The organism is Streptomyces sp. NPDC059828 (assembly GCF_042731955.1).
Lineage (GTDB): Bacteria > Actinomycetota > Actinomycetes > Streptomycetales > Streptomycetaceae > Streptomyces.
Window position 1 is genome coordinate 1 of sequence record NZ_JBHWIW010000002.1, and the last position, 220,416, is coordinate 220,416.

Here is a 220,416-nt window from a genome sequence, read left to right on the forward strand (position 1 = left end):
CGCGTCGTCCTGCTCTCCTCACGCCCCGGCCGCGTCGCCCACCAATGGACCGTCGACATCCCCCAGCCACGCCGCATCGAAGACTCCGCCGTCGCTGAACTCTCCGTCGAGATCACCGAACAACTCCGTGGGGAGATCCGCCGCCATGGCCAGCACTGAGACAATTGAGCGAACTGAGGCAGCCAAGGCAGCCGAAACAGCCGGCCCAAACGGGAAGGTGGCAGCTGACACCGACGACCTTGCCGGTCTTGAAGCCGGTCTGGACGCGCTCGACAGCGTCGAGGCCCGCCGTACGCCCGTCCGCGAGCTTCTCGCCCGGAAGGTGCTTCCGCCGGCCCTGGCGATCACGCTGGTTTTCGTCGGCTGGCAGCTCCTCGTCTCCTCGCAGCTGACGACCACGGACAGGCTGCCCGCACCATCGGCCGTCTGGGCGGGCCTTCGCGAGATGTGGTTTCAGGGCACCCTTCTGGATGTCATCTGGACCAGTGTGTCGCGCGGTCTGCTCGGCTTCCTGCTGGCCCTGGCCATCGGCACACCGCTCGGTCTGGTCGTCGCCCGGGTGAGGTTCGTCCGTGCCGCGGTCCGCCCGGTCCTCTCCGGACTGCAGACGCTACCCTCGGTGGCGTGGGTGCCGCCGGCCGTGCTGTGGCTCGGGCTGAACGACTCGATGATGTACGCGGTGATCCTGCTCGGTGCCGTGCCGTCCATCGCCAACGGCCTGGTGTCGGGCGTGGACCAGGTGCCGCCGCTGTTCCTGCGGGCCGGACGGACCCTCGGCGCCACCGGCCTGAAGGGCACCTGGCACATCGTGATGCCCGCCGCGCTCCCGGGCTACCTGGCGGGACTGAAGCAGGGCTGGGCCTTCTCCTGGCGCTCCCTGATGGCCGCCGAGATCATCGCCTCCTCTCCCGAACTGGGCTTGGGACTCGGCCAGTTGCTGGAAAACGGCCGCAACAACATCGACATGCCCGGGGTGTTCCTCGCGATCATCCTCATCCTGATCGTCGGCGTCACCATCGACCTGCTGGTCTTCAGCCCGCTGGAACGCTGGGTACTCCGCAGCCGCGGTCTGCTCGCCCGGAGCTGACGGAACTGACGGAACCGACGGACTCACGAGAACCGAGCGGCGACGTTACCGGACCAGCAACGCGTCCCCGGAGTGCTGGAGCACCAGCACGGCGGCGGCGGCCGCGATCGCCGTGAGGCTCACGGCCACGACGGGTACGGCTCGGTGACGTGAGGCCCACGAAGGGGCAAGGCCCCCGGGCACGGCCAGGACGAGAAGGGCGACGGCGAGGCCGGACAGGGAGGCCTCGATATGCAGGGTGGCCCAGACCTCGAAGGGGTGGCCCCAGGAACCGAAGTGGGCCGCCCACAGCGCGGTCGCCGTGAGAAAGGTGGATACGGGCGCTGCGTAGAGGGCATGGCCGAGGCCTTCGGAGCCGCGGAGCGCGAGGAGGCTGAGGGCGCAGACGACCCCGGCACACACCGCGGTCAACGCGTCGAGTCGCCATGCGACGGTCGGATCCCCCGCCGCCGTTGCGGACGACGAGGACATCAGACGGGCCGCCGTGGCGGCGACGATGGCAGCGGCGATCGTCAGCGCGGGGAGCCAGTGGGGCCCGTACCGGCGGGTGGGGCGAATGACGGACCACCCGGTCGCCACGGCGATCACCGCCACCGCGACGGCCCTGTAGGCGCCTGAAGGTGAGTAGGGACCGGCGAACAGGGCCGCGTTCGGCACGGAGAATCCCTGCAGGTAGGTGCAGAAGTCCAGCGCGATCCACAACGCCCCGCCGAACAGAAGTGTGTTGACGGCAACCACGGTCAACTGGCCAGGCACCCCTGTGCGGCTCCAGAGCCGCGCGAACGCGGAACTCAGTGCCGCGGCCCCCACGACGGCCGCAGGGAGGACGATCAGCAGCGGCCATCCGCGCATGGGGCCGTCGGCAGAGGTACCCGTGCCCTGGAGACGTACCATCAGCCCGGCCGCCGCACTCAGGCCCAGTACGAGGTGGAGCAGTGGCGGGGCTGCGGTGCCGTCGTGCCGGGCCAGGGCGTCGCGCCACACCGCGACGCCCCAGCCGACGGCCAGGAGCAGACCGGCGGTCATGGCCCCGACAGGTGCCGCGTTCCAGGTCGTTCCGAACAGGACGAGGGTGGCGAGGCCGTCCACGGAGTCCAGGAGTACGGCGGCGAGCAGGCCGACGACAAGGGTGTCCAGGACGGTCGGGCGCAGCCGCGTGCGCGGGTCGCGGAGCACGGCCAGACGGCGCCGGTGGGTCGGATGGTCGGCGCGCGCCGCACCGAGCAGTCCGCGGACGGACGGCCCCGCCCCGTCGAGCAAAGCCTCCCAGGGGGCGAGCGACCGGCCGCCCGCGGCGGCCAGATCCGCCTCGTGCTCACGCGATCGCATGATCATCTGGGCGACGAGTACGGCGATCACCACCAGGACCAGGGCCCTTATGCCGTACTCCGCCCAGAAGGGATCGGCGAGCATCCCCCAGGGGGTCGTGTCCGCCCATCGCCAGCCCTGCACCGCGGCCACCAGCGGCGCCGTGAGGAGCACGGGGACAAGCGCCCACCACACACCACGGGTGAGCCACACCAAGGTGACGTCGCCCGCGGTGATGTGCCCGATCTCGTGCCGGATGATCGCCTCGGCCCCTTCGCCGCGCAGCAGGAGCATTCCCCGCGGCAGGATGATCCGGGAGCGCCTTCCGTGGCCGAGCGTGAACGCCTGCCGCACATTGTGCGCGCCCCACACCACCCGCGGTGCGTGCCTGACGCCGGTCTCGGCGGCGACCCCGCGCGCGAGCGACTGCCAGCGCGCAGGCGCGGTCTTCCGCGCGGCCCTGCGCATCAGACGGCGCGGCAGCCACCACAGACCCGCCGCCCCGAGCAGCAGCACCGCCGCTGACCCCGCCAGGGAGACCATGGCCTGCCGGCGTTGCAGCGGTCCCATGCAGCGCAGCTGGTACCCCGTCTGTTCCTGGACGGAGCCGGGGAAGAGCCGTCCTGCGTCCGTGATGCACTGCTGCGCGGCCGCGCCCCACGACTGCCCGAGCACCAGTCCGTGGACCACCTGGCCCGCGAAGGCGCCGGCAAGTACCAGGGTGACGATCAGCAGTACATAGCGGGCACCCGTGGGCGACAGTGGTCCGTTCCGGGGTGCGGGCGCCTGGGTGCTCCCCGCCTCCCTCGCCGGGGCAGCCGCCTCTCGGGCCTCACTGACCGTCACTGGACGCGCCTCCGCGGCCGCGCAGGAACCTGATGATCGCCTCGGACACTTCGCGGGCCTCGGCGGCATCGGCGCCGAGGCTCTCGGCGTACGCCGCCAGCGCGGTGAGGACTGCCCGCTCCTCGTTGGCTTCCAGGGCGTCCGGCCCGGCTCCGGCGTCCGTGCCCTGCCCTGCCGCGGTATCCGGTGCGTCCTCGGGTGCTCCGTCGTCGCGGCGGCGCCTGAGGAGGTGTCCGAGCTTTGCGCGGGTCGCTTTGCCGAGGGCGTCCACGGCCTGGCCCGCGGCGCGTTCGGCGGACACCTTCAAGAGCCAGGCCGTCAGGGGGAGGACGTACAGCAACGCGGCGGACACGGTGATGCCGGAGGCCACGGGGGGTTTGACCGCGGGCCGCAGTACGGACTGCGGGTCGTCGCGGAACTCCTCGAACAGCTCCTCGTAGTCCGTGACGTCCGCGACGTCCGTGCTGTCCGTGTGCGCATCGCGGAGCATCACCTCGAAGACCCCGCGTCCCGCACCTTCGAGGATGACCCAGTCGTCGGCCTCGGAGTCGGGAAGCGGCACCACGGGCCGCGGACTCCTTGCCTTGCGCGACAGAAACATGTTCCCCCCATGTCGTCAGTTTCCACAGCGTAGGGATCGAATCGCCTTCTGTAGCGGTTGGATCGAAAATTATCGAAAGTGGTACTTAGTTCGACTGAGTCATCACTGATGTGTGTGTACTGGCCTCGGTCAGGAGGTCTCTGAGGGCCGGGTACGTGATGGGCTGGGCGGTGGCCCGCGCGCCCACCCGACTCAGCTTCCCGAGCTGGTCGAGGAGGACCCGGGAGCGTGACAGTTCGGCCAACTCGAAGACGGTCAGACCGGGTTGCGCGGGGCCCGGCAGCGTACGCAGCAGAAGGTCCGTCAGGGTGCGGGCGAGTTGTTCCGTGGTGGCACCGGTCGCGAGGCGCAGACCGCTGCTGTTCAGGCCCAGGCGCAGGCGCTGCTGGAGCCGCAGGGCCCGGGTGAGGGTGGCGTACGCGGCGCCGGGGTCGATCGAGCGCTGTGCGGTGCCGAGTTGGACGAGCACGTTGAAGGCGTCGGAGTGGAAACCGTCGCGCTGGAGCAGCTCCACCGCCTCGCTCAGCAGCTCGGCGGCCCCGGTGGGCCGGCCGTCCAGCCACATCCGCAGCCCGGCCGCCGCCTGCGCGCCTGCCTGCCCGCCCGGCAGTTCGGACAGGAGGATCCGCGGGGGACGGGCGGCATCGTCCGGCACCAGGGCGGCTCCCCGGGTGCGGGCGTCCAGGGCTTCGAGTGAGGCGAGGGTCAGCCGGTACCGGACGGGTTTGAAGGCGGGCATCCCGGCGGCGCGCTGCTCGCGGTTGAGCATGTGGAAGTCGGAGCGGTGGATGACCAGTTGGTGCCGCAGTGCGCGCATCGACTTCGCCCGTTCGCCGTCGCCGGTCAGCGTCGCGTACTCGGCGGCCAGCAGCAGTAGTGAGCAGCGGACGTACGGCACGAGCCCCGGCTGCTCGAGATGCTGCTCCAGCTCCGCGAGGGCCCGTTCGGGTACCACCGGCTTGGTTCCCTCGGCGCGGGCGCCGGTGAGCTCGACGCACAGGTTGTTCGCGCTGAGGTTGTGCAGACCGTGCCGGGACCACAACTCGCGTACCTTGCGCTGGTCTCTGAGTGCTCGCTCCTGACGGCCGCGGCTCACGTCCAGATGGACACGGAAGCGGATGATGTGGGCTTCGGCCAGCTCCAGGGCCCGCCGCTGGGTCGGCTCAAGTTGGTCGGGAAGCGCCCGCCGTGCCTGCGCCAGCAGCTCCGACGCCGCGTTCAGCCAGGACCTGGCCGCCTGGCCGGCACGTTTGTCGCCCTTCAGGTAGCGGGCCATCCCGGGGTGCGGGTCCTTGACCTGGGCCACGGCTATCGCCTCGTCGCAGAGCGAGTGCACGAGATACAGGCGCGGGAACGCCTCCCCGCGCACGTCCTCCTCGAGCCACAGGTCCGCGACCCTGCGCCGGTAGGCGGGGGTTCCGGCGAAGTAGTGGTGCGCGTCGGCCCTGCGGAACACCCACAGCGGCTGGACCGTGCTGACGAAGAGCTGGTGGAGCTGGACCAGGAGCTGGAAGGCCACCAGCCAGGCCGCGAACGATGCGATGCCGGGGTCTCCCGAGGCGATGCCGAGGAGGAACACCGCCAGACCCTTCCGGAGGAGGATCGTGTCGAGGGCGGCGCAGAGCGTCCCGAGCAGCGGGACCCGGGACACGGCCGCATAGCCCGGCAGATAGGCGTACGCGGCCAGGAGCAGCGCCAGCACGATCTCGTACCGACCCAGCCAGGGGTGCCGGTGCCAGAAGCCCACGATCGTCGGGAGGTACACCCCGGCGGCCAGGACGGTGAGATGAGCGAGCACGACACTCCGGCCGTCCAGCCAGCAGAGCATGCGGGCCCGTTCCAGGGGGCTCAGCACCCGCGCCGACCAGATGTCGAGCTGGACCATGAGCCCGATCAGCACCGCCGGTCCGATCAGCAGAGCGCCGGGGGCGGCGGAGCCGTGCCGGACCGCTGCGATCGCCTCCAGGACGACGAGCCAGGTGAACCAGGGGTAGACCACGAGCGGCAGGCGTAACAGACCCATGCGGCCATCGTGGGGGAACACGTCGGGCCAAAACCGGGATATCCGGTTTTCCATGACCTTCGGTGAACTTCCTTGACTTCGGCGAACTTCCCCGAACGCCGCGTGCCCGTGTGCGCGGGACGTCACACTGTGCGGGGTGCTGATACCAGTGTCCCTGTCGACGGGCCAGCTCTGCCTCGTGATTGTTGTGCTCGGATACGTCTGCTCGAAGACGGAGTGGCGCGTACGCCGGCGCAGGCGCGGGAGCGTGCATGCCGCCTTCGAAGAGATCGCCGAGGTCCCCACGGGCCGTGACCCGCGGCTGACGGCCGCCGCCCTGCTGCACGTACTCGCGGGAGCCGTGCTCGTCTGGCAGGGCCGCGACCTGCCAGGGCCCGTGCTGGCCGCGCTCGGTATGGCCGCCGGCCTCGTGGGCTGGCCGGAGGTCGTGTGCGGTGTCGCGCTCGCGGGGGTGCTGCTGGAGTCCGGTCCGGGGCCGCTGGCCTGGGCCGCCCTGCCCGTAGTGGCCGGCTACGGGATACGCCTGGCGCACTGTGTGCCGGAGCGGTGGCGGTCCCCGCAGGCGGCTCTCGTACGCATCTCCCGGTACGGCCCGTTCACCCGGCCGCCGTTGCCCATCGACCGGTTCTGGAACGGCGCGATGCTGCTCACGGCGCTCGCGCCGGTCGTCGTGGTGGGCAGCCAGGGCCGTGACGGCCTGGACGGCCTGTTCCTGGCGGTGTCCGCGGCGGCGCTCACCGCTCAGCTGACCATGCTGGACAGGGCAGTACGGCACGAGCATCGCTGGGGCGTCCGGAGCCACCGGTTCCTGATGACGTCGGGCAACGCGGTGGCGGTGCTGGTGGCGGCCGGGCCCGTGGGCGGCTGGTTCGCCTCGCGGTGGTCCGGGACCGGGTTCCTCACCGGCTGGCCGGGCGGGCTGCTGATCTGCGGCGCCGTGCTCGCGGTCCGCGCGGTCTGGCCGGGGCGGTTGCGGGCGCTGACCGCCCACTGGCTGTTCCCGTTCTGGGCGGTTGTGGTGTTCCATCCCGCGCAGGGCACGGCGGAAGCCCTGGCCCCGCTGCTGATGGCGGAGGCGGTTGTCGTATGCCTCGTGGACCGGCCGGCACCGGGACGGATGGTGGACCGCTTCGCCGCGTTCATGATCCAGCAGGCGGCCGAGTACCGGCTGAACAACTTCCTCGGCCCATGGTTGTACGACGGGTTCCTGAGCACGTCCGGTACGGCCGACTTCCGGCTCGTACGGCGGTATCTCGGGATGGCCGTGTATGCGGCGCGCGGCGGTTTCGTACCCGGTCAGAGCACGATCGTGAACCTGAAGGTGAACAGGGATCCCGTGCTGAGGAAGCCGCTGACCGGTCTCGCCGCGCTGCGCTGGACCGCGCTGGCCACCGAGGCACTCGCGCTGGTGGACGAGGAGGTCGCCCCGCGTGTGCCCGTCGCCGCGCGGGAGCCGCTGGCGGCGGCCCGGTCGGTGGTCGAGGCCGAACTCGTCCTGACCAAGGCGCTTGTGCTGACCTTCGCCGGGGAATGGAGTGACGCCCTGCGCGGATGGCGCGAGGCCGCCCTCCGCTACAAGGCGCTCGGCTCGCCCGCCGAGGAGTCCGTGTGCCATGCCGCGGCCGGGTATGTGCTGGAGTCCGGGTTCGGGCGGGCTGCGGACGCCACGCGGGAACGGGCGCGCGTCCGGTCCGATCTGCCGGATCCCGGCTGGGACTTGCTGGACGAGCGGGTGCGCGATGGCCTGCGGGCCCTGTCAGCCGAGTGGCAGCACCAGGCGGACCGGGCCCGCGTCGAGGCCGCGTGACAATGCGTCGAGTTCGGTCGAGGGCACGGCGACGGCAAGGAACTTCCTGTCGGGAGAGCTGTCCAGCACGAGCACACTGAAGGTGCCCTTCGCGGTCCGCAGGCTGACCGTCTGCCCTCGCCGCACACCGGCGGCGGCGTCGCCCGGCACCGGCACCGTCAGAGCCACTCGCCCCGCCAACGCCGTTCTGAGCCGGGGCCCGAGCACGGACGGGTGCAGGGTCGAGCCCTTCGCCACGGGCTTCACGGTGTAGCGCCCGCTGAGCCGGTTCGTGTCACCGCCCCGCAGATCGTCCGGGACCAGCACATGGAAGGCCGGAAGGTCACGTGTCGCGCGGATGTCGTCGCCCGTCCCCAGCGCCTGGCCGGCACCCGCCGCGGCTACTCCGGCCAGGACGACCAGGCAGGCCAGCAGCGACCGGACCGGTATCGCCCGTCCCGGAGGCGGTGGAGGTGCCGTGGCCGCCGCGGGCGCCCCGGCCGCAGGGCCGGCGGGGACCGGAACAGGGCCGGCGGGGACCGGAACAGGGCTGGCAGGGACCGGAACAGGGCTGGCAGGGACCGGAACAGGGCTGGCAGGGACCGGAACGGGGGTGGCGGGGACCGGTTCCGGGGAGGGATCATCGGACACCGGATAGCGCAGCGCCTGCACCCGGTCGTAGTCGGGAGCGCCCCGGTACCAGAGCTTGGTGAGCTGCTCCCACTGGGCGCGTTCTTCGCCCGGGCTGGTCGGCAGCCGCAACCGCATCGCCTCGATCAGCAGAAGACGGTGGACGTCAAAGGCGGCACGTATGAGCTGGGCATACGGCCGGGCGGCCCGCACCGCCCCCCGGTAGCCGAGGATCGCGACCATGGCGCCGCCCCAGACACAGCACGCGGCCCCGGCGCCCGGCAGCACCAGGACGGCCAGCGTCCCGCCCGCGACGGAGAACACCGCACCCAGGAAGCTGACCATCACGCCCGCCTGCATGGCCGTCGCGGCCTGGGCGAACGACACGAGGAACGGATCCGGCAGCACGGTGTAGAGCCGCGGCCACACGATCACCGCGTCCAGCCCGTACCGGTCGCCGTGCTCCTCGGCGGCACGCAGCACATTGCCGAGCCGGGTCGGCAGGGTCCGCTGTGCGGTACGCGGATACGTGAGGAACACCTCCGGGTCGTCCGCCCGCCGGGCACGCTGTGCCGCGAGATGACGGACGCGCAGCGCGGTGCGCAGCGGACGCAGCGGGCGGAGGTCCGACCAGTGGCCCGCGTAGCAGCGCATCAGGACGGGGCGAGCGACGGCGAGGAGCTGGCCCACGAGCACGGTGAGCAGCACAAGACCGAGCACGGCGAGCAGCCGGGTCTCCCCGGTGAGCCCGTTCCACCACGCCAGGGTCCTCGACCAGCCGGCGCCGGCGGCCGCGACCGCGGCCAGCGCGGCGAGGAACGCCGTCAACGGCAGCCATACCGAGGTGAGCTGACGCCGGTCGAGCATCGCGACCGCGCCGTCGAAGAGCCCGCCCATACCGCCCCGTCACCCCGTCAGGGTGTCGCCGAGCAGATGGCCCTGGTCTCCGGGACAGGGCGTCTCGGATATCGGGAACTCCTCCACCTCGGCGATGGTTCCGCACACCTGGCATCTGACCCGGATGAGTCCGACGGGCGCCGCGAAAGCCCCGTAGAGCTCCCAGTCGCCGTCCAGGACCGTGCCTATGGCGTCGCCGTCCGCCTCCAGTGCCCGCAGGAGCTCGGACCTGATCCTCGCGGCGTCCAGCAGGCCGATCAGCCGCCCCTCGTCCACCACGAGCAGGGCCGGAAGGCCGTCGTTGATCAGTTCGAGTACGCAGGGCAGCGCGGAGAGCCCGCTGACCGGGGCGTCCGCGCCGATCTCGACCGCCGGCCCACGGCCGGACGGGCCCACCACCCAGCGGGGGTGCCCCGCCTCGTCGAGCACGACGACCGTGTCGGGTGCGTCGGCCGGGGCCTGCCGGATGCGCTCCGTGCGGTAGCCGGTTGTCGTCATGAGCTCCGCAGCGGTCCTCATGTCTCGTACCTCACGTCCGCGTTCCTCCTAGTACCAGTCGCCGATGAGCACGAAAGCGGCCCAGTAGTACGGGTGGGCGTAGACCATGCGGTCGAAGTCCGGCGACGCCTGCCCGTGGTGCAGCAACGCCCGCTGCCTGATCCCCTGAGCGCTCCTCCGTACCGCAGGCTGCTCGGTGGGCGTCCTGAGGGCCGCTTCACAGGCGGCCGCCGCCCCGGTGAAGTCGCCGGCCATCAGCCGGATCCGGGCCTCGGCCACCAGCAGCCGGGCCGCCGCATGGCTCCCGGTCGCCATCGCCTGGACCGACGCGAGATAGGCCAGCACATCGCCCGCGGTCGTCACACGGAGCCGTTCCTGCGCCGAGCGGAGCGCGTCGATGGCGGGCTCGCCCGAAGCGAGGCGCTCGTAGAACTGGCGGAAGAGCATCGTGGTCGCCAGCTCGTCGACCGTCCACAGGCTGACCAGCACGGCAGGTGCGCCCGCGTGGAGCACCGAGCGCACGAGCCCGAGCAACTCGTCGCCCGGCCGCACAGCGGCGACCCCCGTCCGGCAGGCGGCCAGCACCACCAGCGTCCCGGACAGTCCGAGCTTGAGGAAGCGCTCGGCGGTGAACAGACCGTCGGCGAGCATCACACCCGAACGCATCGGAGCCGCCGCGTCGAACACGCCGTGCGCGCTGATGTGCAGGATGTCGGCCGCACCGACGCGGCGGGCCAGCGCGTCGCCGATTGCGTCCTCGCCGCTGAGGGTCTCGGTCTTGAACAGCCCGGTCAGCAGCTCCGCCTGCGCGGCCCCGACCGTCAGCGCGGGCCCACCCGCCGGGTCCGAGACCACCAGCGCCTGCCGCCGCCTGCCGCCACCCCGGTTGTTCCGGCAGTGCCGCAGCACCGACGCACTCGGCGCGTACGCGACGGAATGCCCGTCGAGGCCGGAGCCGACGGCGTGCAGCGGCACGCGGTGCAGCGCGTCATGCGGCACCAGCCACACCCGGTCACCCGGCCCCAGCCGGTCGGCGACCGGCTCCACCAGATCCGCGAGCAGCGGATCGTGCAGCAGCTCCGAAGCCTCCTCCAGTGCCTCGGCCCGCCGCGGCGCCGACTCGAACGTCCCACTGAGCTTTTCCACCAGGGCTCGCACCCGCACCAGCGTGTGCGGCACGGTCACCAGCTCGGGCTCGGTGTCCTCCGGACCGGCGATCATGATGACGGCCTGGCTGTCCGTCAGGAAGTACTCCGCCAGGAGCATCCTCCCGGGCGTATGTTCCACCTGCCTCGCCCCCCTTGCGTTGCCCGCGCGCCCACCATCATGGCGACTCCGGGCCCGGCACGCGGGCGCTTCCCGGGGATTCTTCCCGGTGGCGGGGCGAGCTGCGAGGCAGGTGCTCCCCGGGCCCTGGGCCCGGGGAGCGGTGATGCCGGTTACCTGGGCCCTGGCTGGTGTCCGCCGTGGTCGGGCCGTCCGTGGTCGGGCCTTCCGTGGTCGGGACGGTCCTGGTGCGGGGGCTTCGGCTTGGGGGTGGGCCTGGGGTCCGCACGCTTGATGGTGGTGGTCGCGGTGGCGGTGCTGGTGGCGGTGGTGCCTCCGCCGGTGATGGTGGCGGTGTTGGTGACCTGCTTCGGCGCGTCCGAGGCGATGCCGACCGTGAGGGTGAGCGGTGGGTAGCTCGCGCCGGGGTCGAGGACATCGGTGCGGGTGCAGGTGAGACTGTCGAGGACGCAGGTCCAGCCGGAGCCGGAGAGGCTGACGGCCGTCAGCCCGGTGGGCAGGGTGTCGGTGAGGCTGACCGTGGTGCCGTCGGTGGCTCCGTCGCCGCTGTTGGTCGCGGTCAGGGTGTACGTGCCCTGGCCACCCGCCACGAAGGCACCGTCGGCGGTGACCTTCAGCAGCGTCCACGCGGAACCGGGGGTGGCCAGCACCCCGACCGCCACCCCGAACGGCACGCTGCCGACGGTGACGGTGTCCACCACCGTGTTGGTCGCCGTGTCGATGACGGACACCGTGTCGTCGCCGGTGTTGGTGGCGTAGGCGCGGTTGCCGTCGGGTGACACGGCGACCCCGAACGGGCCGTCGCCCACGGGGATGGTGGCGACCACCGTGTTGGTGGCGGTGTCGATGACGGACACCGAGCCGCCGCCCCCGTTGGTGACGTAGGCGCGGTTGCCGACAGCTGAGACCGCCACTCCCTGCGGGCCGTCACCGACGGGGATGGTGGCGGCCACCGTGTTGGTGGCGGTGTCGATCACGGACACCGAGTCGCTCTCCGTGTTGCCGACGTAGGCGCGGCTGCCGTCCGGTGAGACCGCCACTCCCTGTGGGCCGTCGCCGACGTTGATGGTGGCGACGACGGTGTTGGTGGCGGTGTCGATGACGGACACCGTGTCGTCACCGGTGTTGGTGGCGTAGGCGCGGGTGCCGTCCGGTGACACCGCGATCCAGACCGGACTGGCGCCGATGGGGACGGTGGCGACGACGGTGTTGGTGGCGGTGTCGATGACCGAGACCGAGTCGCTGTCGTTGTTGGTGACGTAGGCGCGGCTGCCGTCCGGTGACACCGCCACGGCGACCGGAAAGTCGCCTACGGTGACAGTGGCCACGACCGTGTTGGTCTCGGTGTCGATCACCGAGACCGAGTCGCCGAGGCTGTTGGCGGTATAGGCGCGGGTGCCGTCCGGTGAGACGGCGACGCCGATGGGGTTGTCCCCGACGGGGACGGTGGCCGCGATGGTGTTCGTGGCGGTGTTGACCACCGACACCGTGTCCGCGGCGCTGTTGGCGACGTAGGCGTATGTACCGGGTGGTACGGCGTGGGCGGCCACCGGGGCCAGCACGGGCAGCGCGAGACCGGCCACCAGGATGAACCCGGCCACCAGCGCCCGTAGCAGCCCACCCCGCGTCCGCAGACACATCTGGCGGATAGTCACTGAGTCCTCCCATGAAACCTGGTAGCCCTGCTGGGCCGCATTGAACAGTGACATTTCGTCATATTCTCTGATGTCGGGCAATACGTGGTCGCCCAGCCGCCGTACTGGTGAGGAGGGTGCGACCGGGGCGACCCGGTCGCCGGACGAGGCACAGGTACCCGGGCTACGATGCCGCCATGACCAGCCTCCTGCCGCAGTCGAGCCGCCGACCGGCGGTGCGCGGGGTGCTGCTGGTCCTGGCCGTGCTGGCCGGGTTGCTGGCGATGCACGGCCTGGCGCCGGGGCCGTCGACCACCGCCACTGCGCACGCGGGCATGCACGCCCGGCACGGCGCCGTCGCCGGTCATGGCGTCGATCACTGCGGGCACACCGTCCAGGGCGGTGCGGCGGACGGGCACGCGGACCATGCCGACGCGACCTGCGCCGCCGGCGGCACGAGCGCCCCGTACGCACCTCCGGCCCTGTCTCCTTCCTGTGGGGGCACCGTGCCGGAGGCATCGCGACCCGGCCGCTGTGATGGCATGACGGCGACCGGCCGGGCGCCGCCCGACCTCGCGGAACTGCAACTCCTGCGGACATAGAGCGCCCCGAGCGTCACCCCGCCCCGGTCCGGGGCCGGGTGTGGCGTGCCTCCGCGCGTTCTCTTTCCCGCCTTCTGAAGGTTCTCGAGGAGTTGCACCACCATGAGCACACACCGCTGCCGTATCCGCCGTACCGTCGCCGCGACTGCAGCCGGCGCCGCCGCCCTCGTACTCGCGGCCTGTGGATCGAACAGCCAGGGGCCGGCCGGACACGCCGGTCACTCCCCGGCGCCGTCGGCCGCATCCGCATCCGCATCCGCATCCGCTGCCCCGGGTTCGCACGGCGACGCTGACGTCGCCTTCGCCCAGGGCATGATCCCGCACCACCGCCAGGCCGTGGAGATGGCCGGGCTCGCTGCCACCCGGGCCGAGTCGACCGAGGTGAAGGAACTCGCCGAGGAGATCAGGAAGGCCCAGGACCCGGAGATCGAGACGCTGACCGGGTGGCTGGCCGCCTGGGGCGAGCAGGTGCCCGCCGACGGCGCCATGGACCACTCCGCGCACTCGCAGCCGTCCCGGCACTCCGGGGACGGATCCGGCGGGATGATGACGGACGAGGAGACGGCCGAGCTCGGGAAGTCCTCCGGTGCGGCGTTCGACACCGTCTTCATGAAGCTGATGATCAAACACCACGAGGGCGCGGTGGCGATGGCCAGGACCGAGCAGGCCGAGGGCGCGTACGGGCCCGCCAGGAAGATGGCCGGCGGCATCGTCACCTCTCAGACGGCCGAGATCACCCGGATGAACAGGCTGCTCGGCCAGAGCTGACCGGGTCCCACCCGAGCCGGATCTGGCTGTTGTCCGGGGTGGGGTGCTCAGGGCGCCCCACCCCGCTCCTTCCGACACCCGATGGGAATACCCCCTAGGGGTATAGGGTTGTGCATAGGCGCAGGGCCGCTTGGCCGGGTCACACTGGACACGGAGAGGGAGACGCGTCATGGACCACACCGCTCACACCGGCGCAGCGACGGCGGAAGGCGCACACCACGGGCACGCGCCTCACGGCGCACACGGCCACGGCCCCGCCTCCTGGGGCACCGCGGCGAAGGCGACGCTGCACTGCCTCACCGGCTGCGCCATCGGCGAGATCCTCGGCATGGTCATCGGCACGGCCCTGATGTGGGGCAACGTGCCCACGATGATCCTGGCGATCGTCCTGGCGTTCGTCTTCGGCTACTCGTTCACCCTGTTCGCTGTGCGCCGCGCCGGTCTGGACCTCAAGGCCGCCATCAAGGTGGCCCTGGCCGCCGACACCGTCTCGATCGCCGTGATGGAACTGGTCGACAACGGCATCATCGCCCTCGTCCCCGGTGCGATGGACGCCCACCTCACCGAGGGGCTGTTCTGGTCCTCGCTGCTGGGCGGCTTCGCCGTCGCGTTCCTCATCACCACTCCGGTGAACAAGTGGATGATCGGCCGCGGCAAGGGCCACGCCGTGGCCCACGCCCACCACTGAGCCACGCCCACCACTGGGCCGGGGAGGCCACTGAGCCGCGGAGGCGGCTCAGCCGAACTGGTCGAAGCAGAGCTTCACGACCATGCCCGTCACCACCACGAGCAGCACGGTACGCACGAATCCGGAACCGCGCCGCAGCGCCATCCGCGCGCCCAGCGCCGCGCCGACGACGTTGCACACGGCCATCCCCGCACCAAGCATCCACAGCACCTGGCCCTGGACGGCGAACACCGTGAGGGCGCCCATGTTGGTGCCCACGTTCACCACCTTGGCCAGGGCCGAACTCTGGAGGAACTCCAGGGACAGCAGGCTGGTGAACATCATGATGAGGAAGGTGCCGGTGCCGGGCCCGAACACACCGTCGTAGAAGCCGATTCCGCAGCCCGCGGCCGCGATGACGGCGAACTTGCGGCGCCTGCTGACGAGTTCGGACTCCTGTACGGAGCCGAAGCCCGGCCGCAGGGCGACGAAGGCCGCCACCGCGATGAGCAGGGCCATGATGAGGGGGCGGAACCAGTCGGCGGGAAGGCTGGACGCCGAGAGGGCACCGAAACCGGCGGCCGGGATGGCGAGGGCCGCTGCCGGGAAGGCGATGGAGCGGTCCAGCTTCGTGCGCCGGGCGTAGGTCACCGCGGCGACCGTCGTTCCGGTGATGGCGGTGAGCTTGTTGGTGCCGAGTGCCAGCGCCGGGGGTAGCTGCGGAAAGGCCATCATCAGGGCGGGTATCAGGACGAGCCCGCCGCCCCCGACCACGGCGTCGATCCATCCGGCGGCCGTCGCGGCGGTCAGCAGGCTGGTCACACCTATGGCGTCCAAGGGGGCGTCCCGTTCTCTCGTCGGAGCTGCTCTGGTTCACCCGGTGGCCTCGGGCCAGGGTGAGAACGACCCTACGAGAGTGCGATCTTCGTTCGATGCGAGGGGGTGCCGTCCGCCCGATTGCCAGAATGAACGGGGCAGCGCAGCCGAGCACAGCAAGGAGCTCTCGTCGTGTCACAGGACCCGCACGGCCCGGTCGGGCGGATGGAACGGCACCAGGTCGCGGTCTATCTGGGCGCCATCGCGACCGGCGCCCTGCTCGGCTGGGCGGCACCGGGGCTGGGACCGGGGCTGGAGCGCGCCATCAGTCCCGTTCTCGGCGCACTGCTGTATGTGACGTTCCTCCAGGTGCCGGCCGATGAACTGGTCCGCTCACTGCGCGACAGCAGGTTCCTGTCGGCCGCCCTGGTCGTGAACTTCCTCGTCGTGCCGCTCGTGGTCGCCGCGATGTTCGCGTTCCTCCCGGCCGACCAGGCCCTCCGCCTGGGTGTGCTGCTGGTTCTGCTGTGTCCGTGCGTGGACTACGTGATCGTCTTCACCGGGCTCGCGGGCGGCAGCAGCCGCCGGCTGCTCGCCGCGACGCCCCTGCTGCTGTTGGTCCAGATGGTGCTGCTGCCGCTGTACCTCTACCTCTTCATGGGCTCGGAGCTCGCCGGGATCGTCGAAGTCGGCCCGTTCCTGGAGGCGTTCCTGTTCCTGATCGTCATTCCGCTGGCGCTTGCCTGGGCCACCCAGCTGTGGGCGGCCAGACGGACCGCGGGACGGAAGGTGTCCGACGCGGCGACCACGACGACGGTGCCGCTGATGGCCGGGACCCTCCTGGTCGTGGTCGCCTCGCAGGCGCCCAAGCTCGAAGGGAGCCTGGCCGATATCGCCGCCGTGGTGCCCTTCTATGTGCTGTTCCTGGCGGTCATGGCCTTCGCCGGGCGCGCCACGGCCGCCCTCTTCCGGCTGGATGCCCCCGCCTCCCGGGCGGTCGTCTTCAGCGGCGCGACCCGCAACTCCCTGGTGGTCCTGCCGCTCGCTCTCGCCCTGCCGGACCAGTTGGCCGTCGCCGCGGTGGTCATCGTCACCCAGACCCTCGTCGAGGTCATCGGGCTGGTCGGATACGTACGGCTCGTGCCACGCCTGACCGGGTGAACCGGTGCGCGGCCTCAGTTCAGTTGCCGCTGCCAGTCCGCGGGGACCCTGCCCTCGGGGCCCGGGACGGGCTGGGAGTCCGGGTGCGCGCTGGGCGGTGGCAGCGGCGGGCCTTCGTAGTACTGCTCCGTCTCGACGTTCCAGAACCAGTCTTCGCCCGGCTCGAAACTGGTCAGGAACGGGTGCCCCGTGTCACGTGCGTGCCTCGTCGCATGCTGCTCGGGGGATGAGTCGCAGCAGCCGATGTGCCCGCACTCGGCGCACCGGCGCAGATGGAACCACCAGCCTCCACCGGCCGTGCACTCGGCACAGCCGGTGCCGCTGGGAGCCGCGGAGGGATCGATGCCCGGGATCCGGCCGGGGTCGTGTGCCATGGCAGTTGCCTCCCTGACGAGAGCGGGGACGAGGCTCGCGGATCACACCTTGGCCATCGTAAGGCGGGGGACCGCTTCGGCTCATATTTGTAAGGGTCTCATCAATCGGGGCCCCTATACTGCGGTCCATGCCGCCCATACCCGCCGCCGCATGACCACAACCGGCGCCCCCCACCCCGCCCCCCCATCCGAATCGTCGCCCGCCCGCCGCCGCATCCTCGCGGATCCGACGCCGCTGCGCGTATCCGCGGACTACAGGCGGCTGTGGTTCGGCAACACGGTCTCCTGGATCGGGCAGGGCATGACCACCCTGGCGGTCTCGCTCCAGGTGTACGACATCACCCGCTCCACCTTCTCGGTCGGGCTCGTCGGGCTCTTCTCGCTCGTCCCGCTGATCGTCTTCGGTCTCTACGGCGGTGCCGTCGCCGACACCGTCGACCGGCGCAAGCTGGGTCTTGCCAGCGCGACCGGGCTGGCCGTGCTGTCGGCGGCGCTGGCCACCGCCGCGTTCGCGGGCTTCCACCGGGTCTGGTTCCTCTACGCGGTGGTCGCGCTGCAATCCGTCTGCGCCGCGCTCAACGCGCCCGCCCGCAGCGCGATGATTCCGCGCCTGCTGCCGCCCGAGCACCTGCCGGCCGCCAACGCCCTCAACTCCGTGACCATGACCTCCGGGATGCTCCTCGGGCCGATGCTCGGCGGGCTGATCGTGGGATATGGGGGCTACCAGGCCGCCTACCTCGTGGACGCCGTCACCTTCTGGGCAGCGCTGTACGCGATGTGGCGGCTGCCCGCGATGCTGCCCGACCGCGGCACCGGCCACGGGGGTGACCGGGCGAAGCGGGCGTCCGTGCTCGACGGACTGCGCTTCCTGGCCACCCGGCCCAATGTCCGGATGACGTTCTTCTCGGACTTCTGCGCGATGATCCTGGCGCAGCCGCGTGCGCTGTTCCCCGCGATCGCCCTTCTCTGGTACGGCGGTGACGCCCGCACCACCGGACTGCTCGTCGCGGCCCCGGCCGTCGGGGCGCTGCTGGGCGGGGTGTTCTCCGGGTGGCAGGGGCGGATCAGACGGCACGGGGTGGCGATCCTGCTGGCCGTCGCGAGCTGGGGTGCGGCGATCGCCGCGTTCGGCCTGACCCGCAACCTGTGGCTCGGGCTGTTCTTCCTCGCGCTCGCGGGCTACGCCGACACCGTGTCCATGGTGTACCGGAGCACCATGCTCCAGGCCGCCGTGCCGGACGAGCTGCGCGGACGGCTCCAGGGCGTGTTCATCGTGGTCGTCGCCGGTGGCCCCCGGCTCGGGGACTTCCTCGCCGGCTCCGTCGCCGACCTCACGTCGCCGACCCTGGCCGTCACCGGCGGCGGACTCGCCTGCGTGCTGGCGATCGGTCTGCTTGGCCTGCGCTCCCGGGGGTTCGTACGCTACGACGCCCGGCGGCCGACCCCGTAGGCGGTGCACGAGGCCGCCGCCGCGGGGTTCGCGGCGGCGGCCTGTGTCTGCTGGTGGTTGTGCGTCAGGCGACGGAGTGGGTGATGACTCCGGTGTAGGTGCCCGCGACGGCTGCTGCGGGAACGACGACGTCGAGGGTGGGGTTCCAGGTGACGGTGTTGTTTCCGGAGCCGCCGATCTTCTGGTAGGCGATGCGAGGGGCTGCGAGGGTGCCCGTGGCGCCGGCGGTGAAGGGGCCGTTGACCGGGGTGCCGACCGTGGGGCCGGGGGTGTAGGTGACGGCGCCTCCCGAGATGGTGGTGGAGCCGGCGTCGGTGGTGAAGTTCGTGCTGAGGTAGACCGTGGCTTCCCAGCTCGCGTCGGCGAGGGAGCGCTGGTCGTCGACGGTGACGTTGCCGAGTGGTCCGCTGGCGGTGGCGCCGGGGGAGACTTCGCCGAGGTCGGCCGTGTCGGGGACGGTGATGGTGAGGCCGTCGGTCGGGGTGACCTGGAAGGTGACCGTGGTGTCGCCCTGACTCGGCGAGGCCGCGCCGCCGGAAGGGGTGCCGCCGATCGTCAGCTGGGTGGGGTCGGCCGTGTCCGTCGTGGTGTCGATCACGGAGGCGGTGCCGTCGCCGCTGTTGGCCGTGTAGACCTTCTCGCCGTTCGCGGTCGCCATCACGGCCACCGGGGCATCGCCGATGTTGGCGGTGATGGTGCTGTCGACGGTGTCTGAGCTGGTGTCGATCACAGTCACGCTGTCCGAGCCGGCGTTGGCGACATAGGCCTTGGAGCCGTTGGGCAGGATGGCCACGTCCCTCGGGGTGGTGCCCACCGTGATGGGAGCACCCGCGGTCTCGGTGGCGGTGTTGATCACCGAAACGGTGCCCGCGCCGGAGTTGGTGACGTACGCCTTGGCCCCGCTGGGAGTGAACGCCACGCCTTCGGGCACGTCGCCCACGGAGATCTCGGTGGACACGGTGTCGGTGGAGGTGTCGACCACCGAGACGTCGTCGGAACCGGAGTTGGTGACATAGGCCGTGGTGCCGTCCGGCGAGACCGCCACGCCCAGCGGAGTGGTGCCGACCGTGATGGTGGTGGTCACGGCGTCAGTGGTGGTGTTGATCACCGAGACGGTGCCGGCCCCCGCGTTGGTGACGTAGACCTTGGCGCCGTTGGGTGTGACGGCGATGCCCGTGGGTGTCGTACCGACGCCGATGGGCGTGCCGACGGTGTTGTCAACAGTGTTGATCACGGAAACGGTGGCAGCGCCGCTGTTGGCCACGTACGCCTTGGTGCCGTTCGGCGTCATGACGACCCCGATGGGAGCGGCGCCGACGGCGATGGTCGGCCCGAGCACGGTGTCCGTGCTGGTCTCTACGATCCGGACGACGTTGTTCTCCTGGTCGGCCACGTACATGAAGTCCGACGGTGCGGCGGTTGCCGGCATGACGGGCAGGGACAGTGAGGCGAGCGCAACCAAGGCGACCGTGGCTGCCCGCTTCAGGGAGCACCAGGTGCTATGTCTGCGCATTTCAGTAGAGCGTCCGACGCTTTGAGCCCGACGACCGAGCACGGCGACCTCCGTGTCCATGATGACGACCCCGGTTGAACGGGGCGAGAGAGATCATCTGTGATGACCCGGAGGCACTATAGGGGCGAATTTGCGCGAAAACTTCGTTTGATTTGCTTGTGTCCTCACTTCAAATTATTCCGCTTATCTGGGCATTTTCGCCTTCTCCCTGCGGGTGCCTTTTTCGGGTGCCGGAATTGTCGTCCGAGCCACTCGAACGGCCGCAGGTCGCGGCGAGGGGTGCGTGGGGGCACGAAGCCGGCCTCCACCCCGGTTCTGGATAGCCGGACCCGTTTGGCTGCCCCCACCCTGCGCACAGCGGGGCGTTCGTCAAATATGGCCTTGGCGGCTCAGGTTGTGGTTCGCCGATCCCGAGAAACATCGACGATGGAAGTAGGTCACTCATGCGTGCTGGACCGCGACGCGTCCGTCTCCCCGCCTACACCAAGGTGCTGACCGGAAGCCTTATGGCCTCGACGGCTCTGCTGACTCTGGCGACCCCCGCGCTGGCAACCCCTCAGGTTGACCCGACAGCAGGCCGGTTGTCCGTGGGGCCGGGGCCGGGCTCGGACCGGTGTGACGGCTACCCCGAGGGCAAGGCTCTCGAGACCCTGGGCGGCTGGGACAAATGCAGGGGCGCGACCGGGCCCACGGGTCCCACCGGTCCTACCGGGCCGACAGGAGCCACCGGCGAGACGGGGCTCCAGGGCGACACGGGCCCGACCGGCGACACGGGTCCGACGGGCGACACCGGTCCGACGGGTCCGACCGGCGACACCGGTCCGACGGGTGCGACGGGTCCGACCGGCGACACGGGTCCGACGGGTGCCACCGGCGCCACTGACATCACGTTCACAAGGGTGTCCAACGCCCAGAGCTGCGCCGATGACACCCAATGCGACATCACGGTGACCTGCCCGAACGCCGGTCAGGTGGTGACCGGCGGCGGACCCCAGAGCAACGGCTTCGGCGACGACCTCATCCTCATGGCGTCCTGGCCCTCTGCCGCCAACGCGTGGAGAGTCGTGGCCGAGAACGAATTGGGCATCACCATCACGTACACGGCCTGGGCCGTCTGCGCCACGGTGTCGTAGCCGTAAGCAGCCGTGACGCGGCGACCCCGTGGGCGGGCCTTCGGAGCCCTGCTCACGGGGTCGCACATCTGTCACGTCGACTGCTGGTCAGAGGCCGGAAATCAGAAGCCGCGCAGTCTCAGCAGCGGCTCCTTGGTGCCGTCACCGTCCTCGGACGGCCAGAGCCAGTCCGTGCCACCGGCTGCCACCAGAGCCGCCTTGACGGCGGTGGGTGATGCGCCGGGATGGGTCGCCTTGTAGAGGGCGGCTCCACCCGCCACATGCGGCGCGGCCATCGAGGTGCCGGACAGGACCGCGTAGCCGCCGTTCCTGAAGGTGGAGCGGATGCACACTCCGGGCGCGATCAGATCAATGTCCGCGCCGTAGTTGGAGAAGTCCGCGAAGGTGTCGTCCCGGTCGGTGCGGCAGCTGGCCTTGCCGAGTCCCCCGGACTTGCCGTCGAAGTCGGCCAGGGCGCTGACGGTGATCACTTCGTCGTACGCGGCGGGGGTGGTGTTCTTGGCGTCGGCGTGGTCGTTGGCCGCCGCGACCACATAGGTCACGCCGGCGGCGACGGAGGCACAGATCGCCTTGTGCATCGCGTCGTTGTTGACCGTGCCGCACTGGCCGTCGTCGCTGCCGCCGCCGCCGAGGCTCATGTTGACGACGTCGATCTGGTCGGCGTGCTGTGTCACGTAGTCGATGCCGCAGATGACATCCGCGTCGGTGCCCATGCCGAGCGGGTTGAGCACCTGGACCGGCCAGATCCGGGCACCTGGTGCCACACCGACGACCCCGGCGTTGTTGTCCAGGGCGCCGACGATGCCCGCGACATGGGTGCCGTGGCCGTGCATGTCGAGGACGGGAAGCTGCGGGATCCAGCAGTTCTTGGCCCCCGCCTTGTAGACGTTCAGGTCGGGGTGGTTGGCGTCGACACCGGTGTCGATCACCGCGACATCGACGTTGACCCGGGTGTCCTTGCCGTCGATGGCGGCCGTCGGGCTGAGGTCGGCCTCCACCCGGTCCACGCCGGTGGGGACCGTCTGCGCGAGGGCGCGTACCCTCCGTTCGGGCTGGACGGACTGGACCAGCGGATCGCCGGCGATCGCGGCTGCCGCGCTCGCGCTCATGGAGGCGGCGTAGCCGTGCAGGGCGTGCCGGTATACGTGCCGCACCCTGGCCCCCATGGAGGATGCCTGGGTGACGGCCGCGTGCACGGTGGCCGTGGCGTCCGCCTGGGTGGCTGCGTCCTTGAGGGTCACGATGTAGCGGCCGGGGACCTGGTCGGACTGTGTGGCCGTTGTGAACGCGGCCGTCGTGGACGTGTCCGCCGACGTGGACGCGGTGGCCGTCGCGGAGGTCGGTGAAGCGGCCGCCAGGGCCAGGGCTAGGAGGGCGGCGCCGATGAGCTTGGGCATCCCGGACCTTTCGAAGGCGAGTCAGTGGGAGCGAATCGGCGGCCAGTTAGGGAATGATCCCCGATTGTCCGATTCGCTTGAGCGCCCAAGGCCTAGCAGTTGTTGCCGCAGCGAACCATCCCGACATCCGGCGAGTGCGGATTTCGCCGAAGCGATGTCCTCCATGTGGCCGTGTCACGGCACCGCCGTGCATCTTCACGGCTTGTGCGTACCACCGCCGCGGCGCGTGTCGAGCGACCACATGTGCGTACAACCGGGGCACTGGAGATGGACGACCGTGCCCTTGTTGGAGATCAGATAGCGCCAGTGGTCGCGGCAGTTGCGTTGCTCGGCGCACGGTGCGCAGTCACGGGAGTCGTCGCAGCGCGGGCAGGGCACCCAGGCGCGCCGGGCGATGTCCGCCTGCGGATCAATGGGAAGCCGCATGGCCGGGCTCCCCTCCGGGACGTCCGGGCCTTTCGGGCAGCACGCCGGCCGCCACGAGCGCGTCGTAGGTGCGCTGCTGCTCGGCGTCGAGCCCGGAGTAGAGCAGGGAGTACGCCGCTTCCTCGTCCCGCAGTGCCGCCACCGGGTCCCAGTCGGGGCCGAGCGCGGCCACGACCTCGGCCCGTCGCCTGGCCTCCTCGAAGGTCAGGTCGATCGAGAAGGGTATGTGATCAGGGGTGCGGTCGGCGGCGTGGTCCTGGTCCATGGCATGACTTCCGAGTGGTGCTGGGTCGGGGGACTGCCACGTGTACCAGAGGGCGGGGCGCCGGGGGAAGGGTCACCTAAGTGGGCACCCGCGGAAGAAGCCGAGGATTCCCGCACCGAGAAAACATCACAAAGATGATGAAATAGGGCATTCCGATCATCGGTTTGTGGGGATTGATGCGTTTTGCTCGATCTATGGTCCTTGTGTCGCTGTGATGGAATTCATGGCTGCTTCGCCGTGGTCGCAGGGTCCACGATCCCGCGCACCACCCCCAGATCGACCAGGTCCTGAGGACGCAGTCGCAGCTGGTCCGCGGTGGCGGGCGCATCGCCCGGCCCGCGCTTGAGGATCGCCGCGGCGAGCTCCGGCGCGATCACCGAGAAGTAACTGTCGGGCGTGGCCCAGGTGTTGTCCGGAGCGGCCAGCGCCAGCGCACCGCCCGAGCCGCCCTCGCCGATCACCAGCGTCGTCACCGGGACCCGGGCCTCCGCCATCGCCGCGAAGGCCTCGGCGATCGCCGCGCCCGCACCCTCGCGCTCGGCCTCGGCGTCGTTCGCGGCGCCGGGGGTGTCCACCAGCGTCAGCACGGGGATCCCCAGCCGGTCCGCGAGCCGTATCAGCCGCGCGGCGGTCCGGTACCCGGCCGGCCGGGTCGCGGTGCCCGCCTGCGCCGCGTAGGCCACCGTCCGGCCCTCCCGCAGCCCGAAGCCGCACAGCATTCCGGGGTCCGTGCCGCCCCGCCGGTCGCCCTGGACGTCGAGCCGCAGGCCGAAGTGCGCGTCGAGATACGCCTGGGCGCGCGGGCGGCGGGCGGAACGTGCCAGCTGGACGGCGCCCCAGCCGGTGGGTGCCGGGTCCTGGCTGCCGAGGGCGAGCGGCGGTGACGGAGCCGACGGCGGAGAGGGCGCCGAAGCGGTCCCGCCCGTCAACAGCGTCAGCCATGACGCCAGCGTCTCCTGCAGGTCCTCCTGCCGGACGATCGCGTCGATCTGCCCGGCGGCGAGCTGGCCTGCGGCCGTGTACGCGGACGGGTCGGCGTTCTGCGGCCTGACCCGTGACCCGGCGAAGCCGATCTGAGCTCCGGGAAGGGCCAGGATCACATCCGCGCCTGCGCCGAGGGTGGCCCAGCCGCCGCCCGTCGTGGGATCCCGCAGCACCGCGATCTGGGCAAGCCCCGCCTCACGGGTCTGCGCGGCGGCACGCGCCACACGCTGGAGCTGGGTGAGGGCGATCATGCCCTCCTGCATCCGGCTGCCACCCGTGGCGATCAGCGACACGAGGGGCAGACGCCCGGCACGGGCATGGGCGTACGCGGCCTCCAGCCTGTCCCCCGTCCGCTCGCCCAGCGAGCCGCCCATGAAACGGAACTCGAAGGAGACGATCACGGCCCGGCACTCACCGATCCGCCCGACGCCCCAGACGACCGACTCCTCCTCGCCGCTGCGGGCCGCCGCCCGGACCCTCGAGGCTCCGTACCCGTCCCAGCCGATCGGGCCGTCGGGATGCGCGGTCCCCGCCCCCGCAGCGGTATCCGCGGGCGGGCCCGTCTGCGGCGCCTCCTCGAAGGCCTCGCTGACCAGCGCGATCGCCTCCTGCGCGGTCAGCCCGTCAGCCATGGGTCAGCGCCCGCTTCAGGATCTTGCCCATGTCGTTGCGGGGCAGGCTCTCCACGTAGCGGACCGTACGGGGCCGCTTGTGCGGGGCGAGCTGCGCGGCGACATGGTCCGCCAGCGCCTCGGCCGACGGCGGACGCTCCGGATCAGCCGCCACCACCCACGCCACCACCCGCTCGCCGAGATCCGTGTCCGGCTCGCCGGTCACCGCGACCTCCCGTACGCCGGGGTGGTCCAACAGCGCGTTCTCGATCTCCCCGGCACCGATCTTGTAGCCACCGCTCTTGATCAGGTCGGTCGCCTTGCGGCCCACGATCCGCACAGAGCCGTCCGCGTCCCGTACGGCCATGTCACCGGTGCGGAACCAGTCCCCGTCGAACGCCGCCGCCGTCGCGTCCGGCCGGTTGAGGTACCCGGTGAACAGGCTCGGGCCCTTCACCTGGATCTCGCCCACCGTCTCGCCGTCGTACGACGTGATCTCGGAACCGTCCTCCTCCACCAGCCGCAGCCCCACGGCACGCAGTGGTACGCCGACCGATCCGGGCCGGGCCTCGCCGTCGACCGGGACGCTCGTGCTCATCAGCGTCTCGGTCATCCCGTAGCGCTCGATGACGCGCCGTCCGGTACCCGCCGCGATCCGCTCGTGGTCGTACACGGGCAGCGCGGCAGAACCGGAGACCAGCAGCCGCGCGCCCGCCAGGGCCTTCGTCAACTCCGGGTCGCCGACCAGTGCTTCGGCCAGCCGGTGGTACATCGTCGGCACCCCGAACAGCATCGTTCCGCCCGCGCCCAGCTCCCGCGCCACGCCCTCCGCAGAGAACTTCCCGAGGTGCCGCACCTCGCCACCCCGGCGCAGCGGACCCAGGATCCCCAGGATCAGTCCGTGCACATGGAACAGCGGGAGGCCGTGGACGAGTACGTCGTCGCCGGTCCACGCCCAGGCTTCGGCCAGCGCGTCCAGGGTCGCCGTGATCGCCCGCCGGGGCAGCACGGCACCCTTCGGGGCGCCGGTGGTCCCCGAGGTGTAGACGATCAGCGCAGGGGCTTCGGGGTCGTCCGGCTCGGGCGGGAGCTCCGCATCCGCCCCGGTCTCCGTCACCGTGATGTCCAGCCGCTTCAACCGGGCCAGCACCGAGGGGAGTTCGTCGTCCGGCGCCGCGAGCACCACTGAGGGCGTGCTGTCCCCGACGATATGCGACAGCTCCCGTTCACCGGTCTTCGGATTCAGCGGTACGGCAGGAACTCCCGCGAGCAGCGCGGCGACCACCCCGACCGCCGTCTCGAGCGTCGGCGTGGCCCACACCGCGATCCGGCCCGCGCCCGCGATACGCCCCGCCAGCGCCCGCGCCGCCGTGGCGAGTTCGCCATACGTCAGCGACCGGTCGCCGAACCGCAGGGCGGGACGGTCCGGCGCGGCCGCCAGTGCCGGAAACACAGGCAGGGCCGGAACCGCTGGGACCGCCGGCAACGCAGCACTCACGAGTCGTCCTCCTCGATTCTGGGGCACCCCCATCATTGTCCCCACGCCTTGCCTACTCGTGCGTAACAAATTCGGGGTGGAAGAGGGGTGGACCGAGGGTCGGGTCAGGTCAGGGCAGTGGCAGCGCCAGCCGCACCGCGTACACCGCCACCAGACCGAACCCCACCCGGAAGGTCCAGGCCCGGGCCCGTGCCCCGATCCGTGCCCCCGCGATCCCGCTCACCGCGACCAGCAGCTGCTGCCACGCCAGCGAGGCGGCGAAGACCCCGGCGACGAACACCGTTCCCGCGGCTCCGCTGCCCAGCTCGGCGCCCTGGGCGGTGGTCAGCGCCGCGAAATAGAGCGCGGTGGTCGGGTTGACCAGGGTCAGTGCGGCGAACCGGGCGAAGGTCCGCCCCGCCCCGCCCGTCGCCGCCGCGCCCGTCTCCGCCACGGCGGGGGAGTCGTCACCGGCGGTGTGCCGCGACGCCCACAGCCCCCGTACCGCGATGACCATCAGCACCGTGGCCGACACCACCCGGACCCACGCCTCCACCCCGGTCAGCGCGGATGCGACCAGCGGGCCGACGGCGGTCGCGAGCGCCGCGTACAGGAGGTCGACGGACGCGACGGCCGCCGCGGCCGCGACGGCGTTACGGCGGTCCCGCAGGCTCTCCTGCACCAGCAGCACACCCATCGCGCCGACGGGCATCGCCACACCGAGGCCTGCGGCAGCTCCGGCCACCGCGGTCGTCCACATCTCGCTCATGGCGCACACCATCGGATGCGGGCCGAGGCTCGCGCGGCCGGATTACGGTGAGGGCTGCGACAATCGCGGTATGGATCGCCTGGACAGTGAAATCCTCGGTGTGCTGCAAGAGGATGCGCGGATCTCGTACCGCGATCTGGGAGTACGGGTCGGGCTGAGCGCCAACGCCGCGGCCGACCGGGTGCGCAGGATGCGCCGCGAGGGGGTCATCCGGGGGTTCACGACCCTCGTGGACCCGGCCGCGGCAGGAAGCCGCGAGGGGCTCGTGGTCTTCATCGACATCACCCTGCGTCTGGACACCACGAACGAGGAGTTCGAGGGCGCGGTGCTGCGCCTGCCGGGGATCACGGAGGTCGTCCATGTCACCGGGGCCCACGACTATCTCGTCCGCGCCCGCGCCGCGGACCCGGCGGCGTTGGACACCTTGCTGCGCCGGCTCAAGCGAGAGGCGGGCGTGGCCCAGTCGAGCACCCGTATCGCCCTGCGCGCGGCCCGGTAGCGCTCCCCTGCGGCGCGCCTCGGCGGGCATGCACGGGGGCGGCGGGGGACTCCCAGGTGACACACCGGATTCCGGGCGAAGCGCCTACGCGGTCAGCGGGTTGAGCACCATCGACTTGACGCGCCCTTCCAGCATCGCCCCGAGTCCCACCACCGCGCACACATCAGGCTGCTCGGCGATATGCACCGGCATGCCGGTCTCGTCGCGCAGCATCTGGTCGAGGCCCGGAAGCAGCGCGCTGCCTCCGACCATCATGATCCCCCGGTCGGCGAGGTCGGCGACCAGATCGGGCGGGCAGTCGCGCAGGATCTTCCCGATGCCGTCGAGCACGGCGGTGAGCGGGGTGTGAATGGCGTCGCGTACGGCCGCGGTGTCCACCTTCACCGACCGTGCGAGCCCGGTGGCCACATCACGCCCGTGGATCTCGGTGGACGCGGGCCCCCGGACGGTGAGGCCGTTCTCGCTGAGCGCGAGCTGGAGCGGGCGTACGGACTGGCTGGGCAGCATCAGCGCGTGCTGGTGGCGCAGATGCTGGATCACCGCGTGGTCGACCGCGTCCCCGCCGACCGGGATCCGCACGGCCGTGACGATCGAGCCCAGGGAGAGCACGGCGATCTGGGTGGTGGCGGCGCCGCACGCCATGATCATGGTGGCCGTGGGCTGCTCCACCGGGAGCCCGCAGCCGACGGCCGCCGCGATCAGGGTGTCGACCAGCTCGACACGGCGGGCGCCCAGCCCGACCAGGGTCTCCACGGTGGCGCGCTGGGCGAGCGGATCGGCCTGGTGCGGGGTGCAGGCGGCGGCCCGCAGCCGGGGCTTGCGGCGCAACTGGCGGCGCAGCTTCTCGCCGAGCAGATGGCGCAGCATGCGCTGGGCCATCTCGATGTCCACGACGGTGCCGCCGGACACGGGGCGCATGACCCGGATGTAGTCGGGGGTGCGCCCGGTCATCTGCTGCGCGAACTCGCCGACGGCGATGAGCGCGCCGCTGCGCATGTTCACGGCGACGACACTCGGCTCGTCGACGACGAGCCCGGCGCCTTTGACGAAGACACGGGTCCGCGCGGCGCCGATGTCGACGGCCACGTGGCAGCGGCGCAGCTGGTCGAGGCTGACGGTCACGGCGGTCCTCCCGAGATCGGTTTCTCTTCGCATCGTGCGACCGCCAGGCGCTGGGCGCGCGTTGTGATGAGCCGCTCGGGGGGAAGTCCGTGACGACACGTCAGCATCGGAGCACGCGTCACATCAGGCGCTGCAACAGCCCCCAGGTGAACTCGGCCACGCACGGCGTGCCGTCGGGCAGTGTGAACGCCAGCCCCCAGCGGGTCGGCGCCGTGCCTTCCATGGGCCGTACGGGGGCGAAGGCTCTGGCCACCTCGTCCACCGTGCAGGACCAGGGGCGCAGATCGTCCCCCGTGAGCAGTACGGGAACCCGGGCCCCCGGCGCGCGGACGAGCCACTCGTTCCATACGGCCCCGCCGGGTGCCGCCAGTACCTCGAACCGCAGGTCGGGCCACAGCGGCACGGGCCACAGGAGGGCGTCGCACTCCAGATCGCCGATGCGGCGGCGGGCGGTGGACTCGGGCTCGCCGAGCACGGAGCGGTAGCGGGACAGACTCCCGCGCGCCCGGGGTGAGCGGAGCATCGCCTGCCAGCGGCGGTTCGCCTCACGCATGTCCGCGACCGACGCGCCCAGCCGGTGCCGTGCCTCCTCGACCAGGTCCGGCTGGTGGTCGGCCATCCGGCGGAGCAGGACGAGCTGGAACTCGTGGGGCCCGAAGCTGTTCATGCTCCTCATCGTGCCCCGAGCCCAAGGGGCGGCCGCGCCGCGGAACTGCGGATTCCACACACGATCCTCACAGACTCGGCTATCTCTGTTGCCCGTCCGCTGCGTACGCTGCGGGCGCCATGGACTACTGCTACCAGTGCCGTCGGCACCTCAATGGGGCTCTGGCGTGCGCCGGATGCGGTACACCCGCGGAGGAGCTGAGGTATCACAACCCCGCCGTCGTCCCCGCAGCCATGCCCGCAGCCCGCCGTGTGCCGGTGGCCGAGGCCGGTCCCGCGCCGGTCAACCGGCCTTCCGCCGCGCCGGCCGACGAGGTCGTGGTCGAGCTCGGCGGCGCGTACGACGAGCCCCGGACGCCGTCAGGGCACCGCCGCGCGCCCACCGCGAGTCGGAAGGCACGCAGGTCGGCGGGTGTCCGCGGACGCCGCAAGCGTGGCCGGAAGGTCGTGGTCGGCGCGGTCGGCCTGGTGCTCGCCGCGGGCGTGCTGAGCCTGACCGAGCTGGCGAAGGAGACCGTATGGGGCGGCGACGGCGCCTCCGTGGAGGTCCGCGAGGAGGAAGCGCCGCTCCCGGTCGAGGAGATCCCCGACCCGGCCGTCAGTGACGAGCCCGCGGAGGGCCCGAGCGGGGTCAGCGAGGCGCCCGAGACGGAGTCGGCCGTGCCCCGCCCCAGCGCCACGGGCGGCGGGGGCACCACGGGCCGCCCCGTGGCCGTGGAGTCCTCGTCGAGGGCGGTGCGGTCCGGCTCGTCCGTGCCCGCGCCGGATCGCAGCAGTGACGATTCTGCTTCGACGTCGCCGGAGTCCGGCGACGAGCCGTCGGACCCGGGCGACGCGGGTTCGGCGACGCCCACGAAGCCCGCCGGCCCGCCTCCGGCGCCCACCCCCACTCCCACGCCCTCGCCCAGCGAGACCTGCACCTGGTTCCTCTTCTGGTGCACCTGAGGATCCCGGTTCACCCGAGGGGCGGCACGCTCGTGGTCACACCTCGCCCAGCATCCGCCTGAGCAGGTCCCGCAGCACCGTGCGCTCCTGCGCCGAAAGCTCCGCCAGCGGTTCCCGCGCGAAGTGCAGGGACTCCCGCAGCTCCCGTGCGGTCTCCCGGCCCAGGGCCGTGGCCGCGGCGATCTTCACCCTGCGGTCGGCCGGATCCGGCCGCCGCTCGACAAGTCCCCGGGCCTCCAGCCGGTCGATGATCCCCGTCACGTTCGACGGCTCGCACTTCAGCTGACGCGCGATCCGGCGCATAGGGGTGGCCTCGACGGAGAGCAGCCCCAGCACCCGGGCCTGGGCGCCGGTGAGGTTGTGCCGGGCCGCGGCCTCCTCGTACTCGTCGTGGTAACGGGTCACGACCGAGCCGATGAGATCGACGACCTCCAGGGTCAGTGGGTCCGTTGGTGTGATGGCCATGGCAGGCAGCATACCCGGATACTTGACAACATGAAATATCTAGGCGCATGGTTGTTTCAGGTACTGAAATTCATGTACTGAAACATCCAGTAGGAGGCATCGCAGCCATGTCCGCACTTCCCGCGTCCAGCCGTGAATGGCACCTCGTCGCCCGACCCCACGGCTGGCCCAAGCCTGAGGACGTCGCCCTCCGCGAGGTCCCGGTGGCGGAGCCGGGCGAGGGCCGGATCCTCGTGCGCAATCTCCACTTCTCGGTCGACCCGTACATGCGTGGCCGGATGAACGATGTGAAGTCCTACGCCCCGCCGTACCAGCTCGACCGGCCCATGGAGGGCGGCGCCGTCGGCGAGGTCGTCGCGTCCGGCGCCGAGGGCTTCGCCGTCGGTGACCACGTCCTGCACGGCCTGGGCTGGCGCGAGTACGCCGAAGTGCCCGCCCAGCAGGCCACCAGGGTCGACCCCTCCGTCGCCCCGCTCTCCGCCTACCTGGGCGTGCTCGGTATGCCCGGGATGACCGCCTACGCGGGCCTCTTCGAGGTCGCCTCCTTCAAGCAGGGCGACGCGGTGTTCGTGTCCGGCGCCGCGGGTGCCGTCGGCAGCCTGGTCGGCCAGATGGCGAAGCTGAAGGGCGCCTCGCGCGTCATCGGCTCGGCCGGCTCCGACGAGAAGGTCAAGCTGCTGGTGGAGGAGTATGGCTTCGACGCCGCGTTCAACTACAAGAACGGCCCCGTCGCCGAGCAGCTCGCGGCCGCCGCGCCGGACGGTATCGACGTCTACTTCGACAACGTCGGCGGTGAGCACCTCGAGGCCGCGCTCTCCTCGTTCAACCTGCACGGCCGCGCCACCATCTGCGGAATGATCGCCCAGTACAACGCCACCGAGCCCACTCCGGCCCCGCGCAACCTCGCCATGGTGATCGGCAAGCGGCTGCGGCTCCAGGGCATGCTGGTCTCCGACCACGCGGCGCTCCAGCCCCAGTTCGTCCAGGAGGTGGGCGGCTGGCTGCGCTCCGGCGAGCTCAAGTACGACGAGACCGTGGTCGAGGGCATCGAGAACGGCTTCGACGCCTTCCTCGGCATGCTGCGCGGCGAGAACACCGGGAAGATGGTCGTCTCCCTGCCCCGCTGAGCCACCGGACGGGCCCGGAGTCCGACGGCCACCGCCGAGGTGGGCATCGGTGGGAAGCCGGCTGATCGGACCCACCGCACCGGGCCGCACCCCACCGGGGGTGCGGCCCGCACCGCGTCCAAGGCGGCGCCGACGCGTCCCCGAAGGACGGTTCCGCCCGCCCGATAGGGTGTGCGACATGCGTGATTTCGGGGCGGGCTTCGGCTACATGGTGAAGGGCCAGCAGTGGGTCGGCAGGCACGGCCGGTGGTTCGGCCTCGGGTTGCTGCCCGGGCTGATCACCCTGGTGCTGTACGCCGGTGCACTCATCGGACTCTGGTACGGCTCCGATGACATGGTGGCCTGGGCCACCCCGTTCGCGGACGACTGGTCGTCCGCGTGGCTCGGGGCGTTCCGGGGCTTCCTCACCGCGCTGGTCTTCGTCTTCGGCCTGTTCCTGGCCGTGATCACCTTCACAGCCGTGACCCTGCTGGTCGGACAGCCCTTCTACGAGTCGCTCTCCGAGCAGGTCGACCGTACCGAGGGCGGCGAGGTCCCCGAGTCCGGGCGCGGCTTCTGGCGCGAGCTGTGGATCTCCGCGAGGGACAGCCTGAAGGTGCTGCTGAGGGTCGCGTTCTACGGCGTGCTGCTCTTCGCACTCGGCTTCATCCCGGTGATCGGTCAGACCGTCGTACCCGTGCTCGGCTTCTGTGTCTCCGGCTTCTTCCTCGCCGAGGAGCTCACCGCCGTGGCCCTCCAGCGACGCGGAGTCGACCTGAAGGAGCGCCTCACCCTGCTCCGTGGCCGCCGCATGCTCACCCTCGGCTTCGGGGTCCCGCTCGCCCTGGCCTTTGTGGTCCCGTTCGTCGCGGTCTTCCTGATGCCGGGCGCGGTGGCGGGCGCGACGCTGCTGGTACGCGATCTGACGGCGACTCCCGACGAGCCGCAGCCACAGCCGCAGCCCGAGGCGCAGTTGGCCCCGCAGGGCCGGTACGGCTTCAGCAAGGACGAGGCTCGCCCCTGAGGCCTGTTCGGGGGAGCAGCGGCGCGCCGTCACGGCGCGCCTTCGGGATCTACGGGGTGCCCGGGGAATCCTGGGTGATCTCCCCCCGGAGGCGTGAGGCACCCCAGCACCGCCCCGGGGCGGTACCTGACAGCCGCCCCGGGGTTCCGGTGCCCGACTTACGCGACCAGCTCGGCCTACGCGGGCGGCTCGGCCGCCGTCACCTGCCGGTAGGCGATCTCCGCGAGCCGCCGCTGGCCGTCCTTGCCGGGATGGAACCAGTCCCAGGGGCTCAACTGCTCCCCGGTGAACCGGTAGTCGAAGACCGCTCCTCCGTCATAGCGGCAGCGCTGGTCCTTCGCGCAGACGTCCTCGAGCGCCTCGTTGTACGCCACCACCCGCTCGTACACCCGGTCCCTGCGCTGCCCGGCGGCCTCGCCCAGGTCCTCGGCGTCGCCGAGCATCGAGGCGCAGATGCCCAGCTTCCAGACCTCCCGGCCGAGCGGGTTGACCCGGCCGGTCGACCACAGGCGCTTCAGGTCGGGGATGCTCGACACATACACCTGCGCCTTGGGCGCGGTGCGGCGCAGCGCGCGCATCGCCGATTCGAACGACGCGGTGAACTCCTTGACCGGGGTCATCAGATCGGGTGAGTCCCGGCATGCGTCGTTGGCGCCCACCATCACCGTGACCAGTTCGGGGCGGCGCGCGGCGGCCGCGGTCATCTGGGCCGGGAGGTCCGCCATCCGGGCCCCGCTGCTGGCGTGGTTCCAGCTCCGGTCCCCCGCGGCCGCACCCAGCAGTCGCTGCGCCAGGCTGCGCACCCCGGTGTCGGTGCCGGTCGCCCAGGACGCCTCCGGGCAGTCCGCGAGCAGGGAGCAGACGTCGAAACCCCGGGTGATCGAGTCGCCGACGGCCGCGATCGAGGCGGGGCTGCGGTCCCAGGCCGGGGTGGGGGAGGGGGACGGCCGGGGCGCCTTGGGGCGGGCGCCGTGCTGCACGGCGGGTGGACCGTCACAGGCTGTGACCGCGGTCTGGCCGAGGAGCACCGCCGCCGTCAACGCGGCGACCGTGGCAAACGGGCGAACCCTCTTTCGCCCGTTCCGCTGTTTTCCGTGCATCCTTCCCTCCCCGTAGGTGTCCCCGCGACACCCCATTTCCCCCCGGCGCACGGTAGCTTTGCCCCGTCGAACCAAGGGCAGTCGGGTCCACCGGCTCCGGTAAATTACATCACGTCACATGCTGTCCGTTATGGGCGGGTTCACGGAGTTTCACGCCGGATGATGTTTACTGAGGCCCCTGGGGAAAGGCGAACCCCGTCCCACACTGGAGGTCCCGGTGACGACACGCGGCGTTCTGTACGTTCACTCCGCACCACGCGCGCTGTGCCCGCACGTCGAATGGGCGGTGGCGGGTGTACTGGGTGTGCGGGTCCAACTCGACTGGGTCCGGCAGCCCGCGTCGCCGGGCACCTGGAGAGCGGAGTTCTCCTGGCAGGGAGAAGCGGGCACGGCCTCCAAGCTCGCGTCCGCGCTGCGCGGCTGGCAGCTGCTCCGCTTCGAGGTCACCGCGGAGCCGACCCCCGCCGCCGAGGGTGAGCGCTACAGTGCCACTCCCGAGCTGGGCATCTTCCACGCCGTCACCGGTATCCACGGAGACATCCTGATCCCCGAGGACCGGCTGCGCGCCGCCATGGCCCGCTCGGCGCAGGGCGAGACGGAGCTGGAGGCCGAGATCTCCAAGCTGCTGGGCAAGCCCTGGGACGACGAGCTGGAGCCCTTCCGGTACGCGGGCGAGGGTGCGCCGGTCCGCTGGCTGCACCAGGTGGTCTGACCCCCGGATCGTCCGGCACCGCGCCAGACACGCACGAAGGGCCCGTCTCCCCGAGGAGACGGGCCCTTCGCGTTGTCCCGGTGCGTTCCGGTGCGTCAGACCGTATGGAGCGTCAGACCGTACGGAACGCCAGCACCACGTTGTGACCGCCGAAGCCGAACGAGTTGTTGATCGCCGCGATCGTGCCGTCGGGCAGCGCCCGCGGCTCACCGCGCACGATGTCCGCGTCGACCTCGGGGTCGAGGTCGTCGACGTTGATCGTCGGCGGGGCGAGACGGTGGTGCAGGGCGAGGACCGTCGCGACGGTCTCGATGCCGCCCGCGCCACCGAGCAGATGCCCGGTCATCGACTTGGTCGCGGACACCGCGACGTGGTCCAGGTCGTCGCCGAGTACCTTGCGCAGCGCCTTGACCTCCGCGACATCACCCTGAGGAGTGGACGTCGCATGGGCGTTGAGGTGGACGACCTCGCCCGGCTTGAGGTCCGTCGAGTCGAGCAGGTTCTGGAGCGCGGCGGCGATACCGCGGCCGGTCGGCTCCGGCTGGGCGATGTGGTGGCTGTCCGCGGACAGTCCCTGGCCGAGCACCTCGCAGTAGACGCGGGCACCACGGGCGGCGGCGTGCTCCGCCGACTCCAGGATCACCACACCGGCGCCCTCGCCGAGCACGAAGCCGTCACGGTCCTTGTCGTAGGGACGCGACGCCTTCTCGGGCTCGTCGTTGTTCTTGGACATCGCCATCATGTTGGCGAACGCGGCGACCGGCAGCGGGTGGATGGCCGCCTCCGTACCGCCCGCGATCACCACGTCGGCACGGCCGCTGCGGATCATCTCGACGGCGTAGCCGATCGCCTCGGCGCCCGACGCGCAGGCGGAGACCGGGGTGTGCACGCCCGCCTGGGCGTTCACCTCCAGACCCACGTTGGCGGAGGGGCTGTTGGGCATCAGCATCGGCACGGTGTGCGGGGAGACGCGGCGTACGCCCTTCTCCTTCAGCACGTCGTACTGGTCGAGCAGCGTGGTGACACCGCCGATGCCGGACGCGATGACCGCGCCGAGCCGCTCGGGCGCCACCTGCGCGCCCTCGGCGGACTCCGCGCCGGCCGGGCCGGCGTAACCCGCGTCGGCCCACGCCTCACGGGCGGCGATCAGCGCGAACTGGGCGGAACGGTCCAGCTTCCGGGCGACCGGACGCGGCAGCACGTCGGCCGGGTCGACGGCCACCGGGGCGGCGATCCGGACGGGCATGTCGGCGAAGCGTTCGTCCTCCAGAGGGCGGACGCCGGAGCGTCCCGCGATCAGACCTTCCCAGGTCGATGCGGAGTCGCCACCCAGCGGTGTGGTTGCGCCGATACCGGTGACGACCACGGTGCGATTGGTCGAGTTCACAGGAATTCTTTCTCCACGGTCTAAGCGGTGAGGCGGTTACGTGAATCAGCGGCGCCACCGCTGGGTGGCGTACCTGATCGGCCTGTGATCAGGCCTGGTGCTTCAGGATGTAGTTGGCGGCGTCGCCGACCGTCTTGAGGTTCTTGACGTCCTCGTCGGGGATCTTGACGTCGAAGCGCTCTTCGGCGGCGACGACTACCTCGACCATGGACAGCGAGTCGACGTCCAGGTCGTCGGTGAAGGACTTGTCCAGCTGGACGTCCTCCGTCGGGATACCCGCGATCTCGTTGACGATCTCCGCGAGACCTTCGACGATCTCTTCCTGAGTGGCGGCCATGTGGCGCTCCTTCGGTGTGTAGCTCAGTGTCTGGCTAAGGGTTGAACGGGCTTGCCCGGAGTCCCGGACAACCGGAGTGCTACCGGAAGTCCGGAAGATCCGCATGCTTGCCTAGGGGAGGGTAACGACCGTCGCGGCGTAGACGAGCCCCGCCCCGAAGCCGATGACGAGCGCGGTGTCGCCGCTCTTCGCCTCTCCGGTCGCCAGAAGCCGCTCCATCGCGAGCGGAATCGAGGCGGCCGAGGTGTTGCCGGTGGTCTCCACATCACGGGCGACCGTGACGTGCTCCGGCAGTTTCAGGGTCTTCACCATCGAGTCGATGATCCGCATGTTGGCCTGGTGCGGGATGAAGACATCCAGGTCGTCCGCGCTGATTCCGGCCGCGTCCAGCGCCTGCTGGGCGACCTTCGCCATCTCGAACACAGCCCAGCGGAACACCGCCTGGCCCTCCTGGGTGATGGCCGGGAAGCGCTCGGGAGTCCCGTCGCGGTACTCCGCCCACGACACGGTCTGCTTGATCGTGCCCGACTTGTCGCCTTCGGAGCCCCAGACCGTGGGGCCGATCCGCGGTTCCTTCGCCGGCCCGACCACGACCGCGCCGGCGCCGTCGCCGAACAGGAAGGCCGTGGCGCGGTCCTCCAGGTCGGTCAGATCGCTGAGCCGCTCGACCCCGATCACCAGCACGTACTCGGCGGAACCTTCCACCACCATGCCCTTGGCGAGGGTCAGTCCGTAGCCGAAACCGGCACAGCCCGCCGAGATGTCGAAGGCCGCGGCCTTGTTCGTGCCGAGCTTGTCGGCGATCTCGGTGGCGACGGCCGGCGTCTGGTGGAAGTGCGAGACGGTGGAGACGACCACGGCGCCGATCTGCTCCGGGGTCAGCCCGGCATCGGCGATGGCCTTGCCCGACGCCTCGATCGACATCGCGGCGACGGTCTCCTCGTCGTTCGCCCAGTGCCGGGTCGCGATGCCCGAGCGGGAACGGATCCACTCGTCGGACGAGTCGATCGTCTCCAGGATCACCTCGTTGGGCACGACGCGGGTGGGGCGGTAACCGCCGACACCCATGATCCGTGCGTACGGCGCGCCCTGGCTGGGCCTGATCTTCGACATGCGCTTTACGGCTCCTTCGTCAGGCGCTGGGCGAGCCCGCCGCGTCTGCGGCGTCCGAGGCGTCGGCGGCGGGGGCCGGGGCGCCCGCGGACTCCGCGATGAGCGTGCGGGCCGCCTCGAGGTCATCTGGGGTCTTCAGCGCGAGTGTCTTCACGCCGGGCAGGGCGCGCTTGGCCAGACCGACGAGGGTGCCGCCCGGGCACACCTCGATGATCGCAGTCGCACCCAGCTGCTTGAACGTCTCCATGCACAGGTCCCAGCGCACCGGGTTGGCGACCTGGCCCACGAGCCGGGCGACGACCTCGTCGCCCGCCGTGACGACGGCACCGTCCCTGTTCGAGACGTACGGCACCTTCGGGTCCATGGGGGCCAGCGCCTTGGCGGCCTCCTCCAGCTTCGCGACCGCGGGCGCCATGTGGTGCGTGTGGAACGCGCCGGCCACCTTGAGCGCCACGACCTTGCGGACACCCTCGGGCTTGTCCGCGTCCAGCGCGGCGAGCTGCTCCTTGGTGCCGGCGGCCACGATCTGGCCCGCGCCGTTCACATTCGCCGGAGTCAGTCCGAGCTTCTTCAGATGCGCGATGCTCACCTCGGGGTCACCGCCGAGCAGTGCCGACATGCCGGTCTCGGTGACGGCGGCGGCCTCGGCCATCGCGAGGCCCCGGGTCCGTACGAGACGCAGCGCCGCCGCTTCGTCGAGGACACCGGCGAACGCGGCAGCGGTGATCTCGCCGACGCTGTGACCGGCGAGGGCGCCGGGCGCGAAGTCGTCGCGCGAGTCGCCGAGCGCGTCACGCAGCGCGGAAGCGGAGAGCAGACCGGCCGCGACGAGCAGCGGCTGAGCCACGGCCGTGTCGCGGATCTCGTCCGCGTCGGCCTTTGTGCCGTAGTGGGCAAGGTCGAGTCCGATGGCGTCGGACCAGACCGCGATGCGGTCGGCGGCGCCGGGGAGTTCGAGCCAGGGAGTCAGGAAGCCGGGCGTCTGAGCGCCTTGGCCGGGAGCGACGAGTACGAGCACCCTCACACTCTCTCTTGTGGATGGTCCGCGCCGCCCGTGGGGACAGGGACCAAGAACCGTCAGGGGAATTGTCGGTGTTCGACAAAAGACTAGGACTGGAGATCGCCGTCTACCAGACGCCCGAGGATGAGTGCGATCCGGAGAGTGAACGCGGAGCGGACATCAGAGGGTGACCAGCCGGTGACGTCGGTCACACGTCGGAGCCGGTAGCGAACGGTGTTGGGGTGGACGAAGAGCATCCGGGCGGCGCCTTCGAGGCTGCTGGCCTGCTCCAGATAGACACTGAGGGTTTCCAGCAGCGCCGAGCCTGCTTCTTCCAGTGGTCTGTAGATCTCCTCCACCAGCTGCTCGCGCGCTGAAGGGTCGCCCGCGATGGCGCGTTCCGGCAGCAGATCGTCCGCCAGAACCGGACGCGGGGCATCCTGCCACGCCGCACACGCCTTGAGCCCCGCTGCGGCGGCCTGCGCGGAGCGTGTCGCCGCCAGCAGATCCGGTACGACCGGGCCGGCCACCACGGGCCCCGCCGCGTAGGGGCCGATCAGGGCCTTGGCGACATGCAGCGGGTTGTCGCTGCCACCGGCGATGACCACCAGCCGGTCACCGAGCACACCGGTCAGCACCTGGAGCTTGGCGTGCCGGGCCGCTCGGCGGATGGCCTCCACGGTGAGCTCGCTGTCCCCGTCGGGGGCGGTGCCCAGCACCACGCACACATGCTCCGGCGAGTTCCAGCCGAGCGCCGCGGCCCTGCTGACGGCGCCCTCGTCGGCCTCGCCGGACAGCACCGCGTTGACCACCAGCGACTCGAGCCGGGCGTCCCAGGCGCCGCGGGCCTCGGCCGCCTGCGCGTAGACCTGGGCGGTGGCGAAGGCGATCTCCCGCGCGTAGACCAGCAGGGCCTCGCGCAGGATCGACTCGTCACCCGGCGCCGCGACCTCCTCGATCGCCACTTCCATGACCTCGATGGTGGTGCGCACCATCTCCACCGTCTGCCGCAGCGTGATCGCCCGGGTCAGCTCACGCGGCGCCGTGCCGAAGACATCGGTCGAGATCGCCTGGGGTGTCTCGGGGTGCCGGAACCACTCCGTGAACGCCGCGATACCCGCCTGGGCCACCAGACCGATCCACGACCGGTTCTCCGGTGGCATCGCCCGGTACCACGGCAGCATCTCGTCCATGCGGGCGATGGCGTTCGCGGCGAGCCGCCCCGAGGACTGCTCCAGTCGCTTCAGGGTCGCGGAGTGCGGATGGGCGGCGTTCGCGGGCAGAGCCGGCTCGGCGGGTTCGGGATGGGGCACGGGGACAAGAGTGCCTTATCAGGACGCCTATGCGGAGACTCGGGGTCCGGGGCGGGGGTTCGTGGGGGGTCCGCTTCGGGAGTCGAGGAGAGGCCCCGCCCAGGTGTCACCGTCTACCGTGGAGCGTGTGATTTCCGTACGGCCCGCCGCAGGGCGCTACCGGGGTGGAGACGAGGCCACCGGCATCGAGTCGCTGCACGCGTTCTCGTTCGGACGTTTCTACGAGCCCGACAATCTGCGCTTCGGGGCGATCATCGCCTGCAACGAGGAGCGGCTGGCACCGGGTGCCGGATTCGACGAGCACCCGCACAGCCACACCGAGATCGTGACCTGGGTGGTGGAGGGCGAGCTGACCCACCGGGACGGCACCGGCCGCGCCACCGTAGTGCTCCCCGGCGATGTGCAGCGGCTGAGCTCAGGGGGCGGGGTGCGCCATGTCGAGCGCAACGACACCGACGCGCCGCTGGTCTTCGTGCAGATGTGGCTGTCGCCCGTGGAGCCCGGCGGGGAGCCGTCCTACGAGGTCGTCCGGGGGATCGCCGACTCCACCCCCTACGCCCTCCCGCAGTCCGGGGCGATGCTGCACGTTCGCCGCCTCGGCAGGGACGAACGCACCGCGGTCCCGGACGCGCCCCTGGTGTACGTGCACGTGGTGCGGGGTGTGGTGCGGCTGGACGGGGATGAGCTCGGGCCCGGCGACGCCGCGCGGATCACCGAAGGGCTGGGCCTCGAGCTCGCGGGCGCCTCCCCGGCCGAGGTGCTGATGTGGGAGCTGAACCACTGACCGCCTGTGCCGCCCTTGCCCGCACCGCTGCCTCCCCTCGACGGTGTACGGCGCACGGCCGGGCGGGTGCGCGTCAGCGCAGTGCGCTCTTCTTCTGCCACTCCTCCCACGACAGGTTCCACGCCCCGAAGCCGTTCTCCGGCGCGACCGTGCCCTTGGTCTCCTCGCCCTTGATCTCGAACGGGTCCCCCGGGCGCACCTGTCCGTAGAACCAGGCCGCGTTCTCGTTGCTCATCCCGATGCAGCCCGAACTGTGGTTGGCGTTGCCGAAGTACTGGGCGTTCCACGGCGCCGCGTGCGCGTACATCCCCGACCAGGTCAGCCGCATCGAGTAGTCGACCATCTTGTCGTAGGCGTCGCCGAGGCCCACGGTCTCGGAGTTCATGTTGATCGTGCCCTCCTTGGCCATCAGCACGGCGGTGCCGCGCCAGGAGCGCTTGTCGCCGCCCGGTGTGCCACCGGAGACGGGGATGCGGCGGACGGCCTTGCCGTCGCGCAGCAGCGTGAGCTGGTGGCTGTCGAGGTCGACCTTGACGATCTGCTGGGCGCCGATGGTGAAGGTGGTCGTGTAGTCGCGCACGAACCAGCCGCCGCCGCCCCCCGAATCGGTGCCGTTCAGCTCGGCGTTGAGGGTGACCTTGGTGCCGGGCTTCCAGTACGCCTTGGGCCGCCAGTCCACCCTGTCGTTGCCGGACCAGTCGCGCATCCAGCCCCAGGAGCCCTCGGTCTTGTCCGAGGTGGTGATCTTGAGCTGTTTCTCCACCTCGGCGCGGTTCTTGACGGGGTGGTCGAAGACGAGCGAGATCGGCTGCGCGACACCGACCGTGGCGCCCGCGCCGGGCCGCCAGTCCACCTTGTTGACCTTGTCCGCCTGCGCCGTGGCGAAGGAGGCCCGGGCCGTGCCCGCCGTGCCGCCCTTCGTCCGGGTCGCCGCCGTGACCTCGTAGGTCGTGCCGGGGGCCGCCTTGCGGTCCGAGGTCCAGGCCGTGCCGTCGGGGGTGAGCTTGCCGCCGAGTTTGTGCCCCTTGGCGTCGGTGACGGTGACGGAGGTGAGCTTGCCGCTGGTCGCGGTGACCTTGACGGGCTGGCCGGCGGTGGCCTGCTTCCCCTTCGGCGTGACGTTGACGGTGACGGGGTCGTCCGCGTGAGCGGCCTTGGCGTCGGCCGGGGCGGGAGTGGTGCCGGATGAGCAGGCGGCGAGCGGTGCCAGCAGGGCCGCGGCGACGACGGCCCGCACTCGTATGCGGTGACGGTTGCGGTGCAACAGAATCTCCATGGCTGTACAGGGGCCGGAACAGGGCAGTGCCGCGACTGTAGAACCGGGAAACCGCCGGTGAGCGCCGTGAAGGGCCATGTGACAACGACTGGTGAGGAACGGTCATGGTCCGGTCACATTCGCCGCGCGGGGCGGTCATCGGCGGCTGTGAGCATCTCGGCGTCCCCGCGAAAGCACGGGGAGGAAGAGAGGCTCACCTGTGTCAGCGCTGCTCGTGCCGCCCGGCCATGGCCAGAAGGTATGGAACCGTGCCGTCCGCCTGGCGCCCATCACCGTCGAGACATACCGCGCCTTCCTCACGACCCCGGCCGGTGCGGCCCTCGGCGCGGGCTTCCTCCAGTGCCCGTCCTGGGCGTATGTCAAGGAGGGCTGGCGCGCACAGTTCCTCGGCTGGGGACCGGACCCGGAAGCGGGTGGGCTGACCGGCGTCGCACTGGTGCTGCTGCGGCAGTTCCCCGGCACGCGCAAGTACTTCGCCTACCTTCCCGAAGGGCCCGTCGCCGACTGGGCGGACCCGGACATCGACGGCTGGCTCACCCTCCTACTGGACCATCTGCGCGCCACCGGCGCCTTCGCCGTACGCATCGGCCCTTCCCCCGCGTACCGGCGCTGGGACGCCGCCCGGCTCAAGTCGGCCACCGGACCCGGCAGACACCTCGCCGACGTCCTCGCCAGCGAGGTCGACCCGCTGGGCACCGCGGTCGCCGAACGGCTCCGCGCCCGGGGCTGGCGCCGCTGCGGCGGCGCCGGTGGCGCAGAGGACGGGGACGCCCAGCCGCGCTACGTCTTCCAGGTGCCGCTGGCCGGACGCACCACCGACGACCTGTGGGCGGGGCTCAACCAGGAGTGGCGGCGCAATGTCCGCCGCGCCAAGAAGGAGGGCGTGGAGGTGGTGGTGGGCAGCGCGGCCGAGCTCCCCGAGTTCTACCGGCTGCTGCGGATCACCGAGGAGCGCGACGGCTTCCGGCTCGGCCGCTCGCTCTCGTACTACGAGCGCCAGTACGCGGTGCTCAACGCGGAGGAGCCCGGGCGGATGAAGCTGTATCTGGCCCGTTACGGCGGGGAGATTCTGGCCGCCCACACGATGATCACGGTGGGCCGCCGTGTCTGGTACCAGACCGGTGCGTCCGCCGACCACCGCCGCGAGGTCCGGCCGTCCAACGCCCTGCAGTGGCGGATGCTGCTCGATGCCCATGCGCTGGGCGCCGACGTCTACGACATGCGCGGGGTACCCTCCACACTCGACCCTGACGAACGTGCGTACGGACTGATGCGGTGGAAGATCGGCACGGGCGGACAGGCGGTCGAGACGCTGGGGGAATGGGAGAAACCGTTGGGCGGAACCGCCAACCACACGCTGTACCGCGCCTTCCAGGCGTACCTGGCCCGCCGATGACGCGTGGGACGCCTCGGACGGGCCTGGGTGCGGAAAACGGCGGAGGCACCCCCGGCACGGGGGTGGGGGGTGTCTCCGTCGGCGGGGTGGCCGGGCCACCGCTTGCGGCGGGTGGCCCGGGCGACGCTCCTGCCGCGCCCGCGGAGGCGGCGTCCACGCTGCCCCGGCAGGTTGCGTACGGCGACGGGGCGGCCGGTTCCGGCGGCTACCGACCCGCTGACGCCGATCGCGACGGCACCGCGGGGCACCGGCCGCTGCCCGGTGCCCCGGTGGACCACGGCGCGAACAACGCGGCGAGCGTCCAGGCCGGGACGTCCACGCGCATCCGGGGCGAGGTGCCCGGCGACGGTGCGAGCGACGGGGCCGAGCCGGGCCGCGGGGCGAAACAGCCCTCCGCTCTGCGCAGCAGTGCCGTCATGGCCGCCGGGTCCATCGTGTCCCGTGCCACCGGCTTCGCCCGGTCCGCGGTCGTGGCCGCGGCGATCGGCACCATCGGGCCGGTCGCCGACAGCTACGCGGTCGGCAACGCCCTCCCCACCATCGTCTACATGCTGCTCATGGGCGGTGCGCTGAACGCCGTCTTCGTCCCCGAACTGGTCAAGGCGGCCAAGGAGCACAAGGACGGCGGCGCCGCCTACACCGACCGGTTGCTCACCGTCTGCACCGTCGCCCTGCTCGCCATCACGGCCACCGCCGTCTGGGCCGCGCCCGCGATCATCGACGCGTACACCGGCTACACCGGCGACCATGCCGCGATGGCGGTCGCGTTCGCGCGCTACTGCCTGCCGCAGATCTTCTTCCTCGGGCTGTTCACGCTGCTCGGGCAGGTGCTCAACGCACGCGGCCGGTTCGGCGCGATGATGTGGGCCCCGGTGCTCAACAACGTCGTCGTCATCACCGTCTTCGGGCTCTATCTGGCCCTCGCACTGGGCGGTGGGGGCACGCTCACCCCGACCGAGACCGCGCTGCTCGGCTGGGGAACGACCGCGGGCATCGCCGTCCAGGCGCTCGCCCTCGTCCCCGCCCTGCGCGCCGCACGTTTCCGCTGGCGACCGCGCTTCGACTGGCGCGGCAGCGGGCTGACCCGCCCGCTGCGTTCGGCCGGGTGGCTGGTGCTGCTGGTGCTCGCCAACCAGGCGGCGTACTGGGTCACGACCCGGCTGGCGACATCGGCCGGACTCGACGGCGGCCCGGGCTACAGCGCGTACAACAACGCCTACGCGCTCTGGGTCGTACCGCACGGGATCATCACCGTCTCGTTGGTGACCGCACTGGTGCCGCGGATGAGCGCGGCGGCGGCCGACGCGGACACCGCGGCAGTCCGGCGCGACGTCTCCTACGCCCTGCGCACCTCCGGCGCCGCCGTGGTCCCGTCCGCCTGCATGCTGTTCGCCCTCGCCCAGCCCGTGATGGCCCTGGTCTTCGGATACGGCGTGACCAGCGAGGGCGACACGGCCGCCATGGCCGCGATCCTGATGGCGTTCGCACCCGGGCTTGTCGCGATGTCCGGCCAGTACGTCCTGTCCCGTACGTTCTACGCGCTCTCCGACACCCGCACGCCCTTCCTGCTCAACCTGGTGATCGTCGGCCTCAACGCGGGACTCTCGCTGGCCGCCGCGTACCTGCTGCCCGCACGCTGGGTGGTCACGGGAATGGCGGCGGCGTACTCGCTGGCGCTGTGCGCGGGCTGGCTGGTCACGGGGATGGTGCTCAGCCGCCGACTGGGCGTCGCCGCGCCGTTGCGGTCCAATGCCGTCGGCGCCCATGGACGACTGCTGCTCGCCGCTGTGCCCGCGACCGCGCTGGGGTATCTGGCGGTGGCCGGCAGCGCACCGGCCGGGGCACTGGCCGCCGCGGCGGCGGGCGCGGGCGCCATCGTGCTCACCTTCGCCCTGCTCGCCCGCCCGCTGCGGCTCACCGAACTCGACGCGCTGCTCACCGGTCTGCGCCGCAGACTGGCCCGGCGCTGACCACATCGCACATCACCGAGGGAGACCCCCGATGCCCCGCGTGCTCCTCATCGAGGACGACCCTTCCGTACGCGAAGGGGTCGAGCTCGGTCTGCGCCGCCGCGGCCACGACGTACGGTCCGCCGCCACCGGCGAGGCCGGGCTCGCCGCGCTGGAGGAGTTCCGGCCCGACCTGCTGCTGCTGGACCTGATGCTGCCCGGGATGAACGGCGTCCAGGTGTGCCGGCGGGTACGTGAGAACAGCCAGTTGCCGATCATCATGCTCACCGCACGCGGGGACGACTTCGACGTGGTCGTGGGTCTTGAGGCCGGTGCCGACGACTACATCGTCAAGCCCGCCCGCACCGAGGTGATCGAGGCCAGGATCCGCGCGGTGCTGCGCCGTATCGAGGACCTCGGCCAGGGCCCGGGCGGCCAGGGCCGCCCGGCCGTGGACACGCACGGCGAGCTCACCATCGACCGGGCGGGACTGACCGTGACCAAGTCGGGACGCCAGCTCGCGCTGGCGCCCTCCGAGCTGAAACTGCTGCTCCATCTGTCCGCCGCGCCCGAGCAGGTGTTCAGCAGACAGCAACTCCTCGAGCACGTCTGGGAGCACAGCTACCACGCCGACGCCCGGCTGGTGGACGCCTGCGTGCGGCGCCTGCGCAACAAGATCGAGGACGAGGCGGGGACCCCCCGCTACATCCAGACCCTGCGGGGCTTCGGCTACCGCTTCGGACCACTGTGATCCGCCGCGCGCGGACCGCGGCATTCGGGCTGCGCATCCGGCTCGTACTCGCCTTCCTGCTGGTTGCCGCGGTCAGCGCGGGCACCACGGCCGCACTGACCTACCGCGAGGCCCGCAACGCCCTGCTGGAGACGGCCCAGGACACCGCTGTCTCGTCGTTCCGCGACCAGGTCCAGCTGATGGGCCTCGGTCTGCCCATCCAGGCCGAGGGGTTCGAAGAAGTCCTCCGGGAAATCGCACGCAAGGGCAAACCCCACCCCTGGGTGGTCTTCGCCGAATACGGCTCGATCCGCGCGTCGTCCGGCACCAGCCCCGTGTCCACCGTGATCACACCCGAGCTGCGGCGGGCCGCCGCGGCCAACCCCAACGGGGCGTTCCAGCGGGTCGTCAAGGACGGCGTCCCGTACCTCACCATCGCCATGCCCACCGTCTTCAAGGTCGGCCCTCGCGGGGTGATCCCCAGCCGGCTCACCCTCTACGCCGTCATGCGGATGACCGACGAGCAGATCAACGTCGACGCGCTCGTCACGGCGGCCCGCGACGGCGCCCTGCCCGGACTCGCCATCGCCCTGGTGCCCGCGCTGCTCGCGGCACGCAGCGTGCTGCGCCCGGTGCGCGAGCTGCGCCAGGCCGCGCAGAGCATGGGCAGCGGCAGGCTGGACACCCGCATCCAGGTCAGGGGCAGCGACGAACTCGCCGAACTGGCCCACACCTTCAACGAGTCGGCGGGCGAACTCGAACGCTCCGTGCACGAACTCCGGCAGGCCGAGGAACGCGCCCGCCGCTTCGCATCCGACGTCTCGCACGAACTACGCACCCCGCTGGCCGGAATGCTCGCCGTCACCGAGGTGCTCGACGAGGACGCGGACGATCTGGACCCCGACACCGCCAAGGCGGTCCGGCTGATCAGCACCGAGACCGGAAAGCTGGCCGTGCTGGTGGAGGACCTGATGGAGATCTCCCGCTTCGACGCCCGCGCGGCCGAGCTGAACACCGACGAGGTCGACGCGGCGGAGGCCATCCGCAAGACCCTGGAGAACCGGCACTGGACCGACGAGCGGGGTGTCCGCACCGAACTGCCCGACGGCGTCCGCGCCCGGCTCGATCTGCGCCGCTTCGACATCGTCGTCGCCAACCTCGTCGGCAACGCCCTGCGGCACGGCAGCACGCCCGTCACCGTACGGCTGCGCACCGAGGCGCGTTCCGACGGTCACCCGGTGCTGATCACCGAGGTCACGGACAGCGGTTCCGGTATCAGTCCCGATGTGCTGCCGCATATCTTCGACCGCTTCTACAAGGCAGACGCGGCCCGTACGCGTTCGGCGGGCAGCGGGCTCGGACTGGCCATCACGCTGGAGAACGTACGGCTGCACGGAGGCACGGTGCGCGCCGGGAACCAGGCGGATGGCGGGGCCGTCTTCGCCGTGGAGATACCGCTCCGCGCGGAGGAGGAGGCCAGCGGATGAGGCGTGCGCGCCTGCGATACCGGTACGCCGCCGCGGCCGCGCTGCCCGTCGCCGCGCTGCTCGCCGGGTGCGGCATCCAGGAGACGGACGTCGTCGAGGCGGGCGGTCCGGCGACCATCCAGACCTTTGTGACACGCGGCAATGACATGCTGCTCTTCTTCCGTGCGCCGGACGGGGAGCTGAGTCCCGTGATCCGGACCGTCTACTCGGAATCGTCAGGCTCCGCGGCCGGATTTCCCCCCGGAAACACGTTGGACGGGGAGGCGTCACCCGCGACGACGGGGAGAGCGGTCCAGGCGCTGCTCGCCGGTCCGCGCAAGGAGGACCTGGCGGCGGGGCTGGGCACCGGTCTGCCCCGGGCGGCCCCGGGCGGGTCTCTGCACGTCGCGCCCGAGCAGGGCGGCATCTCGGCCGGGTTGCCGATCGCCCTGCGCGGACTCGACGAGACCGCGTTGCGTCAGCTGGTCTGCACGATCGCGTATGCGGAGGACCCCGAGGGCGGGGTCATGGTCCGGCTGACCGGCCAGGACATCTCGACGGCGCCCGCCGCCTGCGGCATCGACGTGCACGCCGACGCCGCACCGACTTCCTCTGCCAGCGAAGCAAGCCAGGAGAAGGTGCCGCCCGCCGCGGGCAGCGGGACCGAACAGCCCTAGCGCCCGCGCAGCTCGGCGAGTACCGCGTCGGTGAACGGCGGCCACGCCTCGACCGCCCACGGACCGAAAGCCCGGTCGGTCAGCGCCACACAGGCCGTGCGGGCGTCCGGATCGACCCACAGGAACGTACCGGACTGGCCGAAGTGCCCGAAGGCCCGCGGGGATGACGAAGCACCCGTCCAGTGCGGGGTCTTGGAGTCCCGGATCTCGAAGCCGAGGCCCCAGTCGTTGGGCTTCTGGTGCCCGTAGCCCGGCAGCACCCCGGACAGACCTGGGTGCACCACGGACATCGCCTCGAGTACGGTGCGCGGATCGAGCAGCCGCGGAGCCTGCACCTCCGCCGCGAACCGCACCAGGTCGTCCACCGTGGACACGCCGTCCTTCGCGGGTGAGCCGTCCAGCGTCGTGGACGTCATGCCCAACGGCTCCAGCACGGCCTGCCGCAGATACTCGGCGAACGGGATGTCGGTCGCCTTCGCGATGTGATCGCCGAGCACCTCGAACCCTGCGTTCGAATACAGCCTCCGCGTCCCTGGAGTGGCCACGACCCGGTGCTCGTCGAACGCCAGCCCGCTGGTGTGCGCGAGCAGATGGCGCACGGTGGCCCCCTCGGGCCCGGCCGGCTCGTCCAGCTCCACGGCCCCCTCCTCGTACGCGACCAGCGCGGCGTACGCGGTGAGCGGCTTGGTGACCGAGGCGAGCGGGAACCGGTGTGCCGTCCGACCGTACGTCCCGGCGACGGTGCCATCGGCACGGACGACAGCGGCGGCGGCGGTGGGGACGGGCCAGTTCCCGATCAAGGCGAGGCTTTCCATGCCTATGACCCTAAAGTACGCCCGCCCCACCCCGTGGTCGCGAGGCCCCGTGGTCGCCACCAGGGGCTGACGGGCGACCTGGGCCACCCCCGCTCACGCGCCCCCCGGGCGCACCAGCCCCGACTCGTACGCGAAGATCACCGCCTGCGCCCTGTCCCGCAGCCCCAGCTTCGAGAGCACCCGCCCCACGTGTGTTTTCACCGTCTGCTCCGCGACGATGAGCTGCCCCGCTATCTCCAGGTTGGACAGCCCCCGCGCGATCAGTTCCAGTACCTCGGTCTCACGCGGGGTGAGCCCGCCGAGCCGGAGGGCCGCGCGATCCCCGCGCGGGGCGGGCCGCTGTGCCGCGAAGTCGGCGATCAGCCGACGGGTGACCGAGGGCGCCAGCAGTGCCTCGCCCGCCGCGACCACACGCACCGCCGAGATCAGGTCGGCCGGTGGCGCGTCCTTGAGCAGGAACCCCGAGGCGCCCGCACGCAGCGCCTCGTACACGTAGTCGTCCACGTCGAACGTGGTGAGCATCAGCACCTTCGGCACATGGACCACGCCCGGCGGGGGCGACAGGATCTGCCTCGCCGCCGCGAGTCCGTCGAGCTCCGGCATCCTCACGTCCATCAGCACCACGTCCGGGTGCGCGGAGCGTGCGACCTGGACGCCCACTCGGCCGTCCGGTGCCTCGCCCACGACGTCGATGTCGGTCTGCGCGGACAGCAGCGCGGCGAACCCCGCGCGCACCATGGCCTGGTCGTCGACGATGATCACGCGGATCGTCACAGAGCGTCCTTCGTACTCGGTATCACGGATGCCACCGGTGTCCCGGACACCTCGGTTCCCAGCGGTCCCGCCGGCGCCAGCGGCATTCGCGCGGCGACCCGGAAGCCGCCGTCCGGCAGCGGCCCCGTGTCCAGGGTGCCGCCGGTCAGCCGTACGCGTTCCCGCATACCGACCAGACCGTGCCCCGTCCCCGTGCTCTCCAGGGCCGACACGGGCTCGGCCGCCGCTCCGTTGACCACGAGGACGGTCAGATGCGTGTCGTCGGCCGTCACCGACACGCGGGTCGCCGCACCCGGGGCGTGCCGAATGACGTTCGCGAGTGCCTCCTGCACGATGCGGTACGCCGACAGGTCCACGGACTGCGGTACGCCGTCCGGCTCGGCCAGTCCCACCAGCGCCGCCTGGAGCGAGAGTTCGGCCGGCACCCCCGCCCGTACCGTCGCCTCGACGAGCTGCTGGATCCGGTCGAGACCGGGCTGCGGTGCCCGCTCGCCCTCGGAGCCTTCGCTGCGCAGCACGGCCAGCAGCCGGCGCATCTCGGCGAGGGATTCCCTGGCACTGGAGGCGATCGTGGCGAACTCCTCGCGGGCCGTGTCGGGCAGTCCGTCGATCCGGTACGGCGCCGAGTCGGCCTGCACGGTGATCACGGACATGTGGTGGGCCACCACATCGTGCAACTCCCTCGCGATCCTGGTGCGTTCCTCGAGCAGGGTGCGCCGGGCCCGCTCGGCCTCGCTGATGGTCTCCTGTTCCGCCAGCCTGCGCTGGGCGTCACGGCGTTCGCGTATGGCCGCGCCGATGAACAGCACCACACCGCTCAACACGGAGAGCAGCACATCGCCGCTGCTGCCGCGTCCTGCCGGGACCGGTGTCGCGAGCTGCCCCAGGAGGAATCCCACCACGCCGGTCAGCAGCCAGACCGTGACCAGGGTGCGCCGCGGCTCGCGCAGGGCCAGGGCCAGCATCAGGAAGAGGTAGCCGATGATGACGGGCGGTGGCCACGGCCAGATGGTGTCGTCCGCGGTGCCCGCGAGGTTGAGGGCGCAGACGATGTCGAAGGGGAAGATGATCCACCAGGCCTGGAGCGGCCGGCGCACGATCATCACCAGCGGGCCCGCGCTGCCGACGGCGAGCACTTCGGCGAGCCCGCGATTGGCCCCGTACATGTCGATGAAGTTGAACGTCGTCGTGGGCACCAGGATCGCGGTGAGTGCGAACGCGATGACATGGGGGATCCTGCGCCACCACCGCTTCGGAGAGCCGGCGGGCGGCGCGGCCGGCTGGTCCGAGGGGTGCGCCAGGCCGCGCAAGGCCTCTATGGCGTAGCGGTAAGGGGAGGGGTTTCTTTGGGACATGGCCCGGTCAAGCCTAGGTGCCCGGTCCGTCCGGGTCGTCATACCGCGGAACCGGGTGGGGTGTCATACCGGGGTATGACACCCCACCCGCACAGCGGCGCCTACAACTCCGCCAGCAGCTCGGCCTTCTTCGCCCGGAACTCCTCGTCCGTCACCAGACCCGCGCTGTGCAGCTCCCCGAGGTGCCGTATCCGCTCCGCGACCCCCGCCGGGTCGTGGGCGGACGGCACGGGTGCCGACGACGACGAGGCCTCGCGTATCGCCTCGAGCACGGCCGCGGCGAAGGGCAGGGACTCGTGGACGGGACCGTATCCGAGGCCGAACACCACCGCGGCCGGGTCCTTGTCGGCCTGCGGGGGCACGGCGCCGGGCGCGACGCCGTCCAGGGCCGGGTCGCCAGGGCGGCGCAGCAGCCGCAGATACCCGTCGAAGACATCGGGCGAGCGCCACTCCACACCGGTCAGTTCGGAGACCGCGACGGTCTGGTCACCGGCCTTCCACTTGGCGGACGAGGCGCCCGTCCAGGACCAGCGAAACGTCACCTTCTCGCCATCGAACGCGGCCTTGCCGTCGTACGCCTTGAACTGGAGCGGTGCCTCCACCGACGACACCAGGTACGAGGCCGAAGGCCCCGCGCCCTCGCCGGGCAGCGCTGCGCGGAGCTCGTCCGCGTAATACTCGGCGACCAGTTCGCGGTCGGCGGGCAGCACCAGGCGATAGGGGTCGCAGTTCTCCGGAAGCTGGCCGTCGGCGGCGTCCATCAGCGGATCCGCCCCTGGTCTCGGCACCGCGCGCAGCACCACCGTGCCGCGTTTGCCGGGGGAGAGGGTCACCGACTCCAGCGCTTCGAGAGGGATACGCCGTTCACCCAGCACCTGGAACAGCTTCGGCGTGCCGCGATTCCCCCGTGCGAAGCGGATGAGTACGGAGTCAGGTTCGAACTCCCAGGCGGCATGACTTCCGGCCAGAACATCACCCATGTGCCTCATCGTAGGCGGCGTGTGCCCGCGCGTCGCCCCTCGATGGATCCTTGACGCGCTTGAGGACACGCTCAAGCCGTGTTCAGCCCCTGGAGTCCGGCTCGGCAGGCACCGACCCCGTCCGCGCAGCTCACCGCGCCATACGCACCGACGCCTATCTCGGCGAAGTTGGCGAGGCTCTCGGTGCCGGGCTCGAAGTACCCGGCGTGCCCCACCGCGCGCGCCGCCGAAAGCACCCGAGCCCCGAACTCGGGCGTGACCGGATCCGCGCCATGACCCAGCCCGCCGACCTCCAGATACGGCACGTCCTGGATCCAGTCGTCGCTGTCGCGCATCGACCACACCCGTGCGGCGGTCCCGAGCTGCGCCGCGCTCTCCGCACGCATCCCGGGACTGCCGGCGACAGCAAGGTCACCGACCCGCTGCGGCAGTTCGCGGGCGGCGACCCCGCAGACCACCGAACCGTAGCTGTGGCAGAACAGGGACACCCTGGCCGCCCCGGGCAGCGACTCGGTCATCGCCACCAGCCGGTCGGCGCCGGTCGCGGCCAGCCTGCCGGTGGAGGCGTCCAGGCCCACACCGGCCGGAGCGGTGTAGTCGGCCCAGGCGATGACGGCGGTCCGGGTGGTGGGGGAGGCGGTCCGCTCGGCCTCGTACAGCGACTGCGCCATGCCCACCGGGGCCGTGTACCTCCGCCTGCTCTTCTCGAAGGTCAGCAGATTGGTGTCGACACCGGGTACGACCACCGAGACCCGCTGCGCGCGGTCGAGATCACCGAGGACCTCGGCCGCACGGCCCTTGCCCGAGGGGTCGAAGGCCAGGATCTGGCGGCCGGGTTGCAGCAGTGAGGCGAACCGGTGCATCCGCCGCACCGCTTCGCCGCGGCCCTCCGCGGAGAGCCGGGCGTCATGCGTGCGGGACTCCTCGACGCGGAGCGCCTCGGTGAGCGCGAGGCGGTTGGCGCGGTAGCGCAGAGTGAACGGTGCGCCGTTGAGATTCCCCACCACCAGGGGGTGCCGGTCGGCCAGTCTCGCCGCGTCCCGTGTGCCTATGGAGGCGAAGAATCCGGCGAGTCGCCCGGGCGGGGCACCGGGGTCGGGCAGCGCGCGCGACCCGATCCGGTCCTTCGTCCAAGCGGCGAGTGCGGCTTCGCCGGGCTCGGCGGGAGCGCGCTGATCTCGCACCGCGGTCCAGCCGGTGGTGGCGAGCAGCACGAACACGACGGCAAGAGCGAGCAGGGCGCGCCAGACGTTGAGCGGGGGTGATGAGTCGAGGGGAGTCACTGAGGGGACAGCCTAGGGGGCCTCTCACGGCACCCACGAAGACCGTGAGAGAGATCACGCGTCCGACAGGTGTGTGATTACGGTGCGTGGTTCCCGGGCGTACGTTCCGGTGCGTGACCGGTGCTCGGCGTGCCCCGTTCCGTACCAGCCTCCGTACGCCACTGGGTGGCCAAGGCCGGTACGAGGTGATCCAGGTAACTCTCGGTCAGATCCCGGATCGCGTCCATGCTCGCGTCCTCGCCCTGCCCCCAGAGCCTGCCGGTGACCCGCATCACCCCGGTGAACGCGGCCACGGCGACGCGGGGACGGGGGTCGGTCTCGAAGTCGAGGCCCTCGCGGTCCGCGATCAGCCGGGCGACCTGTTCGTCCAGCTCGGCGGAGCGGCGCAGGTGCACGGCCAGTAGAGAGGCGGTCGACTCGATCATCTGATAAGTCCGCATGTGGAGTTCGACCGGCACGACCTCCTCGATGGCTTCGTCCACGGTGTCCCAGGCGGAGCGCACGGCGGCCCGCATGGCCTCGAACGGGCTCTCGCCGGGCGGCCGTTCGCGCAGGGCCTGGAGGAAATGGGACTCGACGACGTCCTGGACCGCGAAGGCCACTTCCTCCTTGTTGGCGAAGTAGCGGAAGAACGTGCGCTGGGACACCTCGACGGAGTCCGTGATCTCGTCGACGGTCGTCTGTTCGTACCCCTGCGTCGCGAACAGTTCGAGTGCGGCGCGCAGCAGGGCGTTCCGGGTGCGCTGCTTCTTGAGTTCGCGCAGTCCGGGCTTTCTCGGCTCCTCGCCGTCGCGCGAGTCGTCACGCTCCCCGCGGGGCTCCTCGCGAGGTTCGTCCCGCGCCTCGTTCTGCGGCTCGCGCAGTCCGGTCTCCGTCACCTGGTGGCCTGCTCCTTGCCGTCCTTGTGCTGCTTTTTCCGATTGAGCGTACCCGTGAGCGACATGACAGTTACCGACTCATGAAATTCTTTGTCAACTGTCAGTCGCTGTCACTAGTCTGCCGCCATGACTAGTCAGACCACCGTGGACAAGGTGCCCGAGGACGTACGTCCCGCCGAAACGGCACCGGCCAAGGGGCTGCGCGGGCACCCCTGGCTGACGCTCTTCGCCGTGGCCATCGGCGTGATGATGGTCGCGCTCGACGGCACCATCGTCGCCATCGCCAACCCGGCCATCCTCAAGGACCTCGGTGCCTCGCTCGCCGACGTGCAGTGGATCACCAACGGCTATCTGCTGGCTCTCGCCGTCACGCTGATCACGGCGGGCAAGCTCGGTGACCGCTTCGGCCACCGCCAGACCTTCCTGATCGGTGTCACGGGCTTCGCACTGGCCTCCGGCGCCATCGGCCTCTCGGACGCCATCGCGCCCGTGATCGGCTTCCGGGTGCTCCAGGGTCTCTTCGGTGCTCTGCTGATGCCCGCCGCCCTCGGCCTGCTGCGCGCCACCTTCCCCGCCGAGAAGCTCAACATGGCCATCGGTATCTGGGGCATGGTCATCGGCGCCTCCACGGCCGGCGGCCCGATCCTGGGCGGTGTGCTCGTGGAGCACGTCAACTGGCAGTCGGTGTTCTTCATCAATGTGCCGGTCGGCGCGATCGCGCTGCTGCTCGGACTGTTCATCCTCACGGACCACCGCGCGGGGAACGCGCCCAGGTCGTTCGACATCCCGGGCATCCTGTTGCTGTCCGGCGCGATGTTCGCCCTGGTCTGGCCGCTGATCAAGGCCGGTGAATGGGGCTGGGGCTCCCCGGGCACCCTGGGCTGGCTGGTCGGGTCCGCGGCGCTCTTCGCGCTGTTCGCCTGGTGGGAGACCCGGGTCGCGGAACCGCTCATCCCGCTGCGGCTGTTCCGCTCGGTGCCGGTGTCGGCAGGCACGGTGCTGATGGTCCTGATGGCTTTCGCCTTCATGGGCGGCCTCTTCTTCGTCACGTTCTACCTGGCGAACGTGCACGGGATGAGCGCCATCGACAGCGGTCTGCACCTCCTGCCGCTCACCGGAATGATGATCGTCTCGTCACCGCTTGCGGGAGCGCTCATCACCCGCTTCGGTCCGCGTGTCCCGCTGGTCGGCGGCATGGTGTCCACGGCGGTCGCGATGTTCGGGATGACCACGCTGACCACGGACACCGGCACCCTCCAGATGTCCCTGTGGTTCGCCCTCCTCGGGTTCGGTCTGGCACCGGTCATGGTCGGCGCCACCGAGGTCATCGTGGGCAACGCGCCGCTGGAGCTGTCCGGTGTGGCCGGCGGTCTCCAGCAGGCCGCCATGCAGGTCGGCGGCAGCCTCGGTACGGCGGTGCTGGGCGCGATCATGTCGGCCAAGGTCGACGCCGACCTGGCGGGCAACTGGACGGACGCGGGGCTCCCGCAGCTGCCGCCCCAGTACCTCGACGAGGCGAAGGCGGCGGTGGAGGTCGGCGTCGCACCGGTCGGCGCAAGCACCCCGCCCCCGGTCGCCGCCAAGATCGCCGAGGTCGCCCACGACACCTTCATGTCGGGGATGGTGCTGGCCTTTACCGTCGCGGGGATCGTGGCGGTCGCGGCGGCCGTGGTCTCCCTGTTCACCAAGCGTGGTGCGAACGCGGAGGCAGGCACGGGAGCGGCCCATATCTGACGCTCCGACGACCACTGCGTCAACCGCATCAGTGCTGACAGCCCCGCCGGACGTGTCCGGCGGGGCTGTCACCCATCAGGATGAACTCGCCCGTCGGGTCTTCCGCCACGCCGTCACGAGTGGTCACTCTGCGTATACGTCATCAGTGCTCATCGCACGCACGTGCCAACACGGGGGTTGATCCTTATGCGTATGACTCTTCCCGCTGCCGTCCTGGCCCTGTTCAGCGCACTCATCGCGCTCGCGCCCGTGGCTCCCGCCGCTCCCACGGCCTCGGCCAAGGTGCCGCCCGGACCGGTTATGGGTCCCTGCGCAGCGGGCGAGCTCTGCCTCTGGGAGAGACCGGACTTCACCGGCGGCCGACAGGTCCATGAGCTGTCCGGGCTCGACATCGAGTCCTGTGTCCCCCTGCCCGCCGGCAGCACCGCTGCGGCCCTCGCCAACCGCACCGGACGGCCCGTCACCACCTATCAGTCGGCGGAGTGTGCCGAGACGGGCGAGTTCGAGACGTATCCGGGCGGTGGCACCTGGGTGCCGCAATCCCCTTATCGGGTGCGGGCATTCAAGGTCTGGGAGACCTAGGTGTGTTGTCCGGGCGGTCCTCAGGGATCGCCCGGACGACCTGGTGCGGTCACCTCACTGGACCAACTCGGATCACTGGACCAAATCGGATCCGGTGCGGGCCGGTGCGGGCCCGGCGGCCGGTTCGGGAGTCCGGCCGGCCACGACTGGGGCGGGATCCGACGGCTCGACTGCCCCCACCGTCTCCGACAGCCGTGCCACCTCGGCTCGCAGATGGCCGACCTCCCTGGTCAGAGCCTCAAGGAGGGCCGTCTGGCGGCGCTCTTCCGCGTCGTCCCGTTCGAAGCGGGCGATGAACCATGCCGCGATGTTCGCCGTCACCACACCCAGGAGGGCGATACCGGACAGCATCAGACCCACCGCCAGCACCCGGCCCAGGCCCGTGGTCGGCGCGTGGTCGCCGTAACCGACGGTCGTCATCGTCGTGAACGACCACCACACGGCGTCGCCCAGCGTCTTGATGTTCCCGTTCGGTGCGTTCCGCTCGACATGAAGCACCGCGAGCGAGCCGAACATCATCAGCCCCACCACGGCGCCCGCCACATAGGTGGTCAGCGTGATCTGGGGAGCCATCCTGGCCCGCCGGCCCACCAGCATCAGTGTGGCGACCACGCGCAGCAGCCGCAGCGGCTGCACCAGCGGCAGCAGCACGGCCAGGAGATCAAGGGGGTGTTTGCGGAAGAAGGCCCATTTATAGGGCGCCAGTGTCAGCCGTACGACGTAGTCGAGGGCGAAGGCGCCCCACACCACCCATTCCACCGTCTGACACAGCTGGTGCACCCAGGGTCTGGCGTCCGGTGCCACGATCGGCACGGCGTACGCCAGCCCGAACGCCAGCGCGAGACCCAGAAGCGGGCTCTGCATGCGAGCTTCCCAGCGCATCTGCGCCGTGCGTTCCTTCATGCCGCGCATCGTAGGCAAAGGATCGGAAACGCGGGTGGGGACGGTGCCCGGCACCGTCCCCACCCACCGTGGTATTCCTCTGCGCCGCCTCGCGGACAGGACCTCGGCCGTGTGTGAGACTCCCGCCTGGCTCGCGACGCCTGGCACGCACACTCGCTGCGTTGTCGAATCGCCCGAGTGCGCCCGGTACGAGGACGACCTCCCCCTGCCTCCGGCGGGGGAACCCCCACCGCCTTGCGATGGCACGCACCGGACGCCGCGATCCCCGCCCTTCGAGCGGACGACGCTAGTTCTCAAGCACGGCCTTAGGCGTCGCCGCCGGCCGCGCCCGGGTCGGCGGCCGCCACATCGAGCAGCTGGTAGCGGTCCACGGCCTGCTTCAGCACCGAGCGGTCCACCTTGCCGTCCCTGGCGAGCTCGGTGAGCACCGCCAGCACGATCGACTGGGCGTCGATGTGGAAGTAGCGGCGGGCGGCACCGCGGGTGTCGGCGAAGCCGAAGCCGTCAGCGCCCAGCGAGGTGTAGCGGCCCGGCACCCAGCGTGCGATCTGGTCCGGCACCGACCGCATCCAGTCCGACACGGCCACGAACGGGCCCTCGGAGGCGCCGAGCTTCTGCGCCACATAGGGGACGCGCTGCTCCTCCTCCGGGTGGAGCAGGTTGTGCTGCTCCACCGCCACGGCCTCGCGCCGCAGCTCGTTCCAGGAGGTCGCGGACCACACATCGGCCCGTACGTTCCAGTCCTCGGCGAGGATCCGCTGCGCCTCCACGGCCCAGGGCACCGCGACACCGGACGCCATGATCTGCGCCGGGATCTGGCCCGCCTCGCCCTGTTTGAAGCGGTGGAGCCCCTTGAGGATGCCGTCGACGTCGACATCGGCGGGCTCGGCCGGGTGCTGGATCGGCTCGTTGTAGACGGTCAGGTAGTAGAAGACGTTCTCGCCGTGCGGGTGCTCGGCGTCGGAGCCGTACATCCGCCGCAGACCGTCCCGCACGATGTGGGCGATCTCGAAGCCGAAGGCCGGGTCGTACGCGACGCAGGCCGGGTTGGTCGAGGCCAGCAACTGGGAGTGGCCGTCGGCGTGCTGAAGGCCCTCACCGGTCAGGGTGGTGCGTCCGGCGGTCGCGCCCAGGACGAAGCCGCGCGCGAGCTGGTCGGCCATCTGCCAGAACTGGTCGCCGGTGCGCTGGAAACCGAACATCGAGTAGAAGACGTAGACCGGGATCAGCGGCTCGCCGTGCGTGGCATAGGCGGAACCGGCGGCGGTCAGCGAGGCCGTGCAGCCCGCCTCCGAGATGCCGTCGTGCAGCATCTGGCCGGTCGGCGACTCCTTGTACGCCAGCAGCAGCTCGCGGTCCACGGCTTCATACTGCTGGCCGAGCGGGTTGTAGATCTTCGCGCTCGGGAAGAAGGAGTCCATACCGAAGGTGCGGTACTCGTCCGGGGCGATCAGCACGAACCGCTTGCCGATCTCCTTGTCCCGCATCAGGTCCTTCAGCAGCCGGACGAACGCCATGGTCGTGGCGATCGACTGCTGGCCCGATCCCTTCTTCACTGCCGCATACGCCGAGTCGTCCGGCAGTGCCAGCGGCTTCGACCGCACCACCCGGGTCGGGACGTACCCGCCCAGGCCCTGTCGGCGGTCGTGCATGTACTGGATCTCCTCCGAGTCGCGGCCCGGGTGGTAGTACGGCGGCAGACCGCTCTCCAGCTGTGCGTCCGTGATCGGCAGGTGCAGCCGGTCGCGGAAGCCCTTCAGGTCGTCGACCGTCAGCTTCTTCATCTGGTGGGTCGCGTTGCGGCCCTCGAAGTTCGGGCCGAGCGTCCAGCCCTTGACGGTCTGGGCGAGGATCACGGTCGGCTGGCCCTTGTGGGCGCGGGCCGCCGAGTAGGCCGCGAAGATCTTCTTGTGGTCGTGACCGCCGCGGCCCAGATGCAGGATCTGGGCGTCGGTCATGTTCTCGACCATGGCCCGCAGCCGGTGGTCGTCGCCGAAGAAGTGCTGGCGGATGTAGTCGCCGGTCTCCGTGGCATACGTCTGGAACTGCCCGTCGGGCGTGGTGTTCAGCTTGTTGACCAGCACACCGTCCCGGTCCTGGGCCAGCAGCGGGTCCCAGGTGCGGTCCCAGATCAGCTTGATCACGTTCCAGCCGGCACCGCGGAAGATCGACTCCAGCTCCTGGATGATCTTGCCGTTGCCGCGCACCGGGCCGTCGAGCCGCTGGAGGTTGCAGTTGACCACGAAGGTCAGATTGTCCAGGCCCTCACGGGCGGCCAGGGAAAGCTGGCCCAGCGACTCCGGCTCGTCCATCTCGCCGTCGCCGAGGAACGCCCAGACATGCGACTTGGAGGTGTCCGCGATCTCGCGCGCCTCCATGTAGCGGTTCATCCGTGCCTGGTAGATCGCACCGAGCGGGCCGAGGCCCATCGACACGGTCGGGAACTCCCAGAAGTCCGGCATCAGCCGCGGATGGGGGTAGGACGACAGCCCGTTCGGGTACTTGGACTTCTCCTGGCGGAAGGCGTCGAGCTGGGTCTCGTTCAGCCGGTCGAGCAGGAATGCGCGCGCGTAGATACCGGGGGAGGCATGGCCCTGGAAGAAGATCTGGTCGCCGCCGTCGCCCTCGTCCTTGCCGCGGAAGAAGTGGTTGAAGCCCACGTCGTAGAGCGAGGCGGAGGAGGCGAAGGTCGCGATGTGGCCGCCGACGCCGATACCGGGGCGCTGGGCGCGGGACACCATCACCGCGGCGTTCCAGCGGGTCGCGTTCAGGATCCTGCGCTCGATCTCCTCGTTGCCGGGGAAGAACGGCTCGTCCTTGGTGGCGATGGTGTTCACGTAGTCCGTGCTGCGCATCTCGGGCACGGCCACGCGCTTCTCGCGAGCCCGCTCGATCAGGCGCAGCATCAGATAGCGGGCCCGTTCACGGCCGCGCTGGTCCACGGCGGCGTCCAGGGAGTCGAGCCACTCCCGGGTCTCCTCCGGATCGAAATCCGGGACCTGGCTCGGCAGGCCGCCAATGATGATCGGGTTGCGATCGGATCCGGAAGCCACGCTGTTCCTTCGCTCTTCGGTTGCTGGGGATGTTGCTGGGTGTGCTGCTGCTGTGCTGGGCGGGTGACACCGCTCCCCATCGTGTACCCCGGGAGCAATTACGTCATCTCTACCGATGAGTAACCATGCGTCCCCGATTGGCGGACGGGCGCTACGGAAGCGTACAAAGGTGGCGAAGAGGGTAGGACGGTCCGGCGGCCCCTCGTGCAGGGGTGTCTGGAGTTGAGGCGGGACGGCCGTAAACGTCACCGTTTCGGCGGTCTCGGCGGCCGGGTACTTGCGCGATCCGTCCCGCCCGTGTGGACTACGGCCAATGCCTCGCGTACGCGCGCGGCTGAAGCATTTTCCGAACAAGATCAGGAGGCAAGCCGTGAGCGCGACCGCGGACCACGCGGAGGAGCGGACCAACCCGGCGGCGAAGCTGGGGTTCGAGCCCGGACAGGTGGTCCAGGAGATCGGCTACGACGATGACGTCGAGCTGGAGCTCCGTGAGGCCATCGAGACTGTTACCGGCCAGGAACTCGCCGACGAGGACTACGAGGACGTGGCTGACGTCGTCCTGCTGTGGTTCCGCGACGAGGACGGAGACCTCACGGACGCACTGGTGGACGCCATCGGTCTGGTCGATGACGGCGGAACGGTCTGGCTGATGACGCCGAAGACCGGCCGTGACGGCTATGTCGAGCCCAGCGACATCAACGAGGCAGCCCAGACCGCGGGCCTCTCCCAGACCAAGAGCATCAACGCGGGCAAGGACTGGACCGGCAGCAGGCTGGTCACGCCCAAGGCGGCGAAGTCCAAGCGCTGAGCGCAGCCCCACCCGCAGAGCCCCTGCCGACGACCGTGATGGCCGTCGGCAGGGGCCTTTTGCGTAGGCTGGCCGCCATCCGGTCCGGGACCCGCCCGTGCCGGACAGGAGTAAGGAAGAGGGAAGCGCACATGGCGATCGAGGTCGGCAGCGAGGCCCCGGACTTCACACTCAAGGACAACCACGGGCGGACCGTCACCCTGGCCGGCTTCCGCGGCGAGAAGAACGTGGTGCTGGTGTTCTATCCGTTCGCCTTCACCGGAGTGTGCACGGGTGAGCTCGCCGCGCTCCGCGATGAGATGACGCTGTTCGTGAACGACGACACCCAGCTGCTCGCCGTCTCCACCGACTCGATGCACACCCTGCGGGTGTTCGCCGAGCAGGAGGGGCTGGAGTTCCCCCTGCTCTCCGACTTCTGGCCGCACGGCGAGGCGGCGCGGGCCTACGGAGTCTTCGCCGAGGACAAGGGCTGTGCCGTGCGCGGCACCTTCGTCATCGACAAGGCGGGCGTGGTGCGCTGGAGTGTGGTCAACGACCTGCCCGACGCCAGGGATCTCCACGACTACGTGAAGGCGCTCGACGCGCTCTGACCTCATCGGTCGATGTGTCTGGTTTCGGTGGGGAACCCGTCACTAGGATCCAGTCGTTGATCCGATGCCAACGCACGACGGGGGCGCTGCCCCTGACATCTACATGGGAGGACTCGTGGGAGTCAGCCTCAGCAAGGGCGGCAACGTCTCGCTGACCAAGGCCGCCCCCAACCTGACGGCGGTCACCGTCGGTCTGGGCTGGGACGTCCGCACCACCACCGGTACCGACTTCGACCTCGACGCCAGCGCCCTGCTGACGAACGCCGAGGGCAAGGTCGCCATCGATGGGAACTTCGTCTTCTTCAACAACCTCAAGAGCTCCGACGGCTCCGTCGAGCACACCGGTGACAACCTCACCGGTGAGGGCGAGGGTGACGACGAGCAGATCAAGGTGAACCTTGCGTCGGTCCCGGCCGACGTCGCCAAGATCGTGTTCCCGGTCTCCATCTACGACGCCGAGAGCCGTCAGCAGTCCTTCGGCCAGGTGCGCAACGCGTTCATCCGCGTGGTGAACCAGGCGGACGGCCAGGAGCTGGCCCGCTACGACCTGAGCGAGGACGCCTCCACCGAGACCGCCATGGTCTTCGGCGAGCTGTACCGCAACGGCGCGGAGTGGAAGTTCCGGGCCATCGGCCAGGGCTACGCCTCGGGCCTGCGCGGCATCGCGCAGGACTTCGGCGTCAACGTCTGAGCCGATAGCGCACAGCCGGTGTCACACACAGCCGGCAGAAGCTCCGTGCCCGTGTCCGGCGCCGCACACCATCCGTGCGGCGCCGGACGCGCCCGCGCCTGCATAACCGCACATCCAAGGGGAGGACTCACGTCATGGGCGTCACGCTCGCCAAGGGAGGCAATGTCTCCCTCTCCAAGGCCGCACCCAACCTCACCCAGGTCCTGATCGGGCTCGGCTGGGACGCGCGCTCCACCACAGGGGCGCCGTTCGACCTCGATGCCAGCGCACTGCTCTGCCAGTCCGGCCGTGTGCTCGGCGATGAATGGTTCATTTTCTACAACAATCTGACAAGCCCGGATGGTTCGGTCACACACACCGGTGACAACCTCACGGGCGAGGGTGACGGCGATGACGAGTCGCTGATCGTGGACCTGTCCCAGGTCCCCGCCCACTGCGACAAGATCGTCTTCCCGGTCTCCATCCATGATGCGGACAACCGCGGGCAGACCTTCGGCCAGGTCAGCAATGCCTTCATCCGCGTGGTGAACCAGGCGGACGGCCAGGAGCTGGCCCGCTACGACCTCAGCGAGGACGCCTCCACCGAAACCGCGATGATCTTCGGCGAGCTCTACCGGTACGGGGGCGAGTGGAAGTTCCGTGCGGTGGGGCAGGGGTACGCGTCGGGACTTCGGGGCATCGCTCTAGACTTCGGGGTCAACGTTTCGTAAAGCCGGGCGCGGCGCGGGGGAAGAGCGTTCTCGCGGGGTCCGTACAAACCGATGGGATAGGCAGTGGTCCTGAGAACTTTCGGCTGGTCGTTCGCCATCACGGCGCTCGGCCTCGCATTCGCCGCCTGGCAGTGGGGGTGGGAGGCGTTCGGGATCGTTCTGATCCTCTCGGTCCTTGAGATCTCGCTGTCGTTCGACAACGCGGTGGTCAACGCCGGAATCCTGAAGAAGATGAATGCCTTCTGGCAGAAGATCTTCCTCACCGTCGGCATCCTCATCGCTGTCTTCGGCATGCGGCTGGTCTTCCCCGTCGCCATTGTCGCCATCAGCGCCAAGGTCGGCCCCATCGAGGCCATCGAGCTCGCCCTCGACCAGCCCGAGAAGTACGAGGCGCTGGTCACCGACGCCCACCCGGCGATCGCCGCCTTCGGTGGCATGTTCCTGCTGATGATCTTCCTTGACTTCATCTTCGAGGAGCGGGAGATCAAGTGGCTCGCCTGGCTTGAGCGCCCGCTCGCCAAGCTCGGCAAGGTCGACATGCTGTCGGTCTGCATCGCCCTGATCGCCCTGCTGATCACCGCGATGACCTTCGCGACCAACGCCCACACCAGCACGGGCTACGCGGACAAGTCCGCCACCGTGCTGCTCGCCGGTGTCGCCGGTCTGATCACGTATCTGATCGTCGGCGGCCTCTCCGGCTACTTCGAGGACAAACTCGAGGAAGAGGAGGAGCGCGAGCACGAGGAGGAGGAGAAGGCCAAGGCCGAGGGCAAGCAGGTCTCCGCCGTCGGCCTGGCGGGCAAGGCCGCCTTCTTCCTGTTCCTCTACCTGGAGGTGCTCGACGCGTCGTTCTCGTTCGACGGTGTCATCGGCGCCTTCGCCATCACCAACCACATCTTCTGGATGGCCCTGGGCCTCGGTATCGGCGCCATGTACGTCCGGTCCCTCACGGTCTACCTGGTCCGCCAGGGCACCCTCGACGACTACGTCTACCTGGAGCACGGCGCGCACTACGCCATCGGCGCCCTTGCCGTCATCCTGCTCGTCACCATCGAGCACCAGATCAGCGAGATCATCACCGGCCTCATCGGTGTGGTGCTGATCGCCGCCTCCTTCCTCTCCTCCGTGATGCGCAACAGGGCGCTGGAGGCCGAGGAGACGAAGGAGAAGGAGCCGGCCCAGTAAACCCCCGTCCGCCCGGACGGGGCCGTTGGACAGGCCCTGTGGGCCCGGGCCCGCGCGCAAGTGTGGCAGCCCGGGGATTGAGGAACGCTCTCAGCGGGGCGGCCAGGAGGCGACACGGCCTCCGGGCCGCCCCGCGTGGTATGCGATGACAGTCAGACGACCGGCAGTCAGGGGTGGGGCATGGGTCTCTTGGACGGATGGTGGCGGGGCGGTGCGGCGGCGCAGTTCGACTCCGGGAGCGCTGCGACCAACTCCATCCAGCTGACCAGGCGGCATCCCCAGGTCTCACTCAGCAAGCAGGGCGCCATCACCGGAAACCTCCGGGTGAACCTGTCCTGGCGGATGCGCACCTCCGACATCGAGGGCCGCTCCCGGCAGAGCGGGCGGCTGCTGCGCCACCCGTTCAAGCTCTTCAAGCCCGAGGTGGTCCAGGCGCACACCCAGGGCGTGGTCAATGTGGACCTGGACCTCGGCTGCCTCTACGAGCTCATGGACGGCAGCAAGGGCGTGGTGCAGCCGCTCGGCGGCTTCTTCGGCAGCCTGAACGAAGCCCCGTACGTCAGGCTCAGCGGCGACGACCGGTTCGGGGCGCCCTCCGGTGAGACGCTCTTCGTCAACCTCGACCACCGCGACCAGATCAAGCGCCTGCTGTTCTTCGTCTACATCTACGACCAGACCCCGGCCTTCGACCGTACGCACGCGAAGGTGACGCTGTACCCGGGCAACGGGCCCCGGGTCGAGATCGAGCTCGAGGAGCGCGCCCCGCAGGCACGCTCCTGCGCGGTGTTCTCGCTGGAGAACGTGAAGGGCGAGCTCATCGTGCGCCGCGAGGTGAAGTTCGTCTACGGCTTCCAGGCCGAGCTGGACCGGCTGTATGGCTGGGGCCTCCAGTGGGGCCGGGGCTACAAGACCAAGACCTGAGGGGTCTGAGGCCCTGGAACCTCGGGCCCAGGCCACCGCGGCGCACCGAGATCCACCGCGGCCCACCGGGACCTGCGCACACCTACCGGATGAACTGCGGTCCCATCGGAGGCAGCCGGAAGTTCGGGTCGGGCGCGGACGCAGCCGCTGCGGCCGGCTGGGGATAGCCGTACGCGGGCTGCGCCGACGGCTGGGGCGGCTGCGGATAGCCGTAGGCAGGCCCCGTCGCGGGCGGGACCGGCTGGGGGTAGCCGTACGCAGGCCCGGACTGCGGCTGCTGCGGGTAGCCGTACGCGGGGGCGGTGGGAGCCGACGCGGGCATCGGCGGGGTCGCCATCGCACGCGTCGCGTCCTGGTCGCCGGCGCTCTGCTGGGACGGTACCGACGGCGTCTCGGCCTGGGGCGCCGCCGGCTCCGGCCCGGCCGTGTCGTCCACCGAGATACCGAAGGCCGTCGCCAGCCCGATCAGCCCGGTGGGATACCCCTGCCCGACCGCGCGGAATTTCCAGCCGTCCCCGCGCCGGTAGAGCTCGCCGCAGATGATCGCGGTCTCCTCGCCGGTCTCCGCCCGCACGTCGAACACCGCCAGCGGCTCGGCCTCTGCCTCGGCCTGCCCCGCGTCGTAGAGCGCGACCCGCAGGTCGTGGACTCCGGCGAAGCTGCCGCCGTCCGACGAGGCGGCCAGCACCACCTGGTCCACCGACGGGTCGAGCGAGCCGACATCCGCCTGGACGGTGTCGGCCATCCCGTCCGCCGCCCGCTTCTTCGGCATCAGCCGCACCAGCCCGGACGGGTGCCGGGGCTGGTTGTAGAAGACGAAGTCCTCGTCGGAGCGCACACGGCCGTCGGCGCCGAGCAGCAGGGCCGATGCGTCCACATCGGGTACCCCGGGGCCGGGGGACCAGCGCAGTACGGCCCGTACCGCCGTCGCTCCGAGCGGTACGTTGGAGCCCTTCATCATCGCGTGCGTCATGACCGTAATCCTGCCTTCCCGCCCCCCGCGCGGACAACGCCGGGGCGCGCCGGGCATGGGCAGCCTGATACGCGGGCAGTCTGAGTCGGGTACGGACTGGGAGCGCGCCGGACGAGCCGCGCAGCCGCACACACTGCGCAGCCGGACGAGCTTCCTGGTTACCTTGATTTCATGCGCGCGGGTAACTCATGACACTTGCACCTACGTACTATTACCGGCCAATCACCTGATGGGGCCGCAACGGCAGTACGGGGGGATACATATGCGTCATTTCGGGCACATCCCGGCTACTGCGCGGAAGGAACTGTTCCACAAAGAGCCGTCCGAGTTCGGGGCCGAGGCCCCCGCGCGACTGCTCTCGGCCGCGCTCGGGGCCACGCTGTACAGCCCCGCGACCAGGCCCCGGCTCGCGGACGACATCCTCAAGCAGAGCGCGCGCGGTGTCGTGTCCATGGTGCTCTGCCTGGAGGACTCCATCGACGACGCCGATGTGCCGGACGCCGAGGAGAACCTCGTCCGCCAGTTCGCGGACCTCGCGGCCCGGGGCACCGATGTGCCCCTGCTGTTCATCCGGGTCCGTGAGCCCGGCCAGATCCCGGACCTGGTCGGACGCCTCGGCGACTCGGCCCGGCTGCTGTCCGGATTCGTCCTGCCGAAATTCACCGAGGAGCGGGGCGGAGCCTTCCTGGACGCGCTCAACGGCGCCGAGTCCGCGAGCGGCCGGCGGCTCTACGCGATGCCGGTGCTGGAATCGCCCGAGCTGCTGCACCTGGAGAGCAGGGCGGAGACCCTCGCCGGCATAGCCCGCACCGTCGACAAGTACCGGGACCGGGTCCTGGCACTGCGCCTCGGCGTCACCGACTTCTGCTCCGCGTACGGACTGCGCCGCTCGCCCGACATGACCGCCTACGACGTCAAGATCGTCGCGCATGTCATCGCTGACGTGGTCAATGTGCTGGGTCGCTCCGACGGCACCGGTTACACCATCACCGGGCCGGTGTGGGAGTACTTCCCCCGCCAGGAGCGCATGTTCAAGCCCCAGCTGCGCCGCAGCCCCTTCCTGGAGGTGCGGGCCGAGGAGCTCCGTACCACCCTGATCGAGCACGACCTCGACGGACTGCTCCGGGAGATCGAGCTGGACCGCGCCAACGGACTGCTCGGCAAGACCTGCATCCATCCCTCCCATGTGCTCCCCGTCCATGCGCTGTCGGTCGTCAGCCATGAGGAGTTCAGCGACGCGCAGGACATTCTTCGCCCGGAGCGGGGAGGTGGCGGAGTGCTGCGTTCCGCGTACACGAACAAGATGAACGAGGTGAAGCCGCACCGGGCCTGGGCCGAGCGCACGCTCCAGCGCGCGGAGGCGTTCGGCGTCGCCCGGGAGGACGTCGGTTTCGTCGAGCTGCTCACCGCCGGACTGGCCGGCTGATGCCGGCTACGGCTGCCGCTGGGCGGAGACCGCCCGGCGCGGGTGACGCTGGCCGATGATGGAGAAGACGCCAGAGACGATAGAGACGGCAGAGATGACAGAGGAGAGCGGTACGGCAGTGGTGTGGTCGGGTAGCTGGGTCGCCCAGCGGCTGGGAGTCGAGCTCGTCGGTGACGACGGGCTCAAGGACATGCTGGGCATGGCCCTGCGGCGCAACCCCAAGCGGGCGCATCTGCTGGTCTCGCAGGTCCTCGGCAAGCATGTGCCGCAGAGCCCGGCGACCGTGTACGGCCACGCTTTCGCGCTCGGCGCGCGGGTGCGCGCGCTGCTGGGCGACGAGGAGGCCGCGCGGTCCCTGGTGCTCGGGTACGCGGAGACCGCGACCGGCCTCGGCCACGCGGTCGCCGACGGACTGGCCCTCGCGCCCTACCTGCACTCCACACGCCGCCCTGTCGCCGGTGTCGCACGGGCGGGAGGGTTCGAGGAGTCCCACTCCCACGCCACCTCTCATCTGCTGCTCCCGGAGGACCCCCGGCTGCTCGCGGGCGCGGGCCCGCTCGTCCTCGTCGACGACGAGTTCTCCACCGGTAACACGGTGCTCAACACCATCAGCGACCTGCACGAGCGTCACCCGCGCACGCGGTACGTGGTCGTCGCCCTGGTCGACATGCGCTCGGCGGCCGACACCCGGCGTCTGGCGGACTTCGGGGAGCGAATAGGCGCCCGGATCGATGTGGTGGCCATGGCCACGGGCACGGCACGGCTGCCGGACGACGTGCTGGAGCGGGGGCAGGCGCTGGTCGCCGAGTACGAGCAGGTAGCCGAGGCCTGTGAGCCGGTGGCCATGGGCCGCAGGTGCACACGGGTGGACCTCGGCTGGCCGGCGACGGTGCCGGACGGCGGCCGGCACGGCTTCACCCAGGCACAGCGGGCCACGCTGGAGGCCGCGCTGCCCGCCATGGCGGCCCGTGTCGCCGCCGCGCTCGGCTCGGCGGCCGCGGGGGGCAGGGTGCTGGTCCTCGGCTTCGAGGAGCTGATGTACGCGCCCCTGCGGCTGGCCCAGGCCCTGGAGGAGCGCGGTGGCTGCGAGGTGCGGTACTCGACCACGACCCGCTCCCCGGTGCTCGCCCTGGACGACCCCGGCTACGCGATACGCAGCAAGCTGGCCTTCCCCGCCCACGACGACCCGGCCGACGGCCCCGGTGAGCGGTACGCCTACAACGTGGCGGGTGGCGCCTTCGACGCGGTCGTGGCCGTTGTCGACTCGGCGGCCGACACTCCCAGGCTGCACGCCCCCGACGGCCTGCTGGCGCAGCTCTCGGCGCACATACCGCAGGTCGTGCTCGCCGTCGTTCCCAGTTACGTTCCCGCCGCTGGAACTCCCGGAAAGGAACCCATGCTCCCCGAGCCCCTGCGTGGCCCCGCCTTCTCCTCCTACGCCCCCGAAGAGGTCGGCTGGCTGCTCCAGGACCTCTCGGACGTCGATCTCGAGGCTCCCACCGAGGAGCGCGAGGAGGCGATACAAAGCGGCGGCGCCCACTACGCCGAGTCGTTGCCGGTCGAATACCAGCCGAGCCCCGAGTACCAGCAGCTCTTCCGCGCCGCGCTGGACACCTCGGCAGCCCGGATCGCCCGCGCCGTCGGCACGGTCACCGAGACCGTCCTCGCGGAGAGATCACCGCGTCCGGTACTCGTCTCGCTGGCCCGCGCGGGGACCCCCATAGGGGTACTGATGCGCCGCTGGGCGCTGCGCCGCCACGGCCTGGACCTGCCGCACTACGCCGTCTCGATCGTGCGGGGCCGCGGTATCGACGCCAACGCGCTGCGCTGGCTCGCCACCCACCACGACCCGGCCGATGTCGTGTTCGTCGACGGCTGGACCGGCAAGGGCGCCATCACCCGCGAGCTGGCCGCCGCGATCAGCGAGTTCGACGGCTTCGACCCGGATATCGCCGTGCTCGCCGACCCGGGCGGCTGCGTCCGCACCTACGGCACCCGCGAGGACTTCCTCATCCCCTCCGCCTGCCTCAACTCCACGGTGTCCGGACTGGTCTCCCGTACGGTCCTGCGCGCCGACCTGGTCGGTCCGGACGACTTCCACGGCGCGAAGTTCTACCGCGAGCTGGCCGCAGCCGACGTCTCGGGCCACTTCCTGGACACCGTCTCGGCCCGCTTCGACGAGGTCGCCGACGCCGTGGACGCCGAGGTCAAGGAGCTGCTGGCGGCCGACCGGGCACCCACCTGGGCGGGCTGGGCGGCCGTGGAGCGCATCAGTGAGGAGTACGGCATCCACGACGTCAACCTGGTGAAGCCGGGAGTCGGCGAGACCACGCGGGTGCTGCTGCGCCGGGTGCCCTGGAAGATCCTGGCCAAGCGGGGAGCGGGCGCGGACCTCGACCACGTACGCCTGCTGGCCGAGCAGCGCGGGGTACCGGTCGAGGAGGCGGACGACCTGCCGTACACCTGTGTGGGGCTGATACACCCCCGCTTCACCCGCGGGGCGACCGGCACCGACGGCAAGGCGGTGGCCGCCCCGTGAAGCGCCTCGTCGCCAGCGATCTCGACCGCACGCTGATCTACTCCGCGGCTGCGCTCCAGCTCACCATGCCGGACCCGGAAGCACCTCGTCTGCTGTGCGTCGAGACGCACAAGCACAAGCCCCTGTCGTATCTCACCGAGACCGCCGTGGGCCTGCTCACCGAACTCGCCCGCACCTCGGTGTTCGTCCCGACGACCACCCGGACCCGTGAGCAGTACGGGCGCATCCGCCTACCGGGACCCGCGCCGAAGTACGCGATCTGCGCCAACGGCGGGCATCTGCTGGTGGACGGCGTCTCCGACCCCGACTGGCAGCGCACGGTCACGACCCGGCTCGCGGGTGAGTGCGCCCCCCTGGACGAGGTCCGTGCCCATCTGCGGGCGACGGCCGGCCCCGCGTGGCTGCTCAAGGAACGGGTCGCCGAGAAGCTCTTCGCGTACCTCGTGGTCGACCGCGCGCTGCTCCCGGAGGGCTGGATCGAGGAACTGGCCGCGTGGGCGGAGCCGAGGGGCTGGACGGTCTCACTCCAGGGCCGCAAGATCTACGCCGTGCCGAGGCCGCTCACCAAGAGCGCGGCGGTCCGCGAACTCGCGCGCCGCACGGGCGCGGAAACGGTCCTGGCCGCGGGTGACTCGCTGCTCGACGCCGACCTGCTGATGGCCGCGGACCACGCCTTCCGACCGTCCCACGGCGAGCTCGCCGACACGGGCTGGACGGCACCGCATGTCACCGTGGTCCCTGAATCCGGCGTCCTGGCGGGCGAGGAGATCCTGCGCCTTCTGACTGCCAGGGCGGCGGAGCCGTCGCCGGCGCCGGAGCGTGCCACCGTACCGGCGCCTGGCGCTGCACCCGGCACCGCACAGGCGCCCGTGGCGCTGTAGGTCTCCGTACGGACCTGGGGCGCCGTACGGGCCAGGCGGGGCCGTACGGGCCAGCCTGGCCGCGCGTCAGCCGCAGCAGCCCCCGCCGCAGCAGCCACCGCCCCCGCCTCCGCCTCCGGTGGGGGCCGGGGCGGACGCGCTCGTGCCGCCCACGGCGACGGCGGACAGCAGTTTGACGGTGTCGCCGTGCCCGGCCGGGCAGGCGGCCGGGTCGCCGGACTCGGCCATGGGCCTGCTCAGCTCGAAGGTGTTGTCGCAGGTGCGGCAGCGGTACTCGTAACGGGGCATGCCCCACAGATTAGCGGCCGGTTCCCTGACCCTGCCGCTCCCGGCGCAGCCGCTCCTCCGCCGCCGCCTCATCGGGATGGCGGGCCTTCCAGTACGGGTTGTCGTGCGGGAGGGCGCTGCCGATCCTGCCGTACATCCCGAACCACATCAGCATGATCCCGACGATGAAGCTGAAGATCACGTTCTGGATCTTGAAGTTCAGGAAGTTGACCTCGGTGTCCAGCATTCCCAGGCCGATGAAGCCGTTCAGGATGAAGAGGATGCCGAGCACCATGTTCAGCGTGGAGGCGAAGTTCCCCCCGACGATCATGCCGGCGAAGAGCAGCAGCCCGACCAGGATGGACAGCACGCTCAGTGCGCCGTTGGTGTTGAGTCCGGCAACGGTCGAGTTGGCGATGTCGAAGAAGCCGATGTTGTGGGTCAGGCCCAGGATCCCGAAGGCCACGAGGATCAGCCCCATGACGCCGGCGCCGACCCGGTAGACCTTGCTCAGGCGGTGGTCGACGGGCAGATGCTCGTCCAGCACGACGCGGATGCCGCCCTTGTGCTGCGAGGTCCCCTGCACGTGAGTGGATGCCATATCGGCCCCCTTCGGCCGTACGTACGTTCCTCCATGCTCCCTACAGCATCCGCCCGCATTCAGGCCCCGACAAATCAGCCCGGCACGGGGCCGGGGCCGTCACGCCCCGCCGCCGCGCTCCTCACGGATCTGTTCGACCACATGGGTCACGGCTCCCCGCACCGCTTCCGTCTCGGTCAGGAAGTGCCAGTAGTCGGGGTGACGGCCCTCGAGACCGGCGACGGCACGGTCGAGCCGGGCCACGGACTCGTCCAGCGGCCGGGCGTGACGCGGGTCGGGCGTGGAGCGCCCCTGCATCGCGAGCCGCTGGGCGTCGCGGATCGCGAACCGGGTGCGCTCGATCTCGTGCTTCGGATCCTTCGCGACCGCGTCCAGACGCCGCAGACGGTCGCCCGCCGCCGAAACGGCCTCGTCGGTGCTGTTCAGCAGGGCCCGAACGGTCCCCAGAAGAGCCGTCGCATCCGGCCAGCGCTGCTCGGTCCGCGCCTTGGCGGCCTCCGTGAGCTTCTCCTCAGCCAGCCGTACATGCTCGACGGCCAGGGCGGGCACGGGCTGGAGGTCCTGCCAGCAGGCGGCGCTGTAACGGCGGCGCAGCTCACTGAGCACGGGCTCGACACCGCTCGCACGGGTGGTCAGCGCCTGCGCCCTGGTCCGCAGCGACACCAGGCGCTTGTCGATCTCGGCGGCCCGCTCGGGCAGCCGCTCCGCCTCACCCCGTACCGCCTCCGCGTCCCGTACGACCCGGTCGGCCCGCTGCAACGTCTCCGTCACCCCGTGCCGCCCTGCCCCCTCGTTCAGCTTCGTCAGCTCGGGCGCCAGAGAGGCCAGCCGCGCCGCGAGATCGTCAGCACGCAGCCCGGAGCCGCGCACCGAGTCCAGCGCGTTGCTCGCCGCCAGCAGCGCCTGCCGGGCCCGCTCCACCGCGGGCGCGAGCCTGGCCAGCTGGGTCTCCGCCGTGTCGAGCAGCGGCCCGAGCCCCTGCGCGAACCGGTCGAGCTCGCCCTTGACCCGTACCAGCTCGTCCTTCGCCCTGGTCAGCTCGCCGCGGGCGCGGGCCGCGACGGAGGCGTCGAGGTCGTCCCGATCCAGATCGTGCGCGTCGACCGCCGTGATGTACCCATGGCTGACCTCGTCGATCCGACGGCCCAGCGCGGCGAACTCCTCCACCACCCGGCGTGCACCGGGCGAGCTGTCCACGGCCGTGATCGTCTCGATCGAGATCCGCAGATCCCGCTGGGCCGTGTCCAGCTCGTAGAACGCGGCGGCCGCGTCGTCCTTCGCCGCCTGCGCCTCCGCCCGCTGACTCTCCGCCCGCCCGCCGAACCAGCGCCGGGTGCCGCCCCCGGAGAGTGACGCGGGCAGCGCCGCGGCAGCCACGACCAGCAACGGCACAGGCCACAGCACCAGCGCGAGCACATCGCGCGCGACACTCGCATGGGCCTTCGCTCCGGCGTACGCCCGTGTGTGTGTCGCCCTCACATCCCTCTCCCGTGCCGTGTCCGCCCTACCGGTTCATTCTCCCACCAGGTATGGACGAACACACGAGCCCGTCAGTTCGCAGTTCGCACGGATATCTCGCCGTTGTCGCTCTTCGCGTTGATGACATGCGCACTCCGGCCGTCCTGCCGCACATCGACCGTGGTGTCCCCGTTGTCCGCCGAGGCCGTCACGCGATACGCCTGCGCCCCCGGCACCTCGATGGTGATCTCGCCGTTGTCGCTCTCCCCGTCCACGAGGCTCGGATCCTCGGCGAAGGCGAGGCTCACGGCGCCGTTGTCGGACCGAGCCGACACCGTCCGGGACGTGATCCGCTCCCCGGTGATCTCCCCGTTGTCGCTGGTCAGCTCCAGCGGCCCACTGGAGTCCCGCACGGTCACCTCCCCGTTGTCCGCCCGCAGCGCCAGCGCCGTCTCGAACCCGCTCGCGCTCACACTCCCGTTGTCCCCCTGCACGGTCACGGCGACCCCACGCGGCACCTTCACCGAGTGCCGCGCATCGCAGTCGGCCCCCAGGCCGTCGCACTTCACCTCGAGCGTCAGCGTCCCGTCCCGCATCTCCCACACCGGGTCCGGCCCGTTCCCGACGAACACCCACCCGTCGACCCGCCGCTCGACCTCCACCTTCGCCACATCCGCCGGCACCAGCTCCACCGAGGAGCCCCTGGCCTCGATGACCAGCTCCTTCCCACCGAGCGCGAACGACTTCCGCTCCACCACCCCGTCCTCGGCATCCGCGCACCCGGTGACAGCGAACGCGACGACCACGGCGCCGACGACGCCAAGGGCTGCGCGGGTGCGGTGTGTGTCCATGGTTTTCGTCCCCCAGAGCTCCGAACTGCGACGCCCCCACGGTAGGAGGCCCGTTCACACCGGGCGATCCGGCGGCCTACCGGCTCCGTGGTGGGGTTACCCCCCGGCCGAGCCGATCTGGTTTGCGGCACCCACCCATGTGCCATGTACGCTGTTGCCTCATTCCGGGTGCGTAGCTCAGGGGTAGAGCGCTGCTCTTACAAAGCAGATGTCGGCGGTTCGAAACCGTCCGCGCCCACCAGCAGGAAGCACGACAAAGGCCCAGGTCACCGGCGATTAGCCGCGAGCCTGGGCCTTGATCGTTCCTCCGTGATTGCGGCGGGGAGTGGCGTCGTGCCATTCACGTGCCAGATGCCTCCGCCGGACCGTCCGCGGTGGGCTCGGCACGTCCGCGGTGGGCTCGGCAGGTCGGACCCTCTTGATCTGATCGTCGACGTGAGCGGCGATTGCATGGTCCCGTCCGTTGACCAGGTGCTGATAGATCAGCGCGGCCCGGACCGACGAGTGCCCCATGCGCTGCATCAGCTCACGCGTGGTTGCGTCGCCGGTCGCAGCGAGAGTGTTCCCCGTGTGCCGGAGGTCGTGAAAGTGCACGTCCCCGAGCCCGGTCTTGTCGAGGGCCCGCAGCCAGATGCGACTGCCCCAGGGCGATGGCCCGGGGCCTTGTTGCTGCCTGGGCCAGGCTCTCACTCGGCTGATTCGACCGTTTTCACGACGAAGCCACAACCTCCCCGGCCATGACCTGGGGCGGGTTGGGGAGCAGTGACGCAAGGTTGTCTCGCACGAAGTCCGCCGCCCTCGAGATCGATTCCTCGGCACCGGCCTGGTCCTGGAAAACGCTGGTCGAGACCATCACTCCGTCCCCGGCATCGACCCAGTAGTAGGCCACGAAGCCGGAAACCTGGCGCATGAGCGGCACAAACCCCTCGTTCACGCGGCGTCCCGCCTCAGCCGGATCTGTCACCCCTTCGTACCGCCGGACTGCTGCGTACATCACCGAGCTCCTCGTGGGGGTCAGGATTCGAATTCTGCTGTGACGTCGTACCCCCCGCATCGGCTGTCTGGCTCATGAGACACCCGACAACCACCTGAAGGGCCGCGTCAGCTGATCCGATCAGCGTCTTCCGGACCGGACCCACAGCCCTGCGCACCTTCGCCAGGGTCGCACCTCATGGCGCGCTCAGCCCATGCACGTACAGGGCCGAGGGGCTGAGGCGGCATACAGATGCGCGGGCCGGCGAGGTCGTGGACATCGTGCGGTGAACCCCGGTCGGCGCGACGGGGGTACAGGGCCGGCCGGGGCGGTAGGCAGACCGCCATTCGCGTACCGGGGCATGCACGTTGTCGGGACGGTGCAGCCACAGGTACTCGGCCTCAGGGCGCACAGTGATGCCGAACTGCTCCGCACCGGGTGAGCCGAGATCGACATAGTCGCGGTGCGCCGCCTCGATCTCGGACCACAGATCGCGAGGGCCGTACTCCCACACATCGCCTGCGACCGCGGTCGCAGGCGAGCCGTCCCCGTGCTGCGCCCCTACCTGCACCCCTGCGGGCCCCTGGCTGTGCCACAGCCGTACGCCCGGCAGCCGGGTGCCGCCCCACAGGGCGAACCCGAGGTGAAGGACCCCGGACGCGCCCAGCAGGGTCGGACGGCAGCGAGCGGTGCGGCTGTCGACAGACGTGCCCTCGCCGACGCGGTGGGACCGCATCGGCATGTACGAGGCGCCCCCGTGGAACGCACCCACCGCGGTGCCGTTGTCCCGCACCGTGAGCCGCACCAGGGCTCCCGACCAGAACTCGCGGGCGAGCGGAGCGACGATGACCCCGCCCGGGCGCACCTGGTCGAGGTACTCAGCCGGGATGCGCCGCAGGGCACAGGTGGCGAGGATCGCGTCGAACGGGGCGCCATCGGACCATCCGGCCTCGCCGTCCCCGCAACGCAGATGCGGCCAGTGGCCTGCCGCGTGCAGCGCCGCCCCGGCGTGTCCGGCGAGCGATGGGTCGATCTCGACGCTGAATACGTTCGTGTCGCCGAGGCGCTCGGACAGCAGCGCCGCGACGTGCCCTGAGGCGGTGCCGATCTCCAACACGCGGGCGCCGTCCTTGAGCTGAAGCAGTCCGAGCGATCGAGCGACCATTGAGGGCTGCGAGTTGGACGAGGTCGCGACGCCAGGCCCGTCCTCGGCACCATCGTCGAGCTGGATCACGACTGGCTCATCGGCGTGGATGAGGGCCAGCCGGTCAGCTGGTGAGGTGAGCAGCGTGCAACCGTCGGGATCTTGCCGCCACGCGCGTGTGGGGATGAACGGCTCGCGCGGTACGGCGTTCCACACTCGGCGCCATGTGTCATCGAGCAGACCGCGCTCGTGCAGCATTCGCACGAACGCGGCGTGCCCGCCCAGTTGGGCAGTCGTCACGACGTCAGTCCCCCGTGACCTTGCCCGGACCGCTGCCGTCGGGGGACGGCGGAGTCGGCGGGGGCGTCCACGGCTTATCGCTCGGCTGTCCCGCGTGCTTGCCGCTGTCGCTCATGGTCGTGACCTCCGGTGTGGTGGGGTCGTACACGGTCGGCGGATGCGGTGAAGCGTGCCCCGCTCGCACGGTCCGCCGTGGTCCGGCGAGCGGGAGTCTCAGTAGCGCCGCCGGTCTGGGCACACGACGTGGAGGTGCACGCTCGCGCCGGCCGCTGACGCGGCATCGATGTCCTGTGTCTCGTACGGCTGGTCAGACCGGATCGTCTGATCGCACTCCCCGCAGATCACGCCTGGCCGCCGAGGTTCTCGAAGTGGTCGCACAGCGACAGCACCGAGAGCGCAATCAACCTGGCGCGCCGTCGGGCAGCGTCCGGCCCGAACCCCCCGGCGGGTGTGGCAAACCGTTGGCGTGCAGCATCCAGAGCGACCTGTGCGAGTGTCGCGGACGGGGCGCCCAGCGGGGCACGACGAATGAGGGCCTGCACCTGCGGGGTCAGCAGATCGATCATGCCGCGCATCGTGGGGACCAGGTCGGAAGCACTCGCGTCTGCCAGTGCCTGGCGGGCGACGTCCCGCATCGTGGCGAGGTCGGGCGGTGCGGTCTCTGTACTCGTGGTGACGTCCATGTCACCGACGGTATAAGTGGTGAAAGGGAGTCAGGCGCACAAAATGTGCGCCCTCGTCAGGCGGCCAGCAGCCCCAATTTCACCGCGAGCTCAGACGCCCTGCGGCGCCGCGCGGGGCTCTTCGCCTGCGTCTCCTCCAGCACGATGCGTTTCGCGTACCCGTTGTACTTGATCGTCTCGGGTGCCGCCTCATGCGCCTGCGCGAGCGTCGCCAGCGCCGCATCAGGCTGCCCGTCCAACTGGTAGCCGCGGGCCTCCTCGATCCGATGCCGGGCACGCCGCGGCCGGGACGGGATGGTCGACGCGTCCGCCCGCGCCGCCTGCCGCACGGACTCCCCGCCCGCGTGGAGCTCCACGGCAACCGTCACCGCGTGGGCGCCCATGATGGCTCGCGAGAAGCTGGTGATGGGGTGGTAGTAGTCCACAGGCAGCCGGTTGGCCATCGCGCCCGCGGTGTCCCAGTAGCGCCACGCGGTGCCCGGGTCACCTCGGCGGGCAGCCGTGTATCCGGCCTCGAACGTCAGCGCGCCAGTGATAGCGAGGACATCAACCGGGGCGTCCGGCAGCAGAGGCTCGAGGTACGCCAGTGTCTCGAGGTTCACGGCGTCGGCGGCGCCGAAGTGCGCAGGCCCGGAGTCCCGGTGAGCCTGCGTCACCAGCCACGCGGCCACGCCGATTGTGTGAGGGTCCTCGGACTCCTGCGCGGCGATCATGCCGCGTTCGGCGACGCGCCACAGTAGTGCGGCGTCCGGCTGGTAGGCCACGAAGAACTGCGACAGGGAGTAGACCTCGGCGAGCGCGGACTGTGCGGAGCGGCGCTCGTCCGCGCTGTCGGCTCGCCATACAGCAAGCTGCGCGTCTCGGATCAGCTCCGGCAACAACGAGCCCACCACCTCGCGATGGTTCGGGGCGGAGTGTCGGGCCGCCCATGCCCGGGCCAGCCGCGCTCGGAGGTGCTCCGTGGTCGGCGCCTCCCGGCCGCCCGTGAGGGGGTAGGCGTTGACGGCGGCCTGGACAGCGGCCAGCCGCGGATGCCCAGGGCCAGTGAAGAGCGAGACGTGCACGGACTGGTCCCCCGTGAGGTCGGAGAGGTCCCGGACACGCAGCGTCTCAGCCATCCGTAGCACGATCTCGAGGCGCGGGACCTTCAGCCGGCCTTCCTCGATCGCGCGGACCCACGATGCGGACTTACCCGTGAGCCCGCCGAACTGGTCGCGCGTCATGCCGCGTCGGGACCGGAGGATCTTGACCCTTTGCCCGAACGCGATCGGGTCGGAGTACGGGTCCGGGGTATCAGGTGACACGGCCTTGCCCCTTCCTTGCAGCTCGTCACTGACAGGGTATGGGGCAGGGCCACTGTTACGTCAGCAGGTTCACCACGCTCCCGGGCCCCCGAAAGCCAGACAGGGGGGCGTACTTACACGTGAAGGCCGACGCTCCTGTCTTCGCTCCGCTCCGGCCCGGCCGCCGGCCCGCGCGCGGCGCGAGCCACTGACAGAGGGCGCCATCGTGGCTGGGGCGGTCGGCTCCACGGCTTTGGGCAGTCACCATGGGGCGAGCCTCAAAGATCAGGAGCCCACTTCGGGCTATTGCGGGCGGCGAGGGCTGCCCGAGTCGCAGCAAGTTTCCGGCCCCTGATCTCTCGCCCCATGGCAGCTTCAGCCCAAACCCGCTACACCGACCGCCGGATACCCTGGTCGTTCGGACCGGACCGGGACCGAGAATTCTGACCCTGCCCGCGCCATGAGGGCGCACGATGGTGCGCATGACTCTGGCCACCCCCCTACTGCACACCGCTCGCCTGCGACTGCGCCCCTTTACCGACGCCGACGCGGACCCCCTCTTCGCGCTGCACAGCAGCACCTACGTGATGCGCTACTGGGACTCCCCGCCGTGGAACGTACGGGCCCGCGCCGAACGCTTCATCGCGATGTGCCGGAAGATGGCGGACGAAGGCACCGGGGCGCGGGTGGCCATCGACCGTGCTTCGGACGGGGCCTTCGTCGGATGGTGCGGTCTGACTGGATGGAACCCGGACTACCGCAGCGCGTCATTGGGCTACGTCCTCGACGACGCGATGTGGGGCCACGGCTACGCGACGGAGGCTGCGCACGCCTTGCTGCAGTGGGCATTCGACACGCTGGACCTGAACCGGGTTCAGTCCGAGACCGATACGCGCAACGTGGCATCTGCCCGGGTCCTGGAGAAGATCGGATTCGTGCGTGAAGGGACGTTGCGGGAAGACTGCGTCGTGAACGGCGAGGTATCCGACTCGTGGGTGTTCGGGTTGATCAGGCGAGAGTGGCGGCCGTCGACCATGCCGATACCAGCCCGCTAGAGGGCTGTTCCATGACTAGCGTGTCCGAGGATTGCTGTACCGCAGCGAAGTACCGCAACCACAGCGACCGCAGGCGTCCGGCCATGGACGTCACCGGCTCGTTGGCGACCGGAACGACCGTGCGTGACCCTGCTGGCTTGAGCTACGGATCAGAAGGCTTCTGACATCCACGGTTGACATCAACGCGGCCGGACAGGGACGCACACGAGCACCTCTGTCTGGTTGTCGCGACCGCGGGCGAGACCGCCGCCATTGCCGCTCGGCCGAACGTGCACAGCAGATGTCGGCGGTTCGAAACCGTCTGCGCCCACCAGCGAAAAGGCCCCTCGCCGATCAGGGCTGGGGGCCTTGACCGGCACTCTTGACGTCAACGGGACTGCTCCCGCACGTCTTATCGCTGCCGTTCGCGCGCTGGGCGTCGGTCGATCGGCTGAGGAACTTCGGGGTGCCGGGAGGCGTTGGGGGGAGGACGCGTGAATGCGCGCGGACGACCGGAATGACATGGGCAGAAGCCGAGGTGGCACGCGTGGCGATGTGGGATCGGATCAAGGACCAGGCCAAGAGTCTGCAGCAGTCGCAGGGGACGCGGGGCTCCGGCGGACACGGGCGATCGGGTGCGGGGCCCAGCGGCGGATCGCGGGCTCAGCTGGTGAACACGCTCAAGTCCCAGCTCACGTCCCTCAAGACGGAGCTGAAGAGCGGCGCCTACCGGGACGCCAGCATGGCGATGTGTGCTCTGGTCGCGGCTGCCGACGGGCAGGTTGACCCGGCGGAGCGGCAGCATGTGGAATCGCTCATCCTGAACAACGACGTTCTGCAGAACTTCCCGTCCGACCAGTTGCGGCAGCGGTTCAACAAGCATGTCGATCAGCTGGCGTTCAACTTCCAGCAGGGCAAGGCTGAGGCCATGCAGGAGATCGCCAAGGCGGCGAAGAAGCCGACGGAAGCCAAGGCGGTCGTGCAGACCGGTTTCGTCGTTGCCGGTGCGGACGGTTTCGTCGCGCCGGCCGAGGAGCAGGTCCTGCGCGAGGCATGCTCGGTGCTCGGCCTGTCCCCGCAGGAGTTCGGCATCTGACCAACTGCCCCGCCGTGTGGCGTTTTTGGTCCGGCGGAGTGGCATCTGCAGCCGGCGTCAAGGCCCCAGACGGCGGCAGCTCTGGGGGCAGCCCGAGCAGAGCCCGCGCTGCCAGTTGAAGCCCGTTGCCGCGGCCCTTCGGGGCGAACTTGCGGATGCAGATGTCGGTGGCTCGAAACCGTCTGCGCCCACCAGTCGTGAAGACGACAGAGGCCCAGGTCACCGGTACCGAACCGGAAGCCTGGGCCTTGCTCGTTCCCCAGCTGCGACGGAGGGGGCGTCGTGCCAGTTGCGTAGCTGATGTCTTGTCAGGCTCAGCCGACCAGAGCCTTCCTGACGCGCTCGTCGACGTGTGCGGCGATGTCATGGCCGAGGCCGTTCACCAGGTCCCGTGCAAGCGTGGCGGCGCCGGGCGGGCGCCGACCGCGCTTGCCCCTGCATGTCTGCCCCAGACCAGGCAGGACACCCCTGTGCTGATCCTCAGTGCTGGACCACGACGCAGGTGAGCGTGGTACTGCCTGTCTTGACGACGAATTGGGACCCGCTGAGGCCGCCGATGTCAAACCTCCCCCCTTCGTCCGTCGGGACGGTGCCCGAACTGGAGCCTGAGTAGGTCACCTTCGTGCCGCCGGGGAATCCCACACCCCAGAGGTGATACTTGCCGTTCGACTCTCTTTCGACATTGCACGTCGCGTTGGGTGCGGCACCGGGCGCTGTGGTGGTCGACGCGTATGCGGCAACCGCAGGGCCCAGCGCGAGGGCGGGGACGATCAGGGATGCGAATGCTGCGAGACGACGACTTCGGTTCATCGTTCTACCTCCCTTGGGACGACCAGGATGCGCCGGTCGGGTGACGGCACCGTCACCGGCGGTATCGGTCGCACAGGACGCCGATGAGTAAAGCCTCGCTCCGTTCCACGATGGGTACATCACCCCGCATGGGCGATATGCCCGGCTTGCTCGTCGAAGTATTGTCCGCGGGAGGGTGGGCCACCGCGTCGCCTTTGAGTCGGCAGCTGTCCTGTCCGGTGGGAGGTCGGCAGGCCCCTTGGCTGCCTTCTAGGCTGGCACCATGGACAACGGGCTTGCTCACGAAGGAGGCGCCTTCATCAACTTTCGACGCTACCTCCCGGATCCGAAGGAGCACGGGTATCGGTGGGTCGACATCAAGCAACTCCGCTTCTCCGCGGGATCCCTGGACGATAGAGGGCTGCTTGCCGCACTGATTGGGCATGAGCAGTTCCGGGACGACTATGCAGGTGGTGGAGTACTGCCGGACGGGCCTCGGCATGGTCCGTATTGGCTACGGTTGATTACTCCCGGACTCTACGAGCCCATCAACCAGGAGAAGGCCGTGCAGATCCTGCGGGAGTGGGTGGATCCGCTCCGGGACCTGCCCACCGGGCTGGAGGCAGATCTGCAGCGGGAGGTATTCGACCGCCTGGCCGCGGCCGACGGCACCTACTACCTCAGCGAGCTCGGTGATGAGGTGATTCATGACTGGGGACGTGTGCACGACTACTTCCACGAGTTCGTGCTCATCGACCGCTCGGCCGGGCAGATCACTCTCATCGTCGCTGCCGACGACTGAGCCAACCAACGGGGTAGCAGTCGCCGCGGCTCTGGAGCACGTGAGTGCGACCTCACCGTCGGCGATCGCGTAGAGATGCTCGGGTCACTCAGGGAGCCGGTGCCCTTGCGGACTATCCACAGCAACGCCAGCCCTCGTGCTCAGCGACCTCCCGAATGCGCACTCGTTCTGCCAGCCGCACAGCCTGGCGGCCCGATGCCGCTGGAGTCAGGTTCGGGAAGAGTCGTCGGAGTCGGCCACGAGCGTCTTGCCCACGACTCCCGACCGGGTGACGCCGTCGACTGCCACACAGATACCAAAGACACGATCGTGGCTGGTCCAGCCATTGACGCGGCCACGGTTGTTGCTGATCTGCACCCGCTTCCTGGCGGGGTCCACGGACGACACCAAGTGCAAGTAGACCGTCCCGGCGACACGGGCGAGGACGATGTCTCCGACCTCCAACATCGACGGGTCGGCTGGAACGACGACCACCTGCTGCCGACTGCGTATCAGCGGGACCATCGAGGAGCCGCTGGGCTGGAACGTCACGGTGGCCCCGCCGGCAACCCTGCCTGCCACTGCATCCAATGCACCCATTCCGATGATCGTGGCAGATTCCCCTGCATCACCCCACCGATTTACCGCTCCGCGCTCCATCGGCGAGGCGAACGATGCCTGATGCGGCACCAGCACCAGGATCGCAGCCAGACGACGTGTTCTGCGTTTCTCGGCCCGTCCCGGGCCTCGCTTCGCCTCTCAGTACGGCAGCAGCGCGGATGGTCGGACGATCGCTGCGACAGAGCCAGCACCTCAACGCAAGGGGCCCGATCGAACCCTGACGCGGTAGTCAGCGACCGTGCCGTGCCGCAGCTACGTACAGCCTGACATCTACAAGCGACGTCAACGACGGCGGACAGCAGCAGCATCGGGCGGTCGTCTGCGACTCCGTCGGCCAAGGGGGGTCGGGGTCCGTCCGAGCGAACTCCTGGTGCGGCGCTCGCGGTTGCCGGCCCAGGGAGATCTGGGATCCCAAACGGGCCTGATCGTGGTCCCAGTCGAGGTGGGACCCTGGCGCCAGGGGCGCATCATAGTTGGCTGAGAGGCACGGCGTGCAAAATGTCTCCCGCTGAAATTCCAGTACTGTAAAGCAATCTGTCATCCGACCCCTTTCCGCGACGGCGGGCCCAGAGAGCGCCCATCTTTCGGTAGGAGAGGCCCTTCTCTTGATCGACCAACACCCATTTGTCGCCGTACGTGTATGGGGGGATCCATTCAGGAGCGAACGACCACGCCTCGTCCAAGAATTCCTGCACGACGGTATCTTCGCCTACTGGGATCTGCACAGATGCTACGTCGTGGGTCATTTGACCGTAAGAAATCTCAATGAAGCGATGCCGGAAGTCCTCGCGTGCGCTTTCAATCGCCTCTGCCACCATGACGTCTCTACTAAGGGCGCCCATTTTGGCATCAAGCATCTTCGGAATTACCTCCTCCATCGCCGAGCGAATGGAGGCCTCCATGTTCTCCACGCTGCGACTGCGTGACGTATTCAGGGCGTTGACGAAGTCTCGTACGCTCGGATTTTTGGAGTAGTCCTTGGGGGCGTAGAGGACGTACGGCCGCTGCATAAGAATTGCAAAGAATGCGGATGCAACTCCCACGGGGAAGGCTACTGAAAAGATCACAAGAACTGCTTGCAGCCAGCCCTGTGTTTGAGTGGCAGCCGTACCTGCGGCGGCTTCTGATACCATTAAGAACAGCGAGATAATCCATAGCGGATTGAGCGCTTTGGGCCCCCGAGGTACATTTACCGGTTGGCTCACATTCACCCCTCTCGAGTCGCTGACCGTAAGCATTCCAGTGTGTGGAGTACCGCGGGAGGTGTTTTGCGTGAAAGGTGGATTTGTCCGAGTGTGAACCTATTCGGTCGCTCGATCCGTGCAAGTCCGGCGGCTTCGTGCTCTCCTGGCGGGAAGACGACGGTCGGCGAACCTGCCGGTCGCTGTGGAGTTGTGCAGATCGGCATGTCTCGTGGCGCTGGGCAGACCGGACGGATGAGCCATTGGAGGTCTGCCCGGTCCCGGAGCTGTTCCGCTGACATCCAACGCTGCCATCAACGGCGACGGACGGCGGCGACAACGGCAGCCACGTGTGGCACCGGTGCGCGAGGTGGGCTCAACCCCGCCGGGGCGAGGTCGAACTCACAAGGCGGTGGTGAATCGCCCATCGAGCGGTAGCGGCTCGTGGTGGTGCCAGATGAGGTATCGATCCTCCCGGCGCAGTTCCGCCGATCCCCACTCGACGCGCATCACGCCTTGGTCCATGGAGCACGCGTAGGCGACCAGGACCAGGCGGATGTCTTCCGGGAGGAGCCCAAGGTCAGGGTGGGCTTCCGACTCTTCGGGCTCGTCCATGCCCAGGTCAAACATCTGTTGCATTGGTTCCGGGCCATGCCGGCGGATGAGTTCGGCACGGAACCCTGTCGCTCGCCGCAAGCGGGCGGCTGTGACGGGGACGTTCTTCTTTGCGTAGCGAATCGGGTAGATCACATGGTCTGCAATGATCACCATTGTGCGCCCTTGGAGACGCACCGGCGTGGAATCGGCCAAGGCGCCAAGGCCAGCGGCAAGTTCCTCGTACTGCACGGCATATAGCCCGTGGCCGTATGCCTCCAAGGTCTGGGTATGGACGCCCTCATGCCCGCTGCGAGCCCTCGTGTGAGCTCTCAAGAGGCAAGCGGGGATCAAGTCCACCAGTTCGCCAGCTGCGTCACCGAACGTTTCACGTGCCCACTCACTTGCCGAGCCCATGAGGTACCGCCCCTCCCTGATGAGCGCCGAACGCGCCGAGCAGTAACACGTGAACCGTGCTTCCTGACTGCGATGCACGCAAGATGGCAAGGGCGCACGGCGGGAGCGCGATTCACCCAAGGGATCCGTAGTGCCGGGACCGGGGTGGCGTCGGTTCCGAGGACGGACGTGCCGGATCCGTGCCGGATCGAACTCAGTCGCAGTCAAGTCGGGTGTGTGGGGCTCAGTGTGCATCGATTGCTTCGGTGGCCTCGCAAGCTGGTTGACCACCGAGACCGGTGTGCGGCCCGCGTCAGCCTTACAAGGCGGATGTCGGCGGTTCGAGCCCGTCCGCGTCCATCAGCGCAAGGGCCCCTCGCCGATCATGGCTAGGGGCCCTTGGCGCAGTATCTCGGCAGCGGGCCCAGCTGGGGTGAGCCGAGTTCCCTGCTCTTCCGGTCGATGCCGCGGTGCACGATGGCTTCAGCTCTGGTTGCCGGGCGTCGCCGGAGCCGTGCGCAGCACAGCCGCTGGCGACGCCGGGTGCGACGTGACGCCTGTTGCCGGCTGCTGGCGGCGGCCAGCGACGTATACGCGTAGCGTTGCCCGCCGGCCCGCGCCATAGAGGCGGGACGGCGTTTTCCCACCGCCGTTCGACTGACTTGATTCGCCATCGGCGTGTCCGCGAATCGTCCGGCGCGCCGCAACCGCCACCAGACGACCCGACGGATCGTCACGGAAAGGCTGGAGCTGTCGACCTGTCAAACTAGTGACGGGTCACCCGTGAGGCAGGTCGATTACTCGACGAAGACTTTCCACGGCGAGCACGGGCCGGGAGAGGTGTCCTCACTTCCGTCGGCCGTGCATACCTTGATCCGATGGACATAAGGCTTCACGACATCGCGCTTGAACTCGCTGAAACTGATGTAGCCGTTGCCGTTGTACGAGCTGTGCAGCCGGACCCACCCGACAGCAGCACTACCCACCTCGAGGTAACCTCGGACGCCGTGCCCGTCCGCGTAGTTGTCGTAGACGCGGAAAATGTCTCCGTCGTCGACGTGGACCATGGCGGCGGAGTGTCCGTTGGGAGCGCTTGAGTTCTTCAGATACACCCAGGTGTTGCCGCTGTAGGCGGAGGCTTCAGTGCTTAACCCGACGGTGATCGCAGGGGCGACGATCAGCGCCAGAATGCGAAGCGACCAGGACTTGGACAAGGGATCTCCTCGGTCTATGGATTACCACACCTGACACGTGCTACGAGACGTTTGGTGGCTCATCGTCAGGGCAGCGAACAGGCGACTCGCGGCGAATTCTGATTACTCTGTAAAATCCTTACGGATTGAGCATTTGACAGGAGTGGAGTCTTCTACTCCGTCCACGGTGCACACTCGTATCTGGTACTGACGATTGGGTTTGACGTCGTACCTGAACTCACTGTAGGAGATGTAGCCCTTGCCGTTGTATGAGTCATGCACTCTTACGAAACCTCCTTCCTCCGGCCTGAGCTCTTCGAGGTAACCCCGGACGCCGTGCCCGTCCGCGTAGTTGTCGTAGACGCGGAAAATGTCTCCGTCGTCGACGTGGACCATGGCGGCGGAGTGTCCGTTGGGAGCGCTTGAGTTCTTCAGATACACCCAGGTGTTGCCGCTGTGGGCGGAGGCTTCAGTGCTTAACCCCACGGCGATCACAGGGGCGGCTATCAGCGCCGAAATGCGAAGTGGCCAAGACTTGAGCAATGGAACTCCTGGGTCTGAGGTTCTGATTCGGGAATGCCATGGGCATGTCGCGGACAATCGCCCGGTGGCACAGCATTCTTGGACGTGAAGCGGATACGTCGACGGCCGAGGCCGGCCCTTACTCATCGGCCCGGGCCGTACCGGGACGGTCGGTTCGGGCTTGGCTGATGTGCCGGTGTGCGTCGCGCAGTAGATCGGGGGCGAACTGGCGGTGCTTCTTGGCCAGCGGTGGCCATATGCGCGAGGCCACCGGGCGGTCGTAGCGGACGAACGTGGCGAGCGAGACCTGTTCGTCATCGGCCTGGACGACGAGGTGCCCGGTCAGGAACCAGGAACGGGCCTCGAGCCTGATCCAGTCGTCGCGGCGGTCGGCGATCCGCCATCCGGCCACCCGGTCAGGTGACGCCGTGAGTCGCAGGCCGAGCAGTACCCGCCAGATGAACTGCCCCTCGCGGCCCGCTACTTCCTCGAACAAGGCTCTCGCCCACTGTGTCGCTGAGCTGCCCGGCAGCCCGCCTGACATGGTGAAGAGGTCGACGTAGCCGGGATCGGTCATGGTGCTGAGGGCGCGGATCCGCTCCGGGACCGGCTGCTGTTGGCGGACGGCCGGGAAGAAAGCAGTGCCCAGGCTCGAGTCACGCATTGGTTCGACGCTCATACGGCCTTCCCTTGCGTCTGATTGCTCAGTGGCACGACGATGTTAACCTACATGCATGTACGTATGTAAGAGGGTGAGATGGTGATGACCGAGAAGCCGGAGGGGGTCCGCCGGACGCAGGCAGACCGGCGGGCCCAGACCAGGGCCGCTCTGCTGGAGGCCGCGGCGCGGGGGCTGTCCATGTACGGGTACGCCAATCTGGTCCTGGAGCGCGTGGCCGGCGAGGCGGGCTATACGCGCGGCGCTCTGTATCACCAGTTCGCCAACAAAGAGGAACTTGCGCTCGCGGTGGTGAAGTGGGTCGAGGAGACCTGGGAGGCCGAGGTGGGCCGTCTCGTCGCCGCTGAATCCGACCCTGTCGAGGCGCTGTTGGCGCTGGCGCGGGGGCATGCCGTCTACTGCCGCCGCGACGTGGCCAACGTCATGATGACTTTGAGAGTCGAGTTCGCGGGCCAGGACCATCCCGTTGGCCAGGCGATCACGGACATCGTCGACCGGCTCGAAGCCGACTGCACCGGCCTGATCGCCGCCGGGCGCAGCAGCGGGGCCATCCCGCCAGGGCCGCCGCCCGCCGAGACGGCATCGGCCTATCTCGGCGTCGTCGAAGCGGTCGGGATCTCGCTCGCCGGCCACGCTCCCTACGACGTCGAACTCGCCGAAAGAGCCGTCCGAGGCGTGCTCAACCTGCCACCTGTCCAGGAGGCTCAGGAATGAAACTGCCCAACACCGCGCACACGTCGCGTCCCTGGCGGATCCACGAGATCACCCCCGACTTCGAGGTCGAGGACGTCTGGATGCTGCCGACACCGGGCGGTCCCGACGCGTTCCCCCGGCTGGTGTCGATCATGGTCTCGGACGCGGAGTCGGACAGCTTTCCTCAGGGCGCGCCCTTCCTGGTCCGGTGCCTCTGGACGGCCCGGCAGAAGATCGGAGCACTGTGCGGATTGGACGGCAAGGAGGCCGCTGTGGGATCCCGGGTGCCTTCGCTCCGGGACCGGCTGCCGAGTGATCTGCGCAGGGCAAAACGGGGCCCGGATTTCACCGACGTACCGTTGACCTCGCTGTATCTGCTCCAGGACGAGTGGGCGTCCGAGATGGCCAACCGGACCGTACACACCGTCATGCACATGGGCTGGGTTCCGGACGGCTCCGGCGGCTACCGCGGCCAGATGGCGGTCCTGGTCAAGCCGAACGGTCGGCTCGGTGCCGCCTACATGTCCGCCATCAAACCGTTCCGGTCCCTGATCGTGGTTCCGGCGCTCATGCGGAGCATCGAACGCGAATGGAGGGCCGACGGGGAGCAGACACACGAGCCGAGGTATGAGCGTTGAGCATCCTCTCGCTCATTCTGTCCTCGATGCGCCATCGCGGGTGATGCGGCTGCGGCTGGACCAGCAGGTAGCGGCGGCCAGCCCCGGGGGTCGTGCGGTGCGATGTGGGCCCAGCCGTAGAACACGACGACGAAAGGCGCCGCAAGAGGAGAGGCGACAGCGCGGGGTGAGTGTCCAACTGCGTGACACCGCCGACGTTCGGCGGCGTAGGCACCTACGGGTGGTAAAGGGCTTGGGCGCGCGCCATGTCGACAGGCGCGCCCTCCCCGAGGGGCAGGAAGTAGTCAACCTGCCACGCCTGAGTGCTGCAAGCCTGACGACTGGTCGTGGTCACCCACGGTGGATAGACGCGGAACGCGCGCTTCCCGCCGAGGCCGTTCCGGGACACGATGCCACGCTCGCACAGCACCGCTCGTGGGAACACGAACTGTCCGAAGTGGCCGCTGTCACGGCTGCTGATGACGAAGAGATCAACCCCATCGTCTGCATCGAAAGGCCGGATCGGGCCTTCTGCGGATCGCTGCCACACGGTGACGAACTGGCCGGCCTTCGTCGGGGTGGTCTTGGCCACGCGGAATCTGGCCGACAGCCCGTCGAGCGTGAAACCACAGGCCGCGTACTCGGCGCTCTCCGGTTCGGGTACCGGCTGTGAGCAGGCAAAGCCGCTCGTGTCGTACACCAGTGTCTTCGCCGCCAGCAGGTCACCGTGAACCTCTGTCCACGGCCGATTCGTCGCCACCCTCACATCCTGCCATCGCTCCCGCCACACACTGCCGAGTGATCGCGGTCGCTGAGCATCACGGCTGCCGTGCCTCGTCCCCGCCGGTGCAGCCGTCGCTACCGTAGGGCGCCGGCCTGCCCTCTTGGTGCCCCATGGGTGAACGTCATCCTCTGCGCGGAAGTCGGCGCCCAACGTCTCCTGCACACGGCGCAGTACCACTGCCAACGGTCCTCGTGACCGGGAGCAGTACGGGAAGCGTCCTTCCAGAGCGCCGGTCGGGCGGGGCAATGAGGGCAATGAGGCGGCTGATGCACCATGCGGTTCTCCTTCGGGTCGTGCTCAGCGTGGTGCGTCGGCTGGTGGGTCGTGGTGCGTACCCGCGGCAGCCCACCCTTTCGGGGGACCGCACGGGGTGGTGCCCGTCCGCCCTTCGCACCTGTCCGTTCAACCGAGTTGTCGTGAACGGTGGGAGAACCGGCAACCTCTTCCTGCCAACCGGGCGGGTCGCGACGCTGCGTCAGCGCTCGCTCTGTGACGACGCCCGGGGCAGCAGTACCGCCGCGGCCAGGCCGCCCAGGCCGATGACCGCGAGGGTGATCATCGCGGCGGCGTACGCCCCGGTGGTGAGGCCGGACACCAGGATCGTGCCCGCGACCGCCGTGCCCAGCGACGAGCCGAGGTTCGACACGGACCGCGAAAGACCGGAGATCTCGCCCTGTTGCTCCTCGGTGAAGCTGGACTGGACGACGTTCACCGACGGCGTCAGCATCACGCCGAGGCCCAGTCCGATGAGCGCCAGCCCAGGGGCCAGGGCCCAGGGGTTCGAGGTGGAGCCGGCCAGGGCGACCAGGAGGGCGATGCCTGCGATGGTGACGATGAAGCCGGTCATGATGAGGGTCCGCTGGGGGCGTCGTTTCGCGAGGCGTTCGGCTGCGAGGGACGACACGAGCAGGCCGAGCGTGGCGGCGGTGAAGATGACGCCGGTCTGGATGGCGTCGTAGCCGCGTACGACCTGGAGGTAGGCCGCGACGGTGAACGACGACCCCATCAGCAGCAGCCACTGGACGTTCTGGGTGACGAGGCCCAGGTTGGAGGTGCGATTGCGGAACAGGCTGGGGGACAGAAGGGGTTCGGCTCCCGCACGCTCCTTGGCGCGGGACGACCGGAAGAACCAGAGGAGTACGAGGGCGCCGAGCACGAGCAGGCCGATCATCAGCCAGACGTTGTTGTCTGCTGCCAGGATGCCCATCACGACGAGGATGAGGCCGACGGCCGAGAGGACCGCTCCGGTGGTGTCGAAGGGCCGTCCCGGATCGGGCGGCCGTGGGTCGGTGATGCGCCGACTGAGCAGGATGATCACCACGATGACCAGGGCCTGGAACACGAAGGCCGCACGCCAGCTCAGCCATGAGGTGATGAGTCCGCCGATCAGCGGTCCGGCGGCCGCTCCGACCCCGCCCAGTGCCATGATCACCCCGAAGGCGCGGGCGCGTGAGGTCAGATCCGTGAACAGGAGCGTCGTCAGGATGTAGACGGGCGGGATCAGCAGGGCCGTGCCGATGCCTTCCAGTATCGAGTTGCCGAGGATCAGCACACCCAGGCCGGGGGCCGCCGCGCTCAGCAGGGCGCCGATGCCGTAGATGACGAGGCCCGCGAGGAGGCAGCGCTTGCGGCCGTAGCGGTCGGTCAGCTTGCCGCCGGGGATCATCAGCGCCGCCATCACCAGCAGGAAGACGGTGATGGCGACCTGGACGCCTTGGACGGTGGTGTCCAGGTCCTCGCTGATGTCGTTGATCATCACGTTCATGTTGGAGCCCGCGAAGCTGCAGATGAACTGCGCGAGCGCGAGGGGGGCGAGCACCCGCCGCTGCGCCTTGGACGGCTGTGAAGGGGGCTGTCTCTCGGACACCGGTGTCGCCTCCGCGGATCAGCTCGGCCGGGTCTCCGCCCTGTCGAGTTGCTCGTCGAGTGCCATCGCCGCGGCGATCAGCGCGAGATGCGTGAACGCCTGCGGGAAGTTGCCCAGTTGCTCCCCGGAGGGCCCGATCTCCTCGGCGAAGAGCCCGACGTGGTTGGCGTAGGTGAGCATCTTGTCGAAGGCGTACCGGGCCTGTTGCAGCCGGCCGGAGCGGGCCAGCGCCTCCACGTAGAGGAAGCTGCACAGATTGAACGTGCCCTCGGATCCGCGCAGTCCGTCCGGGGACGCCGCCGGGTCGTACCGGTAGACGAGGCTGTCGCTCACCAGCTCCCGGTCCATGGCGTCGAGCGTGCTGAACCAGGCCGGGTCGCGCGGGGAGAGGAAGCCGACCCGTGGCATGAGCAGCAGAGAGGCGTCCAAGACGTCGGTGTCGTAGTGCTGGACGAACGCTTGGCGCTCGTCGTTCCAGCCGCGTGCGACGATCTGCTTGAAGACCGCGTTGCGGACGTCCGTCCAGCGGGCGAGGTCGGCGGGGCGGGAGTACGTGGTGGCCAGCTGAATGCCGCGGTCGAACGCGACCCATGTCATCAGGCGGCTGTACGTGAAGTTCTTCTGGCCGCCGCGGGTCTCCCAGATTCCCTCGTCGGGCCGGTCCCAGTTGTCAGCGAGCCAGTCCAGTACGTCGCTGACCGCCTTCCAGCCGCGGATGGCTCCCATGTCGTGGCCCTGCGCCAGGGCGTCGCAGGCCTCGCCGTAGATGTCGAGCTGGAGCTGGTCGGCCGCGGCGTTGCCCGCGCGTATCGGCGACGAGCCCATGTACCCCTCCAGATGGTCGAGGACCTCCTCGGTGAGGTGGGGGTCGCCGTCGACCCGGTACATGATCTGCAACGGGTCCCGCGACGCCCCGACGGTCCCGCCCGCCTCGATGCGGTCGCGCAGCCAGCGGCGGAAGGCGTTGGCCTCCGTCTCGAAGCCCAGATCGGTCAGGGCCCTTACGGACAGGGAGGCATCGCGGACCCAGGTGTAGCGGTAGTCCCAGTTGCGTTCCCCGCCGATCTGCTCGGGCAGCCCCATGGTGGCCGCGGCGATCGGCGCGCCTGTCGGGGCGTAGGTGAGCAGCTTCAGCGTGATCGCCGAGCGGTTCACCATGTCGCGCCAGCGGCCCCGGTAGGTGGCGGAGCGCAGCCACGACTGCCAGAACACGCGGCAGGCCTCCAGCTCGTCGGCGATCTCGTCCAGGGACGGCGATGCGGGTGCGGGCGCGCCGCTCGCCGTGCTTGTCAGCACCACCGCCGCCCTCTTGCCTGCGGCGAGCGTGAAGCCTGTGGTGATGTCGTCGAAGCCGTCGGTGCTGTCGGCGTGCAGGGCGACGGGTGCGGTGGCCTGCACATGAAGGTCCGTACCCGGCCCGTGCAGGATCGCCGAGTGCTCGTCGGTCTGCGCCAGGGTGTGCGGGGCGCGCCCGTAGTCGAAGCGTGGGCGGCAGGTGAACGTGAACGGCAGGCTGCCCCGTACCACCCGGGCGACCCTGACCAGGCGGTGCCGGTCGGTCGGCCTGGCGCTGTCGATGGGCACCATGAAGTCCGCGACCTCACCGACGCCGCCCGGGGCCAGGAAACGGTTGACCAGGACGGCCGTGTCCGAGAGGTAGAGCTGCCGGACCGTGGCGCCGTCCTCGCCCGTCAGGTCCGCCGCGAACCGGCAGTGGCCGCCGCGTTCCTTGTCCAGGATCGAGGCGAAGACGCTGGGGGAGTCGAACCGGGGGGTGCACCACCAGTCGATGGTGCCTCCGGACGACACGAGCGCGGCGGTCTGGAGATCGCCGACCATGCCGTGATCGGCGATGGGTGGGTAGCCGGACGGGTAGCTGCTCACGCGCCCTCCTTCGGCCTGGGCGCCCCCAGTTCACGGCACCGAGGGCCGCTGGTACGGCACCACCGAGGACGGCTACGCTCACAGCCTGCGCCTCTTCGCAGCTCAGCGCATTCCAGAGCCGCGCGGCGCGGCGACAGACGCGTCCGCGCTCCCGCCCTGTGGGGGACCGCTGAAACCCGCGATCACTATGGTGTCCGTCACCAACGCAGCCTATGGGCGTCCATTGTCAGTGGGGAGCCGTAGCCTTGTGTATATGTCCCCCGACCTTCGCAAGCCTGGTTCCGTGCGGTCCGCCGCCGTGGTGAACGCGGAGATCCGCGCGCTCTGGGCCCGTTCCGGAGGACGGCTGTCGGCAGTGGACGAGGCCGAGTACCAGCGGCTGCTGGTGGAGTGGGCATCGGCGGTGAAAGCCGCGTCGGCGCGGGACGGAGAGGTCCCGGACGCCGCATAGCTCCCGGTCCTGTGTGCCCGGCGCGCGGTGGCCCACACTGGAGGCATGTGTCGCAGCATCAAGACCCTCCGGCCGCCCGTTCTCCCTCATGAGGCCACCGAGGAGGACGCCAGGGCCGCGGCCCTTCAGTTCGTGCGGAAGGTCTCCGGGTTCCGGGCGCCTGCCGCGCACAACCGGGAGGCGTTCGAGCGGGCCGTCGACGAGATCACGGAGGCGACCCTCGCCCTGCTGGGCAGCCTCGAAGTGCGCGGAGGGAAGTCCGCTACGGGGTCCCCGTCGGAGTCGCGGACGTAGCCGGAGGCGTCGTCCCCGGGCGCCGCATGACGTACGCCGCCAGGGAGCCCGCCGCGAAGAGGGCGAGGACCGACACCGCCACGCCCACCCAGGTGGCACCCAGCCACTGGCCGCCGACATAGCCGAGGCCGACGCTGTAGCCGGCCCACGCCACGGCCGCCAGGGCGGACCACGGCAGGAACTCCTTGACCCTGCGATGCGCGGCGCCGGCGCCGAGAGAGACCACCGAGCGGCCGGCCGGGGCGAAGCGCGCGATGACCACGAGCAGGCCACCGCCTCGCGCCAGCGCCTTGCCGAGACGTTCCTGCGCGGACGTCAGCCGCCGTGACCGGGCGATCGCCCTGTCCAGGCGCTCTCCGCCGCGCCAGGCGACCCGGTACGCGACGAGGTCGCCGAGCACCGAAGCCGTGGTCGCGCAGAGCAGCAGCGCGAGAAGCGACGGCACGTCCTGGGGCGGGACCTGACCGGCGGCGCCCGCGGGGGCAGTGGCCGTCGCCGCGGTCGTGCCCGCGGCGGCGGCCGTCGCGGCGGTGATCACCAGCGCACCGCTGGGCAGCACGGGCAGGAAGACGTCCAGGAGTACGGACAGCGCCACCACGGCGTAGATCCATGGGCTGCCGGTCAGCAGCCCCAGACTGTCGAGCACCTGGACTCCCCGAGTTCCCCTAGTCAGAGACAGCGACCCAGCGTACGCCGGGTCCCCGGGGCGAGATCCACAGGGGGTGCATGAACACCGGAAACGGCGCCGGGCCCGGTGTCTGTGCACCGGGCCCGGACGCGCGTGTATGCCCTGACCCTGTCACGCCGTGACGGACTCCTTGGTTTCCGAACGCGTGACGGTCTCCGCGTCCGTGCCGCGTGAGCCGCCGAACAGCCCGTCGAGCGCCAGCGCGCCCGGGCCGGTGAAGACCAGCAGCAGGAACACCCAGCTGTACACCGCGGACAGCTCGCCGTTGTTCTGGATCGGGAACAGGGCCGCCGACTGGTGCACCGAGAAGTACGCGTACGCCATCGCGCCCGAGGCGAGGAACGCGGCGGCGCGGGTGCCCAGTCCGACCAGGATCAGGCTGCCGCAGACGAGTTCGATCAGGGCCGCGTACCAGCCGGGCCATGCGCCGGTCGGGGCGGTGCCGCCGGCGGCCTCCGCGCCGAGGACGCCGAAGAGCGAGCGGGCTCCGTGGCAGGTGAACAGCAGGCCGATGACGATACGGAACAGGCCGAGGACATACGGCTGGGCCTGATTCAGCCGCGAGGAAAGCGCTCTGGTGGCCATGGGGTGACTCCTTCGGTTTGGGGACGTGAAACCGATCGGCACACCAAGTTAGGCGGACCTAAGCAATGCTTGCAAGTTCAACATCAGGCCAGTTTGTGCTGCTCAAGCCGTATTCAGCCAGTGCTGTACTGCGCATCAGGGGAGGCTCAGGGGCCTTTCGAGAGATTCCTCTCGTCCATGGTCACGATGCGCGTATGGGCACGATCCGCGTGCCTGCGGTCCGCCCGTTTCCCGAACGCCTGCGCCTGTTCGAGCCGTAGATCGGCCGCGCGCCCCCGCAGCGCCAGAGTCATCAGCTGGTTGCCGAACCACGGGCCGCCCGTGCGCTCCCAGTCGATGACCGGCCGCCCGGTCCTGCCGTGCCGGGCCAGGGCGTGCCCGAGCCGCCGCCCGGCGCGGCTCCAGCCGAAGCGGAAACCCATCCGCACCGACGTGTGGATGGCGTTGTGCACCGGCGAACACGTCAGTTGCAGCACCCGGGCGTCCGGGCCGCCGTCCCGCCATACGGGCTCCGCCACATAGGCGTGATGGACGTCACCGGACAGTACGCACACGGTCGCCGGGGCGCCGGGGCCGCTGCCCACCTCCGCGATGAGCCGGGTCAGCTCGTCGAACGACGCGGGGAACGCCGCCCAGTGCTCCAGGTCCGCCCGTCTTCGCAGGTCCTCGGCGAATCGGGCCCAGCGCGGGCCCCGCTCGCCGCGGCACAGCGCCGCGTTCCAGCTCTCCGCGTCATGGATGGCAGGTGGCAGCAGCCAGGGCAGCGAGGTCCCGATGAGCAGATGGTCGTACGGGCCGGGTGTCCCGGCCTCCCCCGCTGCAGCATCTCCCTCGACGGCGTCCCCAGCGAGGGCCTTCCCGTCGAGGGCCTGTTCGCGCAGCCAGCGCGCCTCGTCGGCGTCGAGCATCGCCCGCTTGTCCTCGTCCAGGACGCGGGCCGCGCGGGTGTCGACCATCAGCAGCCGGGTCCGGCCGAAATCGCGCCGGTAGCTCCAGCGCACACCCGCCGGATCGCTGTCCGCGCGTGCCGCGAAAGCCCGCAGGGCGTCGGTCCCGTCGGGGGTCTCCCGGACGGCCGCGTACACCTCGTCGGTCTCCAGCTCGGCGGGGGAGAGATTGCCCAGGTGCTGGTACGCCCAGTACGACATCAGCCCGCTGACCACGCGCTCCCGCCACCACGCCGTGGCGCGCATCTCGGCGAGCCAGGCGGCGCTGGTGTTCCAGTCGTCGATCACATCGTGGTCGTCGAAGATCATCAGGCTGGGGACGGTGGACAGCAGCCAGCGGACCTCGGGGTCCAGCCAGGACTCGTCGTAGAGCCGGGTGTACTCCTCATAGTCCGCGACCTCCACGCCCGGCGGTTCGCTCAGATCGCGGCGGGCCGCCAGCCACTGCTGGGTCGCCTTGGACGTGGCGTCCGCGTACACCTGGTCGCCCAGGAGTATGAGCACGTCGGGGCGCTCGGCCGTGGGGTCGAAGGCCAGCCGCGCGGCGAGTGCGTCCAAGGCGTCCGGCCCGATCGGGTCGTGCTCACCGGCCGGGGGCGCCGCCCAGCGGCAGGAGCCGAACGTGACCCGGACGTCGTCCGCGCCCATGGCGGGCGTACGGATGGTGCTCGGTGGGAACTCCGTGAATTCGGAGTCCGCCAGAGGCCACACCCGGCGGCCGTCCAGGAACACCTCGTACGCCGTCGACGAGCCGGGAGTCAGCCCGGTCACCGGGATGAGCGCGTAGTGGTGGCCCTCGATCTGGAACGTACGGGCCGAGCCGCCGGCCCCGGCCGCCTCGCAGCGCACCTCGGCCGTGCAGGGCCGGTCGGCCTCGACCCAGACGGTCGCGCGGTCGGCCGTCTCCCAGTCGACATGCCGCAGTAGTGGTCCAAGGCGCAGCCCGGCTGCCATGCGTACCCTCCTCCGTCGCCGCCCCGTACGGTACGGAAGAACGTCGGGGGAGGGTAGCGCGGTTCCGTGCAGAGGCCCCTGGGTCAGGCGCCGCGGTCCTCGACTCACGGCCACCGTTTTCGCCTCACGGCCGCGGAGCTTGGTCGAAACCTCAGCAGTAGCTGAGGGCCGACGCCAGCGCGGACTTCTCGGCGGAGTCCACCGACAGCTTCCAGTAGTACTTCACATGCACCCACATCCGGACGTAGGTGCACTCGTACGACGACTGCGACGGCATCCATTCCGCCGGGTCCTGGTCGCCCTTCGCCTGGTTCACGTTGTCGGTGACGGCTATGAGCTGCGGGCGGGTGAGGTCGTTGGCGAAGGACTGCCGGGAGGAGGTGCTCCACGAGCTGGCGCCCGAACGCCACGCCTCGGAGAGCGGCACCACGTGGTCGATGTCCACGTCGGACGCCGCGGTCCAGGTGGCGCCGTCGTACGGGGAGTACCAGCTGCCGCTGGTCGCGGCGCAGCTCGAGTCCGTGACGACGTTGGAGCCGTCGCGCTTGAGGACGACCTCGCGGGTGTTACAGGAGCCCGACTGGGTGATCCAGTGCGGGAACTTGTCGCGGCTGTAACCGCTGGAGGAACCTTCCGCCTTGACCGTCAGCTGGGCCAGGTACGCACGGGCCGTGGCGGCGCTGACGGGGGTGGGCGGAGCGGCGCTGGCCGCGGGGGCGGTCAGCAGGGTGGTGGCGCAGGCGAGCGCGGCGGACGCGGCGAGGACGGTGGCACGTGACATGCGACGCGCGTAGACACCGGACATGCGAACTCCCGTGGAAGTGGGGGGTATTGAGGGTTTTCCGGACCCTGCCGCGGGGCAGGACCCGGGACATCGTGGCGCCCGCGGATTGCGGCAATGTGGGCGCCAGGTAACAGAGTGGCGACATGGACACGTCAGATCAAGGGGTCGGGTCGCCGGATTGACAGGCCGCCAGATCGCTTTGTCCCACTTAGGGTTGACACGTGCTGCTGTCGGTCAACGTCACCTTCGGAGTCGTACTCGCCGGGCTCCTGGCCACCGCCGCCACCGTCGCGGCGCTCGCCCACCTCGGCCCGCACCGCTCCCGCGAGATCGCCATCGCCGGGCTGCGGGCCGCGGTGCAGCTCGCCGCGGTCTCGTTCCTCATCGGCTGGGTGGTGCGGGCCGTCCCCCTGCTGCTCGCCTTCCTGCTGCTGATGTACGCCGTCGCCGTGCGCACCGCGGGGCGCCGCATCACCCCGAACGGCACCTGGTGGCGCGCGGCACTGCCCATCGGTGCCGGGGTCGTGCCCGTCGTCGCGGTGCTGCTGCTCACCGGGCTCGTCCCGGTCAAGGGCATCACCCTCATCCCGGTCACCGGGATCCTCATCGGCGGGGCACTCACCGCGACCGTGCTCAGCGGGCGGCGGGCCCTCGACGAGCTGGCGCACCGCCATGGCGAGGTGGAAGCGGGGATGGCCGTCGGGCTGCCGGACCGCGACGCCCGGATGGAGGTGGCCCGGGAGGCCGCGTCCGACGCGCTGCTGCCGGGCCTCGACCAGACCAGGACCGTCGGTCTGGTCACGCTCCCGGGGGCCTTCGTCGGGATGCTGCTCGGCGGTGCCTCGCCGCTTCAGGCAGGGGCGGTGCAGCTGTTCGTCCTGGTGGGGCTGATGGCGGTGCAGGCGATCGCGGTGGCGCTGGTGCTCGAGCTGGTGGCGCGGGGGCTGCTGCACCGGGAACCGCGCGCTCCTCGGACGCCGGGTGCGTCGCGTACCCTGTCAGGAGCAGAAGGGGAGTAGCTCTTCGCCGGAACGTCGACATACTGCCGAGCTCGCCTCGGCCGGCGCCCGGAGGCGACCGCCGCCCAGCGCGGCCCGCCAGCGAGACCTTCGGCCAGCAGTGACCCGTGACCACTCAGGGGCCCTGCCGTGCCGAAGCGACCCCGGAAACGGAACGACCCGGACAGGGTCAGGTCCCCTCGGTGCGGCGGAGCCCCACCGACAGAGGACCGCATCTGTGCTCAACTTCACGATCCTGGCGATCACCTTCGGCGTCGTCTTCCTCGCCGAGCTCCCCGACAAGACCGCCCTGGCCGGGCTGATGCTCGGCACGCGCTACAAGGCGTCGTATGTCTTCGCGGGAGTCGCGGCGGCGTTCGCCGTGCACGTCGGGCTGGCGATCGCCGCGGGCAGCGTGCTGACGCTGCTGCCGCACCGGCTCGTGCAGGCGGTCGTCGGGGTCCTGTTCCTCGCGGGCGCGGCGATGCTGCTGCTGAATAAGGACGACAAGGACGACGAGCAGATCAAGGCCCCGGCGGACCAGTCCTTCTGGAAGGTCTCCGGGGCCGGATTCATGCTGATCCTGATCGCCGAGTTCGGTGATCTCACCCAGATCATGACCGCGAACCTGGCGGCTCGGTACGACAACCCGCTGTCGGTGGGCCTCGGCGCGGTGCTGGCGCTGTGGGCGGTGGCGGGGCTCGGCATCGTGGGCGGGCGGACCCTGATGAAGTACGTGCCGCTGCGGCTGGTCACCAAGGTGGCGGCGGGGCTGATGCTCGCGCTGGGGGGGTTCAGCCTGTACGAGGCCATCGCGGGGTGACCGCCGCGCGTGGGGGCGTACCCGCGGTCCCGGGCGTCCGTCCGTACGCGGCGTCCGCCCTCGACTCCGGGCCCCGCCCAGGGGGCCTCCGCGGGCGATTTCAGGCGAAAGTGAGCGTGAACGCGCCGTGGGGGCCCGCGGTGACCGCGACCCCGGTCAGGTCCGCCACGTGCACGTCGGGCGCGAACGCACCCGCGCGCGGGCCCACCCCGACCACCCGCATCCCCGCGGCGCGGCCCGCGGTGATGCCCGCCTCGGAGTCCTCGAAGACCACGCAGTCCTCCGGGGTGAAGCCGAGCTCTGCCGCACCCTTGAGGAACCCCTCCGGGTCCGGCTTGCTCGCGCCCACGCACTCCGCCGTGACCCGCACCGGCGGCATGGCCAGACCCGCCGCCCCCATCCGGGCCCGGGCGAGGGGCGCGTCCGCCGAGGTGACCAGCGCGTGCGGCAGGTCCGCGATGGCCTTCATGAAGCCCGGGGCGCCCGCGATCGGGACGACCCCGTCCATGTCGGCGGTCTCCAGCGCGAGCAGCTCGCGGTTCTCGGCGTGGTTCTCGGACATGGGGCGGTGCGGCAGCAGGAGGGCCATCGTGGCGTAGCCCTGGCGGCCGTGGACGACCTTGAGCGCTTCTGCGGGGTCCAGTCCGTGCCTGAGGGCCCAGTCGCGCCAGACGCGCTCCACGACGGTGTCCGAATTGACGAGGGTGCCGTCCATGTCGAGCAGCAGGGCTCGGGCGCTCAGGGCGGCCGGTGCGGACGGGGTGTGGCTGAACGGGGTGTGGGTGGCCGACATCGGCGTACTCCAGCTCCGGGCGCGTAGGGAACGCGAGGGAAACAGAGCGGTCCCCGCCCGCCGGTCAGGGAGTACGGACGGGAACCACTTTGTTCTTTCACGATACAAAAGATGCGGCCAAACGCCAACCCCGCCCCCCTGAGCCAGGGAGACGGGGTTGGCGTGTGAGGTGACGAGGCGCCTCTGAGGCCGGTCTAGTGGCCGCGCCCCCCGCCATTGCCGCCGCTCCAGTCGTCGTCCCAGCCGTTGTCGTACGGATACTGCGTCTCCGCCTCCAGGGCCGCACGGGTCGTCGGCCCGTATACGCCCTGGGCGTCGGCCGTGATGCCCCGCATCGCCTGGAAGTACGCCACGCCCCACTCCACGTGATTGCCGAAGCGGCCGTCCGAAGGGCCGTCGTAGAGGCCGAACTGAGCGAGGCGCTCCTGGAGCTCGACGACCTCGGAGCCGCTGTCGCCCCGCTGGAGGGTGACCGGCGTGGCAGGGGAGGCGGGGCCCCGCGACACCAGGGGGGCGGCGGAGGCCGTGACGGACGGGGATGCGGAGGAGGTGGAGCCCGGGGCCGCGGACGCGGAGGGCGACGGGGCGGTCGACTCCGAGGCCGAAGGAGAGGCCGAAAGCGCCGAGAGCGAGGCGGACGGGGAGCTGCCAGGCTTCTCCGAAGCCGACGGTGTGCCGGACGAGGGGGCCTTGGGGGCGGCGCTCAGGAAGGGCGCCATGCTCTCGATGTCGGGGAGCGCCTGGTCCTGCTCGCTCTGGCCGCCGGAGAACAGCCCGCCGGCGAACGCCGCCCCGGTGCCCAGAGCGACCACGGCGGCGGCTGCCGCGATGAGCACCCCGGGGCCGCGACGGCGAATGGGCTCCTCGTGCCGCGCGGCGAAACCGACCGTGCCCGCCCCCGGGATCTCGTACTCGTGCGTGAGCCGCGGTATCTCCTGCGTGTCGAAGTCGCGGAAGCCGCCGAAACTGCTCGAAGGCGGGTTGTCCGGGCCCGCCCCGCGCGGCGCCGGAAGCGTCACATACGGCCGGATGCGCAGCGGATCGAAGTCCTCCGCCGCGGCGATCTCCGCCGTGCGCTCCGCCGCCCGCTCGGCGCGCACCGTACAGCCGCATCTCCGTGACGGCGATGCGTCGCCGCATTCAGGACAGACGCGTCCCGTCATCGTGGGTCCCCTCCCCTTGAGCTGCCAGCGATTATGCAGCCCGTGTCCAGCCCTCGCGCCCATGGGCGCAGCCTCGGCAGGCCATAACGGGACGGAACCGCCACGATGGGACGTGCGGAAAGCAGAGGGGAGGGCGAGCGACCAGGCGGACCGGACCTGAGGAGGCCCTATGGCGCGGGATCTGACCAGCCCGGCCGTGAATCCCGGCCCGACACCCGGCGCCGGCGCGGAACGCAGCCACCGGAGCGTGCTCGTCTCGATCGGGGCGCTGCTGCTCGGCCTGCTGCTCGCGTCCCTGGACCAGACCATCGTCTCCACCGCGCTGCCGACGATCGTCAGCGATCTCGGCGGGCTGGAGCATCTGTCCTGGGTCGTCACGGCGTATCTGCTGGCCGCCACCGCCGCCACCCCTCTGTGGGGCAAGCTCGGTGATCAGTACGGCCGCAAGAGGCTGTTCCAGATCGCGATCGTCATCTTCCTCATCGGTTCCGCGCTGTGCGGAATCGCCCAGGACATGACCCAGCTCATCGCCTTCCGCGCCCTCCAGGGCCTCGGCGGCGGCGGACTCATCGTGCTGTCGATGGCGATCGTCGGCGACATCGTCTCTCCGCGCGAACGCGGGCGCTACCAGGGACTGTTCGGAGCGGTCTTCGGCGCGACGAGCGTGCTCGGGCCGCTGCTCGGCGGGCTGTTCACCCAGCACCTGAGCTGGCGCTGGGTCTTCTACATCAACCTGCCCGTCGGCATCGTCGCCCTCTTCGTCATCGCGGTCGCGCTGCGCATCCCGGCCCGCCGCACCCACCACACCATCGACTACCTGGGCACCTTCCTGATCGCCGCCGTCGCCACCTGCCTCGTGCTCGTCGCCTCACTCGGCGGCACCACCTGGGCCTGGAACTCGGTGCAGATCATCGGGCTCGCGGTGCTGGGTGTCGTGCTCCTCCTGCTCTTCATCCACGTCGAACGGGACGCGGCCGAACCCGTACTGCCGCTGAAGCTGTTCCGGATCCGCACCTTCACCCTGGTCTCGGTGATCAGCTTCGTCGTGGGCTTCGCCATGTTCGGCGCGATGACCTTCCTGCCGACCTTCCTCCAGGTCGTCCAGGGCGTCACCCCCACCATGTCCGGGGTGCACATGCTCCCGATGGTCGCCGGGCTGCTGCTCACCTCCACGGCATCCGGTCAGATCGTCAGCCGTACGGGGCGCTGGAAGGTGTTCCCGGTACTCGGCACCGCGGTGACCGCGCTCGGACTGCTCCTGCTGCACCAGCTCCAGGTGGACACACCGGTCTGGCAGTCGGGCATCTTCTTCTTCGTGTTCGGCTGCGGGCTCGGCATGGTCATCCAGGTGCTGGTGCTGGCCGTGCAGAACGCCGTCACCTACCAGGACCTCGGCGTCGCCACATCCGGTGCGACCTTCTTCCGGTCCATCGGCGCGTCGTTCGGTGTGGCCGTGTTCGGCACGATCTTCAACAACCTGCTCAACGAGCGGCTCGCCAACGCGTTCGTCGCCCACCCGCTGCCGCCCGGCACCGGACCCACCCCCGACCAGCTCGCCGCCGATCCGCGCACCATCGCGGAACTCCCGGCTGCGTTGCGGCCACAGGCGCTGCACGCGTTCTCGACCGCCATCACGGACGTGTTCCTGTACGCGGCCCCGATCGTCCTGATCGCCTTCGTGTTCGCCTGCTGTCTGAAGGAGGACAAGCTGCGCGGCTCGGTCACCGCACCGGAGGGCACCGAGACCCTGGCCTCCAACCCCGTCGAGCGTTCCTCGTACGACGAGTGCGCCCGAGCGCTGTCAGTGCTCGGATCCCGGGAGGGACGCCGGGCGATCTACGTGAAGATCACCCGGGTCGCCGGACTCGACCTGTCCCCGGCGGCGAGCTGGCTGCTGCTGCGGATCAGGCGGCACGGTGTGGTCGAACCGTCCAGGCTCGCCGATGTCACCGCCGTGCCGATCAAGGCGATCACCGAGGCCTCGAGGCAGGTGGAGGAGCGGGGGCTGGCCCGGCGCGAGGGGATGTCGCTGATGCTGACGGAGAAGGGCGTCGAGGCGACGGCCAAGCTGTCGGCGGCCAGGGAGGAGTCCCTGGCCCGGCTGCTCGGCGACTGGTGGGGCCCGGACCGGCCCACGGATCTGGCGCTGCTGCTGAAGGAGCTCACCGCCGAACTCTGCGGTTCGGACGGCGAGCGCCCGTACGGCGGCGAGCCGCACCGCGACCACGAGGCCTGGCACTACGACCGCCCGCCACGTCCGCCGCACTGAGACGAAGCCGTGCCGCCGTGCCGGGCGGTGGGGCAGGCATGCCGTGCGGTTGTGCCTCCCTGCCGGGCAGTCGGTTGTCCGGGGGCAACCGTGTCACAGCTCCTTGCCGTACCAGACCTCCATGTACGGCCCCTGGCAGTACGCCGGTATCTCCGCGTACCCGTGACGCGCGTACAGCGCCCGCGCCTCGACCAGATCCAGCCGGGTGTTGAGCACCATGCGCCTCGCTCCCAGCCGCCGGGCCGCGTCCTCCAGGGCGCCCAGCAGAAAGCCACCGCCGCCCGTACCGCGCAGTCCCGGCCGGATGTACACCCGCGTCAGCTCGGCGGTGTCCGCGTCGAGCAGCAGCAGCACGCCGCCGCACGCACCCGCCTCGTCCGCCGGCGAGATCTGCCCGGCCTCTTCGCCGTACCGCCCCAGGACGAACGCTCCCGTGGGGGCCGTCAGCCGCTCCACACCGTCCCCGGCCAGCCCCTCGTCGACCTCCGCCGCCGTCGCCGGACGCCCCCAGTAGCGGCTCGCGACCTCGTCGTAGTAGTCGCGGCGCAGGGCGGTGGCATCGGCGGTGTCAAAGCGTTCGGGGCGTATGGACCAGGTCGTCATGCGCTCTGTGTAATCCGGCCCGCGCTGCATGGCGAGCGAATATCGGGTACACCACGGGTAGACGTGGAGAAGGGGCATCCCACCGCCCGGAGGCACGCTATGGAACACCACATCTGGGCCCACTCGGCCGAATCCGGCCATCGCCCGGGGACGAGTCTCGTCGGGTTCGCCGTCGAGGCCGCCTTCTCCGGCGAAGGCGAGATCGGCACGATCGGCGAGCACTCGGAGGACGTGGGGAGGTCGTACATCGTGGTCGACACGGGGCACTGGATCTTCACCAAGCACGCCCTGCTGCCGGCCGGGGTCATCACGCGCGTCGATGCCGACGAGCGGATCGTGTACGTCGACTGCACGAAGCAGCAGATCAAGGAGGCGCCCCCGTACGGGCCTCCCGGGGAGGATCCGTTCGCCATGGAGCAGTTCTCCCGCCACTACGGCACACCGCATTCGTGAGCGAACGGCTTCCGGGCCGCCCCCGCGCTGCGGAAGCGGCCCGGAAGCCGCCCGGGATCCGGGCTTTCGCGGGTCAGTCCTTCTTGGGAGCGGCCTGCTGGACCACCTCGAAGGACCAGACCTCGGATCCGCTCGCGGCCGGGCGGGGGCGTTCGCCGCCCTCGCCGCCGCCACCGCCCTGGTGGGCGGCCTTCATCGGGCCCTCCATCCAGGCCTGGAAGGACGCCTCGTCACGCCAGCGCGTGTAGACGAGGTACTGGTCGGTGCCCTCCACCGGGCGGAGCAGCTCGAACCACTCGAAGCCGTCGGAGGACTCCACCATGCCCGCGCGGGCCCCGAAACGCTTCTCCAGGGTCTCGCGCTGCTCGGCCGGGACGGTGAGGACGTTGATCTTTACCACGCTGGGCACATGACACCTCTCGGAAATCACCGGCCGGGCACCGCGCCTGGCCTTGATCACATGCGTGCAGTCTCCTACATCCGTCACATCCGCCGGTCGCAGCGGCGTGCGGACGATTCGCAGGGCGCCACGAACACGGTGCTGACGCCGGCGCTTCACTCGTGAGTCCGCCGGTGCCACTGGACGGCACCGGCGGTCGGCGGACGGTCAGTCCAGCACCCGGGCGAGGAGGAAGCCGTCGTAGCCCCGGGCTCCCACCGTCTGCACCGCCGTGGCGCTGAGCCTCGGGTGCTCGCCGACCAGCTCGACCATGCGGCGGGTGGCGCGTACGGCCTCGTCCTCGCTCGACCCGTCGGCCACCTCGCCCCCGCGGACCACGTTGTCCACGACGATCAGGCTGCCCGGACGGCCCAGCTTCACCGCCCACTCCACGTAGTTGGGGTTGTTCACCTTGTCCGCGTCGATGAAGAAGAAGTCGAACGGACCGGCGCCCTCACCCTCCAGCCGCGCGAGGGAGTCGAGTGCCGCGCCGGTGCGCACCTCGACGATCTTGTCGAGGCCCGCACGTGAGATGTTGGCCCGGGCCACGTCGGCGTTGCCGGGGTTGTACTCCAGCGAGACCAACCGTCCGTCGGCGGGCAGCGCGCGGCCGAGCCAGATGGTGCTGTAGCCGCCGAGGGTGCCGATCTCCAGGATCTTCCGCGCGCCCTGGGCGGCGGCGAGCAGATGCAGCAGCTTGCCCTGGTTCGCGGCGACCGCGATGTCGGGCAGGCCGGCTACCCTGCTCGCGTCGACCGCCGCCGACAGTGCCTCGTCGTTCGGCGAGAGGTGCTCGGTGAAGTAGGCGTCCACGGCGTTCCATTGGCTGTCAGTCATACGGGAAACCTACCGCGACGGGCGGCGACTGGATCACGGCCCGAGGGGGCGCCGGGACCGGCTGTCCCGGCGCCCCCTCGGGTGGATCGCCGCGTCCAGTCAGGATCCGCCCCCGGTCCCGGCTCCGCCAGTCGATCAATCGGCTGCGTGTGCGCGTACGGGAGCGGAGAGTGACGGTACCCACGTGGCGCGGGTCGCAGGCGGCTACGCGGGCGGCTCCGCGATCAGCGCCGTGCCGATGTGCCGGAAGCCCACCCGGGCGTAGATCCGGGCCACGTCCTCGTCCCCGGCGGACAGGAACACCGTGCTGACGCCCCGTGCCCGTGCGTCCTCCACCAGGGCCGCCGTGACCGCGATGCCCAGGCCGCGTCGGCGGGCGCTCGGCAGTGTGCCCACGCCGACGACCTCGGTGACCTCACCCACGGGCTGGTGCATGCCCGAGCACAGCGCGACGCTCTCCGACTCCGCCGCCGCGACGACGGTCAGCCCCGCCCGCATCCGGGCGGTCACCCGCGCCACCGTGCCATCGTCCGCCGCGGTCCGCGCCGCCCGGGCGAGCTCGTCGGCGCCGGCGGTACCGATGCCCGTGCCCGGTTCCGCGAAGGCGAGACGGGGCACGGCCAGAGCGCTCGGCAGTACCGGATCCTCCGGGCCGAGGATCCGCACGCGGGCACCGTCAGGGGCCGGGGCGGACACGATGTCGCCCGCGAGGGCCATCAACGGGTGCTCATGGACGACGAGCCCCGCCGCCTCGACGGCGGCCCGCAGCCCAGGCGCGGTCTCGGCCACCCACTCGAAGCTCTCCGGCACCCCCAGCTCCCGCTGCCGCGCACGCACCCGCTCCACGTCGTCCGCGCTCGGCACGGCGCCGCTCCCCAGGGTCGGGCGGGCGTAGAACGGCCAGCCCTGCCCCTCCTGGACGAAGAGGGTCAGCGCACGGAAGTCCTCGGCGCGGGCAGAGGTTCGCGGCACCGCGTCGTAGTAGCCCTCGATCCGGTCCAGCAGCCGCTGTGGGGGTGGGGCGTCGTCGTCATGATCATGAGAAGTCACGACGGGCATGGAACCACCGCCGGCCGCCTCAAGCCACCGGATTTCCGCCGGTGTTGCCCTTCACTTTGGCGACACGGCCGGCGGCGTCGAACAGCACGTCGACCGTGCCGCCGTCGGCGACGGAGCCCGACAGGCTGAACCACCTCGGGGAGGGCACCCCTTGACGCCCCCTGACATGCCGTAAGTCCTCGGTGCGAGAGCCGTCTTGCCGCCCGTGCGCGCCGAGGGACTCGTACATACGCGCGTGGGACCGTCTCGTGTCCGTACGCGTCGTGCCGGGCGGACGGTCGGCGTGCCCGGGGGCTCAGGAGTCGCCCACGCTGACCTGGAGTTCCTTGATGCCGTTCAGCCAGGCCGCGCGCAGTCGGCGCGGGTCGCCGGCGAGACGGAGGCCGGGCAGGGTGTCGGCGACGGCGTTGAAGATGAGGTCGATCTCGTGGATGGCGAGGGACTTGCCCAGGCAGAAGTGCGGGCCGCCGCCGCCGAATCCGAGGTGGGGGTTCGGGTCGCGGGTGATGTCGAAGGACTCGGGGTGGTCGAAGACCTCAGGGTCGTTGTTGGCCGACGAGTAGAAGAGCCCCACCCGGTCACCCTGCTTGATCTTCTGGCCACCGAGTTCGGTGTCCTGTGTCGCCGTGCGCTGGAAGGAGACCACCGGCGTGGCCCAGCGGACGATCTCCTCGGCGGCGGTCACCGGGCGTTCGCGCTTGTAGAGCTCCCACTGCTCGGGGTGGGTGAGGAACGCGTGCATGCCGTGGCTGATGGCGTTGCGGGTGGTCTCGTTGCCCGCGACGGCGAGCAGCAGCACGAAGAAGCCGAACTCGTCGGACGACAGGTTGCCCTGGCCCTCCGCCGCGACGAGCTGGGTCACGATGTCCTTGGCCGGGCACTGCTTGCGGTCGGCGGCCATGTTCATCGAGTAGCCGATCAGCTCCATCGCCGCCTCGGCGCCGATCTCCTCGGTGATGGCGTACTCGGGGTCGTCGTACGCCACCATCTTGTTGGACCAGTCGAAGATCCGGGCCCTGTCCTCCTGGGGCACACCGATGAGTTCGGCGATGGCCTGGAGGGGGAGTTCGACCGCGATGCTGGTGACGAAGTCGAAGCGGCCGTCGGCTCCTGCGCCCCGCTTCGCCTCGTCGACGATCTTCTGTGCCCGCTCACGCAGTGCCGTCTCGAGACCGCGCATCGCACGCGGGGTGAATCCGCGCTGGACGATCTGGCGGACCCGGGTGTGCTCGGGCGGGTCCATGTTCAGCATGATCAGCCGCTGGGCCTCTATCTGGTCGCGGTTGATGTGCTCGTTGAAGCGGATGATGGCGGTGTTCTCGGTCGAGGAGAACAACTCCGGGTGCGTGGAGACGTACTTGACGTCCGTGTGCCGTGTGACGGCCCAGTAGCCCTCGTCGTCGAAGCCGGTTATGCCGCGAGGCTGCGGGCACCACCAGACCGGGGCGGTCTGCCGCAGTGCGGCGAACTCCGGGAAGGGGATGCGATTCTGGAGGAGGTCGGGGTCGGTGGCGTCGAACCCTTCGGGCAGCGCTGGACAGGACATGGGGCGGCTCCATGGTCTGACGAACGGTCTGGCGAGTGTCTGACGAACGGTCCGACAGCATCTGACGAACCATCAGAATTGTCCGCAAGGTAGTAACGGGCTCTACAACTGGCAAGGCATACGGCGGGAGCTGTTGCGCTCGGGGATCGGCCGAGAGGGGGGTCGAGTCCGGCTGGGGCCGTGCAAGACCCTTGCGTACCGGGGGTAAGTCTCATGACACTGAACGGAGAACTAGAACGCGTACTAGTTCTTCGCTGTGCGTCAGTCGCCCTGCGGGGGCACCGGGACGACCTCCGCCGGGCGTGAGGAGAGGACGAGCTCATGGCCGCGGAACCCGTCATCGTCGAAGCCGTACGCACGCCCATAGGCAAGCGCGGCGGCGCGCTCGCCAACCTGCACCCGGCGTATCTGCTGGGGGAGACCTACCGTGAACTGCTCGGCCGCACCGGCATCCACGCCGACTGCGTCGAGCAGATCGTCGGCGGCACCGTGACCCACGCCGGCGAGCAGTCCATGAACCCGGCCCGCAACGCCTGGCTGGCGATGGGGCTGCCGTGCGAGACCGCCGCGACGACCGTGGACTGCCAGTGCGGTTCGTCGCAGCAGGCCGCACACATGACCGCGAACATGATCGCGGCCGGGGTCATCGACATCGGGATCAGCTGCGGTGTCGAGGCCATGTCGCGCGTACCGCTGGGCAGCGGGTCGAAGCACGGTCCGGGCAAGCCGTGGCCGGACGAGTGGAACGTCGACCTGCCCAACCAGTTCGAGGCCGCCGAGCGCATCGGGCGCAACCGCGGGCTGACCCGGGAGCGGGCCGACTCGCTGGGGCTGCTGTCGCAGGAGCGGGCGGGTGCCGCCTGGGCCGAGGAGCGGTTCAAGCGCGAGACCTTCGCGGTCCAGGTGCCCACCACGGAGGAGGAGCAGGCCGCAGGGCAGGGGATGTGGCGGCTCGTGGACCGTGACGAAGGCCTGCGGGACACCTCGATGGAGGCACTGGCCGGTCTGAAGCCGGTGATGCCGACCGCGATCCACACGGCGGGGAACTCGTCGCAGATCTCGGACGGGGCCGCGGCGATCATGTGGGCGTCGAAGCGGATGGCGCGGGCGCTGAAACTGCGGCCCCGTGCGCGGATCGTCGCCCAGGCGCTGGTGGGGGCGGACCCGCACTACCACCTGGACGGGCCGATCGACGCGACCCGCGCGGTGCTCGGGAAGGCGGGGATGTCGCTGGCCGACATCGACCTCGTGGAGATCAATGAGGCGTTCGCCTCGGTGGTGCTCAGCTGGGCCCAGGTCTTCGAGCAGGACCTGGAGAAGGTCAACGTCAACGGCGGGGCCATCGCGCTGGGGCACCCTGTGGGGGCGACCGGGGCGCGGCTCATCACCACGGCGCTGCATGAGCTGGAGCGCAGGGACAAGGAGTTCGCGCTGATCACGATGTGCGCGGGTGGTGCGCTGGCGACGGGGACGATCATCCAGCGGCTCTGAGCACGGAATCAGGGCTTCTGAGTCGGGTCCGGAAGGCAAAGGCTCCGGAGTCAGAGCTGAAACGGGAACAGGGCCCCGGGGCGACGGTGATCGTCGCTCCGGGGCCCTGCGACATCAGTCGCGCCCTGCTCCCGTGGCCTTGCGGCCCAACCAGTGGCTTAGTACCAGTGGTTGGCCTGCCAGAAGTTCCAGGCGCCACAGGCGCTGCCGTAGCGCTCCTTCATGTAGTCCATACCCCACTCGATCTGGGTCTTGGGGTTGGTCTGCCAGTCGGCACCGGCGCTGGCCATCTTGGAGCCGGGCAGGGCCTGGACCAGGCCGTAGGCGCCGGAGGAGGCGTTGGTGGCGGTGTGGTCCCAGTTGGACTCGTGCGTGACGATCTTGTCGAAGCACTGGAACTCGGCGGTGGACATCATCTGCTTGGCGATGTCCTTCGGGGTGGAAGGCGCGGCGGAAGCCGTCGTCGTCGTCCCCATCACCGCACCGACCGCACCGAGGAGCACGGCGGTGCCGGCGACAACGGACTTGTTGCGGGCGGCGAAGCGGGTGAACAGCGAGCGAGACAAGGCGATACCTAACGTCGGGGGCGTGGCGGTCACGAAGCGCGGGGCCGAGTGTGGCTGTGTGCCGGGCTCGAGGCCCTGCGGCGCCTTGCGACGGGAACAGTTGTAACCGGGGGCTGAAGGACCGCGCCGTGACCGGGCTCACCTACCACATACGAGTAGGAAGGGTGAGTACGGGACCAAAGTCCCTAAGTAGACATATGGGTCTTATGTGCAGGTCAGTGGTTGTGTCAGTAAAAAACCCGTCCTTGGCCAATGGCTACGAAGGCGGGTAGTTCCGGGACTTTCGTCCTGTGGGCTGCTTCACCCCTGCGAAGGGTTTCCCGGGGCCTCGAATGTGGCCTGGGCCTCGAAGGCGGCCCGCCGTGTCGCCCTCCGGAGCGCCTTGAGGAGCGTGGCGCCGATCGTCAGCGTCAGTACGGCGGTGAGGACCGCGCGTCCCAGATCCCAGCCGAGCGAGGTGGTCAGGCAGTAGGCCAGGAAGCGGACCAGGTTCTCGTGCAACGGGTCGCCCGGCCGGAAGGAGATGCCCGAGGCCAGGCCGGGCACGATCGTCCAGCCGTACAGGTTCATGATCGTGCCGTACGCGAAGGCCGCGGCGAAACCGTATCCCGCGAGCATCAGCAGTTCGGCACGGCCCCTGAGGCGGGCAGGGCCGGGCAGTAGCCCCGCGCCCATCGAGAACCAGCCCATCGCGAGCATCTGGAACGGCATCCAGGGTCCCACCCCGCCGGTGAGCAGGGCGGACGCGAACATCGTGACCGACCCGAGCACGAAGCCGAAGCCCGGTCCCAGCACCCGGCCGCTCAGCACCATCAGGAAGAACATGGGCTCCAGGCCCGCCGTCCCCGCACCGAGCGGGCGCAGTGCGGCGCCGACCGCCGCGAGCACCCCCAGCATCGCCACGGCCTTCGCGTCGACGCCCCCGTCGGAGATCGTCGCGACGACCACCCCCACGAGCAGCGGCAGCAGCGCTGCGAAGAGCCAGGGCGCGTCCTGGGCGTGCGCGGTCAGCCCGGACCCGGCGCCGGCGAGCAGCGGCCAGCCGAAGGCGACCACGCCCAGGGCGCTGACCAGGACGAGCGCGGCGATGGCACGCGGCCCGAGCCGCATGGCGTGGGTGGGCCGCGCGGGGTTGGTGCGGGCGGTCCGGGGCGCGGTCACAGGGCGGCTCCCACCTGGGCCACGGTCATCCAAGGGCCCGGGGCGAGCACCTTCGCCACCTGGGGTGCGAAGGCGGGCGACGACACGACCACATCGGCGGTCGGACCGTCCGCGACGACCTCACCGTCGGCGAGGATCACCACACGGTCCGCGAGCTCGGCCGCCAGCTCCACATCGTGGGTCGCCATGACGATCCCGTGGCCGTCAGCGGCCAGATCGCGCAGCACGGACACCAGACGGGTCTTCGCCGCATAGTCCAGGCCACGGGTCGGCTCGTCCAGCAGGATCAGCGGGGGCCGGGCGGTGAGCACCAGCGCGAGGGCAAGCGCCAGGCGTTGTCCCTCGGACAGGTCGCGGGGGTGCGTGTCGTCCGGTACGCCGGGCAGCAGGGCGGAGACCAGCGCTCGGCAGGTCCCGGGCTCGGCGCCCGCGTCCACGTCGGCTGCGGCGCATTCGGCGCCCACGGTGTCCGCGTACAGCAGGTCCCGGGGCTCCTGTGGCACCAGGCCCACCTCGCGGATCAGCTCAGGTGCGGGTGTGCGGTGCGGCACGCGCCCCCCGACGAGCACCTCGCCCGACGCGGGCTCGACCATCCCGACGAGCGTCCCGAGCAGCGTCGACTTCCCGGCGCCGTTGCGGCCCATGAGGGCGACGGTCTCCCCGGGACCCATCGCGAAGCGCACGTCACGCAGCGCTTCCACGCGGCCACGGCGTACGGAGAGCCGCTGGGCGGTGACGAGGGAGGCGGCGGGGCCCGGGGTGGCGGAGGAACCCGAATGTGTGGCGGAGCCCGGGGCGCCGGCGGGTGCCTTGGCCGTGGCGGGGGTGCGCAGCCGGGCGAGCACCCCGCGCAGCACGGAGGCTCTCGGTGCCGCGGCGAGGGGGGCGGTGAGAGGTTCGGTGACTGGCTTGGTGACGGGGTCGGTGACGGGACCGGCGAGGGGCTTGGTGAGAGAGGCGGCCGATGGAGCCTGAGACGGACTCATCCCCGCCAGCCGTTCCCGCAGCCCTCCCGCCTCGCCCGCCCGGCGCCGGGCGTCACGCACGGAAAGAGGAAGGGGCTCCCAGTCCGCCAGCCGCCCGAGCGCCACCACCGGGGGGTGCACAGGCGAGTGCGCCATCACCTCGGCGGGGGAGCCGGTGACCGGAGCCGCGCCGGGCGAGGGCAGCAGCACGACCCGGTCCGCGTACTGCACCACCCGCTCCAGCCGGTGTTCTGCCATCAGCACGGTCGTGCCGAGGTCGTGGACCAGCCGCTGGAGCACGGCCAGCACCTCTTCGGCTGCCGCGGGGTCGAGTGCCGACGTCGGCTCGTCGAGCACCAGGACCCTGGGATGGGGGGTGAGCACCGAGCCGATCGCCACACGCTGCTGCTGACCACCCGAGAGCGTGGCGATCGGCCGGTCGCGCAACTCGGCGAGCCCCAGCAGGTCGAGGGTCTCCTCCACCCGGCGCCGCATCACGCCGGCGGGCAGCCCCAGTGACTCCATGCCGTACGCCAGCTCGTCCTCGACCGTGTCGGTGACGAAGTGCGCCAGCGGGTCCTGCCCCACCGTGCCGACGAGATCGGCCAGTTCACGGGGCCGGTGCATGCGGGTGTCCCGGCCCCCGACGGTGACCCGGCCGCGCAGGGTGCCGCCCGAGAAGTGCGGGACCAACCCGGATACCGCCCCGAGCAAAGTCGACTTGCCGACACCGGAAGGGCCCACCAGCAAAACGAGTTCGCCTTCCGGGACGGTCAGGTCGACGCCCTCGATGGTGGGCGTCTCGCGGCCGGTGTAGGTGACGGAGACGTTCTCGAAGCGGATCACTGCGTGTCCTTGGCAGGGGAGCGGGGTACGGGGGCGACGAAGGCGGGCAGCAGCCCGATCAGGACCGCGGCGGCGGGAAGCAGCGGCAGGGTCGGCGCGATCAGCGGCACGACCCCCGGCTGGAGCGCCTCCGGAGCGTAGGTGCCCGCGCAGATCATCAGCGCCGCGACCGCGGCACCGGACCCGGCCACCAGCCACGCCCGTACGCCCCAGCGGTCGGGGCGGTAGCGGGTGCGGAGCTGGCGCCTTCCGCCGAGCCGCAATCCGGCAGCGGCGGCGGCGAACCCGCCCAGCAGCACCGGCAGCCCGTATCCGGCGCCCTCCGCGGCGAGCAGCCCGTACGAGCCCGCGCACACCCCGAGCAGCCCGCCGAGCGTGAGCGCGGTGGTGGTGTGCTGGATGGCACGTGGCACGTCGGCCCTGCGCCCGTAGCCTCGCGCGTCCATCGACGCCGCCACCGCCACGGAGCGCTCCAGTGCGCCCTCGAGCACCGGAAGTCCGATCTGGAGCACGGCCCTGACGCCTCCAGCGCGGCGCCCCCGCAGCTTGCGTGCGGTGCGCAGCCGCGCCACGTCCGCGACCATGTTCGGTGCGAACGTCATCGCGACGACGACGGCGACCCCGGCCTCGTACAACGCGGCGGGCAGCGACTTGAGCAGCCGGGCCGGACTGGCGAGCGCGTTGGCCGCGCCCACGCAGATCAGCAGCGCGGCCATCTTCGCCCCCTCGTAGAACGAGAACACGAGCTGCTCCACCGTCACCCGCCCCCCGAGCCGGAAGCCCCGCGCCCAGTCGGGCAGCGGTACCTCGGGCAAGGTCATCAGGACATGCGCCCCGGGGATCGGCGAGCCGAGGAGAGCGGAGAACACCAGCCGGATGGCGATGACGAGCAGGCCCAGCTTGACGAAGGCCCCGTACGACCGTGCCCACGGAGCATCGGTCCGCCGCGCCGCCACCACATATCCGGCGACCCCGACCAGCAGCCCCAGCAGCAGCGGATTCGTCGTCCGTGACGCGGCGGTCGCGAGACCCAGCGCCCACACCCACCAGGCCCCCGCGTGCAGAGCGTTGCTCCGGCCGGCCTCGGGCGCCCGCCAGGCACCACGGGGCAGGGGAACGCGGGCCCGAACGGACGGGCCGGCCCTTACGGGGGCGCCAGGGGCGCCCGGAGTCCCTGAAGTCATCCGCGTCGGCGGCGCGCCTGCCAGAACGCCGCGGTGCCGAGCGCGAGTACGGCCGCGACGCCGCCGATGACGCCCAGCGACGGGCCCCCCTCACCGTCCCGCGCACCATCGGGCTTCGCCGCCCGGGGCGCACGCGAAGCCGGCGCGGAATCGGCCGCGACCTGGTCACCGCAGCCTGACTTCGGGTATCCGGAGATCCCGCAGAGCAGCGCGGCGCTGTCGTAACGCAGCGGCTTGGCCACGGCGGCGAGGGCCTCCGCGCTGGTGGCCGAAACGTCGACCTGGGCGCAGGCGTTGCGCCGGTCGGGGGCCGGCGGGGTCTCGCCTTCGGGGGCGTGCTCCGGAATGCCGAAGTCGACCACGATGCCGACCCGCTTGGTGCCGGGCTTCGCGGGCGTGGCGGCGCACAGCGTCGCGAAGTCGGGGGCGGTACGGGGCTTCGTCGCGTCGGCGGAGTCCGCGCTGACCGCGAAGCGGAAGCCGTTGACCTCGCCGTCGGAGGGCCGTGCGGTGGCCGGGCCCTCGGTGGCGTACGCCCAGGAGTTGCTCTTCGTCCCGCCGCCGGACCCATCTCCGGACCCATCTCCGGACCCGTCGCCGGACATCCAGAAGGACCAGTAGCGGTATCCGGTGGCCTGCGCGGGCGCTGCCCCGGCGGCGAGCACGAAGAACAGCGTGCTCAGCGCCAGGACGACGGCAACGGCGAGCCGCCCATGTATCGCCGCGGGTGCCGAGCTCCCCGCCCCCGCCAAGGTCACTGCTTGTTCTTCCGGCGACCACTGATCAGGAAGCCGGCGCCGACGCCCGCCGCGAGGCCGGCACCGATGATCCACCAGATACCGGCGTTGTCACCGCCCACGACCTCCTTCTCGTCCGCCTCGGCGGCCGGGGCGGGGGCCTTCGTGGACGCGGGCGCGGGGCCGGTGGAGTTCAGCAGGCTGACCAGGTCGGAGCTGCCGAAGTGGCGCGGGTCGGCGCCGTAGGCGTTCGCGGCGAGGATCAGCTGGGCGTAGGCGGCCGGACCGCCCGCCTTGGCCCAGGCGGAGGAGTTCTTCTCCAGCCAGGTGAGGGAGGCGGCGGCCTTGTCCTTGTGGCCGGCCGCGGAGAGCGCGACAACCGCGTCCGCGGTGTTGCCGAAGTCGGGCTGCGGCGCCGGGTCGGCCGCGCCGGGCATCGGCGCGGTGTTGAGGTGGCCGGTCCTGGCCAGGGCCGTGGCGAGGTAGGCCGCGCCGTTGCGGGCCGACTGCTCGGGCGTCGCGGGGTCGGTGCTGACGCACTTCGGGGCGCCGCCCGGCTTGGGCGGGCTGACGACCAGCCCGCGTCCGAGCCCGCCGAGCACGGCGGCCGCGGTGGCGTCCCCGTTCGCGACGAGCTTGCCGGACTTGTCGGGCTGGTAGGCGAAGGCCCCGCCGCCGGTCTTGTCCGTGCAGGGGATCGCGAACGACACGAGCGCGTCGTACGGCGACTTCCCCTTGGCCGACTTCATGGTGGCCGGACGGGCGTCGGCGCCGGCGAGGGCGCCGATGACGATCCCCGTGGAGTTGGCGTCGGACGGGAACCCGGGGTTGTAGCCCCAGCCGCCGTCCGCGTTCTGCACGGACTTCAGCCAGTCGACGCCCTTGGCGACCTGCTCCTTGTGCCCGCCGAGCGCGGTCAGCGCCTGGAGCGCGGCGGCGGTGGCGTTGGAGTCGAGCATCGTCTTGGCGTCGCAGGGCTTGGCCGAGTCGGCGCGGAACGAGGCGAAGCCGCCGCTCGCGCACTGCTGCCCGGCCAGCCAGGACACCGCCTCGGCCGACGGGACCACCTTCGCCACGTCCTGCGCGAGGAACGCCAGCGACTGCCGCCACACACCGTCGTACGTCGGGTCCGTGGTGCCGTAGAGCCCGTCGGGAATCACGGGTGCGGGAGCGGGGGACGGCGCGGCGATCGCTGCCGGGGCCCCGGCCAGGGCGCCGCAGAACACGGCGGAAGCGGCGGTGAGCGCGGCTGCGCTGCGACGGACGGTCATGGCGGGCGGTGCCTCTCCTGCGGGGAGCCGGGCACGGGCACACTCGGGCGCCGGGCTCCGGCTCCGTATTCCTCGACGGTGCCTCCACCGACGGATTCCAGATCCCGACGGCAGGAGCCGGTCATGTCCCGGTACGAGGCATTCCGGCTCACCGCCCACAGTGGGCGGCTCACGGTTGCGGGTCAGCGCCGGATTCACACCGGCTTCCCCTCGTACGGGGCTGATGACAACGGGGCTCACTCTACCGGCCCACACGCGCACGGCCCCTGGGAGCCTGTAGGGGCGTGGGTCACAGGGGTGCGTGCCGCACGGTCACACAGCCGTCGCACGTCACACCGCCACGTACGCCACCGGCTCGCTCCCCGGCACCGCCTCGGCCCTGCCCAGCTTCACCAGGCGTCGCAGATGCGACTCGGCCTCCGAGACCGCGATGTTGCGCGAACCGTAGGGGATCTGGTCCCACGGACGGTTCCACTCCATCCGCTCGGCGAGCTGCCAGGGCGTGAGTGGGGTGGCCAGCAGGGCGAGCAGCCCGGTGAGCCGGGACTCGTGGTGGGTGAGCAGCTCCCGCACCCGGGCCGGAGCGTCCGTGAAGGGGTGCTGGTGTGCCGGGAGCACTTCGGCGACGCCGAGCCGGCCGACGCGTTCGAGGGAGGCCAGGTAGTCGCCGAGCGGGTCGGTGACGGTGGTGTCGTCGGGGTCCTCGTACAGACCGATGTGCGGGGAGATCCCGGGCAGCAGGTGGTCACCGGAGAAGAGCCGGCCGTGGCCCGGGAGGTCGGCCGGGTGCTGCTCTTCGAGGTGGAGGCAGACATGGCCGGGGGTGTGGCCGGGGGTCCAGATGGCCCGCAGGCGTCGGCCCTTGAGGTCGAGCAGCTCGCCGGGGACGATCTCGCGGTCGGGCAGGGCGGCCCTGAGCCCGGGCAGGGTCCGCATCCTGCCCCCGGCTCGGGCGGCCCGCAGCGGGGTCAGATGTGAATCGGGGGCCCCGGCCGCGGTGAGCTTCGCGGTCATGTAGTCCAGCCAGACGCCGGGGTCGGCGCCGCGGGTGCGGCGTACGACCGCGGTGTCGGCCGCGTGCATCGCGATCCAGGCACCGGACACCTCCCGTACCTGGCCGGACAGGCCGTGGTGGTCGGGATGGTGGTGGGTGACGACGATGCCGTGGACATCGCCGACGGACGTGCCCAGCGAGGCCAGGCCCGCGGTGAGAGCCGTCCAGGAGTCCGGGTCGTCCCAGCCGGTGTCGACGAGGACGGGGCCGCGGTCGGTGTCGAGGACATGGACCAGGGTGTGGCCGAGAGGGTTGTCCGGGATGGGGACCCGGAGGGACCAGACCCCTCCGCCGTGTTCCGTCACCTGTGACATGTGACTTCGTCCCCTCCCGTACGACGCGGGTGCGGCTGCCGGTTCACCGGTCCACCGGCTCACTGTACCGAAAACTGACGAGCTGTCAGATCTGTTGCCGGATGGCTCTCACCGTCCGGCGACAAGGCCGGGCAGCGCGCGCATGTCGTCGAACACGACCGTGCCAGGGCCCGTGAGCCGCTCGCCGGGCGTCAGGCCCCCGGCGTAACCGAAGGCTCGCATCCCCGCCCTGCGGGCGGCCTCGACACCGGGCCGGCTGTCCTCGACCACCGCGCACGCCGCCGGGTCCACCCCCATCCGCTCCGCCGCGTACAGGAACAGATCCGGCGCCGGCTTTCCGTGTGCGACCTCGGTGGCGCTGAAGATGCGGCCGGCGAAACGTTCGTACAGGCCGGTGCGGCCGAGCGTGTGGCGCATCTTCTCGTGCGAGCCGCTGGAGGCGACGCACGTGGGCAGGGTGATCGCGTCCAGGGCCTCGGGCAGTCCGTCGACGGGGCGGAGCCCGGCGTCGACCGCCTCGGCGTGCAGCTGCTCGAACCGCTTGTGCCAGACCGTCGCGGTCTCCTCGCCGAGGCGCTCGGCGATCTGCCCGCGGATGGCGGCGTGCGAGCGCCCGATGAACCGCCGCACCACCTCGTCCTCGGTGAGCGGCCAGCCCAACTCCGCGCCCAGGGTGACCTGTACGCGGACGGCGATGCGTTCGCTGTCGACCAGCACGCCGTCGCAGTCGAATATCACGAGTTCAATGGGCTTGATCATGTCCGAGAGGTTAGACGCCAGCCTGGTCTCCTCCAACTAGAACTGGTATCAGTTCTGAAGCAACGTCAGGAACGTCCGAGACGCACAGCGGCAGCGCAGGAGGCAGCGTCATGACCGAGCTGGTCGAGCACGGAAAGCTGTTCATCGGCGGGGAGTTGGTCGATCCACTCGGCACCGGCACCATCGAGGTGGTCTCCCCGCACACCGAGCAGGTCATCGGACGCGTCCCGCATGCCACCGAGGGTGACGTGGACCGGGCCGTCGCCGCCGCGCGGCGGGCTTTCGATGAAGGGCCCTGGCCGCGTACGGCCCTTGAGGATCGGATCGCGGTCGTGAGCCGCATCAAGGACGCCTTCGCCGTACGCCACGAGGAGATCGCCCGCTCGATCAGCTCGCAGAACGGCTCCCCGTACTCCTGGAGCGTGCTCGCCCAGGCGCTCGGCGCGATGATGGTGTGGGACGCGGCCATCGCCGTCGCCCGTGACTTCACCTACGAGGAGCGCCGCGGCGGTGTGCTGGGGCCGATCCTCGTGCGCCGTGAGCCGGTCGGGGTCGTCGCGGCCGTCGTGCCCTGGAACGTCCCTCAGTTCGTGGCCGCCGCCAAGCTGGCGCCCGCCCTGCTCGCGGGCTGCACGGTGGTGCTGAAGCCCTCCCCGGAGTCCCCGCTGGACGCGTACATCCTCGCCGACATCCTCCGCGAGGCCGGGCTGCCGGAAGGCGTGGTGTCGATCCTGCCCGCCGACCGCGAGGTCAGCGAGTACCTCGTCGGCCATCCGGGTGTCGACAAGGTCTCGTTCACCGGCTCGGTCGCGGCCGGCAAGCGGGTGATGGAGGTCGCGGCCCGCAATCTCACCCGCGTCACACTGGAGCTGGGCGGCAAGTCGGCGGCGGTGATCCTGCCGGACGCCGACCTGGAGACCGCGGTGCAGGGCGTCGTCCCCGCGGCCTGGATGAACAACGGCCAGGCGTGCGTGGCCCAGACACGGATCCTCGTCCCGCACTCGCGCTACGACGAGATCGCCGACGCCTTCGCCGCCGCGGCGGGCGCGCTCGTGGTCGGGGACCCGCTGGACCCGGCGACCCAGGTCGGCCCCTTGGTGGCCGAACGCCAGCAGAGGCGTTCGCTCGACTACATCAGGATCGGCCAGGAGGAAGGCGCCAAGGTCCTCACCGGCGGCGGACGTCCGTCTGGTCTCGACCACGGGTGGTACGTCGAGCCCACTCTGTTCGGTGGTGTCGACAATTCCATGCGGATCGCCCGCGAGGAGATCTTCGGGCCGGTCATCTGCCTGCTGCCGTACGGGGACGAGGCCGAGGCCGCTGCCATCGCCAACGACTCCGACTACGGGCTCAGCGGCAGTGTGTGGACGGCGGACATCGAGCGCGGGATCGACTTCGCACGCCGGATCAGGACGGGCACGTACAACGTCAACACCTTCAGCCTGGACATGCTCGGCCCGTTCGGCGGCTACAAGAACTCCGGACTCGGGCGCGAGTTCGGCCCCGAGGGCTTCGGCTCCTACCTGGAGCACAAGATGATCCACCTGCCCGCCTCGTACGGGAGCGGGAGCGGGAGCGAGGGCGGGGGTGAGAGCTGATGGGCGACCGCTGGCACGTCGAGGTCGACCGGGGCGTGTGCATCGGCTCGGGGATGTGCGTGAGCCACGCTCCGGGCGGCTTCCGGCTGGACTCCGCCCGGCAGTCCCACCCGGCGGAGCCGGACACGGACGCGAACGAGGGGCTCCTCGCTGCGGCGGAGGGGTGCCCGGTGGAGGCGATCCTGATCACTCTTTCTGACACGGGGGAGCCCGTGTTCCCACCGGAGGAGTAGCCCGCGGGTGGCCTCGAGGCCTCGGGTCCGTGTTCCCGGTGCACCACATCCTGTCGGGGCCGGTGCGTCCGTCCCCGGTCGCCCCCGGACTTCGTCCCGGGGCCGTCTCGCGGCGCAGTGCCTGCTCCGTCCCCACGCGTCGGCGGCCTACTGTTGCGTCACCTGCGAGGTCGTCCCCGACCCGGCCTCGCCCCGTCCTGGCCTCCCCGGGTCAGGACCACCCGCGTTCCGGTGTCCGGCCTGAACGACGACACCTACGACGAGTCGCCCGGACTGATCCAGATCGACATCACTGACCGCGGCCGGGTGTCACGGTTCACGCCGCCTTCTACCGCCTCCCCGTAGAAGTCCCTTCCCCCCTGCCAGCACCTCGACGACGGGTAGCCGCACAGCATCCTCCCCTGTTCCCCTCGCCGGGTTAAGGCTGTCGGGATCGGCGGGGGTCTCCGGTGCTGGATCGATGCGTGTTGGGCTTATCGGGTGTTCTCGATCGCTGTTCGAGGGTGTCGGGGAGGGGTGCGTGCGCGTTGTTGGGAGGGTGTGCGTTGCCCGGGCGGTTCTGCTGGTCATGAGGCTGAGTGACGTCAGGACGCGGTGGCGGGTTCGATGCCGGCTTGATGAAGCATGGCCCGATCGCTGTGCCGTCTTCCTCGCCGTGGGATGGATCGTCCCGTCAGCTCTGAGAGAGGGGCCGGGCGACGAGCCCCCTCACGTCTCTGCGGTGGTGTCGTCCGGGGCGCCTGGGTGTCCACGTCCCAGCGGTCTTGAGAAGAGGATGAGACGATGATGTCAGAGCGTGTATCGGGGAAGACGCCATGACCAGGCCGGTGCGGGGCCCGTTGGCGCCGGTGGTCGCGCTACTGATGGCGGCCGGGATGATTGTGGGACTGTTCCCCCCAAGCGCGTGGGCTGCGACGGCGACTTTCGCACCCCCGGTCGACTACCCCGTCGACGAATTCCCGCAATCAGTGGCGGTGGGTGACTTCGATGGTGACGGCGACCAGGACCTGGTCTCCGCCAACTTCATCGCGGACACGGTGTCGGTGCTGTTGAACAACGGCAACGGCACCTTCGCCACCGCGGTCGACTACCCGGTCGGCGACGGGCCGAGATCGGTGGTCGTCGGTGACGTCGACGGCGACGGTGACCTGGACCTGGTCACCACCAACTCGCAAGTGAGTACAGTCTCGGTGCTGTTGAACAACGGCAACGGCACCTTCGCCGCAGCCGTCGACTACCCGGCCGGCGGGGGCTCGTGGACGTCGGCCGTGGGGGATTTGGACGATGACGGTGATCTGGACGTGGTCACCGCCAACCTCGCCACCGATACGGTGTCGGTGCTGTTGAACAACGGCGACGGCACGTTCGCCGCCCCGGTCGACTACCCAGCCGGCGACGGGCCGATCTCGGTGGCGGTGGGGGATCTGGACGGCGACGGTGACCTGGACGTGGTCACCGCCGACACGAACGGGAATACCGTGTCGGTGCTGTTGAACAACGGCAACGCTACCTTCGCCGCCGCAGTCGACTACGCCGTCGGCGACGAGCCTTTCTCGGTGGCCGTGGGTGACTTCGACAACGACGGTGATCTGGACGTGGTCACCGCCAACATCACCTCCGCTACGGTGTCGGTGCTGTTGAACAACGGCAACGGCACCTTCGCCGCAGCCGTCGACTACCCAGCCGGCGCCGACGCGATCTCAGTGGCTGTGGGGGACCTGGACGGCGACGGCAACCTGGACCTGGCGGTCGCCAACCCCCCTACGGATACGGTGTCCGTGCTCGCGGGCAACGGCGACGGCACGTTCGCCGCCCCGGTCGCCTATCCGACCGGCGATCGGCCCGTCTCGGTGGCGATCGGGGACTTCAACGGCGGCCTACCGGACCTGACCACCGCCAACCAAGACGGTGACACTGTGTCGGTGCTGCTCAACACCACTGCGCCTACGACACCGGTGATCACCAGCCCGGCCGACGGGTCCACCATCGACGACAGCACCCCCACCTTCACCGGAACCGGCGGGCCCGGTGACACGATCACCGTCACTGACGAGAACGACAACGTCATCTGCGTCGCCGTCGTCGACGACATGGGGAACTGGACCTGCACCGCTGCCGCTCCGATCCCGGACGGCGAGCACACCTTCACTCCCACCGCCACCAACGCCGAAGGCAGCACCACCGGCGAGCCGGTGACCGTGACCATCGACACGGTCGAGCCCCCCACCGCACCGGTGATCACCAACCCGGCCGACGGGTCCACCGTCACCTGCGGCAAATCCTCCCGCCCGTACCCCAGCGCGGCGGGCACCCGGAACGGCTGCCCGGTGACCTTCACCGGAACCGGCGGCCCCGGGGACACCATCACTGTCACCGACGAGAACGACAACGTCATCTGCACCGCCACCGTCGACGACACCGGCAACTGGACCTGCACCTCCCCCACCCCCGTCGCCCCCGGCGAGCACACCTTCACTCCCACCGCCACCAACGCCGAAGGCAGCACCACCGGCGAGGCGGTGACCGTGACCGTCACCGCACCGGACAAGCCGCACAAGCCATGGCCCCACAAGCCGTATAAGCCGTACAAGCCCCACCGGCCCGGCCCCCGGATCCTCGCCGCTCCCACAACCCTGCGCTAACCCCACCAGCCAGGCACCACCCGGGGCCCGGCACCAAAACGCCAAGCGGCGACAAGAAGACCACATGTCGCCCCTGACACAGACGAATACCGGCCCAAGGGCGCCCAGGAGACTCGCCCCCCCACATGAGCCACCGGGCGCCCTTCGGCGTACCCGCCCAGCGACCGTGACCACAGCCCGTTCACGGTCATGACCGCTGCAAACCACCAGCCGGGTATGAGCGCCAACATCGGGCGACACGAGCCGCTTGCAGTGACGATCAACTCCCACCGCCTGCGGTGGCCCCGGTGCCGCTACCGATGGCAGCCGCCGCCGTTGTGCCTGCCATGAACGACGACACCTACGACGAGCCGCCCGGACTGATCCAGATCGACATCACCGCACGGACTGCGGACGCCGCCGCCCTCGTGTCGAGCAGCTCGGTGCGGAGGTGGCGATGGTGCCGTGGCTGGACGCGGCGATGGACGCGGACCAGATCATCGCGGCCGGGCTGGACAGCGAGGCGTGCGCGGTGTCCCGGGTGTGCACGTGCTGGCCTGGGCCTTGAACGGCGCCGTCCCGCCAGCGCTCGTCGGGCGGTTACCCCGGCCCCGGCGCGGCCCTGCCGCCGCCGCGGGGGACGACGGCCTGCCACTGCGGCGCACGCGCGTACACATCCCGTCAGCCGGGAGAGCCACTCACCGCCGAGGAGATCGAGCTCCGAGAACGGCTCCAGGCCCAGCCCCACCCGCAACGCCGAGCTGCGGTAGACCCACCCACGACCGGCCGCAAGGCCTTGATCACCGGCTTTGCGCCACGGTTGTAGCGCTTTACCCCATGGCCTTTCCCGTCCTCCCCGGGCTCCTGGGCGCACTGTCGATCTCGCGATCACTTCACAGGACGGCCCTTCGAGCGGGTGGTCCGGAAGCCAGGCTCACGTCAACCGGGCGGGGCTCTCTCGCTGCCGAGTGGACTCCGGCCCCTTGGTCCCACGCCGAATGGGCCGCCCGAAGCCGAATAGAGCGGCAAGCCGTGGGGAACGATCAGGGATTCCGAACGGGCATTTCCCGCTCACCTACCCGCAAGGATCGCCGATGCTTCCTGAGGTCCGTCCCCACGTCTCCGGCCCCCTCGCAGACCAGTTGCAACACCAGCTGGGTCTCGCTTCAGACCTGGAAGCCAGGCATCTCGATGTGGAGCGCGTGGCCGGCATCGCAGTCGTCGCGGCTGCCCACTCCGGTGGCTACGCGGCCATCGGGCATCTCCTCGGGCTACTGGCCGCGCTTCCCGCTCCCACCGGGGCAGGGGAACGCTTCTGGTTGCAGCTGTGGAGGTCCTCGGGCACCGCCTACCTGCTACCCGCCAACATGAAGGCTGAGGTGCTGCAATCCATGGCAGGCGAAGGAACCGCCCTGGCCCGACAGATCCTCTCGGCTGTCGATGAGATGACCCCGCCCCAACGCGTCGCGGCCGGGGAGGCGATCGGTCAAGCCCTCGCCGAGTCCGATCATCTACCCGACCTCAAGACACAGGTCATCGGGGAACTGTGGCTCCGCGATCTCGAACTCACCGCCTGGCACGTCCTGCACGCCGACCGCAGGGCGGACGATCCTGCCGGACGAAAAGCCTTCCTCGAAGCCTGGACGAGCGTGTGAAGCAAGCGGTGCGGCCCGCACGGTTCTGAAGGGCCCTGGCGCGGTAACCGGCTGCGGGGCTACCCGACACAGCTCCCAGCCCTGACTCATGCCTTCCAGACGATGAACGCCCAAAAGGCGGAGGGGATCGCCCTGGTCCCTGCGGCACCGCCCAGCAAGCACCACGCCAAAGGCGTGGGCAAAGGGGAACTTCCGAACCACGACAGCCCACACAGACGCTACGCGCCCGCATGGTCGCCAGGGGAGACAGTCGCACCAGCGGTGCCGGAAGCGGAGTAGCGTGCCGACGTGCGCGTGTGGAACTCGCCAGCACCCGGCGGGGCGGGGATGCCTCAGGCCGTTGTCCTCGGGTTGGTCGATTCGGCGGCGCGGCGGTATTCGGCGTTGATGCGTTGGGCTTCTTCGAGTTGGTCTTCGAGGATGATGATGCGGCAGGCTGCCTCGATGGGGGTGCCCTGGTCGACGAGTTCCCGGGCGCGGGCCGCGATGCGCAGCTGGTAGCGGGAGTAGCGGCGGTGGCCGCCCTCGGAGCGGAGCGGGGTGATCAGGCGGGCCTCGCCGATGGCGCGGAGAAAGCCCTGGCTGGTGCCGAGTATTTCGGCGGCCCGGCCCATCGTGTAGGCGGGGTAGTCGTCGTCATCGAGACGGCCGAAGGAGTCGTCTGCGGTCATTGCACCTCTCTGGGAACGCGTCGAGGGGCCCTGGTGCCTACCGGCACCAGGGCCCCGAAGGAACTACTACACCATCTGCCGGCCCCAGTACTGCGCCGGCCTTCTGTTTCCGCACACCAACCTGGGAGAGGTTGCGGGATGCGGGGATCGCGGTTGCTTGACCGAAGACCACCTCACTCACGATGTCCTGCGGTACCCGGGCTCAGACATCCACCCGGGCGATCCTGATGGCGCGAGATTCCTCCGTTCTTCCCTCTTGATCAACCACTTGCCGAACGCGAACTGCGTACTGCTTGTCACGCGGGTATTGCTGGTGTTGCGTACTGCTGGGTGACCTGAGTAAGCGTCACTCTTCGGCAGCCAGCCCCTCGCCCTGTCTCCTATGGCTTGGAACCCCGCTGCCCTAGCTCCCGGTACGCGCGCCCGCAGCCGACGCCTTTACCGAGCCCTGCTCACTGACTTCACTGCTGATACTGCCAACTGCCACTGCGGTACTGCTCACGGCGGCCCCTGAACACTGCGGGCCCCCCGGTCCGGTCGTCAGCCCCGTCGCCGTCCTGCAACCACTGTGGCTTCGGAACTCCACCACCGAACCGTCCTGCGCACTGCAACTGCGGGTACTGCTGCCCGGCAGTTCGTCTCTGCCAGGCCCTGCTGTCCGTCTTCACGGCTACGAGAGAAACCATAACCACACCACCGCCCAATATCTACTAGGGCCAGCACAGATTTATTACTGTCCGGTGGCGAGGTCATCGTCCTCGGGTACGGCGGGATCAAGCCGGGTTGACCACACCGGTCCGGGGCACAAGCACCGGGACCGCAGCGGGGTGGGCATGGGCGATCCATGGACGGGGGCCTGATGGACGCGATGAGCATCAGCGTCGCGAACACTCGCCGCGCTTCCTCCGTCGCCGACGCACGCGAGAGCACCCGCGACTTCCTCGAAGCCCTCGTACCGGCGATGCAGCGAGACCGTCTACATCGTGCTCCTGGTCGTCTCGGCACTTGTCAGCAACGCCGTCCGCCACGGCGGCGGCATCTACGCCCCGGGCCTGACCGCGCACCCGGACAGCATCGAAGTAGCCGTGCAGGACAGCAGCCCGAGGGCCCGCACATGCGCAGCCCCGACCTGCACGGTGGCACCGGGGGCTTCGGCTGGCCCATGGTCAACCGCCTCGCCCAATGCCACGCCATCACCTGTCAGAAGACCGGTGGCAAGACCGTAACCGCCCTACTCCACCGACAGCACCGCCCGGGGTCTTCTCCGCAGGGTGGCCGCCGAGACAGCGTGCTCCAGGTACTCCGTCGCGGCCCTAGCCTTTGGGCAGCTTGGCCCACACGCGTGCGGCCATCTCATCGGCCTCGATCACGGAGTCGCCGACGACCGGCTCGGGTTTGACGTCCTTCATCGTTTCCAGCACGTCGCTCTTGGTCAGGTCGAACGGAAAGCGCGCGATGACACAGCGCATGGTGCCTCACAGGAGTGAGGGAAGGAGGAAGGGCCGGACTGGCCGCGGGTGGGACGGCTCAGCGGGAGAGGGCGAGGACTCCCAGGGCGTTGCCGTGGTCGTCGACCATGGGCAGGGCCGCGAGCCGCCGGTGGCGCATAGTGCGCTCGGTGTCGGCGCCTGTGGTCAGCGGCGTGGCGAAGAGCACCTCGCTGCCGACGATGTCGCGCAAGCGGACCTGGTCGGTGTACGCGCGGCCGTCCCGGACGGCGGTGAGCCGGGCCTGGGTGACAATGCCGGTGAACTGCGCGTCCTCGTCGCGGACGACGAGGTGAGCTGTGCGGGCGGCGGCCATGACGGACAGAGCCACCTCGACCGTCATCGCGTCCCAGACGTGAAGCCCGGCCGCGTCCACGGGATCGGCCGCCGTCTGCACGGCGTCGCTGCTTGTTGAGCGGGGCTGCATCCGGACCAGCGTCACAGTAAGCCTCCGGCACAGGTGGATGAGTTTCCGGCTCACGTGGTTCTCAGGCCGCGGCGAAGGCGGGCCGGCGCCGGGCGGCCGAGGCGGGGCCGCGGCGGCCGCGGGAGGAGGATGCGCTGCGCGTACGCCGCTCGGCCACCGGCGCGGTGATCGTCACGGGGATGCCGGAGGGGGCCTGGGCTCCGGTGATCCGGCTGAGTGCCTCCTCGCCGGAGCGGACCTGGGTGGTCTGGGGCACGATGCCGGCGTCCTGCATGAGGCGGTTCATGCCACGGCGCTGCTGGGGGGTGACGAGGGTGACGACGCTGCCGGACTCGCCGGCGCGCGCCGTACGGCCGCCGCGGTGGAGGTAGTCCTTGTGGTCGGTCGGCGGGTCGACGTTGACGACAAGGTCGAGGTCGTCGACGTGGATGCCGCGGGCCGCGACATTCGTGGCGACCAGCACGGTGACGTGCCCGGTCTTGAAGCGGGCGAGGGTGCGGGTGCGCTGCGGCTGTGACTTCCCGCCGTGCAGGGACGCCGCGCGGACACCGGAGTTGAGGAGTTCCTCGGTGAGGCGGTCCACGGCGTGCTTGGTGTCCAGGAACATGATCACCCGGCCCTCGCGCGCCGCGATCTCCGTCGTCAGCCGCTGCTTGTCGGGGCCGTGCACGTGCAGGACGTGGTGCTCCATCGTGGTGACCGCGCCCTGGGAGGGGTCCACGGAGTGAACGACGGGGTCGGTGAGGTAGCGGCGGACCAGAAGATCGACGTTACGGTCCAGAGTCGCGGAGAACAGCATCCGCTGGCCCTCGGGGCGTACCTGGTCCAGGAGCGCGGTGACCTGCGGCATGAAGCCCATGTCGGCCATCTGGTCGGCCTCGTCCAGGACGGTGACCGCGACCTGGTCCAGCTGGCAGTCACCCCGGTCGATGAGGTCCTTCAGGCGACCCGGGGTGGCGACGACGACTTCGGCGCCGCTGCGCAGCGCGTTCGCCTGCCGGCCGATCGGCATACCGCCGACGACAGTGGCCAGGCGCAGCCTCACGGCGCGGGCGTACGGGGTGAGGGCTTCGGTGACCTGCTGCGCGAGCTCCCGGGTGGGGACAAGGACGAGCGCAACCGGTTGACGGGGCTCGGCGCGCTGGCCGGCGGTCCGGGCCAGCAGGGCCAGACCGAAGGCGAGGGTCTTGCCGGAACCGGTCCGGCCACGGCCCAGGACGTCACGGCCCGCCAACGAGTTCGGCAGCGTCGCCCCCTGGATCGGGAACGGCACGGACACGCCCTGCGCGGTGAGCGCCGCCAGCAGGGACTTCGGCATGTCGAGGTCGGCGAACGCCTCGACGGCGGGCAGCGCCGGAGTGACCGTCTTCGGCAGGGCGAACTCCCCCTGCGACGCGGCGGACTGCCGGCCCTGACCTCCCGAACGGCGGGGGGCGCCCGAACGACTCGGGGCGGACGACGAACCGAAGCGGCTGCCCCGGGCCGAACCGGCGGCGGAGCCGAAAGCGGGAGCGCCGGTCCGGCGGGTGCGGGAAGAACGGCTGTTCGTACGTGTGGGGTTCATGCAGAACCTTCCTTGATACGGCACGCATCGAGGAATTCCCACAGCGTAAGCAACGCGGGGAATCACAGGCACGGACCGAATGAAATGCGAAAGCGAACGTGGTGCACGGGGATCCGTGTCTACGCAGGCGAAAAGGGGATGCGCGCGGAAGTGAATCCGGGACATCGAGGGGGGCGGCTCCGAAGAGGAGACCGCGTCCCTCGACATGGTGTTCCGGCAGGAGAAATCACTGCGGAAGCACATGCAGCTGGGGCCCGCACCCCGAGGGATGCGGGCCCCAGCTGCAAGATACGCGTCAGCGTCAGACGGTGACGATGTTCTCGGCCGTCGGGCCCTTCTGGCCCTGCGCGATGTCGAAGGTGACCTTCTGGCCCTCCTGGAGCTCGCGGAAGCCCTGGGCGGCGATGTTCGAGAAGTGGGCGAACACGTCAGCGCCGCCACCGTCCTGCTCGATGAAGCCGAAACCCTTTTCCGCGTTGAACCACTTCACGGTGCCAGTAGCCATGTCATATCTCCTTAGGGCAGTACACCGGCGTCCGTACCGTACGGGCGCCGTGTCGCCGCGATGATGCCCCTCCGGAAAAATGACCGGCAATACGAAAACGCCACCAGCGGCTGAAAGTACCGGCGAAGGCGCTTGAATTCTTGGGAACCACAACTGCAACTGAGATCGACAGTAGCATGATGCGGCAGGCCCCCGCACCGTAAATGATTCCGCCTGCTGATTGCGGTAAAAACACTCCCCGCGTGGCGCGTCAAACCCTCATCTCACGGCCGTAGATATTTACCCACCCGGAGTGCAGCGTGTTCCAGGAAGAGCGGTCGTCGCGGACCAAAGGACACTCGGCTTGATCGGTCGAACGGCAACCGGGCGGGCGTTCCCTCCCCTTCACCTTGTGTTCCGCGGGCCGGCTCCACACGCGACAGCCAAGGCGTACGAGCACGGGTGGGAGATCCGGGGAGGGTATCGCCGGGTTCTCCCGCTCAAGCGCCCGCTGCGCGTTCCGGGTGAGGTCACACGGGGTGCGGTTACCCCGGCCACTCCTGGGCGGAGCGCCCGGAGGTCACGTCGATCAACCTGCACACCGTCTCGATGTCGATCTTCACCTGCGCGATCGACGCCCGTCCCGACAGCCAGGTGATCAGCGCCGAGTGCCAGGTGTGCTCGATCACCCGAACGGCCGAGAGCTGCTCCGCCGTCGGATCGTCCAGCCCCATCGCGTCCAGAATGATCGCCGTCGTCTGCCGCGAGACCGTGTCCACCTCGGGGCTGACGCTCCGGTCGGCGAACGTCAGCGCCCGCACCATCGCGTCCGCGAGGTGCGGCTCCCGCTGGAGGGCCCGGAAGGCCCGCATCAGGGTCTCCGCCACCCGTTCGGCGGCACTGTCCGCCATGGGCGGGCGTTTACGCAGCGTGGTGTGCAGGTGCTGGAGCTGGTCCTGCATGGTGGCGACCAGCAGGTGCACCTTCGAGGGGAAGTAGCGGTAGAGCGTGCCGAGCGCGACCCCCGCCGCCTCGGCGACCTCGCGCATCTGGACGGCGTCGAAACCGCCCTGGCTGGCCAGCTGCGCGCTGGCGTGCAGGATGCGCCGGCGGCGGGCCTCCTGGCGCTCGGTCAGGGGCGGGGCCGCTGGTACTGCTGCCCTGGTTTCCGCGATCATGTCTCCGCGTATCTCCCGTCCCCCGTGAGCTCCGGGCGGCCCGGCATGCGCAGAGCATGCCAGCGCGGTCACCCGTGGCGCGAATCACCTGTTCCAGGCCTTACAGCAGGGCTACCTGCCGGTAGATTCGATGCTCCTTGAACGATCAAGAACGATCAAGTCTGTAACTTGTTCTAGATTAGCGCGAGCGGTTACGCTCCGGCAGAAGCGCAGTCCGGCAAAGGGGCAGTAAGAAGGGGGCCGTGAGTGACCGCTGAGGCCATAGCTGCCGGGCCCCGTCCGGGCGCTGCCGGTGCTGGTGCTGCCGGCGATGCCGACCGACCACTGCGCATCGCCCTCCTGACCTATAAGGGCAACCCGTTCTGCGGCGGCCAGGGCGTGTACGTACGCCACCTCTCCCGCGAGCTCGCCCGCCTCGGGCACTCCGTCGAAGTGATCGGCGCACAGCCGTACCCCGTGGTCGACGAAGACGAGGGCGTGGTCCTCACCGAGCTGCCCAGCCTCGATCTGTACCGTCAGCCAGACCCGTTCCGTACACCCGGCCGGGACGAGTACCGGGACTGGATCGACCACCTCGAAGTGGCCACCATGTGGACCGGTGGCTTCCCTGAGCCGCTGACCTTCTCGCTGCGCGCGCGGCGCCTGCTCGCCGCCCGCCGGGGGGACTTCGACGTCGTCCACGACAATCAGACCCTGGGCTACGGGCTCCTCGGCGACCTGGGCGCCCCGCTCGTCACCACGATCCACCACCCGATCACGGTCGACCGCCGGCTGGAACTCGACGCAGCGCCCACCTGGCGTCGCCGGGCCTCCGTACGGCGCTGGTACGGGTTCACGCGGATGCAGAAGCGGGTCGCCCGCAAGATGCCCTCCGTGCTCACCGTGTCCGGCAGCTCCCGGCAGGAGATCATCGACCACCTCGGGGTACGCCCGGAGCGGCTGCGGGTGGTCCATGTCGGCGCCGACACCGACCTGTTCTCGCCCGACCCCTCGGTCGCCGAGGTCCCCGGGCGGATCGTCACCACCTCCAGCGCGGACGTGCCGCTCAAGGGACTCGTCTTCCTGGTCGAGGCCCTCGCCAAGCTGCGCACCGAGCACCCGGACGCGCATCTGGTCGTGGTCGGCAAGCGCGCGGAGGACGGGCCGGTGGCCCGGATGATCGAGCGGCACGGGCTCGGGGACGCCGTGCGGTTCGTCAAGGGCATCTCGGACGCGGAGCTCGTGGACCTGGTGCGCGGGGCGCAGGTGGCCTGTGTGCCGTCGCTGTACGAGGGCTTCTCGCTGCCCGCCGCCGAGGCCATGGCCACCGGAACCGCGCTCGTCGCCACGACGGGCGGGGCGATCCCCGAGGTCGCGGGCCCGGACGGGGAGAGCTGCCTGGCGGTGCCGCCCGGCGACGCGGACGCGCTCGCCGCCGCACTCGGCAGGCTGCTGGGCGACGTGGAGCTGCGCCGCCGTATCGGCGCCGCGGGGCGGGAGCGGGTGCTGGCCCGCTTCACCTGGGCGCGCGCCGCGCAGGGCACCGCGGAGCTGTACCGCGAGGCGATCGAGGCACAGCAGGCGAAGGCCACCTCCGCGGCCATCGGGAGCGCTCGGTGACCCGCTCGGGCCTCACGACCGTCCCGCACACCGGGGCCGCAAGCCCTCTCCGCACCGCCACAGCAAGCCACGCCCCGCACCAGGGCGTCGTCACCCACCCGGAAGGGCAGACCCCGTGCTGACCGTCGACTTCTCCCGCTTCCCGCTCGCCCCGGGCGACCGCGTACTCGACCTGGGCTGCGGGGCCGGGCGGCACGCCTTCGAGTGCTACCGGCGCGGCGCGCAGGTGGTGGCACTCGACCAGAACGGTGAGGAGATCCGCGAGGTCGCCAAGTGGTTCGCGGCGATGAAGGAGGCCGGTGAGGCCCCGGTCGGCGCGACCGCCACCGCGATGGAGGGCGACGCGCTCAACCTGCCCTTCCCCGACGACTCGTTCGACGTCGTGATCATCTCCGAGGTCATGGAGCACATCCCCGACGACAAGGGCGTACTGGCCGAGATGGTCCGCGTGCTCAAGCCGGGCGGCCGGATCGCCATCACCGTGCCCCGTTACGGCCCCGAGAAGATCTGCTGGGCGCTCTCGGACGCGTACCACGAGGTCGAGGGCGGCCACATCCGCATCTACAAGGCCGAGGAACTGGTCGGCAAGATCCGCGAGGCGGGCCTCAAGCCGTACGGGTCCCATCACGCGCACGCGCTGCACTCCCCGTACTGGTGGCTGAAGTGCGCCTTCGGTGTGGACAACGACAAGGCGCTGCCCGTCCGTGCGTACCACAAGCTGCTGGTCTGGGACATCATGAAGAAACCGCTGGCCACCCGGGTCGCGGAGAACGCGCTCAACCCGCTGATCGGCAAGAGCTTCGTGGTGTACGCGACCAAGCCGCACACCCCCGTGCTGAACGAGACGAAGTCCGGCACCGCGGCGGCCGACCAGTGACCTCACCGGGGAGGACCGAGCACCTCGTCCTGCCGGGGGTCCTGACGGCCGCACAGGCCACCGAGACCGTCGCCGGGATCCGCGCGGTCCAGCGCGAGGACGGGGCGATCCCGTGGTTCCGGGGCCACCACCTGGACCCCTGGGACCACACCGAGGCGGCGATGGCACTGGACGCGGCCGGTGAGCACGATGCCGCCGCCCGCGCCTACGAGTGGCTGGCCCGGCACCAGCTGCCGGACGGTTCCTGGTACGCGGCGTACCACGACGGCGACGCCGGCCAGCCGACCGACCGCAGCCGTGAGAGCAACTTCTGCGCGTACATCGCCGTCGGCGTCTGGCACCACTACCTGGCCACCGGCGACGACATGTTCCTCGACCGTATGTGGCCGACCGTATACGCCGCCGTCGAGTTCGTCCTGCGGCTCCAGCAGCCCGGCGGGCAGATCGGCTGGAAGCGCGAGCCCGTCGAGGCCGGCGACAACGCCGTCCCCGACGCGCTGCTGACCGGCAACGCCTCCGTCTTCCACGCGCTGAGCTGCGCCCTCGCGATCGCCGAGGAGCGCGAAGAGCCACAGCCCGACTGGGAGTTGGCGACCGGTGCGCTCGGGCACGCGATCCGCAGCCACCCCGAGCGGTTCCTGGACAAGTCCCACTACTCGATGGACTGGTACTACCCGGTGCTCGGCGGCGCGGTCACCGGCGCGCAGGCGAAGGAACGCATCGAGGAGCGCTGGGACGAGTTCGTGGTCACCGGGCTCGGTGTCCGCTGCGTGCTGCCGAACCCCTGGGTGACGGGCGGCGAGAGCTGCGAACTGGCCCTCGCGCTCTGGGCGATGGGGGAGTCCGACCGGGCCCTCGAGATCTTGCAGTCCATCCAGCATCTGCGCGCCGACGGCGGTATGTACTGGACGGGTTACGTCTTCGAGGACAAGGCCGTGTGGCCCGAGGAGCTCACCAGCTGGACCGCGGGCTCACTGCTGCTCGCGGTGGCCGCCCTGGGGGGAGACGAGGCGACTACCGCGGTGTTCGGCGGGGAACGTCTGCCGCGCGGACTTGAGCCGGAGTGCTGTCAGGCGTGAACGCACGGCGCTGAGCGGGTTCGGCGAAGTCCGGTGCGGTTCGGCAGCGCCCCGAGGGGGCTGCCGAACCGCGGGGCTCCAGCGGCGCGCTCAGCGCCGCAGCCGTCCCGCCACGGCGTGCCCGATGAAGAGGTACGCGAGCGCGGCGAGGCCGTAACCCGCCACCACCCGCGCCCAGTCGGCGTCGAAGGTGAAGAGGTCGTACGACCAGCCGGCCAGCCACCGAGCCGTCTCCTGGAGGAACTCCACCAGGTCGTTGGTGCGGTTGGCGTCCAGCAGGTACATGATGATCCACAGGCCGATGATGGCGGCCATGACGTCGGCGACGATGGCGATGATCCTCGCCGCCTGGTGCGTGCCACTGCTCTGTCGTAGGGACATGGACTCCGGATTGCCCTTCTTCTTTGAGCCAAACCCGGAGCCGGGTTCACCCGAGTGGCGGATCATCCGGCCCGGGGCGAAGCTGACGGGGGAGGCGAGGGAGGTACGCCATGCGTCACCGTCCGGCCGTGTTCTGCTGCGGACTCGTCGTCGTCCTCACCACCGCGGCCTGCGGAGGCAGCGGCAGCGGTGCGAGCGGCACGGCGACACCGAGCACCTCGGTGCAGGCGCAGAAGTACGCCAAGGCGCGTTTCGTCGCCAACGCGGGTCTCGCGGCGGGCGCGACCTACCAGTGGATCATCAAGCCGTATCGCGCGGGTACGTTCAAACAGGGTGCGGAGGGCCGCAAACTGGCCCTGGTCAAGGCGGGGCTCGCGGGCACGTTCGCCTACAACCGGCTCAGGGCGGCGGTGAACAACGCCAAGGCCGACCCACTGCTCTCCAAGGCGGTGGCCCCGCTGACGGCGGGGATCGACTCGCTCAAGGAGCTGGGGAGCAAGCTCCGCAAAGGCCAGGCGAGCGATGCGGACATCGCGTCCGCGCAGAACGTCATCCAGGACGTCAAGGACGCGGGCCAGAGCGTGGGAGCCACGGTCAAGGAACAGGTGCCTTCCGTGGGGCAGCTGAGCGGCGGCTGAGACGCCGGTCGTCGGGGATCGCGGTGTGACGACCCCTGAAATGCGTCGAAGTGTGTGGTGTGCCCCTTCTACCATCGGTGGCCGTGGAGTTCGGAAGCCGGTGAGGTGGGGGGGGCCGTGGTGAAGTGGCGCTGGGGCAGAAACAGAAGGACGAGCCGCGCGGGTGCGCAGGACGTGGCATCGGCCGCGGCTGAAGCGTCGGCACAGGAGCAGGCACAGAAGCCGGCACGGGAGCGGGCGGAGGATGCCGCAGAGCGGGCCGAGGACGAGCACGTCGCCGAGGCTCCCGGTGAGGCCGAGCGCATCCGCCGCGCCGAGGCCGCCGCCAGGCGGAAGTTCGCCCGTCTGTCGCCCCATGCGGCGGACTGGGTCGAGCAGTGGCAGCCCTGGCTGAGCCGTTCGCCGCTGGCCACTGACCTGATCGTGTGGTCGTGGTACGAGAGCGAGTTGCGCCGCCGCCTCGGTGACCGCACCTACCAGGACCACTTCGCCCGCCTGCTGGCCCAGGCGTCCCCCCGTGACTGTGCCGCGCTGTCCCTCGGTTGCACCCGCCGCACCGACCGTTCGTGCCGTGGTCCGGAGATCTGCGCTCTCGACCCCGACCTCTCCGCCGAACGTCTCCGCCACCGCACGGGCCCGGTTCCGGGAGCCTGCGACTCGTTCGTCGACTTCGACGGTGTCGCGCTCCACATCGACTTCACATCCGACGACCGGCACCGGGCGGTGGTCATGCGGGACCAGGAACGCGGGGGCAGGATGAGCCTCTGGGTGAACGGCGTACCGGCCGCGCACGGGGCTTCGCTGGACTGGGGCGGCTACTGGCTGGACAACCGCCACTACGTCATCCAGGCCGAGGGCCCGGATGACCACCCGGAGCAGGCCCCCATCATGAGCACCCTGTGCTGCGCCATCATGTCGCTGGTCATCCACGACGCCGAGCTGGCCGAGACCCGACTGCTCGTCCCCGAGCCCACGGAGCTGTGGAACTATCCGCAGGTACAGCGGCACGGCGACACGCTGCACGTGTACGCGGACCCCGAAGCCGCCGAGGCCGGGCGACCCGACCGGGTGCTTCCGGTGTCACCGCCGCCGGACTGACCGCCGGCCGCAGCAGCTCAGTTGGCGCAGTACGTGTCCCGCGTGGGCCGCTCGCCCGTGGTCAGGTAGGTGGTGACCGCCCGGTCGCCGCACGCGTCGCCGTTGCCCAGGTATATCCCGTGCCCGCCCTGTTCGACCGCGACCAGACGCGCTCGCTCCCCCAGAGCCCGGCGCATCCCGGCTGAGCATTCGGGGTCAGCCGTTCAACTCCGCGAGCACCCGCAGGGTGTGCGGGTCCGGCGCCGTCACCAGCAGGTCGGTGACCGGGCCCTTGCGCCACAGCTCCAGGCGTTCCGCGATGCGTTCACGCGGACCGATGAGCGAGATCTCGTCGGCGAAGGCATCCGGTACGGCGAGCACCGCCTCGTCGCGGCGGCCTTCGGCGAACAGCCGCTGGATGTGGCGGGCTTCCTCCTCGTAGCCCATGCGTGCCATCAGATCCGCGTGGAAGTTGCGGGCCGCGTGGCCCATGCCGCCGATGTAGAAGCCGAGCATCGCCTTCACCGGCAGCAGCCCTTCGGCGACGTCGTCGCAGACCGCCGCGCGTGCCATCGGGGCGATCATGAAGCCGGGCGGGACGTGTTCCAGCGACGCCTGGTACACGTCCGTCCGCATCGGTGACCAGTACAGGGGCAGCCAGCCGTCGGCGATTCTCGTCGTCTGGGCGATGTTCTTCGGACCTTCGGCGCCCAGCAGGACGGGCAGGTCCGCCCGCAGGGGATGGGTGATCGGCTTGAGGGCCTTGCCGAGACCGGTGCCGTCGTCGCCCTCGTACGGGTGCGTGTGGAAGCGTCCGGCCAGCTCGACCGGGCTCTCGCGGCGCAGTACCTGGCGGATCACTTCCACGTACTCCCGCGTCGCGGTCAGCGGGCTCTGCGGGAAGGGCCTGCCGTACCAGCCCTCCACCACCTGGGGCCCCGACAGGCCGAGGCCGAGCAGCATCCGCCCGCCGGAGAGATGGTCCAGGGTGAGGGCGTGCATGGCCGTGGCCGTGGGGGTGCGGGCTGCCATCTGGGCGATCGCCGTGCCCAGCCGGATGCGGCTCGTGTGGGCGGCGATCCAGGTCAGCGGGGTGAAGGCGTCGGAGCCCCAGGCTTCCGCGGTCCAGACCGAGTCGTAGCCGAGCCGTTCCGCCTCGCGGGCGAGTTCGAGGTGGGCGGGATTCGGCCCGCGCCCCCAGTAGCCGAGTGCGAGTCCGAGCCTCATACCGGATCCCCTCTCTGACGGCTCGTCAGGGTACGCCAACGGCCCCTCGCCCGGAAGACCGGATGGGCGAGGGGCCGTTGGCGTACGACGTCGGGTCAGCCGCGCTGGATACCGGTGGTGTCCTGGAGGACACCGCGGCGGCCGTCCTGGGTCTGCGCCACCAGGGCCTGTCCGCGCTGCTCGACCGCGAGGTACCAGGTGCCGGGAGCCAGCTCGGCGATCGGGGCCATGGAGCCGTCCTCCGCGTACAGCGGACGGGCGACCGGCACGGCGAACCAGTACGGCGTGAAGTCGCCGGACGGGGCCTGGCCGCCGTCCTGCTGCGGCTGGGGCTGCGGCTGCCCGCCGCCATACGCGGGCTGGGGCTGCGGCGACTGCTGGGCCTGCGGGGCCTGGGCCCCGGGGTAGCCGTACCCGCCGCCCTGCTGCGGGCCGCCGGGAGCGCCCGGGTAGCCGTATCCGGCCTGCGGCTGGGCGCCGAAGGGCTGAGGCGCCGCCGGCTTCGGGGCGGGCATCAGCGGGGCCTGGAGCGCGGGGACCAGCGGGCCCGCGACGGCGCCGGCCGCGAGGATCAGCGCGGCGATCAGGCCGAGGATGAGCCCGCTGCCCGCCGCCTGCGACTCGAAGATCCACATCAGCAGCTGCCAGGCCGTGGCGACCGTCAGGACGACACCGGCCTGGGCCAGGTCGAGGCCGGCGACCTTGCGGGGCTGCGACTGCGGCAGCAGGTGCGAGACGACGATCAGCGCGGCCCCGACGATGCCGAGGAAGAACGTGCCCCAACCGAGGAAGTAGGCCAGCCCCCACGCGTTGGGCACCAGGTCGCACGCGGAGCCGGAGCAGTCGGAAGTGTTGAGGAACGAGGCGATGAACAGCACCACCGCTGCTCCGATCACCACGCCATCGCCTCGAGTGAGGGAGCGGATGTTCACGTCTAAGGTCCTTCGTCGGTTATCGCGACTGTCGCGTCGGAGCTGATGAGCTGGTAGCAGAGGTGCGGTACCTCATCATAGGGTCCAACCTATAACCGACTGCGGGAGCATCAGACCCGTTTAATCCGATCAAATGACTGATCGTTGATCAAGCCGCCCTCTCGCGGAACAACATCCATGGGGCTTTCACGGAGGCTTCACTTCCAGGATCGCGCCAGAATGCGGCCGCCCGGGGCGCGGGTGGTGGGGGGTGTGTGTCGCTGGCCGTCCGTAATATGACGAACTGTCATCGGCCGTCCCTTCTTGGTGCTTAATGCACCTTCACGGCAGGTGGTCAGGGTGCGTACAGGCTGACGGTGACCAACAACGGTGAGGTGCCGGCCGACGGAACGGCGATCACCGAGACCGACACCCTCCCGACCGGGCTGACCGCCGGCAGTCTGTCCGGCATGGGCTGTACCTGTGCCGTCGCCACTCTCACTCGCACCCGGATCGATGTCCCGGACGCGGACGGGAGTTACCCGCCGATCAGCCTCACCGTGGACATCGCCGGGAGCGCGCCCACACGGATGACCAACACGGCCACGGTCTCCGGTGGCGGCGCCGCCGACCCCAGTACGGCCACGGCGACCACCATGGTCCAGCGGGCGTCGCCCAAACCCACTCCGAACCGAGGCCGCCGCACCACGGCCGCCCCGGCAAGGGTCACGAACGTCCGGATCACGGCCACGGGCGTCCGAATCACGGACACCGCCCCGGCCCGCGGTAAGCCCGTCGGCTCGACACTTGCCGGTCCCCGGTCCCCGGTCCCCGGCCGCCAGGTCGCCCCTCCGGCACCTGGCGGCCGGGGGCCGCATTGCCTTCACCCCGCTTTCGCGCGGCTTCGGCCAGGTGGACGCATCGGGCCGGGCTTTCATGACTCATACCGGTGATGAGCGGTGTGTCTTCCGGTGGTACGCGGAATGTGGTGCATCGCCGCAATCCGTTCGGACTGTGGGTGCCCTGTGGCGCCCCTGCGGTGACAGTGACCCTGAGACCCGTGGAGGCTTGCCGTGACCAGCAGTCATACCGAGGTGCGCCCGGAGGGGGCAGACGGCCTCGCGCCACCCGCGCCGACGCGGACCGGATCGGGCGTGTGCCGCCGGGGGCGGGGCGGGCTGCTGCGAGCCCTGCTCGCGGGCTTGGTGCTGGTGGCGGGTCTCGCGCTGCCGGCGCTGGCTCCGCAGTCCGCCCAAGCCGTGCCGCCCGGCACGTATGCCTTTGTCGCCAACACCAACAGCGACACCGTGTCGGTGATCGACACGTCGACGAACACGGTGGTGGCCACGGTCCCCGTCGGCGACAGACCTCAGGGCGTGGCGCTGTCGCCGGACGGTACCCGTGTCTACGTCACCAACCAGTTCGGCAATTCGGTGTCGGTGATCGACACCGCTACCGACACGGTGGTGGCGACCGTCACCGTGGGCTCCAGTCCCCAGGGTGTGGCGGTGTCTTCGGACAACAGCCGCGTCTACGTCGCGAACACCGGCAGCGACACGGTGTCGGTGATCGACACGTCCACCAACACGGTCGTGGCGACGATCCCGGTCGGGGACTCCCCGGAGTATGTGGCGGTGTCCCCGGACGGCGCCCGTGCCTATGTGACCAACCTCGGTGACGACACCGTGTCGGTGATCGACACGTCCACCAACACCGTGCTGACCACCGTCGCCGTCGGCTTCCTTCCTGAGGGGATCGCGGTGTCTCCGGACGGCACCCGTGTCTATGTCGCCAACAGCGCTGACGACACCGTGTCGGTGATCGACACGTCCACCAACACGGTGGTGGCGACCGTCCCCGTCGGCGACGACGCGTTCCCGGTCGCGGTGTCTCCCGACGGCACCCGCGTCTACGTGGGGAACGGAGGCGACGACACCGTGTCGGTGATCGACACGTCCACGAACACGGTGGTGGCGACCGTCCCCGTCGGCGACCAGCCGTACGGGGTCGCGGTGTCTCCCGACGGCACCCTCGTCTATGTCACCAGCCTCAGCACGGACACCGTGTCGGTGATCGACACGTCCACCAACACGGTGGTGGCCACGGTCCCCGTCGGCGACCAGCCGTTCGGAGTGGACGTCGGGGTGGTGGCCGCCCCTACGGCTCCGGCGTTCAGGCTGCTGAAGACGGCCGTGGGCGGCTCGTTCGCGGCGGGCGCTCAGGGCGCGTACACGCTGACCGTGACCAACACCGGTGACGGAGCGACCGACGGCAGCACGGTCACGCTCACCGACACGCTCGGTACCGGTCTGACGGCCGTGAGCCTGTCGGGCACCGGCTGGACCTGCACGCTCACCCCGCTGTCCTGCACCCGGACCGATGTCCTCGATGCCGGGGAGAGCTACCCGCCGCTGACCCTGACGGTGAACGTCGCCGCAGACGCTCCGGCGCGGGTCACGAACACGGCCACCGTCACGGGTGGAGGCACCACGGCGACCAGTACGGCCACGACGAACACCACGGTCCGGCGTCCGGAGCCGCCCAAGCCCACCCCGAAGCCGACCCCCAAGCCCAAGCCGCCGCACCACGACCGGCCTGACCACGACCGCCCTGACCACGACCGGCCTGACCACGGGCGCCCTGACCACGGGCGGGATCGCCCCGGACCTCACCAGCGGTAGCCGCACACCGGCTGCTGCTCACGCGCCCCCACCCGGACGTCCGGGTGGGGGCGCGGGTCTGTGTGTCGGTAGGGGCGGTGGAATGCCCTGAGCTGACATGCTCTGTTGCGGTCTGCCGGCATTTCGGTGATGCCGGCGCAGTGACCGTGTTTCTGACCAGCGGGAGGCTTTTCGTGACTGACCGTCATATGGAGGTGGAGTCCGGCAGGGTGGGTGACCGCCTGTCACCGGTGCCGCCACCGGATCGTGGGGTGCGCCGGCGGGGACCGGGTGGGTTGCTGCGCGCGCTGGTTGCCGGTCTTGTGCTGGTGGCCGGCCTCGCCCTGCCCGTACTGACCCCCCAGTCCGCCCATGCCGTGGGGCCCGGCACCTACGCCTACGTCGCCGACTTCGGCTCGGACACCGTGTCGGTGGTCGACACGGCCACGAACACCCTGGTCACCACGATCTCCGTCGGCGACGGACCCCACGGTGTGGCGGTGACACCGGACGCCGGCCGCGTCTATGTCACCAACGCCCTCGGCAACGACGTGTCGGTGGTCGACACGGCCACGGACAGCGTCATCGCCACCATCCCCGTGGCCCTGACCCCGTTCGGTGTGGCCGTCTCCCCGGACGGCAGCCGCGTCTACGTCACCAACGCCAATTCCAGCAGCGTCTCGGTGATCGACACGGCCACGAACACCGTCGTCGCCACCGTCGGGGTCGGGACGGGCCCCCAGGACGTGGTCGTTTCGCCGGACGGCAGTCGCGTGTACGTGAGCAACTCCATCTCCGACACCGTGTCCGTGATCGACACGGCCACCAACACGGTCGTGACCACCATCGGCGTCGTCGACTTCCCCGTCGGTGAGGTCATCACCCCTGACGGCACTCGCGTCTATGTCGCGGGCGGCAACTCGGACGACGTGTCGGTGATCGACACGGCCACGAACACGGTGGTGGACACGATCCCGGTCGGCGACTTCCCTTACGGGGTGGCGGTGTCGCCGGACGGCACGCGCGTCTATGTCACCAACCGCGACAGTGACAACGTGTCCGTGATCGATACGGCGACGAACACGGTGCTGGACACGATCCCCGTAGGTGACGTCCCCTTCGGCGCCGCGGTGTCGCCGGACGGGGCCCGTGTCTATGTCTCCAACCGCGACAGCGACACCGTGTCGGTGATCGACGCGGCGACGAACACGGTGGTGGACACGGTCGCCGTCGGCGACGGGCCCCGGGACGTGGCCGTCGCGGTGGTGCCGGCTCCGACGGCGCCCGCGTGGACGTTGCTGAAGGTGGCGGCCAACGGGGCGTTCGTGGCGGGTGGTCAGGGTTCGTACACGCTGACCGTGACCAACAGCGGTGACGGGGAGACCGACGGCAGCACGGTCACGCTGACCGACACGCTTCCGGCCGGGTTGTCGGCCGTCAGTCTGTCCGGGACGGGCTGGACGTGTGTCCTGGCGACGCTCACCTGCACCCGGACCGATGTCCTGGCCGCGGGTGCGAGCTACCCGCCGCTGACCCTCACGGTCAACATCGCCGCGAACGCGGCGACGCAGGTGACGAACACGGCCACCGTGGCCGGTGGCGGAGCCGCCGACACGAGCACGGCAACCGCGACCAGCACGGTCCAGCGTCCTCAGCCCCCCAAGCCCACGCCGAAGCCGAAGCCGCCGCACCACGACCGCCCGGACCAGGGCCGTCCCGACCACGGTCGCCCAGACCACGGCCACCGCCCCGGACCCCGGTAGCGGTCACGCGCCTCTCACTGCCTCTGCCGCACCGTCACCAGACGGTGTGGCAGAGCGCTGTTCCGCCATCAGCGCCTCAGGCAGAGAGATGGGCGAGGATGCCGTCCGCAAGACCCTGTGCCGCCTTCTGCCGCCACTCGGGGCTCTTCAGCAGCGCCGCGTCCTTCGCGTCGCGCATGTTCCCGCACTCGATGAAGACCTTCGGCACGGTCGACAGGTTGAGACCGCCCAGGTCCCCGCGCACATTCAACCCGGTGCCCTTGCCGATGTAGTTGGAGGGCGCGGTGCCTGTCGCCTTCTTGAAGGCCCCGGCGATGTGCTCGCCGAGCCGGCGCGACGGGCCCACGATCGCCGCCGTGTCCGCGTCCCCGGCCTTCACTTTGGCCGGGAGGATCACGTGGAAGCCGCGGTTGCCCTTGCCGGAGCCATCGGCGTGGACGGATACCACGGCGTCGGCCCCCGCCTTGTTGCCGATACGGGCGCGTTCGTCGATGCAGGGGCCGTACGAGGGGCTGTCACCGTCCTGGGTGAGCCGGACGGTCGCGCCCTGCCGCTCCAGCAGGGTGCGCAGCCGGCGGGCGACATCGAGGGTGAACTCGGCCTCGCTGTAACCGTCGTCGGTGGCCGTCCCGGTGGTGTCGCACTCCTTGCGGCCCGTGCCGATGTGCACCTGCTTGTTGATCTCACGGGTGTGCTTGGAGTTGCCGAGGTTGTGGCCGGGGTCCACGACCACAACCTTCCCGGCGAGTGGACGGGCCTGTGTCGCGGACGGGGCGGCGCCGGACGGTCCGGCGGGCGGCGGCGTGGGTGTCGTACGCGCCGGAGCCGGGGACTGGTTCGGAGCGCTGCCGCTGCCGCCGCAGCCGGTCAGGCACACCGACACGGCGGCGACAAGGGCTGCGGACGCGGCGAGCGGCGTGTTCTTCGAAATCACGTGCGGTCGGCCCGCTCAGATGCCGGGGCCGGTGCGGCGCAGCACCCGCAGCGAGTCCGCGGCGGAGACCTCGGTGAAGGCGCCCGAGGCCAGCGCCCGCAGGTAGATCCGGTACGGGGCCTGCCCGGTCCACTCGTCCACGGGGTCCGGGAAGACATCGTGGATCACCAGCAGCCCGCCGTCCGCGAGGTGCGGCGCCCAGCCCTCGTAGTCGTTGGTGGCGTGCTCGTCGGTGTGGCCGCCGTCGATGAAGACCAGACCGACCTTGCCGCCCCACACCTTCGCCACCTGCGGGGACCTGCCCACGACCGCGATCACATGCTCCTCCAGGCCCGCCTTGTGCAGGGTGCGGCGGAAGGTGGGCAGCGTGTCCATCAGGCCGACCTCGGGGTCCACGACCTCCGGATCGTGGTAGTCCCAGCCCGGCTGCTGCTCCTCGCTGCCCCGGTGGTGGTCCACCGTGATCGCCGTCGTCCCCGCCTCGCGCGCGGCGTCCGCCAGCAGGATCGTGGACCGCCCGCAGTACGTGCCGACCTCCAGCAGCGGCAGCCCGAGCGCCCCGGCCGCCACCGCCGCCTCGTACAGGGCGAGCCCTTCGCCGACGGGCATGAAGCCCTTGGCCGCCTCGAAGGCTGCGAGGGTCTCCGGCTTGGGGGCGGCGGGGGCCATGGTTCCTCCGGCTGGGGCGGGGCTGAGCTGGTCTGCTGGGCTCACATCGTAGGCCGCGCCCGGCCCGGGTCCTCGCCTCAGGTCGCCGCGCCGGTCTTCGCATCGCACTCGAACCAGACCACCTTGCCGTCCGGCTGGTCCCACACCCCCCACCGGTCGGTCACGGCCTCCACCAGCAGCAGCCCCCTGCCGCCCTCGGCGAGCGGGTCCGGGTCTCGCACCGGCCGCACCGGGTGCGGGGAGCCGTCGGTGACCTCGACCCGCAGGCCCTCCGGCTGCTTCAGGATCAGCGTGGTGCAGTGCCGCCCGGGGACGTGCCGGACGACGTTCGCCACCAGCTCGGTCAGGGCCAGCTCGGCCGGGTCGGTGAGCTCCGCCAGGCCCCAGCGCTCCAGGAACAGCCGCAGGATGCGCCGCAGATGACCGGCCGAGTGCTCACCGACGGTGATGCCCATCCGGTAGCAGTTCGAGATTTCCCCTCGTGAGGGGTCAGTTGCGTGCTTCACGTCACCAGCGTGCAGCGGAACGCTTACGCTCGGCTACGTACCGAAACCAACGCCGCACGGCGTCAGCTTGGGGAAGCTGGTGGTCTGCCTCATGGCCAACATCCGGAATCTCGATCCGAGCGCCTCACCACTCGACTACTACGGCGCGGAGCTGCGCAGACTCCGCGAGGAAGCGGACATGACGCAGGACGACCTGGGCGGTGTCGTCTTCTGCACGGGCTCGCTGATCGGCCAGATCGAGACGGCTCGCAAGGTCCCGACGAGGGAGTTCAGCGAGCGGGTTGACGCGGCGCTGATGACGGGCGGGCTGTTCTCGCGGCTGCTGGGGCTTGTGCTGCGCAGCCAGCTGCCGAACTGGTTCCAACCGTACGCGGAGTTGGAAGCCAAGGCGGCGTACATCAGCTCCTTCCAGGCGCAGTTGGTTGACGGGCTGCTCCAGACTCCGGAGTACGCGCGTGCGGTGCTGGGTGTACGGGAGCGGGAGGACCTCGACGCGGATGTGGCCGCCCGGATGGAGCGCCAGCGCATCCTGGACCGCGCACGCCCGCCGCTGGTCTGGGTGGTGATGAGCGAGGCCGTGCTCTACCAGGAGATCGGCGGCGGGGACGTGATGGGGGAGCAGCTCGCCCATCTGCTGGAGGTGGGCAGCCGCGACTGGCTCAAGATCCAGATCCTGCCCTTCACAGCGGGCGCCCATGCGGGTCTGATGGGTTCGTACTACCTGCTGCGGTTCGACGACGACCCGGATGTGTTCTACACGGAGGACTTCGTCCAGGGGCATATGACGGCCAATTCCGAAGCCCTCAGGGAGGGTTCGCTCCGTTACGATCACCTTCAGGCCGCGGCCCTCTCCGTGGAGGAATCGGCGGCACTGATCGCCCGCGTAATGGAGGAACGGTATGGGCACGACCCGGATTCTGACGCACGCAGCGTGGCGTAAGTCGTCCTACAGCAGCGACACGGGCGGCGCGTGCGTCGAGTGCGCCCCCCTCGGTGCCGCCGCCTGGCAGAAGTCGTCCTACAGCGGCGACACCGGCGGCGCGTGCGTAGAGATCGCCGCCCAGCCCTGCCGTGTCGCCGTCCGCGACTCCAAGGACCCGGAGCTCCCGGCCTTCGCCGTCACCCCGACCGCCTTCGCGGCCTTCGTCACCGCCGCCGCCGAGGGCGCGCTCTGACCCGAGCCTGACCACGGCGCGGGCCGCCATTCAGGGTGGATGGCGGCCCGCCGCCGTGTCTCCGGCCGCCCCCGGAGCCTGTACCGCCAGGCTGTGCGGCATGAACGCCGCAGTCGACGCCGTGCTGCACGCCCTGGCCCTCACCGGGTCCATGGCCTGGGAGATCACCTGGGCCCTGATCCTGGGCTTCGCCCTGTCCGCCGTCGTCCAGGCGGTGGTCCGCAAGGCCACCGTCGTCTCCCTCCTCGGCGACGACAGCCCCAGGAGCCTGGCTCTGGCCGCCGGGTTCGGAGTCGCCTCCTCGTCCTGCTCCTACGCGGCCGTGGCGCTCGCCCGTTCCCTGTTCCGCAAGGGCGCCGACTTCACCGCCGCGATGGCCTTCGAGATCGCCTCCACCAATCTCGTCGTGGAACTCGGGGTGATCCTGGCGCTGCTCATGGGCTGGCAGTTCACGGCCGCCGAATTCGCGGGCGGACCCATCATGATCGTGGTGCTGGCGGTGCTGTTCCGGCTGTTCCTGCGCGAGCGGCTGCTGCGCGAGGCCCGTGAGCAGGCCGAACACGGACGGGCGGGCTCCATGGAAGGCCATGCGGCGATGGACATGTCCATCCCGAGCGAAGGCTCCTTCCGGCGTCGGCTGCTGTCGGGCGCGGGCTTCACCGCGACCTCGCACGTCTTCGTCATGGAGTGGGCCGCGATCATCCGCGATCTGGTGCTGGGCCTGCTCATCGCCGGGGCTGTCGCCGCCTGGGTGCCGGACTCCTTCTGGTCGGCGTTCTTCTTCGAGGGACATCCGCTGGCCGCCAAGCTCTGGGGCCCTCTGATCGGGCCGCTTGTCGCCATCGCCTCGTTCGTGTGCTCGGTCGGCAACGTGCCGCTCGCCGTGGTGCTCTGGAAGGGCGGGATCAGCTTCGGCGGGGTGATCGCCTTCATCTTCGCCGACCTGCTGATCGTGCCGATCCTCAATATCTACCGGAAGTACTACGGGGCGCGTATGACCGCCTTCATCCTGGTCACCTTCTACGCCTCGATCGTCGCCGCCGCCTACGTGGTCGAGTTCGTCTTCGGCGCCCTCGGGGTCATCCCGGACAACACCACCGCGACGATCCCTGACGAAGGGGTGTCATGGGACTACACGACGTGGCTGAACATCGCGTTCCTGCTGCTCGCGGCGGTCTTCGCAGTGCGCTTCCTGCGGACCGGCGGCCTGGGCATGCTGCGCGCGATGGGCGGCGGCCCGCCGGGAGCCGAAAAGGGCTGATGTCCGCCCGGGGGTGCGCTCGGACGATTTGGTCCACCATGGTCTCACCGCGCTTGTTCGATTAGTCGTCCGTTCGACCCCGGCACCGTTGCGGAGGCGCCATGGACACGTTCGCCACGTGGACCACTCAGGGAATCATCGCCGGCTCGGGCGGTGTCATGACCACCGAGGGCGGCCCCATCACCGGCGACCTGACGGTGCACACCACCTGGATCGACGGCCAGGCCCAGGTGACCGTGCAGCACACCGGCGCCTCGGAGTGGTACGCCATGGAGGGCAGCCCCGTGACCGCCTCCGATGAGCCCACCGCCCGCCATGTGCACCAGGCGGCCGTGGAGGCGGTCAAGGAAGGCGGTGGCAGCGCCTTCCACTTCCCCGTCTGACGCCTCGGTCCCACAGGGCCCTCTCAGTGCGCCGGGCCGTGGTAGGGAGTGGTGACATCGTCGTAGGCCACGTGCATGACCATGCCGCTCTCGGCGTGTTCGAAGTTGTGGCAGTGGTCCATCCACACACCGGGGTTGTCGGCGCTGAAGTCGATCTCGTAGCTCTCACCGGGGGCGACGTTCAGGGTGTCGGTCCACCAGGTGCTGCCCGTGACGGCCTCGCCGTTGCGCGAGATCACCCGGATCCGGTGGCCGTGCAGGTGCATGGGGTGGTCGATGATCCCCCGGGCGGTGATGCGCATCCGCACCCGGTCGCCCTCGCGGACCATCAGGGTCGGCACGGCCGGGGAGAGGCGGCCGTTGATCGTGTCCGTGTAGGTGAACGAGCCTCCGCCGAAGCCGAAGCCGAAGCCGTTGTCCAGTACGAGGTCGAAGTCGCGATCGTAAGGACCGCCTTCGGGCTCCGGGCCGGTCGGCTCGCCGTACGACAGGCGGTCGAAGAGATCGCCCTGCTCCAGCGCGGCGGGTGCGGCGCGCCCGTCAGGGCTGAAGGCGAGGGCCGCCTCATTGGGGATCTCGGAAGTGTCCAGCCGTAGCGTCACCACGCCGTCCGGCATGGTGAAGGCCACGTCGTAGCGGCCGCCCGCAGCGAGGAGCAGGTCCGTTCCGGGCTTCAGTTCTCCCGGTTCGCCGATCGGGTTGCCGTCGTGGGCGGTGACCCGGAACGGGGTGCCGCCGAGCAGGATCCGGTGCGGCTCCTTGGAACTGTTGATCAGCCGGAGCACCACCTGGCGGCCGGCCGGGACCGCGCGGCGTTCGGCACTGTCGGTTGTGCCGAAGGCGCCGATCTGGTCCTCTCCGCCCGGCCACAGGTGGGTGAACACGTTGTGCTGCACACCTTGCTGGCCGTCCTCCACGATCAGCGCACCGAACAGGCCGCGCTCCACGGAGCGTTCGGCGTCCCGGTGCGTGTGGTACCAGTACGTGCCGGTGCGGTCGGGTACGAAGCGGTAGACATGTCTCCCGCCGGGGCCGACCGCGTTCTGGGTGACGCCCGGCACCCCGTCCTCCGCGTTGGGTACGTCCACGCCGTGCCAGTGCAGCGTGACGCCCTCGGTCACATTCTTGTTGACCAGGGTGACCTCGACCAACTGGCCTTGCGTTACGCGCAGTTCGGGGCCGGGGCTGGTTCCGTTGAAGGTGAGTGCGTCGACCGCCCTTCCCGACGACAGCCGTACGGCGCCGTGCGCGGCGGTCAGGGTGAAGCGGGCGTCGGGGGTGCCGTCGCGCGGGCCGGTCAGCGCGTCCACGGAGCGCATGGCAGACGCCCCGGCCCCGTGTCCGTGGCCCATGGCGTGCACGGAGTGCCCGGCGCGCTCCGGGCCGCCGCCCCAGTCCGTCGTCGGGGACCCGCTGACCAGGAACAGGCTGCCCAGCGCGGCCGCGGTGACCATCGCGGCGGCACCGGAGAGCCAGGGCAGCCGGGCCAGGCGGCCGCCGCGGGAACGCCGGTCGCCGAGCAGGAGGGAGGCCCCGATCGTGGTGGCCAGCACAAGTGCCGACGCCCCGGCCGCGACCGGCAGATCCTGAGGGCCGGGCGGGACGTACAGGAAGAAGAAGGACAGCCAGGCACCCATCGCCGTGGTGTGTGCGGCAACGGCGGTGCGCCGCAGCAGCGCCCACGCCAGCGGCAGCACCACGACGGGCAGGCCGAGCAGGAAGCGGTGGGTGACCAGCTGCCACCCGCTGGTCGCCAGCAGCAGTACCGCGACCGCGAGCCGGGCGGCGACGACCGCGGCGGTGACGTACAGGACGAGCGGACTCCGCCGTGCCTCGCCCTGCTGCGGTGCGGGCTGTGCCTGGCTTCGGCCGGCCCGGCGGCCCAGCAGGCCGCCGGCGATCGCCAGCACGAGGGCCAGTATCAGATCGGTGAGGAAGAGAGGCTCGGCCACTGCTACTCCGCCGCCTTCTTCAGGGCGTCGAGCCAGGTGCCGAGGGAGTCGTTCAGCGCGGCGGCGAGGTTGTCCCGGTCGGCGTCGACCGGCGCGCCCGCCCAGGACTCGCGAGTGCGGACCACGACGCCGTCGCCGTCCTCGGTGAAGGTCCACTCGTGCACGCCGGTGATGCCGTGCGCGGGGCCGCCCCACAGGATGCGGTGCGATGCGTCGACCGCGTAGACGGTGGAGTCGATGGACAGGCCCGCGGTCACCCAGTGGAAGGTGGCGCCGGGAGCGACGGGGCTGTCGAGCCGGGCCTCGGTGATGGCGGACAGCCATGCGGGCCAGGAGCCGATGTCGGTGTGCAGCTGCCAGACCCGGTCGAGAGGAGCGGCGATCCGGATGGTGTGGTCGGCGACGATGGGGGCGTTCTCGTCGATGGTCGTGGGGTAGGTCATGGCGCTTCCTCGGCGTCGGGTGCCCGGACGGCCGCTGGGGGCAACGGCGGCCCGGGCGGCTCGGGTGGTTTCGGAAAGGCAGGTGGGTGCGGTTCGGTGTGGGGCCCGGACCGCCGTTGAGGGGGGAGTCAGCGGCGGTCCGGGCGGTCAGGGTGGTCAGGCGGGTCAGGCGGGGAGCTCGGTGTCGGGGATCCAGTCGCCGTGGATGCCGGCGGGGACCCTGCGGGGGAGTTCGACGGCGGCCACTGTGCTCAGGTCGTTCGCGTCCAGGACCAGCAGTTCCGAGGCGTCGGCCTTGAGGTCGCTGACGATGGTGATCAGGTAGCCGTCGTCCTCGGCGGTCCCGCCCGCGGCGGGCGCGAAGACGGCCTCGCCGGGCATCCGGCCCTCGCCGTGCGCGAGCAGCTGCTCCTGGCCGGTGCGGTTGTCGAGCTTGACGGTGTGGTAGCCCGACAGGCCCGCGCCGGGGAAGGCGATGGCGTAGCTGTAGCGGTAGTCGGAGCCGGTGAGGGCCTCGTTGATCGAGGGGAACTCGGTGACCAGGTTGTTGAGGGACTCGGTGGTGACCTTGCCCGTGGCCGGGTCGATGATCCACCGGTGGAAGGTGGAGCCGGCGTCGGGGTTGGTGCCGTAGCCGGGTGCGCCGACCCACCACTTCCACGAGTTCTCCCAGGCGGAGCGGTCGAAGCGCGGTGCTTCGAGGACGATCCGGCCCTGCGTGTCGGTGTAGGCGTTGGCGATGTGCAGCAGTGCCGCCTGGTCGGGGGCCTCGAACCAAGTGGTGCTGCCGCCGTTTCGGGGCATGACGCCGATGCGCAGGGGGACGTCGTCGTGCCAGCGGTAGGGGATGCCGGAGTGTTCGGCGTGGTCGAAGACCACCGGCGAGTTGATGAAGACGACGTGCTCGCGGGTGATGGCGAAGTCGTGCATGAGCGAGGGTCCGGAGCCGTCGATGATCTCGGACCTGACGATGGCGCCGGAGGCGTCGGCCACGTAGTACGTCAGGTACGGCGGGAAGGGGCTGTAGCTGAAGAAGTGCAGCTCGCCGGTCTCGGGGTCCTCCTTCGGGTGGGCGGTCATCGAGCTGGTGAGCTTGCCGCCGAAGTCGTGGACGCCGATCGTGTCGAGGTCGGCGCTGACCTCGTAGGGCAGGTTCGCCTCCTGGAGGGCCAGGTAGCGGCCCCCGTGGAAGATGATGTTGGTGGCGGCGGCGCTGACCTCGAGCTCGGTTCCGGTGAACGGCACGCCGTCGAGGAAGGGGGTGCGTACCCAGCGGTTGCGGTACCACTCGGCCCGGCCGTCCTTTAGGCGGACTCCGTGGAGCATGCCCTCGCCGCGGAACCAGTGGGTGGGCGTGACACCCGGCTTCGGGTTGTGGCCGTTGCGGAAGTAGCGGCCGTTCAGCTCGGGCGGGAGGGTGCCGCGCACCTTCAGACCGTGGCCGGTGATCTCGTCGGTGACGGGGGTGAAGTGGCCGCTGATGTAGGGCTTGTCCAGAGACATGTTCAGGCCTTTCGGGTCGAGAGAGCCGAGATGAGGACGGTCAGGGCGGCACAGGCCAGGAAGGCCGCGCCGGAGGAGGGAAGCAGGGTCAGGAAGGACAGACCGACGGCTCCGCCGATCTGCCGGGTGGCGTTGACCAGCCCGCCGGCCAGGCCGTTGTCGGCGGCCGGGACGCCCGTGGAGGCCATCGCGGTGAGCCGTACGAAGGCCACCCCGAGACCGGCGCCGATGAGGAGCGTCGGACCGAGCAGATCCGCGAGGAAGGTGCCGTCAGCCGGGGTCCGGGACAGCCAGGCCAGTCCGGTCGCGAGGACCAGCAGGCCCAGGGGGAGCACACGGCGGCCGGGGACCTTGCCGGTGACCCACGAGGAGAGCGTGATCATGAGGGCGAGCGGAAGCTGGGTCAGCCCGGCCTCCAAAGGCGAGTAGCCGAGGGCGCGTTGCTGGTAGAGGGGCAGGAAGTAGAACAGTCCGAGCCAGACCGCGCCCAGCAGGGCCATCAGCACGTTGGGCACCGCCACCACGCTCATCCGCGCTGGCAGCAGCGGGTCGGCGGACCGGCGCTGGAGCACCACGAACAGGCCGAGCAGCGCCAGACCGATCACGGCCAGTGGCCAAGGGCCCGACAGGCCGTAGGTGAGCGCGACCAGCCCCGCCGTCACCGTCACCGTGCCCGGCGCGTCCAGGCTTCCGCCACGCGGCCGGTCGGCCACGACCAGCCGCCAGGTGGCCACCAGCACGGCCAGGGCGAGGGGCACCATCACGACGAACACCGCACGCCAGCCGTACAGGCTGGTGAGCACACCGCTCAGCAGCACCCCCGCCGCACCGCCGGCACCGGAGACCGCGCCCCACACTCCGAGCGCGGTGCCACGTCGCTCCCGGCCGGAGTAGAGCGTCAGCACAAGGGCCAGCGCCGTCGGCGCCAGCAAGGCGGCGCCGATGCCCATCACCGCCCTGAAGGCGATCAGCGCGATCGCCGTGGGCGCCAGTGCCGCGCCCAGGGCGGAGGCGGCGAACAGGCCGGTGCCGAGCAGGAACACGCGTCGCAGGCCGTAGACGTCGCCTGCGCGTCCTCCCGGCAGCAGCAGCGCGCCGAAGACCAGTACGTAGGCGTTGACCGTCCACGCCTGGCCTGTGTCCGTCAGATCGAGTCCGGCTCGGATCTGCGGCAGGGCGACGTTCACGATCGACGTGCTCAGCACGACCAGGAACTGGGCCGTGGCCAAGACCGCCAGCGGTATCCAGCTGGTGGTGGTCCGTTGCGTTGCGGTGCGGGTCATGGCTAGACACTCGCAGCGGGGGGCCACCGCTCGCGTCGGTAGTCATCGCCTATACGACGTCCTGCGGGAGAGCCGTAGGCGACTGCGGTCGTTCCCTGGGCGTCCGTGGTCGTGCGTGAACCCCCTGCGGTCGTCCGTGGATCCGCCCGCGGTCGTTCCCGAACCCCCTGCGGTCGTCCCGGAATTCCCCTGCGGCGCACGACCGCATAGATTTTCAGACATGCCCGAGACATATACGGATGTGCTGTTCGGTCGTCAGGACGAGACACGCCAGCTCGACGCCCTCCTCCAAGAGGCACGGGAGGGCCGGGGCGGCGCCCTGGTGCTGCGCGGTGAGCCGGGCATCGGCAAGAGCGCGCTGCTGCGTCATCTGGACGAGGCCGCGACCGGATTCCTCGTGATGCGGGCGTCCGGCGCCGAGTTCGAGATGGAGCTGCCGTTCGCCGCGCTGCATCAGTTGCTCGCGCCCGTGACCGGCCGGCTGACCGCGCTGCCCGCGCCGCACCGCAAGGCGCTGGAGATCGCATTCGGTCTCGACAGCGGTGCACCCGATCCGTTCCTGGTCGGCGTCGCGTCACTGGGTCTCCTGGCGGAGACCGTGCGGGAACGCCCGCTCCTGTGTGTCGTCGACGACGCACAGTGGCTGGACCAGGCGTCCGCCAAGGCGCTGGCCTTCCTGGCCCGCCGGGTCTCGGCCGAGTCGATCGCCCTCGTGTTCGCGGTGCGCGAGCCGAGCCGGCTGCCCGAACTGGACGAGCTGCCCGGCCGTTCGCTCCAGGGCCTTGGCGAATCGGAAGCACGCGCGCTGCTGGCCGCAGCGGTCCGCGCCCCGCTGGACGAGCGGGTACGCGACCGCATCCTGGCCGAGGCGCGCGGCAACCCCCTCGCGCTGGTGGAGCTGCCCAGGACGGCCGGGCTCGCCGGGATGGCGGGCGGATTCGCCCAGCCCGAGTCGGTACCCGGCGTGATCGAGCAGAGCTTCCGGTCCCGGCTCGAGCTCCTGCCGCCGGCGGCCCGGCTGCTGGTGACCGTCGCCGCCGCCGACCCGATCGGCGACCCCGGTCTGCTGTGGCGTGCGGCCGAACTCCTCGGCATCGACGCGGCGGCCGCCACTGAGTCCGTCGCGCTGGTCGAATTCGGCACCCGGATCCGGTTCAGCCACCCCCTCGCCCGCTCGGCCGCCTACCGCGCCGCTGCACCGGACGAGCGGCGCAGGGCGCACGAGGCGCTGGCCGCCGTGACCGACCCGGTCGCCGACCCCGACCGGCGGGCCTGGCATCGTGCCCAGGCCAGTGCCGGCCCGGACGAGCAAGTCGCCGCCGAGCTCGAAACCTCCGCCACCCGCGCCCAGGAACGCGGCGGTGTCGCGGCGGCGGCGGCCTTCCTCGAACGCTCGGCCGCGCTCACGATCAGCCCCGTCCAACGCGTCGAGCGGGTCCTCGCCGCGGTCCAGGCCAAGCTCTCGGTGGGCGACTTCGACACGGCGGCCGACCTGCTCACCACCATCGGGACCGGCGATCCGAGCCAGGCCGCCAGGGCCGACCTGCTCCGCGGCAGGCTGTCGTTCGTGCGCCGCCGGGGGGACGAGGGCCCCACGGCGTATCTCCTGCGGGCCGCCGCCACGCTGGCGGCCACCGACCCCGCCCGGTCGCGGGAGTGCTATCTGGACGCCATCGAGATGGGCCTTCTGCTCGGCGGCCTCGACCACGTGGTGGAAGCCGCCAGGAAGGCCCCGCCGCCGGGCGAGCCGGCGTCGGGCGCGGCAGCGGTCCTGACCGGCCTGATCAGCCTGGTCAGCGACGGGCATTCGGCGGCGGGGGAGATCCTCAGGCCGGTCGTCGGCGACGCCGACGACGAGGTGTGGGCCAGGCGGCCGTCACTGGGATTCATGGTGGCGACCGAGCTGTGGAACTTCGACGCCCTGCACGGCATCGCCACCCGTGCCGTCGCGGCCGGCCGGGAGTCGGGCTCCTTCCACGCGCTGCCCATCGGACTGGCCATGCAGGCCACCGCGAGCGTGCACACGGGCGACTTCGGCGCGGCGATGGAGCTGATCTCCGAGGAAGAGGCGATCGCCGACGCCACCGGCGCGGCGCCGCTGGTCTACCCACGCCTCCACCTGGCCGCGCTGCGCGGGCGGCGCAAGGAAGCCGTCGAACTGTTCGCGTCGGTCGACCAGCGGATGAGCCTCAGTGTGCAGTGGGCGACGGCCGTGCTCAGCAACGGCCTGGCCGACTATCCGGCCGCGCTGAAGGCGGCGCGGCAGGCGGTCGAGTACGGCGCCGTCGGCACGGCGGGCCTCGCCCTGCCCGAGCTGGTCGAGGCGGCCATGCGGTGCGGCGAGACCGAGGCCGCCGCCGCGGCCCTCGCCTCCCTCACGGAGCGGACGCAGGCCGGCCGGCACGCGTGGGGCCTCGGTGTCGAGGCTTGTGCGCGGGCCCTGGTGACCGAGGACGAGTCCGCCTACCAGGAGGCGATCGGCCTGCTCGACGGCAGCGCACTGGCCGTCTACCGGGCCCGGGCACGTCTGCTGTACGGGGAGTGGCTGCGCCGCCAGGGCCGACGGCGTGACGCCAGGTCCGCGCTGCGGCTGGCGCACGAGTCGCTGTCCGACCTCGGTATGGAGGCGTTCGCCGAGCGCGCCGCCGGCGAGTTGCGCGCCACGGGCGAGCAGGCCCGCAGCCGCACGGCGAAGGCATCGGACCAGCTGACGATGCAGGAGGTGCACATCGCGCGCCTGGTCGCCGACGGCGCCACCTCCAAGGAGGTGGCGGCGAAGCTGTTCCTCAGCCCGCGGACGGTCGACGCGCACCTGCGCAACATCTTCCGCAAACTCGGGCTCACCTCACGCAGGCAACTGCGGGACCTGCCCGACATTCGTTAGCCGCATGGTGGTGGCCGCGGCCTCGTGCGCGTTCATCGACTCCACGGGGCCGGGCCAGCTCAGCCCGTACTTGGCCCGGTAGGCACCGGAGACGCGCTGGACGAGCGCGAGGTCCTCCACCGGCTGGAGGCTGACGGACAGCCGGACCCCGGCCACCTCCACCTCCGTGTCCGCATGCCGCAGCACCCGGCGGTACCAGGCACTGCGCGGCCCGAAGGCCGAGCGGACGTACGCCTCCCCGTCGAGCACCACCACCCAGACCGTCCTGGCCGACCACCGACCGTCCGCATGCCGTACCCACAAAACGATCTCCGCGTCATTCATGACAGTGTTCATGGACCAACCTTCACCGCGCCGGCGGTGCGTACGCGTCGGTGGTCATCGCCTAGATGGGTGGGCTTCGCCGATGCGCGGGCGGGGCTCTCGCGACGAGGCTGCATGCCATGACGAACACCGACCCGAACCCCGCAGGCGCCAATAGTCCGTGCGCCGGCAGTCGGCCTTGTCGTCGCCGGTGATGTCGAGGCCGGGGTACTGAGTCGGTGCCGGTACCGCCATGTGTCAGGGATCTTCCCCGCACCCTTGAGATGGGTGCGGGGAAGAACCGGAGATCATCCCCGCCGCTCAGATGATGCGGTACGTTCCCCAGCCGGTGCCGGCCTGGTAGCGGGTGCCGAGAGCCTCCATGCCGGGCTTTCCGGTGCCGGGGTAGACCCACAGGGTGCCGTCGGACGCCTGTCAGCGGTGGACTTCGAGGTTCGTCAGGGCGATCAATGCGCGCTGGAGCCGAGTGGCGCGGGCGGGGTCGGTGCGGAGTTCAGTGAGTGTGCGCAGAATGGCGATCTCCCTCCGGGGCTGACACCATCATCTGACCTTCCGTCAGAATGAAACGTGTTCTACTCTGCCGGGCATGGGCACACCACGCTCCGGAAGCATCGGAATCACGGAGGAACACGGGGAGTTGGCCGACTCCGTGCGCCGCTGGCTGGCGCGGTCGGTGCCCCCCGAAGCCGTACGGAAGCTGCTGGACACGCCGGGTTCCGGTGCCGGGGGGCGGCCCGGGTACTGGGACGCGGCCGTGGGGCAGGGGCTGCTCGGGGTGCATCTGCCCGAGGAGTACGGCGGCGGGGGCGGCACGCTGCTCGATCTCGCCGTGGTGCTGGAGGAGACCGGGCGAGCCGCCCTCCCCGGGCCGTATCTGCCGAGCGTGCTGGCCTCCGCCGTGCTGGCGCGCGCGGGGCGCGGTGAGCTGGTGCAGGACCCGGTGCGGGGACTCGCACGTGACCTCGCGAGCGGGCGGCGCACCGGGGCCGTCGCCCTCGGTCCGGGGACTCTCACCGCTGCACGCACCGGCGCGGGGTACCGGCTCGACGGGACCGCGCCTCCCGTGCTGGGTGCGGGACAGGCGGACCTGGTGCTGCTGGCCACGGACACCGGATGGTTCGTCGTGGACGCCGCCGAGCTGTCGATCCGCGGGCACGAGAGCGCCGACCCGACCCGGCCCACTGCCGAGGTCACCGCCATACGCGTCACCGTCCCCGAGGGACGCGTCCTGGACATCGACCCCGGGCTCGTGACCGACCTCGCCGCCGTGCTGTTCGCGGCCGAGTCCTGCGGGACCGCCGCCTGGGCGCTGGGCACGGCCGCCGAATACGCCGCCGTACGCGAGCAGTTCGGGCGGCCCATCGGGCAGTTCCAAGCCGTCAAGCACCTGTGCGCCGACATGCTCATCCGCCTCGAACAGGCGAGGGCGCTGACCTGGGACGCGGCGCGGGCAGCCGACGAGGACCCCGCAAGCCGTGGGCTCACCGCCGCGCTCGCAGCCGCCACCGCGCTCGACGCCGCGTACACCTGCGCCAAGGACTGCATCCAGATCCTCGGCGGCATCGGCTTCACCTGGGAGCACGACGCCCATGTCCATCTGCGCCGGGCCGTCGTCGCCCGCCAGCTGCTCGGCCCCGGCGACGCCCACCGGCAGCGCGCGGCCCGGCTCGCCGCCGACGGCGCCCGGCGCGAGCTGCGCCTCGAACTGCCTGCCGAGGCCGCGCCGTACCGGACACAGGCCCGCGCCGCCATCGCCGCCGCCCGTGGTCTCGACCCCCGGGCCGCCCGCCGCACTCTCGCCCCCACCGGCTACGCGGCCCCGCACCTGATGCCGCCGTACGGCCTCGGCGCCGGTCCTGTACGGCAGCTCGCCGTGCAACAGGAGTTGAAGGCCGCCCGGGTCGAGCTGAGCGAACTCGGCATCGCCACCTGGGTGGTGCCGTCCCTCATCGCGTACGGCACCGAGGAGCAGAAGCTCCGCTATCTGCTGCCGACACTGCGCGGCGAGCTGCTGTGGTGCCAGCTCTTCAGCGAACCCGGAGCGGGCTCCGACCTCGCCAGTCTGCGCACCCGCGCCGAGCGCATGCCGGACGGCCGCTGGCGTGTCACCGGCCAGAAGGTGTGGACGAGCGCCGCGCAGTGGGCCGACCACGGGATCCTGCTGGCCCGCACCGACCCCGAAGCACCGAAGCACAAGGGCCTCACCTACTTCCTGATCGACATGAAGGCCACGCACGGCATCGACATCCGCCCGCTGAAGGAGATCACCGGGGACTCCCTGTTCAACGAGGTGTACTTCGACGGCGTGCTGCTGCCCGCGGACGCCGTCGTCGGCGAGGTGAACGGGGGGTGGCGCGTCGCCCGGCACACCCTCGGCAACGAACGCGTGCACATGGCGGACCAGCTGACCTTCGACACGGGTCTTGAGGAGCTGATCGCCAGAGTGGCGGGACTGGACGACGACGGGGGCGGCGACGGCGGCTGTGTCTCCCGTATCGGTGCGCTCGCCGCCGAGGCCCACGCCCTCGCCTGCATCGGGCTGCGGACAACCCTGCGGCAGGTCGACGGCCTTGAGCCGGGCGCGGGCGCTTCCGTACGCAAGCTCATCCAGACCACGCATCAGCAGAAGGTCGCCGAGCTCACCCTCGAACTCCTCGGCCCTGCGGGAGCCGTGCGGGAAGGCGCGGGTGAACGAGCCCTGCACGGGCTGCTGATGAGCCGCTGTCTGACCATCGCGGGCGGTACCACCCAGGTGCAGCTCAATGTCGTAGCCGAGCGCATTCTCGGCCTGCCGCGAGACTGAACGGAAGGGTCCGGAGAAGGAAATGAAGGCGTACATCGTCGGCGTCGGAATGACCAGGTTCGAGAAGCCCGAATCCCGGGACTGGCACTACTGGGACATGGCCCGGGAGGCGGGCACCGCCGCTCTCGACGACGCGGCCGTCCCGTACTCCCTCGTCCAGCAGGCCGCCGTCGGCTACTGCTTCCAGCCCTCGACGGCGGGACAGCGCGCGGTCTACGAGCTGGGCCTCACCGGGATACCCGTCTACAACGTCAACAACAACTGCGCCACCGGCTCGACAGCCCTGATGACGGCGCGGCAGTTCGTCACGGGCGGGCTCGCCGACTGCGTACTCGCGCTGGGCTTCGAGAAGATGAAGCGCGGCTCGCTGGGCGGCGGGGGAGGCGGCGGCGCCGACCTCAGGACGTCCCCGGTGGCCCGCCACTACGGGATCATGGCCGCCCGGCACGGCTTCGACATGACCCCGCCCACCGCCCAGATCTTCGGCAACGCCGCCCGCGAGCACATGGAGCGCCACGGCACCACACCGCGCCAGCTCGCCGCCGTTGCCGCCAAGAACCACCGCCACTCGGCGGCCAACCCGTACGCCCAGTTCCGCGAGGTGTACGAGGTGGACGAGATCCTCGCCGCCAAGCCGGTGCACCAGCCGCTCACCCGGCTCCAGTGCTCGCCGACATCGGACGGGGCGGCGGCGGTGCTGGTGGTGTCCGAGCGGTTCGTGGTCGAACACGGCCTGCACCACAAGGCCGTGGAGATCGCCGGGCAAGCCATGACCACCGACACCGAGGACTCCTTCGCCTCCGGCTCATGCGTCGATGTCGTGGGCCGGCCCATGTCGCAGGCCGCGGCCAGGCAGGCGTACGAGGGATCGGGTCTCGGTATCGAGGACATCGACGTGATCGAGCTGCACGACTGCTTCTCGGTCAACGAACTGCTGACGTACGAGGCACTGGGCATGTGCGCGGTCGGCGAGTCGGGGAAGCTGGTCGAGTCGGGAGCAACGACCTACGGGGGCCGCTGGGTGGTCAACCCGTCCGGCGGGCTGATCTCCAAGGGCCATCCGCTCGGTGCGACCGGCCTCGCCCAGGCCGCCGAGCTCACCTGGCAACTGCGCGGCGATGCGGGGCCACGGCAGGTGCCGGGAGCCAGGACGGGGCTCGCGCACAACATCGGGTTGGGTGGTGCGGCGGTGGTGACGGTACTGCGGGCCGACAGCCGGTAGGCACACCGTCACACCGGCACCTGCAACGGTGACGACCCTACGCGGGTCCGCGGGCACGACCCGCGCGGCAGGTCACCGAGCCCCGCCCCGGCGTGGTTCAGCGCAACCCCTGATCCGCACCGCTCCCATGCGGCCGGAGAACTGCCGCGGTCGCTCAGCCGCGCTGCGGCAGCGGGGCGTCCTCCCAGCCCAATGGGTAGGAACCGGCCGCAGCGGCAAGGCGACCGGCCGGTGCCGCAGGTTCGCCGCCCGCTTCGTTGAACGCGGTCAGCGCGTCGATCAGGGCGATCCGCTGCTGCCGGGCCATCCGCGTCACAATCCCCGCGATCTCCTGCCGCCGCCTGGCCATCACATCCTCGACCAGAGTGCCGCCCTCGTCCGTGAGTCGCAGCACGGTCTCGCGGCGGCTGTCGGGGTTGGGCTCGCGCGCCGCGAGTCCCGCCGCAATCAGCCGGTCGATCATGCGCATCGCTGTGGAGGGGTTCACGCCGAGCCGCTCGGCGAGTGTCACGAGCTTCGCGGGGCCCTGGGCGGACAGCACCACGAGCAGCCGGAACTGCGGGAGCGTCACCCGCTCCTCCACGGCCGCCAGGGAACGGGCGGAGACCGCCACCAGCAGTCGGGAGGCGGTCAGCACCGAGCGTGTCACCGCCTCCACGTCATCGATGCCGTCGGCGTCGCCGGTGCCGGGGAGGAGCTGCGGAGACGGCAGCGACTGCGAAGACTGCCCCATGTCGGTCATGCCTCCTTTCTATCGTGCCGTTCGCCGTGCCGGGCATCGACCCGGTGAACGCTGCGGCGGCCACGCCCGTACTGGTGGCTGCGCGCCGTGCCAGCCGCACCGACATCACAGCTCCCGACGACATGAACCAACACGATCAGCAGCACTGCTCCATGCCGAACGGGAGGCCCCCATGCGTCCGAACCGACACTCCGCCGAGATCGGTGTCCCGATACGGACGATCGCCGTCATCGCGGCTGTCTGCGCCGTGATCGCGACCGTGCTGATCACGACCCGCGGTGGTGACAACGAGGCGGCGGGCGCGCAGAGCCCCATCGGCGTCACCGCGCAGAACGGCGGATACGGCCAGTCCGGTTCCGGCTACGGGCACTCCGGCTCCGGCCATACCGGCGGCTCCGGCGCCACGGAGGCGGACGGTTCGCAGTCGGCGGCGCAGGCCGGACCGCAGCCGGTCACCGAGGTGGACAAGACGTTCCTGGTCAAGGTGCGCCAGGCGGGCCTGTGGGAGATCCCGGCCGGCCGCCTCGCCCAGACCCAGGCTTCCAGCGAGGCCGTCAAGCGTGCGGGCCTGCATCTGCTGGAGGGGCACAGCAAGCTGGACCAGCTCGTGCGCGAGGACGCGAGGATGGTGGGAGTGCAGCTGCCCGACCAGGCCACGGAGGAGCAGCAGGGCTGGGTCAAGCAGTTGGAGGCGACGCAGGGCGCTGAGTTCGACCGGCTCTTCGCCAACCTGCTTCGCGCCTCGCACGGGAAGATCTTCGCCACCATCGCCGAGGTCAGGGCCGCCACGCAGAACGACCTCATCCGCCGCCACGCCCGGCAGGCCAACCAGACCGTGCTCGACCACATGGAGGTCCTTGAGGACACCGGCCTCGTGGACGCGGCGACCCTGCAGGACGTGGAGAAGGCGGTTGCTCCTCCCAAGTAAGGCCGGCAAACCCCCTAGAGGCGAACCTTTGCACCATGCAATACTTCTGGGCCGGGGGCGCGGCGAGGGACCGAACCCTGCCCGGGAGCTGTGAGCTGGCACGGTGACGCAGCATCATCCGGCAGGCTTCGGCCCCTCGACCGTGTGTGACTCCTCTCCTGCTCCTGCTCCTGCTACTGACGCGGGCTGGGGCGGTTGCCGTGGTTCGGGCGGCCGTGACGGCGGTCCGGGCGGCCGTGGTGCGGGGACTTGGGCCCCCTCCCGTGTCATGCGGATGGGTCGGACGGATCATGTCGGTGCGTGGCCTTCCGGCTCTGTCGGCACGCGGCTCGGCTTCGGACGTGCTCCGGGGTGCGCGGCGACGACACGCGATCTGATGCTCCGTCAGGAGCCTTCACAAGTCGTCAGGGGTGCGTTATACATAGGGCCAGCCGGCCTAGAACGCGTTCTAGAACGGACGCGGGGTGCGGCCGGACCCGTAACGGCCTCGGTGCGGCCGACGGTGCGGACGGCCGCATCGAGGTCTTCCACAGCCACTGCGCTACACGGAGCCAAGGAGCAGCACCTCGATGCCCATCGACCCCGCCAAGGCACTCGCCGCAGAGCCGCGCAGCACCGAGATCACCTGGGACCACAAGGACATCCAGCTCTACCACCTCGGCCTCGGCGCCGGCTCGCCCCAGGACCGGCCGGGCGCGGCGACCGACCCCGACGAGCTGCGTTACACGCTTGAGTCACGGCTGCACGTCCTGCCCAGCTTCGCCACCGTCGCGGGCGCGGGTATGGGTGTCGTCGGCGGCCTCTCCGCCCCCGGTATCGACGTGGACCTCGCCGCCGTGCTCCACGGCGGACAGAAGATCACACTGCACCGCCCCATCCCCGTCAAGGGCCACGCCACCAGCACCTCGAGGGTCGCCGCCGTCTACGACAAGGGCAAGGCGGCGATCCTCGTGCTGCGCACCGACGCCGCTGACGCGGACGGCCCGCTGTGGACGAGCGACGCCCAGATCTTCGTACGCGGCGAGGGCGGCTTCGGCGGCGAACGCGGGCCCTCCACGCGTACGGAACAGCCCGAGCGTGAGCCTGACACGGTGGTCCAACGGTCCGTGCGCGAGGACCAGGCGCTGCTCTACCGGCTCTCCGGCGACTGGAACCCCCTGCACGCCGACCCTGAATTCGCCAAGCTCGCCGGCTTCGACCGGCCGATCCTGCACGGCCTGTGCACCTACGGCATCACGCTCAAGGCCGTCGTGGACACACTGCTCGACGGTGACGTCAGCCGCGTCCGCTCTTACGCCACCCGCTTCGCCGGGGTGGTCTACCCCGGGGAGACCCTGCGCATCCGGATGTGGCGACAGGACGCCACGACGGTCCAGGCGTCGGTGACGGCGGTGGAACGGGACGACGCCCCGGTGCTGACGGACACACTCGTCCAACTCTCTTGATCTCTCTGGTCTCTCCGCACTTCTTGTCTTCTCTCCTGATCTCCGGCCCTCCTGAAGGGAGCCGCACCATGCGCGCAGCCGTACTGCACGAGATCGGCCAGGACAAACTCGAAGTCCTCGATGACGTCGAGGCGGTGGGCTTCGGCCCCGGCAAGGTGAAGATCCGGATCAGGGCGACCGGGCTGTGCCACTCGGATGTCTCCGCGATGAACGGAGTCCTCCCGCAGCCCGCTCCCTTCATCCCCGGCCACGAGGGCGCGGGCGAGATCACGGACGTCGGCGACGGGGTGACGGGCCTCAAACAGGGCGATCGGGTGCTGATGTGCTGGCTGCCCGCCTGCGGCGTCTGCCCCGCCTGCAAGCGCGGCCAGAACCAGCTGTGCCTCGCCGGATTCATGAACGCCGGAACCCCCAACTTCCGCCGCCCGGGCGGCGATGTCTTCGGTTTCGCGGGCACCGGCACCTTCGCCGAAGAGGTCGTCGTCGACGCGGGATGCGCCGTGCCCATACCCGACGACGTGCCGTATGACATCGCCGCCCTCATCGGCTGCGGGGTCACCACCGGACTCGGCGCGGCCATCAACACCGCGCAGGTGGAGGCCGGTTCGTCGGTCGCCGTGATCGGCTGCGGCGGCGTCGGCATCTCCACCATCCAGGGCGCGCGGGTGCGAGGCGCGGCGCAGATCGTCGCCGTCGACCCGGTGGAGTCACGACGTGAGGCGGCCCTGCGTTTCGGTGCGACGGAGGCGGTCGCCCCGGACGCGCTCGGTGACGCCAAGCAGCGGATCACCGGCGGGGAGGGCTTCGACTACGTCTTCGAGGTCGTCGGCAAATCGGCCACCGCCAGGACCGCGTACGAGACCACCCGGCGCGGCGGCACCCTGTGCATCGTCGGCGCCGGGGCGATGGACGACTTCCTCCAGCTCAACATGTTCGAGCTGTTCTTCGACGAGAAGCGGATCCTGCCGTCGATGTACGGGGGAGGGGACGTACTCCGCTCGTACGAACGCGCCATCGCCCTCTGGCGGGCGGGCCGGATCGACCTGGAGTCACTGATCACGCACCGGGTGCAGCTGCCGGAGATCAACGAGGCGCTGAACCAGATGCGCACGGGTGAGGCCCTGCGTACCTGCATCGAGCTGTGAGCGGGGGCCGACCCATGTCACACCCCCTGAACGGCCTCTCGGCCATCGTCACGGGCGCCGGTCGCGGCCTCGGCCGCGCCGAGGCGCTGGAACTGGCCCGGCTCGGTGCGAGCGTGGTCGTCAACGACTACGGTCAGCCCGGCCGGGACGGCTCCGGCGAGGCGTCGTCCGCCCCCGCGGAGGCGGTCGCGGAGGAGATCCGCGCGCTTGGTGGACAGGCAGTGGCGCACCTCGGCGACATCGCGGACCACGACACGGCCCGCGAGCTGGTCGGCCTGGCGATCGGCACATACGGAAAGCTGGACATCCTGGTCAACAACGCGGGCATCCTGCGCGACCGGATGGTGTTCTCGATGAGCGAGGACGACTGGGACTCGGTGATCAGGGTCCACCTCAAGGGCCACTTCAACACCACCCACTTCGCCGCGTCCCACTGGCGCGAACGCTCCAAGGCGGCGGGCACCCCGGTGTACGGACGCATCGTCAACACCTCTTCCGAAGCGTTCCTCGCCGGCTCGGCGGGCCAGCCCAACTACGCCGCGGCGAAGGGCGGCATCGTCGGCCTGACGACCTCGACCGCGCTGGCTCTGGCCAAGTACGGAGTGACGGCCAACGCGATCTGCCCGCGCGCCCGTACCCGCATGACGGAGGACGTCTTCGCCGGCTTCGCCGAACCGGACGAGGGCCGGCTCGACCCCCTCGCCCCCGAGCACGTCGCCCCGCTCGTCGGCTATCTGGCGTCCCCGGCCGCGGCACGGGTCAACGGTCAGCTCCTCGTGGTGCACGGAGGAATGGTCGCGGTGGTCGAACGGCCCAGGGTGGCGGCGCAGTTCGACGCGGTCAAGGAGACGTTCTCGTACGAGGAGCTGGACGGACTGCTCTCCCCGTACTACGAGTCCAGGGAGGGCGAGACGTTCGCGGCGGCGGAGGTGCTGGGGCTCAAACGGCAGCGGGACCAGTGAGTGAAGGATTGGAGGAGAAACACCGGCGATCGCGTAGCCGCTCGACAACTCTCCGTTATGGTCGGCAGTTGAACTGAGACCGTGATCAAGTCGGCTGTGTGACAACGGGGGATCTGTGATGTCCGACGAAGGGTTGACGGCTGCCCAGCCGCAGGCTCCGCGGGACCTGAGCGTGAACCGAGACGACCTGGGCGCGATCGGCCACGACGCCTACGAGCTGTACGGCGGGCTCGGGGTCGACGGCGACCACGCCCGCCCCACCACGTTCACCGCCGCGATCTCCCTCACGAACGGGCACTTCGCCAGCGGCTCCGGGCTGCTCAAGGTCCATGACCGGTGGGAGAAGCAGCTTCGCACCCTCCGGGACGCTCTGGCGCAGATCTCCAACCACCTCGACTACACCAAAGCGACCCACGCCAAGGACGACGCCGAGATCGCCGGTTCCCTCACGCCCGTGTCCAAGCTCAACGACTACCTGAAGTAGGCGGGGGACGGACACGTGCTCAGGTACGCAGACATCGTCAACGCGCCGGTGAGTCAGCTCAAGGAAGCGGTCGACGACTGGTCCGAGATGGTCACCAGGCTGAAGAAGCGCGCCGAGGACGCCCGGCGCGGCATGAAGGCCAAGGCCGACAAGGCGGACTGGGAGGGTGTGAACGCGGGCGTCGGCAAGCAGTTCATCGCGAAGTCCGCGAAGGAATGCGAAGACGCGGTCGCGGAGGCGAAGGGCATCCACCTGCTGCTCGCCGAGGGATACGCGGCGTTCAAGCGCGCGAGGGACGAACTCGTCAGCATCCGTGACGACGAGGCTCCGAAGGCCGGAGTCCATGTCAACGCGCGAGGCGAGGTCAGCCCGCGCCACTCGCTGGAACACAACGACACGGCACGCCGCGACCCGGACTACGAACGGCTCCTGCACGAAGAGCGCGTGGCGGTCGTGTCCTGGCAGAAGCGGATCAACGCCATTGTCGAGACCTGCGACGACGTCGACCAGTCGCTGAATCGCGCACTCACGGCGAATGTTGCCGATGTCCATGACTTCAGCGCCCCCAAGTACACCAGCCTGGACATGGAGGAGGCAGCTCGCGCCGCCGCCCTGGTGGCGAAGGGCAAGAACCTCGGCAACGCCGAGCTGGCCCAGCTCAACGAACTCCTCAAGGACAACCACGCGTCGAAGGTCTTCACGCGGAACTTCTTCAACGCCCTGGGCCCGCAGAAGACGCTTGAGTTCTATGGCCAGATGGCGGACAGCGTCTACCCGGACGACGAGGTCGACAAGGCCCGCCTGAGCGGTGTGAAAGCCCTCCAGCAGAACCTCGGCCTCAGCCTCGCTACCGCAAGCCACGACGCAGGGTTCGCCCAGACCTGGAGCGCCGATTTCCGGAGACTCGGCACCGAGCAGCTGGTGCTGGAGGACCGCGGCGCGTTCAGCACCCCCAGGACGGCGTACGGATATCAGCTCCTGGGCGGCATCCTCCGCTACGGCAACTACGACCCGAAGTTCCTCACCCCCATCGCCGAGCATGTGGTCCAGCTGCACGCGAAGAACCCTGCCAGGTTCGACACGAACAGCGTCGCGTTCAGCGACACCGGCCCGTACGCCTACAACCCCTCGGGGGTCAACGGCTCGGGCTTCGACCCGGTCGTAAGCGTCCTCGAAGCACTCGGCCACAGCCCGGAGGCGTCAAAGCAGTTCTTCTCCGCCGAACCCACGCGCTACAACGAGGACGGCACCGTCAAAGGCGGCACTCCCGATCTCGGGAAGAACGCGGACGGCGAGGAGATCGGCAACTACCTCGACTACTTCGCCAACGAGGACTACACGGCGCACCCCGACATCGAATTCGGGGCACTCCCGAAGGACGGAGTCGACGACACCGACTACGTGTCCAAGGCCTTCGGCCACGCGCTGGAGTCGGCAACGCTGGGGTATCCCTGGGACGCCCCCGACCCCAAGGCAGTCCGCGACGAAGCCTCCGTGGGAATCATGGAGGAGGTCGTCTCTCTCTACGGAGAGGACGCCGGCCTGCTGAAGGAGCAGGAGCCCATGGCGGACAGCCTCGGGCGCATGGGGGCGGGGTATATCAACGACATCAACTGGGGACTGGACGGCGGCGACGAGGACAGTGTCTTCGCTCCCGGGAAGAACCCGGAAGGGCACGCGGAGTTCGAGAAGAACGACGTACGCAAGTTCCTGAGCACATTGGGGCAGCACCCCGATGCGTACGCGACTCTGTCCATCGCGGAGGGTGTGTACACGGCCAGCGTGCTCGAGTCGACCGTCGACGCCGACGGGTCGATCAACAGGTCGGACGCCCGGCTGGCCGCGAAGGTGGGCGCCGAAGTGCAGGGAACGCTGGACCAGTCGCGCACCGATCAGATCGCGGCCGAAGGCGACAAGAAGCTGGAGGACTACCAGAAGTCCCTCGAGAAGCGCAGCGCGTGGATCGAGTTCGGCACGACCGCCGCGATCGCCGCGGGTGTCGCCTTCCTTCCGGCCACGACCGCTGCCGCTGGGGCGGCCGCGATTCTTGTGCCTCTGGCGGTCGACACCGGAACCGGTGTGCTGGAGACGACCGCAGGCAACATCATCACCGACTGGGGCAACAAGTCGGAAGAGGACTTCAAGGACGCGACCGAGAAAGAGACGGGGGATAAGCAGAATGAGGTCTGGGCAGGCGGTGAGGAGACGGCGAAGTCTCCTGTCAAGCATTTCCTGGACCAGCATGAGCGCATGTTCCCTGGCGATGATGATGAGTTCCCCGGCGAACTGAAGAAGGACGTTGAGCACGGGTACGGGGTCGGTTGCTTCTGGGAGAACAGGCAGGGCAATGATCCGGAGATCGAGAAGGACGAGTGAGCCGTCGTGGGGATAGGGAGAAGGCTGCTTTCCGGGTGTGCTGCGTGGGTGCTGTGTCTCGTGGTGGCCGGGTGTGGTGGGTCCGAGGACTCGTCCGAGGGGCGTCCCATGGTGACGGCGGGGGAAGCGTGTGACGGTGTGTTCACAGGAGGGGCGGCCACCGGACTGGAGGCGCTGATGGGCGAGAAGCGTTTCCAGTCTGTGCCCAAGGGTGGGGTGGCCGGTCTGGCGGAGTCATTGATCGATGACGCTCGCGTCGCCACCGTCGAGGGGACCACCGACAGGGTGGATCTCTGCCATATGACCCTCCCGGACAGGGATCGGTACGCCATCACGCTGGGCATGTACTTGGAGGCGCAGTACGCCGCGTGGCCGCCCCGGAAATCCCCTTCTCCCTCACCGGCCTCGCCTTCACCCAGCGTGAAACCGACCCGGAAGCAGCGCGAACGACCCTCATGGTATTCGACCGTACGGTTTCAAATCGGCCAGGAAAAAGCGATAGTGACTTCATTCAGCAGCAGCATCACATTCAAGTGCAGCAGTCCGAGGCTGAGCGGGTCGATGTCCTTGCCTATTCTTGTCACCGGCGAGCTGAAGAACAGGTACCCGAGGAATCTGACGGATATCTCCAAAGCCGACAGCGAAGCCACACTTCTTGTCCTCCATGCCGCGACCCTGGCCGTCGCCAAGGAACTTCGCTGCAAGGACAACGGCGGTCTCCCGGAGAAGGCGACACCCTTCAAGCGCCTTCCCCCGCCGCCCGAGTCGTGAGCTCATAGTGATGCCCTAAGCGCGTACGCCCGCGCAGCAGTAAGGGCCGTCACACCCGGTGGTCTCCCACCGCCGTGACGGCCCCCTACCTCCCGCTTACGCCGACCCGCCGCCACCCGAAGGACGGCGGTGGCGGCCGTGTGCCGGAGTCGCCGAGTCCTCCGATGGCGCGGCACCCCCTCGGTGCTTTCCGGGCTTTCCGGCGCCGCCGCCTGCTTCGGCCTGGTCCGCGGCCGGCCCCTGCGGTCGCGCCTGGGTCGGGTCGGTTCGGGCTTCAGACATGTGGGAAGTTCACCCCGTCGTTCATCGCTGGTGTCCTGTCGCGGGGAACCTCACCGTCCGCGTCCGGACGGTGAGGCTGCGTAGCCCCTGGCCGAAAAGTCTAACCAGGCGTCAGACGCCCTACGAGGGCCGCCTGCTGAAGCGGTACGGGTTTGCAGGCGACGGCGTGTGCACCGGTGTCGTCGCCTGCGCGGCCCGCCCCACCTGCGGGTTCAGCATGCGTGGACGGGATGGGGACCGCGGGCGCGAGGGGTCGGTCCGGGAGCTCGGGCATCGGTACCGAGGTCACCGCGCAGGGCGTCTGGGTCGTCGTGCAGGGAAGGTGCAGCTCGCCCTGTCGGGTCCATGTCCCGGCTCCCGGCAACCAGCCTTCCGGGGCACTGAGTTGGACCATTCGCCGCGCCGTGGGCCGCCAGACCCCCAGCCAACTGCCCGCCGCCGCGTCGATCCGCAGGGCCACGGCGCAGTTCTCCGGGCTGAGGACCTGGCCGGGCTGGATCGCGAACGGGGTCACCGCCGCGTCCGCCAGCCGCAGGCACTCGGGGAACCGCACCGGCTGTCGACTGCCGAGTACGCCCCAGCCCAGGCGGTCGTGGCCCGCCGCGTCCGAACGGATCAGGAGGAGACCACTCTCCGGGTCGGCGAGGAGCAGCCGGTCGTTGCTGTCCTCGGTGATCTGGAGCAGCGGGTTCACCTCACCGCCGCGCTCCAGGTCCACCGTCACCGCCTTGGTGACCCCGCCCAGCTCCCTGTCGAGCGCCAGTATCCGGCCTCCGCGGTCCAGCCACACCCCGCCCGAGCAGCGCCCCGGCACCTCGGCGACCCGCACGGCGCCGAACGCTCCGCCCGCCACGCGCCATACGGCCGTCGTCCGCTCGCCCGGAGCCAGGGCGTACAGGCAGTTGCCGTCGGGAGACGGCGGGACCAAGGTCATCGCGGGCGCATCGACCACTCCCAGGAGCAGCTCTCCCGTGCCCGGTCCTGTGGGGTACAGCAACGAGAACGCCTGCCGTCCGGCGATCCGCCGCCGGATCAGTACGCGCCCGTCGGCCATCGGCGCCACCTCGGAGTCGGGCTCCTCGGGCTGCCCGAGGGGAAGCGCGACGGTGTAGGGCTCGGGTCCGTCGAGCGTCCACCGCTCCGCGTACCGCGCCTCTCCCGTCCCCGCGAGGCGCGCCGCGTAGCAGCCGTCCGCGCTGAGCGTGAACCGGGTCTCCGGGAGCCGCAGGGCTTCCCGTACGGCGTCGTCGTCCTCGAAACCGTCCTCGAGACCGCCCCCGGGGCTGTCCCCGGATACGGCCTCCTCGATGGCACACGCTGTCATCGGTTCGTCACCTCCACGGCACCGAACGCTAGGTTTCGGACTTCCTGCCGAACAATGCGTGAGGGCTCTCTTCACACATACGTGTGGCCATGTTTCCGTTCGCCTGAGTGTGGCGGGACGTTTGTGCTGCGCGTGCTTTCCACGGTCGCGCAGCAGGCAGGCACAGGACCGCCGGCCTCGGGGGGCGGGTAGCCTTGCCTCCGTGCCCCGTCTGTCTGAAGTCATCGCCGCGCTCGACGCCCTCTGGCCCCCTGAGCGGGCCGAACACTGGGACGCCGTCGGCACGGTCTGCGGAGAGCCCGACGCCGATGTGACCCGCGTGCTCTTCGCCGTCGACCCGGTCCAGGAGATCGCCGACGAGGCGATCGCCCTCGGCGCGGACCTGATCGTCACCCATCACCCGCTCTACCTGCGCGGTACGACGACGGTCGCCGCATCCCACTTCAAGGGCCGGGTCGTGCACAGCCTCATCAAGCACGACATCGCCCTGCATGTCGCGCACACCAACGCCGACACCGCCGACCCCGGGGTCTCCGACGCCCTCGCCGGCGCGCTCGACCTGCGGGTCACCGGACCGCTCGACCCCGAGACCGGGCTCGGCCGCATCTGCGAGCTCGACCACCCGGAAACCCTGCGGGAGTTCGCTGCGCGCGCCGCCAAGCGGCTGCCCGCCACCGCGCAGGGCATCCGGGTCGCCGGAGACCCCGAGGCGACCGTGCGCCGGGTTGCCGTCAGCGGTGGTTCGGGCGACAGCCTGTTCGACCTCGTACGGGCGTCGGGCGTGGACGCGTACCTCACCGCAGACCTGCGCCACCACCCGGTCTCCGAAGCCACCCAGCAGTCAGCGCAGTCAGCGCAGTCAAACCTCGGCCTGATCGACGCCGCCCACTGGGCCACCGAATGGCCCTGGTGCGAGCAGGCCGCCGCACAGCTCGACGAGATCTCCGACCGCCATGGTTGGGACCTGCGGGTCCGTGTCTCGAAGACGGTCACCGACCCCTGGTCCTCCCACCACACCTCTGGAGCCCCCAACTGAACGCCGCGCCCGCCGACCAGATCCGACTCCTCGACGTCCAGGCCCTCGACGTACGACTGTCGCAGCTCGCCCACAAGCGGAAGTCGCTGCCCGAGCACGCCGAGCTGGAGTCGCTGAACAAGGACCTCTCGCAGCTGCGCGACCTGCTCGTCGCCGCGCAGACGGAGGAGAGCGACTGCGCCCGCGAGCAGACCAAGGCCGAGCAGGACGTCGACCAGGTGCGCCAGCGGTCCGCCCGTGACCAGCAGCGCCTCGACTCGGGCGCGATCACCTCCCCGAAGGACCTGGAGAACCTCCAGAAGGAGATCGCCTCGCTCGCCAAGCGGCAGGGCGACCTCGAGGACGTCGTCCTTGAGGTCATGGAGCGCCGCGAGTCCGCCCAGGAGCGGGTCACCGAGCTGACCGGCCGGGTCTCGTCCGTGCAGGCGAAGACGGACGACGCGACGGGCCGCCGGGACGCCGCCTTCGAGGAGATCGACGGCGACGCCACGTCCGTCGCCAAGGAGCGCGAGGTCGTCGCCGGGACCGTGCCCGCGGACCTGATGAAGCTGTACGAGAAGCTGCGCGGGCAGCAGGGCGGGGTCGGCGCGGCCCGGCTCTTCCAGCGCCGCTGCGAGGGCTGCCACATCGAGCTCAACATCACCGAGCTCAACGAGGTGCGGGCCGCCGCGCCCGACACCGTGGTGCGCTGCGAGAACTGCCGCCGCATCCTCGTCCGTACCCCGGAGTCCGGCCTCTGATGGGCGAGCCTCTGATGCGCGAGCTGATCGTCGAGGCGGACGGCGGCTCCCGGGGCAACCCCGGCCCCGCCGGCTACGGCGCGGTCGTGCTCGACCCGGCGACGGGGGAAGCGCTCGCGGAGCGCGCCGAGTACATCGGGGTCGCGACGAACAACGTCGCGGAGTACCGCGGTCTGATCGCGGGCCTCACGGCGGTGAAGGAGCTGGCTCCCGGCGCGTCGGTGCGGGTCCGGATGGACTCCAAGCTGGTCGTGGAGCAGATGTCGGGCCGCTGGAAGATCAAGCACCCCGGCATGAAGCCGCTCGCCGCCGAGGCGGCGCGGATCCTCCCGACGGGGCAGGTCCGTTACGAGTGGATCCCGCGCGAGAAGAACAAGCACGCCGACCGGCTGGCCAATGAGGCGATGGACGCGGGGAAGCAGGGGCGCCAGTGGGAGCCCTCCGCGTCCCGGGCGGCGATAGCCACTGACGTGGGTGCGGCACGGGTCGTGGGTGACGCGGCGGCAGGCGCGGCGAAGGCCAGGGCGGCACTGTCCGAGGCGGGCGTGGCGACGGGGCGCGGTGCGGCTGTCGGCGTGTCGGTCGCGTCTGCCGATTCTGTCGCTTCCGTCCGTACGGCCCCGGCCGACGCCGACGAGGACGCCCCGGCCGTCGGCTGGGGGCCCGCGGACCTGGGGCCGCCGGCCACCTTCGTGCTGCTGCGGCACGGAGAGACGCCGCTGACCCCCGAGAAGCGCTTCTCGGGCAGTGGGGGCACCGACCCGGAGCTGTCCGAGGCCGGACTGCGCCAGGCCGAGGCTGCGGCGACGGCGTTCGCCGCGCGCGGCAGGATCCAGCACATCGTCTCGTCCCCGATGCGGCGCTGCCGTCAGACGGCCGCGGCCGTGGGCGCCCGCCTCGGACTCGAGGTCCGCGTGGACGAGGGCCTGCGCGAGGCCGACTTCGGCGCCTGGGAGGGATTGACCTTCGCGGAGGTCCGCGAGCAGTTCCCGTCCGACCTCGACGCCTGGCTCGCCTCCCCGAAGGCGGCCCCCACGGGCGGCGGCGAGAGCTTCGCCACGGTCGGCCGCCGAGTCGCCGCGACGAGGGACCGGCTGGTGGCGGAGTACCAGGGCCGGACGGTCCTGCTCGTCACGCACGTGACCCCGATCAAGCAGCTCGTCCGGCTGGCACTGGGGGCGCCTCCGGAGGCGCTGTTCCGGATGGAGCTGGACGCGGCGTCGTTGTCGGCGGTGTCGTACTACGCGGACGGGAACGCGTCGGTGCGCCTCCTGAACGAGACCTCGCACCTGCGCTGAGCCCCGGCGGGGTGCGGGGCGGACGTCCGCTGTGCCCGCACCCCCTTGGGTTCGGGGGTGCACGGTGGGCCGCACTCCGCTGCGGCACCCGGAGTGTCCGCCCTCAAACGCCGGGCGGGCTGGGTTGTGGGAGGTTGGGTGAGCCTGGGATCGCAGGCCGCGCTCCGCCTGCGGCGCCTGGGGTGTCCGCCGTCAGGCGCCGGGCAGACGGGGGTTGGGCGAGGCTCGAGTGGCCTGTCTGCCCTGGGGCGCTGGGGGTATCGGGCAGGGCCGCAGGCCTGGGGGAGGGGCGCGGTCCACCGGAAACGCAGCGCCCCCGCGAAGGCCCTCAGTGGATCTCGGTCACGATCACGTCGAGCTCCCAGGCCTTGCCCGCCTTCCCCGGGGCCTTCGCCTCCACCGAGTAGCCGAGGTCCCGCAGCGCCTCCACCAGCGAGGCGGGGTCCTTCGGCGCCGTACCGGTCTCCAGCAGGCTGCGCACGATGCGGCCCTTCGTCGCCTTGTTGAAGTGGGAGACGACGGATCGTTTCTCGACTCCGGTCGACGGGTCGACCTGGGAGTGCAGTACCCGCACCGTCGCCGTGCGCCCGGCGAGCTCGCCCTTGGGGCGCCAGGCCGAGGCATACGCCGATGACCGCAGGTCCAGGACCAGTCCGTCGCCGGCGGCTTCGGGCAGCACGGAGGCGAGCGGGGTCCGCCAGTGTGCTCCCAGCGACCCGAGGCCCGGCAGCTTCACGCCCATCGAGCAGCGGTACGAGGGGATGCGGTCGTCCACACGGACCGCGCCCCACAGCCCCGAGAAGACCAGCAGCGACGCGCGGGCCCTGCGGCGCCCCGCAGCGTCGAGGGTGGCGAGGCCGAGGGCGTCGTACAGCACGCCTGTGTAGATCTCCCCTGCCGGACGTGCCCCGGCCGTCTCCAGCAGGGTGTTCTTCGCGATCTCCCCGCGCAGCCCCTCGCTGAGGCCGAGTACGTCCCGGGCCTTGTCCTCGTCGGCCCGGCACAGCTCCACCAGCTCGCTGAGCACCGCCGCCCGCGCCCCGGCCAGTCCGGGCAGCGACAGGGACTCCGGCTTCAGCGGCGCCCCCCGGCCCGAAGCGGCCTTGCCCTCCGACGGCGGCAACAGCACGAGCACGGTGGTTCTCCTCGGGTACGTACGCGACGACGGGGTGCGGGGTGCGGCCCCCGGGCCAGGGTAGTCGTGCCTCGTACCGCTCACGCCGGGGTGCGGGCCCGCGCGAGGGCCGCGAGCAGCGCGCGGGCGTCGTCGGCGTGGCAGCGCACCGTGCGGACCTCGCGTTCCCGCCCCAGCAGCCCGACGGCCGTGACGGGACGGGACAGCTCCAGGGTGAGGGAGGTCTGCGAGCCGACGGCGAGGTTGAGCACGCCTTCCTCCTTCTTGTCGTGGGAGAAGAGCAGCTCGTACGAGACGGTGGTGATGCTCTCCAGCGGGATGCGCACGTCGACATGGGCGGCTTGGCGCAGCCGCAGCGTGTCCGCGCCGAGCACATGCGGACGGGTGGCCGACGCGGTGTGCAGTCCGAGCACGAAGGCGACGGTGTAGACGTCGAGCACCAGCGCGATCTCGTGGACGACGGGCACGTCGGCGAGCAGATACGACATCCCGACGGTCTCGACCACGCAGACGAACGCGAAACCGAGGAGCAGGGCGGCCCCGTCACGGGCATGGCCGAACGCCCGGTCGCCGGGGCCCACCCCGTCCCGCCGCCGCGCAGTCCACAGCACGAGGCTCCACATCAGCCGCAGCTCATGCCCGATGAGCCGCAGCACGGCGCGGGGGACCAGCTCGTCGAGCGCCTGGCGGGAGGTACGGCCCTGGCGGCGCAACCGCAGGAAGACGGCGGCTTCGGCCAGGATCAGCAGGAGTACGACCACCTCGGCCGCGACCAGCACCGGCGCGGGCAGCCGCACCCCGGCCAACAGGCAGACCACGAGCACGAGTTCGCCGGGTATCACCGTGTAGGCGACACCCCTGAGCAGCGGCCTCAACGGAGCCGCTCCAGGACCAGGTGCAGTCCACGGCGTACGGCCGCGGCCTGGGCCGCGGAGAAGTCGGCGTACAGCGCGTCCATGAACCCGCCCTCGGGGACGTGGGTCATCCCCGCCGCCACCTCGTCGGGCATGGCGGCGGCCAGCGCCTGTGCCGCCCGCTCCACGCCGGGGTCGTCCGGTGCGGCGTCGGCGAGCGCGTCGAGCAGCGCGTACACCTCGTACACACGCTTCACCGCCTCGGGCCCCTCGGTCAGCCGCCGCATCGCCCCGACCAACTGCTCGCGCCCGTCGCCCGGGGCGACGGTGTCCAGCAGGGCGAGGATCTCCCGGTCCTTGGCGGCCATCGCGGATGCGGGCCGCCCGGCCATGGCCTCGTCCACGTTCTCGAACAGCGCCGACAGCTCCGGCGACAGCGGACCCTCGGCCGTCACCCGCCCGCCCCGCGCCTGCTCGAGCAGAACCCCGAGCCGCTGCCGCCGCTCGCCGAGCTGCTCCTGCTGCCGCGCGAGGTCCTCGTCCAGCTCCTTCAGCACCTCCATCAGCTCCCGCCCCGCATCGTCCGCGATGACATCCCGCACCTCGTCGAGCCCGAGCCCCAGCTCCGTCAGCCGCCGAATCCGCGCCAGCAGCACGGCGTCGCGCACCGAGTAGTCCCGGTAGCCGTTGGGCTGGCGCACGGGCTCGGGCAGCAGGCCCTGGTGGTGGTAGTGCCGTACCGCCCGAGGGGTGACTCCGACGAGCGCGGCGATCTCTCCGATCCGCATGGCTCCAGTAGAAACCCTGACGCTGCGGCAAGGTCAAGCGAGGCGTCCGGAGCGGTGGCGAATGCCTTCGGGGCCGACGGCCCTGTGCCACGATCGAGGGAAGATGTCTCATCTCACGGACGGGCGGTGCGGCGATGTCCCATTCTGGCGGGCGACCGGGGAAGGAGCGCGACATGACTGCCATGCCGCATGAACCGCTCTCGCAGGCGGATGTCCTGCTGGAGGGCTTCCTGGCGCTGGGCACGCCGGAGGGCTTCCGCGCGGAGCTGATCGGGGGGGAGATCGTCGTGACACCGCCGCCGGACGGGGACCACGAGGACTACATCGGTTTGATCGTGAGCGAGGTGATCAAACGCTCCCGCGTCGACATGCAGTTCTCCGGGCACAAGGGCCTCAAGCTGATGAGCGCGCCCGACTGCTCACGGGACCATGTGATCCCCGACGGCACCTTCGCCCCCGCCGAACTGCGGCTGTTCCGGGGCGCCGACCCGTGGATGCCCGCCGACGGCGTGGCCATGGTGATGGAGGTGACCTCCACCCGCCCGAGCAGGGACCGCGAGGCCAAGCGACGCGGCTACGCCCGGGCCGCCGTCCCGCTGTATCTGCTGATCGACCGGGGTAGGTCGGAGCTCGTCCTCTTCGGGGAACCCGAGAGCGGTGACTACCTCCAGCGGCGCACGGTCCACTTCGGCAAGGTCCTGTCCCTCCCCGAGCCCTTCGCCTTCGAGCTGGACACCGCTGCCTTCCTCTGACTCTGCGAGGGCTCCTCCGCGGCGTGCGCCTGGCCGCCCGCGCCGCCGGGTAGCATGGTCACCACGGCAGACGAGCCGGGCGGACGGCCGCGTGGGGCCCCTTCGGGGAGCCTCCCGAGGAACGTCCGGGCTCCACAGGGCAGGGTGGTGGCTAACGGCCACCCGGGGTGACCCGCGGGACAGTGCCACAGAAAGCAGACCGCCGGGGACCTCGGTCCCCGGTAAGGGTGAAACGGTGGTGTAAGAGACCACCAGTGTCCAGGGTGACCTGGACAGCTAGGTAAACCCCACCCGGAGCAAGGTCAAGAGGGAGCGCCTCGGCGCTCCTGCGCGGACGATCGAGGGCTGCCCGCCCGAGTCCGCGGGTAGACCGCACGAGGCCGGTGGCAACACCGGCCCTAGATGGATGGCCGTCTCCCCGGCGACCGCGAGGTCTCCGGGCGACAGAACCCGGCGTACAGCCCGACTCGTCTGCCGCTCAGGGCTCTGACCTGGGGTTTCACCCTAGATTCCTTGATCCAGTTCATCGCTGGGGAGAATCTGGGGAGAATCAGAGTCAGGCGAGATCGGGAGAGTCGTGGGCGGCGCCATCCAAGCGCCCAGAGCGGCCAGCGCACGCCTCCCGGACTTCGGCATGAAGTGCACGTAAGTCCTCAGCGTGAACGCCGGATCCGAGTGACCCAGCCACGCGGCCAGCTGAGTAATGGTCTCACCCGCAGCCAGCACCACGCTAGCGAACGTGTGCCGCAGAACGTGGAAGCCGTCCTCCCGCGGCATGCCCCACTTCACGCGCTTCCACGGCTTCTTGCCCTTGCCCTGGACGTACTCGACCTCCGGCTTCGGAATCACGCCCGCGCGGGCCAGCGCCGGCTTCCACTGCTTGTCATCGAACGTGGTCCGGTTCACCGCTCCGCCCGCTTTCCCAGCCGTTCGGGCCGTGGTCACAAGGAGCCGTACAGTCCGCGTCGGACGCTTCTCCCACTCGAGGTTGGGCCTGTCCGGGTCAACCCAGGGCAGGGTCACATCGACCGTCGGGAAGACGTTCGCGTACTCCTTGATGGCGCGGGCCAGCTCCGGAGGGCACGGGGCCGTGCGGGTCTTGTTGCCCTTCGGGGGAGCGAAGGCGAGACGACTGTCAATGCGGACAACCTGCCGCACAACGTTGATCTCCTCCCCGTTGATGTCGTCGGGGGAGAAGCCGAAGCACTCGCCCTGCCGCAGGCCGGCCGCCACACTCAGGTCGACCAGAATTCCGTAGCGGTCGCCGAGCCCAAGCCGGACAGCAGCCACGGTCTCCCTGGCCCAGGCCTTGGCCTTCGATGGTGGCGACGCGGGCGGCGACAGATCCTCGTCGCGGAACGGGTTCTCGGGGATGCGCTTCGCTTTGTGAGCAGCTTGCATGATCGAAGAGAAGTGCCGCCACGTGGTGCGCACAGTGTTGACGTCGATGTCCTGCTCAACACGGGTGAGCCAGGCCCGGATCTCGTCATGCCCGATGCGGTTCAGCGGCAGGTGCCCGGCGTGCGCGAGGATGTGATTGAACACCCGGGGCTTCATGGACTGCTTGGTGCTGGGCGCCTTGCGCAGGTGCGGCCACCAGTGCTCGCGGACGTAGTCGTCCAACAGCATGTTTCCGTCGCGCGGATCGTAGAAGGTGCCGCGAGTGGAGTCGGTCCCTGAGGACTTCAGCCAGGCTTTGGCGCCCTGCTCGCCCTCCAGGTTCTCGAAGGAGCGGTCGCGGACGCCGGGGATGCCGGCGACCCGCCACCGCTTGCCCGATCCGAAGCGGTCGGTCTTGACCCGCGGTCCGCGCTTGCCCGTCTCAGGATCTACGGGCCCCTTCTTCCACCAGCGGTCCTCGATATACCCGGGCATGCGGCAGCTCCTACTGGGAGGACAGGAGTGACACCACGTCACCCCTCCATAGCTGGAACCACTGTCCCCCAGCGATGAGCCCGCCCGTGGCGGCTTGGAGGGCGGCTGCATGTTCTGGGACGAACAGGCCATGGGACAGCTCGTACTTGATCCATCCCCGGCCCTCCTTCACACGAACCGGAGCGTCCTCGGGAAGGTCTTCAAGCTCATAGACAACGGACAGCACAGATCCACCCCCTCGTGGGGCAAGCAGGGTGATGGGGGTCCCCTGAGGCGAAAGTGTTCGGATCTGGAACCGTAACGCCCCTGTGTCCGAGCCACAACTGTCTGTGGTGACCTAATTCAAGATTGAAGAAAGCCGCAGGTCAGCGAATGGCCTAATCCAGCTCTCGTTTCGCCCGCTCGTCGGCTTCGATCATCGCCTGCCAGCGGCGGCGATCCGTCTTCTCCATACCAGCGAGATGCGCGACGATCACGCGGATGTCCTCGTCATAGCCTGCGAGCTCGGTGGCCTGGTACTCCAGGTACTGCTGGGCGGCGGCCCGCTGGACGACGGAGAGGGGCTTCTGGAGGCCGGCTGCGATCCCGCGGAGGCGCTCCGGGTTGGGGGCCTGCGTGACGGCGTTGGTGGCCAGCTTCTGGAAGTACGGCTTGGACAGCGGGTGACCTGCGGCCTCGGCTCTGTCGGCCATGGCCTGATAGGAGATGCCGCGGCCGTCATCGTTGACGTCGCGGACGAGCTGGCTCAATGCGTCGCGGTCCATGTCCCTGACGAGGTTATCGGGGAGGGGCTCCGACGAGGCACTTGGGCGGTTGGTCTTGGGGGCTGTCGCCTCCATGCCGCTTTCTCCTCGGGTCTCGTTCACGCCTGCTGTCTCTCATGTAGTCCGCACTGACTCTACAAATCGCAGGCCAGGCCGTACAACCATCCTCGCTCGAAGACGAATCGTCTACAGAGTGATGCTAGCCATATGGCTACTCCTCGGAAACTTCACATCAAGCCGTTCTGATTCGTAGACGATCCGGATCCAATGTGCTTCACTGTTCATATCGAGAGCCGAACCGTTCCGATGGAGATCCATGAGCGTTCGATATGAACTCCGTGACCCGAAGATCCTTCGATGGGTAATGGATCACCCCGGCCGTGGCACCCCGTACAGCGTCCGAGGTCTCGCCGAAGCAGTAGGTCTCAGTCATCACGCACTGATCGGACATCTCCTGACCGGTGAGCGCAGGGATTGCGACTTCGAACTCGCCCACCGCATCGCGGGGGCTGTCGGCGTCGCCATACTCGTCCTTTTTGCGCCGCCCTCGTCTCCGGAATGGAACGAAGCGGCTCCCATCCCGAAGCAGGCCACCGAAGGGGCCACTACGCCCCCCACATAAGAGGAGCCCCACGTGCCTCAGGAGCGAAAGCTCAGCATCCAGCCCCCGCCCGACGGGACTGTCTGGATCGAGGACTACCGCGACGACGACGGCAACGTCATCACACCCGGTATCGCCACCCGACTCGGCATCAGCCACAGCACCTACCGCAAGTGGCGTATGCGCGACCAGGGACCGGTCACCTTCCGGATCGGCAAGAAGGTCGCCGCCCGCATCGAAGACGTCGAGGCCTACCTCGCCGGCCTTCACCGGGCCGCCGTAGAGGCGGCTAAGTCCGCTGCCGCTCAGGCCGCGCATGACATGCGACCGGCCGAGGCGCGCAGCCACCACCGCAAGCACCACACCGACAGGTCCCCCATCGCCGCCTAGCGGCTATGCGGGCCGCCGCCGGGTTCGCACACCGCGACGGACGGCCCTCCCAGTTCAACCCCTCCAACGCAACACGACTGCGAGAGAGAGAAGGACCCAGTGTCCCGAGTATCCCATTCCCTAGTCCCAGCCCAGGTGCCCGTCCCGGTGCCGGACTCCATCGCCTCCCGGGCCGCGATGTGTCTGCCGATGCCGATCATGCAGGCGGTCGCTGACGCGGAGTCGGCCGAGCGTGAGGCGCTCCGCTTCCGCCCGCTGGCCTCGGACGAGGACCGGTCGGACCGCGAGGACGCACTCGCCCGTCTGGCGTGGAACCACAAGCTGCTCGCCGCCTACAACCCGGGCCTGATCGTGAAGGCCGGTGGTTCGCGATGAGCGCCCACGACAAGCTGACCGATTTCATCATCGACCTGCTGCACGAGGCGGGCGTGACCAACAGCCTGATGAGCCACGAGCAGGCAGCGCCCGTGTTTCGCAAGGTCGACGGCCTCATTGACGCCTTCCGCGCCGAGGTCCTGCGCGAGGCCGCCGACTTCCTGCTGCACGACGGCCGCTGGATTCCGGGGTCGCGCCGCACTGCTGAGGGGTGCGCTGGCCTTCTGCGTCTGATGGCCGACGGACTCATCCCGCCCAGCGCCTCGCCGTCTCCCGCCGCCGGGGACAAGCAGCCGGAGACCGAAGTCGAGCAGCCGCGGGCTCGCGACGAGCTGTACCTGTTCGCGATGGTCGGCAAGGTCCAGGAGGACGGCAACCGCCAGATGGCCGTCAGGAAGCTCGACGCCTACCGCGACGAACTGCTGGCCGACGCGAAGCGATCCGCCGCACTGGCGGAGGAGGACTACCAGCGGGTGGTCCGCGCCGCGTCGCAGATGGAGGAGACCCTGCGGGCCCGCATCGCGGAGCTGGAGGCCGTGACGCCCGCGGCGATCCAGACGTGCCGGAAGTGCGGCTCTGGCTACACCTACGGCGAGCCGTGCAGCACCTGCCAGTTCAAGTCCCTCATGGCCGACTCCACGAAGGAGGCGGAGTGATGTCTGAGCCTCTGACCGCCCGCGAGTTCCTGTCCCTGGTGGACCCGTCTCGCCAGTTCATTCCGGAGCTGCACGTCGACGACTGCGACGACGTGGCCTGTGTCCGCTGCGTGAAGCCTGCGTCGTCGACGTCGGCCATGGATGTGCCGCTGCCGGTGGTCGTGGCCGAGGTGAAAGCCCTCGCCGAGGCGGCACGCCGGAAGCGGCAGGCCCGCGCCGAACGGGTCGAGCGGAAACGCGTCGAGCACCTGCGCGGCCACATGCCGGTCGACGACCCAGACCGTCACGACATTGACGTCGTCGACGGCTACTTCGCCCGCCTCGCTTCCACCTTCCAGGCACCCGCCACCGACCAGCCCACCGGAGACGCCCGATGAACTGCGACGAGCCGCTGTACCGCGACGGCGAGGACTACAGCTCCCGCGACTGCCAGCTGAAGCTCGGCCACCCGGGCGCCCACGACTACTTCGGCGAGAAGTTCCCCCGCCCGGTGCCGAAGGACGAGCTGGACCCGCGCATCACGGCGCTGATCGAGGAGGTCGCTCGGAAGCGCGGCGCCTGGGGACTTGACGAGCGGCGGTGGCCGATCGTCGTCGAGGTAACCAACGTCTACGTCATCAACGCGCCCGGCGAGACCGAAGACGAGGCCCTGGAGAACTGGGGCAGCGATGACCTCTCGGATCTCGATGACGAGCAGCCCATCGACGGCGGCTTCGAGGTGCGTCGCGCCGACAGCTACGAGCGCAGTCTCGTCGCGAACGTCTCCCCGTTCGGTCCGATGATCCAGTGCCCTGGTTGTGGCAAGCAGGCCATGCAGCGCCGCTGGTACCACGACCCGATGCGGAAGTGCCACGGCCCGATCGCGTGGCGCGAGACCCAAGCGCCCAGCCTCCGCTACCGGTACAGCCGCGAGATCCAGGCCACGCCCGTGTACGAGGCGGTGGCCGCATGAGCGACTACCAGGCCAAGCTCAAGACGGACCGGGCGGAGGGCCAGCGCCTCGCGGACGAGTTCAACGCCCGCTACCCGATCGGCACACCAGTCGTCGCCTACCCGCTCACCCGCCCCGAGGACAACAACCCCAGCTTCTTCGAGCGGCTGGAGACGGTGACCCGCACCCCGGCATGGATCCTCGGCCACGGCGAGCCGGTCGTGTCCGTCGCAGGCTACGCGGGCGGCATCTGCCTCACCCACGTCGACGTGGTCCCGGCGGCCGTGTCATGACCCGCACTGAGGTCGTGGTCTCGGAGCTGCTGACCGCGCACCCGGTCGTGCCGGCTGCGACTGCGGCCCCGCTGCTCCGGTCCCTCGATCTCGTACCCCGCGACCCGGCCCCCGCTTGGATCACCGACCCGCAGGTCCGTGCCGACATCGTCGCCGGCCACCTCGACATCCCCGACGACCTGCGGGGTGCGTCGTGACCCGCCTCCTGACCCCGCGCGCCGCCTGCCTGGCCGCCGCAATCAGCCTCGCCCTCCACCTCTGGGGGCGCCACGAACTCCACATCCTCAAGGGGGACCGATGACCGACCGCATCGCCGAGATCACGGCCCGCGAAGCCGCCGCCACCCAGGGCACATGGTGCACCTACTACGACGGCGCCACCTACCACCTCGGCGTCGACCACCGCCTCACCACCCACGGAACCACCTGCACACGCCAGATCGGGCAACTCCCCGACGGCGACGACAAGACCCAGGCCTACAACGACGCCACCTTCATCCGAAACGCCCGCACCGACGTGCCGTGGCTTCTCGCCGAGGTACGGCGCCTGAAGGGCGAAGTCGCCCAGCTGGCCGCAGAGAACGCGATCCTCGAGCGCGCCCTCGGCCTCAACGAGGAGGCGGCGGCGTGAGCCCCGCCGACCTCAACCCTCAGATCGCAGCGATCGGTGTGCTGCTGCTCGTCGCCATCGCCGCACTCATCATCGCCGACCAGCCCTCCAGGCGGCGCGTCCAGTCGGTCCGCGTCGATGACCGCGCCTGGATCGACGAGCGCATCGCCGCCGAAACCGACCCCGCCCGCCGCGCCGCCTGGCGCATGCTCCGCGACCTCCCCAAGGAGGACTGACCGTGCACACCACCACCCGTGCCTTGCACGACATCCTCGAAGACGCCGCCGACGCGATCGCCCGAAACGGCTACTGCAAGCACTACCTGTACTCGACCACCCAGGCCGAGAACGGACTCCCGCTGAACAAGTGCTCGGTCGACGTCATCGGCGCAATCAACATCGCCGTCCACGGCACACCCCGCTACGTCGGCGGAGACCCCCTCGTCGCTGCCGCGGAGACCGCGATCCAGGTCCGCATCACCGCCCCGTCCGTCGCCGCCTGGTGCGACTACAAGGGCAACGGCAAACAGCAGGCCATCGCCCTCCTGCGGGACACCGCAGCTGAACTCCGGAAGGAGGGCCAGCGGTGAGCCAGCCCATCCAACTGACCGCAGGGATCATCACCGAGGTCGTGTTCCTCGCCCCCGACCGACCGCACACCACGCCCGACGAGCGCGGGTGCCCCGACTGCGAACAGCCCGCCTACGACTCCGGATGCGACGCCGACGGATGCAACGGCTGGGGCTGCCCCGACTGCGGCACCGGCTGTGACCTCGACTTCGTCGCCGTCGAAGACGGCGGACGCTGCGCCTCCCAGTACGAGGACGTTGACGAGGAGGCGGAGTCATGAGCCTCACCATCCCGTGGCTGCACGTCGGCAAGCACCGCCTCAGCCCACGGCAGCTGATCCAGAAGATCGGCCGGCTCGAGCGGGCCCTCGACCGCGCCAAGTGCGACGGCATGGACCTCGCCACCCAGGTGTCGGAGCTGAAGGCCGAACGGAACCGGCTTAAGGCCGAGCTCGACCAGGTCGTCATCGAGCTGGGCGACATGCACGTCGAACTCGCCGCCCAGACCGCCGAGCTCCTCCAGCTGCGCGCCTTCAAGGCCAACGTCCTCGCCGTCGACGCACCCGCCGGGCACCGCGACATCGACCCCGGCGACGCCCCGACCCATCCCCAGGGCATCGGCGTCATGCCGCTCTGGGAAGCGCTCGGCATCCCCGGCCAGCGCGCCGCCTGAGACCGCGTCGGCTGGCGCATCAACCGCGACCGCCAGCCGGCGCCACCAACTTCGCCCGCCTCGCGCGGCAGGCATCACACCCAAGGACACGCACATGAACATCCGCATCCGCCGGTGGCACTTCGAGTGGCACCAGCGCGCGCTCTACATCACTCGCCTCCCCGACCCGAAGTGCCCCGACTGCGACGGCCATGGCGCGGTCACCGAGGAGACCGCATTCGGACCCGAGTACGACTACTGCCACTGCTGGGACCCGACCCCCGTGGTTCGCATCCCGCTCTGGTTCCGCCGCACAGAGAGCGTCCCCTTCTGATGGCGCCCCTGACGTGCGATCGCTGCGGCGACGAGAACGGGCCCTTCGACAGGCGCAGCGGCCTCTGCGAAGACTGCGCCGACGAGACGGACGGCGGCCAATGACCGCCGCCGTCGAGGTAGAGGCGCCGGCGCTCGGGATGCATGACGACCTCAGCAACGAGGCGTACCACGCCGACAAGTCGAGCCTCTCCTCGTCCGGTGCCCGCAAGCTCCTGCCCCCGTCCTGCCCCGCCAAATTTCGGTACGAGCAGGACCACCCCCAGCCCGCCACCAAGATCTTCGACTACGGCAACGCCGCCCACAAGCTCGTCCTCGGCAACGGTCCCGAGCTCGTCGTCGTCGACGCCGACAAGTGGAACACCGACGCCATCCGCGCCGAGGTCGCCGCCATACGAGCCGACGACGGCATCCCCCTCAAGCAGCACGAGATGGACATGGTCCAGGCCATGGCCGCGGCGATCCGCCAGCACCCGCTTGCTGCCGCTCTCCTCGACCCCGCCTATGGGGCGCCCGAGCAGTCCGGGTTCTGGATCGATCCGCCCACCGGTATCCGGCGCCGCGTCCGATTCGACTGGCTCCCGTCCATCCAGAACGGCCGCCTGATCATCCCCGACTACAAGACCACCACCGACGCCAGCAACGACGCCATGCAGAAGGACATCGAGAAGTACGGCTACAACCAGCAGGCCGACTGGTACGAGGACGCCGCCCGCGCGCTCGGCCTCGGCGGCGACGACGCCGAACTCCTCCTCATCGCCCAAGAGAAGAAGCCGCCGTACCTCGTCAACGTCATCGGCATCGAGTTCGGCTCCCGCCTGATCGGCGGCGCCAAGAACCGCGCCGCGATCAACACCTTCGCCGACTGCACCACCACCGGCCACTGGCCCGGCTACGCCGACGACGAGCCCAACTACCTCGCCCTCCCCGGCTACGCAGAAAACCGCGACAAGGAGATCTACCTGTGAACTTCCCCGCCCAGATGCCCGCCGCCCAAGGCCCCGACCGCGTCGGCCAGGGCACTGCTGTCGAACAGTCCCGCGCCGTCGCCGAAGTCCAGGCCGCCATCTACGTGGCCCGCCAGTTCCCCCGCGAGATCAGCCGCTCCCGCAACGCCATGCAGTCCGCGTGCGGATCCCTCGCCCTCGCCAACAAGGCCTTCTACCGCTTCCCCCGAGCTGGGGGTGCCGTTGAAGGATCCTCCATCCACCTCGCCAAGATGCTCGCCCAGACCTGGGGCAACATCCAGTACGGCGTCACCGAGATGCGCCGCGACGACGAGTACCGCCAGTCCGAGATGCAGGCCTGGGCCTGGGACGTCGAAGCGAACACCCGGCACGTCCTCACGTTCATCGTCCCCCACGCCAAGTTCGCCGGCGGCAAGGTCAAAGCCCTCGAAGACCTGCGGGACATCTACGAGAACAACGCCAACAACGGTGCCCGCCGACTCCGTGAAGCGATCTTCGCGACGATCCCGGACTGGTTCATCGAGGAAGCCGAAGAGCTCTGCCGGGAAACGCTGAACAAGGGCGACGGCAAGCCGCTGACCGACCGCATCGACGGAGCCATCCAGGTCTTCGCTGGGCTCGGCGTCACCGCCGAACGACTCGAGCAGAAGCTCGGCCGCAAGCGGGACCAGTGGACCGGCGCCGACATCGCCCAGCTCCTCATCACCCACAAGTCGATCCAGCGCCGCGAGATCGCCGTCGACGACGAGTTCCCGCAAGCCCGCATCACCGCCGCCGAGATCAAGAGCAACGCCGACAGGGCGAAGAAGCAGGCACCGCCGGACGACGACCCATGGGCCGGCCAGAACGTCGCCCAGCCCGGCACCAAGCGCGCCTCATAGTCCGCACGACTCGGGGCCGCTCTCGCCCAAATCGGGAGCGGCCCCACCCCCTCAGTGAACCACCCCGATCGGAGACCGTCATGACCCGTCGCCTCACACCGGCCGAGCGTCTCGCCGCCGCCGACAAGGACATGCTCCTCACCGACATCGCCAGCACGTCCGACTGGGACCGCTTCCTCGTCGAACAAGCCGTCTACCACTTCGGCCTTCAGCACGACGAATGGTCCTGCAACCAGCTAAGGGAAGTCCTCCCAGACCTCGCCCACGGCTTCCTCGGCGCCGTCATCAACGGACTCCGACAGGCCGGAATCATCGAACACACCGGCAAGTACGTGCCCTCCACCAGCCCTGCCACCCACGGGCATCCGATCGCGGTCTGGCGGATGAGTGTCAAGGGCCTCGTCATAGCCGAGCAGCGCCGCGCCGCACGCAAGCAGCGGAGGGCCGCATGATCTCCGTCCTCGTCTTCTTCGCCGTGTGCGCCGCACTGTGGGCCGCCGTCTCCCTGTACGCCGCCCTCACCTGGGACCGGCCCACCCGCACACACGACCAGGTATGGGCCGACGTCGAAGCCGTCCGCCTCGAGCGGTTCCTCGAACAGCACACCCAGCACCCCGAGCTCGACGCCCAGCTCGACGACTACGCCCGCCGCATCACCAACCTCTACCCGACCGGAGGGGACAAGTGACCACCGACCAGGCGCTCCGCGACGCCAAAACCCGATGGATGCGACGCCGGCGCCGCCTCATCAGCTACGGCCAGTGGCAGCCATTCGTCCAGGCGCACCCCGTTCGCGAACACGTCCTCGCCATCCGCACCACCGGCATGAGCCTCCCCAACCTCGCCACCGCCGCCGGTGTCCCCCTCGGCACCCTCGACTACCTCATCTACGGCGACACCAACTTCCCACCCGCTGAAAAGATCCGGCCCGAAACAGCCGAAACCCTCCTCGGCTACTGGCCCACCCTCGACGACTACGTCGACCGAGCCGTCATCGATGCCACCGGCACCCGCCGCCGACTGCGCGCCCTCGCCGCCATCGGCTGGCCCGTCAAGGCCATCCACAAGCACATCGACATCGTCACCGTCTCGACGCTCGAGCGCGCCCGCTACAGCCAGCAAGTCACGGCACGCCTCGCCCGAGCCGTCCGCGACTTCTACGCCTGGGCATCAGCAGGAACCGCCGAACGATACGGCGTCACCGGATGGGTCGCCGCCCGCTGCCGCAACGCCGCAGTGGCCGACAACTGGGAAGGCCCTCCCGTCTGGGACGACGACACGATCGACGACCCGAACGCGCACCCCGAGTGGACCGGCTACTGCGGCACCGACCGCGGCTACTGGGTCCACCGCAACCAGCAGCTCCCCATGTGCGGGCGCTGCCAGCAAGCCCACGACGACTGGCTCGCCGACCACGCACACCTCCCCGGCCGCGACCGCAGCAAAGCCCTCTTCGCCGCCCGCGCCACAGCCAGCGCCCGAGAAGCCGACCTCGCCACCGACGCCCGCGAACTCATGCGACTCGGCGCCGACTACGAACAGACCGCCGAGCGCCTCCGCGTCACGCGCCAGCACCTACAGCAAGCGCTCATCCGCCACCCCGAACAGCTCGACACCGCCGCCTGAACGCACGACAAAGCCCCGCCACAAGGCGGGGCAGGAGGAGGGGAGATGTCAGGACTTCGGCTGGGGCGCGATCTTCGCAACCCACTCGCGGGTGAAGCCGGTCAGCTTCGCCATATGCGACGGGCCCTTGCCCTCGGCGCGCCCCTTCACCAGGAGGACACGCAGCTCTTCGTCGGCACGCTTGAAGGCTTCTTCGGCCTTGGTGCGCTTCTTCGCTGCGGCCTGAATCTCCATGTCGAGGGTGTCCATGCAGCACATGGTTGCACAACTCTCTGTGGTCGCGCCACGTGTACGCGCAGCGTGGTCGCGAATCTCAACCGCGAACGGTATTCTCACACTCATGACCCTGAGAGTCACACACTTTCCGCTCCGGGCACTCGACCGCGCTGCGCCGACGAAGCGCTTCCTCGCCCCGGAGGCCAAGCGCCCAGAGTGGCCTGGATCGCACAAGTTCCACTACGTCTACCGCTTCTACGACAGCGACCTGCAGCCGTTGTACATAGGCCTCACCAGCGGCTGCGCCTCACGGTGGGACCAGCACCGCAAGCAGTCCGAGTGGTGGCCGCTCGCCAAATACGTGGCCGTGTCCTTCTACCCGTCCTACAAGGACATCCAGGTCGCGGAGAAGGCCGCCATCCGCAACGAAAAGCCTCGCTACAACAAGCAGTTCGTTCGCGGGCCGGCCAACACGTCACTCCCGCTGCATGGGTCAGCAGAAGCGGCGGCGGCCCGGCTCTTCCGGGACGCGTCACGCGAGTTCATCCACGAACTCGCGCAGCTCCTCGCGCAGCCCGATCGCTTCCCGCAGCCAGCACCGCCACCGCCAGCTCGGTTCGCTGACGACGCGAACTAGCCAGCCTCATCCGTACCGCCAGAAGGAAGCCCCGATGCCCTGGTTCAAGATCGACGACAAGGCGCACTCCCACCCGAAGTTCATGCGGGCCGGGAACGCTGCGCTCGGTCTCTGGCTCCGGTGCGGCTCCTACTCCGCCCAGCACCTCACCGAGGGCATCGTGTCCGGCGTCGTCGCCCAGCTGTACGGCACCGCCCCGCAGGCCGCCAAGCTCGTGAAGACGGGCCTCTGGCACGAGCACGGCCACGAATGCGTCCGCTGCCCTCAGCCGAACCCTGGCGACTACGTCATCCATGACTTCTTCGAGGGCGGCCGGAACACCACCCGCTCCCAGCACGAGGCGAACAAGACGGCCGCCGCAGAGCGGGCCGCGAAGAGCCGCGCCGCAAGAAAAGGCTCCGGAATGGCCGACGAATCCTCTGCGAAAGCGGATCGATTCGAAGACGAATCGAAGACGAATCCTCCTCGAAAAGACCCCCATTTTTCAGGCTCCAACGCAGGTCAGGGGGGTCTGTCACACCGCACGCCTGCTGACGGTGTCACACATACCCATGCCACTACCACGCCTTTGCCAGGAAGTTCCTTCGGAACTTCCTCTGCTGCAGCAGCGCGCGAGGCCGAATCGGACATCCGTTCCTGGGACACCCTCGGCGACCTGAAGCGGGCCATCGCAGCAGCCGGCATCGCCGGCGTCAGCTGGAACCTCCAGGCCTCCCAGATCGAACGCGCCCGCCAAGTCCGGGAGCGCGTCGGCGTCGACGCCATGGTCGCCATGGCCCTCAGCAACGCCAGGTACCGCGGCGCCCCCGGCAAGGCCAGCGCCTGGCTAGCCGACTGGGAGTCCCTCGAGCCCGAAGCACCACAGCAGGCAGGCGACGACCTGTCGCCAGCCGCTCTCGGCAGCAACGTCGTCCGGCTGCAACCAGGACTCCAGCGCCCCGCCACATCCGACCTCCGCACCCAGCAGGCCATCGAGACCGGCCGCCGCCTCCAGGCCCTTGCCGACGCCCAGAACCAGGAGACCCAGTGATCAGCTACGAAGAAGCCGGCCGACTCCTCGGTCTGGCCGCAGCCCGCGACCAGCGCACCGTCGGAGACGCCGACGTCCTTGCCTGGCATGCCGACCTGAACGCTGCAGGCATTGCCTTCCAGGACGCCACCGCTGCCCTTACCCGCTTCTACGCCGTTGAGATGGCCGGCCTCGAGCCCGAGGCCCGGCGACGTGTCACCACCCCCGACGTCATCAGCATCGCCCGCAAGATCCGCAACGAGCGGCTGGCGAACTTCGTGTACGAACCCCCGCCTGGCGAGCGAGACCCGAACTACCTCGCCCGGCTCCGCGGCCAGATCGGCGAAGTCGCCAGCGGAGACCGGCCCGCCCTGACCGAGCGCCCGGCGATTGCTGGCGGACCGAGCGAAGACCTGGCCCGTGTCCTCGAAGGGGTTGGGCGCCGAGTTCCCAAGGAGCCCGGCGAGGAAGAGCCGCCGGAAGTCGTCGAGGTTCGCCGCCCTGGCCCGCTCGGCGTCGAGTGCCCGGTCTGCCGGGCGGCCATAGGCCGGCCGTGCCGGGTGGAAATCGGCGGCAAGCGACGTGAACTCCGCAAACCCCACGCTGCCCGAGCTCGGGTGGCTACTGGCGGCCCGGCCGAGCTCGAGTCCCCCGAAGAGATCGAGCGCCGCCGAGCCGCATCTGCCGCCCGGCTCAACGCCCTCACCGAATCCGACCAGGAGGAAGCCTCATGACCCGCCATTCCGGTGCCCCGATGCCCGACTCCATCCGCCACTTCGTGCGCGCTGGCCAGCACCCGGCCCGGTCCGTGCCTTGCCCGCACTGCGGGGCTGCCGCGCACAAGCCGTGCGTCGTCCCGTCCCGCGGGGTCGACCTGGCCCAGCCGCACCCGCAGCGGATCTCCGACTGGGCCCGCGCCACGGCCTGCTGCCCCCAGTGCCAAGTCGAACCCACCATCGCCTGCCACGACGAAGGCCGCGCCCGCACCACCGTCCACGCCCGCCGCTACCAGGAAGCCGAGGAAGTCGCCGCATGAACACTCAGCCGCTCGAAGCCCGCTGCGACCACTGCAAGCAGCAGCGCCCGCTGTTCCTGTACGAGCCGGACCACGACTTCCACCTCACCGGAATCACCTGCGAATGGTGCGCCCGCGATAGGCAGCCGCTGCTCTGCACCCGCTGCTGGAGCGCCGAGAAACAGCGCGAGGAGAGCGACCCCGGCGACCCGCAGGACAACGCAGCGGGCGCCGCGTTTGCACAGATGGTGCAGAACAACGCCCGGCACATCGCCCGGCAGGAAGCCGACAAGGTCGCCCTCGACGGAATCGCTGAGGCGACCAAGCGGGCGGAGGCCGGGTCATGAAGTTCCGTGCCGACATCGCCGCCCTGATCCACGAGGGCCACACCGACGCGTCCATCGCCCGCCGCCTCGGCTGCGGACGCTCCACCGCGTGGGAGACGCGCCGAGCCCTCAGCCTCCCGCCGTCCCGCTTCATCGGCCGGCAGCTCGCCGAAGCCTTCCCCACCGGACAAGTCCACGACTACCGGCCCGACCGGATGCCCACCTCACCCGCACAGCAAGCCGCCAACCAAGCCCGGCTCCTCGCCGCGCTCAAGGAAGCCGCGTGACCGGCCCCGCCCGCCCGTGCGGCACCGCCACGACCAGCCCCACACCCGCCGCCGTGCAACGAGTGCCAGAAGGAGACGCAGTGAGTGCCCAGCCCGCCTTCCGCACCCTGAGCCTTGGAGCGGGGGTACAGTCCACCACCCTGTTCTTCCTCGCCGCTGAGGGTCGTATCCCCAGGCCCGATGTCGCGATCTTCGCGGACACCGGCTGGGAGCCTGCTGCCGTCTACGCCCATCTCGACCGGATCGAGCGGGAGATTGCCCAGCCGGCCGGGATTCCGATCCTGCGCGTCACGGTCGGCGACATCCGCGCCGACGCCCTCGACCCGGCACACAAGTTCGTGTCCATGCCGACCTTCACCATCGGCCCCTGCCAGGTCTGCATCCCACGCGGAACCCTCGGGTCAGTGTTCAACCTGACCGCCGAGATCGACGGCAAGGAGTACACCGACTACACCGGCGTCTGCCCACGCTGTAAGGGCCGCGGCACCCAGCACGGCATGGGGCAGCGGCAGTGCACCCCCGAGTACAAGATCCGGCCCATCAAGAAGAAGGTGCGGGAACTCCTCGGCTACCCGCACCCCATGAGCATCCCCGCCGACGTGCACGCCGAGCAGCAGGTCGGGTTCTCCCGCGACGAGCTCGGGCGGGTCAAAGACTCTGGCCTGCGCTACCTGCGGTCCGTCTTCCCGCTCCTCAGCCTCGAGGGCGCCGCCGACGGACGGCAGGGCTGGACCCGGGCCGACTGCCGCCGCTACCTGAAGGCCCACGGCTGGGAGTCGACCCCCAGGTCCGCATGCGTCGGCTGCCCTTTCCGCGGCAACCGCGAGTGGCGCGAGATGCGCGACGAGCGGCCCGCCGAGTGGGCTGACGCCGTCGCCTTCGACCACGCCCTGCGCGCCATACCGCGCGCCGACGGGATTCGCGAATACCTCCATGCCTCCCGCGTCCCGCTCGATGAGGCCCCCATCGGCCGCGTCACCAGCCACGAGTGGAAGTCCCGGCAGACCGACATCTTTGGGCAGATCGCCGACGCCGAGCTTGAGCTGGGCAATCCCGACGGCTGCGGGCCGTGGGCCTGCCGATCCGGTGCCGCCGCCTAGCCCCTCCCGCCCCAACCCGAAGGAGACCCGATGTCGTACCCGCCCGCTGATGACCGTCTCCGGCATCTCATCGCCCAAGAGCTCAACCCGCACGTCGACAGCTGGAAGTTCGCCTTCTGGCTGGCAACGGGCCTCATGAACAACTCCGAGATCCGCGAGGAGCTGGAGCGGATCGTGACCGCTCACGCGAACAACGAGCCCTGCGGGGACCGCAACTGCAAGTCATGTTGGCGGGCCCACTTCGCCACCCCTGCCCCGTAACCGCCGGACGGCCACGTCCCGAGGCTCAGTCGGGGCGTGGCCGCACCACCACCGTAGAGGAGACGACCATGACCCACACACCCGAGCCCGCCGTCCAGGCCGTCGAGTACACCGTCAACTGCATCCCCGAGGGCGACATCAACGCCCACGGCTTCGAGATCCGGGTCCAGTACCGGGGCGCCGGCAGGTACGCCGTCATCCGCCACGGCTCATGCCTCGGCGACGACGGCACATGGGACTTCGGCGTCAAGGAGTACGACCGCGGCGACGACTGGCTCAACGCCCACCGCTTCGACCTCGAGACCGCACTGAAGCTCGCGAAGGAACAGGCACCCCACGTCACCGTCAACGGCTACACCGTCGCCGACGCGCTGGCCATGGGCGAAGGGGGGCAGCCCTGATGCCGCTCCACCTCGTGCCGGTCCGATTCCGCGACGCTGCTGCCTTCGTTGCGATGTGGCACCGGCACAACCCGCCGCCCGTCGGCATGATCTTCGCGGTTGGCGCCGCCGACGACGAGGGGACCCTTCGCGGAGTTGCGATCGTCGGCCGGCCCGTCGCCCGCCACCTCGACGACGGCCGGACCCTCGAAGTCACGCGCACCGCCACCGACGGCACCCGGAACGCGAACAGCCTGCTGTACGGCGCAGCGTGGAGGGCAGCTAAGGCCCTCGGGTACACGCGGCTGATCACCTACACGCAGGGCGGCGAGCCCGGCGCGAGCCTCCGCGCAGCTGGCTGGCGCGTGCTCGCCCAGCGCCCGCCGCGGTCCGGCTGGAGCTGCCCCTCACGGCCGCGTGAGCAGCACGGCGCCGAGCACATACCGCGGACTCTCTGGGAGGCCGCCCCGTGACCGCCCTGTGGGATGCGGGCCCGTGTTTGTGGCCGGATGACGCCGAGCTCGACAGGCAACTCGCGGCGATGGAGGCCGAGCGCGCGCACCTCGACCTCCACGGCCCGCCCACCCGGCGCCCGTCCGGATTCGAGTCGGACCCGTGGCACGGCTACGCCCGACCCGCCACAGCATCGGCCCGCCGCTTCGACCCCTACCAGCCCATCAACGACGTCCTGGAGGAGCTGTGACCGTGCCGCTGTCCGCCCGTGAGCGGGACATCCTCCGCGCTGCTGCTGACGGCATCGCCTACCGGAAGCTTGCCAGCGAGTGGGGGATCGCCGAGGTCACCGTCCGCGTGTACGCCCACAGGCTCCTCGACAAGCTCGGCGCCAAGTCGATTGCACACGCGGTGTTCCTCGCCTGCCGGGCCGGGATCCTCGACGGCCAGCCGCAACGCCACGGCGACCACCCCGGCTACATGGCCCACGTCCGCCGCGGCGAAGACCCTTGGGCGTGCACGAAGGGCTGCCCCGAGGGCGAGCGGGCGTACCGGGCGGAGAGACGCCGAGCCCGCCGCGAAGCGAAAGCCGCAGCCGCGTGAGCCCGCAACAGGGCCGTGGGCGTGGCTGTGCGCCCGTCTGCGGCCCGCAAATGCCCGAAGCGGCCCCAGCCCCGCCGGGCCCTCTACGGGGCGCTCAGAGCCTCGACAGCGCCCGTCGACACCAACGTCACTCGAAAGGAACCGAAATGACCCAACCCGCCGAGCACTGCGGCGATACCCCAGCCCCGCCCCCGGCCGACGTCCGCGACCAGATCGCGACGGCGGTCCGGACCGTCGACATCGACTACAGCAACCTCGTCATGGGCGCAGGCCAAGGACCCGTCGACGACGACGAAGCCCACGCCCTCGCCGACGCTGTCCTGCGGGTGCCCGCCATCGCCGAAGCTTTCGAACGGGCGGAGGAAGCCGAAGCCGCGCTCGAACTGTACGGACTGCTGTACCGCCGCGCCGAAACAGGCCACCGCCGACTCGAACGCGTGCGCGCTGAGTGCGACCGGATCGAAGCGGCGGTCCGCGCTAACCCGACCAGCCCGGACTTCGACGGCGCCTACCTCGCCGCCATCGGACACATCCGCCGCGCCCTCAACCCGCAGGAGCAGCCGTGACCGACCTCGTCCACGGTCTCCTCGTCGCCGCCCTCGTCGGCATGTACATCGGAACCGTTCAGCGTCAGGACCGGCACATCCGCTACCTCCGGGCCCTCGCCGGGCCCCGCGACTACTGGAACACCCGCTGCCACCACTGCCGGAAACGCATGCGGGACGCCAACTCCATCGCCGAAATCCGGCCCGGAGCCGTGCCCGGTAGCACCGTCCACACCGTCTGGCACCTGAGCCGCTCGGCCTGTGCCGAAGCCCACCAGCGGGCCGTACAGCCGCGCGCCGACAAGGAGCCGTCGTGAGCAGCACCTACCGAATCCTCTGCCTCTCCCACGACCCAGCCGTACTCCACGGCGAATACCGCACCCCCGAAGACGCCACCCAGCACATCACCGAAGGCGTCGAGGGACACCCAGCCTGCGACCTCCTCATCGGCCGCTACTCATACCCCCTCGTCGAAGCAGGCTGCCCCGCCTCCCGACACCAGCCCGCCAAGCTCACCTGCCGCCACGGAGACACCGTGTGGGCACAGTCCGACGTACTCCGCCTCCTCGTGGCCGCCTACCAGTCCCACGACGAAATCGTGCGAGCAGCCGTCAAGCCCTTCGAAGGCCGCTGCTGGACACAGGAGCGACTCCACCGACTCCGCGACGAACTCGGCGCCTGGCCGCCCTCCGCCTAACCCTGCCCCGCCCGCACCGCCCGAACGGAGAACGCCGTGACCACCGCCTGCGCCAAGTGCCGAGCCAACCTCTGGGACGACGAGATCGCAGCCGGCCGCCGCGCCTGCTGCCGCTGCGAGCGCACCGCCTTCGATCAACTCCGCGCGCTCCCCGCACTCTTCCGCCGCATCGACCAGACCAGCGCCCTCATCAAGGGCAGCGGCATTGGCGTCATAGGCAGTCCGAACCGAGATGCCCCCGCACCAGTGAAGATCGGCGTGCTGAGCCTGACCGTGAACGGCGGCGTCGTCACCCAACTCCAGGCCATCGAAGACTCCTGGCGCGCCGCCCTCGCCTGGTCCATGGGCGCATCCCGCCACCCGTCAGACATCGACGGCGCCACCACATTCCTGAGTAACAACGTGCGCTGGGCCTGCGAGAACTACGACGAGATCGCCGACGATCTCAAGAAGATCGGCAGCCTCCACGGGCAACTCTCCAGCATCGACACCGGCACCCCGCCACCCAAGCGCTTCGAGGTCTACTGCGACACCACGGACTGCGGCGGCGTCATGCGCGTCACCATCAACACGGAACGTGCCACCTGCCCCGACTGCGACACCGAGTACGGCAAGACCGAGATCGGATTCCTCGACAGCCAATACGGTCCCAACCCAAACAAGCACGCCGCATAGACAAAGCCGCCCCACCCGATCTGGGTGGGGCGGTCTCTTTGCGTGTGGGTCAGCGCGCGGTGCGGTACGCCTGGCGAGTACGCACCAGCTGGGCGTGCGCCTTCCGCATCGCCGTCACCCGAGCCTCCAGTACGCCGATGACATGCTCGAACGCGTCCGGGTCGAGGTCCTCGATCCAGCAGTCCTGCATCAGCTCCACACAGACGTGCGGCAGGCGGGCAGCCACGTTCTTGTCAAAAGGCCTGACGTTCAGCGTCCACGACAAGACGTTGACCTCCTCCGGAGTGCCGTGCTCGTTGACCGGCAGAGTCACGTCACGGCTCGTCGTCTGGCACCAGATGTCATCCGGGTGCGTCGGCGTCTCGATGTCCTGACTGTGGTCCGACGTGCAGCCCTCCATGCAGGTGACGGTCAACAGCTCGCCCGACGGGTACGCGATGAACGACCACGTCCGGGATGCGTCGGCGCCGACCTCAGTAGAGACGACCGGGCGCTCAGGAAGTACAGTGGTCATGCTGATTCCTTCACTCTAGATGGATCACTGATCAGCGGACGGCAATCCGCTGGTAGAACAGGCCGGGCGTTCCAGCGCCCGGCCGTTCGCGTTACTGGGGGATGCTCGTGACGTAGGTGCCGTCGCCGGGACGCCAATCGAGAACGCCCTCCGAGCGCAGGTTGCCCACGGCCGTCTGAACCACGGTTCTGCTGACGGATGCGGCCTCCATGAGAACCTCGAATGACGGGATGCGGTGCCCGACTGACCACCGGCCGCTTCGAATCTCGGCACGGATGCGTTCCGCGAGAAGCCGATACTTCACGCCTCCTGCGACGGGCTGCCAAGCCGTGCGGTCGAATGGCACGGCGTAGTTGTATGTGCTGTTGTGGCGCGGTCGTTCATCTCTGATCGCCTCCGCTTCCGCAACCTCAGCCGACGTGCGGTCGTCGTGCCACTCCAGCGAGTAGTTCGCCGCCTCCGACCACCAGGCGTGCTGCCGTCGGTGGCTGAACCAGCGATACTCAGGGCGCTCGCTGATCCCGATGTAGAGGAGGTCCCCTTCGATGTTGCGGATGCGGTAGAGCGCGGTACGACCCGTGTGAGCAGGCATGCGGTTCTCCCTTCAGGCATGCCGGTGCTGCTGTCGATTCGCTCGCTGTGATGCGTCGACTACGGAGCACCGTAGCTCTCTAGAGCAATCCATGGCTAGTCGCTTGCGGTAACCCGCGCGGACCAGACTCCCGGCCAGTGCACTACAGCGGGTAGCTTTGCTATGGAGAGGTCAGTCATCTAGGGAGGTCACGTGCCGCGCAAGTCCGGCGAACCGCTGAAGTACAAGGAGATCGCCGACGATCTGCGCAGGCGCATCGACGGCGGAGAGTATTCACCCGGGGAGCGCCTCCCCTCCGAGAGGGACCTTGCCGAGTCCTATGGCATCGCGCAGGGCACGATGCGCCAAGCCCTCGCGGTGCTAAGGAATGAAGGCATCTTGGCCTCACGGGTCGGGTCCGGCTGGCGAGTGCAGGAGTGGCGCCCAATCGTCCGGAACGGCCTAAAGCGTCTGAAGGCTGAGCAGTGGGGGGCGGGTAAGTCCATCTGGCAGGTGGACGTCGAGGACCGGGACCTGACGCCAGAGCACGTCAGCATTGAGCACCTGCCGGCCGACGCGGCCGTCGCTGCCGCGCTGGAGCTGGAAGAGGGGGACTTGGTCTATCGGCGCGATCGGCGCTACCGGCTCGACGGAGTGCTGGTGCTGCACTCGACGGAGCACTTCCCGGAAGACCTTGCACGCGGGACGCGGATCACTCAGGAGGACACCGGCCCCGGCGGCGTCTACAAGCGCCTCGAGGAGGTCGGCCACAAGCCTGTCGACTTCCAGGAAGACTTTCAGTTCCGCCCGGCGCTGCCGCCCGAGGCGAAGAAGCTCAGCCTCGCGGTCGGCGCGCCAGTGGTCGAGGTGGTGCGGTATGCGTCGGACGCCTCCGGCCGGGTAGTGAGCGTCAACCGAATGATTCTGGACGCAACGCGGTACATCTTCCGGCATCAGTTCACCGCCTGACCTGCGACATCTGAGCCCCCGCCGTCACGGCGGGGGCTTTTTTGGTGTCCGAATCCCGCGCCAATCGATATAGAGCGATTGATTGCATCAAAGCAATCTGCTTCTATGGAGTGGTCAGCCCAGCCGACCGCATGGGAGCGCCACATGACGCCAACTTCTGCTGCTCCCGCGAGCGGCTACCTCACCACCGGACAGGCCGCGAGCCTCATCGGCTCCACCTCCAACTACGTCCGCGAGCTCATCCACGCCGGACACCTCGACGCCATCGACATCGGCACTGGCGACCGTCCCCGCTTCCGGGTCGCCGCCGAGTCCATCGACAAGTTCAAGACCGCCCGCGCGGTCACCCCGTCTCAGAAGGAGGCCGCGTGATGTCCACCCCGACCCCCATCCCCTCTCGCCGCCTGATCGCCGTCGGCATGAAGCGCGGCTCCGGCCCGCTGCTGATCGCGGCGCCGATGTCCGACGCCGACCGCGCCGCCCACGAGGCCAGCTCCTACGTCCGTCGCCCCGCGAAGGCCGCGTGATGGCCGGCCGTTTCGACACCCCGTCCAGTGCTGGCGTGGTTCTGGCTGCCGCGCTCCGTGGCTACGAAGACGGTCCGCGCGAGCTGCGGGTGATCGTGCAGACGAAGGACGGGACGTTCGACCTGGCCGTCGACATCACCGTCGCCCGTGTCGTGGAGATCGTGGCCCGGCTGGAAGGTCGACCGTCCATCCCGCGCCCTCGCCTGCGGGTCGTGTCGTGACCCGGCGTGAGGCGAAGGCTGCGGCTCACGCCCAGCTGGCCGCCCTGACTCGCAGCAAGCAGGAGTCCGCGCGGGCTGCTGGTGAAGCTGCCGAGCGGGCCCGGTATCTCGCGGACTGCGCCCGCAGCGCACGCCGCCTCTAGACCGCCGGTCCGGACGGGTGATCCCACATCCCCCGCGGCCCCGCCCGGACCGGCACTCCATCCCATCCGCTTGACCGACGGAAGGCACAGCCATGTCTCAAGCCGATCACTTCCGCGCGCTGCTTGCCCGTGTCTCCGATGCGGTTGGTGGCTTCGAGCGGCTGTCCTGCCCTCACTGCACGTTGGTGATCCGCTTCCGCGGCGTCAGTGCCGCCGAGGCCGGGTGGCTTCGCCAGCAGATGGCCGATCACATCGCTGGCCACACCGCCTAAGCACTCACACCCGTCCGTTTGACCACCCGAACAGGAGAACGCCATGCCCGAGCAGACCGTCATCGCCTACCTCGCCGAGTACCGCGATGCCCGCGCCACCGGCGACTACGACCGCGCGATCTCGATCGTGTTCGACGCCATCGAGCAGGCCACCACCAATCCCACCGCCCGGCTTCTCGACGAGATCCGCGGCCTCCACCAGCCCGCCGCAGCGTGAACGGAGAACGCGCCATGAATCGGCTCCTCGCGCTTCGTCGGCGGCTGGACGTGTTCGCCGTCGTCGAGAAGCTCCTGACTCTGGCCTCGCTGGTCCTGGTTGCCGTGACCGTGGGCGGGCAGCTGGGGAACATCCTCGGCGTTCACGGCAAGCTCGGCACGGTAGTCGCCTGGTCGATCGCCCTCGTGTACGACGCTCTGTGGATCGGTGCTCTGCGCATGTCGGAGGTCGCGATCCGGCAGCGGTCCACCGTCGGCATGGCCGTCATGCTGGGTCTGTCGGCTGTAGCGGTCGGGGTGTCCACGACGACGCTGCTGTTCCTCGGCCATGCGCAGGTGTTCGCGTTCGTCCCGGTCGCTGCCGCGCTGTTCATGGGGCTCCGGCTCTTCGCCGGGAACGTCCTCGCCGACGGTGAGACCGCGGCGGCGATCGCCGATCAGTCCGCAGCCGACCGGAACGAGCGCGCCCTCGCCGCGGCTGGCGCCCGGCATCTGCGATCCGAAGCCACGACCGACGTGCTCGGTGAGACCGCCGGGCACCTCGCTGAGACGCACCGGCAGATCGCTCGCGCCGAGACGCTCACCAAAGCCCAGGCGCGCATCAACAAGGCGCGTTCCGAAGCCGAGGCGCGGCTGGTGAAGTCGGAGAAAGAGCACGGCACGAAGGCCCGAGCCTTCACCGAGCGCGACCTCGTCCTGGCCGTGTCCCGGCCCGCGGTCACGGCCGGTGGACACACCCCGGCCGAGCAGGGTGGTCACACCGTGGTCACACAGGCCAAGGCGGAAATCGAGCCCGTGACCACCCCGCCCGTGACCGGGGTCGAAACGGACATGGTCCAAACGCCCGCCGAAGGGTCCATGACCCTCGAAGAGCTCGCTGGCGTGGCCGGGGTCGAGCTGCCTCAGCCCGGCATGACGCTGACGGACGAGCAGCTCGAAGTGGTCCTCCGATGGCTGCGGTACGGCATGGAGCCGCCCCGCTCCTACCGGCAGGCACAGAAGGAGTTCCGCGCTGCCGGCTTCACCGCCCGCGAGGAACGAGTCCGCCGCATCTGGGGCGAGATCGAGACGAAGGAAGTCCTCCCCGTCAGCTAGTCCGACACCACCAGTGAGGCCCAGCACCCCGCAGGTTCTGGACCTTGCTGCAACTGCCGAACAAGAAACAGCAGGTCAAGCCAGGTGAGTGAGCCGGTGAGCGGAACCCTCGCAGACCCGGCAAGCAGACCCCGGCAGCCCACCACCCGCCCCACTCGACAGGAGGAACCCATGGTCACCCGCACCCGGCGCCCGAGGCAGGCCGATCGACAGGCCCGCTCCGCCCAGCACCTGGGTGACCGGCGCCGGGCTGCGGAAGCCCAAGGCCCCCTGACCGTCCTGCCCGTCGCCGTAGATCAGCTTCGAGCCACCATCGCCCGGCTCCCCGAGAACCAGCGGCCCGCTGCCGCCGCGAGAGCCACCGAACTGCTGGACCAGCTCCGGCAGGCCATCGCCGAATCCTGACCGTCCGTAATGGCTCAACGGCTCGGCTCAAGCCGTCCGGGCCGAGCCCGAAGACTCCAACGCGCCCCAGCGCGCCCGCGCGCACGCGAGGAAACCACTAACTCACCGTCACCGCAAGGGGGACACTCGAAATGCCCGTCATCGATGCAGGGATCTCCGCCGCCACCGGCGGCACCTGCCTGGGAGCAGCCGGCGTGCTGTACGTCGCCGACCGGCTCCCATGGATCAACAAACTCGCCTCGAAGATCAAAAGTCCGCAGATCCAGGTCGTGCTCGTCCTCACCGCCAGCATCGGCCTCGTCTCCACCCCGCTCGGCCAGTGGATCAACAAAGCCACCACCTTCGTGGACGGCTTCGTCGACGGACTGGCGGGCGAGTGGACCGGCTTCGGGATCATGTTCGCCGCCGCCATGACTGCCCTGCTGTGGCTCATCTCGGACTTCATGACCGGCGTGAAGCCCCGGACCCTGCTGCTCGCTGCCTTCACCCCGCCGCTCGCCGTCATGATCCCCGGCTCGCTCGGTGAAGGAGCATCCAGCGCCCTCGGGTTCATCGCCACCCAAGTCGGGTCCCTGGTCATGTGGCTGATGGGGGGCTGACGTGCTCGCGCTGATCCTCCTGTTCGCCATCGCCTACTGCGCCGCCCGCGGCCTCGAAACCGCACTCGGTGACGTGACCGACAAGCACAAGAAGCGCATGGCCAAGGCGTCGAAGAAGAAGGGCCGCCGCTACGGGGCCAAGCTCGCCGCCTGGTCCGCGACCGGCGCCACCTGCGCGGCCACGTTCGCCCAGGCGTTCGGCCGTGGATGGAAGCGCGAGTGGCCCAAGGCCAAGGAGCGCGCTACGGCCCGCTTCGACAAGACCAAGCCGGCCGAGATCGGCGACGACATCGCCACCGACGGCACACCCAAGACCCCGACCGAGAAGCCCGCGGCCAAGCCGAAGACCGACAAGGCCGTCGACACCCCCAAGGCCAAGCCCACCCCGGGCACCACGCCCACGCTCACGCTCATCAAGACCCCCGACACGACAGGAGACAACCCCATGGCCCTCGCGACCATCCCCGAGATCACCGGCGTCAACACCCTCAAGCAGGCCGTCGCCCGCTTCGCCTCAGAGGCTGGCGTCACCGCCGAAGAGGCTGGAGCCATCGCCCAGCGTGCGGCCGAGCAGCTGGCCGCCATTGAAGCCGCCATCGAGCAGGCATCCGCCCTGGAATTCGGTGACGACGGCGGCACGCTCGAGGAGCTCGCCGCTCTGCGTGACCAGTACGCCGCAGCCCTGGCCGCCGCCCAGGCGATGCAGAAGGCGGCCGTCGACAACGCGGCCATCGCCGCCCAGTCGTCCCGCAACATCCACACCCGGCACGGCGGCATCCAGGAAGCGGTCGCCGCGACCGGCGGGCGCATGGCCTCCAAGCAGGCGTACACCGCCGACGTCTAACCCACCTTGCGGCCCCAGCCGACCAGCTGGGGCCGCCCCCTCCCCAGACCACGAGCCGCAGGAGTAGCAGCCGCCATGCAGACCACCGTCGAGAAGACCACCGGCACCGACGACCGCCCGACGACCCGCAAGGCCGGCTCCTCCCGCAAGCCCTCAACCAAGGCCGCCCGGCGTGCGATGCGTGTCGCCTACCGCACCCGCCGCGCCGCAGCCCCCCTCTATGCCACCGCCGCCCAGGCCGTCGCCGGAACCGTCCTTGCCGTGCCCGTCGACGGATGGAAAACCGCGCTCGTCGCCACCGCCGCCGGGGCCGTCACCACCGTCGCCTGGGGCCGCTGGGACGCCCGCCTCGGCAAGAAGCGACTCCGCAAGCGGCTCCCCAGCCGGGCGGACTTCATCGCCACCGCCTCTGCGGTCACCACCGGCGGCGGACTCGTCACCGCCATGGCCGCCACCGGCGGGCTCCAGGCGGGCCACGGTCCCTTCCCGGGGCTCCTCGTCGCCTGGGGCCTCGGTCACGGCATCTACTGGTGGCGCCGCGGCAAGAAGACCGCTGCCCCCGCTCCCGCACTGTCCGAGCAGCTGCTGCTCTGGCAGGACGAAGTCGCCTGCACCGACGGCCCCCTGCCCCGCTCCGAGCTCGTCGACGTCAACACCACCGACTACGGCTGGACCGCGATCATCATTGTCCGCAAGGGCAACTGGCGGAAGGCCCTCGCCGCTGCTGCGGATATCGCCGCCGCCCTCGACCTGCCCGAGGGCATGGTGCAGATCGAGGAGGCCGTCGGGCAGTCCGCCAAGCGTGCCCGCATCGCCGTCTTCAACTGCAACCCACTCCAAGACGGCACGGACTACCCAGGCCCGCAGATCCTGGACACGGCCACAGGTCAGGCCGAGGTCGGCATCTTCTACGACGGTGAGCCCGCCCGGTACGCCTTCTGGAAGCCCTCCGGGCCCGTGCACACCGTCGTGTACGGGGCCACCGACGGCGGAAAGTCCCGCTTCCTCGACATGCTCCTCGGCACCGAACGGCACAACGGGATCGTCTCCTGGGTGTGCGACCCCCAGGGCGGCCAGTCCCTGCCCCGCTGGCGCGAGGCTGTCGACTGGTACGAGGACACCGCCCAGGGTGGCCTCGCCATGCTCTACGAAGTCCGCAAGATCATGTATGAGCGGTCCGGCCGCTACTCGATGATGAAGTTCACCGACGCCAAGGGCCGCACACTTCGCGGGCGGGACCACTTCGTTGTCGGCGACCCTGACCCGCTGATCGTCATGACGATCGACGAGGCTCACCGCGTCCTCGCGTTGCCCGGGGCGCCTGCCCTGGTCCTGGAGATCGTGCTGATGGCCCGCAAGTGCGGTATCAAGCTCCGACTCGTCTTCCAGGGCCCGAAGGCGAACATGTACGGGAGCGGGCCCGAGTCGACGGACATTCGCGAGCAGCTCCAGTCCGGCAACACGATCATGTTCCGTACCGCGTCGGCGCTCACGGACTCGATCGGTCTGCCCGGGTGGGAGGTCAACCCCAGTCGGCTGCCCATGTACTGGCCCGACAAGACGTCCACTGCCGGGCTGGGCTACATCAAGGGCCCCGACAATCGGCAGGCCCAGTTCCGCGCCCACTTCGACCGCGACCCCGCCCACTGGGCCACCACAGCCACCACGCCCACGCTCGAAGCCTCCGCAGCAGCCTGCACCGGCAAGGCGTACAGCCAGCGCCTCGAGCGGCTCGCGGCCCGACTCCGCGGCGAGACTCCGGTCCTGCCCGACGACGCCTTCACGGACACCACGGCCCCCGCGCAGCGCACCCCCAACAGCGACCCGATCGCCCAAGCCGCCGCCGCCATCGAGCTTGAGGCCCCGGCCGGCAGCGACGACCGCGTCTACGCGTTCCTCCTCGACTGCGCGCGCCCCGTCGGCCGCAACACCATCGCCCAAGAGACCCGCCTCACCGTCTCCGCCGTCAAGAACGCCCTCAGCCGCCTCAAGAAGACCGGGCGAGCCGTCGATGTTGATCGCGGCATCTGGGCCCACCCCGACCACGCAGACGCCCTCACCGACACCGACCTCACCCAAGCCGCATAGGAGCCCCCCGTGACCGTCCACCCCCGCAACCCGCCCACCGCGGCAGACCGCGAGCTCGTCTCCCGGCTTATGGCCGCCGTTGATGACGTCATGGAGACGCCGACCTCGTACCGCGACACCACCCCGCTACCTGCGACCGGCGATGCCCTGCCTGTGGCCCAACCTGGTGTCCCGCCGATGTCGCAGCGCACCACCGACACTCTGCGGGCGGTCATGTACGTCAGCGTGGCGACCGTGCCTCCGGGCCTGATCGCCATCGGCATCCTCGTTGCCTCCGAGCACGCTGACGCCACGGTGATCGGCATGATCTGCGCCGCCCCGGCCGTGCTCGCCCTCGCCATCGCCCGCCTCGTCCGGTCCGCGGGCAAGGCCGTGCCGCCGACGATCCACCAGCACTACACCGGCACCGTCAACCAGCACACCCAGAACGTGAACAGCCACAGTCGGTGGCTGGGTAAGACCACCAACAACCTGTAAGGAGACCGGCCATGGGATACGCCCACTACGAGATCACTCGGAACGGCGAGAAGATCGAAGCCGGATACGGCGTTGCGACCGTCTGCGAAGAAGAAGGCTGCGACGAGAAGATCGACCGCGGCCTGGGCTGCCTCTGCGGCAAGACCCCCGGCGGTGACGAGCACGGCTGCGGCGGCTACTACTGCGGCAAGCACCTCAACATCGGGCCGACGGAGGAAACCGGCGACCTGTGCGACCGCTGCTACGCCAACGTCGAACGCGAAGCCGTCGACGCTTGAACCCACCTACCCGCGGCCCTCGCCACCCTCGGCGGGGGCTGCTGGTGTTGCGCGGGCCATCCAGCGCTCGGTGCCGAGGGAGCGGGTCGGCATCAGGATCGGGGTGAGGCTGGCCAGCACGCACAGGCGCCGTAGCTGCGCGGCACACGACTCCCGCGAATTCGTCTGCACCGTAACCACCAGATCCATACGCGCAGTCTGGCCCATAGGCAGGGCCTATCGAGGCTGAAACCACCATTGCTTGACCGCATGATCTCGCGTATGTCACAGTGCGTTCATCGGAACACACGTGTGTCCGCAGACTCTCAAGCCCCCAGCTTCCGCCGGGGGCTTTCTGCATTCCCGGGGAGGTGCGATGCATCCGACCGAGCTGTACCCCGACGACCTCGTGTACGAGCACGAAGCCTCCGCGGCCACCGGCGTCCCCGGCCCCACGATCCGGCAGTGGGCCAGGCGCGGCAAGATCCGCCGCTATCAAGGCGACCCGACGCAGTACTCCGGCCACGGGCACGAGTACAAGACCATGTACGCGCTCCCCGAAGTGAAGGCGCAGGCAAGCCGCTACCGGCCCATGCCGCAGCGCGCGCCCAAGGCCGCCTAACCCCCGGACGAGGCCTCCGGTCGGGCCCCTTGCCCCGTGTCTGACCCCCAGGCCGACAGGGGCACCCCGCCCCGGAAGCGCAACCGGGGCGGGGCTTGGTCATCAGTAGTCCAGCGGCCTAAGACACCGTGCCGCGTGGGGATCGAGGCCCCAGAGAGATCGCGCGCTCCCTCTCGAACCTGCCCTCGGGCAGGAATGGCACCCGTCGCGGTAGCCCCGGTTCGAATCCGGGCGATGACCAATCCAAGCGTCAAGGAGCCGAGGAGGTAGCCGTGAGCGTAACCGCCGACCAAGCCATCGAGAACGCCGCTCGTCTCCTCGACCGTGCGGAAATCGAGCTCACCAACCTGCCGCTCATGGAACGCCTCGACGAACTTGCCGCCTCCTGGCTGCAGGTTGCTGCGCTGGTCATGGAGCGGGAGCGAGTCTGATGGCTTTTCCGAATGGCACCCCAGTCGTCACTCTCGTCGGCACGCTGCCGTCCGCTGTCGCTGGTACTGGATATGGCGGCCAGGTCGTTCTCACCCCGTCAGCGATCCTCACCGACACCGGCCGGAACGCGGTCTACGCCGGCGGAGGCAAAGCCACCATCACCGACGGCGCCTTCACTGTGCAGGTCATCCCGAACAACGCGGCCGGTGTTGCACCGGCTGGCTGGCGCTGGCGCGTCGACGTGCAGCCCTCGCAGGGGCAGCGGTTCGCGTTCTGGACGGACATCCACGGCAACAGCGGCGACACGATCCGCCTCGAAGACCTGATCCCCGCGCAGGCGCCTGGTGGTGGCACGACCGGCACGCCGGGCAAGAGCGCGTATGAGATCGCCGTCGACGAGGGCTACTCCGGGACCGTCGGCCAGTGGCTGGCGTCCCTCGTCGGACCAGCCGGAGCCACAGGCGCTACCGGTCCCGCGGGGGCGACTGGCGCCACCGGTCCAGCCGGGCCCACCGGCGCGACAGGATCAACGGGAGCGACCGGCCCTACCGGAGCCACTGGAGCCACCGGGCCCGCAGGCTCTACAGGCGCCACCGGGGCGACCGGCCCCGCAGGACCGCAGGGCGAGACCGGTCCGCAAGGCGAGCAAGGTCCTCCCGGCGCGGACGGATCAGAGGCCGAAGCCGAGGCCTACACCGACGCTGCCGTAGCCGCGCATGCGGCCGACACCACCGCGGTCCACGGCATCACCGACACTGCGGCCCTCGAGACCACCAGCGGCGCCACGGCGAAAGTCACCGCCCACACGGCCGCCACAGACCCCCACGGCGACCGGGCCTATGGCGATTCGACGTTCTATCCGCTGGCGTTCGGCAACAACCTGAACACCTTCGTCACCGACCTCCAGAACCGTGTCGGCGGCACCTTCGGCCTAGAGAACCGGGCGACAGCCCTGGAGACCGCGGTCGTCGCCTGGCGGCGGCGCCACCTGCCCGACCCCGTCGTCGCGGACAGTCTGTACGCCGGGGCTGCCCCGTCCATCAGCGTCGCGCAGACCGGTACGCCGACGTCCGGCTACATCAAGTACGCCCCTTCCGGCGTGACCTTGTCCGGCTCGGACGTGACCGGTCCGTTCACCTATCTGGGCGCGGGCAACGTCACGGTCGGCACCGGCACACCGGACTCTACCTACGTGCTGCCGACGTCCCGTTACCCGAACACTCGCGGCAATCTGACCTCCAGCCAATCCGTGTGGAGCGTGGAGTTCGGCACCGACGCGCAGACGTTCCAGCTCCGGTTCAACTACCAGACCGCCGGGATGTACAGGTTGAGCGTCGACGGCCGCAAGGTCGCTGACCTGATGACGGCAGTCGGCGGCACCACGGCCGGTTCCACGCACCTCATGACCGTCGACCTTGGCAGCGCGGCCTCGCGCACGATCAGGTTCGACTTCTACACCGTGCCCTTCGGTGGGGTGTTCCTTCCCCCCACCGCGACCATGTGGTCGACCGTCCCGAGCGGCGGCCGGTTCATGGGATTCGGCGACAGCCTCACCGACGGGAGCAGCATCAACACCGGCGGCGGCGCGGGAACGTGGCTGCACCGCACCGGCCGGCTGCTGGGCTCCAACGACGTTTGGGACGAGGCCCGGGGCGGCACCGGTTACATCACCGCAGGCTCCTTCGCGACTCTCGCGAACCGCGTGGCGGCCGATGTCGTCGCGTGGGCGCCCAGCCGTCTCGTCGTGTGGGCGGGCTACAACGACAACGGTGGCAGCCAGCCCAGCATTGCCACAGCCGCGGCCTCCCTGTACACGACCATCAAGACGGGGCTGCCTCAGTGCGAGGTGTACGTGATCGGCTGCTGGTCACCGTCTGGCAGCCCGGCGTCATCGATCACGAACACCGATGCGACGCTGCAAGCCGCGGCGGCGGCGGCCGGGTTCCCGTTCATCAGCCCCCTCACAGGAGGCTGCTACAACGCGGCAGGCACGCTCGTCGCCACCCACGGCGCATTCATCACCGCCGCCAACGCGTCCACCTACATCGGCGGCGACAGCGTCCACCCCACCGACTCCGGTCACATCTACCTATCCCGCCGCATCACGGCCGCCATCCGGCAGCTCATGCCCGCCTAGAACCAGAGGGGACCGTCATGCAGGAACCGTGGCGCTCAGCCTTGGCCTTCATCCTCGTCATCGCCGTCCTTCTGCTACTGCTCAGGCTGTTCCACGTCATCTGAGCCGCGGCGCCACGGTCGGTCCCGATCGGCAGGGAAGCGACGGGCGTCCGGGTCAGCACTCATCTGCCGCTGGGCTGCAGCAGCAACCAGCACGCCGATCAGCACCGCAGTTGAGAGCAGGACAAGCAGGCCCCATCCTTTGGCGGCGCTGTACAGCAGGACAAGCAGCGCGGCCACGAACACCCCGGCAGGCGCACCAGATCGCATCGGATCCCCCTCGATCGAGTGCGCACACCGTACCGGGACGGAGGCGGCGTGAGCAGACGAACCGGATGGCGCGTGTGCAGCAAGCCGGGATGCCCGGAGTACACGGACCAGGGCGGTCGCTGCCCGGATCACAGGCAGCAGGCAGAACGGGAGCGCGGATCTGCACGGCAGCGCGGCTACGACAAGACGTGGGCGCAGACGCGGGCCGCCTACCTTGCGGCTCACCCGCTGTGTGAGTGCGAGGACTGCCAGGCTCTGCCCGTCTCTCGCCGGCCTGCGGCCACGGACGTTGACCACATCGACGGGCTTGGGCCGAAGGGCCCGCGCGGCCACGACTCTACGAACCTGCGAGCGTTGACGCACGCGCATCACTCACGCCGTACCGCACGTGATCAGCCCGGAGGGTGGAACCGATGAGCAGTAGGACCAAGGCGCAGACCGTCGACGATCAGGGTTCGGCAGAGGAGCAGGCGGAGCGACCGGTCGAGGATGAGGCGACCCGCTGTGGCGCACCGCATCAGCTGCCGTTGCTGGCCCACGTCACGTGCCAGTTGGATGCCGAGGAGCTGGAGCCTGGAGCCGCGGGGCACGAGCACCGGCACGAGGACGGGGACACGGTCTACACGTGGCGTTGATCGACTCGGCGCACTCGGGGTGTTGATCGAGAGGGCTTGGCATGGTCGTTCGTCGAGCCATGCCCCTGACCTGCGGCTATGCCGCTGAGTGGTGATCGATGGGGAGCGGCAGGCCAGGCGCAGTCCTTGATCGGAGGGCCCCTCTGTCGTTGATCAAGGCTCTGACCTGCACCTTTGCGTCTTCGATCTTCGGAACCCCTTGGAAGATCAACCGGATTCGTCACTCTGGGTCATGATCACCTGGGGAGGGGCCCCTTCCAAGATCATCCAAAGGACCGCCGGGGAGGGGCGTCCGACGTCGGGCAGGTCCAGAGCTTTCAAGTTGATCAACGCGCGGGTCGCTACGCTACGGTTTGTGACCGCCAACTCCGCCCGCATCTGCCCCGGTTGCCATGCGTCGATCACTCCGAGCCCTCGTGAGCGCAATCCCCGAAAGTGGTGCAGCGAGGCGTGCCGACAGTGGGCGCGATCGCACCCCGGGCTGCCCCGTACCGGCAATACGACGTGCGCCCAATGCGGCGCTGCCCTCGCAGCCCAGTCGGTGACTGCTCGCTTTTGTTCGCGACGCTGCGGCGAAGTCGCCCGCGGGCAACGCCTGATTGCACCCCTTCCTCTGAGGGAGTGCGCTCTTCCTGAGTGCGGTGCCCAGTTCCAGCCTCGCCGCGAGATGGAGCGCTGCTGCAGCGAGAAGCACGGCAAGCAGCTGTACAACCGGGAGTCTCGCGCCGACGGCCGACAAAAGCCGCCGCGGTGGACAGACGAGCGGCGAGATCGGTACCACCGGCGTCGAGCCCAGAAGAAGGAGACCTCTACCGGCGAGGCAGTGCTGCTTGCCGAGATCGCCGAACGAGACGGGTGGCGCTGCCACATTTGCCAGAAGGCCGTAGACCCGGGACTGGTGTGGCCGCATTCGATGAGCCCGAGCCTTGACCACGTAGTTCCGTTGTCCAAGGGCGGTCCACATGAGCCCAGAAACGTCCGCCTCTCCCACGTGCGCTGCAACACCGCGCGTGGCAACAGGGGCGGTGGAGAGCAACTGCTCTTGACCGGCTGAGCGCAACGCCCGGCCGCGCTTTGCGCCGCAATGGCGCGACCGGAGGAGAAGCTGATGCCGAAAGGTGGAGCACGCGCCCGTTCCGGGCCGGCGCCTGACCCAAACGCGCTACGGCGCGAGCGGGACGTAGGCGAGTGGACCAACCTGCCCGCCGAGGGCCGCCAGGGCGCAACGCCAGACTGGCCACTGACGGAGCAGAAGGAACGGGAAGCTGAGCTGTGGGAGTCACTGTGGCGCAAGCCGCAGGCTCTGATGTGGGAGCGGTACGGACAGCAGCTTGAGGTAGCGCTGTACGTAAGGCGGCTGGTCGAGGCAGAGGAGCCCGGTTCCTTCGTCAACTTGTCGACCCTCGTCCGTCAGATGGCGGACTCGCTGGGGCTGACGACCCCTGGGATGCGGTCGAACCGGTGGCGGATCAACCCCGTTGACGATGTTCCGAAGCCGGCTACGCGGCGTGCAGCTCCCGCGAGGTCGACGTCGCGATCTCGGCTGAAGGTCGTCAAGAGCGATGGAGACTGAGTTCGTCGTCGACTTCCCCACGCTGTGGGTCGCCGCGGACTGGATTGAGCGTCACTGCGTCGTGCCGGACGGTTTCCGCAAGGGCGACCCGTTCCAGATGTACGACTGGCAGCTGTGGTGCACGGCGAACTTCTACCGGATCAAGCCGCGGGCGACGGTCGGGCAGCTGGCGCCGGCATTTCACTACCGAAGGTCGCAGTGCGTCGCCCCACAGAAGACCGGCAAGGGGCCATGGACTGCGGCGATGTGCGCCGCCGAGGGTGTAGGGCCGGTGGTTTTCGACGGCTGGTCCAAGGGAGGGGAAGCCTACGACTGCCGCGACTGGGGATGCGGCTGCGGCTGGGGATACGAGTACGAACCCGGCGAGCCCATGGCCCGACCGTGGCCGACGCCGCTCGTGCAGATCACGGCGTTCTCCGAGGAGCAGACCGACAACGTCTACCGCCCGCTGCAGTCGATGATCCGCAATGGGCCGCTTGGCGAGCTGATGCGCGTGGGCGAGCAGTTCATCCGGCTGCCGAACGACGGCCGTATCGACGTCGTCACCTCGAGCGCGCAGTCCCGGCTGGGTAACCCGGTGACGTTCGTTCTGCAGGACGAGACGCAGCTGTGGACGGTCGCCAACAAGATGGACCGGGTGGCTACGACACAGCGCCGAGGTGCTGCCGGTATGGGCGGTCGGACGATGGAGACAACGAACGCGTGGAACCCGTCGGAGGACAGCGTCGCGCAGCGCACAGCCGAGGCGAAGGTCAAGGACATCTTCCGGTTCCATCGCGTTCCGCCAGCGTCTCTGTCGTACAAGAACAAGGCCGAGCGCCGCAGGATTCACCGGTTCGTCTACGCCGGTTCGACGCACGTGGATCTCGACGCGATCGAGGCCGAGGCCGCGGAGTTGATGGAGAAGGACCCGGAGCAGGCAGAGCGGTTCTTTGGGAACCGCATCGTGTACGGCTCCGGCTCGTGGATGAACGGTGACGCTTGGGACGCTCTCGCGGCACCCCGGGAGGTGCCGGACGGTACGACGGTCGTGGCCGGCTTCGATGGTTCCGACGTCGACGACCACACGGCGCTGCGGCTGGAGACGCTGGATGGCTACCAGTTCACTCCGGTGTTCGGGCCCGATGAGTTGCCGACCATCTGGAATCCAGCCGACTACGGCGGGCAGGTGCCGCGGCTCGAGGTGGACGCCGCGGTGGACGAGGTATTCAAGCGGTACAACGTGCTGCGCTTCTATGCGGATCCGCCGTACTGGGAGTCCGAGGTGGACGCCTGGGCGGAGCGGCATGGAGAGAAGCGGGTCGTCCGCTGGTACACGTACCGCACCGTGCAGATGCACGCCGCTGCCGAGCGACTGCTGACGGACGTGAACAAGGCCGATTCAGTGTTCCGTCACGACGGCTGCATCATCACGGCTGCTCACGTGAGGAACGCCCGCAAGACGGCACGTACCGGAGGGCGCTATGTCCTGAGCAAGGCCAGCCCGGCGCAGAAGATCGACGCCGCTATCCCGAGCATTCTCGCCCACGAGGCTGCAGGCGACGCCGTCGCAGCCGGCGACGCCAAGCCCAAGAAGCGCAGGGCGCGCGGATTCTGATCGAGAGGGGGCCGGATGACGACTCAGCATGCTGTCCAGTCCCCGGAGTGGTGGCGGGATCGCCTGTATGTCGCGTTGTGCAAGCGGACTCAGGACACGAGCGTCTTCGACAGCTACTACGAGTGCGACCACCGGCTGCCGCACCTGCACGAGAAGGCCAGGGAGCCGTTCAAGCGGCTTCTGCGAATGTCTCGGGCGAACTACTGCGAGCTCGTGGTGGACGCGTTCGTCGGACGGCTGGAGGTGGCCGGCTTCCAGTCGGACGCCGAGGGCGACTCGGATGAGAAGGCGTGGCAGCTCTGGCAGGAGAACAACCTCGACGGCGGCTCGCAGCTGGCCTTTCTCGAGGCGGCCATTCGCGGTAACGCCTACCTCATGGTGGAGCCCGATGCCCGCGGCGGCTTCCGCATCACTCCGGAGCATCCGACACAGGTCATCGTCGTCTATCGGCCGGATGCGCCGGGCGTTCCGGCCGCGGCGCTGAAGCTGTGGCTGGATGACTGGACTGGGCGGATGTGCTGCACGCTCTACCTGCCGAGCAACATCTACAAGTTCGACGCTCCGGAGCCGAAGACAGGCGGCAACCCCGTGTGGGTGCGCCGCGAAGTCAAGGGCGAGGAGTGGGGCGGCAAGAACGTCCTGGGCGAGGTGCCGTTCGGGGAGTTGGCGAACCGGCCGCGGATGCTGAAGCCGGGCGCTTCGGAACTGCGCTCGGTGGTGGGGATCCAGGATCGGATCAACAAGACGATCACGGACCGGATGATGACTCAGGAGTATGCGGCGTTTCCGCAGCGCTGGGTGACCGGGATGGAGATCCCTGTCGACGAGAACGGTCAGGACATTGAGCCGTTCAACATCGGCCAGGACAAGATCCTCATGGCGGAGGAGGCTGGCGCCAAGTTCGGCCAGTTCGCCGCGGCGGACCTGACGGGCTACCTGAAAGCCAAGGAAGCGGATGTCCACGACATCGCCGCCATCACCTCGACCCCGCCGCACTACCTCCTCGGCAGCATGGTCAACCTGTCGGCAGAGGCTCTGAAGGCTGCGGAAGCGGGCCTCATCCACAAGATCTACCAGCGGCGCCGGTTCCTCGAGGAGGGGCTGGAGCGGACGATGCGGCTGGCGGGGATCGCGTCGTCGCAGGCCCGGATCGTGTGGAAGTCCCCGGAGTGGCGCACTGAGGGTGAGCTGGTGGATGCCTTGGTGAAGATGGCGACTCTCGGTGTGCCGCGTGAGGTGCTGTGGGAGCGCTGGGGTGCCACGCCGCAGGAGATCGAACGCTGGCGGCAGCTCAGTCAGGATGCCCTCGACCGGGTCATAGCGGGGGATGTGGCAGCCGAGTACGGGCCCAAGCCCCCGGCCGAGGCGTCTCTCGCAGAGCAGGGGTAGACGGTGGCGCCGACGGCGCGGCAGATCGCGTTGCAGCAGTACCGGCGGCAGCAACGGATCGTGCGGCGCTCCTCCGACCGCGTGCAGGAGCTGTGGCGGCTCCTGGACCTCGCCGACCTATCGGGCTCTTGGGATGCGGGCATCGGCAGCCGCATGGCCGCCACGGTGGCCGCGGCGCAACTCGCATCCGCCGAGTTGGCTAACGACTACGTGGACGAGGTGGTGGAGGCCGAAGGCGCCGACCCGATCCGGTCGGGAAGGGCTCGCGCTGCGGCGTTCGCAGGGGCTGCCGCAGATGGCCGTCCGCTGGAGTCGCTGATGTACCTGTCGGTCATCTCGACCAAGCAGGGCATTGCCGGGGGCATGTCGGTCGACGACGCGCTCATGACGGGTCTGCGGCAGGCGCTGCGGCTGTCCTCATCGGAGGTCACACAGGCGGGTCGCGGCGCGACCGGCGTATCCATGGCGGGCAAGCGAACGATCCAGGGCTACGTGCGGGTCGTGCAGCCTCCCGCTTGCGGCAGGTGCATCATCCTCGCCGGCACTGAGTGGGGCTGGAACAAGGGCTTTCAGCGGCACCCCAAGTGTGACTGCATCCACCTGCCGACGACGCTGATCGCCCGGAACCAGGGCGCGGGACGCCGGACATCAATCGGTGCGGACGAGTTCTCGCCGACCACCCGGCCGGGTTCCGGCAGGCGGGGTTTTATCGACCCGCACGCGTACTTCAACCGGCTCTCCCGGGCCGAACAGGACCGCGTGTTCACGGCGGCCGGGGCCAGGGCGATCCGCGAAGGCGGCGACATCTACGCCATCGTCAATGCCCGCCGCGGCATGTACACCACGACGACCTACGGTCGCACGGTGCGCGCGACCCGCGAGGGCACTACGCGTCGCGGGTCGTTCTATCGCTCCGAGCGAGCCCGCGATATCGCCCGCGGCAGAGTCCCCGGGGACATCGGCCGTGGGTACCGGCTCACCACACCTCGTCTCCTCCCTGAGGAGATCTTCGAGCTCGCGGAATCCCGCGACGAGGCGATCGCCATGCTGCGGCGCTTCGGCTACCTGACCTGACCGCGCGCAATGCGCGGCCTTATCCCGCAACGGGAGAGCACCATGTCCGAAACTGCAACCGAACCATCCGTGCCCGAAGGTGGAGACCCCGCAGGGCAGACGCCCGAGGCCGCCGCGCAGGCCGAGCACGCTGGCGACGTCCCTCTGGGGGCCGCGGGCGAGAAGGCCCTCGCGGAGTGGAAGCAGCGCGCCAGGGCGGCCGAGAAGACCAACAAGGAGCACGCCGCACGCCTCCAGGAGATCGAGGACCGCGACAAGTCCGAAGTCCAGAAGGCAGGCGAACGGGCCACGAAGGCCGAGCAGCGGGCCACCGCAATGGTGGAACGCGCCGCCCGCGCCGAAGTGAAGGCCCTGGCCTCCGCCACCTTCGCTGACCCGTCCGATGCTGCCGCGTTCCTGCGTCTCGGCGACTTCGTCGACGACGACGGCGACATCGACACCAAGGGCATCGAGAAGGCGCTCGCCGACCTGCTCAAGACCAAGCCGCACCTGGCCAAGGTGGCGGCATCCCCGTCGTTCGACGGCGGGGCGCGTCGGACGGCGGACAAGCCGACGTCCATGAATGACCTGATCCGCCAGAAGGCGGCGAAGTAACTCTGTCCGGCCCGGCGAGACCCGGCCGGCCATTCCCAGGAAAGGCAGGCACAAGCCGTGGCCTACAACAACCTGACGAGCCGCACCGACGCCGCGGCTCTCATCCCCGAAGAGGTCTCCAAGGAGATGCTCGGCAAGGCCGTAGAGGACTCTGCGGCTCTGAAGCTGTTCAAGCGAATCCCGGTGGCACGCGGCCAGCTTCGGCTGCCGGTGCTGTCGGCTCTGCCGGTCGCCTACTGGGTGTCGGGCGACACCGGTCTGAAGCAGACCACTGAGGTGAACTGGGCGAACAAGTTCCTCAACATCGAGGAAATGGCGACGATCGTCCCGTTCCCCGACAACGTCCTCGCCGACACCGACGCGGACCTGTGGGATGAGGCCGAGCCGCTGGTGCGCGAAGCGTTCGGGCGTCTCCTCGACTCCACCATCTTCTTCGGGACGAACGCGCCCAGCTCATTCCCGACGAACATCCTCTCCGCGGCCACGGCGGCCGGGAACTCCGTGAACGAGGGTTCCACCGCCGCCCAGGGTGGCTTCTACGGCGACGTAGACAACGTCTACGAGAAGGTCGAAGCTGACGGCTTCGAGGTCAACGGCTGGGTCGCGGCGACCTCCGCGAAGAGCAAGCTCCGCCGCGCCCGCGACACCCAGGGCCGCAAGCTGGACGAGGCCCGCGCTTCCGGTGACCTCCGTACCCTGGACGGCTACCCGATCGAGTACGCCATGAAGGGCCTGTTCCCGCTCGCCGGCGGAGTCGGCGTCGACGGCGTTCGGCTGTTCGGCGGCGACTGGGACGAATTCGTGATCGGCGTCCGATCGGACATCACCATGAAGATCCTCGACCAGGCCGTCATCCAGGACAACACGGGCGCGATCATCTACAACTTGGCCCAGCAAGATATGACTGCGGTCAGGCTCACGTTCCGCGTCGGGTGGCAGGTCTCGAACCGCATCAACAACGAGCAGCCCACCGAGGGATCCCGCTACCCCGTCGGCGTTCTCAAGACCGTCGGCGCCTGACCAGCTAGAATGCTGGCAGGCGGAGGCTAGGGTAGCTCCCGAAAAGCGTTCCCTGAGCGCCTGCCTCCGCCCTGTGTCCTTCAGGGCCTCGCCTTCAGGGAGCGAGAATTGAAAACCTGCAGAGACTGCGGGAAAGAGCTGCCCTACTCGGAGTTCTACAAGAATCAGAACGTGCGCGACGGGTACCTCAACTGGTGCAGGGAATGCAATCGCACCCGGTACGGCAGCGGTAGGTCCGAGCGAGCCAAGAGGGATCGACTCTATTTTCAGCAGATCAAGCTGGAGCGGGGCTGCACGGATTGCGGCTACAGGGCGAACCCCGTTGCTCTCGACTTCGATCACCTGCCTGGCCAGGTGAAGCTCTACCGGATTGCCTGCATGGCGGGCATGAGCCGAGCATTGATCGACGCCGAGATCGCCAAGTGCGAAGTCGTCTGCGCCAACTGCCATCGCATACGGACTGCTGACCGCCTCGCCAGCGATTCCGCCGACGACGGCAACGAACTCGCCGTGTAGACCATCAACCCAAGGGCGCCTGGAGGCAACTCCTCAGGCGCCCTTCTGTATGCCCCAAGGAGACTGACATGGGAGACACCGCGCCCCTCGTGCGGGTCATCGAGGTCGACGTACCGGCCGTTTCGACGGCTGGAAACGACGACGACACTGTGGTCGCGCAGGCCCCGTTCGACTGCACCGTGACTGCGGTGGAGTACGTCCCGGAGGCCGCCATCACCGGCGCCGCCACCAACAACCGGACCGTGTCCCTGGTCAACAAGGGGCAGGCCGGATCGGGGACCACCACCGTGGCGTCGCTCCAGTTCGACAACGGCGTCAACGCCACAGCGAACAACGAGCGGGCCATCACGCTGTCCGGTACCGCAGCGAACCTCGTGCTGGCCGCTGGCGACACCCTGCAGTGGCGGTCGATTCACGTCGCGACCGGCATCGCCGACCCGGGCGGCATCGTCCGGATCACCATCTCCCGGAACTAGGAGGCCCGTCGTGGCTACGACCCGATCGAGCAAGCCGGCCGGAGAGCCGGAGAACCAGCCCATCCCGGCGGACGACGACGTTGCCAAGGAAGTCCAGCGCCGCACCGACAAGGCGCAGGAGCAGGGCTTCTACGGCGTAGAGACGGACCCGACTCCGAACGAGCACTACACCGTTGCCGGCGTCGTCGAGGGGAAGCCGACCCCCGAGACGGACAAGGACGCGGCGGCCGAAGCCCGCAAGGCCGCCGGACTGGCCTGACCATGGGGCTTGCCTCGAAGGTCGGCTACCGGATCCGCCTGTTCAAAATCAGGCGGATCCGGCGGCGACACCCAGAACGAATCGCGCCCATGATGCTCAGCCGCATGCTGGCGGACATGGGCCTGAACGAGCGCGGCCAGCGTCGAGCCGTGGAAGCCGCCGATTGAGGAGGTCACCATGGCGCTACCCCCGTTTGCCACGGCGGCCGAACTGGCCGCGGCTACTCAGGCGGACATTCCCGAGGCCACAGCAGACCTGGCGCTCGCTTCAGCCTCGGCGATCATCCGGGGCTGGACGCGCCAGGACATCACCCGGGTATCCGACGACATGGTCATGCTGCGGGTATTGAACGAGTCCGAGCTCGTCCTGCCTCAGCGGCCCGTGGTGTCGGTGTCGCAGGTCCGCGTGAACAGCCTGGTCCTCCAGGACTGGGTGCTATCCGGCGAGCGACTGCTGCGTACCGGCGGGTGGCGGCGGCTTCCGGGCACCACGACGTACCCCGACCCGGGACTGGTCGAAGTCACCTACACGCACGGCTGGGAGGAAGTCCCGGACGACGTGCGGGCCGTATGCCTGGATCTGGCGTCGATGACTGTCACCAACCCGACAGGGCTGCGTGAGGTGGCCATCGATGACTACCGGCGGGTGTTCGCGTCCGAGACTCTCGGCTCGGGCACTCTGTCGGATGCCCACCGGAGCATGCTGACGCCGTACCGGCGCCGGTTCGGCACGGTCGGGCTGCGGTGAGCGCCCTCGACGCCGCCCTGGCTGCGGGCAGGGCGGAGGCTGAGGCGCGCATGACGGACCAGGTTCGCCTGTATCGGCAGACTGCGGACACGT

The 220,416-nt window shown here is 70.0% G+C and carries 236 protein-coding genes, 1 tRNA gene, 1 other RNA gene, 3 pseudogenes and 1 riboswitch (1 of these 242 only partly in view); of the genes and pseudogenes, 138 read left to right on the forward strand and 103 right to left on the reverse strand.

From position 1 onward, the window contains the following. Positions 1-159 (forward strand): annotated as a pseudogene (locus ACFV6V_RS00970) (ABC transporter ATP-binding protein); the annotation flags it as partial. Next, positions 146-1,087 (forward strand): ABC transporter permease, encoded by a 942-nt coding sequence (locus ACFV6V_RS00975; RefSeq protein WP_385557137.1) that lies wholly within the window; start codon positions 146-148, stop codon positions 1,085-1,087. The pseudogene ACFV6V_RS00970 and the gene ACFV6V_RS00975, both read left to right, overlap by 14 nt. A 45-nt stretch (positions 1,088-1,132) precedes the next feature. Here the strand turns inward: ACFV6V_RS00975 and ACFV6V_RS00980 are convergent, their stop codons facing one another. From ACFV6V_RS00980 to ACFV6V_RS00990, 3 genes are all read right to left on the reverse strand, one after another. Continuing rightward, positions 1,133-3,241, reverse strand: a complete 2,109-nt coding sequence (locus ACFV6V_RS00980; protein WP_385557140.1) for a M48 family metalloprotease — start codon at positions 3,239-3,241, stop codon at positions 1,133-1,135. Continuing rightward, complete coding sequence (locus ACFV6V_RS00985) at positions 3,228-3,806, reverse strand: hypothetical protein (protein ID WP_385557142.1); 579 nt, start codon at positions 3,804-3,806, stop codon at positions 3,228-3,230. The genes ACFV6V_RS00980 and ACFV6V_RS00985 overlap by 14 nt, the downstream gene beginning before the upstream one ends. Positions 3,807-3,927: 121 nt before the next feature. Next, complete coding sequence (locus tag ACFV6V_RS00990; protein WP_385557145.1) at positions 3,928-5,865, reverse strand: hypothetical protein; 1,938 nt, start codon at positions 5,863-5,865, stop codon at positions 3,928-3,930. A gap of 136 nt (positions 5,866-6,001) precedes the next feature. On the opposite strand from ACFV6V_RS00990, the gene ACFV6V_RS00995 reads away from it, so the two are divergent. Further along, positions 6,002-7,672, forward strand: coding sequence for a hypothetical protein (locus tag ACFV6V_RS00995; RefSeq protein ID WP_385557148.1), 1,671 nt, complete (start codon positions 6,002-6,004; stop codon positions 7,670-7,672). Here ACFV6V_RS00995 and ACFV6V_RS01000 read toward each other — a convergent pair. The 4 genes from ACFV6V_RS01000 to ACFV6V_RS01015 all read right to left on the reverse strand — a co-directional run bounded on the left by ACFV6V_RS01000 (position 7,622) and on the right by ACFV6V_RS01015 (position 12,672). After that, positions 7,622-9,178, reverse strand: coding sequence for a hypothetical protein (locus ACFV6V_RS01000; RefSeq protein WP_385557150.1), 1,557 nt, complete (start codon positions 9,176-9,178; stop codon positions 7,622-7,624). The genes ACFV6V_RS00995 and ACFV6V_RS01000 overlap by 51 nt on opposite strands. A 9-nt stretch (positions 9,179-9,187) precedes the next feature. Further along, complete coding sequence (locus ACFV6V_RS01005; protein WP_385557153.1) at positions 9,188-9,697, reverse strand: hypothetical protein; 510 nt, start codon at positions 9,695-9,697, stop codon at positions 9,188-9,190. Between the two features lie 27 nt (positions 9,698-9,724). Then, positions 9,725-10,942 carry a CHAT domain-containing protein gene (locus tag ACFV6V_RS01010; protein WP_385557157.1) on the reverse strand — a complete coding sequence of 406 codons (1,218 nt, stop codon included), beginning with the start codon at positions 10,940-10,942 and terminating at the stop codon, positions 9,725-9,727. Positions 10,943-11,115: 173 nt separating this feature from the next. Next, complete coding sequence (locus ACFV6V_RS01015; RefSeq protein ID WP_385557160.1) at positions 11,116-12,672, reverse strand: beta-propeller fold lactonase family protein; 1,557 nt, start codon at positions 12,670-12,672, stop codon at positions 11,116-11,118. Positions 12,673-12,794: 122 nt separating this feature from the next. Here ACFV6V_RS01015 and ACFV6V_RS01020 point away from each other — a divergent pair, with 122 nt between their 5' ends. The 3 genes from ACFV6V_RS01020 (at position 12,795) to ACFV6V_RS01030 (ending at position 14,655) form a co-directional block, all read left to right on the forward strand. Further along, the gene (locus tag ACFV6V_RS01020) at positions 12,795-13,199 is read left to right on the forward strand and encodes a DUF6153 family protein (RefSeq protein WP_385557163.1); all 405 of its coding nucleotides are present in this window, start codon (positions 12,795-12,797) and stop codon (positions 13,197-13,199) included. A 102-nt stretch (positions 13,200-13,301) separates the two neighbouring features. Beyond that, positions 13,302-13,967, forward strand: coding sequence for a DUF305 domain-containing protein (locus ACFV6V_RS01025; protein WP_385557166.1), 666 nt, complete (start codon positions 13,302-13,304; stop codon positions 13,965-13,967). A gap of 169 nt (positions 13,968-14,136) precedes the next feature. After that, positions 14,137-14,655: a DUF4396 domain-containing protein gene (locus tag ACFV6V_RS01030; RefSeq protein WP_385557169.1), complete on the forward strand. Its 519-nt coding sequence runs from the start codon at positions 14,137-14,139 to the stop codon at positions 14,653-14,655. Positions 14,656-14,703: 48 nt separating this feature from the next. Here ACFV6V_RS01030 and ACFV6V_RS01035 read toward each other — a convergent pair whose 3' ends face one another. Beyond that, on the reverse strand, positions 14,704-15,456 hold the full coding sequence (locus ACFV6V_RS01035; protein ID WP_385557172.1) for a TSUP family transporter: 753 nt from the start codon (positions 15,454-15,456) through the stop codon (positions 14,704-14,706). A gap of 219 nt (positions 15,457-15,675) precedes the next feature. Between ACFV6V_RS01035 and ACFV6V_RS01040 the strand changes: the two genes are divergently transcribed. Then, positions 15,676-16,611, forward strand: coding sequence for an arsenic resistance protein (locus ACFV6V_RS01040; protein WP_385557837.1), 936 nt, complete (start codon positions 15,676-15,678; stop codon positions 16,609-16,611). A 14-nt stretch (positions 16,612-16,625) separates the two neighbouring features. Here ACFV6V_RS01040 and ACFV6V_RS01045 read toward each other — a convergent pair whose 3' ends face one another. Then, positions 16,626-16,985 carry a UBP-type zinc finger domain-containing protein gene (locus ACFV6V_RS01045; RefSeq protein ID WP_385557175.1) on the reverse strand — a complete coding sequence of 120 codons (360 nt, stop codon included), beginning with the start codon at positions 16,983-16,985 and terminating at the stop codon, positions 16,626-16,628. Between the two features lie 151 nt (positions 16,986-17,136). Between ACFV6V_RS01045 and ACFV6V_RS01050 the strand changes: the two genes are divergently transcribed. Continuing rightward, on the forward strand, positions 17,137-18,435 hold the full coding sequence (locus ACFV6V_RS01050; protein ID WP_385557178.1) for an MFS transporter: 1,299 nt from the start codon (positions 17,137-17,139) through the stop codon (positions 18,433-18,435). Between the two features lie 64 nt (positions 18,436-18,499). On the opposite strand, the gene ACFV6V_RS01055 is transcribed toward ACFV6V_RS01050, so the two are convergent. Next, the gene (locus ACFV6V_RS01055) at positions 18,500-19,948 is read right to left on the reverse strand and encodes a YncE family protein (protein WP_385557181.1); all 1,449 of its coding nucleotides are present in this window, start codon (positions 19,946-19,948) and stop codon (positions 18,500-18,502) included. Positions 19,949-20,391: 443 nt separating this feature from the next. On the opposite strand from ACFV6V_RS01055, the gene ACFV6V_RS01060 reads away from it, so the two are divergent. Then, the gene (locus ACFV6V_RS01060) at positions 20,392-21,081 is read left to right on the forward strand and encodes a hypothetical protein (protein ID WP_385557184.1); all 690 of its coding nucleotides are present in this window, start codon (positions 20,392-20,394) and stop codon (positions 21,079-21,081) included. 101 nt (positions 21,082-21,182) lie between these two features. Here ACFV6V_RS01060 and ACFV6V_RS01065 read toward each other — a convergent pair whose 3' ends face one another. The 6 genes from ACFV6V_RS01065 to ACFV6V_RS01090 form a co-directional block, all read right to left on the reverse strand. Then, entirely contained in the window at positions 21,183-22,478 is a 1,296-nt protein-coding gene (locus ACFV6V_RS01065; protein WP_385557187.1) for a S8 family serine peptidase, read from the reverse strand. 195 nt (positions 22,479-22,673) lie between these two features. Then, positions 22,674-22,904 carry a hypothetical protein gene (locus ACFV6V_RS01070; RefSeq protein ID WP_385557190.1) on the reverse strand — a complete coding sequence of 77 codons (231 nt, stop codon included), beginning with the start codon at positions 22,902-22,904 and terminating at the stop codon, positions 22,674-22,676. Continuing rightward, a complete protein-coding gene (locus ACFV6V_RS01075; RefSeq protein WP_385557193.1) occupies positions 22,888-23,169 on the reverse strand; it encodes a DUF6400 family protein in 282 nt (93 codons plus the stop codon). Before ACFV6V_RS01075 ends, ACFV6V_RS01070 begins: the two co-directional genes overlap by 17 nt. A 221-nt stretch (positions 23,170-23,390) precedes the next feature. Then, positions 23,391-24,785 (reverse strand): carboxyl transferase domain-containing protein, encoded by a 1,395-nt coding sequence (locus tag ACFV6V_RS01080; protein ID WP_385557197.1) that lies wholly within the window; start codon positions 24,783-24,785, stop codon positions 23,391-23,393. Beyond that, on the reverse strand, positions 24,778-26,262 hold the full coding sequence (locus ACFV6V_RS01085) for an acyl-CoA synthetase (protein WP_385557200.1): 1,485 nt from the start codon (positions 26,260-26,262) through the stop codon (positions 24,778-24,780). Before ACFV6V_RS01085 ends, ACFV6V_RS01080 begins: the two co-directional genes overlap by 8 nt. A 109-nt stretch (positions 26,263-26,371) precedes the next feature. Then, positions 26,372-27,010 (reverse strand): LysE family transporter, encoded by a 639-nt coding sequence (locus ACFV6V_RS01090; RefSeq protein WP_385557203.1) that lies wholly within the window; start codon positions 27,008-27,010, stop codon positions 26,372-26,374. 70 nt (positions 27,011-27,080) lie between these two features. Here ACFV6V_RS01090 and ACFV6V_RS01095 point away from each other — a divergent pair, with 70 nt between their 5' ends. Further along, entirely contained in the window at positions 27,081-27,509 is a 429-nt protein-coding gene (locus tag ACFV6V_RS01095) for an Lrp/AsnC family transcriptional regulator (RefSeq protein ID WP_385557205.1), read from the forward strand. A gap of 84 nt (positions 27,510-27,593) precedes the next feature. On the opposite strand, the gene ACFV6V_RS01100 is transcribed toward ACFV6V_RS01095, so the two are convergent. Together ACFV6V_RS01100 and ACFV6V_RS01105 are read right to left on the reverse strand one after the other, a co-directional pair. Beyond that, entirely contained in the window at positions 27,594-28,631 is a 1,038-nt protein-coding gene (locus ACFV6V_RS01100) for a rod shape-determining protein (protein WP_361287516.1), read from the reverse strand. A gap of 118 nt (positions 28,632-28,749) precedes the next feature. After that, positions 28,750-29,298, reverse strand: coding sequence for a hypothetical protein (locus ACFV6V_RS01105; RefSeq protein ID WP_385557209.1), 549 nt, complete (start codon positions 29,296-29,298; stop codon positions 28,750-28,752). A 119-nt stretch (positions 29,299-29,417) separates the two neighbouring features. Here ACFV6V_RS01105 and ACFV6V_RS01110 point away from each other — a divergent pair, with 119 nt between their 5' ends. Then, complete coding sequence (locus ACFV6V_RS01110) at positions 29,418-30,242, forward strand: hypothetical protein (RefSeq protein WP_385557212.1); 825 nt, start codon at positions 29,418-29,420, stop codon at positions 30,240-30,242. A 36-nt stretch (positions 30,243-30,278) separates the two neighbouring features. On the opposite strand, the gene ACFV6V_RS01115 is transcribed toward ACFV6V_RS01110, so the two are convergent. Next, positions 30,279-30,707: a MarR family winged helix-turn-helix transcriptional regulator gene (locus ACFV6V_RS01115; protein ID WP_385557215.1), complete on the reverse strand. Its 429-nt coding sequence runs from the start codon at positions 30,705-30,707 to the stop codon at positions 30,279-30,281. A 107-nt stretch (positions 30,708-30,814) separates the two neighbouring features. Here ACFV6V_RS01115 and ACFV6V_RS01120 point away from each other — a divergent pair, with 107 nt between their 5' ends. Continuing rightward, entirely contained in the window at positions 30,815-31,834 is a 1,020-nt protein-coding gene (locus tag ACFV6V_RS01120) for an NADP-dependent oxidoreductase (protein WP_385557218.1), read from the forward strand. Positions 31,835-32,012: 178 nt separating this feature from the next. After that, positions 32,013-32,837, forward strand: coding sequence for an EI24 domain-containing protein (locus ACFV6V_RS01125; protein ID WP_385557221.1), 825 nt, complete (start codon positions 32,013-32,015; stop codon positions 32,835-32,837). A 176-nt stretch (positions 32,838-33,013) separates the two neighbouring features. Here ACFV6V_RS01125 and ACFV6V_RS01130 read toward each other — a convergent pair whose 3' ends face one another. Continuing rightward, positions 33,014-33,937 carry an SGNH/GDSL hydrolase family protein gene (locus ACFV6V_RS01130; protein ID WP_385557223.1) on the reverse strand — a complete coding sequence of 308 codons (924 nt, stop codon included), beginning with the start codon at positions 33,935-33,937 and terminating at the stop codon, positions 33,014-33,016. Positions 33,938-34,154: 217 nt separating this feature from the next. On the opposite strand from ACFV6V_RS01130, the gene ACFV6V_RS01135 reads away from it, so the two are divergent. Next, entirely contained in the window at positions 34,155-34,649 is a 495-nt protein-coding gene (locus ACFV6V_RS01135; RefSeq protein ID WP_385557226.1) for a DUF3145 domain-containing protein, read from the forward strand. Between the two features lie 112 nt (positions 34,650-34,761). Here the strand turns inward: ACFV6V_RS01135 and fabF are convergent, their stop codons facing one another. From fabF to ACFV6V_RS01160, 5 genes are all read right to left on the reverse strand, one after another. Then, the gene (fabF, locus tag ACFV6V_RS01140) at positions 34,762-36,036 is read right to left on the reverse strand and encodes a beta-ketoacyl-ACP synthase II (protein WP_361287540.1); all 1,275 of its coding nucleotides are present in this window, start codon (positions 36,034-36,036) and stop codon (positions 34,762-34,764) included. 88 nt (positions 36,037-36,124) lie between these two features. Further along, entirely contained in the window at positions 36,125-36,373 is a 249-nt protein-coding gene (locus ACFV6V_RS01145) for an acyl carrier protein (RefSeq protein WP_385557230.1), read from the reverse strand. Between the two features lie 111 nt (positions 36,374-36,484). Continuing rightward, positions 36,485-37,486 carry a ketoacyl-ACP synthase III gene (locus ACFV6V_RS01150; RefSeq protein ID WP_385557233.1) on the reverse strand — a complete coding sequence of 334 codons (1,002 nt, stop codon included), beginning with the start codon at positions 37,484-37,486 and terminating at the stop codon, positions 36,485-36,487. 19 nt (positions 37,487-37,505) lie between these two features. Continuing rightward, entirely contained in the window at positions 37,506-38,504 is a 999-nt protein-coding gene (locus ACFV6V_RS01155; protein WP_385557236.1) for an ACP S-malonyltransferase, read from the reverse strand. A gap of 89 nt (positions 38,505-38,593) precedes the next feature. Continuing rightward, positions 38,594-39,799: a PucR family transcriptional regulator gene (locus tag ACFV6V_RS01160; protein WP_385557239.1), complete on the reverse strand. Its 1,206-nt coding sequence runs from the start codon at positions 39,797-39,799 to the stop codon at positions 38,594-38,596. 127 nt (positions 39,800-39,926) lie between these two features. Between ACFV6V_RS01160 and ACFV6V_RS01165 the strand changes: the two genes are divergently transcribed. Further along, positions 39,927-40,583: a pirin family protein gene (locus ACFV6V_RS01165; protein ID WP_385557840.1), complete on the forward strand. Its 657-nt coding sequence runs from the start codon at positions 39,927-39,929 to the stop codon at positions 40,581-40,583. Positions 40,584-40,656: 73 nt separating this feature from the next. On the opposite strand, the gene ACFV6V_RS01170 is transcribed toward ACFV6V_RS01165, so the two are convergent. Beyond that, a complete protein-coding gene (locus ACFV6V_RS01170; protein WP_385557241.1) occupies positions 40,657-41,859 on the reverse strand; it encodes an Ig-like domain-containing protein in 1,203 nt (400 codons plus the stop codon). A gap of 199 nt (positions 41,860-42,058) precedes the next feature. Here ACFV6V_RS01170 and ACFV6V_RS01175 point away from each other — a divergent pair, with 199 nt between their 5' ends. The 5 genes from ACFV6V_RS01175 (at position 42,059) to ACFV6V_RS01195 (ending at position 48,077) form a co-directional block, all read left to right on the forward strand. Further along, positions 42,059-43,255: a lipid II:glycine glycyltransferase FemX gene (locus ACFV6V_RS01175; RefSeq protein ID WP_385557244.1), complete on the forward strand. Its 1,197-nt coding sequence runs from the start codon at positions 42,059-42,061 to the stop codon at positions 43,253-43,255. A gap of 416 nt (positions 43,256-43,671) precedes the next feature. Beyond that, positions 43,672-45,225, forward strand: coding sequence for a murein biosynthesis integral membrane protein MurJ (gene murJ / locus ACFV6V_RS01180; RefSeq protein WP_385557842.1), 1,554 nt, complete (start codon positions 43,672-43,674; stop codon positions 45,223-45,225). 31 nt (positions 45,226-45,256) lie between these two features. After that, the gene (locus tag ACFV6V_RS01185; protein ID WP_361287564.1) at positions 45,257-45,955 is read left to right on the forward strand and encodes a response regulator transcription factor; all 699 of its coding nucleotides are present in this window, start codon (positions 45,257-45,259) and stop codon (positions 45,953-45,955) included. Then, positions 45,952-47,421: an ATP-binding protein gene (locus tag ACFV6V_RS01190; protein ID WP_385557247.1), complete on the forward strand. Its 1,470-nt coding sequence runs from the start codon at positions 45,952-45,954 to the stop codon at positions 47,419-47,421. Before ACFV6V_RS01185 ends, ACFV6V_RS01190 begins: the two co-directional genes overlap by 4 nt. Then, on the forward strand, positions 47,418-48,077 hold the full coding sequence (locus tag ACFV6V_RS01195; RefSeq protein WP_385557250.1) for a hypothetical protein: 660 nt from the start codon (positions 47,418-47,420) through the stop codon (positions 48,075-48,077). The genes ACFV6V_RS01190 and ACFV6V_RS01195 overlap by 4 nt, the downstream gene beginning before the upstream one ends. Here the strand turns inward: ACFV6V_RS01195 and ACFV6V_RS01200 are convergent. The 6 genes from ACFV6V_RS01200 to ACFV6V_RS01225 all read right to left on the reverse strand — a co-directional run bounded on the left by ACFV6V_RS01200 (position 48,074) and on the right by ACFV6V_RS01225 (position 54,048). Then, a complete protein-coding gene (locus ACFV6V_RS01200) occupies positions 48,074-48,892 on the reverse strand; it encodes a serine hydrolase domain-containing protein (RefSeq protein ID WP_385557253.1) in 819 nt (272 codons plus the stop codon). The two genes, ACFV6V_RS01195 and ACFV6V_RS01200, sit on opposite strands and share 4 nt — an antisense overlap. Before the next feature lie 93 nt (positions 48,893-48,985). Further along, positions 48,986-49,666 carry a response regulator gene (locus tag ACFV6V_RS01205; protein ID WP_385557256.1) on the reverse strand — a complete coding sequence of 227 codons (681 nt, stop codon included), beginning with the start codon at positions 49,664-49,666 and terminating at the stop codon, positions 48,986-48,988. Continuing rightward, entirely contained in the window at positions 49,663-51,021 is a 1,359-nt protein-coding gene (locus ACFV6V_RS01210; RefSeq protein ID WP_385557259.1) for a sensor histidine kinase, read from the reverse strand. Before ACFV6V_RS01210 ends, ACFV6V_RS01205 begins: the two co-directional genes overlap by 4 nt. Positions 51,022-51,122: 101 nt before the next feature. Then, the gene (locus ACFV6V_RS01215) at positions 51,123-52,001 is read right to left on the reverse strand and encodes a DUF4429 domain-containing protein (RefSeq protein WP_385557262.1); all 879 of its coding nucleotides are present in this window, start codon (positions 51,999-52,001) and stop codon (positions 51,123-51,125) included. A gap of 71 nt (positions 52,002-52,072) precedes the next feature. Next, positions 52,073-53,284 (reverse strand): alpha/beta hydrolase, encoded by a 1,212-nt coding sequence (locus tag ACFV6V_RS01220; protein WP_385557265.1) that lies wholly within the window; start codon positions 53,282-53,284, stop codon positions 52,073-52,075. Positions 53,285-53,361: 77 nt separating this feature from the next. Beyond that, positions 53,362-54,048 (reverse strand): TetR/AcrR family transcriptional regulator, encoded by a 687-nt coding sequence (locus ACFV6V_RS01225; RefSeq protein ID WP_385557845.1) that lies wholly within the window; start codon positions 54,046-54,048, stop codon positions 53,362-53,364. Positions 54,049-54,288: 240 nt separating this feature from the next. On the opposite strand from ACFV6V_RS01225, the gene ACFV6V_RS01230 reads away from it, so the two are divergent. Together ACFV6V_RS01230 and ACFV6V_RS01235 are read left to right on the forward strand one after the other, a co-directional pair. Then, complete coding sequence (locus tag ACFV6V_RS01230) at positions 54,289-55,896, forward strand: MFS transporter (RefSeq protein ID WP_385557268.1); 1,608 nt, start codon at positions 54,289-54,291, stop codon at positions 55,894-55,896. A 186-nt stretch (positions 55,897-56,082) separates the two neighbouring features. Further along, positions 56,083-56,478, forward strand: a complete 396-nt coding sequence (locus ACFV6V_RS01235) for a peptidase inhibitor family I36 protein (RefSeq protein WP_385557271.1) — start codon at positions 56,083-56,085, stop codon at positions 56,476-56,478. A 72-nt stretch (positions 56,479-56,550) separates the two neighbouring features. On the opposite strand, the gene ACFV6V_RS01240 is transcribed toward ACFV6V_RS01235, so the two are convergent. Both ACFV6V_RS01240 and aceE read right to left on the reverse strand, forming a co-directional pair. Next, the gene (locus tag ACFV6V_RS01240; RefSeq protein WP_385557274.1) at positions 56,551-57,381 is read right to left on the reverse strand and encodes a potassium channel family protein; all 831 of its coding nucleotides are present in this window, start codon (positions 57,379-57,381) and stop codon (positions 56,551-56,553) included. A 305-nt stretch (positions 57,382-57,686) separates the two neighbouring features. Next, the gene (gene aceE / locus ACFV6V_RS01245) at positions 57,687-60,434 is read right to left on the reverse strand and encodes a pyruvate dehydrogenase (acetyl-transferring), homodimeric type (protein ID WP_385557277.1); all 2,748 of its coding nucleotides are present in this window, start codon (positions 60,432-60,434) and stop codon (positions 57,687-57,689) included. 370 nt (positions 60,435-60,804) lie between these two features. On the opposite strand from aceE, the gene ACFV6V_RS01250 reads away from it, so the two are divergent. The 6 genes from ACFV6V_RS01250 (at position 60,805) to ACFV6V_RS01275 (ending at position 65,339) form a co-directional block, all read left to right on the forward strand. Next, entirely contained in the window at positions 60,805-61,242 is a 438-nt protein-coding gene (locus ACFV6V_RS01250; RefSeq protein WP_361287599.1) for a DUF3052 domain-containing protein, read from the forward strand. A 131-nt stretch (positions 61,243-61,373) separates the two neighbouring features. Continuing rightward, complete coding sequence (locus ACFV6V_RS01255; protein WP_385557280.1) at positions 61,374-61,832, forward strand: peroxiredoxin; 459 nt, start codon at positions 61,374-61,376, stop codon at positions 61,830-61,832. 115 nt (positions 61,833-61,947) lie between these two features. After that, complete coding sequence (locus ACFV6V_RS01260) at positions 61,948-62,523, forward strand: TerD family protein (RefSeq protein WP_385557282.1); 576 nt, start codon at positions 61,948-61,950, stop codon at positions 62,521-62,523. A 134-nt stretch (positions 62,524-62,657) separates the two neighbouring features. Further along, on the forward strand, positions 62,658-63,233 hold the full coding sequence (locus tag ACFV6V_RS01265) for a TerD family protein (RefSeq protein ID WP_361287608.1): 576 nt from the start codon (positions 62,658-62,660) through the stop codon (positions 63,231-63,233). Between the two features lie 63 nt (positions 63,234-63,296). After that, entirely contained in the window at positions 63,297-64,418 is a 1,122-nt protein-coding gene (locus ACFV6V_RS01270; protein ID WP_385557285.1) for a DUF475 domain-containing protein, read from the forward strand. A 180-nt stretch (positions 64,419-64,598) separates the two neighbouring features. Continuing rightward, a complete protein-coding gene (locus ACFV6V_RS01275; RefSeq protein ID WP_361287614.1) occupies positions 64,599-65,339 on the forward strand; it encodes a Tellurium resistance in 741 nt (246 codons plus the stop codon). An 82-nt stretch (positions 65,340-65,421) separates the two neighbouring features. Here the strand turns inward: ACFV6V_RS01275 and ACFV6V_RS01280 are convergent, their stop codons facing one another. Next, positions 65,422-66,312 (reverse strand): TerD family protein, encoded by an 891-nt coding sequence (locus tag ACFV6V_RS01280; RefSeq protein ID WP_385557288.1) that lies wholly within the window; start codon positions 66,310-66,312, stop codon positions 65,422-65,424. A gap of 262 nt (positions 66,313-66,574) precedes the next feature. Between ACFV6V_RS01280 and ACFV6V_RS01285 the strand changes: the two genes are divergently transcribed. The 3 genes from ACFV6V_RS01285 to ACFV6V_RS01295 all read left to right on the forward strand — a co-directional run bounded on the left by ACFV6V_RS01285 (position 66,575) and on the right by ACFV6V_RS01295 (position 71,158). After that, complete coding sequence (locus ACFV6V_RS01285) at positions 66,575-67,738, forward strand: HpcH/HpaI aldolase/citrate lyase family protein (protein ID WP_385557291.1); 1,164 nt, start codon at positions 66,575-66,577, stop codon at positions 67,736-67,738. 94 nt (positions 67,739-67,832) lie between these two features. Continuing rightward, positions 67,833-70,277: a phosphoribosyltransferase gene (locus ACFV6V_RS01290; protein WP_385557293.1), complete on the forward strand. Its 2,445-nt coding sequence runs from the start codon at positions 67,833-67,835 to the stop codon at positions 70,275-70,277. Then, a complete protein-coding gene (locus ACFV6V_RS01295; RefSeq protein WP_385557295.1) occupies positions 70,274-71,158 on the forward strand; it encodes an HAD family hydrolase in 885 nt (294 codons plus the stop codon). Before ACFV6V_RS01290 ends, ACFV6V_RS01295 begins: the two co-directional genes overlap by 4 nt. A gap of 66 nt (positions 71,159-71,224) precedes the next feature. Here the strand turns inward: ACFV6V_RS01295 and ACFV6V_RS01300 are convergent, their stop codons facing one another. The 4 genes from ACFV6V_RS01300 to ACFV6V_RS01315 all read right to left on the reverse strand — a co-directional run bounded on the left by ACFV6V_RS01300 (position 71,225) and on the right by ACFV6V_RS01315 (position 74,335). Next, the gene (locus ACFV6V_RS01300; RefSeq protein WP_385557296.1) at positions 71,225-71,446 is read right to left on the reverse strand and encodes a zinc ribbon domain-containing protein; all 222 of its coding nucleotides are present in this window, start codon (positions 71,444-71,446) and stop codon (positions 71,225-71,227) included. Between the two features lie 10 nt (positions 71,447-71,456). Beyond that, on the reverse strand, positions 71,457-72,026 hold the full coding sequence (locus ACFV6V_RS01305) for a DUF4383 domain-containing protein (protein WP_385557297.1): 570 nt from the start codon (positions 72,024-72,026) through the stop codon (positions 71,457-71,459). A 99-nt stretch (positions 72,027-72,125) separates the two neighbouring features. Continuing rightward, on the reverse strand, positions 72,126-73,505 hold the full coding sequence (locus ACFV6V_RS01310; RefSeq protein WP_385557300.1) for a hypothetical protein: 1,380 nt from the start codon (positions 73,503-73,505) through the stop codon (positions 72,126-72,128). A 71-nt stretch (positions 73,506-73,576) separates the two neighbouring features. Next, positions 73,577-74,335, reverse strand: coding sequence for a DUF4097 family beta strand repeat-containing protein (locus ACFV6V_RS01315; RefSeq protein ID WP_385557303.1), 759 nt, complete (start codon positions 74,333-74,335; stop codon positions 73,577-73,579). A 166-nt stretch (positions 74,336-74,501) separates the two neighbouring features. On the opposite strand from ACFV6V_RS01315, the gene ACFV6V_RS01320 reads away from it, so the two are divergent. Continuing rightward, a tRNA-Val gene (locus ACFV6V_RS01320) sits at positions 74,502-74,576 on the forward strand. Positions 74,577-75,044: 468 nt separating this feature from the next. Here the strand turns inward: ACFV6V_RS01320 and ACFV6V_RS01325 are convergent. The 4 genes from ACFV6V_RS01325 to ACFV6V_RS01340 form a co-directional block, all read right to left on the reverse strand. Further along, on the reverse strand, positions 75,045-75,329 hold the full coding sequence (locus tag ACFV6V_RS01325) for a hypothetical protein (RefSeq protein WP_385557306.1): 285 nt from the start codon (positions 75,327-75,329) through the stop codon (positions 75,045-75,047). 175 nt (positions 75,330-75,504) lie between these two features. Then, positions 75,505-76,752: a methyltransferase gene (locus ACFV6V_RS01330; protein WP_385557309.1), complete on the reverse strand. Its 1,248-nt coding sequence runs from the start codon at positions 76,750-76,752 to the stop codon at positions 75,505-75,507. A gap of 341 nt (positions 76,753-77,093) precedes the next feature. Then, positions 77,094-77,435 carry a DUF6415 family natural product biosynthesis protein gene (locus ACFV6V_RS01335; protein ID WP_385557311.1) on the reverse strand — a complete coding sequence of 114 codons (342 nt, stop codon included), beginning with the start codon at positions 77,433-77,435 and terminating at the stop codon, positions 77,094-77,096. A gap of 56 nt (positions 77,436-77,491) precedes the next feature. Then, positions 77,492-78,739, reverse strand: coding sequence for a helix-turn-helix domain-containing protein (locus ACFV6V_RS01340; RefSeq protein WP_385557314.1), 1,248 nt, complete (start codon positions 78,737-78,739; stop codon positions 77,492-77,494). A gap of 461 nt (positions 78,740-79,200) precedes the next feature. On the opposite strand from ACFV6V_RS01340, the gene ACFV6V_RS01345 reads away from it, so the two are divergent. The 3 genes from ACFV6V_RS01345 to ACFV6V_RS01355 all read left to right on the forward strand — a co-directional run bounded on the left by ACFV6V_RS01345 (position 79,201) and on the right by ACFV6V_RS01355 (position 82,439). Then, positions 79,201-79,773, forward strand: coding sequence for a GNAT family N-acetyltransferase (locus tag ACFV6V_RS01345; protein WP_385557317.1), 573 nt, complete (start codon positions 79,201-79,203; stop codon positions 79,771-79,773). Between the two features lie 526 nt (positions 79,774-80,299). Then, complete coding sequence (locus ACFV6V_RS01350; protein ID WP_385557320.1) at positions 80,300-80,848, forward strand: tellurite resistance TerB family protein; 549 nt, start codon at positions 80,300-80,302, stop codon at positions 80,846-80,848. Between the two features lie 1,072 nt (positions 80,849-81,920). Beyond that, positions 81,921-82,439 (forward strand): hypothetical protein, encoded by a 519-nt coding sequence (locus ACFV6V_RS01355; protein WP_385557323.1) that lies wholly within the window; start codon positions 81,921-81,923, stop codon positions 82,437-82,439. Between the two features lie 207 nt (positions 82,440-82,646). On the opposite strand, the gene ACFV6V_RS01360 is transcribed toward ACFV6V_RS01355, so the two are convergent. The 6 genes from ACFV6V_RS01360 to ACFV6V_RS01385 form a co-directional block, all read right to left on the reverse strand. Next, entirely contained in the window at positions 82,647-83,018 is a 372-nt protein-coding gene (locus ACFV6V_RS01360; protein ID WP_385557326.1) for a S24/S26 family peptidase, read from the reverse strand. 488 nt (positions 83,019-83,506) lie between these two features. Beyond that, positions 83,507-84,244 carry a hypothetical protein gene (locus tag ACFV6V_RS01365; protein WP_385557328.1) on the reverse strand — a complete coding sequence of 246 codons (738 nt, stop codon included), beginning with the start codon at positions 84,242-84,244 and terminating at the stop codon, positions 83,507-83,509. A gap of 378 nt (positions 84,245-84,622) precedes the next feature. Then, positions 84,623-85,231 carry a hypothetical protein gene (locus ACFV6V_RS01370; RefSeq protein WP_385557332.1) on the reverse strand — a complete coding sequence of 203 codons (609 nt, stop codon included), beginning with the start codon at positions 85,229-85,231 and terminating at the stop codon, positions 84,623-84,625. A 776-nt stretch (positions 85,232-86,007) separates the two neighbouring features. Further along, positions 86,008-86,424, reverse strand: coding sequence for a hypothetical protein (locus tag ACFV6V_RS01375; RefSeq protein ID WP_385557334.1), 417 nt, complete (start codon positions 86,422-86,424; stop codon positions 86,008-86,010). A gap of 102 nt (positions 86,425-86,526) precedes the next feature. Beyond that, entirely contained in the window at positions 86,527-86,946 is a 420-nt protein-coding gene (locus ACFV6V_RS01380; protein ID WP_385557337.1) for a hypothetical protein, read from the reverse strand. Positions 86,947-87,064: 118 nt separating this feature from the next. Continuing rightward, the gene (locus ACFV6V_RS01385) at positions 87,065-87,604 is read right to left on the reverse strand and encodes a hypothetical protein (protein ID WP_385557339.1); all 540 of its coding nucleotides are present in this window, start codon (positions 87,602-87,604) and stop codon (positions 87,065-87,067) included. 84 nt (positions 87,605-87,688) lie between these two features. On the opposite strand from ACFV6V_RS01385, the gene ACFV6V_RS01390 reads away from it, so the two are divergent. Continuing rightward, positions 87,689-88,318: a TetR/AcrR family transcriptional regulator gene (locus ACFV6V_RS01390; protein WP_385557342.1), complete on the forward strand. Its 630-nt coding sequence runs from the start codon at positions 87,689-87,691 to the stop codon at positions 88,316-88,318. Next, a complete protein-coding gene (locus tag ACFV6V_RS01395; protein ID WP_385557345.1) occupies positions 88,315-88,935 on the forward strand; it encodes a DUF2867 domain-containing protein in 621 nt (206 codons plus the stop codon). Before ACFV6V_RS01390 ends, ACFV6V_RS01395 begins: the two co-directional genes overlap by 4 nt. Positions 88,936-89,149: 214 nt before the next feature. Here ACFV6V_RS01395 and ACFV6V_RS01400 read toward each other — a convergent pair whose 3' ends face one another. From ACFV6V_RS01400 to ACFV6V_RS01410, 3 genes are all read right to left on the reverse strand, one after another. Beyond that, positions 89,150-89,674 carry a MepB family protein gene (locus ACFV6V_RS01400; protein ID WP_385557348.1) on the reverse strand — a complete coding sequence of 175 codons (525 nt, stop codon included), beginning with the start codon at positions 89,672-89,674 and terminating at the stop codon, positions 89,150-89,152. Positions 89,675-90,173: 499 nt separating this feature from the next. Then, on the reverse strand, positions 90,174-91,565 hold the full coding sequence (locus ACFV6V_RS01405; protein ID WP_385557351.1) for an MFS transporter: 1,392 nt from the start codon (positions 91,563-91,565) through the stop codon (positions 90,174-90,176). Positions 91,566-91,583: 18 nt separating this feature from the next. Continuing rightward, complete coding sequence (locus ACFV6V_RS01410; protein ID WP_385557354.1) at positions 91,584-93,449, reverse strand: glycoside hydrolase family 15 protein; 1,866 nt, start codon at positions 93,447-93,449, stop codon at positions 91,584-91,586. A gap of 253 nt (positions 93,450-93,702) precedes the next feature. On the opposite strand from ACFV6V_RS01410, the gene ACFV6V_RS01415 reads away from it, so the two are divergent. Together ACFV6V_RS01415 and ACFV6V_RS01420 are read left to right on the forward strand one after the other, a co-directional pair. After that, a complete protein-coding gene (locus tag ACFV6V_RS01415) occupies positions 93,703-93,900 on the forward strand; it encodes a hypothetical protein (RefSeq protein ID WP_385557357.1) in 198 nt (65 codons plus the stop codon). A gap of 45 nt (positions 93,901-93,945) precedes the next feature. Continuing rightward, the gene (locus tag ACFV6V_RS01420) at positions 93,946-94,194 is read left to right on the forward strand and encodes a DUF2277 domain-containing protein (protein WP_385557360.1); all 249 of its coding nucleotides are present in this window, start codon (positions 93,946-93,948) and stop codon (positions 94,192-94,194) included. Here ACFV6V_RS01420 and ACFV6V_RS01425 read toward each other — a convergent pair. The 4 genes from ACFV6V_RS01425 to ACFV6V_RS01440 all read right to left on the reverse strand — a co-directional run bounded on the left by ACFV6V_RS01425 (position 94,163) and on the right by ACFV6V_RS01440 (position 98,173). Beyond that, the gene (locus tag ACFV6V_RS01425; protein ID WP_385557362.1) at positions 94,163-94,840 is read right to left on the reverse strand and encodes a DedA family protein; all 678 of its coding nucleotides are present in this window, start codon (positions 94,838-94,840) and stop codon (positions 94,163-94,165) included. The genes ACFV6V_RS01420 and ACFV6V_RS01425 overlap by 32 nt on opposite strands. A gap of 153 nt (positions 94,841-94,993) precedes the next feature. Next, positions 94,994-95,467: a DoxX family protein gene (locus ACFV6V_RS01430; RefSeq protein ID WP_385557365.1), complete on the reverse strand. Its 474-nt coding sequence runs from the start codon at positions 95,465-95,467 to the stop codon at positions 94,994-94,996. A 146-nt stretch (positions 95,468-95,613) separates the two neighbouring features. Beyond that, on the reverse strand, positions 95,614-97,368 hold the full coding sequence (locus tag ACFV6V_RS01435; RefSeq protein WP_385557368.1) for an alkaline phosphatase D family protein: 1,755 nt from the start codon (positions 97,366-97,368) through the stop codon (positions 95,614-95,616). A gap of 151 nt (positions 97,369-97,519) precedes the next feature. Next, complete coding sequence (locus tag ACFV6V_RS01440; protein ID WP_385557371.1) at positions 97,520-98,173, reverse strand: DUF1524 domain-containing protein; 654 nt, start codon at positions 98,171-98,173, stop codon at positions 97,520-97,522. A 200-nt stretch (positions 98,174-98,373) separates the two neighbouring features. Here ACFV6V_RS01440 and ACFV6V_RS01445 point away from each other — a divergent pair, with 200 nt between their 5' ends. Both ACFV6V_RS01445 and ACFV6V_RS01450 read left to right on the forward strand, forming a co-directional pair. Further along, a complete protein-coding gene (locus ACFV6V_RS01445; protein WP_385557374.1) occupies positions 98,374-99,171 on the forward strand; it encodes an ABC transporter permease in 798 nt (265 codons plus the stop codon). A gap of 217 nt (positions 99,172-99,388) precedes the next feature. Then, entirely contained in the window at positions 99,389-99,973 is a 585-nt protein-coding gene (locus ACFV6V_RS01450) for a TMEM165/GDT1 family protein (RefSeq protein ID WP_385557377.1), read from the forward strand. Positions 99,974-100,073: 100 nt separating this feature from the next. Here ACFV6V_RS01450 and ACFV6V_RS01455 read toward each other — a convergent pair whose 3' ends face one another. Beyond that, complete coding sequence (locus ACFV6V_RS01455; protein ID WP_385557379.1) at positions 100,074-100,766, reverse strand: HAD-IA family hydrolase; 693 nt, start codon at positions 100,764-100,766, stop codon at positions 100,074-100,076. 194 nt (positions 100,767-100,960) lie between these two features. After that, entirely contained in the window at positions 100,961-101,866 is a 906-nt protein-coding gene (locus ACFV6V_RS01460; RefSeq protein WP_385557382.1) for a peptidoglycan-binding protein, read from the reverse strand. A gap of 232 nt (positions 101,867-102,098) precedes the next feature. On the opposite strand from ACFV6V_RS01460, the gene ACFV6V_RS01465 reads away from it, so the two are divergent. Then, positions 102,099-104,198: an MFS transporter gene (locus ACFV6V_RS01465; RefSeq protein ID WP_385557385.1), complete on the forward strand. Its 2,100-nt coding sequence runs from the start codon at positions 102,099-102,101 to the stop codon at positions 104,196-104,198. Between the two features lie 93 nt (positions 104,199-104,291). On the opposite strand, the gene ACFV6V_RS01470 is transcribed toward ACFV6V_RS01465, so the two are convergent. After that, a complete protein-coding gene (locus ACFV6V_RS01470) occupies positions 104,292-104,801 on the reverse strand; it encodes a GNAT family N-acetyltransferase (RefSeq protein WP_385557388.1) in 510 nt (169 codons plus the stop codon). A gap of 99 nt (positions 104,802-104,900) precedes the next feature. On the opposite strand from ACFV6V_RS01470, the gene ACFV6V_RS01475 reads away from it, so the two are divergent. Further along, entirely contained in the window at positions 104,901-105,254 is a 354-nt protein-coding gene (locus ACFV6V_RS01475) for a PRC-barrel domain-containing protein (protein WP_385557391.1), read from the forward strand. A 73-nt stretch (positions 105,255-105,327) separates the two neighbouring features. Here ACFV6V_RS01475 and ACFV6V_RS01480 read toward each other — a convergent pair whose 3' ends face one another. The 5 genes from ACFV6V_RS01480 to ACFV6V_RS01500 form a co-directional block, all read right to left on the reverse strand. Next, the gene (locus tag ACFV6V_RS01480) at positions 105,328-105,663 is read right to left on the reverse strand and encodes an antibiotic biosynthesis monooxygenase family protein (RefSeq protein ID WP_385557394.1); all 336 of its coding nucleotides are present in this window, start codon (positions 105,661-105,663) and stop codon (positions 105,328-105,330) included. 198 nt (positions 105,664-105,861) lie between these two features. Continuing rightward, positions 105,862-106,530: an O-methyltransferase gene (locus ACFV6V_RS01485; RefSeq protein WP_385557397.1), complete on the reverse strand. Its 669-nt coding sequence runs from the start codon at positions 106,528-106,530 to the stop codon at positions 105,862-105,864. Between the two features lie 204 nt (positions 106,531-106,734). Further along, positions 106,735-107,589: a GNAT family N-acetyltransferase gene (locus ACFV6V_RS01490; RefSeq protein WP_385557400.1), complete on the reverse strand. Its 855-nt coding sequence runs from the start codon at positions 107,587-107,589 to the stop codon at positions 106,735-106,737. Between the two features lie 19 nt (positions 107,590-107,608). Next, positions 107,609-107,737: a hypothetical protein gene (locus tag ACFV6V_RS01495; RefSeq protein ID WP_385557403.1), complete on the reverse strand. Its 129-nt coding sequence runs from the start codon at positions 107,735-107,737 to the stop codon at positions 107,609-107,611. A gap of 147 nt (positions 107,738-107,884) precedes the next feature. After that, entirely contained in the window at positions 107,885-109,135 is a 1,251-nt protein-coding gene (locus ACFV6V_RS01500) for a cytochrome P450 (RefSeq protein ID WP_385557406.1), read from the reverse strand. A gap of 321 nt (positions 109,136-109,456) precedes the next feature. Between ACFV6V_RS01500 and ACFV6V_RS01505 the strand changes: the two genes are divergently transcribed. Continuing rightward, entirely contained in the window at positions 109,457-110,626 is a 1,170-nt protein-coding gene (locus tag ACFV6V_RS01505; protein ID WP_385557409.1) for a steroid 3-ketoacyl-CoA thiolase, read from the forward strand. A gap of 158 nt (positions 110,627-110,784) precedes the next feature. Here ACFV6V_RS01505 and ACFV6V_RS01510 read toward each other — a convergent pair whose 3' ends face one another. The 8 genes from ACFV6V_RS01510 to ACFV6V_RS01545 form a co-directional block, all read right to left on the reverse strand. Continuing rightward, positions 110,785-111,192, reverse strand: coding sequence for a transglycosylase SLT domain-containing protein (locus ACFV6V_RS01510; protein WP_385557411.1), 408 nt, complete (start codon positions 111,190-111,192; stop codon positions 110,785-110,787). 300 nt (positions 111,193-111,492) lie between these two features. Continuing rightward, the gene (locus ACFV6V_RS01515; protein WP_385557848.1) at positions 111,493-112,302 is read right to left on the reverse strand and encodes an ECF transporter S component; all 810 of its coding nucleotides are present in this window, start codon (positions 112,300-112,302) and stop codon (positions 111,493-111,495) included. A 47-nt stretch (positions 112,303-112,349) separates the two neighbouring features. Further along, the gene (locus tag ACFV6V_RS01520; protein ID WP_385557414.1) at positions 112,350-114,164 is read right to left on the reverse strand and encodes an ABC transporter ATP-binding protein; all 1,815 of its coding nucleotides are present in this window, start codon (positions 114,162-114,164) and stop codon (positions 112,350-112,352) included. Then, positions 114,161-115,348 carry an energy-coupling factor transporter transmembrane component T gene (locus tag ACFV6V_RS01525; RefSeq protein ID WP_385557417.1) on the reverse strand — a complete coding sequence of 396 codons (1,188 nt, stop codon included), beginning with the start codon at positions 115,346-115,348 and terminating at the stop codon, positions 114,161-114,163. The genes ACFV6V_RS01520 and ACFV6V_RS01525 overlap by 4 nt, the downstream gene beginning before the upstream one ends. Then, positions 115,345-116,100: an SCO2322 family protein gene (locus ACFV6V_RS01530; RefSeq protein ID WP_385557851.1), complete on the reverse strand. Its 756-nt coding sequence runs from the start codon at positions 116,098-116,100 to the stop codon at positions 115,345-115,347. Before ACFV6V_RS01530 ends, ACFV6V_RS01525 begins: the two co-directional genes overlap by 4 nt. 2 nt (positions 116,101-116,102) lie before the next feature. Further along, positions 116,103-117,356, reverse strand: coding sequence for a prenyltransferase/squalene oxidase repeat-containing protein (locus ACFV6V_RS01535; RefSeq protein ID WP_385557419.1), 1,254 nt, complete (start codon positions 117,354-117,356; stop codon positions 116,103-116,105). A 137-nt stretch (positions 117,357-117,493) separates the two neighbouring features. Beyond that, positions 117,494-117,565: riboswitch (cobalamin riboswitch) on the reverse strand. 121 nt (positions 117,566-117,686) lie between these two features. Continuing rightward, a complete protein-coding gene (locus tag ACFV6V_RS01540) occupies positions 117,687-118,724 on the reverse strand; it encodes an MBL fold metallo-hydrolase (protein WP_385557421.1) in 1,038 nt (345 codons plus the stop codon). Between the two features lie 108 nt (positions 118,725-118,832). Then, complete coding sequence (locus ACFV6V_RS01545; protein ID WP_385557424.1) at positions 118,833-119,483, reverse strand: HAD family hydrolase; 651 nt, start codon at positions 119,481-119,483, stop codon at positions 118,833-118,835. 110 nt (positions 119,484-119,593) lie between these two features. Between ACFV6V_RS01545 and ACFV6V_RS01550 the strand changes: the two genes are divergently transcribed. The 3 genes from ACFV6V_RS01550 (at position 119,594) to ACFV6V_RS01560 (ending at position 123,956) form a co-directional block, all read left to right on the forward strand. Continuing rightward, a complete protein-coding gene (locus tag ACFV6V_RS01550; RefSeq protein ID WP_385557427.1) occupies positions 119,594-121,081 on the forward strand; it encodes an aldehyde dehydrogenase in 1,488 nt (495 codons plus the stop codon). After that, the gene (locus tag ACFV6V_RS01555) at positions 121,081-121,314 is read left to right on the forward strand and encodes a ferredoxin (protein ID WP_385557430.1); all 234 of its coding nucleotides are present in this window, start codon (positions 121,081-121,083) and stop codon (positions 121,312-121,314) included. Before ACFV6V_RS01550 ends, ACFV6V_RS01555 begins: the two co-directional genes overlap by 1 nt. An 875-nt stretch (positions 121,315-122,189) precedes the next feature. Next, positions 122,190-123,956, forward strand: coding sequence for an FG-GAP-like repeat-containing protein (locus ACFV6V_RS01560; RefSeq protein WP_385557853.1), 1,767 nt, complete (start codon positions 122,190-122,192; stop codon positions 123,954-123,956). 375 nt (positions 123,957-124,331) lie between these two features. Here ACFV6V_RS01560 and ACFV6V_RS01565 read toward each other — a convergent pair whose 3' ends face one another. Next, positions 124,332-124,484 (reverse strand): hypothetical protein, encoded by a 153-nt coding sequence (locus ACFV6V_RS01565; RefSeq protein WP_361287760.1) that lies wholly within the window; start codon positions 124,482-124,484, stop codon positions 124,332-124,334. Between the two features lie 545 nt (positions 124,485-125,029). Here ACFV6V_RS01565 and ACFV6V_RS01570 point away from each other — a divergent pair. After that, positions 125,030-125,590, forward strand: a complete 561-nt coding sequence (locus ACFV6V_RS01570) for a hypothetical protein (protein WP_385557433.1) — start codon at positions 125,030-125,032, stop codon at positions 125,588-125,590. A gap of 332 nt (positions 125,591-125,922) precedes the next feature. Here ACFV6V_RS01570 and ACFV6V_RS01575 read toward each other — a convergent pair whose 3' ends face one another. The 6 genes and pseudogenes from ACFV6V_RS01575 to ACFV6V_RS01600 form a co-directional block, all read right to left on the reverse strand. Then, entirely contained in the window at positions 125,923-126,261 is a 339-nt protein-coding gene (locus tag ACFV6V_RS01575) for a MerR family transcriptional regulator (protein WP_361291335.1), read from the reverse strand. Positions 126,262-127,625: 1,364 nt separating this feature from the next. Further along, positions 127,626-127,730: pseudogene (locus ACFV6V_RS01580) on the reverse strand (SCO5918 family protein); the annotation flags it as partial. 58 nt (positions 127,731-127,788) lie between these two features. Next, positions 127,789-128,190, reverse strand: coding sequence for a CBS domain-containing protein (locus ACFV6V_RS01585; RefSeq protein ID WP_385557436.1), 402 nt, complete (start codon positions 128,188-128,190; stop codon positions 127,789-127,791). Between the two features lie 46 nt (positions 128,191-128,236). Beyond that, positions 128,237-129,739, reverse strand: a complete 1,503-nt coding sequence (locus tag ACFV6V_RS01590; RefSeq protein WP_385557439.1) for a DEAD/DEAH box helicase — start codon at positions 129,737-129,739, stop codon at positions 128,237-128,239. Between the two features lie 301 nt (positions 129,740-130,040). Further along, positions 130,041-130,244 (reverse strand): cold-shock protein, encoded by a 204-nt coding sequence (locus ACFV6V_RS01595; RefSeq protein ID WP_190224490.1) that lies wholly within the window; start codon positions 130,242-130,244, stop codon positions 130,041-130,043. A gap of 524 nt (positions 130,245-130,768) precedes the next feature. Then, entirely contained in the window at positions 130,769-131,401 is a 633-nt protein-coding gene (locus ACFV6V_RS01600; RefSeq protein WP_361289686.1) for a TetR family transcriptional regulator, read from the reverse strand. 246 nt (positions 131,402-131,647) lie between these two features. On the opposite strand from ACFV6V_RS01600, the gene ACFV6V_RS01605 reads away from it, so the two are divergent. The 3 genes from ACFV6V_RS01605 to ACFV6V_RS01615 all read left to right on the forward strand — a co-directional run bounded on the left by ACFV6V_RS01605 (position 131,648) and on the right by ACFV6V_RS01615 (position 134,956). Beyond that, positions 131,648-133,000, forward strand: a complete 1,353-nt coding sequence (locus ACFV6V_RS01605) for a glycosyltransferase family 4 protein (RefSeq protein ID WP_385557444.1) — start codon at positions 131,648-131,650, stop codon at positions 132,998-133,000. Positions 133,001-133,115: 115 nt separating this feature from the next. Next, entirely contained in the window at positions 133,116-133,877 is a 762-nt protein-coding gene (locus ACFV6V_RS01610; protein WP_385557447.1) for a class I SAM-dependent methyltransferase, read from the forward strand. After that, positions 133,874-134,956, forward strand: coding sequence for a prenyltransferase (locus tag ACFV6V_RS01615; protein ID WP_385557450.1), 1,083 nt, complete (start codon positions 133,874-133,876; stop codon positions 134,954-134,956). The genes ACFV6V_RS01610 and ACFV6V_RS01615 overlap by 4 nt, the downstream gene beginning before the upstream one ends. Positions 134,957-135,046: 90 nt before the next feature. Here ACFV6V_RS01615 and ACFV6V_RS01620 read toward each other — a convergent pair whose 3' ends face one another. Continuing rightward, entirely contained in the window at positions 135,047-135,337 is a 291-nt protein-coding gene (locus ACFV6V_RS01620) for a hypothetical protein (protein ID WP_385557453.1), read from the reverse strand. A 110-nt stretch (positions 135,338-135,447) separates the two neighbouring features. Between ACFV6V_RS01620 and ACFV6V_RS01625 the strand changes: the two genes are divergently transcribed. Both ACFV6V_RS01625 and ACFV6V_RS01630 read left to right on the forward strand, forming a co-directional pair. Continuing rightward, the gene (locus ACFV6V_RS01625; RefSeq protein WP_385557456.1) at positions 135,448-135,975 is read left to right on the forward strand and encodes a hypothetical protein; all 528 of its coding nucleotides are present in this window, start codon (positions 135,448-135,450) and stop codon (positions 135,973-135,975) included. A 174-nt stretch (positions 135,976-136,149) separates the two neighbouring features. Continuing rightward, on the forward strand, positions 136,150-137,073 hold the full coding sequence (locus ACFV6V_RS01630) for a hypothetical protein (protein WP_385557458.1): 924 nt from the start codon (positions 136,150-136,152) through the stop codon (positions 137,071-137,073). 17 nt (positions 137,074-137,090) lie between these two features. On the opposite strand, the pseudogene ACFV6V_RS01635 reads toward ACFV6V_RS01630, so the two are convergent. From ACFV6V_RS01635 to ACFV6V_RS01645, 3 genes and pseudogenes are all read right to left on the reverse strand, one after another. Continuing rightward, a pseudogene (locus ACFV6V_RS01635) lies at positions 137,091-137,252 on the reverse strand (alpha/beta hydrolase); the annotation flags it as partial. Positions 137,253-137,268: 16 nt separating this feature from the next. After that, positions 137,269-138,279: an LLM class F420-dependent oxidoreductase gene (locus ACFV6V_RS01640; RefSeq protein WP_385557461.1), complete on the reverse strand. Its 1,011-nt coding sequence runs from the start codon at positions 138,277-138,279 to the stop codon at positions 137,269-137,271. Positions 138,280-138,374: 95 nt separating this feature from the next. Further along, positions 138,375-139,211, reverse strand: coding sequence for a hypothetical protein (locus ACFV6V_RS01645; RefSeq protein ID WP_385557463.1), 837 nt, complete (start codon positions 139,209-139,211; stop codon positions 138,375-138,377). Between the two features lie 374 nt (positions 139,212-139,585). Here ACFV6V_RS01645 and ACFV6V_RS01650 point away from each other — a divergent pair, with 374 nt between their 5' ends. The 3 genes from ACFV6V_RS01650 (at position 139,586) to ACFV6V_RS01660 (ending at position 143,613) form a co-directional block, all read left to right on the forward strand. Beyond that, complete coding sequence (locus ACFV6V_RS01650; RefSeq protein WP_385557856.1) at positions 139,586-140,143, forward strand: hypothetical protein; 558 nt, start codon at positions 139,586-139,588, stop codon at positions 140,141-140,143. A 120-nt stretch (positions 140,144-140,263) separates the two neighbouring features. After that, positions 140,264-141,871, forward strand: a complete 1,608-nt coding sequence (locus ACFV6V_RS01655) for a beta-propeller fold lactonase family protein (RefSeq protein ID WP_385557466.1) — start codon at positions 140,264-140,266, stop codon at positions 141,869-141,871. Positions 141,872-142,044: 173 nt separating this feature from the next. Beyond that, a complete protein-coding gene (locus tag ACFV6V_RS01660) occupies positions 142,045-143,613 on the forward strand; it encodes a beta-propeller fold lactonase family protein (protein ID WP_385557468.1) in 1,569 nt (522 codons plus the stop codon). A 76-nt stretch (positions 143,614-143,689) separates the two neighbouring features. On the opposite strand, the gene ACFV6V_RS01665 is transcribed toward ACFV6V_RS01660, so the two are convergent. The 3 genes from ACFV6V_RS01665 to ACFV6V_RS01675 all read right to left on the reverse strand — a co-directional run bounded on the left by ACFV6V_RS01665 (position 143,690) and on the right by ACFV6V_RS01675 (position 145,671). Next, the gene (locus ACFV6V_RS01665) at positions 143,690-144,547 is read right to left on the reverse strand and encodes an N-acetylmuramoyl-L-alanine amidase (protein ID WP_385557471.1); all 858 of its coding nucleotides are present in this window, start codon (positions 144,545-144,547) and stop codon (positions 143,690-143,692) included. 15 nt (positions 144,548-144,562) lie between these two features. Beyond that, positions 144,563-145,216: a class I SAM-dependent methyltransferase gene (locus ACFV6V_RS01670; protein ID WP_385557474.1), complete on the reverse strand. Its 654-nt coding sequence runs from the start codon at positions 145,214-145,216 to the stop codon at positions 144,563-144,565. 77 nt (positions 145,217-145,293) lie between these two features. Next, the gene (locus ACFV6V_RS01675) at positions 145,294-145,671 is read right to left on the reverse strand and encodes an ATP-binding protein (protein WP_385557859.1); all 378 of its coding nucleotides are present in this window, start codon (positions 145,669-145,671) and stop codon (positions 145,294-145,296) included. A gap of 142 nt (positions 145,672-145,813) precedes the next feature. On the opposite strand from ACFV6V_RS01675, the gene ACFV6V_RS01680 reads away from it, so the two are divergent. The 4 genes from ACFV6V_RS01680 to ACFV6V_RS01695 all read left to right on the forward strand — a co-directional run bounded on the left by ACFV6V_RS01680 (position 145,814) and on the right by ACFV6V_RS01695 (position 148,541). Next, a complete protein-coding gene (locus tag ACFV6V_RS01680) occupies positions 145,814-146,662 on the forward strand; it encodes a helix-turn-helix domain-containing protein (protein WP_385557477.1) in 849 nt (282 codons plus the stop codon). Beyond that, a complete protein-coding gene (locus ACFV6V_RS01685) occupies positions 146,622-146,897 on the forward strand; it encodes a DUF397 domain-containing protein (RefSeq protein WP_385557480.1) in 276 nt (91 codons plus the stop codon). Before ACFV6V_RS01680 ends, ACFV6V_RS01685 begins: the two co-directional genes overlap by 41 nt. Positions 146,898-146,997: 100 nt before the next feature. Continuing rightward, positions 146,998-148,158 carry a permease gene (locus ACFV6V_RS01690; protein WP_385557482.1) on the forward strand — a complete coding sequence of 387 codons (1,161 nt, stop codon included), beginning with the start codon at positions 146,998-147,000 and terminating at the stop codon, positions 148,156-148,158. Between the two features lie 101 nt (positions 148,159-148,259). Beyond that, positions 148,260-148,541, forward strand: a complete 282-nt coding sequence (locus tag ACFV6V_RS01695) for a hypothetical protein (RefSeq protein WP_385557485.1) — start codon at positions 148,260-148,262, stop codon at positions 148,539-148,541. Positions 148,542-148,564: 23 nt separating this feature from the next. Here the strand turns inward: ACFV6V_RS01695 and ACFV6V_RS01700 are convergent, their stop codons facing one another. From ACFV6V_RS01700 to ACFV6V_RS01715, 4 genes are all read right to left on the reverse strand, one after another. Further along, positions 148,565-150,493 carry a multicopper oxidase domain-containing protein gene (locus ACFV6V_RS01700; RefSeq protein ID WP_385557488.1) on the reverse strand — a complete coding sequence of 643 codons (1,929 nt, stop codon included), beginning with the start codon at positions 150,491-150,493 and terminating at the stop codon, positions 148,565-148,567. 2 nt (positions 150,494-150,495) lie between these two features. Beyond that, positions 150,496-150,936 carry an SRPBCC family protein gene (locus tag ACFV6V_RS01705; protein ID WP_385557491.1) on the reverse strand — a complete coding sequence of 147 codons (441 nt, stop codon included), beginning with the start codon at positions 150,934-150,936 and terminating at the stop codon, positions 150,496-150,498. A gap of 165 nt (positions 150,937-151,101) precedes the next feature. Further along, on the reverse strand, positions 151,102-152,439 hold the full coding sequence (locus tag ACFV6V_RS01710; protein WP_385557494.1) for a carotenoid oxygenase family protein: 1,338 nt from the start codon (positions 152,437-152,439) through the stop codon (positions 151,102-151,104). 2 nt (positions 152,440-152,441) lie between these two features. Continuing rightward, entirely contained in the window at positions 152,442-153,722 is a 1,281-nt protein-coding gene (locus tag ACFV6V_RS01715) for an MFS transporter (protein WP_385557497.1), read from the reverse strand. A 220-nt stretch (positions 153,723-153,942) separates the two neighbouring features. On the opposite strand from ACFV6V_RS01715, the gene ACFV6V_RS01720 reads away from it, so the two are divergent. After that, the gene (locus ACFV6V_RS01720) at positions 153,943-156,606 is read left to right on the forward strand and encodes an AAA family ATPase (RefSeq protein WP_385557500.1); all 2,664 of its coding nucleotides are present in this window, start codon (positions 153,943-153,945) and stop codon (positions 156,604-156,606) included. On the opposite strand, the gene ACFV6V_RS01725 is transcribed toward ACFV6V_RS01720, so the two are convergent. Beyond that, the gene (locus ACFV6V_RS01725) at positions 156,568-156,942 is read right to left on the reverse strand and encodes a DUF2255 family protein (RefSeq protein WP_385557503.1); all 375 of its coding nucleotides are present in this window, start codon (positions 156,940-156,942) and stop codon (positions 156,568-156,570) included. The two genes, ACFV6V_RS01720 and ACFV6V_RS01725, sit on opposite strands and share 39 nt — an antisense overlap. A gap of 574 nt (positions 156,943-157,516) precedes the next feature. Between ACFV6V_RS01725 and ACFV6V_RS01730 the strand changes: the two genes are divergently transcribed. After that, complete coding sequence (locus ACFV6V_RS01730; protein WP_385557506.1) at positions 157,517-159,733, forward strand: acyl-CoA dehydrogenase; 2,217 nt, start codon at positions 157,517-157,519, stop codon at positions 159,731-159,733. A 22-nt stretch (positions 159,734-159,755) separates the two neighbouring features. After that, positions 159,756-160,955, forward strand: coding sequence for a lipid-transfer protein (locus ACFV6V_RS01735; protein WP_385557509.1), 1,200 nt, complete (start codon positions 159,756-159,758; stop codon positions 160,953-160,955). Between the two features lie 154 nt (positions 160,956-161,109). Here the strand turns inward: ACFV6V_RS01735 and ACFV6V_RS01740 are convergent, their stop codons facing one another. Beyond that, positions 161,110-161,688 carry a MarR family winged helix-turn-helix transcriptional regulator gene (locus tag ACFV6V_RS01740; protein WP_385557862.1) on the reverse strand — a complete coding sequence of 193 codons (579 nt, stop codon included), beginning with the start codon at positions 161,686-161,688 and terminating at the stop codon, positions 161,110-161,112. A gap of 181 nt (positions 161,689-161,869) precedes the next feature. On the opposite strand from ACFV6V_RS01740, the gene ACFV6V_RS01745 reads away from it, so the two are divergent. From ACFV6V_RS01745 to ACFV6V_RS01775, 7 genes are all read left to right on the forward strand, one after another. After that, positions 161,870-162,625 carry a DUF4142 domain-containing protein gene (locus ACFV6V_RS01745; RefSeq protein ID WP_385557512.1) on the forward strand — a complete coding sequence of 252 codons (756 nt, stop codon included), beginning with the start codon at positions 161,870-161,872 and terminating at the stop codon, positions 162,623-162,625. Positions 162,626-163,194: 569 nt separating this feature from the next. After that, positions 163,195-164,070, forward strand: coding sequence for a MaoC/PaaZ C-terminal domain-containing protein (locus ACFV6V_RS01750; protein WP_385557515.1), 876 nt, complete (start codon positions 163,195-163,197; stop codon positions 164,068-164,070). 68 nt (positions 164,071-164,138) lie between these two features. Further along, the gene (locus ACFV6V_RS01755) at positions 164,139-165,215 is read left to right on the forward strand and encodes a Zn-dependent alcohol dehydrogenase (protein ID WP_385557518.1); all 1,077 of its coding nucleotides are present in this window, start codon (positions 164,139-164,141) and stop codon (positions 165,213-165,215) included. A gap of 14 nt (positions 165,216-165,229) precedes the next feature. Further along, positions 165,230-166,177: a 3-oxoacyl-ACP reductase gene (locus ACFV6V_RS01760; RefSeq protein ID WP_385557520.1), complete on the forward strand. Its 948-nt coding sequence runs from the start codon at positions 165,230-165,232 to the stop codon at positions 166,175-166,177. Between the two features lie 118 nt (positions 166,178-166,295). After that, entirely contained in the window at positions 166,296-166,661 is a 366-nt protein-coding gene (locus ACFV6V_RS01765) for a hypothetical protein (RefSeq protein ID WP_385557523.1), read from the forward strand. A gap of 15 nt (positions 166,662-166,676) precedes the next feature. Then, a complete protein-coding gene (locus tag ACFV6V_RS01770) occupies positions 166,677-169,037 on the forward strand; it encodes a hypothetical protein (protein WP_385557526.1) in 2,361 nt (786 codons plus the stop codon). A 108-nt stretch (positions 169,038-169,145) separates the two neighbouring features. Continuing rightward, a complete protein-coding gene (locus ACFV6V_RS01775; RefSeq protein WP_385557529.1) occupies positions 169,146-169,808 on the forward strand; it encodes a hypothetical protein in 663 nt (220 codons plus the stop codon). 382 nt (positions 169,809-170,190) lie between these two features. Here the strand turns inward: ACFV6V_RS01775 and ACFV6V_RS01780 are convergent, their stop codons facing one another. Further along, positions 170,191-171,414, reverse strand: coding sequence for a hypothetical protein (locus ACFV6V_RS01780; RefSeq protein WP_385557532.1), 1,224 nt, complete (start codon positions 171,412-171,414; stop codon positions 170,191-170,193). 202 nt (positions 171,415-171,616) lie between these two features. Between ACFV6V_RS01780 and ACFV6V_RS01785 the strand changes: the two genes are divergently transcribed. Genes ACFV6V_RS01785 through ACFV6V_RS01795 form a run of 3 tightly spaced genes read left to right on the forward strand, consistent with a single transcriptional unit; the run spans position 171,617 to position 174,488 of the window. Next, on the forward strand, positions 171,617-172,450 hold the full coding sequence (locus ACFV6V_RS01785; RefSeq protein ID WP_385557535.1) for a Nif3-like dinuclear metal center hexameric protein: 834 nt from the start codon (positions 171,617-171,619) through the stop codon (positions 172,448-172,450). Beyond that, positions 172,447-173,190, forward strand: a complete 744-nt coding sequence (locus ACFV6V_RS01790) for a zinc ribbon domain-containing protein (protein ID WP_385557865.1) — start codon at positions 172,447-172,449, stop codon at positions 173,188-173,190. Before ACFV6V_RS01785 ends, ACFV6V_RS01790 begins: the two co-directional genes overlap by 4 nt. 14 nt (positions 173,191-173,204) lie before the next feature. Then, the gene (locus ACFV6V_RS01795; protein ID WP_385557867.1) at positions 173,205-174,488 is read left to right on the forward strand and encodes a bifunctional RNase H/acid phosphatase; all 1,284 of its coding nucleotides are present in this window, start codon (positions 173,205-173,207) and stop codon (positions 174,486-174,488) included. Between the two features lie 328 nt (positions 174,489-174,816). Here the strand turns inward: ACFV6V_RS01795 and yaaA are convergent, their stop codons facing one another. The 3 genes from yaaA to ACFV6V_RS01810 all read right to left on the reverse strand — a co-directional run bounded on the left by yaaA (position 174,817) and on the right by ACFV6V_RS01810 (position 177,265). After that, complete coding sequence (yaaA, locus tag ACFV6V_RS01800) at positions 174,817-175,623, reverse strand: peroxide stress protein YaaA (RefSeq protein WP_385557537.1); 807 nt, start codon at positions 175,621-175,623, stop codon at positions 174,817-174,819. A gap of 80 nt (positions 175,624-175,703) precedes the next feature. After that, a complete protein-coding gene (locus tag ACFV6V_RS01805) occupies positions 175,704-176,498 on the reverse strand; it encodes a hypothetical protein (protein ID WP_385557540.1) in 795 nt (264 codons plus the stop codon). Next, a complete protein-coding gene (locus ACFV6V_RS01810) occupies positions 176,495-177,265 on the reverse strand; it encodes a MerR family transcriptional regulator (protein WP_385557543.1) in 771 nt (256 codons plus the stop codon). Before ACFV6V_RS01810 ends, ACFV6V_RS01805 begins: the two co-directional genes overlap by 4 nt. Before the next feature lie 173 nt (positions 177,266-177,438). Between ACFV6V_RS01810 and ACFV6V_RS01815 the strand changes: the two genes are divergently transcribed. After that, positions 177,439-178,017, forward strand: a complete 579-nt coding sequence (locus ACFV6V_RS01815) for a Uma2 family endonuclease (protein ID WP_385557546.1) — start codon at positions 177,439-177,441, stop codon at positions 178,015-178,017. A gap of 71 nt (positions 178,018-178,088) precedes the next feature. Further along, positions 178,089-178,491: RNase P RNA component class A (gene rnpB / locus ACFV6V_RS01820), an RNA gene on the forward strand. 30 nt (positions 178,492-178,521) lie between these two features. Here the strand turns inward: rnpB and ACFV6V_RS01825 are convergent. Both ACFV6V_RS01825 and ACFV6V_RS01830 read right to left on the reverse strand, forming a co-directional pair. After that, positions 178,522-179,892, reverse strand: a complete 1,371-nt coding sequence (locus ACFV6V_RS01825) for a tyrosine-type recombinase/integrase (RefSeq protein ID WP_385557549.1) — start codon at positions 179,890-179,892, stop codon at positions 178,522-178,524. A 377-nt stretch (positions 179,893-180,269) separates the two neighbouring features. Further along, positions 180,270-180,731: a hypothetical protein gene (locus ACFV6V_RS01830; protein WP_385557552.1), complete on the reverse strand. Its 462-nt coding sequence runs from the start codon at positions 180,729-180,731 to the stop codon at positions 180,270-180,272. Positions 180,732-181,290: 559 nt separating this feature from the next. On the opposite strand from ACFV6V_RS01830, the gene ACFV6V_RS01835 reads away from it, so the two are divergent. From ACFV6V_RS01835 to ACFV6V_RS01920, 18 genes are all read left to right on the forward strand, one after another. Then, entirely contained in the window at positions 181,291-181,647 is a 357-nt protein-coding gene (locus tag ACFV6V_RS01835; RefSeq protein WP_385557555.1) for a helix-turn-helix transcriptional regulator, read from the forward strand. Between the two features lie 147 nt (positions 181,648-181,794). Continuing rightward, complete coding sequence (locus ACFV6V_RS01840; protein ID WP_385557558.1) at positions 181,795-182,022, forward strand: hypothetical protein; 228 nt, start codon at positions 181,795-181,797, stop codon at positions 182,020-182,022. After that, positions 182,019-182,678 (forward strand): hypothetical protein, encoded by a 660-nt coding sequence (locus ACFV6V_RS01845; RefSeq protein ID WP_385557561.1) that lies wholly within the window; start codon positions 182,019-182,021, stop codon positions 182,676-182,678. Before ACFV6V_RS01840 ends, ACFV6V_RS01845 begins: the two co-directional genes overlap by 4 nt. Beyond that, the gene (locus tag ACFV6V_RS01850; RefSeq protein WP_385557564.1) at positions 182,678-183,055 is read left to right on the forward strand and encodes a hypothetical protein; all 378 of its coding nucleotides are present in this window, start codon (positions 182,678-182,680) and stop codon (positions 183,053-183,055) included. Before ACFV6V_RS01845 ends, ACFV6V_RS01850 begins: the two co-directional genes overlap by 1 nt. Further along, a complete protein-coding gene (locus ACFV6V_RS01855; protein WP_385557567.1) occupies positions 183,052-183,630 on the forward strand; it encodes a hypothetical protein in 579 nt (192 codons plus the stop codon). Before ACFV6V_RS01850 ends, ACFV6V_RS01855 begins: the two co-directional genes overlap by 4 nt. Beyond that, on the forward strand, positions 183,627-183,902 hold the full coding sequence (locus ACFV6V_RS01860; RefSeq protein WP_385557570.1) for a hypothetical protein: 276 nt from the start codon (positions 183,627-183,629) through the stop codon (positions 183,900-183,902). The genes ACFV6V_RS01855 and ACFV6V_RS01860 overlap by 4 nt, the downstream gene beginning before the upstream one ends. Continuing rightward, entirely contained in the window at positions 183,899-184,099 is a 201-nt protein-coding gene (locus ACFV6V_RS01865; RefSeq protein WP_385557573.1) for a hypothetical protein, read from the forward strand. Before ACFV6V_RS01860 ends, ACFV6V_RS01865 begins: the two co-directional genes overlap by 4 nt. Positions 184,100-184,199: 100 nt before the next feature. Beyond that, positions 184,200-184,532, forward strand: coding sequence for a hypothetical protein (locus ACFV6V_RS01870; protein WP_385557576.1), 333 nt, complete (start codon positions 184,200-184,202; stop codon positions 184,530-184,532). Then, positions 184,529-184,747, forward strand: coding sequence for a hypothetical protein (locus tag ACFV6V_RS01875; RefSeq protein WP_385557579.1), 219 nt, complete (start codon positions 184,529-184,531; stop codon positions 184,745-184,747). Before ACFV6V_RS01870 ends, ACFV6V_RS01875 begins: the two co-directional genes overlap by 4 nt. 2 nt (positions 184,748-184,749) lie before the next feature. After that, entirely contained in the window at positions 184,750-185,100 is a 351-nt protein-coding gene (locus ACFV6V_RS01880) for a hypothetical protein (RefSeq protein WP_385557582.1), read from the forward strand. Further along, a complete protein-coding gene (locus tag ACFV6V_RS01885) occupies positions 185,097-185,360 on the forward strand; it encodes a hypothetical protein (RefSeq protein ID WP_385557584.1) in 264 nt (87 codons plus the stop codon). Before ACFV6V_RS01880 ends, ACFV6V_RS01885 begins: the two co-directional genes overlap by 4 nt. Next, positions 185,357-185,752 (forward strand): hypothetical protein, encoded by a 396-nt coding sequence (locus ACFV6V_RS01890; RefSeq protein ID WP_385557587.1) that lies wholly within the window; start codon positions 185,357-185,359, stop codon positions 185,750-185,752. Before ACFV6V_RS01885 ends, ACFV6V_RS01890 begins: the two co-directional genes overlap by 4 nt. A gap of 94 nt (positions 185,753-185,846) precedes the next feature. Beyond that, positions 185,847-186,065 (forward strand): hypothetical protein, encoded by a 219-nt coding sequence (locus tag ACFV6V_RS01895; RefSeq protein WP_385557590.1) that lies wholly within the window; start codon positions 185,847-185,849, stop codon positions 186,063-186,065. A gap of 100 nt (positions 186,066-186,165) precedes the next feature. Next, complete coding sequence (locus tag ACFV6V_RS01900; protein WP_385557593.1) at positions 186,166-187,032, forward strand: PD-(D/E)XK nuclease-like domain-containing protein; 867 nt, start codon at positions 186,166-186,168, stop codon at positions 187,030-187,032. Further along, on the forward strand, positions 187,029-187,913 hold the full coding sequence (locus ACFV6V_RS01905) for a hypothetical protein (RefSeq protein WP_385557596.1): 885 nt from the start codon (positions 187,029-187,031) through the stop codon (positions 187,911-187,913). The genes ACFV6V_RS01900 and ACFV6V_RS01905 overlap by 4 nt, the downstream gene beginning before the upstream one ends. An 80-nt stretch (positions 187,914-187,993) precedes the next feature. Beyond that, positions 187,994-188,365 (forward strand): hypothetical protein, encoded by a 372-nt coding sequence (locus tag ACFV6V_RS01910; RefSeq protein WP_385557598.1) that lies wholly within the window; start codon positions 187,994-187,996, stop codon positions 188,363-188,365. Next, positions 188,362-188,601 carry a hypothetical protein gene (locus ACFV6V_RS01915; protein WP_385557600.1) on the forward strand — a complete coding sequence of 80 codons (240 nt, stop codon included), beginning with the start codon at positions 188,362-188,364 and terminating at the stop codon, positions 188,599-188,601. Before ACFV6V_RS01910 ends, ACFV6V_RS01915 begins: the two co-directional genes overlap by 4 nt. Beyond that, on the forward strand, positions 188,598-189,539 hold the full coding sequence (locus tag ACFV6V_RS01920) for a hypothetical protein (RefSeq protein WP_385557603.1): 942 nt from the start codon (positions 188,598-188,600) through the stop codon (positions 189,537-189,539). Before ACFV6V_RS01915 ends, ACFV6V_RS01920 begins: the two co-directional genes overlap by 4 nt. Positions 189,540-189,587: 48 nt before the next feature. Here the strand turns inward: ACFV6V_RS01920 and ACFV6V_RS01925 are convergent, their stop codons facing one another. Beyond that, on the reverse strand, positions 189,588-189,788 hold the full coding sequence (locus ACFV6V_RS01925) for a hypothetical protein (RefSeq protein WP_385557606.1): 201 nt from the start codon (positions 189,786-189,788) through the stop codon (positions 189,588-189,590). 91 nt (positions 189,789-189,879) lie between these two features. Here ACFV6V_RS01925 and ACFV6V_RS01930 point away from each other — a divergent pair, with 91 nt between their 5' ends. The 16 genes from ACFV6V_RS01930 to ACFV6V_RS02005 all read left to right on the forward strand — a co-directional run bounded on the left by ACFV6V_RS01930 (position 189,880) and on the right by ACFV6V_RS02005 (position 197,743). Beyond that, on the forward strand, positions 189,880-190,392 hold the full coding sequence (locus ACFV6V_RS01930; protein ID WP_385557609.1) for a GIY-YIG nuclease family protein: 513 nt from the start codon (positions 189,880-189,882) through the stop codon (positions 190,390-190,392). A gap of 34 nt (positions 190,393-190,426) precedes the next feature. Beyond that, positions 190,427-191,422, forward strand: coding sequence for a hypothetical protein (locus ACFV6V_RS01935; protein ID WP_385557612.1), 996 nt, complete (start codon positions 190,427-190,429; stop codon positions 191,420-191,422). Then, a complete protein-coding gene (locus ACFV6V_RS01940; RefSeq protein ID WP_385557614.1) occupies positions 191,419-192,135 on the forward strand; it encodes a hypothetical protein in 717 nt (238 codons plus the stop codon). Before ACFV6V_RS01935 ends, ACFV6V_RS01940 begins: the two co-directional genes overlap by 4 nt. After that, complete coding sequence (locus tag ACFV6V_RS01945; protein ID WP_385557617.1) at positions 192,132-192,437, forward strand: hypothetical protein; 306 nt, start codon at positions 192,132-192,134, stop codon at positions 192,435-192,437. Before ACFV6V_RS01940 ends, ACFV6V_RS01945 begins: the two co-directional genes overlap by 4 nt. Next, positions 192,434-192,763, forward strand: a complete 330-nt coding sequence (locus tag ACFV6V_RS01950) for a hypothetical protein (RefSeq protein ID WP_385557620.1) — start codon at positions 192,434-192,436, stop codon at positions 192,761-192,763. The genes ACFV6V_RS01945 and ACFV6V_RS01950 overlap by 4 nt, the downstream gene beginning before the upstream one ends. Beyond that, entirely contained in the window at positions 192,760-193,029 is a 270-nt protein-coding gene (locus ACFV6V_RS01955; protein ID WP_385557623.1) for a helix-turn-helix domain-containing protein, read from the forward strand. The genes ACFV6V_RS01950 and ACFV6V_RS01955 overlap by 4 nt, the downstream gene beginning before the upstream one ends. Positions 193,030-193,109: 80 nt before the next feature. Next, a complete protein-coding gene (locus tag ACFV6V_RS01960; protein ID WP_385557626.1) occupies positions 193,110-194,129 on the forward strand; it encodes a hypothetical protein in 1,020 nt (339 codons plus the stop codon). A gap of 30 nt (positions 194,130-194,159) precedes the next feature. Then, positions 194,160-194,390, forward strand: coding sequence for a hypothetical protein (locus ACFV6V_RS01965; protein WP_385557629.1), 231 nt, complete (start codon positions 194,160-194,162; stop codon positions 194,388-194,390). Between the two features lie 68 nt (positions 194,391-194,458). After that, on the forward strand, positions 194,459-194,791 hold the full coding sequence (locus tag ACFV6V_RS01970) for a hypothetical protein (protein WP_385557632.1): 333 nt from the start codon (positions 194,459-194,461) through the stop codon (positions 194,789-194,791). Beyond that, a complete protein-coding gene (locus ACFV6V_RS01975; RefSeq protein WP_385557635.1) occupies positions 194,791-195,243 on the forward strand; it encodes an XF1762 family protein in 453 nt (150 codons plus the stop codon). Before ACFV6V_RS01970 ends, ACFV6V_RS01975 begins: the two co-directional genes overlap by 1 nt. After that, the gene (locus ACFV6V_RS01980; protein ID WP_385557638.1) at positions 195,240-195,473 is read left to right on the forward strand and encodes a hypothetical protein; all 234 of its coding nucleotides are present in this window, start codon (positions 195,240-195,242) and stop codon (positions 195,471-195,473) included. Before ACFV6V_RS01975 ends, ACFV6V_RS01980 begins: the two co-directional genes overlap by 4 nt. A gap of 2 nt (positions 195,474-195,475) precedes the next feature. After that, positions 195,476-195,826 carry a helix-turn-helix transcriptional regulator gene (locus ACFV6V_RS01985; protein WP_385557640.1) on the forward strand — a complete coding sequence of 117 codons (351 nt, stop codon included), beginning with the start codon at positions 195,476-195,478 and terminating at the stop codon, positions 195,824-195,826. A gap of 146 nt (positions 195,827-195,972) precedes the next feature. Further along, positions 195,973-196,392, forward strand: coding sequence for a hypothetical protein (locus tag ACFV6V_RS01990; protein ID WP_385557643.1), 420 nt, complete (start codon positions 195,973-195,975; stop codon positions 196,390-196,392). Continuing rightward, entirely contained in the window at positions 196,389-196,688 is a 300-nt protein-coding gene (locus ACFV6V_RS01995; protein ID WP_385557645.1) for a hypothetical protein, read from the forward strand. The genes ACFV6V_RS01990 and ACFV6V_RS01995 overlap by 4 nt, the downstream gene beginning before the upstream one ends. Beyond that, complete coding sequence (locus tag ACFV6V_RS02000; RefSeq protein WP_385557648.1) at positions 196,685-197,068, forward strand: hypothetical protein; 384 nt, start codon at positions 196,685-196,687, stop codon at positions 197,066-197,068. The genes ACFV6V_RS01995 and ACFV6V_RS02000 overlap by 4 nt, the downstream gene beginning before the upstream one ends. Positions 197,069-197,104: 36 nt before the next feature. Continuing rightward, positions 197,105-197,743: a hypothetical protein gene (locus tag ACFV6V_RS02005; RefSeq protein WP_385557650.1), complete on the forward strand. Its 639-nt coding sequence runs from the start codon at positions 197,105-197,107 to the stop codon at positions 197,741-197,743. A gap of 49 nt (positions 197,744-197,792) precedes the next feature. Here the strand turns inward: ACFV6V_RS02005 and ACFV6V_RS02010 are convergent, their stop codons facing one another. Together ACFV6V_RS02010 and ACFV6V_RS02015 are read right to left on the reverse strand one after the other, a co-directional pair. Beyond that, complete coding sequence (locus ACFV6V_RS02010) at positions 197,793-198,257, reverse strand: DUF6907 domain-containing protein (protein WP_385557653.1); 465 nt, start codon at positions 198,255-198,257, stop codon at positions 197,793-197,795. A 91-nt stretch (positions 198,258-198,348) separates the two neighbouring features. Beyond that, positions 198,349-198,849 carry a GntR family transcriptional regulator gene (locus tag ACFV6V_RS02015; protein ID WP_385557656.1) on the reverse strand — a complete coding sequence of 167 codons (501 nt, stop codon included), beginning with the start codon at positions 198,847-198,849 and terminating at the stop codon, positions 198,349-198,351. A gap of 192 nt (positions 198,850-199,041) precedes the next feature. Here ACFV6V_RS02015 and ACFV6V_RS02020 point away from each other — a divergent pair, with 192 nt between their 5' ends. The 13 genes from ACFV6V_RS02020 (at position 199,042) to ACFV6V_RS02080 (ending at position 206,962) form a co-directional block, all read left to right on the forward strand. Continuing rightward, positions 199,042-199,797: a GntR family transcriptional regulator gene (locus tag ACFV6V_RS02020; RefSeq protein ID WP_385557659.1), complete on the forward strand. Its 756-nt coding sequence runs from the start codon at positions 199,042-199,044 to the stop codon at positions 199,795-199,797. 144 nt (positions 199,798-199,941) lie between these two features. Continuing rightward, positions 199,942-200,169 carry an excisionase family DNA-binding protein gene (locus tag ACFV6V_RS02025; RefSeq protein ID WP_385557662.1) on the forward strand — a complete coding sequence of 76 codons (228 nt, stop codon included), beginning with the start codon at positions 199,942-199,944 and terminating at the stop codon, positions 200,167-200,169. Then, entirely contained in the window at positions 200,169-200,324 is a 156-nt protein-coding gene (locus ACFV6V_RS02030) for a hypothetical protein (protein ID WP_385557665.1), read from the forward strand. The genes ACFV6V_RS02025 and ACFV6V_RS02030 overlap by 1 nt, the downstream gene beginning before the upstream one ends. A gap of 35 nt (positions 200,325-200,359) precedes the next feature. Beyond that, a complete protein-coding gene (locus tag ACFV6V_RS02035; protein ID WP_385557667.1) occupies positions 200,360-200,545 on the forward strand; it encodes a hypothetical protein in 186 nt (61 codons plus the stop codon). Between the two features lie 235 nt (positions 200,546-200,780). Beyond that, positions 200,781-200,960 (forward strand): hypothetical protein, encoded by a 180-nt coding sequence (locus ACFV6V_RS02040; RefSeq protein ID WP_385557670.1) that lies wholly within the window; start codon positions 200,781-200,783, stop codon positions 200,958-200,960. 43 nt (positions 200,961-201,003) lie between these two features. Further along, positions 201,004-201,177: a hypothetical protein gene (locus ACFV6V_RS02045; protein WP_385557673.1), complete on the forward strand. Its 174-nt coding sequence runs from the start codon at positions 201,004-201,006 to the stop codon at positions 201,175-201,177. A 14-nt stretch (positions 201,178-201,191) separates the two neighbouring features. Next, on the forward strand, positions 201,192-202,271 hold the full coding sequence (locus tag ACFV6V_RS02050; RefSeq protein ID WP_385557676.1) for a hypothetical protein: 1,080 nt from the start codon (positions 201,192-201,194) through the stop codon (positions 202,269-202,271). A 171-nt stretch (positions 202,272-202,442) separates the two neighbouring features. Then, positions 202,443-202,676, forward strand: coding sequence for a hypothetical protein (locus ACFV6V_RS02055; RefSeq protein WP_385557679.1), 234 nt, complete (start codon positions 202,443-202,445; stop codon positions 202,674-202,676). Between the two features lie 131 nt (positions 202,677-202,807). Next, positions 202,808-203,275, forward strand: a complete 468-nt coding sequence (locus tag ACFV6V_RS02060; protein WP_385557682.1) for a hypothetical protein — start codon at positions 202,808-202,810, stop codon at positions 203,273-203,275. Position 203,276: 1 nt separating this feature from the next. Then, entirely contained in the window at positions 203,277-204,119 is an 843-nt protein-coding gene (locus tag ACFV6V_RS02065; RefSeq protein WP_385557684.1) for a hypothetical protein, read from the forward strand. Between the two features lie 75 nt (positions 204,120-204,194). Beyond that, a complete protein-coding gene (locus tag ACFV6V_RS02070; RefSeq protein WP_385557687.1) occupies positions 204,195-206,207 on the forward strand; it encodes a hypothetical protein in 2,013 nt (670 codons plus the stop codon). Between the two features lie 9 nt (positions 206,208-206,216). Beyond that, on the forward strand, positions 206,217-206,684 hold the full coding sequence (locus ACFV6V_RS02075) for a hypothetical protein (RefSeq protein WP_385557690.1): 468 nt from the start codon (positions 206,217-206,219) through the stop codon (positions 206,682-206,684). A gap of 11 nt (positions 206,685-206,695) precedes the next feature. Then, positions 206,696-206,962 carry a hypothetical protein gene (locus ACFV6V_RS02080; protein WP_385557693.1) on the forward strand — a complete coding sequence of 89 codons (267 nt, stop codon included), beginning with the start codon at positions 206,696-206,698 and terminating at the stop codon, positions 206,960-206,962. Between the two features lie 6 nt (positions 206,963-206,968). Here ACFV6V_RS02080 and ACFV6V_RS02085 read toward each other — a convergent pair whose 3' ends face one another. Beyond that, the gene (locus ACFV6V_RS02085) at positions 206,969-207,151 is read right to left on the reverse strand and encodes a hypothetical protein (RefSeq protein WP_385557696.1); all 183 of its coding nucleotides are present in this window, start codon (positions 207,149-207,151) and stop codon (positions 206,969-206,971) included. A 166-nt stretch (positions 207,152-207,317) separates the two neighbouring features. On the opposite strand from ACFV6V_RS02085, the gene ACFV6V_RS02090 reads away from it, so the two are divergent. The 3 genes from ACFV6V_RS02090 (at position 207,318) to ACFV6V_RS02100 (ending at position 210,132) form a co-directional block, all read left to right on the forward strand. Further along, positions 207,318-207,563, forward strand: coding sequence for a hypothetical protein (locus ACFV6V_RS02090; protein WP_385557699.1), 246 nt, complete (start codon positions 207,318-207,320; stop codon positions 207,561-207,563). Positions 207,564-207,835: 272 nt separating this feature from the next. Beyond that, complete coding sequence (locus ACFV6V_RS02095) at positions 207,836-207,994, forward strand: hypothetical protein (protein WP_385557702.1); 159 nt, start codon at positions 207,836-207,838, stop codon at positions 207,992-207,994. Continuing rightward, positions 207,994-210,132 (forward strand): GDSL-type esterase/lipase family protein, encoded by a 2,139-nt coding sequence (locus tag ACFV6V_RS02100; protein WP_385557705.1) that lies wholly within the window; start codon positions 207,994-207,996, stop codon positions 210,130-210,132. Before ACFV6V_RS02095 ends, ACFV6V_RS02100 begins: the two co-directional genes overlap by 1 nt. Positions 210,133-210,206: 74 nt before the next feature. Here the strand turns inward: ACFV6V_RS02100 and ACFV6V_RS02105 are convergent, their stop codons facing one another. Continuing rightward, complete coding sequence (locus ACFV6V_RS02105) at positions 210,207-210,443, reverse strand: hypothetical protein (protein WP_385557708.1); 237 nt, start codon at positions 210,441-210,443, stop codon at positions 210,207-210,209. 413 nt (positions 210,444-210,856) lie between these two features. Here ACFV6V_RS02105 and ACFV6V_RS02110 point away from each other — a divergent pair, with 413 nt between their 5' ends. The 13 genes from ACFV6V_RS02110 to ACFV6V_RS02170 form a co-directional block, all read left to right on the forward strand. After that, positions 210,857-211,078 (forward strand): hypothetical protein, encoded by a 222-nt coding sequence (locus ACFV6V_RS02110; RefSeq protein WP_385557710.1) that lies wholly within the window; start codon positions 210,857-210,859, stop codon positions 211,076-211,078. Between the two features lie 667 nt (positions 211,079-211,745). Continuing rightward, entirely contained in the window at positions 211,746-212,132 is a 387-nt protein-coding gene (locus ACFV6V_RS02115) for an HNH endonuclease (protein WP_385557713.1), read from the forward strand. 580 nt (positions 212,133-212,712) lie between these two features. Beyond that, positions 212,713-214,248 (forward strand): hypothetical protein, encoded by a 1,536-nt coding sequence (locus ACFV6V_RS02120; protein ID WP_385557716.1) that lies wholly within the window; start codon positions 212,713-212,715, stop codon positions 214,246-214,248. Positions 214,249-214,263: 15 nt separating this feature from the next. Continuing rightward, on the forward strand, positions 214,264-215,637 hold the full coding sequence (locus ACFV6V_RS02125; RefSeq protein WP_385557719.1) for a phage portal protein: 1,374 nt from the start codon (positions 214,264-214,266) through the stop codon (positions 215,635-215,637). A 3-nt stretch (positions 215,638-215,640) separates the two neighbouring features. Further along, complete coding sequence (locus ACFV6V_RS02130; RefSeq protein ID WP_385557721.1) at positions 215,641-216,711, forward strand: hypothetical protein; 1,071 nt, start codon at positions 215,641-215,643, stop codon at positions 216,709-216,711. 42 nt (positions 216,712-216,753) lie between these two features. Next, the gene (locus tag ACFV6V_RS02135) at positions 216,754-217,305 is read left to right on the forward strand and encodes a hypothetical protein (RefSeq protein WP_385557723.1); all 552 of its coding nucleotides are present in this window, start codon (positions 216,754-216,756) and stop codon (positions 217,303-217,305) included. Between the two features lie 57 nt (positions 217,306-217,362). Further along, entirely contained in the window at positions 217,363-218,325 is a 963-nt protein-coding gene (locus ACFV6V_RS02140) for a phage major capsid protein (RefSeq protein ID WP_385557724.1), read from the forward strand. Between the two features lie 171 nt (positions 218,326-218,496). Next, positions 218,497-218,841: a hypothetical protein gene (locus ACFV6V_RS02145; RefSeq protein ID WP_385557727.1), complete on the forward strand. Its 345-nt coding sequence runs from the start codon at positions 218,497-218,499 to the stop codon at positions 218,839-218,841. A gap of 68 nt (positions 218,842-218,909) precedes the next feature. Next, the gene (locus ACFV6V_RS02150; protein ID WP_385557730.1) at positions 218,910-219,317 is read left to right on the forward strand and encodes a hypothetical protein; all 408 of its coding nucleotides are present in this window, start codon (positions 218,910-218,912) and stop codon (positions 219,315-219,317) included. 10 nt (positions 219,318-219,327) lie between these two features. After that, on the forward strand, positions 219,328-219,576 hold the full coding sequence (locus tag ACFV6V_RS02155; protein WP_385557733.1) for a hypothetical protein: 249 nt from the start codon (positions 219,328-219,330) through the stop codon (positions 219,574-219,576). 2 nt (positions 219,577-219,578) lie between these two features. After that, positions 219,579-219,743, forward strand: a complete 165-nt coding sequence (locus ACFV6V_RS02160; RefSeq protein WP_385557735.1) for a hypothetical protein — start codon at positions 219,579-219,581, stop codon at positions 219,741-219,743. Between the two features lie 10 nt (positions 219,744-219,753). Beyond that, positions 219,754-220,323 (forward strand): hypothetical protein, encoded by a 570-nt coding sequence (locus tag ACFV6V_RS02165; RefSeq protein ID WP_385557738.1) that lies wholly within the window; start codon positions 219,754-219,756, stop codon positions 220,321-220,323. After that, a protein-coding gene (locus tag ACFV6V_RS02170; protein WP_385557740.1) for a DUF6093 family protein crosses the window boundary here: on the forward strand, positions 220,320-220,416 show its 5' end (the start). The gene runs 317 nt beyond the window's last position; only the first 97 of its 414 coding nucleotides appear in the window; its start codon is at positions 220,320-220,322; the stop codon falls past the right edge of the window. The genes ACFV6V_RS02165 and ACFV6V_RS02170 overlap by 4 nt, the downstream gene beginning before the upstream one ends.

Excerpts from the sequence above, each read along its gene's own strand:
- ACFV6V_RS01970 (WP_385557632.1), top strand. The coding sequence starts at position 194,459 with ATGACCCACACACCCGAGCCCGCCGTCCAGGCCGTCGAGTACACCGTC.
- ACFV6V_RS01050 (WP_385557178.1), top strand. The coding sequence starts at position 17,137 with ATGACCACAACCGGCGCCCCCCACCCCGCCCCCCCATCCGAATCGTCG.
- ACFV6V_RS01675 (WP_385557859.1), bottom strand. The coding sequence starts at position 145,671 with ATGGGCATCACCGTCGGTGAGCACTCGGCCGGTCATCTGCGGCGCATC.
- ACFV6V_RS01895 (WP_385557590.1), top strand. The coding sequence starts at position 185,847 with ATGAACATCCGCATCCGCCGGTGGCACTTCGAGTGGCACCAGCGCGCG.
- ACFV6V_RS01420 (WP_385557360.1), top strand. The coding sequence starts at position 93,946 with ATGTGTCGCAGCATCAAGACCCTCCGGCCGCCCGTTCTCCCTCATGAG.
- ACFV6V_RS01315 (WP_385557303.1), bottom strand. The coding sequence starts at position 74,335 with ATGGACACACACCGCACCCGCGCAGCCCTTGGCGTCGTCGGCGCCGTG.
- ACFV6V_RS01955 (WP_385557623.1), top strand. The coding sequence starts at position 192,760 with ATGAAGTTCCGTGCCGACATCGCCGCCCTGATCCACGAGGGCCACACC.
- ACFV6V_RS01625 (WP_385557456.1), top strand. The coding sequence starts at position 135,448 with ATGCGTCACCGTCCGGCCGTGTTCTGCTGCGGACTCGTCGTCGTCCTC.
- ACFV6V_RS01075 (WP_385557193.1), bottom strand. The coding sequence starts at position 23,169 with ATGGACCAGGACCACGCCGCCGACCGCACCCCTGATCACATACCCTTC.
- ACFV6V_RS01750 (WP_385557515.1), top strand. The coding sequence starts at position 163,195 with ATGCCCATCGACCCCGCCAAGGCACTCGCCGCAGAGCCGCGCAGCACC.
- ACFV6V_RS01485 (WP_385557397.1), bottom strand. The coding sequence starts at position 106,530 with ATGACTGACAGCCAATGGAACGCCGTGGACGCCTACTTCACCGAGCAC.
- ACFV6V_RS01055 (WP_385557181.1), bottom strand. The coding sequence starts at position 19,948 with ATGCGCAGACATAGCACCTGGTGCTCCCTGAAGCGGGCAGCCACGGTC.
- ACFV6V_RS01065 (WP_385557187.1), bottom strand. The coding sequence starts at position 22,478 with ATGCCCAAGCTCATCGGCGCCGCCCTCCTAGCCCTGGCCCTGGCGGCC.
- ACFV6V_RS01505 (WP_385557409.1), top strand. The coding sequence starts at position 109,457 with ATGGCCGCGGAACCCGTCATCGTCGAAGCCGTACGCACGCCCATAGGC.
- ACFV6V_RS01575 (WP_361291335.1), bottom strand. The coding sequence starts at position 126,261 with ATGACCGCAGACGACTCCTTCGGCCGTCTCGATGACGACGACTACCCC.
- ACFV6V_RS01240 (WP_385557274.1), bottom strand. The coding sequence starts at position 57,381 with ATGAAGGAACGCACGGCGCAGATGCGCTGGGAAGCTCGCATGCAGAGC.
- ACFV6V_RS01830 (WP_385557552.1), bottom strand. The coding sequence starts at position 180,731 with ATGGAGGCGACAGCCCCCAAGACCAACCGCCCAAGTGCCTCGTCGGAG.
- ACFV6V_RS01910 (WP_385557598.1), top strand. The coding sequence starts at position 187,994 with ATGACCCGTCGCCTCACACCGGCCGAGCGTCTCGCCGCCGCCGACAAG.
- ACFV6V_RS01865 (WP_385557573.1), top strand. The coding sequence starts at position 183,899 with ATGACCCGCACTGAGGTCGTGGTCTCGGAGCTGCTGACCGCGCACCCG.
- ACFV6V_RS01345 (WP_385557317.1), top strand. The coding sequence starts at position 79,201 with ATGACTCTGGCCACCCCCCTACTGCACACCGCTCGCCTGCGACTGCGC.
- ACFV6V_RS02050 (WP_385557676.1), top strand. The coding sequence starts at position 201,192 with ATGAATCGGCTCCTCGCGCTTCGTCGGCGGCTGGACGTGTTCGCCGTC.
- ACFV6V_RS02110 (WP_385557710.1), top strand. The coding sequence starts at position 210,857 with ATGAGCAGTAGGACCAAGGCGCAGACCGTCGACGATCAGGGTTCGGCA.
- ACFV6V_RS01730 (WP_385557506.1), top strand. The coding sequence starts at position 157,517 with ATGGGCACACCACGCTCCGGAAGCATCGGAATCACGGAGGAACACGGG.
- ACFV6V_RS01755 (WP_385557518.1), top strand. The coding sequence starts at position 164,139 with ATGCGCGCAGCCGTACTGCACGAGATCGGCCAGGACAAACTCGAAGTC.
- ACFV6V_RS01935 (WP_385557612.1), top strand. The coding sequence starts at position 190,427 with ATGCCCTGGTTCAAGATCGACGACAAGGCGCACTCCCACCCGAAGTTC.
- ACFV6V_RS01200 (WP_385557253.1), bottom strand. The coding sequence starts at position 48,892 with ATGGAAAGCCTCGCCTTGATCGGGAACTGGCCCGTCCCCACCGCCGCC.
- ACFV6V_RS01120 (WP_385557218.1), top strand. The coding sequence starts at position 30,815 with ATGTCCGCACTTCCCGCGTCCAGCCGTGAATGGCACCTCGTCGCCCGA.
- ACFV6V_RS01490 (WP_385557400.1), bottom strand. The coding sequence starts at position 107,589 with ATGCCCGTCGTGACTTCTCATGATCATGACGACGACGCCCCACCCCCA.
- ACFV6V_RS02150 (WP_385557730.1), top strand. The coding sequence starts at position 218,910 with ATGGGAGACACCGCGCCCCTCGTGCGGGTCATCGAGGTCGACGTACCG.
- ACFV6V_RS00990 (WP_385557145.1), bottom strand. The coding sequence starts at position 5,865 with ATGGGTCTGTTACGCCTGCCGCTCGTGGTCTACCCCTGGTTCACCTGG.
- ACFV6V_RS01670 (WP_385557474.1), bottom strand. The coding sequence starts at position 145,216 with ATGGCCCCCGCCGCCCCCAAGCCGGAGACCCTCGCAGCCTTCGAGGCG.
- ACFV6V_RS02055 (WP_385557679.1), top strand. The coding sequence starts at position 202,443 with ATGGTCACCCGCACCCGGCGCCCGAGGCAGGCCGATCGACAGGCCCGC.
- ACFV6V_RS01555 (WP_385557430.1), top strand. The coding sequence starts at position 121,081 with ATGGGCGACCGCTGGCACGTCGAGGTCGACCGGGGCGTGTGCATCGGC.
- ACFV6V_RS01550 (WP_385557427.1), top strand. The coding sequence starts at position 119,594 with ATGACCGAGCTGGTCGAGCACGGAAAGCTGTTCATCGGCGGGGAGTTG.
- ACFV6V_RS01950 (WP_385557620.1), top strand. The coding sequence starts at position 192,434 with ATGAACACTCAGCCGCTCGAAGCCCGCTGCGACCACTGCAAGCAGCAG.
- ACFV6V_RS01810 (WP_385557543.1), bottom strand. The coding sequence starts at position 177,265 with ATGCGGATCGGAGAGATCGCCGCGCTCGTCGGAGTCACCCCTCGGGCG.
- ACFV6V_RS01600 (WP_361289686.1), bottom strand. The coding sequence starts at position 131,401 with ATGATCGCGGAAACCAGGGCAGCAGTACCAGCGGCCCCGCCCCTGACC.
- ACFV6V_RS02010 (WP_385557653.1), bottom strand. The coding sequence starts at position 198,257 with ATGACCACTGTACTTCCTGAGCGCCCGGTCGTCTCTACTGAGGTCGGC.
- ACFV6V_RS01430 (WP_385557365.1), bottom strand. The coding sequence starts at position 95,467 with ATGGCCACCAGAGCGCTTTCCTCGCGGCTGAATCAGGCCCAGCCGTAT.
- ACFV6V_RS01545 (WP_385557424.1), bottom strand. The coding sequence starts at position 119,483 with ATGATCAAGCCCATTGAACTCGTGATATTCGACTGCGACGGCGTGCTG.
- ACFV6V_RS01045 (WP_385557175.1), bottom strand. The coding sequence starts at position 16,985 with ATGGCACACGACCCCGGCCGGATCCCGGGCATCGATCCCTCCGCGGCT.
- ACFV6V_RS01370 (WP_385557332.1), bottom strand. The coding sequence starts at position 85,231 with ATGGGCTCGGCAAGTGAGTGGGCACGTGAAACGTTCGGTGACGCAGCT.
- ACFV6V_RS02165 (WP_385557738.1), top strand. The coding sequence starts at position 219,754 with ATGGCGCTACCCCCGTTTGCCACGGCGGCCGAACTGGCCGCGGCTACT.
- ACFV6V_RS01435 (WP_385557368.1), bottom strand. The coding sequence starts at position 97,368 with ATGGCAGCCGGGCTGCGCCTTGGACCACTACTGCGGCATGTCGACTGG.
- ACFV6V_RS01525 (WP_385557417.1), bottom strand. The coding sequence starts at position 115,348 with ATGACTTCAGGGACTCCGGGCGCCCCTGGCGCCCCCGTAAGGGCCGGC.
- ACFV6V_RS02025 (WP_385557662.1), top strand. The coding sequence starts at position 199,942 with ATGACGCCAACTTCTGCTGCTCCCGCGAGCGGCTACCTCACCACCGGA.
- ACFV6V_RS01110 (WP_385557212.1), top strand. The coding sequence starts at position 29,418 with ATGGACTACTGCTACCAGTGCCGTCGGCACCTCAATGGGGCTCTGGCG.
- ACFV6V_RS01680 (WP_385557477.1), top strand. The coding sequence starts at position 145,814 with ATGGCCAACATCCGGAATCTCGATCCGAGCGCCTCACCACTCGACTAC.
- ACFV6V_RS01130 (WP_385557223.1), bottom strand. The coding sequence starts at position 33,937 with ATGCACGGAAAACAGCGGAACGGGCGAAAGAGGGTTCGCCCGTTTGCC.
- ACFV6V_RS01170 (WP_385557241.1), bottom strand. The coding sequence starts at position 41,859 with ATGGAGATTCTGTTGCACCGCAACCGTCACCGCATACGAGTGCGGGCC.
- ACFV6V_RS01590 (WP_385557439.1), bottom strand. The coding sequence starts at position 129,739 with ATGAACCCCACACGTACGAACAGCCGTTCTTCCCGCACCCGCCGGACC.
- ACFV6V_RS01275 (WP_361287614.1), top strand. The coding sequence starts at position 64,599 with ATGGGTCTCTTGGACGGATGGTGGCGGGGCGGTGCGGCGGCGCAGTTC.
- ACFV6V_RS01285 (WP_385557291.1), top strand. The coding sequence starts at position 66,575 with ATGCGTCATTTCGGGCACATCCCGGCTACTGCGCGGAAGGAACTGTTC.
- ACFV6V_RS01040 (WP_385557837.1), top strand. The coding sequence starts at position 15,676 with ATGGAACGGCACCAGGTCGCGGTCTATCTGGGCGCCATCGCGACCGGC.
- ACFV6V_RS02070 (WP_385557687.1), top strand. The coding sequence starts at position 204,195 with ATGCAGACCACCGTCGAGAAGACCACCGGCACCGACGACCGCCCGACG.
- ACFV6V_RS02045 (WP_385557673.1), top strand. The coding sequence starts at position 201,004 with ATGCCCGAGCAGACCGTCATCGCCTACCTCGCCGAGTACCGCGATGCC.
- ACFV6V_RS01000 (WP_385557150.1), bottom strand. The coding sequence starts at position 9,178 with ATGGGCGGGCTCTTCGACGGCGCGGTCGCGATGCTCGACCGGCGTCAG.
- ACFV6V_RS01290 (WP_385557293.1), top strand. The coding sequence starts at position 67,833 with ATGACAGAGGAGAGCGGTACGGCAGTGGTGTGGTCGGGTAGCTGGGTC.
- ACFV6V_RS01335 (WP_385557311.1), bottom strand. The coding sequence starts at position 77,435 with ATGGACGTCACCACGAGTACAGAGACCGCACCGCCCGACCTCGCCACG.
- ACFV6V_RS01145 (WP_385557230.1), bottom strand. The coding sequence starts at position 36,373 with ATGGCCGCCACTCAGGAAGAGATCGTCGAAGGTCTCGCGGAGATCGTC.
- ACFV6V_RS01570 (WP_385557433.1), top strand. The coding sequence starts at position 125,030 with ATGCTTCCTGAGGTCCGTCCCCACGTCTCCGGCCCCCTCGCAGACCAG.
- ACFV6V_RS01355 (WP_385557323.1), top strand. The coding sequence starts at position 81,921 with ATGGACAACGGGCTTGCTCACGAAGGAGGCGCCTTCATCAACTTTCGA.
- ACFV6V_RS02125 (WP_385557719.1), top strand. The coding sequence starts at position 214,264 with ATGACGACTCAGCATGCTGTCCAGTCCCCGGAGTGGTGGCGGGATCGC.
- ACFV6V_RS01705 (WP_385557491.1), bottom strand. The coding sequence starts at position 150,936 with ATGACCTACCCCACGACCATCGACGAGAACGCCCCCATCGTCGCCGAC.
- ACFV6V_RS01825 (WP_385557549.1), bottom strand. The coding sequence starts at position 179,892 with ATGCCCGGGTATATCGAGGACCGCTGGTGGAAGAAGGGGCCCGTAGAT.
- ACFV6V_RS01105 (WP_385557209.1), bottom strand. The coding sequence starts at position 29,298 with ATGAACAGCTTCGGGCCCCACGAGTTCCAGCTCGTCCTGCTCCGCCGG.
- ACFV6V_RS01395 (WP_385557345.1), top strand. The coding sequence starts at position 88,315 with ATGAAACTGCCCAACACCGCGCACACGTCGCGTCCCTGGCGGATCCAC.
- ACFV6V_RS01385 (WP_385557339.1), bottom strand. The coding sequence starts at position 87,604 with ATGAGCGTCGAACCAATGCGTGACTCGAGCCTGGGCACTGCTTTCTTC.
- ACFV6V_RS01070 (WP_385557190.1), bottom strand. The coding sequence starts at position 22,904 with ATGCGGCTTCCCATTGATCCGCAGGCGGACATCGCCCGGCGCGCCTGG.
- ACFV6V_RS02015 (WP_385557656.1), bottom strand. The coding sequence starts at position 198,849 with ATGCCTGCTCACACGGGTCGTACCGCGCTCTACCGCATCCGCAACATC.
- ACFV6V_RS02060 (WP_385557682.1), top strand. The coding sequence starts at position 202,808 with ATGCCCGTCATCGATGCAGGGATCTCCGCCGCCACCGGCGGCACCTGC.
- ACFV6V_RS02160 (WP_385557735.1), top strand. The coding sequence starts at position 219,579 with ATGGGGCTTGCCTCGAAGGTCGGCTACCGGATCCGCCTGTTCAAAATC.
- ACFV6V_RS02085 (WP_385557696.1), bottom strand. The coding sequence starts at position 207,151 with ATGGATCTGGTGGTTACGGTGCAGACGAATTCGCGGGAGTCGTGTGCC.
- ACFV6V_RS01470 (WP_385557388.1), bottom strand. The coding sequence starts at position 104,801 with ATGACGACCTGGTCCATACGCCCCGAACGCTTTGACACCGCCGATGCC.
- ACFV6V_RS01060 (WP_385557184.1), top strand. The coding sequence starts at position 20,392 with ATGCGTGCTGGACCGCGACGCGTCCGTCTCCCCGCCTACACCAAGGTG.
- ACFV6V_RS02105 (WP_385557708.1), bottom strand. The coding sequence starts at position 210,443 with ATGCGATCTGGTGCGCCTGCCGGGGTGTTCGTGGCCGCGCTGCTTGTC.
- ACFV6V_RS01415 (WP_385557357.1), top strand. The coding sequence starts at position 93,703 with ATGTCCCCCGACCTTCGCAAGCCTGGTTCCGTGCGGTCCGCCGCCGTG.
- ACFV6V_RS01025 (WP_385557166.1), top strand. The coding sequence starts at position 13,302 with ATGAGCACACACCGCTGCCGTATCCGCCGTACCGTCGCCGCGACTGCA.
- ACFV6V_RS01765 (WP_385557523.1), top strand. The coding sequence starts at position 166,296 with ATGTCCGACGAAGGGTTGACGGCTGCCCAGCCGCAGGCTCCGCGGGAC.
- ACFV6V_RS02100 (WP_385557705.1), top strand. The coding sequence starts at position 207,994 with ATGGCTTTTCCGAATGGCACCCCAGTCGTCACTCTCGTCGGCACGCTG.
- ACFV6V_RS01890 (WP_385557587.1), top strand. The coding sequence starts at position 185,357 with ATGAGCCTCACCATCCCGTGGCTGCACGTCGGCAAGCACCGCCTCAGC.
- ACFV6V_RS01965 (WP_385557629.1), top strand. The coding sequence starts at position 194,160 with ATGTCGTACCCGCCCGCTGATGACCGTCTCCGGCATCTCATCGCCCAA.
- ACFV6V_RS02135 (WP_385557723.1), top strand. The coding sequence starts at position 216,754 with ATGTCCGAAACTGCAACCGAACCATCCGTGCCCGAAGGTGGAGACCCC.
- ACFV6V_RS01775 (WP_385557529.1), top strand. The coding sequence starts at position 169,146 with ATGGTGACGGCGGGGGAAGCGTGTGACGGTGTGTTCACAGGAGGGGCG.
- ACFV6V_RS01695 (WP_385557485.1), top strand. The coding sequence starts at position 148,260 with ATGGACACGTTCGCCACGTGGACCACTCAGGGAATCATCGCCGGCTCG.
- ACFV6V_RS01930 (WP_385557609.1), top strand. The coding sequence starts at position 189,880 with ATGACCCTGAGAGTCACACACTTTCCGCTCCGGGCACTCGACCGCGCT.
- ACFV6V_RS02090 (WP_385557699.1), top strand. The coding sequence starts at position 207,318 with ATGCATCCGACCGAGCTGTACCCCGACGACCTCGTGTACGAGCACGAA.
- ACFV6V_RS01090 (WP_385557203.1), bottom strand. The coding sequence starts at position 27,010 with ATGAGCGAGATGTGGACGACCGCGGTGGCCGGAGCTGCCGCAGGCCTC.
- ACFV6V_RS01690 (WP_385557482.1), top strand. The coding sequence starts at position 146,998 with ATGAACGCCGCAGTCGACGCCGTGCTGCACGCCCTGGCCCTCACCGGG.
- ACFV6V_RS01685 (WP_385557480.1), top strand. The coding sequence starts at position 146,622 with ATGGGCACGACCCGGATTCTGACGCACGCAGCGTGGCGTAAGTCGTCC.
- ACFV6V_RS01455 (WP_385557379.1), bottom strand. The coding sequence starts at position 100,766 with ATGTCGGCCACCCACACCCCGTTCAGCCACACCCCGTCCGCACCGGCC.
- ACFV6V_RS01900 (WP_385557593.1), top strand. The coding sequence starts at position 186,166 with ATGACCGCCGCCGTCGAGGTAGAGGCGCCGGCGCTCGGGATGCATGAC.
- ACFV6V_RS01465 (WP_385557385.1), top strand. The coding sequence starts at position 102,099 with ATGGCGCGGGATCTGACCAGCCCGGCCGTGAATCCCGGCCCGACACCC.
- ACFV6V_RS01280 (WP_385557288.1), bottom strand. The coding sequence starts at position 66,312 with ATGACGCACGCGATGATGAAGGGCTCCAACGTACCGCTCGGAGCGACG.
- ACFV6V_RS01975 (WP_385557635.1), top strand. The coding sequence starts at position 194,791 with ATGCCGCTCCACCTCGTGCCGGTCCGATTCCGCGACGCTGCTGCCTTC.
- ACFV6V_RS01125 (WP_385557221.1), top strand. The coding sequence starts at position 32,013 with ATGCGTGATTTCGGGGCGGGCTTCGGCTACATGGTGAAGGGCCAGCAG.
- ACFV6V_RS02040 (WP_385557670.1), top strand. The coding sequence starts at position 200,781 with ATGTCTCAAGCCGATCACTTCCGCGCGCTGCTTGCCCGTGTCTCCGAT.
- ACFV6V_RS01710 (WP_385557494.1), bottom strand. The coding sequence starts at position 152,439 with ATGTCTCTGGACAAGCCCTACATCAGCGGCCACTTCACCCCCGTCACC.
- ACFV6V_RS01515 (WP_385557848.1), bottom strand. The coding sequence starts at position 112,302 with ATGCGGCTCGGGCCGCGTGCCATCGCCGCGCTCGTCCTGGTCAGCGCC.
- ACFV6V_RS01915 (WP_385557600.1), top strand. The coding sequence starts at position 188,362 with ATGATCTCCGTCCTCGTCTTCTTCGCCGTGTGCGCCGCACTGTGGGCC.
- ACFV6V_RS01015 (WP_385557160.1), bottom strand. The coding sequence starts at position 12,672 with ATGTCACTGTTCAATGCGGCCCAGCAGGGCTACCAGGTTTCATGGGAG.
- ACFV6V_RS01185 (WP_361287564.1), top strand. The coding sequence starts at position 45,257 with ATGCCCCGCGTGCTCCTCATCGAGGACGACCCTTCCGTACGCGAAGGG.
- ACFV6V_RS01620 (WP_385557453.1), bottom strand. The coding sequence starts at position 135,337 with ATGTCCCTACGACAGAGCAGTGGCACGCACCAGGCGGCGAGGATCATC.
- ACFV6V_RS01735 (WP_385557509.1), top strand. The coding sequence starts at position 159,756 with ATGAAGGCGTACATCGTCGGCGTCGGAATGACCAGGTTCGAGAAGCCC.
- ACFV6V_RS02115 (WP_385557713.1), top strand. The coding sequence starts at position 211,746 with ATGGAGCGCTGCTGCAGCGAGAAGCACGGCAAGCAGCTGTACAACCGG.
- ACFV6V_RS01010 (WP_385557157.1), bottom strand. The coding sequence starts at position 10,942 with ATGCTCCTGGCGGAGTACTTCCTGACGGACAGCCAGGCCGTCATCATG.
- ACFV6V_RS01475 (WP_385557391.1), top strand. The coding sequence starts at position 104,901 with ATGGAACACCACATCTGGGCCCACTCGGCCGAATCCGGCCATCGCCCG.
- ACFV6V_RS01845 (WP_385557561.1), top strand. The coding sequence starts at position 182,019 with ATGAGCGCCCACGACAAGCTGACCGATTTCATCATCGACCTGCTGCAC.
- ACFV6V_RS01740 (WP_385557862.1), bottom strand. The coding sequence starts at position 161,688 with ATGGGGCAGTCTTCGCAGTCGCTGCCGTCTCCGCAGCTCCTCCCCGGC.
- ACFV6V_RS01725 (WP_385557503.1), bottom strand. The coding sequence starts at position 156,942 with ATGAACACTGTCATGAATGACGCGGAGATCGTTTTGTGGGTACGGCAT.
- ACFV6V_RS01115 (WP_385557215.1), bottom strand. The coding sequence starts at position 30,707 with ATGGCCATCACACCAACGGACCCACTGACCCTGGAGGTCGTCGATCTC.
- ACFV6V_RS01855 (WP_385557567.1), top strand. The coding sequence starts at position 183,052 with ATGAACTGCGACGAGCCGCTGTACCGCGACGGCGAGGACTACAGCTCC.
- ACFV6V_RS01325 (WP_385557306.1), bottom strand. The coding sequence starts at position 75,329 with ATGTACGCAGCAGTCCGGCGGTACGAAGGGGTGACAGATCCGGCTGAG.
- ACFV6V_RS01005 (WP_385557153.1), bottom strand. The coding sequence starts at position 9,697 with ATGAGGACCGCTGCGGAGCTCATGACGACAACCGGCTACCGCACGGAG.
- ACFV6V_RS01095 (WP_385557205.1), top strand. The coding sequence starts at position 27,081 with ATGGATCGCCTGGACAGTGAAATCCTCGGTGTGCTGCAAGAGGATGCG.
- ACFV6V_RS01440 (WP_385557371.1), bottom strand. The coding sequence starts at position 98,173 with ATGTCCGGTGTCTACGCGCGTCGCATGTCACGTGCCACCGTCCTCGCC.
- ACFV6V_RS01540 (WP_385557421.1), bottom strand. The coding sequence starts at position 118,724 with ATGTCACAGGTGACGGAACACGGCGGAGGGGTCTGGTCCCTCCGGGTC.
- ACFV6V_RS01720 (WP_385557500.1), top strand. The coding sequence starts at position 153,943 with ATGCCCGAGACATATACGGATGTGCTGTTCGGTCGTCAGGACGAGACA.
- ACFV6V_RS01255 (WP_385557280.1), top strand. The coding sequence starts at position 61,374 with ATGGCGATCGAGGTCGGCAGCGAGGCCCCGGACTTCACACTCAAGGAC.
- ACFV6V_RS00975 (WP_385557137.1), top strand. The coding sequence starts at position 146 with ATGGCCAGCACTGAGACAATTGAGCGAACTGAGGCAGCCAAGGCAGCC.
- ACFV6V_RS01815 (WP_385557546.1), top strand. The coding sequence starts at position 177,439 with ATGACTGCCATGCCGCATGAACCGCTCTCGCAGGCGGATGTCCTGCTG.
- ACFV6V_RS01500 (WP_385557406.1), bottom strand. The coding sequence starts at position 109,135 with ATGTCCTGTCCAGCGCTGCCCGAAGGGTTCGACGCCACCGACCCCGAC.
- ACFV6V_RS01030 (WP_385557169.1), top strand. The coding sequence starts at position 14,137 with ATGGACCACACCGCTCACACCGGCGCAGCGACGGCGGAAGGCGCACAC.
- ACFV6V_RS01080 (WP_385557197.1), bottom strand. The coding sequence starts at position 24,785 with ATGGCTGACGGGCTGACCGCGCAGGAGGCGATCGCGCTGGTCAGCGAG.
- ACFV6V_RS01265 (WP_361287608.1), top strand. The coding sequence starts at position 62,658 with ATGGGCGTCACGCTCGCCAAGGGAGGCAATGTCTCCCTCTCCAAGGCC.
- ACFV6V_RS01150 (WP_385557233.1), bottom strand. The coding sequence starts at position 37,486 with ATGTCGAAGATCAGGCCCAGCCAGGGCGCGCCGTACGCACGGATCATG.
- ACFV6V_RS01745 (WP_385557512.1), top strand. The coding sequence starts at position 161,870 with ATGCGTCCGAACCGACACTCCGCCGAGATCGGTGTCCCGATACGGACG.
- ACFV6V_RS01795 (WP_385557867.1), top strand. The coding sequence starts at position 173,205 with ATGCGCGAGCTGATCGTCGAGGCGGACGGCGGCTCCCGGGGCAACCCC.
- ACFV6V_RS01990 (WP_385557643.1), top strand. The coding sequence starts at position 195,973 with ATGACCCAACCCGCCGAGCACTGCGGCGATACCCCAGCCCCGCCCCCG.
- ACFV6V_RS01020 (WP_385557163.1), top strand. The coding sequence starts at position 12,795 with ATGACCAGCCTCCTGCCGCAGTCGAGCCGCCGACCGGCGGTGCGCGGG.
- murJ (WP_385557842.1), top strand. The coding sequence starts at position 43,672 with ATGGCCGCCGGGTCCATCGTGTCCCGTGCCACCGGCTTCGCCCGGTCC.
- ACFV6V_RS01945 (WP_385557617.1), top strand. The coding sequence starts at position 192,132 with ATGACCCGCCATTCCGGTGCCCCGATGCCCGACTCCATCCGCCACTTC.
- ACFV6V_RS01850 (WP_385557564.1), top strand. The coding sequence starts at position 182,678 with ATGTCTGAGCCTCTGACCGCCCGCGAGTTCCTGTCCCTGGTGGACCCG.
- ACFV6V_RS01235 (WP_385557271.1), top strand. The coding sequence starts at position 56,083 with ATGCGTATGACTCTTCCCGCTGCCGTCCTGGCCCTGTTCAGCGCACTC.
- ACFV6V_RS01780 (WP_385557532.1), bottom strand. The coding sequence starts at position 171,414 with ATGACAGCGTGTGCCATCGAGGAGGCCGTATCCGGGGACAGCCCCGGG.
- ACFV6V_RS01230 (WP_385557268.1), top strand. The coding sequence starts at position 54,289 with ATGACTAGTCAGACCACCGTGGACAAGGTGCCCGAGGACGTACGTCCC.
- ACFV6V_RS01715 (WP_385557497.1), bottom strand. The coding sequence starts at position 153,722 with ATGACCCGCACCGCAACGCAACGGACCACCACCAGCTGGATACCGCTG.
- ACFV6V_RS01215 (WP_385557262.1), bottom strand. The coding sequence starts at position 52,001 with ATGGGTGATGTTCTGGCCGGAAGTCATGCCGCCTGGGAGTTCGAACCT.
- ACFV6V_RS01360 (WP_385557326.1), bottom strand. The coding sequence starts at position 83,018 with ATGGGTGCATTGGATGCAGTGGCAGGCAGGGTTGCCGGCGGGGCCACC.
- ACFV6V_RS01305 (WP_385557297.1), bottom strand. The coding sequence starts at position 72,026 with ATGGCATCCACTCACGTGCAGGGGACCTCGCAGCACAAGGGCGGCATC.
- ACFV6V_RS01195 (WP_385557250.1), top strand. The coding sequence starts at position 47,418 with ATGAGGCGTGCGCGCCTGCGATACCGGTACGCCGCCGCGGCCGCGCTG.
- ACFV6V_RS01560 (WP_385557853.1), top strand. The coding sequence starts at position 122,190 with ATGATTGTGGGACTGTTCCCCCCAAGCGCGTGGGCTGCGACGGCGACT.
- ACFV6V_RS01390 (WP_385557342.1), top strand. The coding sequence starts at position 87,689 with ATGACCGAGAAGCCGGAGGGGGTCCGCCGGACGCAGGCAGACCGGCGG.
- ACFV6V_RS01860 (WP_385557570.1), top strand. The coding sequence starts at position 183,627 with ATGAGCGACTACCAGGCCAAGCTCAAGACGGACCGGGCGGAGGGCCAG.
- ACFV6V_RS01210 (WP_385557259.1), bottom strand. The coding sequence starts at position 51,021 with ATGTCCCAAAGAAACCCCTCCCCTTACCGCTACGCCATAGAGGCCTTG.
- ACFV6V_RS01535 (WP_385557419.1), bottom strand. The coding sequence starts at position 117,356 with ATGACCGTCCGTCGCAGCGCAGCCGCGCTCACCGCCGCTTCCGCCGTG.
- ACFV6V_RS01640 (WP_385557461.1), bottom strand. The coding sequence starts at position 138,279 with ATGAGGCTCGGACTCGCACTCGGCTACTGGGGGCGCGGGCCGAATCCC.
- ACFV6V_RS01595 (WP_190224490.1), bottom strand. The coding sequence starts at position 130,244 with ATGGCTACTGGCACCGTGAAGTGGTTCAACGCGGAAAAGGGTTTCGGC.
- ACFV6V_RS01925 (WP_385557606.1), bottom strand. The coding sequence starts at position 189,788 with ATGGACACCCTCGACATGGAGATTCAGGCCGCAGCGAAGAAGCGCACC.
- ACFV6V_RS01870 (WP_385557576.1), top strand. The coding sequence starts at position 184,200 with ATGACCGACCGCATCGCCGAGATCACGGCCCGCGAAGCCGCCGCCACC.
- ACFV6V_RS02080 (WP_385557693.1), top strand. The coding sequence starts at position 206,696 with ATGGGATACGCCCACTACGAGATCACTCGGAACGGCGAGAAGATCGAA.
- ACFV6V_RS02030 (WP_385557665.1), top strand. The coding sequence starts at position 200,169 with ATGTCCACCCCGACCCCCATCCCCTCTCGCCGCCTGATCGCCGTCGGC.
- ACFV6V_RS01300 (WP_385557296.1), bottom strand. The coding sequence starts at position 71,446 with ATGCCCCGTTACGAGTACCGCTGCCGCACCTGCGACAACACCTTCGAG.
- ACFV6V_RS01760 (WP_385557520.1), top strand. The coding sequence starts at position 165,230 with ATGTCACACCCCCTGAACGGCCTCTCGGCCATCGTCACGGGCGCCGGT.